Origin of the sequence: Croceitalea rosinachiae (genome assembly GCF_031846445.1) — a bacterium.
GTDB classification, from domain to species: Bacteria; Bacteroidota; Bacteroidia; order Flavobacteriales; family Flavobacteriaceae; genus Croceitalea; species Croceitalea rosinachiae.
Genome location: NZ_JAVRHR010000001.1, coordinates 115,343 through 346,028, shown reverse-complemented (window position 1 = coordinate 346,028; position 230,686 = coordinate 115,343). Strand labels below are relative to the sequence as shown.

Here is a 230,686-nt window from a genome sequence, read left to right as displayed (position 1 = left end):
AACACTCCGGTTTTTGGTACCGTCATTCAAGGTTCGAGTCCTTGTGGGCCAACAAAATTCAAATAAAAATTCTGACCATTTTCGGTTGGAATTTTTTGTTTAACGTTCAATTTTGCAAACAATAGAATTATCGTATATTTGCACCACTGAACGGATATTTGGTATTCATGAGGGGACTTAATAGTCCCCTCTTTTATTACTTGGATTTATGTTTAAGGAAAAGGTAACCAAGCTTTTGAATGGGGCATTAGGGCAGCGTAAAGATTTGTTTTTAATAGACTTTATGGTTGATTCTGGTAATAAAATAAGGGTTGTTTTAGATGGCGATGAAGGCATAAACCTGAAAGATTGTATGGATATTAGTCGTGCCATTGAACATAATCTTGATCGTGAAGAAGAAGATTTTTCATTAGAGGTGACATCGGCAGGTGCAACTACTCCATTAGTATTGCCAAGGCAGTATAAAAAGAATATTGGTAGGACGATATCTGTTAAAACTGAGACGGAAAAGTTTGAAGGATATTTGACCGCTGCTGGTGAAGAGGAGATAATTTTAGAATGGAAGGCGAGAGAGCCCAAGCCGATTGGTAAAGGAAAGCATACCGTTCAGAAAAAACAAGAAATTGCGTTTTCTGATATTAAAGAAGCAAAAGTTATATTAAAATTTTAAATGTAGACCACAATGGAAAACATGGCGCTTATTGAATCCTTTTCAGAATTTAAGGATGATAAGTTTATTGATAGGGTAACCTTAATGGCAATTTTAGAAGACGTATTTAGGAATGCGTTGAAGAAAAAGTTTGGTTCTGATGAGAATTTTGACATCATTATCAACCCAGATAAAGGTGATTTAGAAATTTGGAGGAACAGAATTGTTGTTGAAGATGGTGAGGTAGAAGAGCCTAACGAAGAAATTTCTTTATCTGAAGCAAGAAAGATTGAGCCCGATTTTGAAGTTGGGGAAGATGTTTCTGAAGAAGTAAAATTGATGGATTTGGGAAGACGTGCTATTTTAGCTTTGCGCCAAAACTTGATTTCTAAAATCCACGAACATGATAATACAACAATTTATAAGCAGTTTAAAGATTTAGAAGGTGAAATCTACACCGCTGAGGTACATCATATCCGTCATAAGGCAATTATTTTATTAGATGATGAAGGCAACGAAATCATTATGCCTAAAGACAAGCAAATTCCTTCTGATTTCTTTAGAAAGGGTGACAATGTTCGCGGAATTATAGAGAGTGTAGATTTGAAGGGAAATAAGCCTTCTATTATTATGTCGAGAACCGCACCTAAGTTTTTAGAGCAACTGTTTTTTCAAGAGATCCCCGAGGTTTTTGATGGATTGATTACTATTAAGAAAGCTGTCCGTATTCCTGGTGAAAAGGCTAAGGTCGCAGTTGATTCTTATGACGATCGTATTGACCCTGTGGGTGCATGTGTAGGTATGAAAGGTTCACGTATTCATGGGATTGTTCGTGAATTAGGCAATGAAAATATTGATGTAATCAATTGGACAGGAAATCCACAGTTGATGGTGACCAGGGCATTGAGTCCAGCACGTGTTTCTTCGGTAAAACTGAATGATGAAAAGATGACCGCCCAAGTATATCTAAAGCCAGAGGAAGTTTCAAAGGCAATTGGTCGAGGAGGGCATAATATCAGATTGGCGGGTCAATTAACTGGTTATGAGATTGATGTGTTCCGTGAAGGAGTTGAAGAAGATGTTGAGTTAACAGAGTTTTCTGATGAAATAGATGCGTGGATTATTGAAGAATTTAAGAAAATAGGTTTAGATACAGCACGAAGTGTTTTAGAACAAGATGTAGCTGACTTGATAAAACGTACCGATTTAGAAGAAGAAACGGTTAAAGAGGTTGTTCGCATTCTCAAAGAAGAATTTGAAGATTAAACTATATATTAGCACCGAAAATTAAAGGGATAGCAAAGTTTTTTTATGGCAGGTAACCCAACAATAAGATTAAATAAAGTTCTAAGGGAATTGAACATCTCCCTTGATAGGGCTGTGGATCATCTTGTGGCAAAAGGTCACGATATTGAGGCAAGGCCCACTACCAAAATCACTGATGAGGTATATCAAGTACTGTTGGATGAATTTCAAACAGATAAAAGCAAAAAGGTTGCTTCAAAAGAAGTCGCGGAAGAGAAGCTGAAAGAAAAAGAAGAGCTCAGACTTCAAATGGAGCGAGAGCAAGAGGAACGTAGATTAGCTCGTGAACGTAGACAAGCTGCCTCAGAAGTTATAAAGGGTAAGGCTGAACTTTCTGGTCCAAAAACTGTGGGCAAAATTGATTTGGACAACAAAAAACCTGTTGCGAAAGTTGAAGAGCCTAAAAAACAAGTGGAAAAACCAGCTGTTGAGGCAGTACCTAAAAAGTTAGAGAAAAAGGAAGAGCCAAAGGTAGAACCTATTGCTGAAACTGAAGTTCCGACCGTAAAAGAAGAGGTTAAGAAAGAAGCTGCTGCTGTTGAAGAAGAGGTTGCTGAAGCAGCAACTGAAGTGCCCAAGACTATTGAGACAAAGTATAAGAAACTATCTGGGCCAAAGATAACAGGAGATAAAATTGACTTAGCACAGTTCAATAAGCCTAAGAAGAAAAAAGAAGAGCCGAAAAAAGATGATGCTGCGGCCGCTGACAGAAAAAAGCGTAGAAGACGTATTGTAAGTAAGCCAGGCGGACCAGGCGGCTCTGGAAACAGACCAAGAGGCACGGGCCCCGCTGCAGGTAATAGAAGAGGTGGTAATAATCAAAGATCCAATACCCCAAAAGTAGAGCCTACTGAAGAAGAAGTACAAAAACAAGTTCGTGAGACCTTAGAAAAACTTCAAGGTAAAAGCAATAAGGGTAAGGGGGCGAAATACCGTCGTGATAAAAGAGACCAACACCGTCAGCAAACAGAGAAAGATTTAGAACAGCAAGAACTTGAAAGTAAGTTGTTAAAAGTGACCGAGTTTGTGACTGCAAACGAAGTGGCCACGATGATGAATGTCACCACTACTGAAATTATATCAGCCTGCATGTCACTGGGCATGATGGTAACCATGAACCAGCGGTTAGATGCTGAAACTTTGACCATTGTAGCTGAAGAATTTGGTTACGAGGTAGAGTTTGTAACTGCTGAAATTGAAGAATCCATTGAAATAGATGAAGATGCTCCTGAAGATTTGAAATCTAGGGCTCCGATTGTAACAGTCATGGGTCATGTTGACCATGGTAAAACTTCGCTTTTGGATTATATTCGAGAAGAGAATGTAATTGCTGGTGAAAGCGGAGGGATTACACAGCATATCGGCGCCTATGGTGTTACTCTAGAAAACGGCCAAAAAATGACCTTTTTAGATACACCTGGTCACGAAGCGTTTACGGCGATGCGCGCAAGGGGTGCCCAAGTAACTGATATCGCTATTATTGTAATCGCCGCAGATGACGATATTATGCCTCAGACCAAAGAAGCTATTAGCCATGCACAAGCAGCTGGTGTGCCAATTGTGTTTGCTATAAATAAGATAGATAGACCTACGGCAAATCCAGATAAGATTAAAGAAGGTTTAGCACAAATGAATCTTTTGGTTGAAGATTGGGGCGGTAAAATACAATCGCATGATATTTCGGCCAAAACAGGTGATGGAATTAAAGATCTTTTAGAAAAAGTGTTGCTTGAAGCTGAATTGTTAGAGTTGAAAGCAAATCCTAATAAATTAGCAAACGGAACGGTAGTAGAAGCATTTCTTGATAAGGGGCGTGGTTATGTAAGTACTATTTTAGTTCAGGCAGGAACCTTGCAAATTGGTGATTATGTATTGGCTGGTACAACTAGCGGTAAAGTTAAGGCCATGCAAGATGAGCGCGGAAAAAGTATTAAGAAAGCTGGACCCGCAACTCCAATATCAATTCTTGGTTTGGACGGAGCTCCACAGGCAGGCGACAAATTTAATGTGCTTGATGATGAAAGAGAGGCCAAGCAAATTGCGGCCAAACGTTCTCAATTACAACGAGAACAATCTGTAAGAACACAACGACATATTACACTTGATGAGATTGGAAGACGTATCGCCTTAGGTGATTTCCAAGAATTGAACATCATACTTAAGGGTGATGTTGATGGTTCTGTTGAAGCTTTAACAGATTCGTTCCAAAAACTTTCTACGGACGAAATTCAAGTGAATATCATTCATAAAGCGGTTGGCGCAATAACGGAATCTGATGTGTTATTGGCAAGTGCCTCTGATGCGATTATTATCGGATTTAATGTTAGGCCAATGGGTAATGCTCGAGATATAGCTGATAAGGAAGAAATCGATATTAGAATGTATTCCATTATCTATGACGCAATCAATGATTTGAAAGATGCAATGGAGGGAATGTTGTCTCCTGAAATGAAAGAAGAAATTACAGGTACTGCTGAGATTCGTGAAACCTTTAAGATTTCTAAAATCGGAACCATTGCAGGTTGTATGGTGCAAAATGGTAAAATCTTTAGAAACTCTCAGATTCGTTTGATTCGTGATGGAGTAGTAATCTTTACAGGTGAATTGTCATCATTAAAGCGATTTAAAGATGACGTTAAGGAAGTTTCAAAGGGATATGATTGTGGACTACAGGTCAAGAATTATAATGATATCAAAATTAATGATGTGGTTGAAGCTTTCCAAGAGGTAGCTGTAAAGAAAAAACTATAAAAATTTTGAGCTAAAACATAAAAAATCCCACTAATGCGGGATTTTTTATGATGGAGTTTTTTTTTGATTATTTCGTGCTATTCTCTGGTTTTAATAACATTGCATCAGGATACTTTTTTCTGACTTCAATAAATTTACGTTCCGCTTCCAATTTTTCACGAAATTTACCTAGTCTTACCCTATAAGTCGGTTCTTGAAATTCGATTTTTGAATACCAACCCGGAAAATCTATTTCCACTTTGGATTTAAGGTTTTGTGCCTTTTGATAACTCCCAAAACCAACTTGGATTTGGTAAAATTCTGTTTTAGAATTAACGGTGTTATAGGCCTCAACGAGTTGATCGATTTTTGGGTCTTGTTTAATATTTATAGTGCCATCTTGCGCTTTTACAATTTGCACAAAAAACAATAGCAGTATAATGTATATAGGGGTTCTCATAGGTGTCAATATGCTGTGTTAGTGTAAACTATACAAATGTAATTTTTTAAGTTTTAAACAAAATAAAAATACATTATTTAGAATAGTTATAAATTAGTTATTATAAATCCCTTAACATTTTAAAAAAGGTTGCTGTGTCGTATTTTTGACAGCAATTTTGAGTATGACACCGTTTCCTTACGCAATTATAGTAAGAAATTATCGTGCCAAAATTCTGATAGCAAATGCGTTACTATGATAATGCGCATGGACAATGGATTTAGTTCATTTGCGAATTACATTTGACCGCTTTAAGAAATAACAAGTAACAAATGAAAAAGGTTTTTAGCCGCGTTCAATTTTCAAAAGTATTTGGTCTTAGTTTCCTATTACTCCTAACATTTTTATCAACGTCTGTAATTGCTCAAGAAGAAACTTCTGAAGATGTTGTTGCTTCGGCTGGCGACGCAACTGCTGGTAAACAGCTTTTCAATCAAAATTGTGCTGCTTGTCATGCGCTTGATCGAAAAATGACCGGACCGGCCTTAAGAAATGTCAAGACTCGTTTGGCCGAAGATGAAGGTTTGGATAAGGAATGGCTTTATACGTGGATTAAGAATAGTCCAGGTATGATTAAGTCTGGCGATGCTTATGCCAACAAAATTTATAGCGAATATAATCAGGCTGCTATGACGGCCTTTCCAACTTTGTCAAATGCTGATATAGATAATATTCTGGCATATACTGCTGCTCCAGCTCCAGCTCCAGTGGTTCCAGATGCAGCTGCAGGTAGCGCGACATCGGGTGGCGAATCATCTGGTGGTATTTCAAATGAGATTATTTTAGGAGCATTGGCATTGGTGTTTGCTTTGTTGGTGGTGATGCTGTTTTTGGTGAACAATACTTTAAGAAGGATTGCTGAAGCTAATGGCGTTGAAGTTGTAAAGGCAGATGGAGAAAAGGGAACTCCAATTTGGAAGGCTTTTGTGCAAAATCAATTTTTGGTTTTTTGTTCGGTAATTGTTTTGTTATTAGGCAGTGCTTATTTTGCATATAGTTGGATGTCTCAAATCGGTATTGATCAGGGATATGCCCCGGTTCAACCAATCCACTATTCTCATAAGGTTCATGCTGGTGACAATAAAATAGAATGTAAATATTGTCACTCTTCAGCGAGGGTTTCAAAACATTCAGGTATTCCTTCGTTGAATGTTTGTATGAATTGTCACAAATCGATTTATGAATATCAAGGTAATCCCGAAGGTCCAAGCGCTGAAGATCTTGCGAATGGCTATACCAATGAGTTTTATACCAAGGAAATCAAAAAGCTTTACAAGGCCGTTGGTTGGGACGAAGAGAACCAGAAATATACAGGAGAAACCCAACCAGTAGAATGGGTAAGAATTCATAATCTGCCAGATTTTGCCTATTTCAATCATTCACAACATGTTGAGGTAGGTAAAATCGAATGTCAAACTTGTCATGGTCCGGTGGAAGAAATGGAGGTTATGTATCAGTACTCCCCTTTAACCATGGGTTGGTGTATCAATTGTCACAGAGAGACTGAAGTTCAGATAGCCGATAATGGTTATTATACAAAAATTCATGAAGAGCTTTCGAAAAAGTATGGTGTTGAGAAGTTGACTGCAGCTCAAATGGGAGGATTGGAATGTGGTAAGTGCCACTATTAATATTTAATGAAGATATTTTAATAAGCATATGGCATCAAACAAAAAATATTGGAAGAGTGAAGCGGAGTTGAAACCGAACGATTCCATTGTTGAGACGCTAAAACAGAATGAATTTACAGAATCAATTCCTGTTGATGAGTTCTTGGGCGACAAAGAAAATTTGTCCGCTTCATCTACGAACAGAAGAGATTTTCTGAAGTATGTGGGCTTTAGTACCGCGGCTGCTTCATTGGCTGCTTGTGAAGGACCGGTTAAAAAATCTATCCCATACGTTGTTCAACCAGAAAGTATAGTTCCTGGTGTGGCTAATTATTATGCAACTTCGATTGCTGATGGTTTTGATTTTGCAAGTATTTTGGTGAAGACACGAGAAGGTCGTCCTATCAAAATAGAAAATAATGACAGGGCTAAAGTTAATGGAGGTGCCAATGCTAGAGTTAATGCCTCCGTTCTTTCCTTATATGATAGTACAAGGCTTCAAGGGCCAACTTTTGAAGGAAATCCTATTTCTTGGGATGATTTCGATAATAGGGTGAAAGGTGGATTAAAAGCGGCAGGTAATTCGGGTAAGCAGATTGCTTTATTGACCCAGACGTATGCCAGTCCATCGACAAAAAAATTGATTGAAGAATTTTCTGCGGCTTATGAAAATGTAAATCATGTGGTTTATGACGCCATTTCTGAAGATGCTGCTCTAAACGCTTTTGAAGCTGCTTATGGAGAAAGAGCCTTTGCAGATTATGATTTTGAAAAGGCAGAATTAATTGTTTCGTTCGGAGCTGATTTTCTTGGAGACTGGCAAGGGGGTGGATATGATTATGGGTATTCTAAAGGTCGTGTACCCAACCATGGCAAAATGTCAAGACATATTCAGTTTGAGTCTAATATGTCCCTAACTGGTGCTAATGCCGATACAAGAGTTCCGATGAAACCATCGCAGCTTAAAGTAGCATTGGCCAAATTGTACGGTAAGTTAAATGGTAGTTCAATAGGGGGTGGTAGTTCAGAAGTTGATGCCTATGTTGAAGAAGCTGCCAAAGAAATAAGAAAAGCAGGCGATAATGCTGTTGTGGTTTGTGGTCTGAATGATCAAAACGCACAAGCAGTTGTATTGGCTATCAATACCTTATTGCAGAGCAAGGCTTTCGATTCTGAAAAGCCAAAATATGTTCGTCAAGGTAATGCTTCAAAAGTAAATAAGCTTGTCGCAGATATGAAAGCAGGTCGAGTAGGGGCTGTTTTAATTGACGGTGTGAATCCTGCATATTCTTTGCCAAACGCTGCTGACTTTTTAGAAGGTTTGGGTAAAGTAGGTTTGGCGGTAAGTTGTTCTTTTAATAATGATGAAACTGCCCAAGCATCTAAGTATGTTGCTGCATCATCTCATTATCTAGAGGCTTGGAATGACCTTGAAATCAAAAAAGGTCACTTTAGCCTAATGCAGCCGACCATTCGCGAGTTGTTTGATACAAGACAATTTCAGTCCTGTTTGTTAACATGGATGGAAAGTGATAAAACGTATTACGATTTCCTTAAGGAAAATTGGTCGACATCTATATTAAACGGAGCTAGCTGGAACAAAGCATTACAAGATGGTGTTTTTGCTGTTGCCAGCGAAGTAGTTGAAGATGATGTTGTAGCAACTACAATTACCACGGAAGATGAAGAAGGCTTAGAAATAGAAGCAGTTCCAATTGCATCCGCACTTCGCTCTTTAGCAAATTCAACTAGTGCTCCTTTTGAACTAATGTTGTATTCAAAAGTGGGTATGGGCAATGGTCAACAAGCAAGCAATCCATGGTTGCAAGAGTTTCCGGATCCGATCACTAGGGTCTCATGGGATAACTATGTAACTGTTTCCAAAGAAGATGCTGCCGAATTAGGTTTAGAGAATGAAAATGTAGCTAATGGTGGTTTAGACGGAAGTTATGCCAACTTAACTGTTGATGGTGCTGTAGTGAACAATGTACCCGTTATTATTCAACCTGGTCAAGCTAAGGGTACCCTTGGTATTTCTTTTGGCTATGGTAAGAAAGCTGGCATGAAAGACGAAATGCAAACAGGTGTTAATGCATTTCAGCTATATAAAGACTTTAATAATGTGCAGTCAGTGTCAATTACGAAAGCTGGTGGAATGCATGAATTCGCCTGTGTACAATTGCACAATACCTTAATGGGGCGTGGTGATATTATAAAAGAAACCACGCTAGAGATATTCAATACTAAAGACCATCATGAGTGGAACCCTACCCCTGAGGTCTCGTTAAACCACCAAGAAGTGGCAGTCACTTCTGCAGATGTTGATTTGTGGCAAGAATTTGACCGATCGATAGGGCATCATTTTAATATGTCTATCGATTTGAATGCTTGTACTGGTTGTGGAGCTTGTGTTATCGCTTGTCATTCAGAGAATAATGTGCCTGTTGTAGGTAAAGAAGAGGTCCGTAAATCACGTGATATGCACTGGTTGCGAATTGATAGGTATTATTCTTCTGAAGAAACTTTTGAGGGCGATAATGAAAAGAAAGAAAATGCTAAAGGGTGGTTTACTGGCGAGAAAAAGGCCTTAGGAGAAATGGAGAGTCCTTCTGCGAATCCGCAAGTGGCCTTCCAACCAGTAATGTGTCAACACTGTAACCATGCGCCTTGTGAAACGGTTTGTCCGGTTGCGGCAACTGCGCATAGCCGTCAAGGTCAAAATCATATGGCATATAACCGTTGTGTGGGTACAAGATATTGTGCCAATAACTGCCCTTACAAAGTGAGAAGGTTCAACTGGTTCTTATATAATGGTAATGATGAGTTTGATTACAATATGAACAATGATTTGGGCAGAATGGTATTGAATCCAGATGTGAATGTTCGTTCAAGAGGGGTCATGGAAAAATGCTCTATGTGTATTCAAATGACACAAAAAACCATCTTGGATGCAAAACGAGAAGGTCGACCAATAACTGATGGTGAATTCCAAACGGCTTGTTCTTCTGCATGTAGCAATGGAGCAATTGTTTTTGGTGATATTAATAATAAAGAAAGTAAAGTTGCTGAGTTAAAAGAAGACGATAGAATGTATCACTTATTAGAGCATGTGGGTACAAAACCAAATGTGTTCTATCATGTGAAAGTGAGAAACGACAACGAAGCATAACCAACGAATAAGCAAGAAACTAGAATATAAATTTATGGCGTCGCATTACGAAGCACCTATACGAAAACCCCTAGTACTTGGAGACAAAGGCTACCACGATGTTTCCGTGGATATTGCCCGTCCGGTAGAAGGGAAAGCCAATAAGCATTGGTGGATAGTATTTTCCATTGCATTGGTTGCATTTCTTTGGGGTTTAGGTTGTATCATTTATACCATCTCCACAGGTATTGGAGTATGGGGATTGAACAAAACCGTTAACTGGGCTTGGGATATCACCAACTTTGTTTGGTGGGTTGGTATTGGTCACGCAGGTACACTGATTTCGGCAGTGCTTTTGTTGTTCCGTCAAAAATGGAGAATGGCCATTAACCGCTCTGCTGAGGCGATGACTATTTTCTCGGTAATCCAAGCAGGTTTATTTCCAATTATTCACATGGGACGTCCTTGGTTAGCATATTGGGTATTACCAATTCCAAACCAATTTGGATCACTTTGGGTAAACTTTAATTCACCTTTACTTTGGGATGTATTTGCAATTTCAACCTACCTATCTGTTTCATTGGTATTTTGGTGGACAGGTTTACTTCCTGATTTTGCAATGATTCGTGATAGGGCGGTAAAGCCTTTTCAAAAGAAAATATATAGTTTATTGAGTTTTGGTTGGACTGGGCGTGCTAAAGACTGGCAACGTTTTGAAGAAGTTTCTTTGGTTTTGGCAGGTTTGGCAACGCCATTGGTGCTTTCAGTGCATACCATTGTATCTTTTGACTTTGCTACATCAGTAATACCAGGGTGGCACACTACTATTTTTCCACCATACTTTGTGGCTGGGGCTATTTTCTCTGGTTTTGCCATGGTAAATACCCTATTGATTATCATGCGTAAAGTATGTAGTCTTGAGGCCTATATCACGGTGCAACATATTGAACTGATGAACATAGTCATCATGATTACAGGTTCTATTGTTGGTTGCGCCTACATTACAGAGCTTTTTATTGCTTGGTATTCGGGTGTTGAATATGAGCAATATGCTTTTTTAAATAGAGCAACAGGTCCGTATTGGTGGGCATACTTGTTAATGATGACTTGTAATGTATTCTCTCCACAGTTTATGTGGTTTAAAAAGTTACGTACCAGTATCATGTTCTCTTTCTTTATTTCTATTGTTGTAAATATTGGAATGTGGTTTGAGCGTTTCGTGATTATTGTCACCTCATTGCATAGAGATTATTTGCCATCGTCATGGACGATGTTCTCGCCAACCTTTGTCGATATAGGTATTTTTATAGGGACCATAGGCTTCTTTTTTGTACTCTTCTTGCTGTACTCAAGAACCTTCCCTGTAATTGCGCAAGCTGAGGTAAAGTCTATCTTGAAATCTTCAGGAGAGCGTTATAAAAAGTTGAGAGATGCGGGCAAGCCTTTATATGAGATGCCATCAAGGGGAGTAGAAAAAGCAGCTCCTGTTGAAGAGCCAGCGGCTAAAGATGAAAAAGTATCATCTCTTTTAGATAGATTAGGTTCATTTGACGCTGAAAAAGATACTCCAGATGAGCTTCAAAAGGTAAAGGGAATTGGACCACAAATGGAAAAAGTATTGAATCAAATAGGAATCTTCACTTTTGCGCAGGTTGGTAAAATGACTTCAAAAGAATACGATTTATTGGATTCTATTACAGAGAAGTTCCCAGGGCGAGCACAACGAGATGACTGGGCTGGACAAGCCAAAAAATTAAATAAGAAAAAGTAATTATGGCATCAAAAGTTATACATGCGGTTTACAACGACGATGACATATTGATGAATGCTGTCAAAAAAGTTCGTGCAGAGCATCACCATATTGAAGAGGTGTTTACACCTTTTCCGGTACACGGGCTTGATAAAGCAATGGGTCTCGCAGATACTCGAATAGCGATTACATCTTTTATGTATGGCTGTTTGGGCTTAACGGTAGCTATTGTTATGATGAATTACATTATGATTGAAGATTGGCCACAAGATATTGGTGGTAAACCAAGCTTTAGTTATTTAGAAAATATGCCTGCTTTTGTTCCAATTATGTTCGAGTTGACGGTATTCTTTGCAGCGCACTTAATGGTAATCACATTTTATTTAAGAAGTAGAATGTGGCCATTCAAGAAAGCTGAGAATCCTGATAAAAGAACAACTGATGATTTGTTTTTAATGGAAGTAGGAATTCATGATAACGAAGAAGAGCTAAAAGGCTTATTGTTTGATACAGGTGCAATAGAAGTAACAGTTACAGAAAAGGATGAATAGCATGAAGCAATTCGTAAAAATAGTTTTTGGTCTCGTATTGTTAGTAGGAGTCGCCTCTTGTGCTGACAAAAACCGACCAAATTACCAGTACATGCCCAATATGTATGAACCAGTTGGGTATGAAACCTATCAAGGGGTTGACAATGGCCTATTTCCAGAAGGAACAGAAGCCATGCTTCCCGCAGAAAATACGATTTCTAGAGAATGGATGCCCTATGAGTATGAAAATACACCGGACGGGAAAGAAATGGCGCGCTTGCAGCCCAGTCCTTTAGATTCTTTAGCTGTTGAAGCTAACCTTGAAAAGGGTAAAGTATTGTATGATGTGTATTGTGCCATTTGTCATGGACCTAAAGGTAAAGGACAGGGAACCTTGGTGAAAAGAGAAAAAATTCTTGGAGTACCAAGTTACGATGATGTTGCAAGAAATATTACTGTAGGAAGTACCTATCATACCATGTATTATGGATTGAATTCCATGGGTTCTTATGCTTCTCAAATGAGTAGTGAAGAAGAGCTTTGGCAAGTTGCCGAATATGTGATGAAATTAAAAGCAGACCTAACAAACTAAGAAAACACGAAGTATGTATACGTTTTCAAATAGACTTAAAATTACATCTTTCATATTGATGGCTGTAGGGGCTATCTGCCTTGCTACTGGGTTTTTAAGTGCTCCTAGCACTGTTGAAGAAGCAAAGGCTATAGTTGCAGCTGCACATGATGATGGTCATGGAAGTGATCATAGTGAAGAGACAGGTCATGGTGAGGAAGCTGATTATATGAAAGAATCAGGACATGCTTCAGAAACAGATGGCCATAAGGCTTCTCAGGCACATGACGAGCACATTTTACATCAGTTACAGAATAGGCCTTGGTCTGCATTATATGTTGCAGCCTTCTTTTTCTTTATGATTTCGTTGGGCGTATTGGCATTTTATGCAGTTCAAAGAGCTGCTCAGGCTGGTTGGTCTCCATTGTTGTTTAGAGTTATGGAAGGTATTACCTCATATATTGTTCCAGGTGGGATTATTGTATTTGTGCTCTTGGTGATGTCTACCTTGCACTTCAACCACATGTTTACTTGGATGGATGCTGACGTTGTTGCCCATGACAAGTTATTACAAGGTAAGAAAGGGTATTTAAACCCGACTTTCTTTTTGATTAGAGCCGCTATTTTCTTAGGAGGATGGATAGCATACAGACAATATTCAAGAAAACTCTCTTTAGAACAAGATAAGTCGGATGATAATTCGAAGTTCAAGCTTAATTTTAGAATATCGGCCGCTTTCTTGGTTTTCTATTTGATTTCTGAGTCCATGATGTCTTGGGATTGGATTATGAGCCTTGACCCACACTGGTTCAGTACTTTATTCGGGTGGTATGTATTTGCTAGTATGTTTGTTTCAGGTATTACAGTAATAGCACTGACAACGATTTATCTAAAATCAAAAGGATTATTACCTGAGATCAATGATAGTCATATTCACGATTTAGCGAAGTTTATGTTCGGTATCAGCATTTTTTGGACCTATTTATGGTTTAGTCAGTTCATGTTGATATGGTATGCAAATATTCCTGAAGAGGTGACTTATTTTGTAACACGTATTGAAGATTACAAATTGCCGTTTTTCGGTATGTTGGCGTTGAACTTTATATTTCCATTACTAGTTTTGATGAACAGCGACTACAAGCGAGTGAATTGGTTTGTGGTAATGGCTGGTTTAGTTATATTGTTTGGACATTATATGGATGTATTCAATATGGTAATGCCTGCAACAGTTGGTGACCAATGGCACTTAGGCGTGCCTGAAATAGGTGGAATACTATTTTTTGCCGGGTTGTTTATATTCTGGGTATTCAATGCTTTGACCAAAGAAGAATTGACTCCAAAACGCAATCCGTTTATAGAAGAGAGTAAGCATTTCCATTACTAATAGTGATAAGAGAAAGTAGTTAAGAATGACAAAATTATTGATATTAACAGTTCTGGTTTTAGTGGCAATTGCAATTTGGCAAATGACCAAAATATTTGAACTGTCACAACTTAAAGCCGATTCTTCAAATGCTCAAATTGCAAACGATTCTGATAACAGAACTAATGGGTATTTGTTGTTTGGGTTTTTAATTTTCATTTACGGCATAACCATTTTTAGTTTTGCCAAGTATACAAAAGTATTGTTGCCAGAGGCGGCATCAGCACATGGCGGGGAGTACGATACCCTGATGTGGATTTCATTTGCCATCATATTTTTTGTGCAAACAATCACACAGGCATTGTTGCATTATTTTGGATATAAATATCGTGGCGAAGAAGGTAAAAAGGCACTTTTTTATGCCGATAATGATAGATTGGAGTTTATCTGGACCATTATACCGGTAATTGTTTTGGCTGGTCTTATTATTTGGGGTTTGTATTCATGGACTAACATAATGGACGTAAATGATGAAGATGACCCCCTAATCGTGGAGTTATATGCACAACAGTTTAACTGGCAAGCAAGATATGGAGGAGAAGATAATGTGCTTGGAGATGCTAGTGTTCGATTAATTGATATTGATCGTGCCAATGTTTTAGGTTTAGATGAATCTGACCCTAATTCTTCTGACGATATAATTGTGAAAGAATTGCATTTGCCAGTAGGAAGAAAAGTTAACTTCTATATGCGTTCACAAGATGTATTACATTCAGCGTACATGCCTCACTTTAGAGCACAAATGAATTGTGTTCCAGGTATGATTACTGAATTTTCTTTTACACCTACCATTACAACAGAAGAGATGCGCCTAAATCCTGATGTGGTAGATAAGGTTAAGAGAACTAACGCAATTAGAGCTGAAAAAGCGGCCAAAGGAATTCCCAATACAGACCCATGGGAATTTGACTATATACTTCTTTGTAATAAGATTTGTGGTAAATCACATTACAATATGCAGATGAAAATTATTGTTGAGACAGAAGAAGAGTACAATAAATGGATTGCGGAACAGGGGACCTTTGGCGATATGATGGCTTCCGCACAATAAATTTGGCTAGAAAAAGAAATAAAAATAAAAATTAACGATTATGTCAGCGATTGCACACGAACACGGAGATGATCATTCACATGATGATCATGGACATCATCATAAAGAAACTTTTATAACTAAGTACATCTTCAGTCAAGACCATAAGATGATAGCGAAGCAATATCTTATTACAGGTGTTTTGGTGATGGGTTTCATTGGTATTGCAATGTCATTGTTGTTTAGAATGCAATTGGCATGGCCAGGGGAATCATTCTCAGTTTTTCAAGCTTTACTAGGTAAATGGGCTCCTGATGGTGTAATGGATGCCGATGTATATTTGGCCTTGATTACCATGCATGGAACCATAATGGTGTTTTTTGTACTTACGGCGGGCTTAAGCGGTACTTTTAGTAACTTATTGATTCCGCTACAAATAGGGGCTAGGGATATGGCTTCTGGCTTTTTGAACATGTTGTCATACTGGATGTTTTTTGTTTCGACAGTTATTATGGTAATTTCCTTATTCGTTGAAGCTGGACCAGCAGCAGCAGGTTGGACCATTTATCCACCATTAAGTGCCTTGCCTATGGCGCAGCCTGGGTCGGGGATGGGAATGACGTTATGGCTGGTTTCTATGGCAATATTTATCGCATCATCGCTATTAGGGTCATTGAATTATATTGTTACTGTAATTAACCTTAGAACAAAAGGAATGTCAATGACTCGTTTGCCATTGACCATCTGGGCATTTTTCGTTACGGCAGTAATCGGTGTAATATCGTTTCCAGTATTGCTTTCAGCAGCTTTGCTGTTGATTATGGATAGGAGTTTTGGTACTTCGTTCTTCTTATCAGATATATTTATTCAAGGTGAGGCATTGCATTATCAAGGAGGTTCACCAGTACTATTTGAGCATTTATTTTGGTTCTTAGGGCATCCTGAAGTGTATATTGTGTTATTACCGGCCTTAGGCATTACTTCTGAGGTAATGTCTACCAATGCGAGAAAACCAATTTTTGGTTACCGAGCGATGGTTGCATCAATTCTAGCAATTGCATTTTTATCGACTATTGTTTGGGGACACCATATGTTTATATCTGGTATGAACCCGTTTTTAGGTTCGGTATTTACGTTTACGACCTTATTAATTGCAATTCCTTCGGCAGTAAAAGCGTTTAATTATATCACTACGCTTTGGAAAGGTAACCTGCAATTGAATCCAGCTATGTTGTTTTCTATTGGTCTGGTATCTACATTTATAACTGGTGGTTTAACGGGTATTATTTTAGGTGATAGTACATTGGATATTAATGTACACGATACTTACTTTGTAGTGGCCCACTTCCACTTAGTAATGGGTATTTCTGCCTTATATGGACTATTTGCGGGAGTATATCATTGGTTTCCAAAAATGTTTCAAGGGCGAATGATGAACAAAAATCTAGGGTATATTCATTTTTGGGTGACGGCTATCTGCGCATACGGAATATTCTTTCCAATGCACTTTGTTGGAATGGCAGGGGTGCCAAGAAGGTATTATGAGAATACAGCATTCCCAATGTTTGATGAGTTGACCAATGTACAGATATTGATGACTGTATTTGCCTTGATTGCAGGTGCTGCACAATTAGTGTTCGTTTACAACTTTATTAGCAGTATTTTCTATGGTAAAAAAGGGCCTCAAAACCCATGGAAGTCTAATACTTTGGAGTGGACAGCTGAAATGAAGCATATTCACGGAAACTGGGATGGACCTATACCAGAAGTACACCGTTGGGCATATGATTACAGTAAGACCTATGAAAACGGAGAATACATTATAGAAGGGCAAGACTATGTTCCTCAACATATACCTCTTCAAGAAAATGAAGAAGAAATGAACCATTAAATAGGTTCTTTAAGAAAAATTTAAAGCCATCCCATTCGGATGGCTTTTTTATTTCAGTAATTTGGCATGACTTTTTCTTTTAATGATATCTGAATTGGATGACTTTTTTGAGATTAAAGTGTCTCATATTTAGGTGTAATATGTAATTCTATTGATTATGAAAAAAATCACGGTAATATTATTTATAGCATTGCTACCTCAAGTCAGTTGGTCACAACGAAAACCAAAAATAAAGGGAAATAGACAGGTAACTGAAGTTCGGGACGAGTTGCCACCATTTAATGCTATAGAATTAAATGACAATTTAGAAATTAAGTTAAAAAAGTCTTTCGGAGAAGGGTATGAGATAATTGCGGATGACAATTTGGTTGATATTTTAAAATTCAAGGTAGTTGATAGTACCTTGGTGATTTCTTCGTTTTATGATGTTACCACAAAAAAGAAACTCAATATTACTGTCAATTATAAAGAATTAAAAGCAATTACCCAGCGAGATGGTAAGATTACTAGTGAGGATGTTATTAACGCCGATGAATTATTTGTCGATGTTTTTGGACCTTCTAAACTAAATCTAAAAGCAAGTGCTTTTGTCGCCTATTTAAATTTGGAAGACAATAGTACAACTGATTTTAATTTAGATGTGGATTCTTTATCGATTACTATGAAGCACCGATCTGATGCAAATATTTATGCTGTTAGTGGAGCAAAGAATATTGAATTATTGAATAATGCATCTCTTGATATTTCTGGGACAACCGATAGCCTGCAATTAAGGGCATTTAACAACACTAGATTTAAAGGAGAAAAACTTCAAATTGTTGGCGCGAAAATCAGGTTGGAAGAATCAACGATTGCTCGAGTATTTGCTACTCGAGAGTTAGAACTTCAATCTCGTGATGATTCAAAAACTTATCTTTATGGGGAACCTAAAATTAGTATACTGGAATTTTTAGATACTTCTCAACTGATAAAAAAAGAAGATTAATTAGAAATCGGCGCACTAACTAGATGTTCTGGAATTCCATATCCATTTACCAATGAATTGATATGAGGCCTTAGTTCAGTACTTAAGCGTTCAACACGCTGGCGAATGGCTTTTGATTTTGTGCTACCTAAATAGCCCTGTTCTAAATACCAAGTGGCATCTTTGCGTATTATAGATAGCCCGTGTAATGCGCCAATTTTGTATAAAAGTGATTTGTAGGGCCCTTCTTCCTGTGATGAAACAAATTCATAATACCATTTCATAGCCAATACCTCACTATAGCCTCTCCCCAATTCTAACAAATGGGTTTGAGTCTTTAAAAACGCTTGATAACTAGGTATCCCTTTTTTGATATAGTTGCGAATACGCATAGCGGCTGAATCGGTCAATCTTCGAAATCTAAAATCCAAGGCATGAAGATGAAATTTTGGATTATATAAATGAGCCTTATCTACTTTATTGGAGTACGCAGGATTGATGGTGGCTAATTTGTCCGCAAAACGCCCACCAATAAGTTTTAATACACTTACAAACCCACCTGAGTTTAATTCTGATTTGAAATCAGAAAGGACCCCTTTGGCCGCAAGTTGTAACAAAACTGTATTGTCACCTTCAAAAGTGGTAAAAATGTCTGTATCATTCTTTAAATCAGCTATTCTGTTTTCTAATAAATACCCTTTACCTCCACATGCTTCGCGACATTCTTGAATTGTATCTGTCGCAAACCATGTAATAATTGATTTAAGGCCAGCGACTTGCGTTTCGATTTTTCGTTTGTCTTCAGTGCTATTGGCATAATCATGCATTGCCCTTTGTAAAACAGCATGATAAACATAACTAGAGGCAACCTTAGGAATCAATCGCAACTGGTGCGTTGGGTAGTCCATTAATAGATCTTCTTGTACCTTGATAGAATCATTGAACTGTCTTCTTTTTAAGGCATGTTTTATCGATATGGTCAATGCTATTTTAGCGCCTGCCAAAGCTCCTTTTGCAACACATATTCGTCCACCAACTAAAGTGCCCAACATCGTGAAAAATCGCTTGTTGGGATTTTCTATTTCTGACTGATAATTACCGTTTCTATCAATTTGACCATATTTATCCAATAAATTTTCAACAGGTACTTTGACTTGATTAAACCATATTTTGCCATTATCCACACCATTCAGTCCTAATTTATAGCCATTATCTTCAATGGTAATACCTTTAAAGGTTTCATGTTTTTCATTACGTAAAGGCACTAAAACTGCATGTACCCCTTTATTTTTTCCTTTTACAATTAACTGGGTGAAAACCGATGCCATTTTAGAATCCAAGGCATTGCCTATATATTCTTTATTGTCACTTTTTCCTGGGGTATGAATAACTAAGCTTCTGGTCTCATGAATATAAGTTGCTGTGGTTTTAATACCACGAACATTACTGCCATGGCCAGTTTCGGTCATTGCAAAACACCCTAGTAATTTAGTTTCTCCAGTATCTTTTAGATAATTATCGTGATGGTATGTACTTCCTAGATTTTGAATACTACCCCCAAATAGACCAAATTGAACACCGAACTTTATGGCTAGGCTACCATCAACAAACATGAGATGTTCAAATATAGATGCGTAGCTTTCAATATCTTGCTTGCCACCATAGGCATTAGGGTAAGCCAGAGCGCCCCAACCGTCTGAGGCTAACAATTGCACTTGTTTTAAAACTAATTTTCGCGCCAATTCTTTATCGCGATGAATGTCCCATTTAAAAATAAGGTTTTTAAGAAATTCTCGAAATTGATTAATAATTGTAAGATGTGGCGCATTTAATATGGCATCAATTGCCGAACCTGAATATTGATTAGAATATGCCTGATGTATTACTTCAACATGAAAAAGATGATTATAATGATTAGGTTGAATACCTAAATTCAATTCAATTGTCCTCAAATTTTCATTTACCCTATGGGATTCAAAATAAAAATCGGATACTTTTCGGGAGAAGGCTTCAAGGGGGTAGGTTTCACTTTCTACCAATTTTGCTCCACTATTGGTAATCAATTGTTGCCAGTTTTTGATTTCCTCATTCTTGGGCGGATGATTTTTATTGAGCCAACTACACAGCTGTTCTTTATCTAAATTTGATAAGGAGTCGTCTTCACCAATTGCAGTTTTTACAACATCTATCTCTGAAGCCGAAAGCAAGTCATCTGACCAAATCACATAAAAAAATGGAATATATGGCAATAGGGCATTGCTATAGTTTTGTATGTTAATGCAATGAAAATACAATAAATACATGCATTATTCTAAAGTCTTTTATTTGAAAATCTTATAACGTAATTACTTTATCTTTGTTAAGTATGAATGATAATCTTGATCCTACAAGCAGTAGTTTTTCTCAAGAAGAGATAGATATTGAAAGGGCGTTACGACCTATCAGTTTTGATGATTTTACAGGGCAAGAACAAGTATTAGAAAATCTTAAGGTTTTTGTTCAAGCTGCAAATCAAAGAGATGAAGCTTTAGATCATACCTTGTTTCATGGCCCTCCAGGATTAGGTAAGACGACCCTTGCACATATCTTAGCAAATGAACTAGGAGTTGGTATTAAAATTACTTCAGGACCTGTTTTAGATAAACCAGGAGATTTGGCTGGACTTTTAACCAATCTAGAGGAGAGAGATGTCTTGTTTATCGATGAAATACATCGACTGAGCCCAATAGTAGAAGAATATCTGTATTCCGCTATGGAAGATTATAAGATTGATATCATGATTGAGACTGGCCCCAATGCTAGAACAGTGCAAATTAATCTTAGCCCCTTTACATTAATAGGCGCTACTACTCGATCAGGATTATTGACCGCGCCTATGCGTGCTCGATTCGGAATTCAAAGTCGATTACAGTATTATGGTACCGAATTGCTTTCAACTATTGTTGAGCGTAGTGCCGATATTTTAAAAGTGCCTATTACCAATGAAGCCGCTATAGAAATTGCTGGGCGTAGTCGGGGCACCCCACGTATTTGTAATGCATTATTGCGTCGTGTTCGTGATTTTGCCCAAATTAAAGGAAATGGAAATATTGACATTGCTATTTCAAAGTTTGGCCTAAAAGCATTAAATGTTGATGCCCATGGCTTAGATGAAATGGATAATAAGATATTGACCACTATTATCGATAAATTTAAAGGTGGCCCAGTAGGTATCACTACTCTGGCTACCGCAGTTTCGGAAAGTGCGGAAACTATTGAAGAGGTTTATGAGCCTTTTTTGATTCAACAAGGCTTTATCATGAGAACTCCAAGAGGACGAGAGGTGACAGAACTAGCCTATAAACATTTGGGCAGAATAAAGGGGAACGCCCAAGGAGGGTTGTTTTAAATGAAAATTTTAGATTACTTACTGACACTCTTGTGACTATGAAAATGGGCGATACTAAGTTGATTTTTTTTGAAATCCAAATGTGTTAGATAGGTCTTCAAAAAAGCAAAAATCATTTCGAAATCTAGACTACAGAAAAAGGGATTTGGTGAGATTCCTTATTCGGTCATATGGTTAGTTTGATAGAATACCCTTGTTAGTACTAAAAGACTAAAATATTACAGGTTCAGGGAGTTTTTGGTTTTTTATTAATCAAACTCTGAACCATTTCTACAATTTTATGACCTAAATGTCTTATTTTAAATAGTTAAGGATGCATTACTTTGTTTTTAAAAATCATTTTTGAACTATTTCTATTATTGCTTTTGATTTGTAACTATTAAAAAATATATCATGCCAATTTTTATGGATCGTCATTTAGTGCCAGGAATAGAAGCTAAGCATGCAGCAGAAGCACATCGAGAAGACCTAAAAATACAAGATGAGTTTGGCTGCCGCTGTATGACCTATTGGGTCGATGAAGAAAGGGACAGTGCTTTTTGTTTGATTGATGCACCGAACGAAGAAGCTGTAAAAAAGATGCATGACAAGGCTCACGGGCTCATTCCGTATGATATTGTTCAAGTCAATAGTAATGTAGTCGAAGCTTTTTTAGGAAGAATATCCGATCCAAATGATAAGTCTTCGTTATCGGAAAATCTAAAGGTTTTCAATGACCCAGCTTTTCGTATAATTTTGGTAGCTGAAACGACCAATGCTAGATTATTGCAACATCAATTGGGTAAAGAAAAGGCCAATCGGTTATTGACTTTGTTCTATGATATAATTAGGAATGAACTACAAAATTATGAGGGTAGAGAAGTAGAATTGAAAGGTCAAGGTTTTGTTGCATCTTTTGTATCAGTAAGTCATGCCGTTCAATGTGCTATTATGGTTCAAAAGGGAATGCATGTAGCCGGAGAGCTTATAAATCTTAGGATAGGTTTGAATGCTGGAATGCCTGTGGAAAAGAGTAAAGAGCTTTTCGGTGACACCATAAAAATGGCCAAATATTTATCTGCCTTCGCCGACGAAAACCAAATCGTTTTGGCTTCAATTATCAAAGAGATTTATAAAGATGATAGGCATCAATCAATAAAGAATCAAAAGCTATTTGAATGTATAAGTCTTAAGAATGAAAATGTTTTAAATTTATTGATGGACTATCTAACACAAAATTGGGCAAACCCACAATTGGAGGTGGGTGACTTCTGTGCCGAACTTTCTATGAGCAAATCAAAGTTATATCGAAAATGTAAAGAGCTTACAGCAATGTCTCTCAACGAATTAATTCGGGAATTTCGTCTTCAAAAATCTTTAAAGCTACTATTGACTGATCGTAATATTGCCCAAACAACCTTTGATTGTGGATTTGGGAGTCCTTCTTATTTTACCAAATGTTTTCAGGAACGTTTTGGGTTAAGTCCTAAGGCTTATTTAAAAGATTTCGATTAGTCTTGATTTATAATTTATAGTATTTGAATTATTTGTGACAGCTTCCGTTTCGGAGGCTGTTTAGTTTTGGAGTATAAACTTTTTAAACTTTCGTTATGAAAACAAAAATCATTTTAGCAGTTACCCTTTTAACACTAACGCTATCTTTTGCTCAAACAAAAACAAATATGAAGAACGAAGAAATCATGAAAACCTATTTGATTGAAAGAGAAATTCCTGATGCAGGAAAATTAACACAAGAAGAGCTAAAGGGGATTTCACAAAAATCTTGCACGGTTTTAAGCGAAATGGGTTCGGGAATTGAATGGCTTCACAGTTATGTGACCGATGATAAGGTATATTGTGTGTATAAAGCAGAAAACAAAGAACTTCTTAGAATACATGCTGAGAAAGGGGGATTTCCTGCAAATAGGATAAGTGAACTCTCAACCGAGATAAGTCCAGCGACAGCACTAGAGTAAACTCAAGTTTAACTTGTTTAAATAATCGTAATTTAGTCTGTTGTAGATTACAAAAGACTGAATTTTAAACAAACTCATACCGACCTGATAAAAACCGAAGCCAAACGGCTCGGTTTTTTATCATGTGGAATCTCAAAAGCAGAGTTTCTAGAAGAAGAAGCTCCCCGATTAGAGAACTGGCTGAATAAAAATATGCATGGTGAAATGTCATATATGGACAACCATTTTGATAAACGTCTTGACCCTACCCAGCTTGTTGAAGGCTCCAAATCGGTTATTTCATTATTGTTGAATTATTACCCTCAAGAAGAGCAAATAGAGAATACCTTTAAGATTTCTAAGTATGCATATGGCCAAGATTATCATCACGTAATCAAATCAAAGTTAAAAGAACTCCAACAGTTTATTTCTGAGGAAATAGGAGAAGTAAACGGCCGCGCTTTTGTCGATTCTGCTCCGGTTCTAGATAAGGCCTGGGCGGCAAAAAGTGGCTTAGGCTGGATTGGAAAACATAGTAATTTACTCACCCAACAAGTAGGCTCTTTTTATTTTATCGCCGAATTGATTGTTGATTTGGAGTTAGAGTATGATTCGCCAGTTACGGATCACTGTGGTACTTGCACGGCTTGTATAGATGCTTGTCCAACAGAAGCAATTGTTGAACCTTATGTTGTTGATGGCAGTAAATGTATCTCGTATTTCACCATTGAACTAAAGAATGAAATACCAAATGAGTTTAAGGGAAAGTTTGATGAATGGATGTTTGGATGCGATGTTTGTCAAGATGTTTGCCCATGGAACCGATTTTCTAAACCGCATAGCGAGCCGTTGTTCAATGCACAGCCTGATTTGCTTAGTATGACCAAAAAAAATTGGGAAGAAATTACAGAAGACGTCTTCAAAAAGGTTTTTCAGAAATCTGCGGTCAAACGGACAAAATTCTCCGGCCTTCAAAGAAATATCAAGTTTTTACAATAATCAACCAGTTACCGAAATCGTTTTCGTTGCGCAATTCTTGGTTTTGATTGGTAATATTTATCAAAACAATAAAGATTATAGTATATTGAAAGGATATTTAGGAAAGGACTTTGAACACGATGGCTTTCTTACCAAATTCAATCAACCATGAAAATTAAAAAGCCCAGTTTAACTTTTTGGCAGATTTTTAATATGAACGTTGGGTTCTTAGGAATTCAATACAGTTTCGGATTGCAGCAAACAGCAATAAACCCCATCTTTTTATATCTAGGGGCACCCGAAGAAATGTTGCCAATTTTAAATATTGCAGGTCCGGTAACAGGTCTCATAATTCAACCAATTATCGGAGCAATGTCAGATAAAACATGGTCTCCAAAATGGGGTAGACGTAAACCTTACTTTTTGATTGGAGCTATAATTGGCAGTATTTGTTTATTTGCTTTTCCAACAAGCCCAGTTTTATGGTTTGCAGTTGGTCTTTTATGGATTCTTGATGTAGGTAATAATATGGCTATGGAACCTTATCGCGCTTTTGTTGGCGATAAATTGCCTGAAAAGCAGTTGAGCTTGGGATACCAAATGCAAAGCCTTTTTGTAGGCGCTGGAATTTTATTGGCAAATGGTTCTATTGTTTTATTTCAGTATTTATTTGGAGGCGAATCGGTTGAGGTAGCTGGTGAGATCCCTAAATGGCTTTACTATTCATTTTACATTGGTGGTATGCTATCTATAGCAACAATATTGTGGTCTGTATTGAAAACTCCTGAAATTCCACCTTCTGACGAAGAATTGGCTGAAATTAACCATGATAAGAGCCAACCTTTTAGTGTAAGAGTCGCAAAACCTTTCAAAGAAATCGGTTCAGCTATTAAAGAAATGCCATCTTTTATGTGGAAGATTGGAGCGGTTTATCTTTTTCAATGGTACGCTCTTTTTATTTACTGGCAATATATAACCCCTTTGTTTAAGTTGACCATGGGTTATTCTACATCTGAAGCTGCATCTCAATCGGCTCAAATGAGTCTGACCTATAATATTGTAACTATGGTGGTTGCTCTGGCACTAGTGCCTTTGACACTTAAATACGGTGGTAAAAAAGTTTATGCATATAGTTTGGTTGGTACGGCACTTGCACTGTTCACAATTCCTTTTATTACGGATTCTTTATTGGTCTTGGCACCAATGGTCTTATTTGGAATAGGTTGGGCGGCAATGATGGGTATCCCTTACACCATGGTTTCAAAAGTAGTGCCCCAAGAAAGAAGAGGTGTTTATATGGGTATCTTAAACATGATGATAGTAATTCCTATGGGTATAGAAACTTTAACTTTTGGACCTATCTATAAATATTTGTTAGGTGGTAGTGCCATTAATGCCATTCTTTTTGCTGGAGGCTTCTTTGTAATTGCCGCACTATTGGCAATGCGTTTGAATGTAAAAAAGGCAAGTGCCGAAGCGGTTTCTGAGTAATGCTTGTATAGCTTTTGAATCACTTTTAGCCAATGAAACAATATTTTGTTCCATTGAATACCCTTAAATTTATGCACTCCAAACAGAAGGTATGAGCAAAGAAAAACAACGCAGAGAGGCACTTATATATCATGCTAAACCGCAACCAGGCAAGATAAAAGTAGTGCCAACGAAGCCATATGCGACCCAAAGAGACTTAGCTCTTGCTTATTCCCCTGGTGTTGCCGAACCCTGTCTTGAAATTGAGAAAAATAAAGAAGAAGTTTATCGCTATACGGCCAAAGGCAATGTAGTTGCTGTAATTTCAAATGGCACCGCTGTTTTAGGTCTTGGTAATATCGGTCCGGAAGCTTCTAAACCAGTAATGGAAGGAAAAAGTCTACTTTTTAAAATTTTTGCTGATATCGATGGAATTGATATTGAACTGGATACGGAAGACGTAGATAAGTTTGTTGAGACCGTAAAAATCATTGCACCAACTTTTGGTGGAATCAATTTAGAAGACATTAAAGCTCCAGAGGCCTTTGAAATAGAAAGAAGACTGAAAGAAGAGCTGGATATTCCAGTAATGCATGATGATCAGCATGGCACAGCAATTATTTCCGCTGCTGCTCTTCTGAATGCGTTAGAGTTGACAAAAAAGAAAATTGAGGATGTAAAAATTGTCGTAAGCGGTGCCGGCGCAGCTGCAATCTCTTGTACAAGATTATATCAGGCCTTTGGTGCAAAACGTGAGAATATTGTTATGCTTGATAGCAAAGGGGTGATTAGAGTAGATAGAGATAATCTGTCTTCTCAAAAGGCGGAGTTTGCAACGACTAGAAATATCTCAACTTTAGATGACGCAATGGTCAATGCAGATGTTTTTATTGGGCTATCAATGGCTGATATTGTTTCTCCTTCTATGTTGACATCGATGGCAAAGAATCCTATTGTTTTCGCTATGGCAAATCCAGATCCTGAGATAGAATATGATTTGGCTTGTAAAACTCGCAAGGATATTATTATGGCAACAGGTCGTTCCGACCACCCCAATCAAGTGAACAATGTTTTGGGTTTTCCCTTTATCTTTAGAGGTGCATTGGATGTTAGAGCCACTAAAATAAATGAGGCTATGAAAATGGCAGCAGTTAGGGCATTAGCGGATTTGACAAAAGAACCCGTTCCTGAGCAAGTAAACATTACATACGATACGACAAGGCTAACTTTTGGTAAAAAGTATATCATACCAAAACCTTTTGACCCTAGATTGATTTCTACGATACCTCCTGCGGTAGCTAAGGCAGCAATAGAAAGCGGAGTGGCTAAGGCACCAATTGAAGATTGGGGTAAGTATGAAGAAGAACTTTTATTACGTTCCGGAAATGACAATAAAGTAGTGCGCATGCTCCATAATCGTGCTAAAGTGAACCCGAAACGTATTGTTTTTGCAGAGGCCGAATTATTAGATGTATTAAAAGCTGCACAAATAGTTTATGAAGAAGGTATTGCGATTCCTGTTCTATTAGGGAATAAAGAAACTATATTAAAACATAAAAAAGAGTTGGAGTTTGATGCTGATGTAGAGATTATTGACCCTCGATCTGATGAATCAAATACGGTTCGTACGATGTATGCCGATAAATTATGGCAAATGCGAAAGCGCAAGGGCGAAACCCGATATAGTGCTCGTGTAAACATGGGCAAGCGTAATTATTTTGGATCTATGATGTTGATTGAAGGAGATGCAGATGGAATGATTTCAGGCTATTCAAGGGCCTATCCAAAAGTATTAAAACCAGTTTTTGAAGTTATTGGGAGAGCGAACGGCGTCGGAAAAGCGTCAACGGTAAACATCATGATAACGGAGAGAGGACCACTATTTTTAGCAGATACATCGATTAACATAAATCCTGATGCTGAAGATTTGGCAGAAATTGCACGGATGACGGCAAATGTGGCTAACACTTTTGGTTTTAATCCAGTAATGGCGATGTTGTCGTACGCAAATTTTGGATCATCAAGTGATGCGGAAGCACAAAAAGTAAGACAGGCTGTAAAGATTTTACACGAGCAAAATCCTGAATTGGTGGTTGACGGAGAAATTCAAACCGATTTTGCATTAAATCAAGAGCTATGTCATAATAATTTCCCTTTCTCAAAATTGGCTGGTAAAAAAGTGAATACTTTTATTTTTCCAAACCTGGATGCTTCTAATATTACGTATAAATTACTTAAGGGGCTTAACAAGGCTAGTTCTATTGGTCCTATAATGGTGGGTCTTCGAAAGGCTGTGCATATTTTGCAACTAGGAGCAAGTGTTGATGAAATGGTGAATATGGCGGCTGTTGCGGTTATTGATGCGCAAGAGCGTGAAAAACGCAAAAAGGCCAAAATGGGTAAATAAAAACTACAAATCTTAAAAAATGATTCATCACCTAAAAGGAAAGTTGGTAGAGAAAAATCCAACCTATGTGGTTATTGAGTGCAATGGGGTAGGTTATTTTTTGAACATTTCACTTCACACATTTTCCCAGCTTAAAGATGAAGAGAGCATAAGTTTATTTACTCACCTTCAAGTAAAAGAAGATTCACATACGTTATTCGGTTTTGCACAAAAAGCAGAGCGTGAAATATTTAGATTATTACTATCAGTTTCTGGTATTGGTGCTAGTACAGCAAGAACAATGTTGTCTTCACTAGATCCCACCCAAATAAAGGAGGCTATTGCAAGCGGCGATGTGCCTAAAATACAGTCTATCAAGGGTATTGGGGCAAAAACCGCTCAGCGCGTCATTTTAGACTTGAAAGACAAGATTTTGAAAGTCTATGATATGGACGAAGTTTCCCTTCAATCAAACAATACAACAAAAGAAGAAGCGTTATCTGCTTTAGAGGTTCTTGGTTTCGTAAGAAGACAATCTGAAAAGGTTGTCGATCGGGTTCTTTCGCAAGATTCCTCACTGAGCGTCGAGAACATTATAAAATTGGCGCTGAAAAATTTGTAACTAGTTTGAAAAGAGGGGCTAAACCATTTCTTGAACCTTTTAGGTTTAAGAAGATTTTCTTATTCATATTTTTTTTGAGTGTTGTATGTATACAAGCTCAAGATACCATTCAACAACCTGTTGATTCGGTCAAAACTGGCTTTACTCTAGGGAAAATTCTTTTAGATAATCCTGATAGCATTATAGCCAAGTATACCTATGATTCTAAAATAGACCGCTATGTTTATACTGAAAGTGTTGGCGATTTTAATGTAAACTATCCTTTGTTCCTTACCCCAGACCAGTATTATGAATTGGTTCAAAAAGAGAGTATGAAATCTTATTTTAAAGAAAAGATTGATGCATTTTCAGGTAAAAAGGAGGGCAGTGAAGAAGCAAGAAAAAATTTATTGCCTAATTTTTATGTGAACAGCAATTTCTTTGAATCAGTTTTTGGCGGTAACACTATTGAAGTAATACCACAGGGTTCAGTAGCCATGGATTTGGGTATTATATGGCAAAAAAATGATAATCCGGCATTATCACCACGTAACCGAACAAACCTATCTTTTGATTTTGACCAACGAATTAGTTTAAGTATGCTGGGCAAGGTGGGTGAACGTCTTCAGGTTACGGCTAATTACGATACTGAAGCGACCTTTGATTTTCAGAATTTAGTGAAATTGGATTATACGCCGACTGAAGATGATATTTTACGTTCAATTGAAATTGGTAATGTAAATATGCCTTTGAACAGTTCATTGATCACCGGCGCTCAAAGTCTTTTTGGGGTAAAAACACAATTACAATTTGGTAGAACAACGGTAACCGCGGTTTTTTCAGAACAACGTTCACAAAACAACACGGTGGTTGCGCAAGGCGGGGGAACTTTAAATGAATTCGCTCTAACAGCACTAGACTATGATGAAGATAAACACTTTTTCTTAGCGCAATATTTTAGGGATAATTATGACGCGGCATTGACAAATTACCCTTTCATACAAAGCCAAGTGCAAATTACAAGATTAGAAGTTTGGGTAACCAACAGAAACCAACAGACCTTAAACGTACGTAATGTCGTCGCCCTTCAAGATTTAGGTGAGGCACAAATAGGAACGGATGGTCAAGAAAAAACTAGAATAGGTCGTGAGGGACAGGTTCCGGCTGGATTCTTCAATATTTTTGATTTAGGCGCCTTACCACAAAATAATGCCAATGACTATGACCCAAGCGCAATTGGTTCAGGCGGGGTATTAAACAGTGCAATTCGCGATATAGCAACGGTTGATAATGGCTTTAGTTTTTCTAATGGGTATGCACCAAACCAAGGATTTGATTATGCTATTTTAGAAAATGCACGGAAATTGGAGGTTGGTAGAGACTATCAATTTGATTCGCAGTTGGGCTATATCTCCTTGAATCAACGATTAAGCAATGATGAGGTTTTAGGGGTAGCCTTTCAATATACTTTCAATGGTGATGTATTTCAGGTTGGTGAGTTCGCCAATGGGGGTATTGATGCGACTACCGTTTCAGGTGGAGCAAATCCTATCATAGAAAACAATACACTTATCCTGAAATTACTGAAGAGTAATATTACCAATGTCGGAGATCCTATTTGGGATTTGATGATGAAAAATATCTACTCGACCGGTGCTTTTCAGCTAAGCCAAGAAGATTTTAAACTCAATATTTTATATTCAGACCCCACTCCTCGAAATTATATTACACCAGTAGATCCGAATGTTGGATGGCCAATAGGTTTAGAAGATAGAATTCTATTGAATGTATTCAATCTTGACCGTTTGAACCTATACAATGATGTACAACCAGGAGGTGATGGATTCTTTGATTATGTGCCTGGGATAACGGTAGATACCCAGAGCGGGCGTATTATTTTTACCAAAGTAGAACCTTTCGGAAAGTTTTTGTTTGACCAATTGGGTGGCGGTACCTACGAAGTTGAAAATGACCAGGGATACAACGTGAACCAACAGCGATATGTATTCAGAAACATGTATTCTAAAACAAAGGCAGCTTCGTTACAAGATGCCGAGAAGAATCGTTTTCAGTTAAAGGGGCGATACAAATCACAAGGTAATAATGGCATACCAATAGGTGCTTTTAACGTACCCAGGGGTTCGGTAAGAGTAACTGCCGGTGGTCGTCAGCTACAAGAAGGTATTGATTATACAGTGAATTATCAGGCAGGTACAGTTCAGCTCTTGGATCCGAGTTTAGAAGCATCAAACACTCCGATAAACATATCAGTAGAAAACAATGCCGTGTTTGGTCAACAAACAAGAAGGTTCACAGGTATCAATGTAGAGCATAAGATTAGTGAGAATTTTGTTTTAGGTGGAACTTTACTTAATCTGAACGAGAGACCCCTAACTCAAAAGTCAAATTTTGGTGTTGAGCCAGTGAACAATACGATTTTTGGTTTTAATGGCAACTTTAGCACGGAGGTTCCTTTTCTAACACGACTGGCCAATAAGTTGCCTAATATTGATACCGATGTACCCTCAAACATTTCAATCCGTGGCGAAGTAGCGGTATTAAAACCAAATTCTCCTAAAAATGCCGATTTTCAAGGAGAAACGACTACATATTTAGATGATTTTGAAGGAGCTCAAGCCCTTATTGATATACGCTCTTCGTTGGGATGGTCATTAGCGAGTCCGCCAGTTGGTGTCCCAAATAACGAAGATGGAATTGCAGCAGGGTTTGAACGGGCTAAAATGGCTTGGTATACCATTGATCCAATATTCTACACAAGTCAGCGACCAGCAGGAGTTACTGATGGGGATATTTCGTTAAACTCAACAAGAAGGGTTTTTATTGACGAGGTTTTTCCTCAGCAAGATATTGCCCAAGGGCAGACAACGGTGCAAGGAACTTTGGATATCGCATATTATCCAAATCAAAAAGGACCTTATAATGCAAGTGACAATTTCGGTGGATCTCCACAAGAAAATTGGGCAGGAATCATGAGGTCTTTGAGCAGTACCAATTTTGAACAATCCAATGTCGAGTTTGTGCAATTTTGGGTTTTAGATCCTTATGTTGATGGTGAAACTACTGGTGCAAATACAGGGGAATTGGTACTTAACCTAGGGAACATCTCAGAAGATATTCTGCCAGATGGTAGAAAACAATATGAAAATGGCCTACCAAGTTCCACCTCAACAGAAACTCCAAGGTCAACTATTTGGGGGCAGGTACCTTCAACACAATCTTTGGTATATGCCTTTGATGCGGATGAAAATAATAGAACACAACAAGATATCGGTTTTGACGGCTTTGATGATGCTGCTGAGTCTGCAATTTATAATGGTCCGGCTGATGATCCAGCATTAGATAATTACGTATACTATTTAAACCGTGAAGGTGGAATATTAGAGCGATATATAGATTTTAATAATCCTGATGGTAACTCACCGGTCACCGTGACCAATACCAATCGAGGATCAACAACCTTGCCCGATGTTGAAGATGTTGACCGCGATTTAACTATGAATACGGTGGACAGTTATTATGAATATCGTATCGAAATCAAACCTAATACAACGATTGATGATCAATATGTCACTGATATTCGCGTAGGTGAAACAGGTACTTTGCCCAATAATACCACCATAAATAGAAGATGGATTCAATATAAAATTCCATTGAGCGATTTTACCAATGCTGTTGGTGGGATTACCGATTTTAGATCTATCAGTTTTATGCGGATGTATATGACTGGTTTTACAGATGATGTGGTCTTGCGTTTTGCTACTTTAGACTTGGTAAGAGGTGATTGGCGCACGTATACCAATACATTGCAAGACCCTGATATTGACAATAACCCAGCTGATGATGGAACAACTACCGATGTTAATGCAATAAATATCTTGGAGAACGAACAACGAACTCCAATACCCTATGTTTTGCCACCAGGTGTTGTGCGTGAGCAATTAAACAATAATAATACCATTATCCAGCAGAATGAGCAGTCACTTTCTTTCGTTGTAGAGAATCTGGAATCACAAGACTCAAGAGGTGTTTTTAAAAATGTGAACATAGATGTAAGACAATATGAGCGCATCAAAATGTTTATGCATGCCGAAAAGATAATTAATAGCGATTACTCAGATAATGATACGCCATTGGTAGGGTTTTTAAGAATTGGAACTGATTTCTCTGAGAACTTTTATCAAATAGAAGTTCCACTTCAATTTACCCCTTTTGGTACGAGTGCAAACAATCCTGAAATCATTTGGCCAGATGTCAACGAACTGGACATTGCACTCGCCGATTTGAATAAAGTAAAATCATTGGGTATCGCCGAACAAACCTTGAATGATATCAACTATTATGAAGTGCAAGGTGGAGAGGTAATTCCAGTAGATGAATTTGCACCACATACGTTGGGTCAAATACGAATAGGGATTAGGGGTAACCCGTCCTTAGGCAGTATCCGTAGTATGATGGTAGGTATTAAAAATATAGATGATCTTCCTGCTCGAGGTGAAGTCTGGTTTAATGAATTACGTTTGGCCGGTCTTGATAACAACGGTGGTTGGGCGGCAATTGGGGCTATCGATGCAAATATGGCTGATTTTGCCAATGTCACTGCTACGGGCAGTACTAGTACTTCTGGTTTTGGTTCTATAGATCAAATACCAAATGAAAGGGCAAGAGAAGATGCTTTTTCTTATGATGTGGTAACCAATGTTAACGTTGGGCAGCTATTCCCAAAAAAGTGGGGTCTTCAAATTCCTTTTAATTATGGCATATCAGAAACGATAATTACACCCGAGTTTGATCCAGTCTATGATGATTTAAAATTAGATGACAGAATTGCTGCTGCCGAAACGGCAGAAGATGCAGAAACCATACGTGAACAGGCAGAAGATTATACCAAGCGTAGAAGCATTAATTTGATTGGTGTTCGAAAGAATAGAGGAGAGGAGGCTGATGCCAATTTCTATGATATTGAAAACTTTACGTTTAACTATTCTTACAATGAAACGAACCATCGCGATTTTGAGGTGGCTGATCTAAGAGATCAAAACGTAACTACGGGTTTCGTTTACAATCATAATTTTAAACCTGCACCAGTTGCCCCATTTGCAAAGAAGGACTCTCTTTTTACTGGAGATTATTGGAAATGGCTTAAAGAATTAAATTTTAATGTTTTACCAACGAGTATTTCAGTTAATGCCAATTACAATCGTTCTTTTAACCAACAGCGTTTTCGCGATGTATTAGAGCCCGGTATTGAAGCTTTAGATTTGCCATTGTTACAACAGCGCAATTACCTGTTCAATTGGCAATATGCCCTAAACTATAGCTTGAGTAAATCGCTTCGGGTGAACTTAACATCTTCAAACAATAATATTGTCCGAAATTATTTCGGCAATGATTTAGATGCAGATGATAGACCTCTAATAGATGAATCTTTGAATTTATGGGATGGCTTTTTTGATGTAGGTGAGCCTAATAGACATGCTCAGCAAATGCAGTTGAACTATGAACTACCTTTTAATAAGTTTCCGTTCTTAAATTTTATCAATGCACAGTATACATATACCAGTAATTTTGATTGGCAAAGGGGTGGAGATGCATTGGCCGAAGTTGCAGAAGCTGAGTTGGGTGAAGGGGCTCAAATCAATACTGTTCAAAATGCGAGCACCCATAACTTAACGGCCAATTTGACCATGCAGGGGTTTTATGATTATCTAGGACTTAAGAAACGCACGGGAAAAGAAGCTGCAGCCGCCGTAGCTGCAAAAAGAAGAGATAAAGCTGGTAATACGGCAGATGGAACGGACGAAAAACCCAAGAAAAAAACCAGTAAAGGCTTGAATACGGCTATAGATATACTAACCATGGTAAAGCGTGTCAATATCAACTATAGCGAAAATAGGGGTAAAGTATTGCCAGGCTATACACAATCAATTGGCTTTATCGGAACCGCAAGACCTACTTTGGGCTTTGTTTTTGGAAGTCAAAGAGATGTGAGGTTTGAAGCGGCCAGAAGAGGCTGGTTGACACAGTTTAGTGGATTTAATTCTCAATTTTTACAGAATAGTTCAAAACAGCTTAGTATTACGGCTACGGCGCAGCCAACTCAAGACTTAACGATTGATTTGACCGCGGACCGACAAATTTCAAATAGTTTACAAGAAACCTTTGAAGTCATTCCTGATGATATAAATGGAGGATTACAATATAACCAACTATTGGCCAATAATTTTGGAAACTTTAGTATATCGACAATGATGATTGGTACCGCATTTAGAAAGAGTGATGAGTTTGATTCTGAAACTTTTGAAGAATTCAAGGCAAACCGGATTACCATTGCGAACAGAATTGTTTCAGATAGAAATGCAAATGTGGCAGGTGTTGATGAGGATGGCTTTCCGCAGGGATATGGAAAAACAAGCCAAGATGTATTGCTTCCGGCATTTTTTGCGGCAATTACAGGTCAAGATGTTAACCGAGTAAACCTTGATGCCTTTAGAGAAATACCAATTCCTAATTGGAATATCAAGTATACAGGTTTGATGAAGAACAAATGGTTCAAAAAGAAATTTAAACGTTTTTCAATTCAACATGGATATCGTTCAGCCTATAGCATTAATTCATTTCAAACCAATCTAGAACGGAATCAGCTGCTAAAAGATGGTTTAGCACCCATAAATTCAGAAACAGGAAATATTTTGTCGGAAAATATCATCAATAATGTGGTTTTGACCGATGAGTTCAACCCCTTGATAAGAATGGATTTTGAAATGAAAAACTCATTGAGTGTATTGGCAGAGGTAAGAACAGATAGAACGTTCTCTTTGAGCTTTGATAACAATCTGCTCACTGAAATCAATGGCAAAGAATATACCGTTGGGCTAGGTTATCGTTTTAAAGATGTGAAGTTTGTGACCAATATCGGTGGCGAGAAAACACGTTTGAAAGGAGATCTAAATTTAAAGGCAGACTTATCACTTCGAGATAATATTACTTTAATTAGAAACCTTGATATTGATAACAATCAAATTACCGCAGGTCAAGAACTTTGGTCAATTAAGTTTACAGCGGACTACGCTTTAAGCAAGAATTTGAATGCACTGTTCTTTTATGATCATTCCTTCTCACAGTTTAAGGTGTCAACAGCTTTCCCACAAACCACCATTAATGCAGGCTTTACCGTACGTTACAATTTTGGAAATTAAGTGCTAAGGATAGATGTGAAAATCGTCAAAACAATTTTTGAAAATCGCTATCTAATCAATTACATTTGTTCTGGAGAATAAATAATCAAAAAATGAATATTCCATCAGAATTAAAGTATACCAAAGACCATGAATGGGTCAAGATAGAAGGTGATATTGCAACTGTCGGTATTACGGACTTTGCTCAAGGTGAATTAGGTGACATCGTTTACGTTGAAGTGGAGACTGTAGATGAAACTTTAGATAAAGAAGAGGTATTTGGTACTGTTGAGGCAGTTAAAACAGTTTCTGATCTCTTTTTACCATTAAGTGGGGAAATTGTTGAATTTAATGAAGCTCTTGAAGATGAACCTGAAAAGGTGAATTCTGACCCTTATGGAGATGGTTGGATGGTCAAAATAAAAATCAGTGATACTTCTGAGTTAGATGGATTGATGAGCGATGCTGATTACAAAGAACTCATAGGTGCTTAAAAAGCATTTGTTTACAATTTTATTTATAAGCTGGATGGTGTTTGTAACGCTGCTCAGCTTGTTTTCTTTTTCGGATATTGATGAAAGTAAAATATGGATTCCCCATATGGATAAAATGGTCCATTTTACTTTTTATGGTGTCATGGTGATTTTAGGCACACTTTTTTTAAAAGAAAAAACGAAGAAAAGTTTTCAGGCAAAACGCGATGTCAAACGTATGTTTTTGTTTGCCTTATGTTATGGCATATTTATTGAGGTTTTACAGTACCTCATGCCATTTGATCGTGCAGCAGAAATATGGGATGTTCTGGCAAATACTTTAGGAGCTTTTTTTGGAGTTTTACTCATTAAAAAGTATCTTTCACTCACTACGACGTTAAAATGACTCATTTTAGTTGTTTATATGTCGAATTAATAATTAAATTAGCGAACATTAAAATTTATACAGATGGAACCAAAAAAGAATCCGAAAGCTGATGTTGGCAGAAATAGTGCCCTTTATTTTGTAATAGGCCTTGCAGTGGTCATGTTGCTAGTTTGGCGAGGTTTAGAGTGGAAAAAATATGATAAGACCAATGATTATGATATTTCCATGAACGTTGAAGATCAGTTGGATGAAGAAGTTCCAATGACTGAACAAATTAAAACACCACCGCCTCCACCGCCTCCTGCTGCACCAGAAATAATAGAAGTTGTAGAAGATGAAGAAGAGGTTGAAGAAACTGTAATTGAATCCACTGAAACTAGCCAAGAAGAAGAGGTTATGGAAGTTGATGATGTTGAGGTTGAAGAGGTAGATGAGGATATTTCAGTGCCATTTGCCGTTATTGAAGACGTACCCGTATTTCCTGGTTGCGAGGGATCTAGTAATAAGAAAGCTTGCTTTCAAGAAATGATGCAGAAACATATTCGTAAAAACTTCCGTTACCCTGAAATTGCTCAAGAAATGGGAGTTCAAGGTCGTGTTAGTGTTGTTTTTGTGATCCAGAAAGATGGTAGTATAGGTAATATTAGAATGCGCGGACCAGATAAGAACTTGGAAGCTGAGGCTTTAAGAATTATCAACAAATTACCTAAAATGACTCCAGGTAAACAAAGGGGTAGAGCGGTAAAAGTTCCATTTAGTATTCCGATTACCTTTAAGTTACAATAGACTTTTAAAATAATAAGATTTCAAAAACCCTTACCAATTTTGGTAAGGGTTTTTTGTTTGATAGAGTTAATCACAAGAATATAAACATATTCAATTCGTTGCAAATGAAAAGAGGTGACTGTATCTTTGCAGGCCATTATGAAAACAGCTTCAGCAACTATTAAAAATTTTACCTGGTCATTGGCCATAGCTGATTTTAAAGAGCTTACCAAGGTAAGGTTGGCTGTTAGTGTGGTCTTTTCTTCAATCGCGGGCTACTTTCTGGGGGCATATGAAGTTGATTATGTAGCGGTTCTCCTTTTAGCCTTTGGCGGATATTGTATGGTAGGTGCTTCTAATGCCTATAATCAAATCATCGAAAAAGATTTAGATGCTTTAATGCAGCGCACAAAAAGTAGGCCCATACCAGCAGGTAGAATGTCAACAAAATATGCGCTTTCTGTTGCTATAGTCCTAACAATTTTAGGTGTGGTGTCGCTGTATTTTTTAAACCCAAAAACGGCATTGTTTGGTGCTATTTCAATTTTTTTATATACAAGCGTTTATACGCCATTAAAAACAAAAACCCCGCTTTCGGTATTTGTAGGTGCCATACCAGGTGCGATACCTTTTATGTTGGGTTGGGTGGCGGCTACCAATGATTTTGGCATTGAACCGGGCACCTTATTTATGATTCAGTTTTTTTGGCAGTTTCCCCATTTTTGGGCGCTTGGTTGGATGTTAGATGAAGATTATAAAAAAGGGGGATTCAAAATGTTGCCCACTGGCAAAAAAGATACGGGTACGGTGTTGCAGATTATTTTGTACACCATTTGGATGATCGTGATTTCTATAATGCCAGTTTTTGGTTTTACCGGAAGACTTCAATTATCTGTAGTAGCTGCGGTGATTATATTTTTAATGGGAATTGCGATGTTACTATTTGCCTTTAAACTTTATGAGAATCGCGATAATAAGTCCGCAAGAAGACTGATGTTGGCAAGCGTATCTTATATCACGCTAATGCAAATAGTTTTTGTGATGGATAAGTTCAGTGAAACTCTATTTTGAGTATTCAAAATAACTAGTTGAACGAATTCCGCAGAATAGCGGAATCTAATCGTTTAAGAATTAAAAAAGATGGATTTAACACAAGGAACCGTAGAAGAGAAAAATAAAAGGGCTAAAAAAATGATGCTTTGGTTTGGTATCATTAGCTTAATTATGGCGTTTGCAGGCTGGACGAGTGCTTATATCGTAAGTAGTAAGCGAAAAGATTGGTTGGATACTATAGACTTGCCACAAGCATTTTTCATCAGTACCGTCATAATTATTTTGAGCAGTATTACTTATATTCTTGCCAAAAGAAATGTTAGGTCAGATAATCAAAAAATGGCTAAGAATTGGTTAATGCTTACCTTGATGCTAGGAATCGGTTTTATTGTTTTGCAGTTTGTAGGCTTTTCACAAATGTTGGAAAGCGGGTATTACTTCACGGGTCCTACAAGTAATATTAAAATGTCCTATATTTTCTTGATTGCCTTTGTACATATTTTACACGTAGTAGCGGGTTTGATTTCATTACTTGTCGTACTAGTTCAACAGGACAGGGGAAAGTATACATCAGAAAACATGTTGGGCTTGGAATTGGGGGCAACTTTCTGGCATTTTTTAGATTTTTTATGGGTTTATCTAATCCTATTTATGTTTTTTGTAAAATAAATTTCTAAATAAGATATCCGTTCTATTCTATGTTTGGTTTTAGGATGTTTTTAATAAGGATAAAATGAAAAAAATCATGTTGATTTTAGGTTTTTTGCTTGCAAATAGCAACTTGTTTGGGCAAATAAACTTTGAACCAGGCTACTTTTTAAATAACCGGAATGAGCGTACTGAATGTCTCATAAAAAATAATGATTGGAAGGATAATCCAGAGAGTTTTGTTTACAAGCTACCAGGGCAAGAAGAAAGATTGGAAGCCTCGGTTAAAGAGGTTAAAGAGTTCGGTGTAATAGGTAAATCGGTTTTTGTTAGTGTCTTGGTAGATATTGATCGATCGAGTAATATTTTGCGCTTAATGAGTTCTAAAAGAGAGCCTGATAATAGTAAGGAAAGACTCTTTTTAAGAAGACTCGTAGATGGAGATATTGATTTGTACGACTATGAAGCAGGAAACTTAGTTAGGTATTTTTATAGCGCCAAAGAATCTGAAATCTTGCCCTTAGTGCACAAAAAATATATTAACCAGAGAAACCAAGTGGCCGAGAACAATCAATACAAGCAACAACTTCTAAACGAATTTGGAAACAAAGCAAGCGATTTAGAAAAGCTAGCTTATAAAAAGATGGATTTGGTGAAGTATTTTATAGGCATAAATGAGGAGATGGGTGTTATAGTTGATAAAAACATAGAAACCCAAAAGGTTAAAAAAGGGGTTTTTCATTTTTCTTTAATGGGAGGTATGGATTACCGCGCATTGTCATTTGAAAGACGGAATACTAGCTTTCCGAAAGTCGACTATGGAAGTAATATAGCTATAACATTTGGAGCTGAAATAGAATATGTATTTCCGTTCAACAAAAATAAGTGGGCATTGTTCTTAGAGCCGAGTTATACTTCTTATAACTCAGAAACTACTGTTGCTTTTGATGGGTCAAATGATATTGCTATTGCAGAGTTTGACTCTTTTGAAATCGTTTTTGGGGTTAGGCATTATATGTTTATCAACGATTCCGTAAAACTTTTTCTAAATGGTATAATTAATTATGCCATTACATCACCGACATCTATCAATTTGGGACCAAGCCGACCCTCAGTAGGAGTGTCAAGCACCATAGGTCCCGCATTTGGATTTGGTATGGACTTATATAATAAATTAGGCTTAGAAATGCGTTATCAATACTTTGGTAATATTGTGACATCTACTGCAAATGGAACATCATCTAATTTTGGAGGATTATCATTGATTTTGAATTATCAACTTCTGTAAATAAATAATTGCATTATTTTTATATGTGCTTTAAAGAAAGAAGTTTTAGGTGTAAATTCTATTTATGATTTCACTAAAAGATGTAAATTTGCTAAAGTTTTATTAAAACGATAGTTTTTATGGATACAACGGTAACTACCGGTAATGAAGAAAACGTTTGGGGAGGCGATAATAAACCTCTTGGAGCGAGCTATGGAAAACTAATGATGTGGTTTTTCATTGTTTCTGATGCCTTGACGTTTTCAGGTTTTTTGGCCTCTTACGGATTTTCAAGATTTAAGTTTATCGAAACATGGCCAATAGCCGATGAGGTATTTACCCACGTGCCTTTCTTTCACGGTAATTACCCAATGATTTATGTAGCGTTCATGACTTTTATTTTGATAATGTCTTCTGTGACCATGGTTTTAGCAGTGGATGCAGGTCATAAAATGAAACAGAATGCTGTAATCTGGTATATGTTCTTGACCATTATTGGCGGTGCAATATTCGTTGGTTCACAAGCTTGGGAATGGGCAACTTTCATAAAAGGTGATTATGGTGCTTTAGAGACCAAAGGCGGTCGAGTATTGCAATTTGTAAAAGCTGATACCGGCGAAAGGGCAGCCATAACATCTTTTGCGGCAACTTTAGCAGAAGATAGAGCTCAAGATACGCGTGACAAAGGCGTTTGGTATACCGACGAGGCTACATTGCCAACGGTATCTTTAAATGAGGTAATTGAAGGCTTTAAATCAAATCCTAATATTTTAATCCGTACGGAAACAATAACCGAAGAAGGTGAAAAAACATTACTCAATAGAGAACAATCATTGGGCCGTCTAAAAGATGCGGTTAGAGTTGTGGAAGGAGCTAATTTGGTGCGAAATGAATATGGCAGTCGTTTATTTGCAGACTTTTTCTTTTTTATAACAGGTTTTCATGGCTTCCACGTATTTTCTGGTGTGGTCATCAACATCATCATTTTCTTTAATGTCATTTTAGGAACTTATGAGCGAAGAGGGCATTATGAAATGGTCGAAAAAGTAGGTCTATATTGGCACTTTGTAGATTTGGTCTGGGTATTCGTATTTACATTCTTTTATCTTGTCTAAAGTCTGATATCTAACATCTAACGTCTTATATAAATGGCACACGAACATAAACTAGAAATTTTTAGAGGCTTATTAAAATTTAAGTCCAATATTCAAAAGATTTGGGGCGTTCTAATCTTTTTGACCATTGTGACTGCAATTGAGGTTGGTTTGGGTATTGTCAAGCCCGAATTCTTAATTAAGACTTCGTTCTTAGGGATGAAATTATTGAACTGGATCTTTATCATTCTAACCTTAGTTAAGGCGTATTATATCGCATGGGACTTCATGCACTTACGTGATGAAAAAAGTTCATTGAGAAGAGCTATTGTCTGGACACCTATTTTTTTGGTTTCGTACTTAGTCTTTATCTTATTGTTCGAAGCGACATATATATACGAAGTATTTAAAGATGGCTTTTTTGCCTGGAATTTTTAAATGCTCCATTGGTATTATTGATGGTATTGAGGCGGTTTAATGACCGCCTTTTTTTATTTTTGTGTGTGCCAAATTCATTTGCGCATTTGCACAAATAGTGAGGTATGGCCTTTTAAAATCGGATATCCGATTTAACACTAATTCATGAAAAAAAAGCTTGTATTAATTGTCTTATTTATATTTCCTTTGGTCGCATATTTATTTTTTGCTTCTGGAGTGAACAATTTTGGAAGACTTCCTATTCTGACGGAACAAATTTCCGATATTACAAAGCTCGACGGTACTGCCACCTTGCAGGATAAAATTACAGTATTGGGTTTTTTAGGGTCAGATGTTGAAAAGCGAAAGGGTAACGCTTTTAATCTGAATCAAAAGATTTATAAAAGATTTCATGAGTTCAATGATTTTCAGTTGGTAATGTTAGTTCCAAATGGAGAAGAAGAAAGTATTGAAGAACTCAAAGCGGAGCTTGGTCAACTATCTGCAACTGATAAATGGAATTTCGTTTTTGCAAGCCCGAAAGAAATCAAAACTTTTTTTAGTGGCTTAAAAACAAATTTGAGTTTGGGCGATGATTTTGGAACTTCTCATGTTTTTATCATTGATAAAGATAGAAACTTAAGAGGTCGCGATGATGATGAAGACTTAGGAACCAAATATGGTTTTAACACTACGTCCGTAGCAGATTTAAATAATAAGATGGAAGATGATATGAAAATCATTCTTGCTGAGTACCGTCTTGCACTAAAAAAGAACAATGCCGACAGGAGCAAATAGCAAACGAAAATACACCTATGTTTGGGTTTCGACCATCATATTGGTATTTGGTGTTTTTGCAGTTTATGAAATAACAAAACGCTTAAAAGAAGGTACCATAATTGAAAATGACAGGTTGGGCGGAGTGGTCAATATGGCCCCATTGTCTTATGTGGTCAGTAATGGCCAAAGGAGAAAGGTGCCGGACTTTATGTTTTTAAATCAAGATAGTATTCAAGTTTCCAATAAAGACTATTTGGGCAAGGTTTATGTCGTTGATTTTTTCTTTACTACCTGTCCAACTATTTGTCCAACAATGACGAGTAATCTAGTAGAGTTGCAAAACACATTTTCTGACAAAGAAGGTTTGGGTTTTGCTTCATTTACGATTAATCCACGGTATGATACACCGTCGATATTAAAAAAGTATGCAACTCGATATCAAGTTTCCAATAAGAATTGGCATTTAATGACCGGAGATAGAGAGGCGATTTACGAACTTGCCCATGATGGATTTTACATATTTGCCAATGAAACTGATGAAGCGCCAGGAGGTTTTGAACATTCCGGTATGTTTGCTTTGGTTGATAAAGAAGGATACATACGTTCCAGAACTGATAAATATGGTAATCCTATAATTTACTATCGAGGGACCATAACCGAAGAGCAAGGTGCTAATGATGATGGAGAGGCGCAACAAATCACTATATTAAAGGAAGATATTCAAAAATTATTGGCGGAGTAAATGAAGGCAGTCTCAAAAAACGAAAAGAAAATCAAGGTTTGGATTACCATTTTATCAATAACCATTCCTTTAGTTGTGGCTATACTGTTCGGGTATAAAATTCCTGATTCAGAACCATTGACATTTTTGCCTCCCATTTATGCTACGATTAATGGGTTAACCGCTTTTTGTTTAGTCGCTGCGGTAATTGCCATCAAAAAAGGAAGGGAAAGATTACATCAAAATTTGATGACTGCCTGTATTGTATTTTCTATCGCTTTTTTGGTCATGTATGTTGCTTATCACATGACCTCAGAATCTACCCCTTTTGGTGGAGAAGGAGTAATAAGATATCTGTATTTCTTTATTTTACTTTCGCATATAATACTTTCAATAGCAATTATACCTTTAGTTTTAATGACATATAGTAAAACATACCTCGGTGATTTTAAAGCCCACAGAGCATGGGCAAAGTATACTTTCCCCATCTGGTTATATGTTGCTGTGACTGGGGTAGTTGTGTATTTAATGATTTCGCCTTATTATATTTCATGAAAAAAGTAATAATAGTTGGTATAATCATTTGCCTTTTTCTTTTTCCAAAAGAAATCGAGGCACAATGTGCTATGTGTCGTGCCGCCCTTGAAAGCGAAGCAGACACTAGTCAAGCTGAAGGTATTAACAATGGTATTGTCTATCTAATGGCAATTCCCTATCTATTGGTAGGTGGGCTGTTCTATTTCATTTATAGAAGGCTTAGAAATAGCTAAAAAACTTCTTTTAACATTTTTTTTAAGAAAAAGTGTAACAAATTTAAATAGCTGCCGTCTTATAAAGGTACGCTAGCGTATTTCATCAATCACCAAAATCCAACCCAATGTTTGACATCGAAAGATGGCAAGAGATATTTGATACTATTCGTAAGAACAAACTACGTACTTTTCTTACTGGTGTTTCTGTTGCTTCAGGTATTTTTATTCTAGTTATTTTATTAGGTTTTGGTCAAGGAATGCAGAATGGTATTCAGCAAGAATTTGAACAAGATTCTGCCACCAGTATTTGGGTTTGGCCCGGGGTTACTTCAAAGGAATATAAAGGCTTGAATCCGGGTAGACGTATTACCTTGACAAATGAGAATTATGATAATTCCGGAGACTTACTAAATGAAGCTATTGAGTATCGATCTTCGCGTGTTTTTATCAGAGACCTTACCATAAACTATGGTAAGGAAGCCTTAGCTTATAGTGTTCAAGGAGTTTCATCACAATTTCAGTTTATTGAGAATGCCAAAATGTATAGCGGCAGATTTTTGAATTTTCAGGATGAAGAAAATACAGCTAAAGTTGCCATTATTGGTAATAAGATTAAAAATGACGTTTTTGGTGACATTGAGACTCCAATAGGTGAATTAATAAATATTTCAGGTATTCCATTCAAGATAATTGGGGTATTTGGGGAATATGAAGATCGTGAAGAAGAACGTATTTATATTCCTATTACTACAGCGCAAAAAGTTTTTAATGGTGGTGATAGAGTGAATAATATGTCATTTACATTACCGCCAGTAGAGAATTTTGACGAAGCTGTCAATCAAGCTGTAAATTTTAAAAATGAGCTGAGATCCTATTTGCAACAAGTTCATACTATAGCCCCTGAAGATACTAGTGGTTTAGAAGTATGGAGTGCCATGGAAGAAGCTAAAAGGTATTACAGCTTAACAAATAATATCAAATTGTTTTTCTGGTTTGTAGGTGTTTGTACCATAATTGCAGGCGTAGTTGGGGTAAGTAATATTATGATGATAGTGGTTCGTGAAAGAACAAGAGAGATTGGCATTCGAAAAGCTATGGGGGCTAAACCTTGGTCAATTGTAGGTATGATTTTACAAGAATCAGTTTTTGTGACTACAATTGCAGGTTTTACAGGGTTAATATTGAGTATGGGTTTATTGGAAATTGTTGGCCCTAATGTAGAGGTAGATTATGTGGTAAATCCCTCAGTGAATTTTAATGTTGCCATAGCAACAGTATTGGTATTGATTTTTGCGGGGGCAGTAGCCGGGTTTGTGCCAGCGTGGCGGGCAGCGAGAATTCAAGTTATCGAAGCACTTAGAGACGAATAACATTATATATAGAAAATGTTCAATAGAGATCGCTGGAAAGAAATTATGGAAGTACTCACAAGTAATGTGTGGCGTACCATGTTTACTGCTTTTGGAGTATTTTGGGGTATCTATATTCTAATTATTCTTTTAGCAGCAGGTAAAGGTTTGGAAAATGGAATCAAAACTGATTTTGGCGATATAGCAACCAACACGATGTTCATGTGGACACGAAGTACTACAAAAGCACATGAAGGACTCCCAATAAATAGAAGGTTTCGATATAAGATTGAAGATGTTCAATCAATCAAAGACAATGTTCCAAACTTAAGATTTGTATCGCCCAGGAATCAATTAGGTGGTTTTGGAGGAACAAATAATGTTGTTAGAGGCCTACAGACCGGAGCTTATAACGTATATGGTGATTACCCTGAAATTATCAATCAAGATCCAATGACGGTTACATCTGGCAGATTTATCAATTACAACGATATTAACGAAAAACGAAAAGTTGCTATCATTGGCAATGGGGTGAAAAATGATTTATACGAGAAAGGGGAAGATGTATTAGGTACTTACATCAAAATTCAAGGCGTGAATTTTATGGTTATAGGTACTTATAAAAAGAATAGTAGTGATGGGGGCGAAGAGGCTCAAAAAGAAATATTTGTTCCTTTTACGGCATTTTCACAAGCATTTAATAGAGGTAATGACGTGGGTTGGATGGCTATAACAGCAAATGATGGCAGTTCGATATCGATTTTAAAAGAAGATATTATTGCCCTTATGAAAAAGAAGCACAAAGTACATCCTGATGATAAGCGGGCTATAGGGTATTTTGACCTTTACGAACAGTATAACAGGGTAGAAAGCCTTTTCGGGGCCTTAAAAGGTATTGCCTATATTGTGGGAATTATGGTGCTTATTTCGGGAATTATAGGGGTAAGCAATATCATGCTCATTGTGGTCAAAGAGCGAACTAAAGAAATAGGCATTCGCAGGGCTCTTGGAGAGAACCCTTGGTCCATAAAAAAACAAATTTTAATGGAATCCATCTTTTTGACCATTATATCGGGCATGACCGGCATTATTTTTGGGTCTATTTTTATTTATGGCATCAATGCACTTTTAGATAGCGTAGGCCCTGTAGACATGTTTTTGAACCCAAGTGTTAGTGTTGGTGTAGTTACGGGTGCCTTAATAATTCTTATGGGCGCAGGACTACTTGCTGGTTTTATTCCGGCGCAGAGTGCCATCAAAGTAAAACCAATAGATGCTCTTAGAGCAGAATAATTTTATCAATCAAAATAAATTAAATCTTAAAATGAAAAAATCAGTAACCATTATCATCCTACTAGTAATTATAGTTGCTTTCGGAGGGTCTATGTATTACTTGTATCAGAAAAATTCTGAAGACCCGGTAATATACAAAACTGAAGAGCCTTCAAAACAGACAATTATTAAGAAAACTGTAGCGACAGGAAGTATCCTTCCATTAGAAGAGGTGTTAATCAAGCCAAACATTTCAGGCGTCATTGAAGAAGTTTATGTGGAAGGTGGTGACTATGTGAAATCTGGTGATTTACTTGCCAAAATTAAAGTAGTGCCAAACCTAAATGCACTAAACGATGCCCGCAATAGTATAGATGACGCCAAAATTAATCTAGACGATCAAAAACGTAACTACGAACGGCAGTTATCTATCTTTAATAAAGGTGTTATTTCTCAGGCAGATTTAGATCGTGCACAGGTTACCTATGACCAAGCCAAACAGGCTTATCGGGCCGCTAATAAAAGGTTTGATATTGTGAATACAGGCACGACTAGTGGTTTTAGAAATGCTGCAAATACCTTAATTCGTTCTACCGTGAGCGGTATGGTATTAGACGTTCCGGTAGAAGTTGGTAACCAAGTAATTGAAAGTAATAATTTCAATGAAGGAACTACGATTGCATCTATTGCAGATGTTGAAAAAATGATTTTTGAGGGCAAAGTTGATGAATCAGAAGTAGGTAAAATTAAAGAAGACTTACCTCTTGAAATCACGGTAGGTGCTATTGAGGATCAGGTGTTTGATGCGGTTTTAGATTATATAGCTCCAAAGGGAAAAGAAGAAAATGGAGCCATTCAATTTGAGATTAAAGGCACTTTAAATAAAAAGGATACCACGTTTATAAGGGCTGGCTTAAGTGCAAATGCTTCTATTATTCTGGCAAGAGCAGATAGTGTGCTAGCATTAAAAGAAGCACTGGTTCAGTTTGATTCTGATGATAAAAAGCCTTTTGTAGAAGTAGAGACTTCAGAACAGAAGTTTGAAAGAAAAGATATTGAACTAGGCATCAGTGATGGTATTTATGTCGAAGTAAAATCTGGCATAACGAATACTGATAAAATCAAAGTTTGGAACAATGTTGAGCCAGAAGAAGATGGCAATTAATCATTTAACAAAACTTTTAAAGAATTCTTGTAACAATTTAACAACTTGATAGTCCTATTAGGGATTACATTCAGATAGCTAATAAACCAATTATGATCGAAATCAAAGACCTTCATAAATCCTATAAAATGGGAAGCAATTCCCTTCATGTTTTAAAAGGAATCAATTTTACTGCCAAAGAGGGCGAATTAGTGGCCATAATGGGTTCTTCAGGTTCTGGTAAATCTACGCTTCTGAATATTTTGGGGATGCTGGATAGTGCAGATTCAGGAGAATATAATTTAGATAGTGTTCCGATTAAGGATTTAAATGAAACAAAAGCGGCTCAATACCGAAATAAGTTTCTCGGATTCATTTTTCAGTCGTTTAACCTCATAAACTATAAGTCAGCCGCAGAAAATGTTGCTTTGCCATTATACTATCAAAAAGTAGGCAGAAAGGAGCGTCAAGAAAAGGCGATGAAATATTTGGAGCAAGTAGGCTTAAAAGAATGGGCGACACATTTGCCAAGTGAACTTTCTGGAGGTCAAAAACAAAGAGTTGCCATTGCCAGGGCAATGGCTGCTGAGCCTAAGGTATTATTGGCAGATGAACCTACAGGAGCTTTAGATAGCAAAACTTCCTATGAGGTAATGGATTTGATTCAAAAAATCAATGATGCTGGGAACACCATTTTAGTGGTCACGCATGAGGAGGATATTGCACATATGTGCAAACGTATCGTACATCTTAAGGATGGTGTTATTGTAGAAGATAAAAAGGTAGAACAGGTTAGAGCCCAACAATATGTTTGATAGAGACATTTGGCAAGAAATATTTCACACTCTTAAAAACAATAAGTTAAGAACCTTTCTAACCGGTTTTTCAGTTGGGTGGGCAATATTCATACTCGTTATGCTACTGGCATCTGTTAATGGAATGCAGAATGGTTTTACAGGTCAGTTCAACGATGATGCTACCAATACCATTTTTATAAGGCCTGGTACTACTTCCAAAGCATATGCTGGCTTTGAGAAAGACCGTCTTATTCAATTCAAAAATGAGGATTACGAATATGTTAAACAAAGTTTTCCTAATGATATTGAGCAAATTAGCGCAAGGTATTTTACCAATACAAACGCTAGATACAAAAGTGAAACAGGAGCATATCCCTTGCAAGGCGTACATTCTGATTTTCAAGTCATTGAAAAAACTATAATTACCAAAGGAAGGTATTTCAATAACATCGATGTTTTTAATAAGGCCAAAGTGGCAATTATTGGACGCAAGGTTAAAGAAGACTTGTTTGATAAAGAAGACCCTGTTGGCAAATTTGTGGAACTTAATGGACTTCCCTTTAGAGTAATTGGAATATTTACGGATGAAGGTGACGACAATGCTGAACGTCGCATCTATGCGCCTGTAACGACCATTCAACGAAACTTAGGAAATACAAATAATATCAATCAGATAGCGTTGACATATAATTCTTCTTATAACCTTACACAAGCCCTAGATTTTTCAGAACGTTTGGAGGTTATTATGAAAAGAAGACATAAAGTTTCTCCAGAAGATCAAGCCGGAATAAATGTATGGAATTATGCCGAAGCATTTGATAACATTAGCAGCTTTACCTCGGTTTTATCTGCCATTAGTATTGGCGTGGGATTTCTTATTTTAATAGCTGGAATTGTAGGTATCGGAAATATTATGGTCTTTACAATCAAAGAGAGAACCAAAGAAATAGGGGTTAGAAAAGCTTTGGGGGCCAAGCCAAAGCAAATAATCAATTTGGTTCTTTTAGAGTCTGTTTTTATTACTGCTTTTTCAGGTTTTGTGGGATTAATTTTTGCATGGGCAATTTTATCTATAATTGGTCCAACTATTCAAACGCCTGCCTTTAGTAACCCCTCTGTAAGTTTGTCAACTGTGGTAACGGCTACAATTATTTTGATAGTTGCTGGGGTTTTAGCGGGATTGTTGCCAGCTATAAAAGCAGCCAATGTCAAACCGATTGTAGCACTAAGCGATAAATAATTATGTGGTTATTAGATAAAGATTTATGGATTGAGGTTTTTCACACCTTAGGAAAAAACATGTTTCGAACATTTTTGACCATGCTCGGAGTCATTTTTGCGATGATTATTCTAATTCTTCTTTTGGGTTCAGCAAATGGCATGAGTAATGGTTTTGATAAAGTTTTTGCCGGCACTGCTTCAAATAGCCTTTTTGTATGGGGGCAATCGACCTCTGAGCCTTACAAAGGTTTTGAACGAGGTAGAAGAATACGTTACAAGATTGAAGATGCAGCAATTTTAAAAAAACAGATTCCTGAAATTGAGGTTTTGGCACCAAGAATAGAGCTTGGTAATCATAGAGGTGTAGTAACGGTCTATAGAAATGGCCAGACTAGTGGCTCATCAGTTTATGGAGATTATCCTGAAATCGATAATATTACCAAAAAGAAACTGGTCGAAGGTAGATTTTTGAATAAATCGGATATAGAGGCCTCAAAAAAAGTATGTGTCATCGGAGAAGAAACCTATAAACTATTATTTGAAAAAGGTGAAAATGCTATCGGGGAAGATATACGTATCAACGGGATTTATTTTTCAGTTGTAGGTGTTTACAAACCCAATAACAATATCAATATTGATGGAGAAAATGCGGTATTTATCCCTTTTACCACTTTCCAAAAAGCATTTAATTCAGGTGATCGCATGGGATGGATGGCAATCGCTGTTGAAGAAGATACAAAAGTAGCCGTTGTTGAAAAAAAGATTAAAGATATCCTTAAGAACAAATATGATATTAGTCCTAAAGACGAGAGAGCCATAGGCAGTTTCGATATGTCTGAAATCTTCAACAATATCTCGGCGTTTACCACTGTTTTAAAGGGCTTTTCGTTTTTCGTGGGCATATTTACGCTTTTGGCTGGGGTTATTGCAATTAGTAATATTCTGCTGATTACCGTAAAGGAAAGAACCAAAGAAATAGGAGTGCGCAGGGCACTTGGCGCAACCCCTAAAGTAGTAAAACGTCAAATTGTAATTGAGGCGATTGTTTTAACGGCCTTTGCGGGTCTTATTGGCTTCGCAATATCAGTTGGCATATTAGCATTTTTAAATTCAATGTGGGGCAGTGGAGATGATTTTCCTTTTGTTAACCCAATGGTGAGCATTCCACAGTTTAGCATCTCATTTTTGCTAATGGTCAGTTTAAGTGTTTTAATAGGATTGATTCCCGCAAATAGGGCAATAAAAGTTAGACCAATTGAAGCTTTAAGAGAAGAATAGACCAAAAAATAATTAAATAACAATCATCAAATAAAGAGAAATGAACAAATACGTAAAATATGGGCTGGTAGGAGTAGCTGTAATTGGCATTTTAGCTGCCACGGTATACTTTCTTAAGCAGAATAGCACACCTACACAGTTGTATGAAACGGAAACATTAGAACGAAAAGATATTGTAAATAAAGTAATTGTTACCGGTAAGGTAATACCAGAAGATGAAATTAATATTAAACCACAGATTTCAGGTATCATTGATAAAATTTATTTAGAAGAAGGGGTTGAAGTAAGAGCTGGAGATCTAATTGCTGTAATTAAAGTTGTACCTAATGAACAGTCATTAAATCAAGCTGCTGGTCGTGTTCGTAATGCTGAACTCGCGTTGAACAACGCAAAAATTGAATATGATAGAAACAAAGCCTTATTTGATAAAGGAGTTATTGCTAGTCAAGACTTTAACACCCAGCAATTGACATATAATCAAGCTCAACAAGAATTGAAAAACGCTCGCGCAGATTATCAAATTATTCGCAGAGGATCGGCTGGTGGTTCAACTAGCGCAAATACGAATATCAGAGCAACAGTTTCCGGTACTATACTTGAAATACCTGTTGAAGAGGGCGATCAAGTAATCCAGAGTAACAACTTCAATGATGGTACTACAATTGCTACCATTGCTGATATGACCAAAATGATTTTTGAAGGTGAAGTAGATGAGGCAGAGGTTGGTAAACTGCATGTAGGCATGCCTTTAGATATTAATTTAGGGGCACTAGAAGAAAGCACTTTTGGTGCTAAGTTGAAGTTTATAGCTCCAAAAGGAGTGGAGGAAGAGGGAGCTGTGCAATTCAAAATTGAGGGTGATTTAGAAGTGAGCGATGATGCTTATGTAAGAGCAGGCTATAGTGCAAATGCTTCCATAGTTTTAGAAGAGAAAAAGGATGTTCTTTCCATGAAAGAAGCGTTGCTTCAATTTGATAAAGAAACGGAAGCACCTTATGTAGAAATTGAAGTAGGTGAAAATGAGTTTGAACGTAAGGATATAGAGTTGGGCGTAAGCGACGGGATTGATGTTGAAGTGGTTTCCGGCCTTGAAGAAGGCTCCAAAATCAAAGTATGGAACAAGCTTGAAAAGAAAGATGAAAGCGAAGACTAAACAATCAATCACCAATACCAATCAAAAATCAAAAACGAATGAAAAATAAACTAACAATAATTATAGTGCTACTCTTTGTATGTGCTTCTCAAGCACAAATGAAGAAATGGACCCTTGAAGAATGTGTCCTGTATGCAGTAGATAATAACCTATCCGTAGAACAATTTGAACTTGATTTAGAGACGGCAAAAATTGATAAAACCGATGCTTTAGGAAATTTATTGCCAGATTTAAATGCTAGTACAACGGTTTCAAATAACGTCGGTTTTTCAATTGTACCAGGAAGTAATAATCCAACTACGGAGTCCACTTTTAGGCTAAATGGGGGCTTTAGTTCTAATCTTACATTATTTAATGGCCTTAGAAATTTCAAGCAATTGCATAGGGCCAAGATGAATGCTATTGCAAATCAATATCGATTGGATGATTTAAAGGATGATATTAGATTGAATGTTGCCAATGCATACTTACAAGTGTTGTCCAATAAGGAAGCGCTAAAGGTATCTCAAGCACAATATGCCGTTACGGAGCAAGATTTGAAGCGTACAAGAGAGTTAGTTGAATCTGGTGTTTCACCAAGAGGTGATTTATTAGAGATTGAGGCAACCGCTGCGAATCAGGAGCAACAAATTGTCAATGGTGAAGGTTTGGTTTTGATTTCTAGAATTAACTTGGCTCAATTACTGCAAATTACGGATTATGAGAATTTTGATATTGCAGATGAATCATTTGATATACCGCCCTCAGATATTTTAGATAATTCTGCCAAAGTTATTTTTGATAAGGCATTGGTCTTTAGAAATGATATTAAGTTTTCACAATCTAATGTAGATTTAGCAGAGAAAGATCTTGAAATTTCAAAAGGAGCATATTTACCAACATTGACAGGCTTTTTTAATTATAATATTGGTTATTCGAACCGTAATGAAATTCCTGATTTAAATGGCAATTTTTTTGTGCCTTCATTTACAGATCAGCTTTGGATTTTTGACGGGGTATCTTATGGAGCGCAGTTAAACGTGCCAATTTTTAATGGATGGAGTACTCGAAATAACGTAAAGCGTTCCAAGATTAGTCTTGAACGGGCAAAATTGCAATTAGAACTAGACAAATTAGCTTTAGAAACCAATATACAGCAAGCGCATGTGGATGTAACCACATTTTTTAAAGCGTATGAAGCAGCCGAAAAAACCTTGGAGGCTCGAAGATTGGCCTATAATTATGCTAAAGAAAGATTTGATGTTGGGTTGATGAACGCTTTTGATTTTAGTCAAGCACAATCACGGGTTGACAACGCAGAAGCTACCGTAATTAGAACAAAGTACGATTATATTTTCCGCTTAAAGATTTTGGAATTCTATTTTGGAATCCCCCTATCATTAGATTAGAATTATAATCAGGAATAAATTTTACCTGTTAGGTTTTTAGATGCCAGAAATGGCACAAGCCTGACAGGTCTCTTTATATTAGCTACTTCATGGCTACTACCATTATTTTAAATATAGAAACGGCTACCACTAACTGTTCCGTCAGTGTTGGAATTAACGGAGAAGTTGTTGCCTTAATTGAAGAGAATACACCTAACCATTCTCACTCCGAACAATTGCATGTTTTTATAGAGCAGGTTTTAGAAAAAGCTTCTCTAAGTTTTTCAGACTTAGACGCCATAGCCGTTAGCAAAGGGCCGGGTTCATATACAGGACTTAGAATAGGGGTTTCTGCTGCCAAAGGGTTATGTTTCTCATTAGATTTGCCATTAATTTCAATTGCCACTTTGGAAAGCATGGCCAATCAAGTTTTGGTCAGTAAAAATTCTGTAATCATTCCAGTTTTGGACGCAAGGAGAATGGAGGTTTATTCTTGCGTTTTTAATAGTCAGTTCAGAGAAATTAGAGCAACTAAAGCAGAAGTTATTACAGAGCATAGTTTTGAAGAATACCTTGACTACGAACAAATTCATTTACTAGGTAGCGGTGCTGAAAAATGTAAAGATTTATTACGAAACTCCAAATTCGTTTTTCATGGGCAACTAATTCCATCTGCGAAAGAGATGGCCTTTCTATCCTTAAAGAAATTTAAAGCAGACCAGCTTGAAGATGTCGCTTACTTTGAACCTTATTACCTTAAAGATTTTGTTTTACAAGGCAAGAGGAATTAAGTATTTTGATGAACAACCCTTTGTGGAAAAGGAATTTCAATTCCTGCTTGATCAAAACGTAATTTAGATTGTTCGATAACATTAAAACGGGCCGGCCAAAAAACTTCATTACGTGCCCAAAAACGTAAGGTCAGATTTACTGAGCTATCACCAAGTTCCCCAACATAGACTTCTGGTGCGGGGTCTACTAAAATTCGCTCATCTTCAGCACAAATCTTCAATAAAATATCTTTTGCCTCTTTAATATTAGACCCATAGCCAATTCCAACGGTATAATTTTCTCTCCGAGTAGATTCCGCATTGTAATTAATAACGTTACCATTAGATAATTGTCCATTTGGTATGATGGCCAATTGATTGCCAAATGTATTTAGTTTAGTACTGAAAATGGTAATTTCTTTTACTGCTCCATCTACCCCTTGTGCAGAAATCCAATCCCCTACTTTAAAAGGTTTAAAGAGTAAAATTAATACTCCACCAGCAAAATTGGCCAAAGACCCCTGCAGAGCTAAGCCTATTGCAAGGCCTGCTGCGCCTACAACAGCAACAAGTGATGATGTTTTAACCCCTAGCTGTGTAACAACAAGTACGAATAATAATACTTTTAAAGTAATGCTAATAAAGCTTTGCAGAAAACTTTCTAATGTAAGATCATAGTCTTTGTGGTCAAAAAACTTCTTGACCATACGGTTCAAAAAGCGAACAACCCAGAGCCCTACAATAAGTAAAACTGCTGCTAAAATAATGTTGGGGAGCAGTTCCCATATCCAATCTATGGCATTTTCAATATGTTGTTCTAAGTTGATAAATTCTTCCATCATAATTTCTTTCTAGTTTGTAATGAACATAAAAAATTATAAAATTACTTTCAATGTTAGAGTTTTAAACTTTGGTTAATTTTCTTTGTAGATTAAAGCTGATTTAGGGCTTCTTCAGCTGAGTTCACAGGTAGTTTGCAGGTACCTTCAATACATACATAAACCAAAGTTTCGCCTTCGTTGTACCTGCTTTTTAGGAGTTCTATATTTCCTTCTTTTTCAGAACCTACTATGACGCTATTTGGAATATAATTACTCAAAATGGTTTTGCCCAGTTTTTTATAATCATCGCCCACAACGGCAATTTCATAAAAGTTTAAATTTTCATATAGCACTAAATGCATCCAGTTGGCATAGCTTTGCCCATTCTCAACGAAATTATCTTGAATATTTTTCAACATTTGATGTGCACGTGCTCCGTATCCTTCTTTTGAAAACACTTTATGCAATTTTAAAAGATTGTTGGCTATAATAGAATTAGATGCTGAAACTACATTATCATTGGTTTCAAGAGTTCTTCTAATCAAAGTGTCATCTTCATCAGACGTAAAGAACAACATCCCGCTAGCTTCATCATTGAAATGTTTTAGTGCGTAATCTGTTAGCTTTTTTGAATGGTCTAACCACTTTAAGTCAAAAGTCACTTCGTATAAAGCAATAAAACCTTCTATGGTACTCGCATAATCCTCTAGAAAACCATTGATGTTACTTTTGTCATTTTTATGATTTCTGAAAAGTGCTCCAGAATTTTTCATCATTTCTTTTTCAATAAAAGAAGCATTTTTTAATGCCAATTTTAAGTAATTGTCATCTTGTAAATATCGATAAGCATCAGTAAGACCTTTGAGCATTAACCCGTTCCATGAGGTCAATATTTTATCATCTAATCTTGGTTTTGGGCGGTTGTTTCTTTCTTCTTTTAAAATTTCTAAGGATTCGTTTAGCTTTTCATTCAGGACGGCTATTGAAATATGATGTTTCTCTGAAATTTCTTTATCTGATTTATCACGTATCAGAACATAATTTTCTTCCCATTCACCATACGAATTGATGTTATAATAGTCTTTGAAAATTTCGAAATCAGAACCTAAAAGTTGCTCTAACTCTTCTCTGGTCCATACGTAAAAAGCACCTTCTTCCAATTCGCCACTTTCATTTAAGCTGTCTGCATCCAAAGAAGAATAATATCCGCCGTTTTCGTCTGAAAGCTCTTCTTGTACAAAAGCAATAGTCTCTTCAACTACTTTTTTATAAAGTGGATTCTTGGTGATGGCATAAGCCTTGGCATATAAACTAATCAACTGCCCATTATCATAAAGCATCTTTTCAAAGTGGGGTACATGCCATTTGGTGTCTACCGAATAGCGAGAAAATCCTCCACCTACTTGGTCATATATACCACCGTATGCCATTCTTGTGAGCGTAGTATTTATATATTCTAAAACTCGCTTGTCATCTTGACTTGTAGCATAGTGCAATAAAAAATCTAGGTTGTTAGGCATCATGAATTTTGGGGCACGTTTGTATCCACCTAAAAAAGTATCAAAATAGGTGCTCCATTTCTCAACCGCTTCCCTTAATTGATCAAGTGAAAAATTATTGGCATCCTCTTTATTTTCAACCAGGTTTATAGATTGTATGCCTCGTTCCAAATCTGCAGCGTAAGCAATTATTTTATTAGGGTCCTCTGTGTAAAGTCTTGTGAGTTGATTCAGCGATTTAACCCAATTATCTTTTGGCAAATATGTTGCGCCCCAAAAAGGTCGTCCGTCAGGTAAGGCTAGTATATTTAAAGGCCAACCACCATTACCGGTCATCATCTGAATGGCGTCCATGTAAATTTGATCAACATCTGGTCGTTCTTCGCGGTCTATTTTGATATTGATAAAGCTTTCGTTCATCACTTTAGCAACTTCTTCATCTTCAAAGCACTCTTCTTCCATAACATGACACCAGTGACATGCTGCATAACCAATACTTATCAAAAGCAGTTTGTTTTCTTTTTGTGCGCGTTCTAGTACCTCAGGATGCCAAGCCTCCCAATTTACAGGGTTATGTGCATGCTGAATAAGATAAGGACTGGTTTCTTCAATTAAGGCATTGGTATACTTATGAGTCATTTCTTCCTTTTTTTCGGCACAACCATTGAGTAAAAGCAATAAAACTGATAAAATTGAAATACTCTTATTCATATTCAAGCTTGAGATATAAAAAAAGCGCCTATTAAGGCGCTGTAGATTTATTGGATATGAAATTAATTTACCTCGAAAGTAATCTTAACATTTACCCTATAATCTGTAATTTCTCCATCTTTTACAGTAGCACTCTGCTCGTTTAGATAAACAGAACGAATGTTTTTAACTGATTTCGATGCTTGTGCAACAGCATTTGCTGCAGCATCTTCCCAACCCTTACTAGAATTGGCCAATACTTCTATTACTTTTAAAACTGCCATAGTTAATGTTTTTAATTTACTCAATGTATGAAATTCCGAGCAAAACCTGTCTTAAGAAAAGCCAAAAAATCAGCCATTTAAAGCAACCACTTCTTGCACTTTGTCTCCCAGCATGTTCTTTAGCATGGTTTCAATACCGTTCTTTAGGGTAAATGTTGATGACGGACATCCACTGCAAGCTCCTTGTAATATTACATTTACCTTTTTACTATCTTCTTCATAAGATTGAAAAAGAATATTGCCTCCATCACTGGCAACAGCTGGCTTTACATATTCTTCTAAAATATCAATAATTTGCTTTGAGGTATCATCATATGTAATTTCTGAAGTGTTTTCAGTTTCCACCTCTGACTTTTGCACTTGAATTGTCTCAGAAACTACCTCTTTGCCATCGGCTAAGAAGTCTCGAACAAGTTCTCGTATTTCTAAAGTAATATCATCCCATTCTGAAACATCATACTTTGTTACTGACACATAATTATGGTCAAAAAAGACTTCTTTCACAAAAGGAAAATGAAAAAGTTGTTTGGCCAAGTTAGAGTCCTTTGCCTCGTCAATATTTTTGAACTCAAATATTGTGGGGACTATAGGTTTATTGGCTACAAACTTCATCACTGCAGGATTAGGAGTTACTTCTGCATATACTGTTATGGCAACTTTTTTAGAAGTTTCTTCTTCAAGTACAACCGGTTCTCCAGCATTTAAATATTCTACTAATTGCTGAGCAACTTCATCTTTAACATCATCCCATTTTACAATGTCAAAACGTTCTAACGCTATAAAGTTTCCTGAAATATATACTGTTTTAATAAAAGGTAAATAAAACAATTGCTGCGCTAAAGGCGAGTTTTTTGCCTCATCAATATTTTTGAACTCATAATTCTGTTTTACTAAAAAATGATTGGCCTCAAATTTTAATATGGCCGAATTATTTGTTTCGTGTAGGGTAATATGGTATTCTTTCATCGCAAAGATTTGAACAAAAATACGAAGTATATATGGGTATTAAAACATATAATAATGTTACATTTAATTCGTTATACTAGTTGTTTGAACAGCGCAGTAACTAACACTTAGCCCCAGATTCTTGATGAACAAACTGCAGACACTATTGATTTTGAGCCTCTTTTTCGTATATAACATACGAGCTCAAGAGGGAATTCCAGTATATTTTGATTATTTAGCAGACAATTACTATTTGGTGTATCCTTCAATGGCTGGTATTGGTCAAGGTGGTAAGTTGCGGTTGACCGCTAGAAAGCAATGGTTTAATGTTGATGAGGCGCCGAGTCTTCAAACATTTAACGCGCATTTTAGAGTTGGCGAACGAAGTGGTGTGGGAGGAATTTTATTTAATGACAGTAATGGCTACCATTCACAAACTGGTTTTAAAGGAACATTTGCGCACCACCTTCAGTTAAGCGGGGACTTTAGAAGTCTAAATCAACTGTCTTTTGGTTTGAGTGCTGGTGTGATTTTGAGTAGTTTGGACGAAACAGAGTTTCGTTCTGTAATTCCTGACCCTATTATTTCTGGAACTAAGAATACAACAAGTTACTTTAATCTTGATTTAGGTGCATCATATAACTATTTAGAATTTTATGCCCATGCAGCCATTTTGAATATTTTGGGAACTGGTCGAGATCTATACACAGCGGCTGAATTTGATAATCTTAGGAGATACCTATTTTCTGTCGGTTACATATTTGGTAAAAGCGATTTTCGTGTAGAACCATCTGTGCTTTTTCAATTAACCGATTTTACCCAAGAAAAGACTATTGACCTTAATGCTAAGGTTTACAAAGATGTTGGTAATGCGACCATTTGGGGTGGACTTTCATATCGGAGAAGTTTTGATGGAGCACAATTTCAGCAAAACGGAACTTTTGGGGAACAACGACTACAATTATTCACGCCTATTGTTGGAGTGAATATAAACCGATTTATGATTTCCTATAACTATTCATATCAATCTGGTGATATCCGTTTTGACAATGGTGGTTTTCATCAAATTACGTTAGGTCTTGATTTAGGTGAAAAACAGGAGAATAGATATGACTGCTATTGTCCTGCTGCTAACTATTAAAAAAGCCTATCATTACTGACAGGCTTTTATTTCTAAATCTTAAGATATTACACTATTCCCATTTGAAATTCTTTCTTGAAGCCTGATTCTTAATTGCATTTATCATGGCATTTTCTAATTCGCCTTTTTCACTTTTCTGATTTTTAGAGATATAGGCTTCTCGTTTTTCATTCAATTGTTGAATCTCTTTTTGAATTTTAGAACGCTCTGCTTTTTTCTCGGAGATATAAACTTCAATTTCTTTTTCGGATTTATTTTTTAGTTCTTTAGGAAGTTCTTCTTTTTTTAGTTCAGAGACCTCGAATTCTTTATCCTCTGAGGCATCTACCAAATCCCATTTAGAATTTTTATATAATCTTGAGCTTTTGCTTACCGCACGTTTGACAGCTACCTCTTCGTTCAACTCGTAAGCTTTATCATCTTGGGTTGCTTGAGCTTGCACTTTTGAAGCGCCAAGAGCGCCATAAGAAATGTAAGTGCCATTTAGCTTTTTGTTCAGTTTAATAATAACTTCATCGTAAGGAGTTTCAATATGAACTACCTGTCGATTGTGGTCTATTGCCATATATTCTCCGCCAGTCTTTATTGCCCCATCTTTCCATTTACTACCAATACCTTGCTCGTAATTACCACAAAAAATGGTGTTGACCACTACATCTTTTTCTTTGGCCTGTGAAGTCGCATCATGGTAATTAAGTTTGCCTTGTGTAAAGGGTTCATTGCCCGCGATAAAAATCATTTTTAAGTCATCTTTATTTTTACCCCACTCTAATTGTTTTAAGGAAGTATTGATAACCTGTCCGCAGTATTCTTCTCCGCCATTTGTGGTTAAAGAGAATAATTTCTCTGAAATTTCATCTAAATCACTACTAAATGCAATTACTTGACGGATGTAGCCTTCACGTGACGATAAGTCATCGTTTCCATACTCATACAGCGCGATTTGCAAATCAGGACGGCTGTTATTACCACATTTTGCGTACGTAAACTCATTTACAATATCCCAAAGTTGCGCCTTGGCCTGATTGATAAGTCCGTCCATACTATTGCTAGTATCTAATAAGAGTGCGATTTTGACATACTGCTTAGCAGGTTTTTTTGCTTCTGGAATAATTGCAGTTGTAAATAGTTTTTTATCACTCGCTTTTTTAGACTTGGTCTCGCAACTATAGGCAGAACTCATAGCAAAAGCTATTAGTCCAACTCCAATAATATTTTTTAAGTTTTTCATAATCTTTTGTTTTTTAATTTATGGAGTAAAACTAGAAGTAACAAAATGCAATTAAAATCAATAATGAGTGAGTGAAGCCTTATAATGAGTCAAGATGGTAACGTTTTTAGCGAAGTCGGTAAAATGGGCTTTTTAGATTGTTTTTTGATGGAACGCCCATTTTTTAAACCGCACATAATCCATTAAGTTTACTTTGATTTTAATTAGTAAATGCAAAAGAAACTATACATAATAGGAGCACTTTTATTGCTAACTCTAAATTGTTTTGGCCAAATTACTAATCAAGGTAGTAAAGTCAGAATCAAAGGAGCTGTTAAGGGTAAAGAGAACTATGAGCCTATTTCTAAGGTTGAGGTTTTCACCTACAATGGTGCTTACACTACGACAAATAGTCTTGGAGAGTTCGTCATTGAAACCCGTATTGGAGATGTTTTGATTTTTCAGAGCCCTAGTTTTGATACTGTTAGACATCAAATTCTTTCAGACGATGATATTGTTGTGAGGGTAGAGGATTATGAGCCATCGCTTTCCAAAAAAAGAAGAATTTCAAGTAATGAATCTAGTTATAAAACCGGACTTGATTCTGCTAATTATTACAAGAAGATAGATATTGAGAAAAGTATTGATTTTGTAACACAATCTATAGCTTCATTGGGTGTTAGAGGCAATAAAAAAGAGCTTTCTAAGGCATTGACCGTGTTGGGTGAAATTTATTTATTTCATAAACAGTATGATTTGGCCATCACTAACTTGCAGGATGCTTTAATTGCAAATAAAACGACAGAAACGGCTATTCTTTTAGGAAAAGCATTTTTGTTGAGCAAAAACTTTAAAGAAGCCGAAGAAATCTTTCAGCCTTTATTGGATGTTAAAAAGATGGTGCCTTATCAAAAAATAGAACTTTATGAGGGATTGGGAGATATTTACAAAGGTCTAGGCAATCTTGAAAAATCATTAAGTTTTTATCGAGAAGGCTTAAAGGTTGCAGAGAAGAATCAAGTATCACCAAAAGTAATTGATTTGAACTCAAAAGTGGCAGATGCATTTGCCGCTTCCAATAGAAATATTGAAGCTCAGGATTATTACAATAATTCGCTTTCGCTTTCAAAAAAACAAACTCCACAACGGGCTATACAAGAAAGTGAAAAAGTAGCTGATTTTTACAATCAAGGTAATAGGTATGATGATGAAATACAACTTCGAAAAGAGACCTTAAAAGAATTAAAACAGTTGCCGTCAAAGATCCCTGGTGAGCAAAAGGGAGTTGTCTCTGCAGATTCCATAACATCGCAACGGGTAAACTATAAAATCGCCAATGCATACATCTCTCAAGATAAGTTAACCGAGGCCATTCCTTTTTTAGAGCGCAGTATTGTCGAAGCCGATAAGGAAGATGATTTGGTGGTTCAAAAAGATGCAACTCGTAAATTATCAGAAGTATATCGTTATCAAGGTGATTTTGAAAAGGCTTTTGAAAATTATCAAAAGTATGGAACCATTGTAGATAGTCTTTACACTAGAAAAGAGCAAGAAATATCTCGTTTAGCTCGATTAAATCGCGATATTACGTCAAAACAGAACCGTATTTCTAGTTTGGAGCAAGAGCGTGAACTTTCTCAAAGTAAGTATAGTTTGGCCGTTACTGAACAGCAATTGTTTGAAGAGAATAATAAAAGGCAAAAGTGGCTTATTTATTCGCTATTGTTCGGAATGCTTTTGTTGGGTTTGGCAGCATTCTTTTATTATCGTAGTAATAATCAGCAGAAATTGGCCAATAACTTATTGGCATTAAAATCGCTTAGAACCCAAATGAATCCACACTTTATATTTAATGCGTTGAACTCCGTCAATAATTACATTTCTAAAAGTGATGAACGTAGTGCAAACAGATTTTTAAGTGAATTCTCAGTATTGATGAGAACAGTTCTAGAGAACTCTGAAGAAGATTTTATCCCTTTGACAAAAGAACTGGAATTATTGGAGCTATATGTAAAATTAGAACACTCGCGCTTTCCTGATAAGTTTGATTACGAAGTGAATATTGATGATAAAGTTGATGTTTCAGCATTTGAAATACCCCCTATGCTCTTACAACCCTATATTGAAAATTCGATTTGGCATGGTTTGCGGTATAAAGAAGAAAAAGGATTTTTGAAAATTGTAGTAAAACAGCTTACCAGTGACCTACTTCAAATTGAGATTAGAGATAATGGCATTGGCCGAAAAAAATCCACCGAGTTAAAAACTAAAAATCAAATGAAGCAACGCTCAAAAGGAATGAACAATATCAAAAAACGTATCACTATTTTGAATGATATGTATCGGAATAAGGTTGATGTAAGTATATCAGATTTATATGATGACAAAACTGGTACTGAGGTTGTATTGAAATTGAAAAAAGATTAATTCTTAAGATCACGAAATGAAGTTAAAAACAATATTGGTTGAAGACGAGGCTAGCAGTAGGGAAATCTTAAGAAACTATTTAGCAAAGTACTGTGAAGGCGCAGAGTTGATGGCAGAAGCTGCGACAATTAATGAGGGGTTATCGCTTATTAAAAAGCATAAACCCGATTTGGTTTTTTTAGATGTAGAAATGCCATTTGGTAACGCGTTTGATTTATTGGACCAAGTACCTGATAGGACTTTTGAAGTGATTTTTGTTACTGCATATAACCAATATGCCATGGATGCTTTAAATAATCATGCCGCTTATTATTTGATGAAACCAATTAATATAGATGAGTTGATAAAGGCTGTAGCATATGTAAGTGAGATAAAAGCAGGAGAGAATGCTTTGGAAGGAAAAGTTTTACATGCAAAACTGAAAAAAGCTGAAGGTAAGATTACGTTGCCACAACAAGATGGGTTCCAAGTCTTGGAAGTGTCAGATATTTATTTTTGTAAAGCTGATGATAACTACACTGAAATTTATTTGGAAGAAAAGAAGATTTTGGTGAGTAAAACCCTGAAATATTTTGAAGATGCGTTGAAGGAATTTCCATTTGCACGAATTCATAAATCGTATTTGGTCAATGTCAATGAAATCAAGAAATATAAAAAGGGAAAAGGAGGTAGCGTAATTTTATCAAATGGAAAAGAGCTGTCAGTATCTGCATCTAGAAAAGCAGAATTATTGTCTTATTTTAAGTAGATTCACCAAACACCAAACACCAAACACCAAACACCAAACACCAAACACAAATGATAATACATCCAGTAAACGGAAAATCCCCGCAAATAGGAGAAGATTGTTTTATTGCTGAAAATGCTACGATTGTTGGTGAAGTTGAAATGGGCGATCAATGTAGTATTTGGTTCAATGCTGTAATTAGGGGTGACGTACATTTTATCAAAATAGGTAATAAGGTAAATGTTCAAGATGGGGCCGTGATACATTGTACCTATAAAAAATCACCAACGACTATAGGTGATAATGTCTCTATCGGTCATAATGCTATTATTCATGGTTGTACTATAAAAAGCAATGTATTAATAGGCATGGGGGCAATTGTTATGGACGATTGCATTGTAGAAAGTAATTCTATTATTGCAGCTGGAGCTGTCGTAACGAAAGGAACCCATATTCCATCCGGGACAATTTATGCTGGCATGCCAGCTAAAAAATTAAAAGATGTTAGTCCTGAATTGAGTTCAGGTGAAATCGACCGAATAGCCAAAAATTATGTAGAATATAGTAGTTGGTTTAAATGATACTACAAGGTGGAATTTAGTTGAGATCTTTTTAACATGAAAACAGCAATTATTTCCTACTTTAGCCGCACCTAAAAAGTAAATTATGAACGCATATATATTTCCAGGTCAAGGTGCTCAATTTGTAGGAATGGGACTTGACTTATATGAGAATCATGCCATTGCCCAAGAGCATTTTGAAAAAGCAAATGAAATATTAGGGTTTTCAATTACTGACATTATGTTTGAAGGCACTGCTGAAGATTTAAAGCAGACCAAAGTTACGCAACCTGCTATTTTCTTGCATTCTGTAATCATGAGCAAAGTGATGAGGGATAATTTTAAGCCTGATATGGTTGCAGGTCATTCATTAGGTGAGTTTTCAGCTTTAGTTGCGAATGGTACGTTGAATTTTGAAGATGGTTTAAAGTTGGTTTCCCAAAGAGCTTTAGCTATGCAGAAAGCCTGTGAAATCCAAGATAGTACTATGGCGGCGGTATTAGGATTGGCAGATGAAGTGGTTGAAAAAATATGCGAGGAAACAGAAGGCGTTGTGGTTCCTGCAAATTACAATTGCCCCGGACAATTAGTTGTTTCAGGAGAGATTGAAGCGGTAAATACAGCATGTGAGAAATTAAAAGAAGCAGGAGCTAGAAGAGCACTCTTGTTACCTGTTGGTGGAGCTTTTCATTCACCATTAATGGAACCCGCAAGAGAAGAATTGGCTGCAGCAATAGAAAACACAAACTTTAGAGAGCCCAACTGCCCTATTTATCAAAATGTGACTACAACAGCGGTAACTGTGTATAATGATGTGAAGGAGAATTTGATTGCACAGCTAACAGCACCGGTAAAGTGGACCCAAAGTGTTCAAAATATGGTACAGGATGGTGCAAAAAGTTTTGTTGAGGTTGGTCCAGGTAAGGTGCTTCAAGGTTTGGTAAGAAAAATAGAACCATCTGTTGAAACGAGTTCTGCTATTATAGAATAGTTACTAAAAAAATATGCGTAGATGCACTTTAACCCAATAACTTATGTTTAATCGTGAACTTCATTGATTACTACATTTTTTATTTATCTTGCTTCTCGCCCAGATTGTAAATTGGTAAGATGAATTTTGCTGAAAATCTTAATTTAGAAATGTCCTACTTAAAAAAAAATACCACTTTAGAGTTTAGCATATTCAAAAGGTATGGAGGCTTATTAATATTGATCTGCCTTTTTTTTATTTCCAATGGATACGCACAAACAATTTCAATAAATGATCCGGCATCAGTAAATGAGGGTGATATAAATACAAGTACAATATCATTTGCTGTAACTATAAATACTCCCATAATCTTAGAATCCTATTCTGTGGATTACACTATTAGTGGAGGAAATGAGGATGGTATTGGGGGTACTTTAAATTTTAGTCTTTTATTGGGTTTTACTCAAAACATTGTGGTAACTACTAATGGAGATTTTATAATAGAGCCAAATGAAATTGTTACGGTAGCCTTAAGCAATCCTAGTATAAATGCAACAATATCTCTAACTGAAGGTGTAGGTGAGAGTAGTTTTTTGAACGACGATGTTGCAGGTATCAATGTGACACCTACTTTGGGCACGACGACAGAGGCCGGTGGAACGGCCACCTTTACCTTTACTTTGGATAGCGAGCCAACTGCGGCCGTGACCATCCCCATCACGGGCTTTGATGGTACAGAGGGTTCTGGTCCGGCAAGTATTGAACTGGATGCGACCAATTGGGACACAGGAGTTGATTTGTTGGTTACTGGGTTGGATGATGAAATAGATGATGGTAATCAAACATATACATTGAATACGGGCAACCCGACTTCGGGAGATGCGAACTATGATTTACTTGGAGCTGGTGACGTTGACAATCTTGACATAACTAATACCGACGACGATTCGGTAGGCATCAATGTGATACCTACTTCGGGCACAACGACTGAGGCGGGTGGAACGGCAACTTTCACCTTCACTTTGGACAGCGAGCCTACTGCCGCTGTGACAATCCCTATCACTGGCTATGATGGTACTGAGGGTTCGGGTTCGGCAAGTGTTGAACTGGATGCGACCAATTGGGATACAGGGGTTGATTTAGTGGTGACTGGGGTGGATGATGTAATAGCTGACGGGAACCAAACATATACATTGATTACGGGCAACCCGACTTCGGGAGATGCGACCTATAATTTACTTGGAGGTGCTGCTGTGGACAACCTTGACATGACTAATACTGATGACGACGTTGCAGGAATCAACGTCACGCCTACTTCGGGCACAACGACTGAGGCGGGTGGAACGGCAACTTTCACCTTCACTTTGGACAGCGAGCCTACTGCCGCTGTGACAATCCCTATCACTGGCTATGATGGTACTGAGGGTTCGGGTTCGGCAAGTGTTGAACTGGATGCGACCAATTGGGATACAGGGGTTGATTTAGTGGTGACTGGGGTGGATGATGTAATAGCTGACGGGAACCAAACATATACATTGATTACGGGCAACCCGACTTCGGGAGATGCGACCTATAATTTACTTGGAGGTGCTGCTGTGGACAACCTTGACATGACTAATACTGATGACGACGTTGCAGGAATCAACGTCACGCCTACTTCGGGCACAACGACTGAGGCGGGTGGAACGGCAACTTTCACCTTCACTTTGGACAGCGAGCCTACTGCCGCTGTGACAATCCCTATCACTGGCTATGATGGTACTGAGGGTTCGGGTTCGGCAAGTGTTGAACTGGATGCGACCAATTGGGATACAGGGGTTGATTTAGTGGTGACTGGGGTGGATGATGTAATAGCTGACGGGAACCAAACATATACATTGATTACGGGCAACCCGACTTCGGGAGATGCGACCTATAATTTACTTGGAGGTGCTGCTGTGGACAACCTTGACATGACTAATACTGATGACGACGTTGCAGGAATCAACGTCACGCCTACTTCGGGCACAACGACTGAGGCGGGTGGAACGGCAACTTTCACCTTCACTTTGGACAGCGAGCCTACTGCCGCTGTGACAATCCCTATCACTGGCTATGATGGTACTGAGGGTTCGGGTTCGGCAAGTGTTGAACTGGATGCGACCAATTGGGATACAGGGGTTGATTTAGTGGTGACTGGGGTGGATGATGTAATAGCTGACGGGAACCAAACATATACATTGATTACGGGCAACCCGACTTCGGGAGATGCGACCTATAATTTACTTGGAGGTGCTGCTGTGGACAACCTTGACATGACTAATACTGATGACGACGTTGCAGGAATAAATATAGACAACACTACGGATCGTACTACCGAGATTGGAGGCACTGCCACATTTGAATTTACTTTGGATACCTCCCCTCTTGCCAATGTGACAATTCCGTTGAGTGGTTATGATACCTCTGAAGGTAGTGGACCTAATGAAGTGGTATTGACTTCCGCCAATTGGCAAACAGGAGTTCAAATCACGGTAATAGGTATTGATGATTTGATTGATGATGGGGATATTACATATACTATAGATACTGGAGATGTTAGTTCTTCAGATTCGGCATACGATGTTTTGACAGGAAGTGATGTACCTCAATTACAGATAGTTAATGAGGACAACGACCAAGCATCTCTTTCTATAAGTAGCGCTGCAGTGGATGAAGATACGCCATCAGGAGTGCTTAATATTCCGGTAAATGTGGATTTGGAAAAGCCAGGGGGTTTTTCTATAACATACAGCTTTTTGGATGGTTCAGCGACAGGAGGATTGGATTATGATAATACTGGGGGAACACTCTCATTCTTAGGTAATTCCAATGAAACTCAATTGATTATGGTTCCAATTTTTGATGATACAGAATTAGAAAACAGTGAGAACTTTTCCGTACAGCTAGCTATTCCAACCAACGATGTTTTACTGGACGGTGCAGGATTAGCAACAGGAACCATTTTAGATGACGACAATTGCCTGCCATCCCCTGTTTTGGATACCGAACAGAGCACTAACTTTTGTGACACTATTGAAGTCGATTTAGATACATATATTATGGGTAATCCGCCTGCTGGGGCAGAGTTGATTTGGAGTACCAGTTCTGATCAGTTCCAGAGCAGTGCGTATCGGCCAAGTATTGTTACTTCCCCGGGGACTTATTTTGGATTTTATCTTGATGAGGCTGAAAACTGTTTTGGGCCTTCGGTCGCTATAACATTGGTTATTAATCAAACGCCTTCCATTACTTCAATTATTGATGATACCCGCTGTGGTGAAGGAATGGTTATCCTAAGTGCTGAGGCAACTATTGGATCTACTATTAATTGGTACGACTCTCCCACATCAACGATGGTTTTGGCTTCGGGTAATTCTTTTGAAACACCAACGATTTCAAGTACCACAGTCTTTTATGTGGAAGCCGCAGCAAATGGTTGTGAATCTGAGCGACAAGAAGTAACCGCAATGGTAGTTTCTGAACCTGTTCCGGTTTCACAAAACATCGTTGGCTGTAATGGAACTGGTGAAGGTGGTCCTACTATGGTGGATTTAGATGATGCCATTTCCGGAACGTTTTCTGGGTCTTGGGGTCTTATACAATCACCTAATAATACCATGTTAATTATCGGTACTGAGAATAGTGTAGATTTTGATGGGTTGCCGATTGGTCAATATGTGTTTAGGTTTACTACAGACATAAATGAAGCACCATGTGACGGAATTACAGTTGACATAGTAGTTGATGTGGAAACGTGTATCCTAGATGCAGATATGGATGGTTTGACCGATAGCGAAGAAGAAGGTTTAGGTACTAATCCAAACAATGCAGATACTGATGGTGATGGTCTTACAGATGGTGAAGAAGTTTTGGTTGAAGATAATCCTGATACTGATGCCGTTCCTGAAGAAGCAAGTAATCCTTTGGATCCATGTGACCCATTTCTAACTATTGATTGTGACCCAGAACCTATAGATTTATCCATAGAAAAATCTGTTGACAATGTTGCACCATTAATTGATACTGATGTAGTTTTTACTATAACATTGATAAACCTCAGTATGGATAGGGTCATAAATATCGAAGTGGAAGATTTAATTACAGATGCATCTGGTTTCGAGTTCGTTTCTAGCATCACTTCAAAAGGTATTTATGATGAAATCACTGGACTTTGGACGATAGAAGAATTGTTGCCAGAAGAAGAAGTTACCCTGGAAATTACGGTAACAGTAAGAACTACAGGTACCCTTTCTAATACTGCTTCATTAATAGGCTCGTTGCCAGTTGATGCCGACCTATCGAATAATACCTCTACAGTACAGATTAATATAAATAGAAGCGCTTGTGTTGACATTGGTACACTATGTAATTTATTTTCGCCAAATGGTGATGGCGTAAATGATGTATTAGTATTGGTTGGACATCAAAATTTTCCAAATAGTTCTCTTCAAATCTTTGATAGGTATGGAAATAATGTGTATGCTGAAAATGGATATGATAGCACTTGGGATGGTAGTGGTGAAAATGGAAACCTACCAAAAGGCACTTACTTTTATATACTTGATTTAGGTGACGGAACTGAAGTAACTAAAGGATGGATTCAAATAATTCGATAACTTAAGTAAGAATGTCAATAGGGTTAAAGTATAAAATAATTTTAATTGCCAGTATTGTGTCTACCTTAAGTTGGGCTCAAAAAGAGCCACAGTATACACAGTATATGTATAATATTGGTAGCTTTAATCCTGCTTATGTAGGAAGTGTTGAGACTACTGAAATAATGGGTCTATATCGCGCACAATGGATTGATATTGATGGCGCGCCTAGAACATTGCGTTTTGGCACAAACATTCCTTTAGGCAATGAGAAAATGGGATTGGGCTTTAATGTGATAAATGATGAATTAGGCCCTGTATCCCAAACATATATTGACATTGCATATTCATATGAAATAAACCTTTCCGATGATTCTTGGTTATCTTTTGGCATAGATGCTGGTGGTTCAACATTAAGTGTAGACTATTCGAAAGGTAATTTTCAAAACCCAGGAGAACCCTTATTGTTTGGGCAAGAACAAAGTAATTTTTATACTACTATTGGTGCTGGTTTGTTCATGTATTCAGATGACTGGTATATAGGAGCTTCTATTCCAAATTTTTTGACCAATGGAATCTATAATGATGAAGTTGCTACGCTGGTTGAAGATAAAGTTCAATATAATTTTATTGGCGGTTATGTTTTTCAAATTTCTGATAGTTCAAAGTTCAAGCCAGCGTTTTTAATCAACTACCTTAATGGAGCAGGCACCACACTCAATCTTTCAGCAAATTTTTTATTTATGGATGCCTTTACTATAGGCACTTCATATCGTTTTGATAATGCCGTGAGTGGTCTTGCTGGCTTTCAAGTATCACCAAGTATGTTTTTAGGATATTCGTATGATTATAATACTAATGCCCTTGGTGAGTTTAATAGTGGTTCGCATGAAGTCATTTTAAAGTTTTATTTAGGAAGAGGAGGAAATGATTTTAATAAGGAAAAGAATAAAAAACTTAAAGGGAAACCCAAACAAATTGATTCCCCTAGATTTTTCTAATTTTGAGAAAATGAAGAATACAATTAGCATATTCATTATCTTTTTTGCAATTATTACTGCTGTTAGCGGCCAGGGTAAGAAATCTAAAGGAGATGATTATTTCTTTCAATATTCTTATAAAAAAGCCATTATCGCGTATGAAGATGATATGTTAAAAGGTATTGTGCTTTCTCCTGTCCAATACCTCAATCTGGCTGATTCTTATTTTCAGGTTCAGAATTTTGAAAAGGCAAACGATATGTATTTACAGTATTTTTCAAATGATACCATAACGGATAATTATCGTTTGAACAGATTGCTATTAGGTTTGTCAAAAATATCGGATAATAATCGAATAAAAGAAGTATTACGTGATAAAGGACTGGGTTTTCAAAAGGAATTGATTGAGAATTCAGACTTTAACTATAATATTTTGAGCAATAAAAAAGTAGAAGGCAATTTAGATTTTAACGTATTTAATTTAATTAGTAATAGTGCTCAATCTGATTTTTCTCCTTCTTTTTATGAAGATGATTTGTTATTTACCAGTGGTAGGCCTTTAGGTAAGAAAGCAAACTACGAGCCAACGAACGAATCTTATTTAGATATTTTTAAAGGTAAAATAAATACAGATGGTCAATTAGAAAATCCAATAGTATTATCATCTTTAGAAAACTCCAATTACCATAAGGCAACTCCGTATTTTTCAGAAAAATTGAATAGTGTTTTTTATGTGCTTTCAAACACAAATGATGGAGAGCTTGAATTTGATGAAAATGGAAAGAATTCTTTGGCCATTGGCGTTCAGAAGTTGAATGGTCAATTCAGGTTTCTTTGGCGTGATTTAAGTACTTCTTTTTACTATCCATTTTATGACGCTAATACAGATAGGTTATATTTTGCAGCGAACTTAGACAATGGTTATGGTGGTACAGATATTTATTATGTTAATACCAATAATGGAAACGTTATGTCTGCTCCAATAAATTTAGGGCCAAGAATTAATTCGCCGGGTAATGAGATTGCTCCATATATTTTTGAGAATAGTTTGTACTTTTCGTCTGATGTATTTTATGGCCTTGGAGGTATGGACATTTATAAAGCAAGTATTAGTGGCGATGAATTTGGCATTCCCCTTAATTTGGGTCCTACAATAAATTCGGCAGAAGATGATTTTGGGTTTGTAATTAAGAATAAAGGTGATGGACTTCTAGGGTATTTTTCCTCTAACAGGCCCGGTGGTAAAGGAGGTGATGATATCTATGGATTTATGGTTGATGAAAAACCAGGAATTAAAACACTGGTTTTAAAAGGTAAAGTATTGCGACAGGGTAAAAAAACTGGATTAGCAAACGCAAATGTTAAGCTTAAGACAAAAAGTGGTGATTTATTGCATAGTGCGATTACATCAGAAGATGGAGCTTATCGAATTGAAATACCATGGCAAGATGAAATTGTGTTTGAAGTTTCTAAAGAAAAGCATTCTGTTTATAGTCAAAATTATACTTCTACAGCTTTGGAAGAACTTCAAGACATTGATGCCAATATAGGTTTAGTAGCTTATCAAGACATTGTGGAAGAAAAAGAAGGCCAGACAGTTATAAAATTAAAAAAGTTTTATTTTCAAAAAAATAGAACATCGATTACCGAAGCCATAGCTACTGAGCTAGATAAGGTAGTAGAGGCGGTAAGTTTGTTTCCAGAAATACAATTGCGAATTGAAACCCATACGGATAGTAGGGGTGGTGGAGCTACTAACTTTAGATTGACGCAGCAGCGTTCTGATGCAATTAAAAAGTATCTAATAAGTAAGGGCGTTTCAAATGCCAATATTCTATATTCAGTGGGGTATGGTGAGGATAAAATAATCAACAATTGTAAAAATGGGGTGTATTGTATAGAGTTATTACATCAACAAAACCAGCGTTGCTTATTAGTGGTCTTGAATGATAATATATTATTTAATTAACAAGTTTTAAATAACAATCCAGCAGTAGTATACCGCAAACCCTGTAAGAAATATCATTCCCAGATAAGAAAGTATTTGCAATAAACCTGATGGTCTGTATTGCTTTGGGAAATCACTTCCTGTAACAGTTTTTAAATTCATCCATCCAATTAATGGGGCCATTACAAAAGATACGAAAGTCGCCAATGCAACTAAATTCGCCATATTGCCACTAAATACTGAAATAACTACCCAATTGATTAGTGCCAAGAAAATTACAGTAAAGGCAAAGGCGGATTTTGAACCAAGCTTTTTACAGTTTGGGTAAAGTTTGCTAAGTATATCCAAGCTCACTCTTGAAACAGCATCATGAGCTGTCATACAAGTGCTGAACATGGTTGCAAAAGCTGCTATGGCGATTAAAAAATAGGCCCAATCTCCAATATGGGAAGTGAAAAGAGTAACCACTTGATCTGCAAAAAGAACAGCATTTCCGCTAAGTTCTGTAGCTGTGCCATAAAGGGTCATCCATCCTATGATAAGAAAAAAAACGGCAAGCAAAGCGGTAAGTGAATACCCAAGATTAAATTCATTAAGAGCTTCTTTAAGAGTTGGTTTTACGGCCATTGATTTTAATTTCTCCATACTCCACATACTTACCCAACCTGAAGCTTCCACAGCAGTTGGCATCCAACCAACTAATCCTATTAAAAATAAGATTCCTAACTCATTAAAAATTTTAGGAGGTTCAAACCCAGAAATGGCAATTGCTTGTCCTTTATTGATTACAAGTACGGTAGTAATAACCAAAGCCAAAAAAAGAATGGATATAACTAGTTTTAAAGAAACCTCTAAAAATCGATATCGGCCAATAATCAATAGTAAACTAATAAAGGAAAATAGTCCCAGGGCTATGGTGTTGATGCCGATACTCTCAATCTTAAATAGGTTGATGAAAAGACCAGATGTTACCACATAAAGAGCTGCTAAAATCGTAAATACACTCACTAAAGTAATTAAGCCATACAACCAAAGATATTTTTTACCAAGATTTAGGTAACCTTGAATGAGACTATTTTCTGTAACGCTTGTATATCTTACGCCAAATTCAAAAAAGGGGTATTTTAATATATTGGCCAAGATTATAGGTATGATCATAATCCAGCCATATTGAGCTCCAGCCTTTGTTGAGAGCACTAGGTGAGAAGTGCCAATGGCCATACTGGCAAACAGTAATCCCGGTCCTAATGTTTTTAATAATAGTTTAAATTGTCCCATAGTCAATAATGAGTTGAATTTACTACAATTTAGTTCATATGAAAAATTGTATTTTTAGGACACCATAAAAAAACCAGAAACACTACAAGTCTATTTGCTTTGTGCTATTAATGTATTCCTTTAAAGGTTCAATTGGATAATATTTCAAAGCATTCAATTTAAAATAAAGCAGGCACTTATGAGTTGAATTGCAAATAAATCAAAAAAACATGAAGCTAATTTCTAGTATCCTTAAAGGACTTGTAATTATTGTAGGAGCTTTGATACTCGTTTATTTTTTAGGTCCTAAAGTTGAACCTCCTAGTATGGATGAAACTTTGCCTGAAGTAACATCAGATTTGATTGCTCTTGAACGAGAAATCAATAAAAAAGAAAACTCTTTTTCTAACATAAGACCTGATAATCAAGCTCGAATTATTTGGTTTGATAGCATACCAAAAAAGACGGAATATAGTATCGTTTACTTACATGGATGGTCTGCAAGTCAAGAAGAAGGCGACCCTATTCATCTTCAAACAGCTAAGCGATATGGTTGTAATTTGTATTTGCCGAGATTAGCTGGCCATGGATTGGATGAAGACGAAGCTATGTTGGGGTTAACTGCAGATCAAGTCATTGATTCTGCCAAAGAAGCCATTGCAATAGGTAAAAAGCTTGGACAAAAAATAATTTTAATGGCCACCTCTACCGGAGGAACATTGGCTCTGCACTTAGCAGGAGGTGATTCTGATATAGCCGCGCTACTCTTATATTCACCAAATGTTGAAATTTATGACCCCAATGCCAAGTTGTTAACAAAGCCATGGGGGTTAGAACTTGCCAAAATGGTTAAGGGAGGCGATTATCATGAGTTTGATACCGATATAGCACTAAAGAACCAATATTGGACCACGAAGTATAGGTTAGAAGCTTTGACACATTTGCAAGCTATGGTTGATTATACGATGACAACAGAAACCTTTAAAGAAGTCAAACAACCCGTTTTCTTGGGGTATTTTTATAAGAATGAAACAGTTCAAGACAATGTTGTCTCAGTTCCTGCAATGCTTCAGATGTTTAATGAATTGGGCACGCCCACCAACAAGAAAAGAAAAGTTGCTTTCCCTAATGCAGGTGATCATGTTATGACTTCGTATGTATCTTCAAAAGATTTAGAATCAGTTCAAAGAGAAACAAATAAGTTCATTGAATCAATTTTAGAAATTGATCAGTTTTCTAGTAAGTAAGATATCCGCCTAGTTTAGGCATGATTCATACAACTTACTATTCTAATAGTAAAACCATAAAATTTCCATAAGGGATTTTTTTTTTGTAATATTCATGCTTAATCAAATTTGAACTTGTGAAGTTAATAGGCTTTATCAAAAAGCTAGAGGAAATAAACTCACTTTCCAAACATGAGCAATTGGTTCTGGGGGTTATTGAAGCCATTGATTCGGGACATTTAAAAATGGGGGATCAAATGCCTTCAATTAATACGATGGTAGAAGAGGTGGGTTTTGCAAGAAAGACTATAGTAAAAGCCTATGAAGAATTAAAGGATAGGGGGCTCGTGGTATCAAAGAAAACCAAGGGATACTTTATAGTAAGTAATAAAACAAAAGTCTTTCTAAAAATTGCGTTGTTAATGTACTCTTTTCAACGTTTTCAGCAAGAGTTTTATAATTCATTAAGAAACGAAATAGGAGATAGAGTACAAATTGACGTTTTTTTTCATCACAATAATGAAGAGGTATTTGAAACAATCTTTTCAAATATTCATGGTAAATACGGGATGTATGTGGTTGCTCCAATTGAAAGCTCTCGAACTAAAGCGCTTCTTAGGACATTAAGCCCTGAAAGATTATTGATAGTAGATAGATTTTTAGATTTAAGTTCTGATTATACGTATGTAACCCAAGAGTTTGAGGAGAGCACTTATAAAACCTTGGTTCAGCTTCTACCGAAGATTAAGAACTATAGAAAATTGAAATTATATTTTAGAAATGATATGGATTACCCAATAGGTATATTGAATTCATATCAAAAATTCCTAAAAGATTATAATATTCAAGGTGAGGTTCATAGAAACTACAAAGATGGTGACATTGAGAAAGGAACCCTATTTCTTTTTATAGGAGACGCAGATCTTTGGTCTTTGCTAAAAGCTTGTAAGGTCAGTAATTATAGTTTAGGACAAGATATAGGTGTTCTGTCGTTTAACGATCATGTAGTAAAAGAAATAATACTAGGAGGAATAACAACGATTTCTACTGACTTTAAGCAAATGGCTTCTTTAACAGCGAACAATTTGAAAAATTTGACCTACACAAAATCGATTGTTCCCACAACCTTAATTGATAGAGATTCCCTTTAAAGGTTGAATTGAATATCTGACAGTATTTAATAAATTTATTTACGATTTTAATATTATTAATCAAATAAATTTTGATATATGTAATATTTATGTATTTTTGAAAAGTAGCATAGACTATCATAGTATAGTTATCTAATCTAAACTCTATTTTTATGAAAAAAACCTATTTCAAAAAACTGTTTGCTTTTTTGGCTTTTATTTATGCAGGTGCCCTGCTTGGTCAAGAAACTACAATTACAGGAACAGTTTCAGACGCAGAAGGTCCTTTACCTGGGGTGAACATTATTCAGAAAGGAACTTCAAACGGTGTTACCACCGACTTTGATGGTAATTATTCAATAAGTGTACCGAGTGATGCAATACTTGTATTTAGTTATATCGGATATACAACACAAGAAATCCCTTTAACTGGTAATTCAACTTTAAATGTCATTTTATTGGCAGATGCACAAGCTTTAGATGAAGTTGTGATTACTGGTTTTGGATCGCAGGCTAAAGTAGATGTTACAGGTGCAATTGCTCAAATAAAACAAGAAGAAGTGCGACAGATTGTGAATGCAGACCCAACCAATGCCCTTCAAGGTCGATTGGCAGGTGTGCAAGTTGAAAGTGGTGGTGGTCAGCCCGGCGCACCAACTAACGTTATAGTACGAGGTATTAGTTCTTTAACAAATACATTTCCATTATATGTTGTCGATGGTACCGTTGTGGATGACATCACATTTCTAAACTCTAAAGATATCATTGACATTCAGGTCTTAAAAGATGCTACTTCGGCTGCAATTTATGGTACACGAGCTGCAAATGGTGTTATCATTGTTTCAACAAATAGGGGTTCTATGAATTCTGGACCAAAGGTTACTGTTGATGTTCGCGCTGGTGCTAATACTGTTGGTAGAACCCTTGATTTTTTAAATGGACCTGAGTTTGTTGCCTTTTTGAACCAGCGAAGTATTAATGAAGGTCAGCCGGCAAATATTGTTGATCCTGGAGTAAATACCGATTTTCAAGATTTATCCCTAAACTCTGGTTTTATTCAAGATTATGGATTCAATATCACTGGTGGTGGAGAAGATGCTTCATATTACTTCTCAGCGAATTATTATGACGAAGAAGGTATTGTGACAAGCACTGGTTTTGAACGCTTGAATGTTAGAATGAATAGTAGGTTCAAATCGGGCAAATTTACTTTTGAAGAGTCTTTGTCCTATAATCAGAGAGATTTGAACACAAATCCTTTTTTCGGAAACGGAACGTTTACCGCTCCTGTTGTCCGCGCCGCGGCTCCTGAACGTTTAGGTGGTTTTGAAGCTATCGATTCAAACCTTTACAATGGGTCGGGAGGAACTAATAATTATGCCTTGGCCCAATTGACAAATGACCAAACCACGCAGCGCAATGTGTTAGGTAATTTAAAAGTTAACTATGAAATTGTTGAAGGTTTGACCGCTAGTTTGAACATTGGTGTAGATTATCGAAATAACTATGTTAATTTCTTTCAACCAACTTTTGATATGAGTCCAACAGATCAACAGGTAAACTTGAATGAACTTAATGATTTAACTGAGATCAGAGGCGAGGTGATCTCGACCAATATTGAACCCACAATTAATTATAAGAATACTTTTGGTAAACATTCAATTGACGTTTTGCTAGGTGGTGCCCGTCAACAGACTGATAATAATTCACTTGCGATAGGTGCTGAAGGTTTACCTTCAAACAACATTACCAATATAGCAGGCTTTGCCGATCAAATCGTAAATTCTAGTGGTGGGCGATTTTTGTCCAGAATTTTTTCTGTCTTTGGCCGTATCAATTATAAATTTGATAATAAATATTTATTCACGGCAATTGTCAGGCGAGATGCTTCTTCAAGATTTTCACCAGATAATGATTTTAACAATATTGTTTTACCTGCTTTTTCTGCTGGTTGGGTAATGAGCAACGAAAGTTGGTGGCCAGAAAATTCATTGTTCAATACACTTAAATTTCGTGCGGGTTATGGTGAATTGGCTTCTCAGAATATTGGTGATTATCTTTTTCAATCTGTCTTGAATTCTACATCAAATGTTAGTTTTAACAATACAACTTCAGGTGGTTTTGCAATCACTGATTTAGTAGACCCCAATATATCTTTTGAAACTGCTCAATCGACCAGTGTTGGTATTGATGGAGCATTGCTCAACAATAGTATTACTTTCGCTGCAGATTACTTTATTAGAAACAACAATGACGTCTTGGCCCCTGTAGCAGTGCCTTCGACAACGGGGTCTGGTAATCCAGTTACTCAAAATGCGGCATCTATCCGTAATTCTGGTTTTGAATTACAAGCGAATTACAATCATGACACAGGAGGAGATTTCAATTTTAATGTTGGACTTACCTTTGCAACTCTTAAAAATGAACTTACCGAACTACCCAATCCATTGGTGGGCCCTTCTATTGATGAAGAGGGAAATACCCCTAATCGATATGAAGTTGGTGAGCCTATCGGTTTTTTCTTTGGATTTCGTAATGATGGAATTTATAGAAGTCAGGCTGATATAGACAATGACCCTGGAGTTGCAAATGATCCAGAAAGACGTGCTATTCTCCAACCAGGTGATTTTAGAAGGATTGATTTAAATGGTGATGGAATTATTAATAATGATGACAGAACTAATCTTGGTGCTCCAATTGCTGATTTTACTTATGGAATCAATTTCAACGCTACATATAAAAACTGGGACTTTGGATTGAATTTTAATGGGGTCCAAGGCAATGAAATATTCAACGCAACACGATTTACAGGCACCTTCTTTTTAGATGGTAACAAATTTGGATATGTCCGTGATTCTTTTGTTTTAGGTCAAAATGAGAACACTGATATACCCAGGGCCTCTTTGCCAAATGCCGCTGGTAATCAACTGCCTTCAGATTTTTATGTGGAGGATGGCTCATATTTAAGATTAAGAAGTATAGAAATAGGCTACGACCTTACCAAGGCCATTAACATGCCATGGGTAAGTAGTGCAAGGATCTTTTATAACATGCAGAATGTATTCACGATTACTGGGTACACCGGATATGATCCCGAAATTGGTTCTACGTTGGCTGGTACAGGCGGAGGATTCTTTGGAAATCCCAACAGCACACCTCCGATTTTTGGAAGGGGTATTGATTTGCGGGCGCAACCTAGACCTCGAACGCTAGTAGTAGGTTTACAAGTAGCTTTTTAAAATGGTTATGAACAATGAAAATTAATAAAATGAAAATTAAAACAAACAGATTATTCATCTTGACGTTGGGCATAGTTTTGCTTATGCCCCTCAAAGGATGTGATGAGGATAAGTTAGAAATTTCGAATCCGAATACAGTTTCGCAGTTAGATTTTTTCAGAAATGAAGCTGATTTTAGGGTTGCCGTAAACGGCATGATACACCCGATTACTGCTGTATTTTTCTGGGGTCGTGTTGTACACACTGGTCCCATGTTGCGTTCAGATGCGTTTAACGTAGTACCTTTTGCAAATAACACTACAATGTCTACCCTTCAAGGTGTTCCTGGTGTGAGTAGATGGGCAACCGATATGTTTCCTCAATTGTACCAGACCATATTTAGGGCAAATACGATTCTAGAAGAGGCTAATGATGAAAACCTGCCCACTGGTAGTGTTAGAGATGAGATATTGGGGCAAGCTTATTTTATGAGGGCTTTTGCAAATTGGTATTTAGCAGCTTTTTGGGGTAATGCCCCATTGGTTTTAAGCACACCTGAATCTGATGAAGATTTTTTCCCGAATCAATCTACCCAAACTGAAATCTTTAACGCGGTAATTTCAGATTTAGAAATGGCGGCAACTATGTTGCCTTCTACATGGTCTAGCAGTGATTTAGGGAGACCAACAAGTGGTGCTGCATTGGCATTACGAGGAAAGACATATTTATATATGGGCAATTTTTCCGCTGCCGCAACAGATTTTCAAGCTGTTGTAAATAGTGGAGTGTATGAATTGTTGTCAGGTGCTCAATACGAAGAAAACTTTACAACCGTAAGTGAAAATAACGTAGAATCGGTTTTTGAGCTACAATTTTCTCCACAAGACAACTTTGTTTGGGGCTCTGATGCACCATTAACAGGATCTCAGAGTAACTTTTATATTGATTATTCTCCACCAACAGTGAGCTTGGATCGTAGTCATTATATCAATCCACACATTCTCCAAACATTTGAAGATAATGGTGATATAGTACGACGTAATGCCACAATAGCATTTGACTACCCTGGTGCTACAGGTTATGGAGGAGTACCTTTTCTTGAGGATTTTGCGCCAGATATCGAAGCAGCGCAAGTTGCAGGGGTAGATGCATTATTTACGAGAAAGTATGCGATGCTCTTTGCCGGAACTAGACAAGAGTTGCCAGGTTTTGGACAAACCGTAGGGGTAAATTGGAGGTTGATACGGTATTCAGATGTCCTGTTAATGCTGGCCGAAGCAGAAAATGAAAATGGAGATCAAGCAGCTGCGATAGACTTAATAAATCAGGTAAGGCAAAGGGCCGAAATTGCCGATTTGCCAGCTGGGTTGTCCCAACAAGAAGTTTTTGATGCCATTGTTGAAGAACGCATTATGGAATTGACGGGTGAGGGGCATCGATTCTTAGATTTAGTACGTTGGGGTCTGGCAGATGATGTAATGGGCCAAGGTTCTACCATAGCAGGAGGGAGACACCCTAAATCTCTAGCAGGGGAATCTGCTTTCTTCACACCGGGTAGAGATGAATTACTTTGGATTCCCGTACCTGAATTGAACGCCAATCCAAATTTAAATCAAAACCCAGGATATTAAAGGTTACATTACTAAAAAAGAATAAGTTTGATTTAGTTTAAGTTCAGTAGTTGTTGACGGCCAAGTGATATTTATTGCTTGGCTTTCAATTTAAAAATGCATTATTTGAGAATGAGAATTCAATATGTTTTATGCTTGCCTATTTTTTTAGGATTATTCATTTCATGCAATAATAATTCAAGCAGCTATTTATTTGAATACATTAGTGATAAACATACCCAAATTCACTTCTCAAATGATATAAAAATCAATGATGAAATTAATGTCATTGATTTTCAGTATTGTTATAATGGTGGAGGGGTAGGTATTGGAGATTTTGATAATAATGGATTACCAGATATTGTTTTTACTGGTAACCAGGTTTCAACTAAAATCTATCTGAACGAAGGTGAATTGAGGTTTGTAGATGTTACCCAAATTGCAAAAGTAAAAACAGAAGATTGGATTACCGGAGTTTCCATTATTGATATCAATTCTGATGGATTAGATGATATTTATCTTAATGTGGGTGGTGCTGATTGCAATGGGGATTGTAGTAATTTATTATTTGTGAATCAAGGCCTAAACCCAAATAGAATACCAGTTTTTAGAGAAATGGCCAAAGAATATGGCTTGAACGATTCTGAATATTCACAACAAACTGTTTTTTTTGACTATGACCTTGATGGCGACTTAGATGCTTATATTGTAAGAAATGGCAATATAAGTTTTGATAAGAACTCGCCCATACCAAAAAAATACTTTCCTTCACATTTAGCGGATTTGCTTTTGCGAAATGAAAGCTCTGAAAATTTTGACCATCCCGTATTTGTTGATGCTTCAAATGAACTTAAAGGTGCCCAAAAAGGGTTTGGACTTGGGGTTGGAATCAATGATTTTAACAATGACGGTTTAGTTGATATTTATGTTGCAAATGATTTTATAACTAATGATTTGCTGTATTTGAATCATAAAAAACTGGAAAGTTCAGAAGTCGGCTTTCAAGAATGTTCAGTTAAAATGTTAGGCCATCAAACCTATAACGCAATGGGCGTTGATATAGCTGATGTTAACAATGATTCATATCCTGATATTTTGGTTTTAGATATGCTCCCAGACAATTACCGACGACTAAAAACGATGGTTGGGGCTATGAATTATGATAAATATGAGTTATCGTTGAAAAATGGGTATTCTTCTCAATATATGCGTAATACACTCCAAATTCACAATGGGTCCAATAATGCTGAAGAGGTTAGATTTGCAGATATTTCTTTTTTGGCAAAACTATCTCAGACAGATTGGAGCTGGGCGCCTCTTTTAATGGACTTTGATTTGGATGGCGATAAAGATATTTTTATTACCAATGGTTATGGTACCGATATAACCGACTTAGATTTTATTAATTACACGCAGCAGAATAATGCTTTTGGAACAAAAGAAAGTCGTGATAAAAAAATAAAAGAGCTTGTAGCGCAACAAAAATCAGTGCGATTACAGAACTTTTTCTTTAAAAATAACGGTGGTTTGAACTTTGATGAAGTTTCAACAAACTGGAGTAAAGAAAAGCTTTCCTTATCAAATGGGGCAGCATATGCCGACCTTGATCTAGACGGCGATTTAGATTTGGTTGTAAATAATATTAATGAAAAAGCATTTGTTTTAAAAAACAACGCTTCAGAGAAAGAAGATTTTAAATATCTCAAAATAAAACTCTTAGGGAATAAACAAAATAAAGAGGCCATAGGAGCTAAAGTAAAGTTGTGGGATGATGGCAAAGTCCAAACCCATTTTCAGTCTGTCATTAGGGGCTATCTGTCATCTATGGATTCCGGCGCATTTTTTGGGCTTAAAGACAATGAGATAGATTCTATAGAAGTGTTTTGGCCTAATGGGGATAGAAGTTTAAAAACCAATATTAAGTCTAATCAGACAATAGAATTTTCGTTCAATGAGATTAAGCCTGATAGAATAAAGCAATCGATATTAGAAAGTCTTTTTACTCAAAATGAAGAGGTTATAAATTATGGTCATCAAGAAAACAAGTATAATGATTATTTAAACCAACCCCTTTTAACCACAAAACATTCAAATTCAGGACCATGTATGGTAGCTGCTGATATTGATATGTTACCAGGAGATGAAATTTTCATTGGTGGTAGTATCGGTGAGCCAGGGTCTATTTGGTTTAAAAATTCAAGTAATTCATATTATAAAACTCAAAGCCTTGATTCGATTTATGAAGATACTGCGCCAGCTTTTTTTGATTTTGATGGAGATGCCGATTTAGATTTATATGTTGGTAGTGGTGGTAGTGAATTTAAAACTAATGATAGTCGCTATTTAGATCGATTATATGAGAATGTGGGCAAAGGACGATTTAAAATTACTATTGACAAGTTACCCATAATTAATTCGGCCACCTCAGTTGTAAAGCCTTTTGATTTTGATAAGGACGGAGATATTGATCTTTTTGTGGGTTCAAACATAACTCCAGGCAAATATCCCCTAACCCCTGAAAGTTATGTTCTCTTAAACGAGAATGGAGAGTTTTCGAAAATTGAGTTTAATGGTTTGAGTAACATTGGAATGGTAAAAGACGCTTCATGGGCCGATATTGATAATGATGGTTGGCCAGATTTGGTTTTGGTAGGAGATTGGATGCCAATTGCCATTTTTAAAAATCATGCTGGTAATTTAGAGCAAATGCAACTTCAAATAAAAAATGAAGAAGGAGTATCTATTAACTCTTCAGGTTGGTGGCGATCTCTTTCGCAAGGTGATTTCGATAGTGATGGTGACCTTGATTTTATTATTGGAAATCAGGGATTGAATAATTTTATAAACCCTACCCAAGAATACCCAATGTATATAGTAAATATAGACTATGATAAAAATGGTAGTATTGACCCCTTAGTCGCTGGTTATTATGATATAGAAGCAAAAAAGAAACTAATGCCATTGCATTTTAGAGATGATATAATGAAACAATTGGTGCAACTTAAGAGTAAATACAAAAGCTATGAAGATTTTTCAAAAGCCGAATTTAATGAACTTTTAGAGATAAAAGATTTGGCCCAGATAACATTGGTTTCATATGTTTCGGCCAGTTCTTATTTAGAAAACTTGGGAGGTGGAAACTTTGCGCTAAAACAACTTCCTATTGAAACCCAGGTGGCACCGGTTAATACTATTCTAGTAAAAGATTTCGATAAAGATGGAAATTTAGATGTTTTAATGGCTGGAAACGATTTGAATTCTGAAACTCATTTTGGAAGATACGATGCGTTAACCGGTATTTTGCTCAAGGGAAACGGACTTGGTAAGCTTGAAGTAATCCCTTCTGATAAAAGTGGGTTTTATCTACCGCATCAAACCAATGAAATTATTGAATTCAAAATTGATGAAAACAATACAATGATTTTAGCCGGACAGAATAATCAAAAAGCAAAAGTATTTGAATGGAAGCAAACAATAACGCAATAGATACTGTTATAAAAGATTCAATAAGGGACATAAAGATTACTAGCAATACGAATGATGCCTCCTGCCAGCTCGAAAAGATTGGAGGAGATAAAGAGTTAATGTTATATAGATTTCATATTGTTTCTGATAATGAATTTATTCCGCGCCCGATTGTACTAGAGTGGAAAGTTCCTGCTTTGAATTGTAAGGGTCTTTGGAAGCCCACTTCAGATTTTTCTAAACGTATTGAGGCTGATTGGGAACTTGAAAATCATGAGTCGCGAATTTCAATTGACTCGCCAGTAAATTTAATGTTTGGCAACAACGATGAAAATATTATCTGCTTTTCATGTTCCAATGCGATTAACAAAATTGAGTTGGCAGCAAAATATTGCGAAGAAGATGATCATATTCATTGCAAAATTATCTTCTTTACCGAGTGCAAATACACGATAAAAGATTTCGGCGTTGATATAAGATTAGATTATCGTAATATTCATTTTTCCAAAGTACTAAAAGAAACGTCAGAATGGTGGGAAAGCTATGATGATTTAAAACCAACCTATGTTCCTGATATTGCCAGAAAGCCGCTATACTCTACCTGGTACCAATTTCATCAAGATCTTGAAGAAGATTTGTTAATATATGAATGCAAATTAGCTAAAAGCCTTGGTTTTGAATCTATCATAATCGATGATGGCTGGCAAACCAAAGATAACAATCGAGGATACGATTATACGGGCGATTGGCAATCTGAGCACTTTGAGGATTTTAAAACCTTAATCAAAAAAATTCAAAACCTTGGAATGAATGTGGGACTTTGGTATTCTGTTCCCTTTTGTGGTACAAAATCAAAGGCCTACCAACTTTTTAAAGGCAAGTTTTTAACCGAAAATCATAGATGGGCCCCTGTATTTGATCCAAGATTTAAGGTAGTAAGGGAATATCTTGTAGGGCTATATGTTAAAGCGGCCATGGAATGGGGTTTAGATGGGTTTAAACTTGATTTTATTGATGATTTTAAAGCATATCCAGATACATCATTTGAAATAGACCCCGAGCGCGATTTTAACTCTATCAATAGTGCTGTTGATGCGCTATTGACAGAGGTCATTGTAGAGGTTAAAAAAGTAAACCCTGAAATATTCATTGAGTTTCGTCAGAAATATACCGGACCGGCTATGCGTAAATATGGTAATATGATGCGGGCATTTGATTGCCCGGGCGATGCCACCATGAATAGGGTGAGAATAGCAGACCTGAAAATGCTTTCAGGTAAAACCGCAGTTCACTCTGATATGGTTACTTGGAATTTAAAAGAAAAAGTGGAATATGCTGCTTTTCAATATCTAAATACCATGTTTGGTGTGCCTCAGATATCGGTAATGTTAAATGAACTACCAAAATCGCATTTGAATATGATACGATTTTACACGAGGTATTGGTTAGATAATACCAAGACTTTATTGGATGGCGAATTCATTCCATCTTCTCCTTTAGCCAACTATCCGGTTAAAAAAGTAACTCAAAATGATAAAGTCATTTTCGGACTTTTTGATGACCAAGTTATTAAGGTAGATAAGGTATGTAATGGAATTGACATTATTAACGCAAAACCTTCTGAAGAAGTTTTGGTTTTGGCAGAAAGAAATATTGGGAAATATACAGTTCAAACATTTAATTGCCAAGGGTATATTGTTAACGATAAAACCATTTTTTTAAAAGAGGGGGTGAATATGGTCAAAACCCCTATTTCTGGTCTAATTCAAATGAAACTTGTAAGCAGTTTTAAAGCCAATTAAAAGGAAGTATTTGTGGATTGGAAAGTCATTTATGTCGAAGCAGATGTTATTATTGAATCTCCTGGGAGAATTAACCTAATTGGGGAACATATTGATTATAATGGAGGTTTGGTTTTACCGGCTGCCATTGATAAAAAAGTCACACTCTATTTTAAAAAAAGTAGTGCTGAAATAAGTGAAATTTACTCTAAGAGTTATGATGACAATTTTGTAATTGATTTAAACAAAATTGAAATTAGTGATAAAGAATGGCATAATTATTTTTTAGGGGTTATTCATTTTATCCAACAGTCTTATCCAGATAGCATAGAAAACTTTGATTGCGTGATCGAGAGTGATTTGCCTATTGGTTCAGGGGTAAGTTCCTCAGCAGCATTAGAGTGTGGCATTGCAAAGGGTTTGAGTGAATTGTTCGAGATTTCATTGCCCGATGACCAAATTATAACTATGTCACGAGATGCGGAGCACCATTTTGTGGGAACCAAATGTGGGATAATGGATCAATTTGCTGTCGTTATGGGCAAAAAGAACAAATTGCTGCTGCTCAATTGTGACGACCTCAATTTTGAATATGTAACTGCTGATATTGATCCCTATAAGATTGTGCTTTTAAACACCAATGTTTCTCACAATTTGGCTACCAGTGAATATAACCTAAGAAGAAATGAGTGTGAATTTGGATTAAAATTAATCCAAGAAGCGTACCCAGAGTATGCTACTTTGGCGTCTGTGCCGATAAGCCTTATTCAAGAGCTTAAAAATAAATTGAATAATATCACCTATAAAAGGATAAGTTATGTTATTGAAGAAAATAACAGAACCGTTAATGCGAGTAAAGCATTGATTGATGGAAATATTGAAGAATTTGCTAATTATTTGTTCCAATCACATAAAGGCCTGAAAGAGAAATATGAAGTAAGCTGTAAAGAACTTGATTTTTTAGTGGATTTCTCGAAAGATTTTAATGGTGTTATTGGGGCAAGAATGATGGGCGGTGGTTTTGGCGGATGTACAATAAACCTAGTACATCAATCAAAGGTAGAAGATTTTATAAAAAAAGCCTCAAAACTGTATGCGAAAGAATTTGAATTGAATTTAAGTCCTTTTACGATTAACATTGGAGAAGGGGTCAAACGTATTAATAAATAGAATGTCAATGCTATCTGAAAAACCGCATAGAAGATATAATATATTGACGGGAGAATGGATTTTGGTTTCTCCACATCGAACAAAACGACCATGGCAGGGCAAAGAAGAAAAGTTACCCTCTTTTGATCAACCAGCCTATCACGCCAACTGCTATTTGTGTCCTTCAAATATAAGAGCAGGTGGTATAAAGAACGAGAATTATTCATCAACCTATTCATTTGTTAATGATTTTGGAGCGCTGTTACTTGAAAATGAAAATGAGAGTTTTGAGAATGGTCTTTTAAAAGGTAAAGTAGAAAAGGGTATTTGTAGGGTTATCTGTTTTTCGCCAGATCATAGTTTAACCCTACCATTGATGAAAGTCTCTGATATTACAGATGTTATTCGACTTTGGAAGAAGGAATATAAAGAGTTGGGCGAACGACCAGAAATAAACCATGTACAAATTTTTGAAAATAAAGGAGCGATTATGGGGTGCAGTAACCCACATCCTCATGGACAGATATGGGCTCAATCTTCAATACCTGAAGAGATCAATAAGAAAAGCTTTCATTTAAAAACCCATTTTGATAAGCATAACAGAAGTCTGCTCATTGATTATTTAGAACAAGAAATTAAGGCAGATGAAAGAATTGTTTTCAGTAACGACCATTTTGTTGTGTTGGTTCCTTTTTGGGCTATATGGCCTTATGAAACTATGGTCATACCTAGAAAGCACTATCAGCATATCAGACAATTAAATACAGATGAAGAAGCGGCCTTTGCAGAAGCTATTAAAGTGGTGACAACTAAATATGACAATATATTTGAGACCTCATTTCCCTATTCATCAGGTATACACCAGAGACCCACCGATGGCAATGAATATTCTGAATGGCATTTTCATATGTGTTTTTATCCCCCGCTATTAAGATCGGCGACAGTCAAAAAATTTATGGTGGGCTATGAGCTGTTCGCCAACCCACAGCGTGATATTACGGCAGAAATGGCCGCTAAAACACTAAAGCATTTGCCAGAGATTCACTTTACGTCAATAGAATAATCAAATCTTGATAAAAAGGCGATAGGCTAATTCAAGTTTTAAAATAGTGTTGGCCCAAGCGTTGCCCAAACTTGATTATAATATTGATCGAGACCGTCCTTTAATTGTTGACAAAGAGTCAATCGCTACGATTTGATTTTGGCACCTTTTTTTTTTTTGGATTGCTGCCCCCTCCATTAGTTTTAGTTGAGGTCAGTTTTTAAGAAACTGACAGTCAATAATTTAATGATATCCATGAAGAAGAAATGATCATTTTATAGGAATATGCGTTTTGTCAAGACCCTGCTCAAGTAAGTATTTTTCGAGTATTTTGGCCTTACCGACTTTGGCATGGTGCAATAACGTAAATCCGTGAGGCCCTAATGCATTCAAAAGGTTTGGATAGGCCTCCAAAATTGGTCGGACCAGTTCTGTTTTACCCAACATGGTAAGCACAAAAAGGTTGACACGTGCACCTTTGGATATAAGGTAGTTAGCAATATCTTTTTTACCAAGGTGTCCTGCACCCTCTATCGCCTCCTCAAAATCACCATTACCCCAGTCGTAACGACAGTAGATTAAATTTGGATATTCCTCTAATAGTTCTTTTACTCTTGGAAGGGTTTTATGTCCCGCAACTACAAATTCCTTAACAAGTTCGTTGTTCAAGGGTTCAGGGTCATTTAAATCTTTTGAAAATCCAAGTGCTTTTTGCGGTAGAATTGTCATCGTAAAAACGCTCAAACCAGAGGTTTTTAAAAATAAACTTCTTTTCATAATTTAATCTTTGAAAGTAAAGTTGATGTTTATTCAAGAAAAAGTCTTTGTTGTACACGTTTCCATAAGACTTTTTTTTCTTTTCTTTTTACTTTGAACCTTTAAACCCGAGATATTAGATGATAACCAATGAATTCGCTTTGCTCTTTGCCTATTTAGGGTTATTTCAGGGTTTGCTACTGTTCCTTTACCTAGTTGGACTCAAGAAAGGGAATAGAAAATCCAATTTATTCTTGGCTGTTGTTATTTTTGGGTTGACGCTGCGCTTGGCAAAATCAGTTTTGGGTTACCATTTTGTATTACAAGGATGGCAGATTAATTTGGGAATCTCTGGGATTCTGTTTGCTGGCCCATTTTTGTGGTTTTACCTAATCACTATTACAGATAAGGAATTTTCAAGCAAGGTGAAATACATTCATTTAGTGCCATTTTTGCTTTTTGTCGTCGCCATTCCATTTCTACCAGCAATTGATTCGTTTGAAAAGTATCTAAACTATGGATTGGTGGTTTTTCACTTGGGCATATACCTTGGCTTATCCATTTATACTTTACAACGTAATAAAGGAAATATTACACCTAAGGTGTACCTATGGGTCAAGAACGTCCTTATGGGGGGCTTATTCGTATGGTTGTTCTACCTATTAAACTTTATTGAGGTAAACTTGTACTATCTTACTGGTCCTGTTTTCTATACCTTTTTGACCTATTCATTGACATATCTTCTGCTTAACAGGGAACATTATGAATTAAACAAATACAACAGTTCAAGGCTGAACCAAAAAACATCAAAGGAATTATTGCGACAAATAAAACAGCTTTTTGAATCACAAAATGTCTATTTAGATTCAGGGGTATCATTGAAGTTAATTGCAAAAGAACTGAATGTAAGCTCTAGGCAGGTTTCACAGGCCATCAACGAGAATGAAGGATATAATTTTTATGAATTTGTCAACCAATATCGCGTGGAACAGGCGAAGCTTTTTTTTAAGGATAAAGCAAGAAATAAAGATAAGATGGAGACAATTGCTTATGATAGCGGATTTGGAAATATTAGTTCTTTTAATGTAGCCTTCAAAAAGCACGTGGGGCTTACACCGTCTGAATTTAAACAAATCCAAAACTAAGAGTACTTCAAAAGTAATTAGCTGAAATAGAAATTAAATCTGCGCAGTATTATTGATTTTTTTCCAAAACTCAGTTTATTCGTCCCCATTATCAATAACCACAAGCAAATTCCGATTTCCCCAATAGTTGCAGGATACCCTGCGATATCCGCTACCAAGGTTTTATTAAAATCAGTATATAGTAAATCTCCGAAAAAGGTTATTAAATAACCAAAAACATCCCGCCATTAAAAGTACTCCCAAAAGCTTTGGAAGAAAACCTGATTTATATACTAAGTAGCCAAAAGGAAATAACCAAAGCCCCCAGAATATTTGAGAGATTTCGATTCCATTATAATAATTATCGATATGGAGCATGACCTGAGTTTGGAGCTCCCCTACTTCTAAAATATCTATATACCGGGTTTTGTTCATCAGTGTCAAAACTGAAAGTTTGTTCGCGATACTCATAAAAGAAATAGGAACGCTTACCAGCAAAAAGATTACGATTAGATTGGCATGGATTCTGTTTACTTCATGCAAGAGTTTGTGTAAAACCAATGGTAAAACTATCTATATTAAAAAGGTCAGAATCCCGATAACAATTTCCAATCGAAACAGAAATTGATTGTTTGTTATATTCTCAAATGTTTTTGACGCACTGTCTCATACAATTAATTGCGATGGAACATAAGCAAGGCTTATCATTCCACATATAATAAGAATAAAATAGAGTATCCCTGCGATTCTAGCGGTCTTGTTTTTATATATCATCATTTTAATTGAATAGGTTTATAATCAAGGGCGTAATGTCGTAAACATTTCTTCAAATTGTAATGGCTGCTATCCACATAAAACAAGTACTAGATGGTCAATAGTCTTTAGGCCAAGTCCAAGCATAGTATACAATCAGAATTGTAACCAATGCTTCTAAGAATGCATAAAAAACATAAAAACTATACCATATACTTATTGAAGTACTGCCTACCAGTATCACCACTATGGTCAATAAGACTCCGATAACGATATTTAGTATGCGATTCAATTTGGGTTTCAAAAGAACCGACAAAGCGATCATCAAAGCAGGAATGGCCAATAATAAAGCAGCCAAAAATAACTTTGTGGGACTGTCAAGAAGGTTTTTGCCCTCTAACATATTGGGAATTTTATTTGGAGTATAAAGATCAAAATAGTCTCCATAAATGTATAAGGCCATTAAAGAGGCCCATAGGGATGATAGTTTTATTTTGATGTTGATTGTTGGATTGCTGAGCATGTCTAAAAATTTTATTTATCTAATAGTAGTAATGAAAATATGAAATCTATTTGAAGCACTCTCCTATGAATTCAATTTGGTCAAACCTTTTCCATATTGAGTTATCAAATGGTTTAAGGGAAATGTCAAAAGCGATTATCTGCTTGGAGGATTCTTTGCATAAAACTTCCTTTACCTTCACATACAGAAGTATCTTCTTTTTGGTAAAAAAGCCATCAAAAACTGAAACTTTTCCGCTAAAGCCCTCTTTGGTTTTCGTAAATAAGCTTTGTGTCTTATCCATATCTGTTAGAACCTTCTTGCTACCTTCTTCTCCACTCATGACAATGGTCATAAGCCCATTGTAATAGTATTGAATTGTATTTGCAAGGCTTTCTTCGGTCATTTCTTCATTTTTGTCGATGTACCATACAAAATGATAGGTCCAGAACTCATCACTTTTAGGATTCGACCAGTCTGGCGCAAATCGTATATCCTCAAATCCTACAAATTCTATTTCAGGTGCAAAAGACAATGGAAAAGAAATGATTTCAGTTCTCCAACCCTCAGGTGCCTTTAAAACAGTCTTGATTTCCTGCGCTGATAAAATTGCAACGGAAAAAAGCAGGCATATACTGATGAGTCTAATTTTGTGAGAACAACTGATAAGATTCTCAAAATCAACCTTTTTACCTTTCTGGACAATTGCACCGGGTAGATAAAAGTTAATTCCATCACGGATTTTCAATGTTTCCAATAATTGTCCCTTCATTTTCTAGATATTTGATTCTAAAATTAAACCTTTAATTAACCAATCACTTTATAAAACATGTTTCCAAAAGAACTTTATTGTTCTTTTGATGGTTATAGAAATTAAGCACTTCCATCCTATTGTTCCCTCTAAAAAGGCCGAAATGCTGGATTCGCGCATTATAAAATCAGCTATTAAATTCACATATTTATCTTTTTACTCGTACCAGATTTAATGTTCTGCGCCTTCAATAAAAAAAATGCTAATCGCTATTTTGAAAAAGGTTTACATATTCATAAATAACAATAGGATTTCTAATTGTTTTGAGCATTAAAAACTCAACTAAAAGCACATATTTATTGTTATTTTTAAGCAAAGAAAAAATTAAAGAAAGCTACTGATGAACTGTTATTTGCACTGGCTATAAATAGGAATCTCAAGGCTAAAGGTCGCTGCACATAAATTTAAAGCTAGCCTTCATTTGAAAACTCCGAACCATTTTATAAAACTAGATTATTGGAAAAATTGAATGTTACCTACAGGAGGCGAATCGAGCAGGTTATAGAATACATCAACAATAACTTAGATCAATCTTTAACTTTAAATCAGCTTGCACAAGTGGCATGTTTCTCACCCTATCATTTTCACAGGATTTTTGTCGCGGTCACAGATGAAACGGTCAATAATTTCACTAATAGAATGCGGCTGGAAAAAGGTGTTCGGCTTTTAAAATTTTCAAAAGTATCCGTTTTGAACATCGCCCTTGAGACGGGTTTTTCATCCGCCGCTACCTTTTCTAGGTCTTTCAAGCAATATTTTGGGCTCACCGCAATGGAGTTTCGAAAAAAAGGTAACCTTCGAAATAGCAAGATTGGCAAAGATTTGCATCTAGTCAAACCCTATCTTGCCGCCATGAATGTTTCTAAAGACCAACAAAATTTTCATATCAAGCTAAAAACCCTTCCAAGAAGACGTGTTGCTTTCATAAGAGTTATGAATTCATTTCGAAAAAGAGTAGTTCTTCAAGCATATGAACGCATGATTACTTGGGCCAAAAGGATTGGCATTTACGATTCGGAAACGATTTTTGGAATGTCGCTGGATGATATCATGACTACACCTAAAAGTAAATATAGGTACGATGTGTGTATGCCCATACCTAATACTTTGGTCGTTCAGGCCGATTTTATTTCAACAATGTACATACCCAATTGCAAATACGCCACCACATTGGTTTCGGGAGACATCAATAGGGTAACAGCGGCATTTTATTATCTCTACGAAGGATGGCTGATCAATAGTAGTTATGAACCTGAACATCAACAGGCAATAGAGATCTTTCGTGATAAAGACAATGTATGCAATTGGGACCACTTTGAGTTGGAACTTTGTATACCAATAAAATCATTCTAAGTAATTCAACATAAATAAATGAATATAAAACTAAGCCTGGCAATTGTAACTCTCCTTGTTGGGTCATGCCAAACACGGACTAAAACCAATGAAAATGAAAAAATACCCCAACAAAACGAAACAGATATGAGTACCAAAACACCAAAAGTAACCGGAATAGGCGGTATCTTCTTTAAATCAGAAAATCCGCAGCAAGTAAAAGACTGGTATGGAAAAAATTTAGAACTAGCGGTCGGACCTAACGGCGCACCCTTTGAATTCAGAAATGCACATCGGCCGGATGAAATCAATTACCTTAACTGGGATGCCTTCCCTGATTCAACGGAATATTTCAATCCTTCAAAAAAGCAGTTTATGATTAACTACAGAGTGCAGAATATAGAGGGTCTGGTAGCGAACTTAAAACAAGATGGTGTCACAATAGTGGACGAAATCACCGAATATCCGTATGGTAAGTTTGTACATATTATGGACCCTGAAGGAAACAAGATCGAACTATGGGAACCCATCGATAGCTTTTTGACCGGCTTGGGAGGTGAGACCACCAAGTAATATACGTTAGATTGGCCTATTCGTTATGAAGATATAGCACCTTTTTCATATGAACTGACCTCTATTTTTGATTTTGGCCAAAGGTTTAATTTCGGCGCAACCTATAGATTCGATGAGAATATAGGTGGACTTTTTATATTCTAGGTAGGTAATGGATTTGACTTCGGTTATGGCTTACAGTGTTGCGCTGGAAAATAGCGTTCAAAACGCTAACAATGGCACTCATGATCTTTTTATGCGGATGCAGCTATAACTCTTTTGTTAGTAAAGGAATGGAATTGCTTTTTATTTCACAAAGGTTCACACAAACGGGTTTGTCTCACTTTGTTGCATAAAAAAACCAAGGCATAAGCCTTGGCTTTATTCATTGGTACTCGAGGCGGGACTTGAACCCGCACGGGCTAATGCCCACAGGATTTTAAGTCCGGCGTGTCTACCAATTCCACCACTCGAGCGTGTCTGCCAAAGGCAAGACTGGACTTAAATAAAAAAACGCTGCTTAGCAGCGTTTTTTTGAGCGAAAAACGGGATTTGAACCCGCGACCTCCACCTTGGCAAGGTGATGCTCTACCAGCTGAGCTATTTTCGCATTTTAATGAACATGCACTTTTTATAAGCGCGGATGCAAATTTAATACATTTCTTGAAATTTAAAAGGATTTTTATCTGAAAAATTCAATTGATACTATGCAAAAAGGCATTGTATTTATGCTGTCAGGTTGAGCCTGTAGACACCTTTTTTAATAATCAAGAAGTTAAAATATTTCGATGCGCTCAATATGACACTTTTCCAAACTTTTTTGCCTCCCCATTAACCATATTCTAAGCTAGACAATAATTCATTACGAACTGGCCTTCTTCTTTTTTGAGAGTAAGCGCTTTATCTCGTTAAGCTTCATTAAAGCTTCCACTGGCGTCAAGGTATCAATATCTAAATGCAAGATTTCTTCCTTGATTTCTTCCAATAAAGGATCATCAAGATTAAAGAAACTCAATTGCATCTCGTCTTGAGCGGCTTGCAGTTTCTCGGTAATTTCTTCACTGGAATGTGATTTTTCTAGCTTTTTCAGCATTTTTGATGCCTTTTGAACTACCTGCTGGGGCATTCCCGCCATTTTTGCTACATGAATACCAAAACTGTGCTCACTTCCCCCAGCAACCAATTTCCGTAAGAATAAGACATTGTCTTTTAACTCTTTTACAGATACATTGTAGTTTTTAATACGCTCAAAGGTATTGGTCATTTCATTGAGCTCGTGGTAATGTGTGGCAAATAGGGTTTTAGCCTTAGAGGGATGTTCGTGCAAATACTCAGAGATTGCCCATGCAATCGAAATACCATCATAGGTTGAGGTGCCTCGGCCTATTTCGTCCAACAAAACCAAACTGCGTTCCGAAAGGTTGTTTAGAATAGAGGCCGTTTCGTTCATTTCTACCATAAAGGTAGATTCCCCCATCGAGATATTATCGCTCGCCCCAACGCGGGTGAATATCTTATCGATAACTCCAATTTTTGCGGAAGCTGCAGGCACAAAACTGCCCATTTGTGCTAAAAGCACGATTAAAGCGGTTTGCCTTAAAATGGCAGACTTACCACTCATATTGGGTCCAGTAATCATAATGATTTGCTGGTCCTCTCGATTAAGGCTGACATCATTGGCAATATAACTTTCACCCAACGGCAGTTGCTTTTCAATCACTGGGTGACGCCCATCTTTAATTTCTAAAGCAGTAGAATCATCCATTTCTGGGAGTACATAACTGTTGTCTTTTGCCAATTGCGCAAAACCACAAAGACAATCTAATTGAGCTATAAGTTGTGCATTTTGCTGCACTTCTTTTATATGAGCTTGCATCCATACCAATAATTGCTCAAAAAGTTGTTGCTCTAAGCTATAAATCCGCTCTTCTGCACCCAATATTTTTGCCTCATATTCTTTGAGCTCTTCGGTGATGTAGCGTTCCGCATTGACCAACGTCTGTTTGCGAATCCAAGTTTCTGGTACTTTATTTTTATGGCTATTTCGAACTTCAATATAATAGCCAAAAACATTGTTAGAGGCAATTTTTAGAGAAGTGATGCCAGTTGCTTCGGTTTCACGTTGCAACATTTTATCTAGATAGTCTTTACCGGAGAAAGCCAAACCTCTTAACTCGTCGAGCTCTTGCGAATACCCTTGGGCGATGGTACTGCCCTTAGCGATATTGATAGGAGCTTCTTCATTCAGCATTTCTTTGATTTTGGTGCGCAAGGCCTCGCAAGAAAATAGCTGGTTGCCAATGTGTTTTAAGGCTTGGTCTGCGCTTTCTGTTGCCAAATGTTTTATAGGAACAACTGCTTCTAACGAATTCTTTAATTGAATTACCTCCCTTGGATTGATTTTGCCCGTAGCTACCTTTGAAATCAAGCGTTCTAGATCGCCCATTTGCTTGATCCAGTACTGTAGTTTTTGTAATTGGGTTTCTTCACTTTTTAAAAAGGAAACTACGTAATGCCGCTGTTGTATTTTTTCTTTGTTTTTTAAAGGAAGTGCTAGCCAGCGTTTTAGTAATCGCCCACCCATGGGTGAAATGGTCTTATCGATTACTTGAAGCAAGGTGACCGCATTTAGATTTGTAGATTGGTACAATTCTAAATTTCGAATGGTAAATCGGTCCATCCAAATATATTCTTCCTCTGGAATACGCTGCAACGTATTAATATGTTGTAATTGCCGATGTTGTGTTTCAGATAAATAATGTAAAATTGCCCCAGAAGCAATAATACCTTGCTGCAAATGCTGAACACCAAAACCTTGAAGTGTTTTAGTCTTAAAATGATTGGTTAAGCTTTCATTCGCATAATCTTCTTGAAAAATCCAATCTTCAAGAAAGAAAGAATGGAGTTGACTTCCAAAAACCTCCAAAAACTCTTTTTTATGGGTTTTTGATACCAATATTTCATTGGGGGCAAAATTTTGAAGCAATTTATCTACCTGTTCCGTTGAACCTTCTGAGGTTAAAAACTCTCCTGTTGAAATGTCTAAAAAAGAAACTCCAAGTTTGTTGCGACCAAAATGAACAGCTGCCAAAAAGTTATTGCTTTTGGCATTTAAAATGTCGTCGTTAAGGGCTACACCTGGCGTGACCAATTCAGTAACTCCGCGCTTTACAATACTCTTGGTTTGTTTGGGATCTTCTAATTGATCGCAAATGGCTACACGCAATCCCGCTTTGACTAATTTGGGCAGGTAAGTGTTCAAAGAATGGTGCGGAAACCCTGCTAGCTCTGTTTTATCGCCACCATTGTTTCTATGGGTTAAAACAATGCCTAGTATTTCGGCAGCACGAATAGCATCATTACCAAAAGTCTCATAAAAATCACCCACACGAAACAACAATAGCGCATCAGGATGCTTAGTCTTGATCGTATTGTACTGTTGCATTAAAGGGGTAACCTTTTTTGGTTTTGAAGCTTTGCCCAAATCGAAAAGTTTAATTTTGCCTAAAATATAAACTAACCTTCTGTTCTTGAACCTTTGTTGATATTTCAAGGCTAAAAGTGGATAAATATATGCGCAAGCTTGCCAATAGCGAATTAGACCGACTGAATATAGATGAATTTAAAAAGGCTGCTAAGACCCCTTTAATCATTATCCTAGATAATATTAGAAGCTTAAATAACATTGGCTCAGTTTTTAGAACGGCCGATGCTTTTTTGATAGAGAAGATGTATTTATGCGGAATTACTGCAAAACCGCCCAATAAGGATATTCGAAGGACGGCGCTTGGATCCACGGAAAGCGTGGAATGGGAATACAGAGAAAGTACATTGGATTTGGTTAAAGAATTACAAGTGCGTGGTGTAAGAGTTTTTTCTATTGAACAGGTCGAGAGTGCAACAATGCTTCACGATTTTAAGGTGAATATGAATGAAACCTACGCCTTGGTCTTTGGCAACGAAGTAAAGGGAGTTTCTCAAGAAGTAGTGTCTGCTAGCGATGGAGTCATTGAAATTCCTCAATTTGGAACCAAACATTCTTTGAATATATCAGTAAGTGCGGGAGTGGTAATTTGGGATTTTTGGAGCAAACACAATTCTTAATATAAAAAAACCCCCGACTTGTGGTCAGGGGCATAACATATAGTTTGAGTTAGTTAGTTTCTGCTTTAACAGGGTGCTAATAAATAAAAACCATTCGTTATATCCAAATATTTTCTAAAAATTATCTTAAGGTAAGATTTCAATTAGTTTAGTCTCAATGCTTTCCAATATGTATTCATAATCAGTCTTATTAGCAACAAAGTCTAAATTACCTAAATCAATCAATAAAGTGGTTTGTTGAGGATGACCTTTAATAAAATCTAGATATCCGCGGTTGATCTTATCAAGGTAATCAGCTGTTATCCCTTGTTCGTAATCGCGTCCACGCCTTTTGATATTAGATAGAAGTCGTTCCGTGCTTTGATATAAATACACATAAATATCCGGCTTTTTAACCTCTTTGTACATGAAATTGAAAACCTTTTTGTAGAGTTCGAATTCTTCTTTTTGCAATGTGACTTTGGCAAAAATCAATGATTTGAAAATATCATAATCACTCACCATAAATTTTTTGAAAAGGTCAAATTGAGATGTGTCATCGGTGAATTGTTGATAACGGTCTGCTAAAAATGACATTTCTAACGGAAAAGCGTAACGCTGTTGATCTTCATAAAACTTGGGCAAAAACGCATTATCAGCAAAGCGTTCCAACACTAATTTTCCATTAAAATCATCTGCAATCATTTTTGTTAAGGTTGTTTTACCAGCTCCAATATTCCCTTCAATTGCTAAAAACTGAAGTTGGTTAAAGAGAGCTTTCCGAAAAGGGTACAACTTGTGCGAATATTTGGTCAATGGACTAATGTCTTTACATTCTTGTAATAAATTTCTAGTATCTTTTTTTAGTGAAGGATGATAAAATTGAGGAGCAATATCAGCCAAAGGCTTTAAAACAAAATTTCGCTCTGTCATTCTGGGATGAGGTATAACTAGCGAATCTGTAGCTATAATAGCTTTACCATAATATAAAATATCTAAATCAATGGTTCTTGAAATTTGCTTGCCGTCAGAACTTCGTTCCCGACCAAATCTATGTTCAATTTTAGTAATTAATTCAAGAAGTTCTTCAGCAGATAGACTAGTACGAATTGAAAAACAGGCGTTCAAAAAATCTTCTCCTGCAAAACCAACAGCGGGATTTTCATAAACTAATGAGACTTGATCAACAGTTGAACTACTTGTGTTAAACTGAAATATCGCTTTTTGAATATTTAAAAAACGATTGCCAAGATTACTCCCAATAGAAAGATAGATTGTAGTTTCTTCACTCATGATTGTACGAACAAAGTAAGTAAAACAATGTGACAATGGTTATCTTTGCAACTTTATTTAATATAGGATATAATGAAGTTTTTAAGAAACTTGCTGGCTGCAATTCTTGGGTGTTTGATTGCATTTGGAATCATGTTTGTCATGTTTTTCATTTTTGCGGCTTTGGTGGGTAGTTCCAATGATGGGGTGAATGTAAAATCAAATAGTATTCTCGAATTAAGCTTTTCAGAACCTATAAGTGACTATCTAGGCAAGAATGCTGATGATCCTTTCGGTTCTTTTTTTCAAGAAGGACAAGGTTTAGATGAAATATTGCATGCAATTGGGGTAGCTCAAAATGATACTAAGATAAAGGGTATCAGTATGACTACTAATTTTTTGCAAGCTGGTTTTGCGCAGACCCAAGAAATTAGAAGGGCCCTTCAAGAATTTAAAGCTAGCGGCAAATTCGTTTATTCTTATTCGGATTTTTATACTCAAAAGGATTATTACTTGGCCAGTGTCGCAGATCAAATGTATTTAAACCCTCAAGGGGCCATGGATTTTAAAGGATTGGCGTCTGAGGTTCTTTATTATAAAGACTTGCAAGAAAAGACCGGTGTTAAAATGGAAGTAATTCGCCATGGTAAATACAAAAGTGCCGTGGAGCCTTTTCTGTCAAACACTATGAGTGACGAAAACCGTTCACAAATAAAAGAGCTCATAACTTCAATTTGGACTAGCATGTTGGAAGATATTTCTGAAAGTAGAAATATTGATGTTCCTAATTTAAATACCATAGCAGATACCCTCGGTGGTCGTATGCCACAATATGCCGCTATGTCTGGTTTGATAGATGGTAACTTTTACTTTGATGAATATGAAGGCCTATTGAGAGAAAGATTGGGGGTTGATGAAGACACTGAAATCAACTATGTTTCCCTAAATGATTATGTAATGGTTGCAAATAAGAAGACCCTAAAATCTGGTGCTGATAAAATTGCAGTAATTTTTGCTCAAGGTGAGATTCTGTATGGTGAAGGTGGTAAAGAGTATTTAGGGCAGGGTGCTATTAATCGAGCTTTGAAAAAGGTCAGAGACAATGATAATGTCAAAGCGATTGTCTTGCGTGTTGATTCTCCCGGTGGAAGCGCGTTGGTTTCTGATATTATTTGGAGGGAAATCGAATTGACCAAAAAAGAGAAGCCTGTGGTGGTTTCTTTTGGGAATGTAGCTGCTTCTGGGGGGTACTACATCGCAGCTGGTGCTGATAAGATTTTTGCAGAACCAACAACAATAACAGGCTCAATTGGGGTTTTTGGAACAATACCAAATATCGCAGAACTGGCCGAAGATATTGGAATAAATGCAGAACAGGTAGGAACCAATGAAAACTCCGTAGATTATTCACTTTTTGAGCCGGTGACCGATTCATTTAGACAACAAATTTTAGAGGGTATCGAGAATACGTATGATACCTTTTTAGAACGAGTCGCTGCAGGTAGAAATATGAGTGTCGATGAAGTCAATGAAATTGCACAAGGTCGTGTTTGGAGTGGGGTAGATGCGCAGAATTTAGGCTTGGTAGATGAAATTGGAAATCTTGATGATGCCATAGAAGCCGCTGCAGAGATGGTAGATTTGGAAAGTTTTGGTATTGGAAAATATCCGAAGTACAAATCTGATTTTGAACGTTTAATGGAAGACTTAGGTAGCGCAAAAACAATGTTTGGAGATGCCCTATTAAAAGAGGAATTAAACAATGAAATTTACCAGACCTTAAAAGAAATCAAAGGAGTTACAAAGAAAAAAGGGGTTCAAGCTCGTATGCCTTATACACTTCATATAAAATAGATTCATGACGCAAAAAGATAAGCGATTTGCGTTTCAACTATACTTATATCTAGGGGCGCTCTTCATAACTTCACTGGTAGTTTCTAATTTGATTTTTCAAAAATTTTTTTATTGGAGACCTTTTGGAGATTTGGAATTATTTGGAGCTTCACTGTTTGAAATATCAGTGGGAATTTTACCTTACCCTATCACGTTTTTAATTACAGATTTAATCTCTGAAATTTTTGGAAAAAAGAAAGCGAACCAAGTTGTCATCGCAGGTATTTTTGCCTCATTCTTTTCTTTGGCAATTGTGTATACGGCCTCTGCAGTACCTGCTACCGAATGGTCGCCTGTTACAAATACCATGTTTTCTGAAGTTTTTGGCAATACCATTGTCGCTGTTTTTGCCTCTATGATGGCGTATTTATTAGCACAGTTTGTAGATATTCAAATTTATCATTTCTGGAAAAGGGTCACAAAAGGTAGATATTTATGGCTTAGAAACAATTTTTCTACCTTCTCTTCACAGTTTATTGACACTTTTACCGTGGTATTGTTATTGTGCTCTTTTGGTGAGATTCCATGGGAGCTTTTCTATGGATTGGTTATCAGTGGTTTTGTGTTCAAAATATTTATTGCACTGCTTGACACCCCTTTGCTCTATCTTTTCGTATATCTATTGCGTAAAAGATTTAACTTAAAAATAGGAGAAGAGATACACCTAGATTAAAGCTTCTCCGTTATTTTGTTTTAAAAGCCCAATGATGACGAAGAAATCTAAAAAGAAGCTGTTCAAAATTTTCGGTATCGTGCTGCTTATGCTCGTAGGGCTGCTTATAGCCATTCCTATTTTTTTAGAAGGTAAGATCGCTGATATCATTAAAAATAAGGTCAACCAAAATATTAATGCTTCCCTTGATTTTGAAGAGGCCAATTTGAGCCTTATAAAAAGCTTTCCGGATGCATATGTAGATTTGAAGGGAATCTCGCTCATAAATAATACTCCTTTTGAAGGAGATACATTGTTTTCTTCGGGTGATTTGGCCTTAGAAATGTCAATTAAAGAATTGTTCAAAGGCGCTGATGAACCCATTGCCATTAAAAGCTTAAAGTTGGATCAAGCAAAGTTGCATATAAAAGTAGATGTTGAAGAAAATACGAATTACGATATTGCAAAAGATGATACAAGTACAGCTACAACATCTGAAGATTCCAGTTCATCTAATTTCACCTTTGACCTTGAATCTTATGAAATCAATAATACCGAAATCATTTATGATGATTTTGCCACTGGAATGCATTTGGTCCTTAGTGAAATGAACCACTCAGGTTCAGGAGACTTATCCTTAGAAGATGCACAATTGCAAACTAAAACAGATGCACTTGTTTCGTTTCAAATGGATAGCACTAAGTATCTGAACAACAATAAGGTTTCTTTAGACGCGGTAATAGGCATTGATTTGAAAGAAAGTAAATATACTTTTCTTGAGAATAAGGTCTTGGTGAATCAATTACCACTTGTTTTTGATGGTTTTGTGAAAGTAAATGAAGACAACCAAGAAGTAGATATTACGTTTAATACCCCATCTTCAGATTTTAAAAATTTCTTGGCAGTTATTCCAGAGGCCTATTCAGCAAATATTGAAAATGTAACTACAACGGGTAATTTTGAGGTTGCTGGTCAGTTTAAAGGTATTGTTGATGAAGAACATATTCCAGCATTTGATATTCAAATTAATTCGCAAAATGCTTCATTCAAATATCCTGATTTGCCTAAAACGGTAAAGAACGTATTTATTGATACTAAAATTAAAAATGAATCAGGTATTACAGAAGACACCTATGTCGATATCAACAAGATTTCATTTCAGATTGATGAAGATATTTTCAATTTGAACGCCGATATCAGTGAACTTTTGGGCAATACCAAAGTGAACCTTCATGCAGATGGTAAAATGAACCTAGCAAATATATCTAAGGCATATCCCATTACGATGGATTTAGATCTATCGGGAGTTTTAACTGCTGATATGACTGCGGCTTTCGATATGGTTTCAATTGAAAAGAAGCAGTATGGGAATACGAAGACAAATGGGCAACTTAACCTCTCAGATTTTAAATATAGCTCAGAAGAACTTAAAAACCCTGTAGCCATAACTAAAGCAGGGGTTACCTTCAACCCGAATACGGTGACGTTGAATTCTTTTGAAGGTAAAACTGGTCAAACCGATTTTAAAGCTGATGGTACCATTACCAATCTTTTGGGTTTTTTATTTAATGAAGAGAATGTTGAGGGTAATTTTAAATTAAGGTCGGATACTTTTGCTCTAAATGATTTTATGATGGAAGAATCAGAATCGGAAGAGAGTCAAGATAACCCAACATCACAGCAAGAACGAATAAAAATACCTTCGTTTTTAGATGCCACCATTGATGCCTCAGCTGCCACGGTCATTTATGATAATTTGAATTTAAAAAACGTATCAGGGCAATTGATTGTCAAAGATGAGGCAGTCAAATTGCAAAATTTAAGCTCAGAGTTATTTGATGGAAAATTGAATATGAATGGTTCAGTCTCTACTAAAGGGGATATTTCGACTTTTGATATGACCTTAGGTATGGATAGCTTTAAAATAAGTGAATCCTTCAAGGCACTTGATTTGTTTAGGGTATTAGCACCTGTTGCACAGGCATTGCAGGGTAAGTTAAATTCTGATTTTAAAATATCAGGAAACCTAAAGGACGATATGACTCCAAACTTATCTACCCTAACCGGTAATTTGGTTGGAGAATTACTTTCTGCCAAGATATCTACCAAAGACGCCTCTGTTTTGACGGCCCTAAATAACAGTGTCACTTTTATTGATTTAGATGCGTTGGATTTAAAAGACTTGAAGACCGCGCTTTCTTTTGAAAATGGAAGAGTTTCGGTAAAGCCTTTTTCGCTCAATTATAAAGATGTCGCCATTAAAATTGATGGTAGTCATAGTTTTAATGAGCAATTAGAATACCAAGCAATATTAGACGTGCCAGCAAAATATTTGGGTGATGAAGTCAATGGATTAATTGCTAAAATTGATGATTCGAGTTTAGAGGGCTTAACGATACCAGTGACAGCAAGTATTGGAGGTACTTATGCTAGTCCAAATATTTCCACTGATTTAAAGTCTGGGGTAACCGATTTGACCAAACAACTGGTTGACATCCAAAAACAAAAACTCGTTAATCAAGGTAAGGATACCGCCAAAGACTTATTGGGCGGATTACTAGGCGATAATAAAGACTCAACAAAAACAGATTCAACAAAAACTTCAGCTTCCGATGTGCTAGGAGGTTTATTGGGCAATAACAAAAAAGATTCAATTGTAAAGGATTCTACAAAACAAAATGATGCTGTAAAAGACGCTGCTAAAAATCTCTTAGGTGGACTTTTAGGTGGCAAAAAGAAGAAAAAAGATACGGTAAATTAAGCGACTTGTTGCCCTTTGTTAATTTTTTAAAGCGTTATAAACTAACTTTTCTAATCTACCATCAATCTCTTGGTTATGTGGTGATTGTAAAACCTGTCTGAGTTGAATGACAACTAATTTATTGGAAGGGTCAATCCAAAAGGTAGTACTGAAAGCACCTCCCCAACTATAGGTGCCATTAGGTCTTGAAGTTTCACCCTCTGCGACATGAAAACCATAACCAAAACTTCCTGAACCCCAAGGAAAGGTAATGGTGTCTAATTGAACTTCATGCATGGCTTGTGCAGTTTCTGGTTTCAATATTTCACCGTCGCCAAGCTTTCCATTGTTAAGCATGGCTTGACAAAATAAAAAATAGTCTCTTGCAGTGCCTGTCATTCCACTACCACCAGATAAATATTTTTTTGCCCCTTTTGTAGGGTAATTTGGGATGTAAAAAGGACCCATGTTTTCAGGTGCTTGAACGATTTCACCGTCTTGACCACCTAAAAATACTTTGGCCAATTTCGGAGTAAGCGAATCATTGAAATAAAAATCGAGTCTTTCAATTCCTATAGGTTTAGTGATATTTTCACGAATATAATCATCCAACTCCATGCCTGAGGCAACCTCGACCACGCGACCCAAAACGTCAGTATTAAGACCATACATCCACTGCGTTCCTGGTTCATGCATAAGAGGTAGGTCACCTAATTTACTTGCTGTTTCTTTAATGGTTATTGGTAAATGTGTGCTCAGGTCAGGCACGCTATGTTTTGCTAAAATAGCCCCATTTAAACTTGGGTTCATAAATCCGTAGGGTACACCGGCAGTTTGGGTCAATAGTTGCCTTACGGTTGGACTGTTTTTTGAAGAAATACTCGTCCAAGTAGTATCTACAGGATTAAAATCAGTCAATATTTCAGTCTCTATAAATGACGGAATATATTTGCCAACAGGGTCATCTAAATTTAATTTGCCTGCTTCTACTAATTGCATCGCAGCGACAGAAACTATGGGTTTTGTCATTGAGGCCATTCTGAATAAATGGTCTTTTCGATAAGGTTCCGTTTTAGTGGAATCTGACCAACCCACTTCAGATTCGTAAATAATTTTCCCATTTTTGGCTATTAATGTAACAGCTCCAGGATACTTTTTTGCTTCAACAAACTCCATAACCATTTCGTCAATTTTGGATAGGCTGTCCGTTGCCATTCCTAGTTCTTCAGGAGTAGCAAATTGAAATTTTTCTATTGCTACAACTTCCTTTTCCTCCGTTCTGCAAGACGATAAAAGAAGAATAACAAGCAATACTTGTAGTGTGTTTGATAGCTTCATATCGTTTTTGATAAAAAATAAATTTAGTTGATGTCAATTCCCACATAAAAGCCTTCACTACCGCGAATATTGAAAACGGTATTGTCTTCAAAGATGAGGTATTGCCCTTTTATACCTTTTAAGACTCCTTCAAAAGAAGGTATTTTGTCCAAGTTTAGACTCTTGACTTTTTCTGGATACCGCAGCACCGGAAATTCCAAATTGGTTTCTGCGTTTGAAGTTATAAAATATTCGGAGGCTTCCTCAGGAATATGGGCTTTCAATTTTTCACGCCATTCCATCAAATTCAAATCTTCAATGTCATTTTGCAACATTTTGCGCCAATTGGTTTTATCACCAACATGGTCTTTTAAAGCTACCTCAGTAATGCCAGCTAAATATCGGTTGGGTACTTCTACAATTTCAATAGCTTCATGGGCGCCTTGATCTATCCAACGGGTTGGTACCTGGGCCTTTCGGGTCACGCCAACTTTTATATTGCTTGAGTTTGCCAAATAAACAATGTGAGGTTGTAATTGCATTCTTTTTTCGTACTCTAAATCACGGTCTTCTTTGTCTAAATGTGCGGTGCTCAGTTCAGGCTTCATGATCCAATCACCAGCTGCTGGGGTTTCATAAAAACAAGTTTTACAAAATCCTTGGCGATAAATTTTACGGTCTCTACCACAATTTAAACATTGAAATTTTATGAATTCAATTTTGAGGGACCTGTTTAAGACTTGATTAAAGTTGATGAAGTCATTTTCAAAAATCAAAAAGTATTGAATAGGATTTCCCATTTCCGTCCGCATTTTACGCAAAACACCTTCGTATAACATATACTGTTTTTCTAAATAATGAATTTGTATTTTAGCTAAGACCAATCGTAGTCTTAAGGACTAAATATACCCAAAATGCCGATACCATTATTCAATTCTATTGCATCATGGCTACTCAAAAAGCGATTTCATCAAATTGAACTTTTTTTGAAGTATCCGCATGATGTGCAGAAAGAAGTTTTGATGCAACTAGTGGCTTTTGCAGAAAGCACAATTATAGGGAAGCAATATGGCTTTGATACGATTAAATCTTATGAAGAGTTTGCGGGGAGAGTGCCCATTCAAAACTACGAAGCTTTGGCACCTACTATTGAACGCACGCGAAGGGGAGAACACAATATTTTTTGGCCCACACAAATAAAGTGGTTTGCAAAAAGCAGCGGAACGACCAACGCTAAAAGCAAGTTTATTCCCGTTAGTACTGAGGCCTTGGATGATTGTCATTACAAGTCAAGTAAAGATTTATTGTGTTTGTATTTGAATAATAATGAGAATTCGCAATTGTTTACGGGTAAGAGCTTGCGTTTGGGTGGTAGTAAAGAACTGTATGAGGATAACGGAACTTTTTTTGGGGATTTATCCGCGATTCTGATTGATAACATGCCCCTTTGGGCAGAGTATAGTAGCACGCCAAGCAGCAAAGTTTCTTTAATGAGCGAATGGGAGTCTAAACTTGAAGCGATTATTGAAGAAAGTATTAAGGAGAACGTAACAAGTTTGGCCGGGGTACCTTCATGGATGCTTGTGCTCTTGAACAATGTTATTGAAAAGACGGGGAAGAATCACTTATTTGAAATTTGGGAGAACCTAGAAGTTTATTTTCACGGAGGGGTTAGTTTTGCGCCCTATCGCGAGCAGTACAAAAAATTACTGCCTCGAAAACGTTTCAATTACTATGAGACATATAATGCTTCAGAGGGATTTTTTGCAATTCAAGACAGAAACAATTCTGAAGAGCTATTATTGATGCTGGATTACGGTATTTTCTACGAATTTATACCTATGGACACTTATGGGTTAGAGTCAGAGAAAGCAATTCCACTATGGGAAGTAAAAACAGCCGTTAATTATGCAATTATCATTACTACCAATGCTGGACTTTGGCGTTATAAGATTGGCGATACGGTTCGTTTTACTTCATTAAACCCTTATCGCATACGTATTACAGGTAGAACCAAGCATCATATCAATGCCTTTGGTGAAGAGTTAATTATTGAGAATGCAGAAGAAGCTCTAAAACAGGTTTGCATGAAAACTGGTGCTGAAATAAAGGAATATAGTGCTGCGCCCATTTTTATGAAAGATAATGAAAAGGGAGCTCATGAATGGATAATTGAATTTCGAAAACATCCAGAAAATCTAGGATATTTTACAGAGTTTTTAGATAATGCACTAAAGGCTTTGAATTCTGACTACGAAGCAAAGCGTTACAATAATATTACCCTTAGAATGCCAAAAGTTCATATTGCGCGTAAAAACCTTTTTTATGATTGGTTAAAAACCCAGAATAAATTAGGAGGGCAGCACAAAATTCCAAGATTATCCAATGAGCGCGGTTATATTGAAGAATTATTAGAAATGAACTCCTTACTTACTCAAATTTAAAGTTTATTCTACTATCCATGGTGGCCGTAGCACACCAATGCACCTTTTGTATCTGATGGTTTTAACCTTAGTATGAGGCTTGGTCATTGATTAAGAATATAGTTATTTGGGTTTGTCATACAATAATATATTCAGTTTATACAGAATGATGAAATTTTACGAAAACGTTTTCGTAAAATTGTACCACTCATCGGACAAAACAGAAATTGAACCAATAAATATGGAATTCTGTCGTTAATGATTGAAGTTTGGTCTCAATAGTTCCCGATTCTTATAAACGATTAATACCAAACAAATTAAAGTTATGGCAGAAAAATTACTTGTTATTTCAGACATGTGGGGCGTAAAGAAAGGCCTTTGGATTACTTCTTATTTTGGTTACTTACAACAGTACTTTGATATTCAATTTCACGACTGTCAACAGCTGGGCAATATTGATGAGTTGGTCAATACCAAAGAAAACTTGCATAAAGCATTTATTAATGGTGGCATTGATACAGCTGTCGCACATCTATTAAAAAAAGAAACTGATCCATGCCATGTTTTAGCATTTAGTACAGGTGGGACTATCGCTTGGAAAGCAGGCTTAGGGGGTCTTCCTATAAAATCACTCACTGCAGTATCACCAACACGGATTCGTTTTGAAAATGAAAAACCAGATTGTGATATTAACCTGGTGTACGGAGAATGTGATGAATTTAAGCCAGGGATGATATGGACCAAGCAAGTTGGGGTAGATTTGAATGTTATACCAAATTTTGGTCACGAACTCTACTCTGATGAAAAAATAATTGCAGAAGTATGCAAAGGTCTTTTGAAAAAAGTTATGCATAAAGAAAGCACAGGTCAGGTGGAAAAACAGTATAAAAAAGGGGCCTAATTAAGCCCCTATATAACCTCTTTATTTTTTATTCTTAATTAAGAAACCGCTTTAAGCTTTTTAATGGTTTCGTAAGATAGTTTTTCTTCAGCATATGCTTTTGTTACTTTAAAGTCTTTGTCTTCACTACTAGGCAATGTAAACATGGCATCGGTAAAAACTGCTTCACACAACGACCTCAAACCTCTAGCTCCAAGTTTGTATTCTACGGCCTTGTCTACAATGTAGTTTAAGGCCTGCTCCGTAATGCTAAAAGTGATTTCGTCCATAGCAAACAATTTCTCATATTGCTTGATAATAGCATTTTTGGGTTCCGTTAGAATAGCCCTCAACGTTTTTTTGTCTAAAGGATTCATATGTGTAAGTACTGGAAGGCGACCAATGATTTCAGGAATCAAACCAAAATCTTTTAAGTCTTTTGGGATAATATATTGTAGAATATTCTCATTGTCTAGTTTGTCTTCAGCTTTTGAAGCACTATAACCAACCGCCTGCATATTCAATCTTTTGGTAATCATACGTTCAATACCATCAAAAGCACCTCCAGCAACAAAAAGAATATTTTCCGTGTTTACTTCAATAAATTTTTGATCAGGATGTTTTCTACCACCCTTAGGCGGTACATTAACAACAGTGCCTTCCAAAAGCTTTAAAAGCCCTTGTTGCACACCTTCGCCTGAAACGTCTCGAGTAATTGACGGATTATCACTTTTACGAGCAATTTTATCAATTTCATCTATAAAAACAATACCTCGTTCTGCTTTTTCAAGATTGTAATCTGCAGCTTGCAATAGTCGAGTAAGAATGCTTTCTACATCCTCACCTACATAACCAGCTTCTGTTAAAACCGTGGCATCAACAATTGCCAATGGTACGTTTAGCATTCTGGAAATGGTTTTTGCCATTAAAGTTTTGCCAGTACCTGTTTGGCCTACCATGATGATATTGCTTTTTTGTATTTCTATCTCATCATCATTTCCCTTAGCCTGCAAGAGTCTCTTATAGTGGTTATAAACTGCAACAGAAAGTACTTTTTTGGTACGTTCTTGCCCAATAATGAAGGTATCTAAGAAATCTTTTATTTCAATTGGTTTCTTTAAAACCAATTCGGAAGAAAGGTCATTGGTCTTAGATTGTTTAGATTCTTCAGCAACTATACTATGGGCTTGTTCAATGCAACGGTCACATATATGCGCATCTAAGCCAGCAATCAGTAGATTGGTTTCTGGTTTTTTTCTTCCACAAAATGAACATTCTAAATTTTCCTTTGCCATACCTACATTTAAAGTTCTTCTTCATCTAAACGAGAAAAAACAGTTTTTGGTTTGTTTTGCCCTTTTGACTTGCTAATTCTCTAGGTTACTTTGTTCGGGGTTTTTATCTTTCCCTTACCAAAATTTCATCAATCATACCATAGTTTTTAGCCACATCAGCTTTCATCCAATAATCACGGTCACTGTCTTCATAGACTTTATCATAGGTTTGACCAGAATGATTTGCAATAATGGTATAAAGTTCTTCTTTTAATTTTAGAATTTCTTTAGCTGTAATCTCAATATCACTAGCTTGCCCTTGAGCACCACCCATTGGTTGGTGAATCATCACTCTTGAGTGAGTGAGTCCACTGCGTTTTCCTTTTTCACCTGCACAAAGCAATACTGCTCCCATAGAAGCGGCCATTCCGGTACAAATGGTCGCTACATCAGGTTTGATGAATTGCATCGTATCGTAAATACCTAAACCAGCATAAACACTTCCTCCAGGAGAGTTAATATATATTGAAATATCTTTAGAGGCATCTGTACTTTCTAAAAATAACAACTGCGCCTGAACGATATTGGCGACTTGATCATTGATACCTGTACCCAAAAAAATGATTCTATCCATCATTAGTCTAGAAAACACATCGAATACTGCAATATTCATTTGACGTTCTTCAATAATATTGGGCGTCAAATTAACAGGATACATACTGCTTACGATTTTATCGTAATACATGCTGTTAATACCTTGGTGCTTTGTAGCGTAATTTTTAAATTCTTTTCCGTAATCCATAGGATTTTTTCGCTTGATTTTTTATACAAAAAAGGTTCTGAAACAGAAAATTTCAGAACCGTAAAGATACATATTATTTAGTACGTTTATCCGTAAACCTCTTTGACAAAGTTCTCGTAGCTAATTTCTTTAACCTTAAGATTTGCTTTCTCTTTGAAGAGTGTTAAAAGTTTCTGGCTCATTAATTGTTCAGACATCCGTTTAACTTCATCTTGGTTGCTCATAACTCGTGTAGCAATGTTTTCAAGTTCTTCTTCTTGAGGGTCTAAATGACCATATTGCGCCATTTGCGATTTAATAAAACCTTTGGCGAATTCTTTTAGCTCATCAAATTGAACGGACAAATTATTATCATTAAGAATTTTGCTTTCTATCAATTGATAACGCAATCCTTTTTCTGATTTTTCATACTCTTCTTTAGCTTGATCATCAGAAAGTGGATTTTCGCCACTCACCTGAATCCATTTTTTTAAGAACTCTGAAGGAAGGTCAAATTTAGTATCTGCAATCAATTTTTCAGTAACATCATTCAAAAGCTTTTGGTCAGCTTGTTGCTCAAATTGTTTTTCAGAATCTTCTTTGATTTTTTCTTTCAATTCTTTTTCAGAAGTGACCTCATCTTTTCCGAAAAGTTTATCAAATAGTTCTTGATTTAAAAGAGCAGCTTCTCGTTCATTGATTTCCTCAATGATGAAATCTACTTCAATATTCAGTTTTTCTGCTTTTTCACGGTCTATTCCCAATGCCGCAGAAAGTAAATAATCTTCTTTGAATAGCCCTTTGGTTTTAAGAGAAATGGTATCTCCTGCTTTTTTTCCTAATAAACTGTCAATTGCTTTTTTATTTTTAATCTTGTCAAGTTCAACAGTAGTTTTATGTTCAATTTCTTCAGCTTCGTTCGTGAAGGTTCCGTTGACTTCATTACCTTTTGCAACTTCAGATTTTGAGATAATTTTACCGTATTGCTTTTGAATACGTTCCACCTGTTCATCTACCATTTTTTTGTCTGCAACTATCTTATACTGGGTAGTTGCTTTCTTTGTTTTCAACTGCACATCAAAAGAAGGAGCAAGGCCTAATTCAAATTCAAAAGCGAATTCTTCAGACTCCCAGTTAAAACCGTCTTGTTGTTTTGGAAGTGGGTTTCCTAAAACATCCAATTTTTCTTCTGTAAGATATTTGTTCAAATTGTCTTGTAGCAATTTGTTTACTTCGTCAACTAATACGGCTTTTCCATATTGTTTTTTTATAAGCCCCATAGGTACTTGACCTTTTCTGAAACCAGGTATATTGGCCTGTTTTCTATAATCTTTTAAAATCGTATCAACCTTTTCTTGGTAATCATCTTTTGTGATGGCTACTTTCACAACTGCATTAAGGTCGTCAATCTGTTCTTTTGTAATATTCATCTATTTGCTGTTTGCTTTTCTAGAAATGGGAGGCAAAAATACTATATTTTCTTCTGCTCAACAAGTTTTTAATTGGTTGTAAATCAATTAAAAAACTTACTTCTTTTTGTCTTTCTTCAAAATTGAAAATAAAATAGATTGCAAGAAGGAAAGTAAAAAACTAAAAGCAAGAGCCCACCAAATGCTACTAACTCCAAAACCTGTAATAAAATAGTCAGCCAACATAATAATGATGGCATTGATGAACAGTAAAAACAGACCAAAAGTTACAATGGTGACCGGTAATGTCAAGATTACCAAAATTGGTTTGACCAAAAAGTTTAATAGGCTTATTACAATGGCAACAATAATTGCGGTAATATAAGAATCAACTGTAATACCAGGTAAAATATTAGCCAGAATGATAACGGCCAACGCACTCAATAGAATTCTTAAAATAAATTTCATTTTATTAGGGATTTTAATACAAAGGCACCGCAAAAACGGTGCCTTTGTATAAAATGTGTCAAAATCTTCTTATTCGAGATACAACCCAGTAAAATCTAAAGGGTTGACTCCAGGTAAGTTTGAGCCATATTTAGCGTTAATGGCTTCAACATGGGCATTTGCCAAAATGGCATACCCTCTTGGTGATGGGTGAACCCCATCTAAAGAAAAACCACCCCCAGTGCCAAAATCTGTGGTCACAAAACTTCCGTCTGCCAATGGAAAACCACTTTCACGAATACCATCAAACAATGAGTTGGCATCAACAAAGGCAATATCATATTGAGTGGCCAATGCCTCAATGACTTGATTGTAAGCTGCAAGGGCCGAATTGGCAGTGGCCTGTTCTTCTGGTGTTAACACCCATTGATCTGCTAATGGAACCGCTACACCATTGATTGAAGTTGGATCAGCAGGATTCGCCAATGTTCCGATGAAGGAGCTCGAAGTTAATACTAAAAAGTCATCAGCCGTAGTTTGTCGCATGTTTATGAGTGCAGGATTAACCGCGGTCAAATCAGTCAAGTCTTCATCTATAATGACTGCAGCATTAGTTGCACCAGCCTCAAAAGATATGGTTCGTTGGGCTAATTCCTCAGCCGTAATCAAGCCCAAAGCTTGTACTTGTGCCAAACCTCCATTATAAGCTGCATAGGCACCATTTACCAATTCAGCCGTTGCTGCATCTAATGGAATAGGATTGTAAGGTACGGCAGTCAAATATGGTATGCTGGTGACATCAGGTAAATTGGCAATAACACCTTTAGCCCCATTAGCTGTCATTGTTTGAAGAATGCCATCAATAGAACCAGCAACTACGTTGACGTCTGAAATATCACTACCGCCATATGTAGATGGATCTAAATTTCCGCTTTGGTCAGTTCCCGCGCCACCGGCAGCGACATAGCCTAAAACATCATTGTTTCCGATCCAAAGCGAAAAGAAGGTAGCGTTCTGTGCTGCTGCATCCTCTAATACAGTGGTATTTGGGCTTGATGCAAAGCGCGCAAAATATGGATTGGCGGCACCTATGGGCACCCCAGCTAAATTACCATAACCTGGTGCTAACAAATGATAACTCTTCGCCCCAGGAACACCCACATTATTGAATGTGCCAGAAAGTACATTTGAGATTTCAGTTGCCCCTTGCCCCTCTAAAGGCACAGGAAGGGGAGAACCAGTTGCAAATGAAAGAATAAAACGATTTCCTAAAATGGGTTCACCACCTAAAGTAGCACCACCTAAATTATCTGCCATAAAAGGAATGTTGAACGCCCCTCCGCCAGCTAAGGCAAAATTACCTGCCAACATATTTGGATACGAATTCTCTTGACCGTCAACGAAAAGCGCATTGTCAGAGAAACCTGCGGTCAATGAATTACCTAGGGCAACATAATTTGAAAAATCTGCCGTACCGCTTGTATATACTACTGGGTCCGGGGCCATGGTCATATCATCTACAACAGCATCATCATCATCAGAGCAAGATACGGATAGGAGTCCTAAAAATCCAATAAGGGAGAGGAACTTTTTCATATAGAAAGTATTTGTGTTAGTTTAAGTTATCGTTAATACAGTGTTTCCAAAACTAGAAGAAAATTACCATACTTACAATAAATGGGGTGAAAAAATTATGCATGCATAATAAATTCGGGTAAATTTTAACGATTTAAAAAAGTTAAGACCTTGACAAAGAATTCTTTTGGGTTTTCAGCATGCAGCCAATGCCCTGCATTTGATACAGTGTCAATAGTCGCTTTAGGAAAGTGCTTTTTAATGGAGTCAAAATCATTTTTAAGAATATATTCAGAATTGTCACCTCTTAAGAAAAGAGTATCTCCATCAAAAGTATCTAGAGCCTGGATGTTTTCACCAATCTCTTCCATTCTATCTTTCAATACCTCTAAATTAAATCGAAAATCTAATTTTCCTTTTTCAATCCAATATAGATTCTTCAATAAGAATTGTCGAATTCCAAAATTCGTCAAGTGCTCGCTCAGTCTTTTATCTGCTTCTGTTCTACTTTTAATTTCTTCAAAATTCAAGCTAAGTAAACCATTGATAATTTCTTGGTGATGTGGAGGATAATATTTAGGGGCGATGTCAGCTACAATTAGTTTTTCAACCTTTTCAGGATAAGAACAAGCAAATTGCATAACGGTTTTGCCGCCCATTGAATGCCCTAATAAAATACCTTTTTGAATATGGTAATGAGCCATATAATAATGCAAATCGCGTGACAACAGTTCATAATCAAAATCATTTGATTGAAAACTTTTGCCGTGATTACGTTGGTCAATTAAATGTACTTGAAAACCTGCCTCGGCAAATTGATTCCCCAAAGTCTTCCAATTGTCAGACATGCCCAGAAAACCGTGTAGTATTAATAAGGGGCTTCCATCACCAAGTATTTTTGAGTGCAGAACTTTCATTTTTCCAAACGATGTAAGTACATAGGTATAACATTCTCCAATCCCAAATAAAGTGATTCACAAATTAAGGCATGACCAATAGAAACTTCTAAAAGATTGGGAATATTTTCTTTAAAAAATTTAATATTCTCTAAACTTAAATCGTGACCGGCATTGATGCCCAACCCAACTTTATGAGCTATTTTGGCTGCTTCAGTGAATATGGCAATCTTATTTTTATGCCCTTGAGCATAATGATGCGCATAGCTTTCCGTGTATAGCTCTATTCTATCAGCTCCCGTATTTGCTGCTGCTTCTACCATTTTCGTATCTGGATCTACAAAAATAGATGTTCTAATTCCTTCAGACTTAAAGGTCTTTATTACTTCTTTTAAAAAGACAGCATTCTTAACAATATCCCACCCTGCATTTGATGTAATAGCATCTTCTGCATCGGGTACAAGGGTAACTTGGGTTGGCTTCACCTCTATAACAAGATCGATGAATTTTTGTACTGGGTTCCCTTCAATATTAAATTCTGTATTGACCACATCTTTTAAATCGCGAGCATCTTGATAGCGAATATGTCGTTCATCTGGTCTTGGGTGAATAGTTATACCCTGAGCACCAAATGACTCAATATCTCTTGTGGCTTGAATCAAATTGGGTACATTGCCACCTCTAGAGTTGCGCAGGGTGGCTAACTTGTTAATATTGACACTTAATTTAGTCATATCTTTTTTTCAAAGAGAATGGCAAAAATACAAATTAGGCACGCCTTTTGCGATATATAAATTTGTATTTTGCACAAGAAAATAAGCTTATGCACATTCAAGACCAAATATTAAAAACCTTGCCTGTTTTTGAAGTTTCTGAAACTTTGAAGAAACCCATGGTATTTTTTGAGGACACAACATTTTCACATGTTGCAGTGGTAGAGAATGGTGTTTTTTTAGGATTGCTATCTGAAAATGACCATGACTGTTTTGAGGGAAAGAAGAAAATAGAAAATTTTAGATATGAGCTTGAATCTTTTTTTGTCACGGTAGAGGCTTCTTGGTTAGATGTTTTAGAAAAGTTTGCCAGAAATGAGGCTAACATATTACCTGTTTTAGATGAGGTTAACCGTGTATTGGGTTATTATGATCTAAACGATATTGTGTCTGTATTTATAGGTACACCTTTTTTTACGGAACCTGGGGGTATTCTTGTAGTTTCGAAAGGAGTTAAGGACTATTCATTTAGTGAAATTGCGCAAATTGTGGAGAGTAATAATAATAAGCTGTTAGGTGCCTTTATAACGGAAAGCTTTAATGATGTGATTCAAGTTACCTTAAAGGTAAATGCTTCTAATCTAAACGATATCATTCAATCTTTTAGAAGATATAATTATACAATTTTGTTTGGCAATAATGATGATCAGTTTATGGAAGATTTAAAAGAGCGCTCAGATTATTTAGATAAATACCTAAACGTATAGCGATGAAGATTGCCATTTACGGTCAATCTTTTCAAGGCCACGATATTGCATGTGTTTTTGAACTATTGGATGAACTTACTAAAGTGTCCGCTGATGTTGTAATAGAAGAAGAATTTGTTCACCTTCTTGCAAAAGAACATTCTCCTCAAGATTTTAAGACTTTTTCACTTAAAAAAGGTTTAGACAGTTCGTTTGATATGTTTGTGAGCTTTGGTGGTGACGGTACTATGTTGAGGGCGGTTACCTATGTGAAAGATTTGGGCATTCCTATTGTAGGGGTCAATACCGGTAGATTAGGGTTTCTATCCACTTTTAAGAAAGAAGATGTACGAAAAGTAGTTACTGAATTTGTTGTAGGTGCCTTTTCTATAGAAGAACGGAGTTTGGTAGAAATTTGTTTAGATAGTGAATTCCAAGAATTTGGAGACCTGAATTTTGCTTTAAATGAGATTACGGTTAGTAGAAAAGACACTACTTCAATGATTACTGTTGAAACTTGGCTCAATGATGAGTATTTAACTTCATATTGGGCAGATGGCTTAATAGTTTCTACACCAACCGGTTCCACGGGATATTCGCTAAGCTGCGGAGGTCCGGTAATAGCACCAACTGCCAAATCATTAGTTTTAACACCAATAGCCCCACATAATCTCAATGCCCGTCCTTTTGTGATTTCGGATGATACTAAAATTAGGTTAAAAGTATCTGGGCGAGAAGACAATCATTTGGTGTCTCTAGATTCTAGAATAGCTACCATACCTAATGGAAAGGAAATTATCATTCAGAAATCATCTTTTTCTGCTAAAATGATTGAATATAAATCTGAAAGCTTTCTTAAAACACTTCGCAATAAATTACTTTGGGGTCAAGACAGGCGCAATTGATCTTTTTCTAAACAATAAATAGAGGTAAATACTGTTTTACAATGAGAACATAATATGATGATATAGCCCATTCAGTGCATTCTAATTGTTATATTAGTAAGTCTTATTTATGAGAATATGTATTGTAGCTTTTTTACTGGCAATATCTACCTTAAATGCTCAAACTTATGAGATTGGACTATTTGCTGGAGGAGCGAATAATATTGGTGATGTAGGAAGAACAAATTTTATTTTACCTTCTGGAGCGGCTTATGGTGCGTTATTCAAGTGGAATAAAAGTAAACGATATGCTTTTAGGGCAAGTATTTTAAGAGGTAATTTTAAAGCTGATGACACCAAAAGCAGTATGCCATCAAGACAACAAAGAGGTTATCTAGTAGAAAATTCGGTTTTAGAATATTCTTTAGGGCTTGAATTTAACTTTGTTGAATACAACTTGCACAAGTTGGGTCCTGCTTTTACTCCCTATCTATATACAGGTCTCACTTATTTTAGATATGATTTTAACTACATTGATGCACTACAGGTGCAGGATATTAACCAAAAAGATGGTAGTTTCGCGATTCCAATGACAGTTGGAGCCAAATATCGGTTAAGTCAAGTGCTGATTTTAGGCGCTGAAATAGGTGCTCGATACACTTTTACAGATAATTTGGATGCCAGTAATCCTGAAGGTTCTAATTTTGAACAATTTAGATTTGGTAATATTTTAAGTGACGACTGGTACGTATTCTCGGGTATAACATTAACGTATACCTTTGGTCGTAAACCCTGTCAAGATTGTTTTGAGTAACAAATGAGCAACTTTACCGAAATTGACGAAGCAAGATTGCCTCAGCATATTGCCATCATAATGGATGGTAATGGCCGTTGGGCCAAGGAGCGCGGTAAACTTAGGGTTTTTGGTCACGAGCATGGTGTAGAAGCTGTACGTGCTGTAGTCGAAAGCTGCGCTAGATTTAATGTGAGTTATCTTACCCTTTACGCTTTTTCGACTGAGAATTGGAATAGACCAAGGCTTGAAGTTCAAACTTTAATGCGAATTTTGGTCTCTTCGTTACGCAAAGAACTTAAAACTTTTAACAAAAATAATATAAAGTTAAACGCCATTGGTAATATAGAATCTTTGCCAAAAAAAGCTGCTGATGAATTAAATGAAGTCATTAAAAAGACTTCTGAAAATAACGGAATGACGCTTACTTTGGCCTTAAGTTATGGTGCCAGAGAAGAACTTAAATCGGCTATAAAACAGATAAGTGCCAAAGTTAAAAATAATATAATTTCACCAGATGATATTGACGAAGCCATTATAAATACTCATCTTTACACGCATGACTTGCCAGATGTAGACTTGCTTATACGAACAAGTGGGGAGCACAGAATAAGTAATTTTTTACTTTGGCAAATTGCATATGCCGAATTATATTTTATTGACGTATTTTGGCCCGATTTTAGTGAGCAACATTTGGTAGATGCAATTATCAATTACCAGAATAGAGAACGACGATTTGGAAAAACTAGCGAACAACTCAATTAAAGGGTTAAAAAGAATTACTTCATATAACAAACTTTTACTTCTACTTTTTTTAATCACCCAGGTAACCTTCTCACAGGAAACCTCCCTAGAATCGGGGAAGCAATACATTTTGGGTGGATTGGAAGTATCGGGGTTACAGAGTTACAATGAGCAAACTGTTAAGACCTATACAGGTCTTAGGGTGGGTCAGCCGATTACTGTTCCTGGAGAAGAAATCAGTTCTGTTATCAAAAAACTTTGGGGGCTCGAACTTTTTTCTGATGTAGCAATGTATCAAACCAAGATTGAAGATGATAAAATATTTCTTGAACTTAATATTTTAGAACGTCCAACACTTTCTAAAGTAACAGTATATGGCATAAAAAAGCGAAAAGTACAAGGCATACTTGACGATACCGACCTTAAAAAAGGTAAGAAAATTACAGAAAGCTTAATAGCCAACACAAAAGGATATTTAGAAAATAAGTACAGAAAACAAGGCTATTTAAATGCTAAAGCGATCATAGTTACCGCCAAGGATACTTCTGGAACGAATTCAGAAAGTATGGTCATTAATGTTAAGAAAGGTGACAAGGTAAAAATTAGTCAAATTGTTTTTAGCGGAAATGAAAAACTTAAAGCTAAACGGCTGAAAAAAGCTTTGGGCAAGGCAAAAATTAGAAAGAAAAAACTAGGGGCGTTCTGGCAACGTTCAAAGTTTATGGAAGATGAGTTTAATGAAGGCCTAAAAAATATTGTAGATGCATATGCAGAAAAAGGATATAGAGATGCCAGGGTAGTTTCAGATACTTTCATAAAAGTAAATGAAAATAATATTAGATTGGAAATTGGTGTTGAGGAAGGAAGGAAATATTATTTTGGAGATATCAATTTTGTTGGTAACTCAGTCTACCCCGATCGTGCCTTAAGTCGAGTATTGGGAATTAGAAAGGGGGAGACCTACAATGGGGTTTTACTTAAAAAACGAATAGCTGACGATAGTAAACCCGATGCTCAAGATTTGACCAATCTTTATCAGAATAATGGATATCTTTTTTCAAGCATCAATCCTGTTGAGATTTCAGCAGTAAACGATACTATTGATTTTGAGATTCGAATTATAGAAGGTAAAGAGACCTTCTTAGATCATGTCACCGTTGTTGGAAATGATAAGACAAACGATCATGTTATTTTTAGGGAATTAAGGACTCGTCCAGGTCAAAAGTATAGCAAAGACAATATTGTTCGTAGTGTTCGTGAACTGGGGCAATTAGGATTCTTTGATGCAGAACAAATAGTTCCGGATATCGAAAATCCGGATCCAAACTCAGGTACTGTTGATATCAAATATAGTTTGGTCGAAGCAGGTTCTAGTCAAATCGAACTCCAAGGTGGTTACGGAGGTGGCGGCTTTATAGGTACATTAGGGTTATCGTTCAGTAACTTTTCACTCCAGAATATTTTTAAAGGAGAAGCGTATAAGCCAGTTCCAATGGGTGATGGTCAGACTTTTGCTTTAAGATTACAGGCAAGTCAGACTTTTAGGGTATACAGCTTAAATTTCTCGGAACCTTGGCTTGGGGGTAAAAAACCCGTTAGATTTAATCTGTCTTTCTCTAGAACCCAACAGTTTGCTTCAAGCTTTAATACAAATGGACAAATAGAAAGAGACAGAAATAGAGGTTTTTCAATTACAGGAGTTTCAGCCGGTTTGGCCAAGCGTGTTCAATGGCCAGATGATTATTTTACAATTTCACACTCGTTAGGTTACCAACTATATGAATTTAATGACTATAATATTGGTCTTTTTAATTTTGGTAACGGTCGCTCAAATTCCCTTACCTACACTTTGGGAATTTCCAGAAGTTCTCAAGGACCAAGTAGAATATTTCCAATGACCGGATCCAATTTTGAAATAACGGCTAAGTTTACTCCGCCTTATTCTTTGATTTCAGGAAAAGACTTTAAAGCAATTAGTAATAGCATTGATGAAAAAAGTGAACGTCTTTTTGAAATCGGACAAAATCCTGCTACAATACAGGAGCAACAAGAGTTTCAGCAGCTTCAAGGAGAGATAGAAGACTTAGAAGAAGAACGTTTTAAGTGGTTGGAGTACTATAAAATCAAGTTTAAAGGAGATTGGTACACGAATTTAGTTGGTAAGTTAGTGTTGCGAACCAATGCAGAATTCGGGTTTTTAGGTAATTATAACAATGATATCGGCGATGTGCCATTTGAACGTTTCTTTGTTGGTGGAGATGGCTTGGGTAATTTTACTTTAGACGGAAGAGACGTAGTTCAACTTCGTGGTTATGAGAACAGTTCTTTGACGCCTTTTAATACTAATGCAATTAGTGGACAGCAGCAGCAAGATGGAGGTGTAATTTACAATAAATTCTCTATGGAGTTACGGTATCCATTAACATTGAAACCTTCAGCTTCTATCTACGCGTTGAGTTTTCTTGAGGCTGGTAATGCGTTCAACAATTTTAACGAGTTTAATCCGTTTCAGTTAAAGAGATCAGCTGGAGTGGGGCTACGTATTTTTATGCCAGCTTTTGGACTTTTAGGAATTGACTTCGGTTACGGCTTCGATGAAGACCTTAGACCACAATCAATAGGCAACGGGCCTAGCGGATGGCAAACCCACTTCATTATTGGTCAGCAGTTTTAATCAAAATGGAATATTCTGCAATACGCAAATGGTTTAATTAATTCATTTTAAGTTATTTATGTATTTTGGCACGATATTTTCTATGTAATTAGCGGATTTAAAAATGAAGACAAAATCTTTTTTAGCTCTTACCATTTTATTGGTTTCGATGTACAGCTTTGCACAGCGTGGTGTAAGAATTGGATATGTTGACATGGAATTTATTTTGGAGAATGTAGAGGAGTATCGCGAGGCAACCGAACAACTCAATATAAAAGCCAATAAATGGAAGCAAGAAATTGAGCTCAAATTGAGTACAGTTGATCAAATGAAAAAAGACTTAATGGCGGAGAAAGTCTTGCTTACAGATGAGTTGGTTGCTGAACGAGAAGAAGAGATACAAATATTAGAAACCGAAGTTTTAGATTATCAACAAGATCGTTTTGGTCCCCAAGGAGATTTGGTATTACAAAAACAGCTGTTGATTCAGCCTATTCAAGATCAAGTTTTTGTAGAGGTTCAAAAAATCGGAAAGAATAAAAAATATGATTTTATTTTTGATAAATCAGCAGATGTTGTAATGTTGTACTCCGAAAAAAGGCATGACATTAGTGACCTGATTTTAAGGGAAATAGGAAGGACTCGAAAAATAAGCAAGTCTAATAAAGATAAGAAGCTTGCAAAAGAGCTAAAAGATTTTCAAAATCAAGAAGCTGAAGAAAACAAAGAAATCAGTGATGCTTTAAGAGAAAGACAAGAAAAGGCGAGTACGGACAAAGAAGCAAGAGCAAAGGCGGCGGCAGATAAAAAGGCGGAACAGCTAAAATTAAGGGAAGAGCGTAAGAGGGCATATGAAGAGAGAAGAAAAAAGTTGCTTGAAGAACGTGAGGCTAAACGTAAAGCCAAACAAGATGAGCGAAAAGAAATTGTTAAGGATTCAACAAATCGATAATAAAAACTAGACACTAAAAATTTAACACTCAAAATTAAAGTTACTTAGAATTATGAAAAATGTAAAGAAGATTGTTGTGGCGATGTTACTGTTTGTAACAGTTACAAGTTTTGTGAACGCCCAGAGCAAAGTGGCACATATTAATGTTACAGAGCTATTGCAACAAATGCCAGAGATGATTGCTGCGCAAGCAGAGTTGAAGAAACTACAAGAGACCTATAGAGCTGATTTGCAAGGCTCAATGACTGAATTTCAGAATAAAGCTACGTTGTATCAAAATGAATCCACTGCGAAGTCAAGAGAAGAAAATGAAAAGAGAGCTCTTGAGCTTCAAGAAATTCAAAAAAATATTGAAGGAGCAGAACAGGCTGCAATGCAGGAAATGCAAAAGAAGCAAGCTGAACTCTTTGCTCCTATTTCAGATAGAGCAAAAGCAGCTATAGAAAAAGTAGCCGCTGCACAGGGTTTTGATTACGTCATGGATTCTACTCAAGGAGGCGGACTTATAGTAGCAAAAGGAAAAGACCTTTTACCTGAAGTAAAAGTAGAGCTAGGCTTCTAGTACAAATAAAGAGTTTATTAAAAACCGCCGGTGGCTGAGAGCAGTCGAAGCCCGGCGGTTTTTTTATATTTGATAATGAACAATCCTATTGGTGTTTTTGACTCTGGTGTTGGTGGTACTTCTATTTGGAGAGAGATACATGGTTTATTGCCCAAAGAAAGTACTATTTATTTAGCTGATAGTAAAAATGCCCCTTATGGCGAAAAGTCCAGAGATGAGATTGTTGAACTTTGTATAAAAAATACAGAACTTCTACTTCGAAAGAAATGTAAAATTGTTGTCGTAGCTTGTAATACGGCGACAACTAATGCTATTGATTATCTCAGGTCGAATTATGATATTCCTTTTATTGGTATTGAACCTGCCATAAAACCAGCTGCACTGCGGACTAAAACTAAGAAAGTTGGTGTTTTGGCCACAAAGGGAACGCTGTCTAGCGGTTTATTTTATAATACTTCAAAACTATATACAGAAGGAATAGAAATTATTGAACAAGAAGGAAAAGACTTAGTTAAATTGATAGAATCAGGAGAAGTTAGGTCTAATGAAATGAAGACTTTGTTGCAAGTCTATTTAAAACCCATGTTGTTAGCAAATATAGATTGTTTGGTTTTAGGATGTACTCATTACCCTTATTTGATTCCGATATTAAGAGAAATACTACCTAATCAAGTGAAGATTATAGATTCGGGCGAAGCGGTTGCTAGACAGACAAAGATTATTCTTGAAAAGAATAATCTTTTAAATCAAGAAAATAACCAATCAATTGAGAATATTTTTTACTCCAATGCCGCTAGCACCAAAGTATTGTCATCTTTATTAATGGAAAATAATTATCAGGTTTCTCAACTCGATTTTTAAGTATTTTTTCTCTGGTAAGTTAAATAGGTGAAATCGAATTGATGTTTATCATCTTTCGGATGATATTCTTCTTGAATCAATTCCCAGTATTCAAGATCGATTTCTGGAAAAAAAGTATCTGCTTTAACTTCGGCATGTACTCTGGTCAATTCTATTTTAGTAGCGTAAGGCATTGCTTGATGATAAATTTCACCACCTCCAATAATATATGATTTAGCGTCAACTTTTACTAGAGAAATTGCTTCTTCCAAAGAATGAACCAATGTGCATGGAAATTTTGGTTTATAGTCTTTAGACCTTGTAATTGCTATATGCTCTCTATTGGGTAAAGCTTTTGGAAAACTCTCTAAAGTCTTTCTGCCCATAATAATTTTATGGTCAGTGGTAAGAGTCTTAAAACGTTTAAAATCATCTGGTAAATGCCAAGGTAAATCATTGTTGATGCCAAGTGCATTATTTTCTGCCGCTGCCGCGATAATAATTATCTCACTCACTCTTTTTTTTTATTGATTTTAGAAAGTGGAAAATCGGTTTCTATTTCTTTTTGAAGTTCGGCGATTCGACTTTTTTGTTTTTCTACCAATCTCTCCCGTTGCTCTCTTTCCCATTCTTTACCCATAAATTGATGGGTCACAAAAACATTAAATGCATGGAAGACAAACAAAAACGCCCAAGCTGTTATTGCCCAAATAAACCAATCATAGTTTTCACCAAATTTCAAGATTTTATTAATAAGTACTAGAAAAACACTTCCAATAAGAAAGATGACAAAATGGGAAAATAAACGTTTTTTCTGCCGGATGCGTTTTTGGGCATTCTCAAGTAATTCGTGTTGCTGAATATCCACGACACTCTTTTCTTTATTCTTAAAAAACATTTGTCACTATCTTTATAAACAAAGATACTAGATTACCGAATAACCTTATAAAATGAAAGAAATACGTAAAAAGTTCCCGGTTTTACAACAACATATTTACGCAAATACTGCGGCTACCGGGCTTTTGTCTGAAGACCTGTTGGAATGGAGACAAGAGCATGATTTAGATTATTTGATTGGAGGTAGTATGATGAAAATGAATTCAAATAAAATGCATTCGCAAACTAGAAAGGTAGTAGGCGATTTTTTTAATTGTCCAGCAGATAATGTCGCTTTAGTACCCAACTTTACCATTGGTTTAAACTTTCTTTTAGAAGGGCTGGATAAAAGGGAAAAAATATTGCTTTTAAATGGTGACTATCCCTCACTAAACAGGCCATTTGAGAGTAGGGGCTTTGAAATTATTACTTTGGATATGACTTCTGATGTTGAAGAACGTATTTACCAAACGATAAAGAACAAGTCAATAACCGTAATCGCAATTAGTGTGATTCAATGGTTGAATGGTATAAAGGTTGATTTGGAGTTTCTTAAGAAATTAAAGTCTGAGTTCCCTGATTTATTGATTATTACTGATGGCACTCAATTTTTGGGCACTTCTAATTTTGATTTTTCTTCTTGTGCTATAGATATTATCGGGGCAAGTGCTTACAAATGGCTATTGGCTGGGTTTGGAAGTGGATTTTTATTGATAAAAGAAGGGGTAGAAGAACGATTTTCGTTGGTTAGTGATGGTTATGGATCTGGTCGAAATAATAGGGAAAATCGTCATAAGAGAACTTTTTGTAAGCATTTAGAGCCTGGGCATCTTGATTCTTTAAACTTTGGAAGTCTAGAATTTTCATTGAATTTTTTGAATCAAATGGGGATGAAAAATATTGAAGAAAAATTAGTTGCGCTATCAATTAAGGCAAAAGAAACTTTTACTGAATTGGGCCTTTTGGAGGAACCTGTTGTTCGTAGAGAAGTGCATAGCACTATCTTCAATATTAAAGCTAATCAGGCCGTTTTTGATAAACTGTTGCAAGAAAATATTATCATGGCCCAAAGAGGTGACGGAATTCGGCTAAGTTTTCACTTCTATAACACCTTCGATGAGGTAGATGCCATCGTAAAAATTCTTAAAAAAATGAATTAGCTTGAATTAACAACTAAATTATTCGTGGTTTTTTAGCAAAGTCAAGATTACATTAAGCTTATTTTGTCAAATTGATAAATCGCTTCTAACCTATTGACTTCTAATGGTTTTATATCTTGCTTTGTCAAGAACTTCATAATGAAAATTTAAGTTACCATGGCAATAAAAAAACAATACCTAAAAAGTAAGCCGGTTTGTAAAGTGACCTTTACCGTACCAGCCGAAGAAGCAAAAAAAGTAGCTGTTGTTGGTGATTTCAACAACTGGAACCCAAAAGGAAGCACATTAAAAAAATTAAAGAACGGAACTTTTAAAGGCACGTTCGAACTTCCAAAAGAGAATTCGTATGAGTTTCGCTATTTAATAGATAGCAATTATATCAATGACAGTGAGGCGGACCGTTACCAATGGAACGATTACGCTGGAACTGAGAATGCAGTTCTTGAAGTATAACACCCCAATCTCACCATTGAGGATTTTTTTAATCCTCAATGGTAACCCCTTTCCAAAAAGCCACACTACCTTTTATAGAGCGCGCTAATTCGCTTGTTTCAGGATAGAACCAAGCCGCATCAATATTTTTTTGCCCATTGACCTCTAAAATGTAATAAGAGGCAACCCCTTTCCATGGGCAGGTCGTATGGGTTTCACTTGTTTTAAAATATTCTTTTTTGATGCTTTCAGCAGGAAAATAATGGTTGTTTTCAATAACAACAGTATCATTACTTTCTGCAATTATAGTATTATTCCAAATTGCTTTCATAGGTTATGCTTTCTTAAAAATATAGTTCTTATAAAAATTTTGATCATCACTGAACTGTGCTGTAATTTTTAAACCAGATTGTTCAGCTAACCATTGTACTACTTTGTCGTCATATTTTTGAGAAATTTCAGTGTGAATTGACTCCCAGGTGTCAAAATGGACTTTTAAATCTAAACTCTTTATAGTTACATCTTGTTCTTCCTTTGAAACTAAATAACTTTTTGCTGTACCCGTTTCGGGGTCGTAGACTTCCCAATGAATGAATTTATCCAAATTAAAATTGGCATCCATTTCAGTATTGATACGGGTCAATATATTTTTATTGAAAGCTTCCGTAATTCCAGCTTTGTCATTATAAGCATCTAAAATTTGTTGAGGGTTCTTTTTTTGATCAAAGCCCATGAAAACTAAATCTTCATCATTTAATACAGCACACACTTTCTTTAGAAAATCAACTGCTTGTGGATGTAATAAATTACCAATATTGGAACCTAAAAATAGAATTACTTTTCTTTTTTCTTCTTCTTCAGCAATATTTTTCAATGTATCAAAGTAAGTGCCTTGAATAGGGTTGATTTCAACATTTGGTAATTCTTTATTTGCGGAAGCTACCAATTGGTGCAGAGCATTTTGACTAATGTCAATAGGTCTGTAGTCAAAGGCAATATTTTTTTTAGAAAGATGCTCAAGCAAAATTTTGGTTTTCTTGCCATCTCCCGCACCAAGCTCAAATAAACTAAATGAATCTCCTTCAGAATGAAATATGGAGGTTATTAGTTCTTTGTGCTTTTTGAGAATATTAAACTCACAATTCGTTAAGTAATACTCCGGCATGGCCATAATGTCTTGAAAAAGTTTATCCCCAATTTCATCATAAAAATATTTGGAGGATAAATATTTTGGAAATGCCATCAGCCCTTCATAGACTTCTTCTTCAAAAGCTGAGTTTAGCACAGGAATTGTTTTTTCTTGCATGTTTAGTATGTCGTGATTATTTAGCCAACCTTAGACCGGTGAACTGCCATCTTAAATTGGGTTGAAAAAAATTTCTATAGGTCGGTCGTGTATGTTTTCGGGGCGTAGCTATTGACCCTCCTCTTAGCACCTTTTGGTTCACCATAAATTTGCCATTATATTCTCCAAGGGCGCCATCGGCTTTTTTATAGTTCGGATAGGGCAAATAGGCACTTTCAGTCCATTCCCATCGTTTTCCCCACGGGAAATATAGGTTGGCAACTTCCCATTCAAATTCGGTTGGTAAACGGCAACCTTTCCATTGTGCGAAAGCAAAAGCTTCAAAATATGAAATGTGGCAAAGTGGTGCACTCAAATCTATTTTTTGTAGTCCAGTATAAGTATAGTGGTGCCATTCACCATCAATTTTGTGCCAATACATGGGGCAGGCTATATTGTTTTGATTTAACCAGTCCCAACCTTCAGCATGCCAAAGTTCAAACCTTTTGTATCCACTGTCTTTAATGAAGTTGATAAACTCTTGGTTAGTGACCAGCTTATTTGAAATTTCAAAGTTGTGCAGGTATACTTTATGCCCTCCTAACTCATTGTCATAGCAAAAAGCATCAGAATTATGACCGATTTCATAAATACCTTCATCAACAGTAATCCAATCTTGTTGGTGTTCTTCTATGGGATGTTCTCCTAATTGTTCAGAATAAAAGGGAAGTAAAGGATTGTTGCCTAAAATGTATTTTATGTCGGTCAATAACAATTCTTGATGCTGCTTTTCATGATGAATACCAATCTCAAGCAAATCATGAAGCTCTTTTGATTGGTCATTTGCAAAGAAGGTTTTAATGCCATCGGTAACATACTTTCTATACTCATAGACTTTTTTAACAGAAGGCCTACTTAAATTCCCCCTATCTGCACGGACCACCCTTTTGCCAATCGTCTCATAGTAACTGTTGAATACAAAAGAAAAATCGGAATTAAATAATTGATAGTTTTTTGCATAAGGTACAAGTATAAAGGCCTCAAAGAACCAAGTAGTATGGCCTAAATGCCATTTTGGTGGGCTTACATCTACAATTGGCTGCACTACATAATCTTCAATTTCTAGGGGCTCGCATATTTTTTCGGAATATTCTCGGGTTTCTAGAAAGAAATCCAAAAGGGAATCAATACTAATCATAAAAATCTTTACAGACTTAAAGATAATTAATAACTCCGTATTTCGGTATTATATTAACATTAAGCCACGGTGTACACAGGTAGGCTAAAGCTAAAAGCAGTACCCTCATTAGGTCTGCTCAATACCTTTATGCTAGCATTGTGCAACTCCATTATTTTTTTAACAATAGCCAGCCCCAAACCAGCACCCTCTTTTTGCTGTCCAGTTTTGGTTTGACGATAACGTTCAAAAATTAATGCTTGATTTTCCAATAGAATCCCTGGACCAGAGTCTTTAATGATTATTTCAACGGTATCATCATCAGGGACGATCATTACTGTAACAGCCCCATTTTCAGGTGTAAATTTTAATGCATTGTCCATTAAATTTTGAATAGCTCGTTCTACCAATGAAATATCGGCAAAAACAAGCGGAACATTAAGCTCCATTTCTAATCTCAAATCAATGTTTTTTTGGTCTGCCAAAACCTGATAGTTTCTATGTATATCGTTTGCAAGTTCACTAATCAAAAAGGGTTCTTTTTGAGGCTCAATTTGATTGGCTTCCAGTTTGGAATATTCAAAAAGCTGCGCAATCAGTTTTGAAAGCTTTTCCCCACTTGAGTTAATGGTTTTTAGATAACCAGAACGTTGTGTTGCAGTCAATACGCCATCCTTCATTTGTAAAGTTTCAATATAGCCTTGAATGATAGCTAATGGAGTGCGTAAGTCGTGAGAAATATTGGCAATTAACTCTCGGCGTAAAACCTCTAGAGATTTTATTTTTTCGATATCATTGAGTATGGTTTCTGCCATTTCATTATAAACAGTGGTAACCCCTGCTAAATCAGATTTTTCAGCATTTTTGATTCTATATTTTAAATCGCCCTGTTGAAAACGCTTAGCGGCATAAACTAATTCTCGAAGATTTTTGGTCAAGTACCATACTGATAATATTCCTAAAAGTGCCGCAAAAAACAAAGTAACCAATGATGCGCCTAAACCTAGTTTTAAAGCATAACTGCCAAAAAGCATGCTTCTGGTATTTAAGTATTCTTCACCTGCCAGAATAATATAAATATAACCTTCATTACCACCTTTATTAAAATGAGCAGCTGAAAAAACCTGTTTATTTTCAAGATTCTTAGGGTCATCTCCTAAAATATATTGCTGTCCATTAGTTGAGATAAATTCAGTTATTGGAGTCAGGGAAACTTGTTTTTGATTGGTCTCTGGAGCGTCATGGTCAAGTACAACAGAATATTGAACATTTCCATTAATATCTAAAAGGTAGACTTCAATGGCACGATTGACTGCCATCATATCATGCATAATATCGCCAAAAAGTGCTTTATTCACCGTTCCCGTGCTATCAATTGGGCTAGCATCAACAAATTTTTCATTGATTAAATCTTGCGCGAGATTTGCGTGTAAGCGCTGAGTGGTTTCGTAGAAATAATTGTTCGAAAGATAGATGGTGGCAATAGTATAGCCTAATCCTGCTAAAACCAGAATGGCCAAAAATGACAATACTAATTTTTTTACTAATCTATTTGAAAGTATACTGGTACTCATAATTCTTCATTGAATTTATAACCAACCCCCCAAGTGGTTAAAATAAACTTCGGATTGCTCATATCGGGCTCTATTTTTGACCTTAAGCGATTAATATGAGAATTAACGGTATGCTCATAGCCTTTAAAATCATATCCCCAAATAAGGTTTAGAAGTTTAGTTCGATCATAACTTTTACCCGGGTTTGTAGATAAAAGCACCAATAGTTCAAATTCTTTCGGTGAAAGTTCAACTTTTACCCCTTCTAAAAGTACTTTTCGCAGTTCAACATCAATAGAAAGATTTTTAAACTGCATGACCTTTTTTGTGGGTTCACCATTCGATTTTTGATTGGTCATCTTTTGTCTTCTAAAAATGGCTTTTACTCTTGCAATAAACTCACGTACACTAAAAGGTTTGGTCAAATAATCATCGGCACCTACTTCGAGCCCTAAAACCTTATCAATTTCTTCAGACCTAGCGGTTAGCATGATAATTGGAGATTTGATATTGTTGGCACGTATTTTTTGACATACTTCAATACCGTCCATTTCAGGGAGCATAATGTCCAATATAATAAGGTCAGGGACTATTTCTATAGCTTTTAAAAGACCTGTATCTCCTTGATTGGCATTAATAACATTACAACCTAAATCTTTCAAATGTATTTCTAACAAATGAATGATTTCAGGATCATCCTCAATAATCAATACGTTTTTCATGCATTGCGAAATAAAAGGTAAAACATCACGAAAAGTTCACAATTAGATTTAAAACTTAATGTCGATATGACAAAATAGTCGAAACCAGCATGATTTTCTTGCATTAAAAGTTAAAATAAATACTTAAGTGTCACATAATCAAATAGTAATAAAACTTGATTTTTATGTGATACTTCTGTTACAAGTTCGGGGTTTCTTTGAATAAAAATTTTAAACACTAGAAATGATGAACAACTTAAAAACAATTCTAAGTATTTTTTCTTTAGGAATTTTAATGACAGGATGTGTTGGAGATTCTGATGATGATGCTACCGTGGTACTAAACGCAGGAGCACTTTCAGGAGGTCCTTTTACATTTGCTGTTGATGGGCAACCTGATATGGTAAGTGGTATAACCTTGGACGCTACGGACCTTACGGGAAGTATTCAAAATTATGTGATTACAGATAATCAGAAGAACATTTTAGGCTTACCGCCAACCTTAATGGCTGTTGAAGGTGTTGATTTTGATGAAGCTGGTGTTGGGGCCTGTTATATTTATCACATAACGTATGAAGAAGGTTTGAGTGGATTGGAAGCTGGTGAAAATCTTGATGACTTAGCGGGAGATTTTGATCTTTCCAACTTTATTATCGTAAATCGAAATACTTTGAATGCAGGTATGTTAGCAGGAGGACCATTTGAATTTTTGGTTGACGGCATGCCTGATATGGTCAGTGGAATTACCTTGGATGATTCTGCACTTAATGGAGATACCCAATCTTATGTGATTACAGATGATTCAAAGAATATTCTTGGTCTTCCACCAACCTTAGAGGCTGTTGAAGGTGTAGACTTTGATGGGGCAGGTGTAGGTAGCTGTTATATTTATCATATTACGTATTCTGGCGATTTGACAGGATTTGAAATGGGTGAAAACCTAGATGACTTAATGGGGAACTTTAGTCTTTCTAACTTTATTGAGGTCGAGCGAAACGGATTGAGTGCTGGTACCATAGCTGGTGGTCCTTATGAATTTACCGTAGATGGTATGCCTGATATGGTAAGTGGTATCACTTTAGACAATAGTACTGCTACTGGTTCAATAGGTACTTGGGTCATTACCGATGACCAGAATAATATTTTAGGCTTGCCACCAACTTTAACTGCTGTTGAAGGTGTTGATTTTGATGAAGCTGGTGAAGGCGTGTGCTTGATATGGTATATGCGCTACGAAGATGGACTTAACGGTTTAGAAGCGGGTAACAACGTCTCTGATTTAGATGGGTTTTACGCTCTGTCAAATTCAATAACGGTTACTAGAAATGGAATAAATGCAGGTGTAATTTCTGGGGGTCCTTACGAATTCACTGTAGATGGTATGCCCGATACGGTAAGTAGTATCACTTTGGATAATAGTATGGCCACAGGTTCAATAGGTACTTGGGTCATCACTGATGACCAGAACAATATTTTGGGATTGCCACCGACGCTAGGTGCTGTTGAGGGTGTTGATTTTGATGCTGCTGGAGTAGGAGTTTGCTTGATTTGGTATATGCGTTATGAAGATGGGCTTACTGGTTTAATGATGGGCAATAATGTTTCAGGTTTGGAAGGTTTCTATGGCTTATCAAATTCCATAACAGTAACCAGAAACCCATTAGAAGCAGGAACTTTATCTGGAGGACCTTATACCTTCTCTGTTGACGGAACGCCGGATATGGTCAGTGGTATCATGTTAGATGATGCTAATCTAACCGGCTCCAACCAAACCTATGTGATTACCGACGATGCCGGAAATATTTTAGGCTTGCCTCCAACACTGGCTGCTGTTGAAGGTGTCGATTTTGATGGAGCAGGAGTAGGTGTGTGCTACATTTGGCATTTGACCTATGAAGATGGCCTGGCAGGGCTTGCTATGGGGCAAAATGCAAATGATTTAGATGGCTTCTTTGACCTCTCTAATTTTATAATGGTAACAAGGCAGTAAAATTGCTATGAAGAAGAAACTTTAAGTTTCTTAAGGTGTTTTGTTTAACAATGGAAAGCCCAGACGACAGTTTGGGCTTTTTTTAATTTAGCCGAAACCACATCGGAAAAGAAAATGGAACTTTAACAGGTTTTCCATTTTGTTTTCCAGGCATAATTTTAGGTAAAAGCTTGACAATTCTCAATGCTTCTTTTTCGAGGATAGGATGTCTTGCTTTTGTCCTTATTTTAATTACATCACCTTCTTTTGAAATCACAAAAACGACACTAACTTTACCTGAAATACGTTCTCTTAAAGCCTTTTCTGGGTATTTAAAGTGATATTTTATATGATTCTGCACTTTTTCTTGAAAACAAAGTTTAGCTTTTTCATTGTCAAGCCCTTCGCAACCCGGAAATATGGGAACCTCTTGAACTACTCCACCGTTATACGTATCATCTTTTTGTATAAGTTCAAGAGTGATTTTATCATCTGATTTTGAAATTAGATAATTAAAATAAAATGAATGAATACTTGTGTTAGGTGGATATTTGTAAAATAGAACTTCTTTAAATTTTGATTCAAAAAAAAGATTTCTGAAATCTGTTCTCATTTTTTTATTAAGCTTAGTCCCTTTTATGGCCATATAACTTTTTTCTTTTAGAACTAAGCCCTTATGGTCAACGACTAAATTTCCCCCGGCGATTAGTGTATCATTTTCATACTTTAATAAATCATTTGAAACTTTTTTTGAACTAAGAAATTTTCTGACTTTTTCTTCAAAGAAATTATATAAACACTCATTAGGATTATCTGTATTCTCGCATTTTTCATGTACTAATTGTTCTTGAGGAAAATAAGCAGCGTATAATTGTTCATCTCCAATATCAAATACTATGGGCCAGTTGTATGAAAAAGATACACTTTTACCTTTAATTTTAGCTGGTATTGCTTTAGGTAAAGCATTAAAAATACGTTTTGCTTCTTGTTCAAAAAGTTTTTGTTTTGACCTGGTTCGAACACTTTTAACTATGCCTAGGGAATCTATTATAAGGCTTACATATGCGGTACCAGTTAATTTAGCATTTAGGGCATCAATTGGATAATCTAAATTTTGCTGAATATGCTCTTTGATTTGGTCTTTAAAACCTTCGGCTGTTCCTGGGTTAGAAGAGCTATAGTTTTCCAAAATTGGCAATGTATCTACATCATTGCTGGTATAAATTTTCGATTCTTGCGATAGAATAAATTGAATGCCAAGAAGAAAAAATAATAAGGATAATTTCATAAATCTCTTAAACAGCTACAATACCTTTAATATGCGGGTGTGGATTATAGTCTAACAAGGTAAAATCATCAAAAGTAAAGTCTAGAATATCTTTAACTTCTGGATTTAAAATCATTTTTGGTAATGGCCGAGGGTCACGAGACAATTGTAACTCTACTTGTTCCATGTGGTTGTCGTAAATATGGGCATCGCCAAAAGTGTGAACGAAATCACCAGCTTCATAGCCACAAATTTGCGCCATCATCATCGTAAATAGAGCGTACGAAGCAATGTTAAAAGGTACGCCTAAAAAGATGTCAGCACTTCGCTGGTATAATTGGCAACTCAATTTTCTGTCAGCTACGTAAAATTGGAAAAAGGCGTGACAAGGCGGAAGAGCCGCTTTGCCGTTTGCTACATTTTCGGAGAAAGAAATTGAGGTGTCGGGCAGTACACTCGGGTTCCAAGCTGAAACCAGCATTCTTCTGCTATTGGAGTTGGTTTTAAGGGTTTGAATTACTTCTTTGATTTGGTCGATTTCTTCACTGTTCCAATTGCGCCATTGATGCCCATAAACAGGGCCTAAATCTCCATTTTCATCAGCCCATTCATTCCATATGCGCACCCCATTTTCTTTTAAATATTCAATATTGGTATCACCTTTTAAAAACCACAGCAGTTCATAAATAATGGATTTTAAATGCAATTTTTTAGTGGTTACCATAGGAAAACCCTCAGATAAATCAAATCGCATTTGATATCCAAAAACACTTTTAGTTCCTGTTCCAGTGCGGTCACTTTTTTGATTTCCGTGTTCTAAAACATGTTTGAGTAAATTGTGGTACTGCTGCATAAATCCTCTAAATAAATTCTTTCGAAAATAGAAAAAGAAGAAAGAAAAAAATAAAATAGCAAGTTGATTTTATCAATAGGTTATTAACCCAAAATCATGCCCGCAATGGTGGCAGATAGTAAAGAAGCTAAAGAACCACCTAGAACGGCTTTCATTCCAAACTCTGAAAGTGTTTTTCGCTGTCCAGGTGCGAGAGACCCAATACCGCCAATTTGAATTCCGATAGAAGCGAAATTGGCAAATCCGCAAAGCATGTACGTGGCCATGATAACCGATTTGTTATAGGTAAAATGCGCAGAACTAGCCATATTCTTTAATTCAGACAACTGAATATATCCTATAAATTCACTTGCGGCTAACTTGATGCCCAGTAATTGCCCCATGAGCATAACATCTTCATTGGCAACACCAATCAACCACATTAAAGGAGCGAAAACAGTTCCAAGAATAGCTTCTAGTGAAAATTTATCATATGGAGAGTTCGCTGCAATCCAGCTGTTGATTGAGGTCCAATCTCCAATACCACCAAGAATTCCATTTATCATTGCGATAAACGCCACAAAAACTAGAAGCATGGCACCTACATTAACCGCCAGCTTTAAGCCCTCTGTGGTTCCATTGGCAATTGCATCCAAAAGATTAGCTCCAATTCGTTCTTGAGATACTTTAACATCGGTATTAATCGCTTCTGTTTGTGGGTACAATATTTTTGAAATAATTATGGCACCTGGCGCTGCCATTACCGATGCAGCTAATAGGTGTTTTGCAAAAACTAATCGAAGAGCAGGATTTTCACCTCCTAAAAATCCAATATACGCTGCTAAAACAGCACCAGCCACAGTTGCCATGCCTCCAATCATTACTAAGAGGATTTCGGATTTATTCATTTTTTCCAAATATGCCTTAATCAGCAACGGTGCCTCTGTTTGACCTAAAAAAATATTTCCAGCAATTGATAAACTTTCAGCTCCTGAAATGCCAAGCGATTTTGTCAATAACCAAGCCAGCCATTTCACTACTTTTTGAATTGCTCCCAAATAGAATAGCACAGATGTTAAGGCTGAGAAGAATATAATGGTAGGCAAAACCTGAAACGCAAAAATGTACCCGAAGGTATCCATATCAACAACTAATCCTTCAAATAAAAACTGGCTTCCAGCTCTTGTAAAGTCAAGAATATTCACAAAAACTTGTCCAATAGCTTCGAAAATGGACTGCACAAAAGGCACTTTTAGAACACCAATAGCAATAATTACTTGAATGCCTAAACCTATACCTACAGTCTTCCAATTAATGGCTTTTCGGTTAGAACTAAATAAAAAAGCAATCAGAATAAGCGTAATCATCCCTAAAGCTCCGCGCCCTAAAGTGCCTAAGGTAAATCCTTGATTGGGTTCTAAGTCAGAAGAGGATTGTGTCAGCGTAGTTGATTCTACAACAGTCTGAAGTGCATCACTAGGTGGATTTGTTTGAGCAGAAATTTGGAATGATACTAGACATATAAGTAGGAGAATCCAAATTCTGGCTGATTTCATAAAAAGAGGGTCGGTTAATTTCTTTTGGATATCTCGTCACGTAGTTTTGCAGCCTTTTCATAATCTTCATTGGCTACTGCTTTATCTAATTCTTTATGCAATTCATCTAAGGTCATTTCTCGATAGCCATCTCCAGCACCCGATTCTATTTCAACAGTTTCACCTTCTTGTAGAATTTCATCCACCACAATGCTGTCATCACTATCTTCATCTTCGTTCTCTTTAGAAGAGAACTTTAAAAAGATTCCTGCCTTGTCCAAGATGGTTTTATAGGTAAAAATAGGTGCATCAAAACGTAGGGCCAAAGCAATGGCATCGCTTGTTCGAGCGTCAATAATTTCCTCGACTTTCTCTCTCTCGCAAATAATGCTAGAGTAAAATACCCCATCAACTAGTTTATGTATAATAACTTGTTTCACAACAATATCATAACGATCAGCAAAATTCTTAAATAAATCGTGCGTAAGGGGTCTAGGAGGCCTAATTTCTTTCTCTAATGCAATAGCAATGGATTGCGCCTCGAACGCACCAATAACAATAGGTAGTTTTCGATCACCGTCAACCTCATTTAGAATTAGGGCATACGCTCCATTTTGCGTTTGACTGTATGAAATACCCTTAATCTTTAACCGAACTAAACTCATATATATCCTACTAAAACAAAAAAAAGCCGTTCAAATAAGTGGCAATGATATTTATTTGAACAGCCGCTTCAAAGAAGCAAATTAACAAAATTTAAGCGTTCTGTGCTTTAAATTCCTTTAATTTTTCAATGAGTTCTGGAACCACTTCAAAGGCATCGCCGACGACACCATAATCCGCAGCTTTAAAGAAAGGCGCTTCAGGGTCGTTATTAATGACCACTTTAGTTTTTGAAGAGCTTACCCCGGCTAAATGCTGAATGGCACCAGAAATTCCGATAGCGATGTAAAGGTTGCTCGCAACGGGTTTTCCAGTTTGTCCCACATGCTCGCCGTGTGGTCTCCACCCTAAATCGGAAACTGGTTTTGAGCAAGCAGTGGCAGCACCTAGTACATCGGCAAGTTCTTCTACCATGCCCCAATTTTCTGGACCTTTTAAACCTCGCCCAGCTGAAACTACAATATCAGCATCGGCTATGGTGGCTTTTCCAACTACTTTGTCAATCTCTATAGATTTTGCCCCAAAATCACCGTCATTAGTACTAGGAATGAAGGCCTCCGATGTTGCAGAAGTTTGATTTTCAACTAAACCAAAGGCATTATTCGAAATTCCAATAATTTTAGTTTCAGAAGTAATTTCAGTATGAGCAAAACCTTTATTGCTAAATGCAGTTCTTTTTACCACAAAAGGAGAAGTGCTTTCTGGAGCAGCAACAACATTTGGAACGTAGCCAGCATTTAATTTCGCTGCTAAAATTCCACTTAAAAATTTACTGTCCGCACTTGAACTTACAACTACGACTTTTGAACCTTCAGCCTCTGCCGCTTGGGCAATTGTTGACGCGTAGGCTTTTGCGTTGAATGTACTTAATTTGTCGTCTGAAACATTCAATACTTTAGTTGCTCCATAGGTGCCTAATGCCTCCAAATCATTTGCATTAATTGCAATAGCTGTTACGGATTCACCCATTTGTTTTGCAACTTGATACGCATAAGATACTGCTTCAAGGGCACTTTTCTTAAAACCTCCTTTTTCTGACTCTGTGTATACTAATACTGACATATCTTAAATTACTTTTGCTTCATTATGTAATAAATTGACCAACTCATCTATATTGGTAGCATCTACCAATTTTACTGGGCCTTTAGCGGTAGGTTTTTCAAATTTTTTGTCTTGTGTTGGTGATGGGGCATCAACTGGATCAACAACATTCAATACTTTTTTACGCGCCATCATAATTCCCCGCATATTGGGAATACGTAAATCACTCTCTTCAACCAATCCTTTTTGTCCGCCTATCACTAGAGGTAATGAGGTTTCGATGGTTTCTTTGCCACCATCAATTTCTCGAACAGCTTTAGCAACTGCTCCTTCAACTTCTAAAGAAATACAGGTGTTAACAAAATTCATATCAAGTAGTGTTGCTAATATTCCAGGTACCATTCCGCCATTATAGTCAATGGATTCTCGTCCTGCAATAACTAAGTCATATGCGCCATTCTTAACGACTTCTGCCAGTTGTCTCGCTACAAAAGAACCATCAGTTGGCTCCACATTAATACGAATAGCTTCATCAGCTCCAATCGCTAAAGCCTTTCTAATAGTTGGTTCGGTTTGAGCCCCGCCAACGGTCGCAACATGTACCATAGCACCTTGTTTTTCTTTGAACCACATAGCCCTTGTCAAACCAAACTCGTCGTTTGGGTTAATAACAAACTGCACTCCATTAGTATCAAACTTAGTGTCGCCTTCAGTAAAATTGATTTTTGAAGTAGTGTCCGGAACATTACTTATACAAACTAAAATCTTCATTTCTTGTTTTAATTTTGGTGCGTAAAGATAGCTATAAAATCTCAAATTTATTATGCATGCATAATAAATTTTTGTTCTTTTTTTGATTTCTATGCTACGACGATTCCTTTATTATTTGCTATTTTTGCTTGCGTTTTTAAAATGTCACAACCTTAAACAACTTCAACAAAATATGAAGACATTACAATTTAGAGAAGCTATTTGCGAGGCCATGTCAGAAGAAATGAGAACAGATGATTCCATTTATTTGATGGGTGAAGAAGTCGCTGAATATAATGGTGCGTACAAGGCTTCAAAAGGAATGTTGGATGAGTTTGGCGCAGAACGTGTTATTGATACACCTATTTCTGAACTTGGTTTTGCGGGTATCGGTGTTGGTTCAGCAATGTTAGGAAATAGACCTATCATTGAATTTATGACTTTCAATTTCGCTTTAGTGGGTATAGACCAAATCATTAATAACGCTGCCAAGATTAGACAAATGTCAGGTGGACAATTTCCATGCCCAATTGTATTTCGCGGCCCTACGGCTTCGGCAGGCCAATTAGCTGCAACGCATTCGCAGGCATTTGAGAGTTGGTACGCTAACTGTCCCGGTTTAAAAGTTGTGGTTCCTTCTAACCCGGCTGATGCCAAAGGGTTGTTAAAGGCATCGATTAGGGATGATGATCCTGTAATTTTTATGGAGTCGGAACAAATGTATGGGGACAAGGGAGAAGTGCCCGAGGGGGATTATACGATTCCATTGGGCGTAGCTGATATTAAAAGAGAAGGTACGGATGTGACTATTGTTTCTTTTGGAAAGATTATTAAAGAAGCCTACAAAGCTGCAGATGAATTAGAAAAAGAAGGCATCAGTTGCGAAATAATCGATTTGAGAACGGTTCGTCCGATGGATATTGATGCGATTGTAAATTCAGTAAAAAAGACAAATAGGTTGGTGATTTTAGAAGAGGCATGGCCTTTTGGTAATGCTTCTACGGAAATCATTTATCACGTTCAAGACAAGGCATTTGATTATTTAGATGCTCCTGTGGTAAAAATAAATACTGCAGATACACCAGCACCATATTCGCCGGTGCTTTTGGCCGAATGGTTACCAAATAGTAACGATGTTGTCAAAGCTGTTAAGAAAGTGTTATATAAGGCATAAAATAATATTTGTAAGGTATTTTAGCCTCGTCGACAAATGTTGACGAGGCTTTTTTAAGGAATAGTTTTTGATAGAAAATTACTTTTAAAATCAAATTGACCACATTTCATTGAAATCTCATACCGATTTTCAATGTCATAAGACATATCAAAACATGAAAAAATTCCTTTTTCTAATTTCATTTTTACTGGTTTCTATAGTAAGTTCACAATCAAAGGTGAGTGGTATTGTGCAAGATGAATCAGGTTCACCTGTTGCTTTTGCCAATATTGTCTTTAAAAACTCTTCAGAAGGGACCATCACAAATGATAACGGTCGATTTTATTTTGAATCTGATGATACGTACGAAACCTTAATAATTTCTTTTATTGGTTATGATACTCAGGAAATTAAGCTAGATCAAAAAGTAAACTATGATTTAGAGATAGTAATGGTCGAATCTGCAGAACAGTTAGATGAGGTGATTGTCTATACAGGTAAGCAATCAAAAAAGAATAATCCCGCTATTGACATTCTCAAAAAAATCTGGGCTAAAAAACGTGTGAACGGAGTTCGAAAGTTTAAAAGTTATCAGTACGATAAGTATGAAAAAGTAGAGTTTGATTTGAACACGATTGATAGTGCCTTAATCAAGAGTAAGCTTTTCAGGGGCTTAGAATTTATATTTCAAGATTTAGATACCTCACGCATTACTGGTAAGACCTATTTGCCAATGTTTTTAAATGAAGTTTTTTCTAAAATATATGGTGATAATTCATATCAATTAGAAAAAGAAGATGTTCTCGGCAATAAGAATTCTGGTTTTGGAGGTAATCAGGCCATTACGGCATTTGTTGAAGATCTTTATACTGATTATGATATCTATGATAACTATTTGAAGTTTTTTGACAAGAGTTTTACAAGTCCGCTTTCCAAAACCGGTGTTGATACCTATAATTATGTGCTTTCTGATAGCACCTTCATTGATAATAAATGGTGTTATAATATTATCTATTATCCACGTAGAAAAAATGAGCTTACATTCAAGGGGGATTTTTGGGTAAATGATACTACCTACGCCATTAAAAAAATCAACCTTGAAGTCACTAAAAGTGCCAATATTAATTGGGTAAAGGAGATTTATATTGAGCAAGACTTTGAAGTGGTCAGTGATTCTGTTTTTCTATTGAAGCGTGATTATATGTTGAGTGATTTTGCGTTTTCTAAAAAGGAAAAATCGAGAGGGGTTTATGGTAAACGGACAACGGTATATGATAATTATAAGTTTAACTTAGACCGTCCAGAAGACTTTTATAAGGCAAAATCCGACCCTTATGATCCTCGAGTTTTCCAACAAGACAGCACGTTTTGGAAAAATGCTCGTCTTGAGCGGTTAAACGATGATGAATCGGGAATCTTTAAATTGTTGGATACTCTAAAAACAGTTCCCAAATTCAATACCTTCTATAATATAGCGAGTATTATGGCTTCTGGTTATGTTGAAATTGATAAGTGGAATATAGATATTGGAGATGTTTATAGCACTTTCGGATTTAATGATGCTGAAGGAATTCGTTTAAGGGGAGGAGCGCGGACCTATTTTACACAAAATGATACCTGGCGGTTAGAAGGCTATATGGCATATGGGTTTGAAGATAAAAAGTTCAAGCATGGTTTCTCAGGCAAGTTTCTATTGGATAGAAAATCTCGTTTGATTTTATCAGGTGGTAATCGTCGGGATATTGAGCAACTCGGTATTAATTTGACGGCCACGAATGATGTTCTTGGTAGAAGTATAGCGTCATCAGCCTTAGTCTCGGTAGGAAATAACAATCGGTTGACAAACATTAACCTCTCGGTCATCAATTTTGAAATGGAACCGGTGAAGAACCTTAGGGTTAATTTAGGGGGTTCTTTTAGGCAATTGAGCTCGGCGCTACCCGATGCTTTTAGCCTTGATTATGTAGACCCATCGTCTCCAACCGGCATATCCTCTGAAATAGAACAGTTTGATATCAATACAACGCTTATCTATACTCCAGGAAAGAAGACTATAGGTTATGGGGTAGATCGTTATGACGTCAACGAAAACTATAGTACCTTATTATTAAACTACACCGTTGGTCTTGAAGGTTTTCTGCAAAGTGATTTTGATTACCAGCGTTTGCAATTTTCCTATACCCAACCTTGGCAATTAGGTGGTTTTGGTAGATTGACAAGTACTATTGAGTTGGGCAAAACCTTTGGAGAAGTCCCTTTAGGTTTGTTAAGTGTAATTCCAGGTAATCAAACCCTGTTTTCATTGTACAATACCTTTCCTAATTTAGATTTTTATGAGTTTGTGACCGATACATATGCAACCTTGCACCTTGAACACAATTTCAATGGAAGATTGTTTTCAAGAATACCATTTCTTAGAAAATTAAACCTACGTGAAATAGTAGGTTTAAGAGGTGCTTGGGGTTCTATTTCTGATGAGAATATTGCTTTAAGTGCTCCAACAAATATTCCTCTTTTGGCACCAAATGATGAGATTTATTGGGAGTATTCACTGGGAATCGGAAACATCTTTAAAATCTTTAGGGTTGATTTTAATTTTAGGGGTAACTATCTTGATAATCCAGATGCCCGTGCATTTGGGGTCACCGGAACTTTTGGATTTAATTTTTAATTAATATTCGGAAAGCAATTAAAAGGTATTTTTGGCGTTTGATAAAATTGATTTTAAATAAGCAAAATGGCTAAAAAAGAAGCAGTCACTTTTGATGTTTTGATAGAAATACCAAAAGGCAGCAGAAATAAATACGAATACGATTTTACACTTCATAAAATACGTTTTGATAGAACCTTGTTTTCTTCTATGATGTATCCTGGTGATTATGGTTTTGTTCCCGAAACCTTGGCGTTAGATAAAGATCCTTTAGATGTATTGGTTTTGGGTACTGAGCCAACCTATCCTATGGTAGTTATGGAGGTAAAGCCTATTGGTGTCTTTCATATGACCGATGAAAAAGGACCAGATGAGAAAATTATCTGCGTGCCAGTTTCCGACCCAATTTGGAGTAAAAGAACTGATATTTCTGATTTGAATCCACATCGTTTAAAAGAAATTGAACATTTTTTTCAAGTATATAAAGATTTAGAAGAAAAAAAGGTAGATACCGGAGGATGGGGAAATGCAGATGAAGCTATTAAAATATATCATGAGTGCGTAAAGCGTTATGATGATAGTGAGCACAAGAAAAAAAGGACGTTTATTATATAACTTATCTTATTAAAAAATAATAAAAAGCAGCAGTTGGCTGCTTTTTTTATTAGTGGCTATTTTACTACATTTGCAGGCATTAAAAATTCTTAAAAAAATCATAATTAACTAACAACTATGGAATTAATCGTAAAGTTTTTGCCGGTATTCGGGGTTTTGGCGCTATTGTACGTTTTTATAAAAAGCGGATGGGTATCAAAACAAGAAGTAGGTGATGCTAAAATGGCAAGGATTGCCAAAAATATTGCTGATGGGGCAATGTCTTTCTTAAAAGCAGAATACAAAATATTAAGCATATTCGTTATTGCCGTTGCTGTTCTCTTGTTCTTTAAAGGAAGTAATGAAGAAGGGTCTAATGGAATGGTAGCAGTATCATTTGTTGTAGGTGCCATTTGTTCTGCTTTAGCTGGTTTTATTGGCATGAAAGTGGCTACCAAAGCAAACGTTCGTACTACGAATGCTGCAAGAACCTCGTTAGGTAAGGCCTTGGAAGTAGCTTTTGCTGGTGGTGCCGTAATGGGTCTTGGTGTTGTGGGTCTTGGTGTTTTAGGATTAAGCGGGCTATTTATGATATATAGTGGTCAAGGATGGGAGCTAGGTGAAGTATTGAATGTACTTTCTGGTTTCTCTTTGGGTGCTTCTTCAATTGCACTTTTTGCACGTGTTGGCGGTGGTATTTATACCAAAGCTGCTGACGTTGGTGCCGACCTTGTTGGTAAAGTAGAAGCTGGTATTCCTGAAGACCATCCGTTAAACCCTGCTACTATTGCAGATAACGTAGGTGATAATGTAGGTGATGTTGCTGGTATGGGCGCTGACCTTTTCGAGTCGTATGTAGGTTCTATAATAGGTACTATGGTTCTTGGTGCTGCCTTTACTCAAATTCCAGCTTTTTCTGGAGCTTTTGACGGCTTGGGCGCGGTATACCTTCCTTTGGTATTAGCAGCTATTGGTATTATCATGTCTATTATTGGAACCTTTTTTGTAAAGGTAAAAGATGGAGGTAATCCTCAAACCGCATTAAACATTGGTGAATTTGGTTCTGCCTTTTTAATGTTGATAGCATCTTATTTTATTATTACAAATATGTTACCAGAAAGCTGGACATTCAATGGAGTAGAATATGGTTCAATGGGTGTGTTTTTTGCGGTAATTGCAGGTTTGGTTGCAGGTCTTGCAGTTGGTAAAGTAACAGAATATTATACAGGTACTGGTACAAAACCAGTAACCTCAATTGTACGTCAATCTGAAACTGGAGCAGCAACAAACATTATTGCTGGTTTAGGTGTAGGTATGATGTCTACCATGTTTCCTATTATTTTAATTGCAGCTGCAATTTTGGTTTCGCATCATTTTGCTGGTCTTTATGGTATTGCAATTGCTGCAGTAGGTATGTTGGCAAACACTGGTATCCAATTAGCTGTTGATGCTTACGGACCTATTTCTGATAATGCTGGTGGTATTGCTGAAATGGCGGAATTAGAACCAGAAGTTAGAGAGCGTACTGATAAATTAGATGCTGTTGGTAATACTACTGCTGCTATTGGTAAAGGTTTTGCAATTGCTTCAGCAGCTTTGACTGCTTTAGCATTATTTGCCGCTTTTATGCAAACTGCTAATGTAACTGCTATTGATGTTTCAAAACCAACAGTAATGGCTGGTTTGTTAGTGGGTGGTATGTTACCTTTCGTGTTCTCTGCACTTTCTATGAATGCTGTGGGTAGAGCTGCAATGGCAATGATTGAAGAAGTTCGTCGTCAGTTTAGAGATATTCCTCAATTGAAGGCTGCATTAGAAGTAATGAGAGCTGTTGATTCTGATATGTCTAAGGCCACTGCTGAACAAAGAGCAACGTTTGATGCCGCTGATGGTTTAGCAGAATATGATAAGTGTGTAGATATTTCAACAAAAGCTTCTATTAAAGAAATGGTATTACCCGGCCTTTTAGCGATTGCTGTTCCTGTAGCTGTCGGTTTTATAGGTGGTGCTGAAATGTTAGGTGGGCTTCTTGCTGGCGTAACCACTTGTGGAGTGTTAATGGCAATCTTTCAGTCTAATGCTGGTGGTGCTTGGGATAACGCCAAGAAAACTATCGAAAGTGACGGTAAAAAAGGTACTGATGCCCATAAGGCTGCTGTAGTAGGTGATACTGTTGGTGATCCATTTAAAGATACTTCAGGTCCTTCATTAAACATCTTATTGAAATTAATGTCTGTCGTGGCATTGGTGATTGCACCAAGTATTGCAATCAGTGCAGATACTATGATGGCTTATAACGAAGATAAAATGGCTACTGAAGTTGTTGAAAAACAAATGGAGCAACAAATTCGTGTTGAAATGAGCAATACAGAAAATGGTGATTTTAAAGCTGTTGTTACTTCATCTGCTACCGTTAACGGTGAAATAATAGAAACTGTAAAAGAATTTACTGGTGCGACTAAAGAGGAGGTGAAAACTCAAGTAGAGGCTTATAATAAGTCTATTACAATAGAATAAGTTTGGCTAGACCTTCCGAATTAATCGGAAGGTCATCCAACCAACCAAAACCTGCAAAGAGAACTTTGCAGGTTTTTTTGTTTTATGTAAGTTTGAGCGTAGTCGAGAACTAATCAATTGACTTAGTCAAAAAAAATCTCGACTACGCTATATTTGAAAGGCTAGTCTTTCAACCTTAAATTATACAATGAAATTAGCGCAGCGTTATAGCTTTAAAAAGCCAAAATTAGGAAAGGGTATTTTTAAAGACGGAAGCCTACTCTTTTTTATATTGTAACATCCAATCATAAATGGATACATCAAAGGGAAATCTGGTTGTATGAGGGGTAAAATGATCTGAATATACCCTTGACCAAGCATCATGTCCCGTATTTTTGAATAGGGTTATTTTGGCCGGTGTTTGTGGATTTTTCATGTTAATAGAGTTTACTAAAGTTACCGAACCATAATTGGTAACCGCATCGACCGTAGTATCGCTATCACCATGGAAAGCCCAAATAGGTATTTTGGTAAGGTTGTCAATAATCCTTGGTTCCCCTCTTGCACTTATAGGAACAATTGCTGCCACATAATTGTCATCACCTCTTTCGCCAACATAATACCATGCACCGCCACCACCTAAACTTAGACCTGTCAAATAAATCCTTTTCTGATTTATCTGATAGTTTTCGATGAGATATGTAATAAAACTATGGATGTCGAAATGCGCCCAATATGTATTGTGTTTCAACCTTGGTGAGGCAACTATAAAGGGAAAAGGAGGATTCCATCTGTTTCCTGTTATCAACGAGGGTGGGGAAATTGCTCCTCCAAGTAATTCGTCAAGTTCTTCTATATCAGATCCCGTATAGCCAGATGGATCCCATCCGTGCAAGTAAACCAATAACGGATATTCTGGTCCATCTTTAGCATATCCGCTAGGAGTGTATACATGGTGGCCAAATCTTGCCGGAGTACTATATAATGGATATGCCGTATGAGTTCCTCCAATATCTATTGGCAAATTAACAAGGTCTGTAGAATCAATAACAATTTTTGTGGTTTCCAATATTACTTCATCGTTATCAATGAGGTCAATATCCTTACTAGAACTCTCTTCTTCTTCAACCAGCATCAAATCTTCTTCTGATGTTTTACTTTGAGTGCAAGAAAGACTAAAAATAAAAGCAATAAACAGTATTTTTTTTAATAGTGATGAGACCAAGTTTGTTTTCCTAATCATTTTGTAAATTTACATTTCAGATAATATAATCGTACCGGTATGATTACCATCGCAGTCCAAACCTGTTATATCTATACTGAAAGAATTGTCATCTACTAGCTCACCATTCCCTTCAAAAGTCCCGTTGCAGTTTGGAATAATATCATCCCATTCGAAATCTTCTAGCGTATTTTCACTTACTCTAAAACGGATAGTACCATCATTAGGTCCGCTATTACAACAGCTCAAAAAATTGTCTGAGATAAAAAATTCTCCTTCGAACATTCCAGTTGAACTCTCTTCAATTTTAGCGGAAATAGCTAGGTTCGTAAAAGTGGCGGTTGAAGTGGAAGAATTCCATAACCCTCGATAATTCCCTTCTTCAAGATTGAATATGCTCACTTCTGGGTCTTCTGGGGTTTCAGAAACATCTGGCATATCAGATTGTTCCGAAGTTGTCTCTTCAGGATTTTCTGAATCTTCACAAGAAGAGCTAAACAACAATATAAATATGAAGATTGAAAAAACCGGATTTATTACTGAAACATTCATTTGATTATAAATTTTTTGATTGCCCTAATTTGAACAACATCTAGGAAGTTGTCAACCATGTGGGTACAGTACTACATATTTCTATGAGATTATAGAATAGATAACCTTGGAAGGATTGTTAAAATCAAGGTTTTGTAGTTAAAAATTGAGCGGGAAATTTAAAGGTCTCTTTTTTTGATATACTCTCTGGGAGTCTGACCTGTAAGCTCTTTAAAAGCCTTATTAAAGGTGGATTTAGAATTGAAACCAGAATCAAAACTAAGGGTTGAAAATGTATGCGTACGGTGTTCCCCTTTTTCAAGTTTTTCAATGAACTCCTGTACTCTATAGGTATTTACAAAATCGTAAAAGGTCTTTTTTAAGACTTTGTTCAAAAACCATGAAATATCATTTGTAGAAGCATTTAGTCTTTTAGAAAATTCTGCTAGGTTCAGTTCAGGTTCCAGATATGCCTTTTGATGTAACATTAAAGTATCAATTTTTGCTTTCAATGTTTCGGTTTCTTTTGATGTAAGCCTTTGTGGGGTAACTTGCTCTTCCAATCTAAATAATTGAGGAAATGCAATCTCATGATATACCACAACACAAATACTTCCTAATAGGGCAAAATGCGTTATAGTATAGAATATTACTATCTGTTCTCCTGTCATGGTTATCAAGTGATGGCCAAAATAGGTGATTGCCCATGTTAAAACGAACATTAAAACAACCCATAAGAAAACCTTAATATAAACCAGAGCATTTTGAATGTATGAAATATGTTTTTTTTCATTTGATATATATTTTCTGAAATGCAGGTGAGTCTTGGCTAAGTAGAAAAAACAAGAAAGAATGGCAATAGCCTCAATTATCTTATGAGTGAGAAAAGAGTGACTTAGATTTGATAGATAATAATTAGGGGAAATGGAAATATTAATTAATACGATCAAAAAATAAATAATAGGAAGTACAAAGTGAGGTTTTGTAATATGAAAATTACTAGCAGAGGTAAGCCTTTTTATATAGGCATATAGATAGACAGGATATAAAAAAATAAACCCATCAAGAAAGTTGAAAAGTCTATGGTTTGAAAAGTTTGCATCCACAGTCCAACGCATTCCACGAAAAATCAATACCATATTGATAATGACAAAAATTATCAGGTACCGATTTGATACACTTTTTTTATAGTCTTTTCCAGCGAATTTTAACACGAAAAAAAGACCCAAAAACAGGACTATAAAATTGATAACAACCTCAAAATTGACCACAACAATAGTTTTTAACTTGTAAGATGCTAAGATAGAAATTAGCATGTGGTAAAATGAAGTTGCCAAAAAAATGAAGAGGTTGATAATTGAAGTTCTTTTTAATAATTACTAATAAATGTGCGACTAACGGGGAGATAGCCTCAAAATTCGCCCAGAATCGGAGGGGCTCGGACTTCTACTATCAATAGAAATCAATAAGTCACCATCGGGAAGTTGTGCAACATCCCTTACTCTACCTACTTTTTCAAGTACTATTTCGGTTTCATCCGTTTCTGGATTATACCTTAGTAAATTTTGAGGATATAAAGATCCCATAAGAAAGGAACCGTTCCATGATTTAAAATTACTGTCTTCCAATTTAAGTAGGCCTGATGGGGAAACCCTTAAATCATACCCCCAGTATTTTATAGGCAGAACAGTAGTTTCTAAGGCTTCTATTTCGGTCATAAATGAAACAGGACTAAAATTGTAGTTTAAACCATGGGAGAAAAGAGGCCAACCATAGTTTTCACCTTTGATGATAACATTGAGTTCGTCCCCACCAAGAGGGCCGTGTTCATTGGAATAAAGTACCTGATTCGTTTTGTCGTAGTGCATGCCCTGAGGATTTCTGTGCCCAAAAGACCATATACTTGAAGGTTCGAATGTACCTGATAATATTGGGTTGTCTGTTGGAATCCTACCATCTTCCATAAGACGGTGAATTTTACCCCTGTCGTTTAATAAATCTTGTGCTCCCGGTTCCGGAAAAGGATCACCTCCCATACCTACCGAAACAAAGAAATGCGTGTCGTTTTCCCAACTAATTCTTGAACCAACCGAAATCCCATTGGCTTTGAAAATCATTTCCACGTTTTCGGCATTGTCTCCCTGCAACTTAAACCTAGCTACCGTTAATTTTTGATCATTGGCCACGTAGGAAATATATACCAGCTTGTTGCTTGAGAATTCAGGATGTAAACTTATATCCATTAGGCCGCCCAGCACCAAATTATTTGCAGGCGTAAAAGAATAAGATTGGGGAATATTATTAATGGAAAATAATTCACCATTTTGGTAATGGTAGAGTTTACCTGTTCTATCGGTGCATAAAAAATCTTCATTATCAATTACTTCAATTGCCCATGGAATATTGAACCCAGTGGCAACTGTTCTTATTTCGACCAACCCCTGTGCAAAAATTGTTTCTGGAATGTCGTCGGATATTTCTTCTGGAAATTGGAGGACTTGATTTTCCTCATCTTCGCAAGAAGCTAGTATAACAAAAAGCAGTAAAATAGCCGCTTGGGTATATGGTTTCATTTTAAAAATGATTAAGTTATGGAAGGTATCTTTATTACTTAACAACATCTTTTACATTGGGGTACCAATAGCTTTTAGAAGAATGCTTAGAAATAATCGACGTTCTATTATTATCTAATTCATAAGAAAGGATTTGACCAATGCGCGAATTGGAATTTGATATTAAAGCATATATGATTCGATTCTCTTCTTTATTCCAACAAGGGTACCAAGTCACATTGTTAGGATCATAAAAAGTAATCTCCCTTTCATTGGAAATTGATAATAGGTCAGGATCAAAATCGGCAAAGGCAATTACGGCCCCCGCATCTATTCCATAAGTGAAATCCTTAACTTTCATATAAGTGATTTTGTTTTCACTTGGAGAGATGCTCATCTTATGCAAGAAATAGTTCGGAGAATTTATTTTTTCATATATAGGTCCATCACTAGTTGGTTTTAGCAAATAGTATTCAGCATTATCACCGTTTCTACGCACTAAACTTCTACCATCCTTTAATCCACTATACACAAATTCACTATTGGAAGGGTCAGATATCAATTCTTCCTCTTGACCATCATCGAGGTCAACACGATATACCCTGGTTCTATAGGGGAATAAACCTATAAATCGAGTAAATATAACCTTATTGGAACCATCTCTTGTCCACATAGGATTCCAATCTGTATGATTTCCACTGGTTAGTTCTTTAAATCCAGTGCCATCCACATTTATTACACAAATTTTGGTTTTCCAATTTTCCGGTTGGGAACTGCCCCCATAGTCCTCTACCCTAAAAAAAGCAATTTGAGTACCATCTGGAGAGTATGTGGGTTTGTAATCTAAATTACTTCTGGTCAAATAGTTGATGTCTACATTGTCCGAAGAACTGATTGCAATATTCAAATCCAGTGATGATACCCACTCTATGGGAGGAAAATCGACAGTGGAGTTCTCTACATCATGTTCTTCCACCACTTGGTTCGTGTTAATGGAATTAGATGTGTCATCTTTTTGACATGCTGTAAGAATGAGCAATAAAATTATTGGTGAGAACCTCATGTAGTATGAAATAAAAATAATCTTATTAAAGATAGATGCTGTCATCAAAAAAAAAGAATATGTGGGTACAGATGTACAAATTTATATTCGCTCTAGGTGAGAAATTATGGTGACTTATTCTTTGGAATATTACTTCTGCGAGAAGGTCTTGGATATATCAAAACCTAAATAAATTTTTAATGGTATAAAGAATAGTTCCAATTTATAAATTAAATTTTTCTATCCTTTTCTTTACTGGAATGTGCAAATATTTGGAATTTAGGATATTTTAAAACAACCCATGAATTTCAGCATCAATCTTATTAATAACCTGACCTAAATCTTCAGGTTCATCAACAAAGTTGATGTCGTCAACGTTTATTATCAATAATTTCCCTTTCTCATAGGTGTTCACCCAAGCCTCGTAACGCTCGTTCAAACGACTTAAATAATCAATCGAGATACTATTCTCATATTCTCGCCCACGTTTGTGAATTTGATTAACCAAATTAGGAATAGAACTACGCAGGTAAATCAATAAATCTGGTGGTTGTACCAAACTTTCCATAAGCTCAAAAAGACTCTTGTAGTTTTCAAAATCTCGGTTGGTCATAAGACCCATGGCATGTAAATTAGGGGCAAAAATATGGGCATCCTCATAAATAGTTCGATCTTGAATAACTTTTTTGCCGGCCTCCCTGATTTTTAAAATTTGGCGATAGCGACTATTTAAAAAATAGATTTGCAGATTAAAGCTCCAACGTTCCATTTGGGTGTAAAAATCATCCAAGTACGGATTATCAACCACATCTTCAAAATGAGCTTCCCATTTATAATGTTTTGACAATAATGTGGTTAAAGTGGTTTTTCCTGCTCCAATATTTCCGGCAACTGCAATGTGCATGGTGTAGTGTGTTTATGGCTATTTGATAAAAGTCGGAGCTTGCAATATACGAAGTATATCCAGTTACAAGAAAAATTTAAGCTTAAATGGCCATATGCGAAAATTTGATTTTCAAAGTTTTGATTTCCTAATCAATTACGTACTTTTGCCCACCAATAATGAGGATGGATTTGACTGATTGCAACCTCGATAAAAAATGCTAAAAAGTGGTGTAAACTTCTTTAAGCCTTTCCGTCAAATCTTCCGACAATATAGAATATAATGGCATATTTATTTACTTCTGAGTCTGTTAGTGAAGGTCATCCAGATAAAGTTTCGGATCAAATTAGTGATGCACTTTTAGATAATTTCTTGGCTTTTGATCCAGAGAGCAAAGTAGCATGCGAAACTTTGGTGACCACCGGACAAGTTGTTTTAGCTGGTGAGGTAAAGAGCAATACTTATTTAGATGTGCAAACTATTGCGCGTAACGTTATTAATAAAATTGGTTATACCAAAGGGGAGTATCAGTTTAGTGGTGATTCTTGTGGGGTGATTTCTCTGATTCATGAACAGTCACAAGATATTAATCAAGGGGTCGATAGGGCAACCAAAGAAGAACAGGGTGCTGGGGATCAAGGCATGATGTTTGGTTACGCTACAAAAGAAACTGAAAACTACATGCCCCTGGCATTGGATATTTCACATAAAATCCTTCAAGTTTTAGCAGATTTACGAAATGATGGAACTGAAATTCCTTACCTACGTCCTGATGCTAAAGCACAGGTGACTATTGAATATTCAAATGATAATGTGCCTCAGCGAATAGATACCATAGTGATTTCTACCCAACACGATGATTTTGATGAAGATGAGAAGATGTTGGTGAAAATCAAATCAGATATTGTTTCTATTTTGATCCCCAGGGTAGTTGCTCAATTTCCCGAGCATGTTCAGCAGTTGTTCAATAATCGGATTACATACCATATCAATCCTACAGGGAAGTTTGTAATTGGGGGGCCACATGGTGATACGGGATTAACCGGGCGTAAAATTATTGTAGATACCTATGGGGGTAAAGGAGCACATGGTGGCGGAGCTTTTAGTGGTAAAGACCCAAGTAAAGTAGATCGCAGTGCCGCGTACGCGGCCAGACATGCGGCTAAGAATTTAGTAGCCGCCGGTGTTGCAGATGAAATGCTCGTTCAGGTTAGTTACGCCATTGGTGTTGTAGAACCTACCTCAATTTTTGTAGATACCTACGGTACCTCAAATTTGAATTTAACTGATGGACAAATTGCAGAACAAGTGTCTGAACTATTTGATATGCGACCTTTCGCAATCGAAGAAAGACTGAAACTTAGAAACCCTATTTATTTAGAAACTGCGGCCTATGGGCATATGGGTAAAACCTCAAAAATGGTAACAAAAGTTTTTGAGTCACCTTATAATGGGCGAATAGAAAAGGAAGTAGAACTATTTACTTGGGAAAAGTTAGACAAAGTAGACGAGGTTAAAGTTGTTTTCGGACTTTAAAAGTTTAATCATTTAAGGCTGCTTTTTCCGTAATATCAATTTTGCCAACGTCTATAACAATTCCGTTTTTTTCTTGGGTTACGGTATACTCAAATTTGGCACCCCATTTTATTTCAGATGCCTTATACGAAGATCTTGAATAAACACTTTGCGAGGTGGATTCATCAAAAGCTTTCATAGAAACAATAAATTCAGCATCTTTTTCTAGCAATTGCCCTTCTTTTAGTTCAAACAAAGGGCTAGAATTGGAAATAGGGTGAACAATGGTCCACATATAAGGCATAAACGCAACCTTGTCGCGTTCCAGTTCCAGTACATAAAAATCACGTAATTCAGAATTTTCACGTTTCATCGCGAGGTTAAGCTGTACTTCTAATTCCAATAGATGGTTATTTTGCGGATTTACAACCCTAAACATAAACCCATTGATATCTTGGTAAGGTGCGATAACTGCAGTTGCGCTATATTGAATCATTGTTGAAGGCCTAGAAAATCTTCCATAAAGTAAACCTGTTGCCAATGCAAATCCTAAAAGGCCTAACATAGATTCAACAGCGGCCACGGTATTTGCCAAATTGCTTATGGGCGCCACGCGGCCGTAACCAAGTGTTGTAATAGTCTGTGCGCTAAAGAAAAAAGCTTCGATAAAACCTTCTAGCGTGGTCGTCGTTTTAAAACCTGTTAGGTTTTCAACACCTATGATACTGTAAGCAGAGGCAAATACAAGGTTAATTATAAAATAACCCAAAAGTATGAGACCAAAAAATTGTGGCCAAGACATGGTAATAAGAGAGTGGAAAAAATTGAGTCGTTCAAAAAATGGAACATTTATTTTCTTCACATTAAAAGAACCGTCTTTATTGATGGCTCTATATCCACCCATATCTTCTTTAGTGCCTAAACCAAGGTCATTGAAGTTTTTCTTTTTTCGCGCCATCTTTTATAGATCAAGATTTTGGTTATTTACAAGAATACAACTTTTTGATTTTATGATTGTATATGCTTTACATGCACTTTGGTCTCTATGTTTTTTTCGTAGTTTTATCTACCATTCAAAATGTTTAGTTTATGAAATCTATGCTCCGCATATTACCTTTAGTTGTATTTCTTTTAATCAGTTTTCAATCATGCAAAAAAACAGCTAAGAAAGAAGCTGTCGAAGTCGAAGAAACCTATGTTGCTGATAACTATAACAAGAAAGAGGTAGATATTGAAATGCGAGATGGTGTCACTTTACACACGACTATTTATTCACCAAAAGACACCTCAAAAGAATACCCTATTTTGATGCAACGTACCCCTTATAGTTCAAGACCTTATGGAGAAGGACAATATAGAAGGCAAATAGGACCCAATGTGAACCTTATGAAAGAGGGGAATATTATTGTGTACCAAGATGTGCGAGGACGTTGGTTAAGTGAGGGGCACTATGAAAATATGCGGGCTTATATTCCTAATAAAACTTCAAGTGAGCAGGTAGATGAAAGCACTGATACTTATGATACGATTGAATGGTTGGTCAATAATGTTGAAAACAACAATGGTAATGTTGGTGTATGGGGAATTTCATACCCTGGATATTATGCGACGTACGCTACTATTGATGCACATCCTGCTTTAAAGGCATCTTCTCCGCAAGCTTGTATCGGTGATTTCTTTTTTGATGATTTTCACCATAATGGTGCTTATTTGTTAAGCTATTTTAGAGCAACTTCCTTGTTCGGAACCCCAAGGCCCAATGGCGACCAACCCATCGATACTGCTTGGTACACTTTGCCCAATATTGGAACCGAAGACCAATATCAGTTCTTTTTGGACAAAGGACCTCTTAAAAACTTGAATTCATTTTTTGAATATGGATTAAAGGACGAAATATCCATAGCGCCAGATGGTATGACGGATGATTTCTTTTGGAACGAACTGAAGGAACATCCTAATTATGATGAGTTATGGCAGAGTAAAGGATTGATTCAGCATTTAGATAAATCTAAGTCGCATGTGGCTACCATGATTGTCGGTGGTTGGTTTGATGCTGAGGATTTATATGGTCCGTTAGAAACTTATAAGAATATTGAGAAGAATAGAGAGGGCTATAATACAATGGTCTTCGGACCATGGGATCATGGGCGTTGGGCAAGAAGGAGCGAGCGCAATTTAGTAGGTAATTACTATTTTGGCGATTCTATTTCTACATTTTTTCAAGATAAAATTGAAACGAAGTTTTTTAACCACTTTTTAAAAGGTGAAGCCGATGGCAATACGGGCTTGCCCGAAGCCTATGTTTTTGATTCAGGTCGCAAAGAATGGAAAGAATACGATTCTTGGCCACCAAAAGAGGTTGAAAAAGCACGTATGTTCTTATCTGAAAATCAAGCTTTGACGACCGAACAAAAAGGTGTGACAGGTATTAAGTTCATAAGCAATGTTAAAAAACCTGTACCTTATTCAGAAGATGTAAAATCGGTATTTACACCTAGAAAGTACATGACAGATGACCAACGTTTTGCCGCCCGACGTTCTGATGTTTTGGTTTTTGAAACTGATGTTTTAGAAGATGATTTAACCTTGGCAGGTGATATTATGGCAAATCTAAAAGTGACAACTACTGGTGATGCCGCTGATTGGATTGTTAAAGTAATTGATGTACATCCTTCAGACGCTGAAACCAATGAAGAAATGCAAGACCATTTAAAAATGAGTAATTATCACTTAATGGTGCGTAGTGAGGTGTTACGAGGTAGGTTTAGAAATAGTTTTGCAAAGCCCGAACCTTTTATACCAAATAAAAAAACTGATGTAAATATTAAACTGCAAGATGTCTTCCACACTTTTAAAAAGGGACATCGATTGCAAATTCAAGTACAGAGCACTTGGTTTCCTCTAATTGATTTAAACCCACAAACCTATGTGGAGAATATCTTTAAAGCAGATGAATCAGATTTTAAAACTCAAACACATACCGTATTTACAGATTCTAGTTTAGAATTTTCAATATTGAGATAATAGAATTCCATGTCATTTTATCAAAAACTTACAGCAATTGGAACCAAATTTGTAAGCAAGCATAAATTGTTTAAACATGGTTTTAATCTATCTCCAATGTACCGAAGGAGTACTGGAAAGATTATTGAGGTCAGTGAGGATTTAATGTTCATTAAAGTAAAACTTCCTATTTCATATAAAAATCGAAACTATGTAAACTCCATTTTTGGTGGTAGTATATTTTCAGCTGTAGATCCCATACCAATGGTCCAATTGATGAATCTATTGGATAAGAATTTTGTGGTTTGGGATAAATCTGCTCAAATAAATTTTAAGAGACCGGCTAAAGAAGATTTGTATGCCGATTTTAAATTTACTGAAGAGGAATTAAGTCGAATTAAAGCTGATGTTGCTGATAATAATGAAATTGAATTGGTAAAAACTACTTTTTTAAAGAATAAAGAAGGCTCTAAGGTTTATTGTGAAGTTCATAAAACTATCTATGTTGCCAATAAAGAGTTTTACAAAGAAAAAAGATTGAAATCTAAAAAAAACTAAACCAAGTTTCCCATCTGCTTTTTTACATCACGATGGTGATATAAGTCTTTTACCATAGTTTCATATAGTGTTACGAATCGTTCATTTTTAGCCAAATCACCAAAAATTGTCTCTTGCTGAATAAAAGTTAGCGGACCCTTTTGCGCTGTCTTCTCTAATACTACTTTTTGGCTATCAATTACATCCAAAGGCATATCGTTCAGGTCAGTTTGTTTGTCAGAATAATAACACCAAGCAGAAATCACCAAAGTACCTAGTGCTATGTTTCCTTCATTAACTAGATTCTCCTTAATTGTAGGAATTAAAAATTTAGGAAGCTTGGCAGCACTTTCTGAGCAAATTCGGCTTACACTATCCTTAATATTTGGGTTGGCAAAACGCTCCCGTAAGCTCTGTTTGTAAGCACCTAAGTCAATACCATTCACGGTATCCAATACAGGAGTAACTTCTAAGTCCATAAATTGCTTTAAATAGTTGTTAAAAAGAGAGTCGTCAATACATTCATTAATAGTTTTATACCCGTTTAAGGCTCCAAGAATACCTAAAACCGAATGCCCGGCGTTAAGTAAACGGAGCTTCATTTTTTCATAGGGTTTTACATCGGGTACGAACTGTACTCCGACCTTTTCTAGATTAGGACGACCATTAGAAAATTTATCTTCAACTACCCATTGTATAAAAGGCTCAGAGGTAACCGGCCATTCGTCTTTTAGACCATATTTTTCTGCTATAAAGGAAATATCCTCAGTAGTTGTTACCGGAGTTATACGGTCTACCATGCTGTTCGGAAATTTTACTTCTTTTTGAATCCATTTAGCTAACTCAGGATTTTGTTTTTGGGTAAACGCTAGCAACATTTTTTTAGTAACATCTCCATTATGTTCGATATTGTCGCATGACAAAATGGTAAAAGCTGGTAACTTATTGTCTCGCCTCTTTTTTAAAGCTGCCGCTAAATATCCATAAACCGATTTTGGTTTTTCAGGGCGTCGTAATTCTTCTTGAATAATCGGGTTTTTAAAATCAAATTCGCCTGTAGAAGGATTGAAATTATAGCCTCCTTCGGTAATAGTTAATGACACAATTTTAGTGTCTTTATGCGCCAATTCATCAATAACGGATTGAACGTCTTCAATAGCGAATTTGTAATCGACAATAGCACCTATGATATGAGATTCAACAGTTCCGTTTGGGTGTTTTACCAATAATGAATACAGATGGTCTTGCTTTTTTAAGATAGCACTGATATTACGGTCTTCTTCCCGTAAACCAATACCACAAATACCCCAATCATCTGAGTTGCTTGTTTCTGTTAATTTTTGCAAATAATAGGCCTGATGGGCTCTATGAAAACCACCAACACCAATATGAACGATGCCTGTTTTTAGTTCGCTTCTGTCAAAAGATGGCTTTGAAATCTGCGTATCTATTGCAGCTAAGTTTTGTTGATTTAATTGCCGCATACTTTAATTTTTTGATTTTCCACGTTGCAGGTTCCAGTAAGCCGTAATAAAGTAAACTAAGGTGCAAACAAATGCATAAGTGTAGAAGGTTTCCCGGTTTTCTAGATAGCTAATTTCAGTAAGGCTACCAAATAACACATTAATAGCTAAGGCCAGTGTAATACCTAAAGATATTATGGCGATGACCTTTAACAGTTTTGAAAGAATAGAAACATCTTTTTTCTTCTGAGGTTCTTGACTAGCCTTATGTTCTTGAAATTTTTCAATTTGTTCTTGTTGAAGTTTTTCGTTTTTAACTTCTTCTGGATACGACTTTTTTGCCCCGTAACGAGAAGCTAAAAACGTATAAACAAAAATTGTAAAAATCCAAGTTGGGATAAACAGATAAAAGAATGGCATTATATCAAAGGCATTTAACCCAAAACCAAATAAGAGTCCAGCTCCCCATGAGGCCACAGCTGGAAAGCTGAAGGAAAGCTGTCTATAAGAAGACCAATATCGGGTAAAGCCAATTCTTGGAAAAATTTGATGTTCAGCAAAAACTATTGCCCCAACTGGTACAACTAACAATCCAGCATAGGTGAGTAAAGGCAGTATTTGAGAAAAAACAAAAGGAAAACAGGCGATTCCCATAGTAACCAAGCCCACGATAAGAGTAGTTTTTTTCCTTGAATTATTAATAAAAATGGCCTGCGCCGCTAATCCAGCTCTATATAGATTAGTAATGGCTGTTGTCCAACCGGCAACGATTACAATTACAAAACCTGACCAGCCTAAGGCGTAGTATGCAACATCGCCAGGGTCAAGAGCTACAATTGATTTTCCTAGAATTACGGCTGCCCCAGCGCCCATGATTCCTGCCGCTATCCATGCAACATAGTGGCCAAACATCATTCCTGTGCTTGTAGCTAACCCATAAATTTTCTTTTTAGCGAAGCGCAAAAGGGCCATATCAATAAGTCCAAAATGAGTAATAGTATTGGCAGCCCATGCAAAACCAATCACCTCTATTAAACCAATACCAGGATCTCCATTACTATCGACCCCGGTCCAAATAGACTGATTCCCTAGATTTATAAAATCACTCCAACCGCTTGGTAAAGTTTTATCTAAAACATCAAGTGATAAAGCAGGCAGCAACACCATTGCACCACTAGTGAACATAACAAATAACCATGGGGCGCATACCCCAGAAAAATCAGAAACAGCGTTAAAGCCATAAATAGCAATAGAAACCACCACGATACCTACACATAAAACAATAAATATGAACCAAAGGTTGGTTGGGTACCAATTTAACTGGGCGGGAATATTGAAGGCAAAGCGTACCGCTGTAGAAGAAACCGTAATCATTGCAGCTGATATCACAGAAAAAATAATGACGTTAGCCCAATTATAAAGCTTGGTCATAGAGTCACCCGCTATTTTGTTGAGGTAGGTGTAAAGACTTAGTCGTGTATCAACAGCTATAGGAGAGGTAATTAACGTCCAACTTAGAACAGCTAAAATATTGCCGATTAAGAGTCCTAATAAAATATCCATGGTTTTCGCGCCAAGTGCCACAAAGGTTGCACCAATAACAAATTCGGTTGCAGCTACATGTTCTGCCGCATACAATCCGGCAAAGTGTGTCCAATCGTGTAATTTATGCTTTGCAACAGGTAGTTGTTCTTCATCTAACTGTTCTAAATTTTTAAAAGCATCGGCAGTATTCATTTTAAACTTTGTTCTTGGTTAGTAGTTAATTTTGCTTCGATTAAAATAGGGAGAAGAATCGAATTAGCAATATTCGAATGTTGTTGTCAAATAACATCTCACCAAAACAATAGGTTTTTGTGAAATTTTCTAAAATCATTAGGATATTAAATTTTTCTGACGTTATATTTGTGCTTACAAGTTCAAACACGTATTGAATAGTTATCAAGAAAGGTGGAGGGATTAGACCCTTTGAAGCCTTAGCAACCCTTAGCTCACTCTGATGCCTATCAGATGATTTAAGAAGGTGCTAAATTCTACCCTTAGGGGAAGGATAACAGTCGTCGAAATTATTTTCGGAACACTTTCTTATAACTTTTTGATTTTACCTAACCGCTATCGGGCGAGCAGGGTTTGGCTTTTTTAATCGGTTTATAAATTAATTAAAAAACAAAAATCATGAGTAATCAAAAATTAGCAACAAATGCATTGCATGCTGGGCATGACACAACACAAACTGGGGGGACAAGAGCAGTGCCAATTTATCAATCTACCTCCTATGTTTTTAATGATACAGACCATGCGGCTAATCTATTTTCGTTGGCAGAACTTGGCTTTATTTACACTCGTTTAAACAATCCAACTAATCAAATATTGCAAGATAGACTTGCAGCTATCGAAGGTGGTGTGGGAGCGGTTGTATTTGCCTCAGGTACAGCAGCAATTTCAACTGGACTGTTAACCCTATTAAAAGCTGGTGACCATATTGTTGCATCAAGCAGTTTGTATGGAGGCACTTTTAATTTACTGAATGTTACCTTACCAAGATTGGGCATCACTACTACTTTTGTAGATGCTTCTGATCCAACAAATTTTGGAGCAGCTGTTCAAGAAAACACCAGAGCAATTTTTGTAGAGTCCTTAGGAAATCCAAAATTGGATGTATTGGATTTAAAAGGAATTTCTAAAGAAGCAAAGGCTGCTAAAATTCCTTTTATTGTTGACAATACAGTTGCCACGCCTGGGTTGTTGAATCCAATCGAGCATGGGGCGAATTTGGTTATTCACTCCTTAACAAAATACATTAACGGTAATGGTACGGCCTTAGGCGGTGCAATTATTGATGCAGGTACCTTTGATTGGACCAATGGGAAATTTCCAGAGTTTACGGAGCCTTCTGCAGGATACCATGGTTTGGTATATAGCGAAGCACTTGGAGCAGCTGCTTTTACATTTAAATTGATTTTGGAGGGACTGCGTGATTTTGGTGGTGCTATCAGTCCATTTAATGCATTTCAAATTATTCAAGGTTTAGAAACCTTATCGGTTAGAATTAAGCAGCATAGTGAAAATGCATTGGCCTTGGCTGAATGGTTACAAAATAAGGAAGAGGTAGCATGGGTAAATTACCCGGGTTTAAAAGGAAATAAATATTACGAACTAGCGCAAGAATATTTACCTAAAGGACAAAGCGGTTTAGTGACATTTGGTGTAAAAGGTGGCTTTGAAGCAGCTAAAAAACTCACTGATGCTACTAAAGTATTCTCTTTATTGGCCAATATTGGTGATACGAAATCCTTGATTATTCATCCATCTAGTACAACGCATCAACAATTGACAGAAGGACAACAAGAAAGTGCAGGGGTTTCTCAAGATTTAATTCGACTTTCGGTTGGTTTAGAAGATATTAATGACCTCAAAGCAGATTTGGAACAAGCTTTTGCAGCAGTTGATAGTCCAGTTGTAGCTTAAAAATAATATGCATCCCCTCCCCTTGATCAAGGGGAGGTGTTTCCTTTAGCAAGAGAAGAGATTGGAACTTAACAACTAAGAATGCTTCAAAAACTTGAAATAAAAGATTTTGTCACTTTAAACGGTCACAAACAAGATATTCAATTATCATATGAGCTGTTTGGGCAACCTTTGCTTTCCGCACCTATTGTTTTGGTTAATCATGCCCTAACAGGAAATTCAAGTGTAGCTGGCGAAAATGGCTGGTGGTCAGATATTATTGGCGATGGTAAATGTATTGATACTAAAAGTTACACCATTCTGGCTTTTAATATTCCTGGAAATGGCTATGACGGCTTTACGATTAAGAATTATAAAGATTTTGTTGCGGGTGATGTTGCTCGAATTTTTCTGCAAGGCTTGCAACAGCTAGAGATTTCTAAGTTGTTTGCTATAATAGGTGGTTCTTTAGGGGGAGGAATTGCTTGGGAAATGGTAGCCTTAGATCCTCAAATTGCAGAGCATTTAATTCCAGTTGCCTCTGATTGGAAATCCACTGATTGGTTAATTGCCAATTGCCAGATTCAGGAACAGATTCTTATAAATTCTAGAGAACCCGTTCATGATGCAAGAATGCATGCCATGTTGTGCTATAGAACCCCTGAATCCTTTAAAGAGCGTTTTCAGCGTGGTACAAATGAAGAGCTACAAGTTTTTAATGTGGAGAGTTGGTTGTTGCATCATGGCAAAAAATTACAAGAACGTTTTCAGCTTTCGGCTTATAAGTTGATGAATCAATTGCTTAAGACCATTGATATTTCGAGAAATGGAACTAATGCGTTTCAGGCTATTCAAAATAGTAACACAAAGGTGCATATCATAGGTGTTAATTCAGATTTGTTTTTTACCGCTGAAGAAAACAAAGAAACTTATAAGCAATTGGCGCAAGCCAATAGCAATGTAACCTATGGTGAGGTTGAATCCGTTCATGGACATGATGCTTTTTTGATGGAATTTCAACAGCTAGAAAGATTATTGAAAGGTGTATTTAAGAAAGAAGAAGCACAAAAAGGACTTAAAATCTTAAAATTTGGCGGGAAGTCGTTGAGCAATGGTGCAGGCTTAGAACGCGTACTCCAAATCATTGGCGAATACCATAATGATAAAGAAAATATAGCAGTAGTTTTATCGGCAAGACAAAATGCAACGGATACTTTAGAAGATTTGCTCCAAAATGCATCACAAGGTATTTTGGATAGAAATGCATTGAACGATTTTGAACAGTATCAAAAGTCGGGTCTACCAACCATTGATTATTCGAAGGAATTTGAACAGCTATCAAAACGATTAGAAGGTGTTTCCTTGATAGGAGATTATAGTTTAAAAACAAAAGATGAGGTACTCTCCGTTGGGGAACTAATTTCTTGCAGGTTAGTGGTTTCTCTTTTGAAAGAGCGTGGAATTAATGCCGTACTTATTGATGCGCGTGAACTGTTACAAACAGATAGCGAATTTGGAAATGCCCAAATTAATGAGACAGTTTCTAAAACAAAAGTTTTGAAGCGATTTTCGCAGTTAGAACCCGGCAGTGTACCTATAATTACAGGTTTCATAGCATCTAATGAAAAAGGAGAAACAACGACCTTAGGAAGAAATGGAAGCAATTACACTGCTGCCCTTTTTGCCAATTATTTAGATGCCGCTGAGGTGTTAAACTATACTAATGTTGATGGCATTTTTACTGCAAACCCTGATTATGTCAATCAAGCTCACATTATTGAAAACCTTTCTTATGCTGAGGCTAATGAACTGGCTAATTTTGGAGCAAAGGTGTTACATGCAAAGACTATAATTCCCTTAATTGAGAAGAACATTCCACTTCGAATTTTAAACACTTTTAATCCAGATTCAAAAGGAACCTTAATCAGTTCAAAAACTAAGAAAGAGGGTATAAAGTCACTTTCGGTCATTGAAAATGTGGCTTTGATTAATCTTGAAGGTAGGGGGTTGCTCGGAAAAGTTGGGGTTGACGCTAGAATTTTTACAACGCTAGGGAGACATCATATTAACGTAAGCATTATTTCTCAAGGTTCTTCAGAAAGAGGAATAGGTTTAGTTGTAGATGAGCAGCTGGCTGTACAAGCAAAAGCTGCTCTAGATATTGAGTTTGCTACAGATTATTCGGCCAAAGACGTGAATACCATTACTATTAAAAATGATATTTCGGTTATTTCCATTGTGGGGCAAGATTTAAGCACGTTTCATCAACCATACAATGCGCTGATTAAAAATGGGATTGTTCCGCTTTTATTTAATAATACCATTTCTGGAAAGAATATTAGTCTGGTCGTTCAAAACTCGTTTTTGCATAAGGCTTTAAATGTCATGCACGGACAAATCTTTGGGGTAAGTAAACGAATTAATTTAACCATATTTGGTCATGGAACTGTTGGGGGTACTTTGATTGAGCAGATTTTAGCTTCTCATGAAAAAATTCAGCAAAGAAAGGGGTTGGATTTAAGGATATTTTCGGTTGCTAATTCTAAAAAAGTGATTCTTAATGCCCAAGGGGTAAAGTCCAATTGGAAAACCACTCTTGAGCATCATGGAATTTCATATGGGTTAAATGATGTTATTCAATTTGCCCAAGACCATCATTTAGAGAATTTAATTGCTATTGATAATACAGCAAGCACCGATTTTGTAAACAACTATTTTGATTTAATTTCTGCAGGGTTCGATTTGGTCTCGTCAAATAAAATAGCCAATACCTTAGACTTTGATTATTATCAATTAGTGCGAGAAAGTTTGAAGAAAAACCAAAAACAATATTTATATGAGACCAATGTTGGCGCTGGACTACCTTTGATTGACACGATAAAATTATTGCACCTTTCTGGTGAAAATATCACACAAATTAAAGGTGTGTTTTCTGGTTCGTTAAGCTATATTTTCAACACGTATTCTGAAACTGATCAATCTTTTTCAGAGGTTTTAAAAGAGGCTATGGATAATGGTTATACAGAACCAGACCCTCGGGAAGACTTATCCGGGAATGATGTAGCTCGTAAATTATTGATTTTGGCAAGGGAATTGGAACTTAAAAATGAGTTTTCCGACGTAACTGTTGATGATTTAATTCCGGAAGGACTTCAGAACGTTAGTCTGACTGCGTTTTTACAAAGCGCTAAAATTATAGATGAAAAGTTCGTTGCCATTAAAGAGAATCAGAAACCAAATCATGTATTGAGGTATGTTGGAGATTTGCATGGTGATTTACAAAAAGACAAAGGCATTTTAGATGTAAAGTTAATTTCAGTGCCAAAGGCCAGTGCATTAGGACAAATTAGTGGTGCGGATTCAATAATTGAGATTTACACAGAATCTTATGGGGAGAACCCAATCATAATTCAAGGCGCGGGAGCAGGAGCGGCAGTAACCGCAAGAGGTGTTTTTGGAGATGTTTTAAGAATAGCTGAAAAATTATAATGAGCAAAAGAAATTTTGAGACGGAGGCCATTAGGACTCAGATGGAAAGAACCCAATTTTTAGAGCATTCTAGCCCACTGTATTTAACATCAAGCTTTGTTTTTGATGACGCAGAAGATATGCGCGCTTCATTTGCTGAAGAGAAGGAGCGGAATATCTATTCGCGGTATTCCAATCCTAATTCCAATGAATTTGTAGACAAAGTCTGTAAAATGGAAGGTGCTGAAGCAGGATTTGCTTTTGCTTCTGGTATGGCCGCGGTGTTTTCAACTTTGGCAGCTTTACTGGAGAGTGGCGACCACATTCTTTCTGCAGGAAAAATTTTTGGTTCAACACATTCGCTTTTCAATAATTATTTCCCAAAGTGGGATATCTCACATAGCTATTTTGAGATTGATGATTTTGATTCCATTGATAGGTTGGTCACTGCTACTACCAAATTAATTTATGCTGAATCACCAACGAATCCGGGAGTTGACATTTTAGATTTAGAAGAACTTGGTAAGATTGCAAAACGACATAATTTAATATTAGTAATTGATAATTGCTTTGCTTCGCCGTACTTACAGCGACCTATCAAGTTTGGAGCTGATTTGGTCATTCATTCTGGCACCAAACTTATGGATGGTCAAGGTCGAGTTTTAGCAGGCATTACGGTTGGCAATGTAGAATTGATAGATAAAATTTATCGCTTTTCGAGAATAACGGGTCCGGCATTATCTCCTTTCAATGCCTGGGTGCTTTCTAAAAGTCTAGAAACATTGGCGATTCGAGTAGATAGACATTGTGAAAATGCTTTAAAGGTTGCACAATTTCTTGAAGGCCATGAAAAGACAAATTGGGTTAAATATCCGTTCTTGAAATCGCATCCAAAATATGAAGTTGCCAAGAAACAAATGAAAGCCGGCGGTTGTGTAGTGGCTTTTGAAATAAATGGAGGGCTAGAAGCAGGGCGTAACTTTTTTGACAAAATTCAACTGTTATCCCTATCGGCAAATCTTGGAGACTCTCGAAGTATTGTTACACATCCAGCATCTACAACACACAGCAAATTAACCCAAAAAGAACGATTGATATCAAATATTAGTGATGGTCTCATACGTATTTCGGTTGGATTGGAGCATGCTGATGATATTATTCTAGATATCCAACAAGCACTGGTTTAAGTTTTTTGGATTATTAATCGAATCCAATAGTTTTAAGGGCATCATGACTAACTTGTATGGCTTCTAAAGGCTCCATGGTAAAGGTCATATCTTGTTCAACCATATAATATTTCATTCCCGACTTTTCTTTTGAAGCTAAAATTTTAGCAAAATCAATGGTCCCTTTGCCTACTGGTGCAAACTTGCCTTGTTCATTCATATCTTTTACATGCCATATTTTAAAACGTCCAGGATATTTTTCAAAATATGCAATTGGATCCGCCCCAGCTTTAGTTACCCAGAATAAGTCCATTTGAAAATTTACATATTTTGGGTCGCAGTTTTCCAATAAATAAACGATAGGTACAATTCCCTCTTCATCCTCAACAAACTCAAAATCATGATTATGATAAAGCAACTTAAGTTCCGCATCAGATGCTTTTTTTCCTAATTTATTAAGAATATTAGCCAAGTTTTCTGCTCCACCAGACATACTCATAGTATTAGTTGTGTTATCGTAATTAAACAATCCCATTGGGGGAATAGGTACCACAAAATATTCAAACCCAGCAGCTTTTGCTGCAGCCATTTCAATTTCTGCATTTTCTAGGGTAACACTACTTTGATGTGTACTAATTGGAGTCAAATTCAACTCTTGTAAGTACATTTTAAAATCTTCTGGGGTCATATCATAGTATTTACCTTCTTTATATCCAGCCGCCTCTATGTTTTGGTAACCAATTTCAGCAACAGCTTTTAAAGTAGATTTCACATCTTCATCCATGGCATCGCGAACGGTGTAAAGAGCTAATCCGCCTAATTGAGAATCATTTTGTGTTTTGGTATTTTCCTTGACGTCTATTAAATCCTCTTTTGTACTTGATTTACTTTCCCTGTTTTTACAAGATATTGCAGAAATAATCAGAAGTGATGCTAATAAAAAGAATCTTAAAAGTTTCATGTCAGCTGTAATTGTTTAAAAGGTTGTCTATTTCTTCTTGTCTTGTAAGTTAGGATAATATTAATATCCTAGCAAAATTAACTCAGGTCTAGTTCACGCGATAGAGTTGAGCAATTAATTACAATTGAAATGAGTGGTATTCCATAATTTTTTTGCTGGTCTTTAAATCAAATGTTTTTAGTTTATCCTTATTAAAAGGCTGTTGATAAAGTCTTTTTCCTTTAGTACGATAAAGGGTATTGGTCAAAGCCCCTCAACATTTTAGTTAGTAATTCTCCAAAACAATTCAAATTATTGAATTAATAAAGTAAAGCATGTTTTTACTTATCTTAGCTTTATGCTCTCTAAAAAGACGAAATACGGACTTAAGGCCCTTACCTTCTTGGCTTCTCAGCCAGATAGAGACCCTATTCAAATTGCCGAGGTCGCTAGACATGAAAACATATCCCAAAAGTTTTTAGAGAGTATTTTATTGACACTACGCCGCAATGGTTTTTTAGGTTCTAAAAAAGGAAAAGGTGGAGGATACTACCTTATCAAAGCACCCAAGGATATTCAAATGACCTCAGTAATGCGAGTTTTAGAGGGGCCAATTGCTATGGTACCTTGTGTAAGTCTTAATTTTTACGAAAAGTGTGATGATTGCCCTGAAGAAGGGGAGTGCTCTGTTAATAAACTAATGCTTAAGGTACGAGATGCTAATTTAGAGGTTTATCGGAATACCACTCTAGAAGACCTTATTTCATAATTCTCACCAATTTTGTATTTGCAATTTCTTAAGTTTTCAATATTACTTTTAATAATCTACTAAAACTATAGGTTTTATTGAATTTTAATTCAATTTTAGCTTTTCTAACTGGATTTTTGTTTTATGTTTGTAATTCCTATTAAATCTATAGGATAAATTAAAATAGATGTTGACAGATAAACAAATTTCAAGTTTTAATAAACAGTTCAGAGGAATACCTCCTGAAGAGATAATAGCTTGGGCCGTAAATCTTTCTAAGCAAAGAATAGTAACTACAAGTTTTGGTAAATATTCAGCGGTATTGCTAAGCACATTCCAAAGAATTGACCCTATGGTTAATGTTATCTGGTGTGATACTGGTTTTAATCTTCCAGAAACCTATGATCACGCACAATATTTGATAGAGAAATACAATCTTAATCTATATACTTATGTCCCAAAAGAGACTAGGGCCTCTACTGAACACCGTTTAGGTTTTCCTACTGCTGATGAGCCAGGTCACAAAGAGTTTTCTGAAATTGTAAAATTAGAACCATTTAGACGAGCACTTTTAGAACATCAACCTGAGGTTTGGTTCACAAACATTAGAGTTAGGCAAACCGCATTGAGAAGTTCAAAGGATATTTTAAGTTTAAGCAATGAGGGTATTTTAAAGGTAAGTCCTTTTTACTATTGGACAGATGATGATTTAGATGCTTATTTAGAAGCTTATGAACTCCCTAAAAATAGTACTTATTTCGACCCTGTCAAGGCTCTCGAAAGCAGAGAATGTGGAATCCATTTAGAATAGCTTCTTATGAAGTATTTTTGGATGTTAATTAATATTAATCTATAAAATTAATAGGATAAATAGGTTATGCAAAGTTTTAGAACAGAAATAGAAAACCCAGTTGTTGAGAAAGACATTCTTGATCTTGAAAAAAGAATTCGCCAATTCAAAGAAGGTAATGTAGATGAAGAAAAGTTTCGAAGTTTAAGGCTAGCCCGAGGGGTTTATGGTCAAAGACAACAGGGAGTTCAGATGATTCGTATCAAATTGCCTTACGGAAAAGTAACTTCTAAGCAACTTCATCGTATCTGTGATGTTTCAGATGAATATTCAACGGGGCGTTTACATATTACTACTAGACAGGACATACAAATTCATTATGTGGATTTGGAACGAACTCCTGAGCTTTGGGCACAACTAGAAAAGGATGAGGTTACTCTCAGAGAGGCATGTGGTAATACTGTTAGGAATGTTACTGCTAGTGAAACAGCAGGTATAGACCTAAACGAGCCTTTTGATGTTTCACCATATGCTCAAGCAGTTTTTGAATATTTTTTACGGAATCCTATTGGTCAAGAAATGGGGCGTAAATTCAAGGTTTCCTTTTCCGCTACCGATGCAGATACTGGTTTATCTTATATGCATGATTTGGGTTTCATTGCCAAAATTGTAAATGAAGAAAGAGGTTTTAAAGTTATGCTTGCCGGCGGGCTTGGTTCTCAACCTAGACATGCAGATGTACTTTACGAATTTATTTCTGCGGATAAAATTATTCCTTTAATGGAAGGAGTGATTCGTGTTTTTGACCGCTATGGTGAACGAAAGAGTCGCGCAAAAGCGAGGATGAAATTCTTATTGAAAGATTTAGGCCTAGAAGGTTTTAAAAGTCTACTTGAACAGGAGCAAGATGCTATTCCTAATAAAATATACCCAATTAATCATGAATTTTACCCCAAAGCTCAAGTAAGAGAAATTGAAGCTCCAGAAGTTTTTATAAACAACCAACATGAGTTTGACCAATGGAAGGCGAGCAATGTAATTCGTCAAAAGCAAAACGGCTTTGTTGCGATTGGCATTAAAGTGCTTTTAGGCGATTTTTATACTGATAAAGCAAGACTTTTAGCAGATTTAGTTGATAAGTACGCCGCCGCAGAAGTTAGATTATCATTAAGACAGAATATTTTGATTCCACATGTGAAAGAGGAATTGATTCCTTTTTTCTATGAGCAATTAAGCAAATTGGGGTTTGCTGAAGCTGGTTACAATAAAGCATTGGATATTACCGCTTGCCCAGGTACGGATACTTGTAATTTGGGTATTGCCAGTAGTACTGGAATAGCAAAAGAATTAGAGAAAGTAATTAATGCAGAGTATCCACAATACATCAATAATTCAGATGTAGTGATTAAGATTAGCGGTTGTATGAATGCCTGTGGGCAGCACAATATGGCACATATCGGCTTTCAAGGCATGTCTATACGGACAAAAGATAAATTGGTGGCCCCAGCTCTTCAAGTGCTTTTAGGAGGAGGGAATTTTGGAAATGGAAAAGCAAGATTTGCTGATAAAGTAATAAAAATTCCTAGTAAAAGGGGACCTCAGGCATTACGATTGATTTTAGATGATTATGAGGTAAATGGCAATGGGGTGAAGTTTGAAGATTACTACTGGGAAAAAGGAGAACACTATTTCTATACTCTTTTAAAACCACTTGCAGATATTGAAAATTTAACTCAAGATGATTTCATCGATTGGGGTAATTCAGAAAAGTATAAAAAAGAGATCGGTATTGGCGAATGTGCAGGAGTTATAGTTGATTTGGTCGCTACTTTATTTTTGGAAAGTCAAGAGAAAATTGAAAATGCACAACAAGAATTATCAAATCATAAATGGGCCTCAAGTATTTATTATTCATATCAATCAATTGTGAATTCGGCAAAAGCACTACTCACCGCTGAGAAAATAAAAACCAATACACATGCAAGCATCATAAAGGATTTTGATAGACTATTTGTTGCAAATAAGAAAATAGATTTCCATGGTTCTTTTGAAAAATTAACACTGCAATTAAATAAAAATGAGCCCTCTGAAGGTTTTGCAAAATCATATTTAAATGATGCCAAAGTGGTATTAGAACAATTAGAAACCTTTAGAAAATTAGAGTTGCAATATGTATAGTGAAGGAAGACTTACAGTTGTTGGAGCAGGTCCGGGTGATGTAGACTTAATTACGCTAAAAGGGATTAAAGTCTTACAAGATGCTGATGTGGTGCTATATGATGCTTTGGTAAACAAGGAATTGTTAGATTTTTCCAAAAACGCAGAATTAATATTTGTTGGAAAGAGAAAAGGTTGTTATCGTTATCAACAAGAACAAATTAATGAACTTATTGTTCAACGAGGGCAGCTAGGTAAACATGTGGTTCGTTTAAAAGGAGGAGATCCTTTTGTATTTGGCCGAGGCGCTGAAGAAATGGAATTTGCGTCAAAGAATGGATTAGAGGTTGCAATTGTTCCAGGTATTTCTTCTTCGCTTGCGGTTCCAGCATATCAAAATATTCCAGTAACCAAAAGAGGGTCGGCCGAAAGCTTTTGGGTAATTACCGGAACTACAAAAGAACATAAATTATCTAAAGATGTTGCTTTGGCGGCAAAATCTTCGGCGACGGTGGTCATTTTGATGGGGATGTCAAAATTAGAAGAGATTATGACCCAATTTAAAAGTGAGGGAAAGTCGGAAACACCTGTTGCCATAATTCAGGATGGCACCACTAAAAGAGAAAAAATTGGAATTGGCACTGTTGCTTCGATTGAATCCAAGGCAAGGGAGCGACAGCTGTCCAATCCTGCTATTATTGTTATTGGAGAAGTAGTGGCGAATCGACAAAAAATGATTGAAGTGGCTAGAAAAGTTGTTGAAAAACTATAAAGAAGAGTAGAAATGATAAAAACAGATATATTAATAATTGGTGCAGGGCCAACAGGCTTATTCACCGTTTTTGAAGCCGGGTTATTAAAATTAAAATGCCATTTGATTGATGCATTACCACAACCAGGAGGGCAATGCTCAGAAATTTATCCTAAAAAGCCTATTTATGATATTCCGGCGTATCCTGAAATTTTAGCAGGAGATCTGGTTGATAGGTTATTAGAACAAATAAAACCATTTGAAGCTGGGTATACTTTAGGTGAAAGAGCCGAAGAATTAGAGAAACAAGAAGATGGCAGTTTTATTGTTACTACCAATAAGGGAACAAAACATCATGCTTCTGTAGTAGTAATTGCAGGTGGTTTGGGTTCTTTTGAACCCCGTAAGCCTCAATTGGAGAATATTTCAAAATATGAAGATAACGGGGTTTCTTATATTATAAAAGACCCAGAAGTATACCGCAATAAAAAAGTGGTTATAGCTGGTGGTGGAGATTCAGCTTTGGATTGGTCAATTTATCTGGCGGACGTTGCTTCAGAGGTTTCTTTGGTACATCGAAGAAATGAGTTTAGAGGTGCTCTTGATTCTGTAGAGAAAGCATCTGAACTTGCTAAACTAGGGAAGATAAAATTATTTACTGAGGCTCAAGTGGCAGAATTACATGGAGAAAATGACTTGAGTGGTGTCGTTATTAAGCACAATGATGATTCTAAAGAAAACGCCTATTTAGAAGTTGACAGTTTCATTCCTTTATTTGGGCTCTCCCCAAAATTGGGGCCATTAGGTAATTGGGGCCTAGAGATCCAAAAGAATGCGATTAAAGTCAATAATGCAAAAGATTATCAGACCAATATTCCAGGTGTGTTTGCTATTGGTGATGTAAATACCTACGAGGGTAAATTAAAACTGATTTTATCTGGCTTTCATGAGGCTGCTGTAATGTGTCAGTATGCATATCAAATCATAAACCCAAATAAACGGTTTGTGATGAAATATACCACTGTCGGAGGTGTTGAAGGCTTTGATGGAAGTAAAAAAGAAGCTAAAAAAGAAGTCGTGCAAAGTATTTTATAAATAGTTAAACTTAAACCAAGAAAAGCTTTTCATCTAATTGATTGAAAGGCTTTTTTTGTTTAACTTCAAAACCCCCACCTAAATAATGTAAGTAACTAAACCATGAGAAAGCGGATATTTTTTATTTTAATGGCAATGTTTGAATTTAATAATATCAGAGCGCAAGCAATAGGTGTATTTGAAAATCACACGGATATAGGTGCTGTTAAACATCAAGGGACAGCGATTTATGATGAAAGTTTACAATCGTATACGCTTAGTGGTTCTGGTAAAAATATGTGGTTTGGTCAAGATGAGCTACATTATGTCTATACCTCAATTCAAGGCGACTTTATTGTCCGTGCCCGTGTCGAATTTTTAGGAGCTGGAACTGACCCTCATCGAAAAGTAGGATGGACCGTTCGGAACAATTTGCATTCTGATTCTCCTCATTTAAATACTACAGTCCACGGTGATGGGCTAACATCACTCCAATTTAGAAGGAAGAAAGGAGCAGATACTCAAGAAAAAATTTCAACCGATAAGGCGCCAGATGTTATTCAATTAGAAAGAAGGGGAAGCACCTATATTATGTCGACTGCAAGGTTTGGGGAACCTTTTACCAATGTTACATTAGATATTGATTTGCGAAATGAAGTATTTGTAGGGATTTATATATGCTCGCACAATCCTGATATAGTCGAAAAAGCAATTTACAAAAATGTACGTATTATAAGTCCGCCTAAAGTCGATTATGTCCCTTATGAAGATTATATAGGAAGTCGATTGGAGGTAATGGATATAGAAACTGGAAATCGTGAAATATTAATGACTTCCTCCCATAGTATACAAGCTCCGAATTGGACTCCGAATGGAAAGACCTTAATATATAATTCCAATGGTTTTTTATATAACTATGATTTAGAATCAAAAAAAGTGTCTATGCTAAATACAGGTTTTGCCAACAAAAATAATAACGATCATGTATTAAATGCAGATGGTAGTATGGTTGCTATCAGTCATCATAATGAAGAAGATGGTGGGGATTCCTCAATTTATTATTTGCCTATTTCAGGTTCGGATAACCCTATAAAAATTACTAAGGATGGCGTTGGCCCCTCTTATTTACATGGGTGGTCACCCAATGGTGAAAAAATGATTTTCACTGGCAATCGCAATGGTTCATATAACATTATTGAAATAGATAAAGAATCAGGAAAAGAGAGAGCGTTAACCAAAACAAAAGGCTTGGATGATGGATCGGAATATGCTACTGACGGAAAGAAGATTTATTTTAACTCCAATCGTACTGGTATTATGCAGATTTGGCGGATGGATAAAGATGGAAAAAACCAAAAACAGTTAACTTTTGATGAGTATAACGATTGGTTCCCGCATATATCACCTGACGGAGAGAATATGGTTTTTATTTCTTATGCTCCAGACATAGAATCAGATTCACATCCTTTTTATAAACACTGCCTACTTCGCATGATGCCTATTGAAGGGGGCGAGCCTAAAATAATTGGTTATATTTTTGGTGGCCAGGGAAGCATTAATGTTCCAAGTTGGTCACCGGACGGAAAGCGAATAGCTTTTGTTAGTAATTCGAACTAATCTATTTTAATTGTTGATAATCTAAAGTTTATTTGGTTTTAAAAATCTTGTGGCGTTTCTTTGTCCCCAGTTCATAAATAATTGAAGTTATCAAGAAAGGTGGAGGGAATAGACCCTTTGAAACCTTAGCAACCTTCCGTTCTTAACGGAGTTGGTGCTAAATTCTATCCTTTTTATAAGGGAAGATGACACAAAAGACATTTCGTCGTTGTATCCATTGATTTTCTTGATTTCTTCGTAAATAAGCATTTTAATTTTATGCTAAAGATTGAAGAAATACTTAAAGGTCGAATTTTAGTTTTGGATGGTGCTATGGGCACCATGCTTCAACGTTACAAGTTTACCGAAGAAGATTTTAGGGGAGACCGCTTTAAAGATTGGGAGCATCCATTACAAGGAAATAATGATTTGTTATCATTGACCCAACCTAAAGCATTAGCTGATATTCACCGACAATATTTTGCCGCTGGAGCTGATATTGTAGAGACCAATACATTTTCGGGTACGACCATTGCCATGGCAGATTACCATATGGAAGAATTAGTGTATGAGTTAAATTACGAATCTGCTAAAATTGCAAGGCAAGTGGCTGATGAATTTACCGCTCAAGAGCCAGATAAACCAAGATTTGTTGCTGGTAGTATTGGGCCAACCAATAAAATGGCAAGTATGTCACCTGATGTGAATGATCCAGGATTTAGAGCCGTATCTTTTAATGAATTGCGCATTGCTTACAAACAACAAGTTGAAGCCCTACTAGATGGTGGCGCAGATATTTTGTTGGTTGAAACCATTTTCGACACTTTAAATGCTAAAGCCGCATTATTTGCTATTGAAGAGGTTAAGGAAGAGCGTAATATTGATGTGCCTATTATGGTTAGTGGCACTATTACCGATGCCTCAGGTAGAACATTATCTGGTCAAACGGCTGAAGCATTTTTGATTTCAATTTCGCATATTCCAATCTTATCGGTTGGATTTAACTGTGCTTTAGGCGCCAAACAATTGGTACCGCATTTAGAGGTAATTTCTGCAAAATCTAATCATTTCACATCGGCCCATCCTAATGCCGGATTACCAAATGCTTTTGGAGAATATGATGAAACTCCAGAACAAATGGCAAATCAAATAAAAGAGTATGTCGAAAAAGGCTTGGTTAATATTATTGGGGGGTGTTGTGGCACTACCCCCGAACATATTACTGCAATTGCAGAGGTTGCAAAAGAATTTGAGCCTAGACATTTAAAACTAGTAAACTTATGATTTTAGAAGTTGCTGTTTTGCAGGTTAAAAAAGGGATGCAAAAAGAATTTGAACAAAATTTTAAAAAGGCCTCTCATATAATTTCTAGTACGCAAGGTTATGTGAGCCATCAATTAAAAAAGTGTGTTGAAAAAGAAAATCAATATATACTACTTGTAAATTGGAAAACCCTGGAAGACCATCAAATTGGTTTTCGAAAATCACTGGAATACCAAGAATGGAAAAAATTACTCCATCATTTTTATGAACCCTTTCCTGAGGTACTACACTATAGCTAATGATAGAACAAGAGCTAAAACATCTGAAACTCTCAGGCTTAGAGCCTTTAGTGATAACTCCAGAAGCCAATTTTGTTAATGTAGGAGAGCGCACCAATGTTGCTGGGTCAAAGAAGTTTCTGCGCCTGATTAAAGAAGAAAAATATGATGAAGGTTTAGAAGTTGCCAGACATCAAGTAGAAGGTGGTGCTCAAATCATCGATATAAACATGGACGATGGCTTGATCGATGGTAAAGAAGCTATGGTCAAGTTTCTTAATCTAGTGATAGCTGAACCCGATATTGCCCGCGTGCCTATTATGATTGATAGCTCAAAATGGGAAATTATTGAGGCTGGTTTACAAGTAGTTCAAGGAAAATGTGTGGTGAACTCCATTAGCCTTAAAGAGGGCGAAAAAGAGTTTATTCATCATGCAAAATTGATAAAACGTTATGGTGCCGCAGTAATTGTAATGGCTTTTGATGAGGTCGGTCAAGCTGATACTTATGAACGTCGTATTGAGATAGCAAAAAGGTCATATGAAATATTGGTGGACATAGTCCACTTTCCACCAGAGGATATCATTTTTGACCTTAACATTTTCCCGGTGGCAACGGGAATGGATGAGCATAAATTAAATGCCCTTGATTTTATTGAAGGTACTAGATGGGTACGTGAAAACCTGCCATATTGTAGTGTTAGTGGAGGTGTTAGTAATGTTTCTTTTTCCTTTAGAGGGAACAATCCCGTTCGTGAAGCCATGCACTCCGTTTTTTTATATCACGCCATCAATGCTGGTATGAACATGGGTATTGTGAACCCGGCAATGCTTGAGGTTTATGATGACATTCCAACTGATTTGTTAGAGCATGTTGAAGATGTTATTCTGAATAGAAGAGATGATGCTACGGAACGTTTGCTTGATTTTGCGGAAACGGTCGTAGGAACAGCCAAAGAAAGTACAGTTGATTTTTCTTGGCGAAAAGAACCTTTGCAAAACAGAATTACCCGAGCATTAGTAAAGGGACTGGACCAATATATTATTGAAGATATTGAAGAAGCCCGTCAAAAAGCTTCAAAGCCTTTAGAAGTCATCGAAGGGAATTTAATGACCGGAATGAACGTTGTTGGAGACTTGTTTGGGAGTGGAAAAATGTTTTTGCCCCAAGTGGTAAAATCTGCAAGGGTAATGAAAAAGGCAGTTGCCTATTTAGAACCTTTTATTGAAGAAGAGAAATTGAAGAACCCTCAGATTTCAGGTTCAAAAGGGGCCGGAAAGATTTTAATGGCAACTGTAAAAGGCGATGTGCATGATATAGGTAAAAACATTGTAAGTGTTGTGCTGGCATGTAACAACTATGAGATTGTTGACTTGGGTGTTATGGTGCCTCCAGAAAAGATCATAAATGCGGCTATTGAACATAATGTGGATATTATTGGTTTGAGCGGATTGATAACGCCTTCTCTTGATGAAATGGTCTTTTTAGCGAAAGAGATGCAACGGCAGAATTTTAAAGTACCCTTATTGATAGGCGGTGCTACAACCAGTAAGGCTCATACAGCAGTTAAAATAGACCCTCAATATAAAAGTGCCGTGGTTCACGTAAATGATGCCTCTAGAGCAGTTACCGTGGTTGGAGATTTATTAAAAAAAGAGAGTTCAAATACCTATAAGCAAAATTTGAAACTTGATTATGAAGAGTTTAGGGATAAGTTTTTAAAACGAACTAAGAAGAAGGAATATAAGCCCCTTAAATTGGCGCGTAACAACAAATTCCAAATAGATTGGAATACTACCAAAATTGTGGAGCCAAATGAACTAGGTATTCAAATTATTGAAGATTTAGAATTGGATAAATTGGTTCCATACATCGATTGGTCACCATTTTTTAGAAGTTGGGATTTGCATGGAAAATACCCTGATATTTTGAAAGATGAAATTGTCGGTGAACAAGCAACAGAACTTTATGCTGACGCAAAGTTAATGCTGAAAACCATTGTTACAGAAAAACAGTTGAAGGCAAAAGCCATTTTTGGCCTGTTTAAAGCAAATACAATTAATGATGATGATATTGAGGTTGATGGTGGTAGCTATGTCTTTAGAACACTTCGTCAGCAATTACAACGAAGGGAAGGAGTTGCTGATTATGCTTTGGCCGATTTTATTGCTCCAAAAGAAAGTGGTAAGCAAGATTATATAGGCGGCTTTTGTGTTACTACAGGTTTTGGTACAGCAGAATTGGCATCAAAATATGAACAAAAACTGGATGATTATAATGCAATTATGGTTAAAGCGTTGGCAGACCGTTTAGCGGAAGCATTTGCCGAATACTTGCACAAAGAAGTTAGAACAAAGCACTGGGGTTATGCAGTCAATGAAGATCTAACTAATGAAGATTTAATTAATGAATTCTATAAGGGTATTCGTCCAGCACCAGGTTACCCTGCTTGTCCAGATCATCTAGAAAAATTGGCCATTTGGGAACTACTACAAGTAGAGGAAAAAATCGGTGTAAAGTTAACTGAGAGTTTGGCTATGTGGCCTGCGGCGAGTGTGAGTGGCTATTATTTTGGTAATTCAGAGGCAAAATATTTTGGGTTAGGAAAAATTAAGCGAGATCAAATAGAAGATTTCGCAAAACGAAAAGGAATTGAGGTAAGTGAAGCTGAAAAATGGTTAGCACCTAATTTGGTTGATAGTGAATAGAAAGATATGAAGGTTACCGAGCATATTAAGAGTGCAAAAGGAGAGACACTTTTTAGTTTTGAAATCATCCCGCCCGTTAAGGGAAGGAACATTCAAGAACTGTATGATAATATTGACCCGCTAATGGAGTTCAATCCTCCGTTCATTGATGTGACCACATCACGTGAAGAGTACGTATATATTGACCGAGATGGGTTATTGGATAAGAAATTGACCCGCATGCGACCCGGTACTTTGGGTATTTGTGCTTCCATTACCCATAAATACAATGTGGATACCGTTCCACATGTATTATGTGGAGGCTTTACTAAGGAAGAAACAGAATATTTGTTGGTCGATTGTCATTATTTAGGTATTGACAATGTCATGGCATTGCGCGGAGATGCCATGCGCGAAGAAAAATATTTTGAACCCACTAAAGGCGGACATGATTATGCCTCAAGCTTGGTAAAACAGATTCAAGAATTGAACTGCGGTAATTATTTACATGAGGTGATTGAAACCGATAACTGTGCTGATTTCTGTATTGGTGTAGCTGGTTATCCTGAAAAGCATATGGAGGCCCCTTCTTTAAATTCTGATTTAAAACGACTTAAAGAAAAAGTGGAACTGGGCGCAGACTATGTGGTGACCCAAATGTTTTTTAACAACAAAAGGTTTTTTGAGTTTGTAGATGCCGCTAGAGCTATGGGCATTAAAGTACCCATTATACCTGGTATTAAACCCTTGGCCATAAAAAAGCATTTACAATTGTTGCCACAGGTTTTTCGAGTTGATATCCCTGAAGATTTGGTCGATGCTGTTGAAAGTTGCAAAAATAATAAAGAGGTGAGACAGATAGGGGTAGAATGGTGTATTCAACAGTCAAAAGAATTGAAAGCAGCAGGCGTACCAGTATTACATTATTATAGCATGGGTAAATCAGATAATATAAGAGCCATTGCCAAAGAAGTATTTTAATGCTAAAAGTTCAGATTAACTTTTATACAAATTGATTCAATTTTATTAATCAATAAAAAGAACTTAACTATTTGTTACCACTTGTAAGCGTTTGCAAATAAAATAAGAATTTAACAACATGAAAATCAATATTTTATAATTTTTTATTGTCTAATTAAAAGTTGTATATATTTATGTGCCGTATGCAATTTGAAAACAAAAATGATTGGACATAAAATTAAAGGCTTAGGAGAAGTAGTTCTGCGAGTAAATGATATGGAATTGATGAAAAATTTCTATCTGAAAACCATAGGATTTGAATTAATGAATGAATCTGAGAATTATACTTTCTTTAAAATTACAGATGGTGTCGGCGGCCATACTCAGACCTTAGCATTATTTGCAAAGGATAATCTAACTGCCTTTAATGAAGAGTTGCAAGCTATAATGCCTGAGAATACCACATTACATCATTTCGCTCTTGAAATCGAGTTACTGGATTATGAAGAAATACTGATTCTATGTAAAAAAAATAAAATAGAGTATGTAACTAGTATATTTGAATGGGTTAAATGGAAATCAATATTTATCAAAGATCCAGAATCAAATATTGTCGAATTTGTTTGTTATGATCCAGAGATTTAAAAACTGCATACAACAACGGTTATAATTCAGTCTTCCCTCCTAACCAAACTTAAATTTCTTTCATTTAAACGGCACGAATTCGCTGCCTTAAAATACGGTAGTACTTCCTAGACTGTAATTATAGACTAACCCATGCGTTTAATTAAAACAAACCAAAAAGTATACAACATTCGAAATTCTGTATAAGAAAACAAGATTACCTCTAACCGACCTTTGTCTTATTCTTTTAATCAATAAAAGTAGACAAAATGAATACAAATCAATTTAGTCAAAAAGGGTGGACACCTGATAGAATTGGAGACCTGAGAGGTAAGACTTTTGTAATAACAGGAACCACAAGCGGAACGGGCTTTGAAGCAGCGAAAATATTGCTGTCAAAAGGAGCAAAAGTTGTTATGCTTAATCGAAATCCTAAAAAATCATCGGGTACTATCGCTACTTTGAAACGGGAACTTGGTAATGGCATTAATGTATCATCAGTAGTATTAGATTTAGCAGAACAGGCTTCTGCAAAAAAAGCGGCAGCAGAAGTTCTAAAAACAGTTCCTAAAATCGATGTGCTAATTTGCAATGCGGCAATTGCCCAAGTACCAAAACAGATGCTTACTGAAGATGGTTGGGAAAGTCAGATGGCAACAAACCATTTCGGGAATTTCACGCTTCAAGCTTTATTATTTCCACTGATAGAAAAATCCAAAGGGAGAATAGTAACCGTTGGTAGTATGGGTTATAATTTAGGGATTAAAACCATACAGTTCGATGATTTGAATTGGGATGAAAACTACAGTCCGAATGGTGTATATAGTCAAAGTAAATTAGCGCAAATTATGTGCGTTTACGAATTACAAGACCGCTTGCAACAAGCAAAAAAGTCTGATGTGAAGGTTTATGCTTGTCATCCAGGTGCTTCTAGAACTTCACTGATTAAAACAAGTGGTAGTTTAATGACTCGATTTATTTGGCAACTAATGAAATTATCACCTTTAGTGCAATCGGCTGAAAAAGGCGCTTATCCTCAATTAATGTGTGCCACAGAACCAAACCTTGACCAAAGGGGTTTTTATGGACCAACAAAAAGAATGAATACGGTAGGCCCCGTAGGAGAACACAAATTAGAACCCCAGGCCAAAGATAAAGCCATTGCAAAAAGATTATGGGAACTTTCAGAAAAAGAAACAGGTATAAAATGGAATATCTAAATTTAAGTTATGCAACATTTTAAAACATTATCATCTTATTTAGATTATTTAGGACTTCCTAGACCAGAGCATCCTCTGCTTAGCATGTTCAATTCAAAAGATGATAGTTACTTACCTTGTCCGAGAGAGAGTTCGCCACCCATTACAAATGACTGCTATTCAATTAGTTTTAAAAAGTATGTAGAGGGAGATTTAAACTATGGCCGAACCAAATATGATTTCACCAATGGAGCCTTAATTTTTATCGCACCAAGACAAGTCTTACAATGGGATAATAGCATTGTTTTTGAGCAAAAAGGTTTTTCAATAAACTTTCACGAAGATTTTTTGAAAGGAACGGAATTAGCGCTACAAATAAAAAAATATGGTTTCTTTTCCTATTTAGTAAATGAAGCATTACATCTTTCACCCAAAGAAGAAAAGCAAATAGAATCGATAGTAGAAAATATTGAAATTGAATATCATAATAATCAAGATGTCTTCAGTAAAGAAATTATTATTTCTCAATTGGACACATTGTTAAAATATGCCAATCGTTTCTATGAAAGGCAGTTTTTAAATAGGAAAGGAATATCGAACGATTTGTTAGAGCAATTTAATCAGCATCTATGCAACTATTTTCAATCAGGACAATTGCAAGAAAAAGGTACTCCAAACATAGAAAAAATGGCAAACAAAATGTCGGTTTCGAAACGTTACTTAAGTGATACACTTAAAAAAGAAACAGGGAAAACTACTACTGAACATATTCACTTGCATTTAATCAATGAAGCAAAGAATATTTTATTACAACCAAACAAAAGTATCTCTGAAGTGGCTTATGAGTTAGGGTTTGAATATCCCCAATATTTTTCAAGATTATTCAAAAAGAAGGAAGGTATCAGTCCAACAGAGTACAGAGAATTATATAAAATGAATTAAAATTATGGATATATTAAAAACAGCAATTGACTGGGTAAAAGCCGAACTTTTTTCAACCCCATTTTTCATTCTATTCGGATTCGTATTTATGGCAGCAAGTTTAGGGTTTTGGCAGTTAGGGAAAACAGATATAGCTAAAGCATACATAATTCCTACCTTGATCGCAGGTGTTCTACTTTTAACTATAGGGCTTGGATTATTTTTTACAAATAGGTCAAGGATCACACAATTTAAAACTGCTTACAATATGGATGCCCCTGCATTCATAGAATCAGAAATCACTCGTGCCGAAGCAACTCTTAAAGAATATAATAGAATCGTTTTTAAAACGATTCCAATTATAATTATTGTAGCAGCTTTGACAATTATTTTTATTGATACACCAACTTGGCGTGCAATCAGTATTACAACAATTGCTATGCTAATAGTTATCTTACTAGTAGATGGTACTGCCTACGCAAGAATTGACACCTACCGCAAAGAATTAAAATCGATGGATATAGAAAATGAAATGAAAAAATAACTACACAAGACAATGTGAATGAGCAATAGTGGTTTGAGTGCTAACTCGAACCGTTTTTCATTAAATTAAAGTATATTATGATTCGAAAAGCAATCGCTTAAAATCAGCTACGGCTTATAAGACAGATTGTTGGCACTCACTAAAACTCTGAATTGAAAATAATAACTTGCAATAATTGCGATTTTGAATTCGAAGGAAAATTTTGTCCGAATTGTTCCCAGAGCCAACTTGCAAATTATCGACTAAATTTTAAAGGAGTAATTAGTGAGTTCTTTGATACCATATTTAATTTCGATAAAGGATTATGGTATACCTTTTGGAATTTACTGAAACAACCTCATTTTGTTGCTCAAAATTTTATCGAGGGTAAAAGAAAACGATTTACAAGCCCTGTCAAATATTTTGTGATTTCCACTATAGTCCAGGCACTTGTTGCATATCTCTTTTTAAGTGACTCAACTAATATTCCTACCACTGAATTCTTCTTTCTCTCAGAAGAAACGAATCAAAACATTAGGTATTGGGGCGAACTTATGACATTTGATTATCCAGTGATTTTGGGAATTATTAGCACGCTAGTTTGGACTATTTTAGTTTACATTTTATTTAGGAAGTCTAACTACAACTTCACCGAATTGCTGGTTTCCTCATTATATTTCTATGGGACAATTTTCATTCTAATCAACTTAATTTCTATCGCTTATAAACCATTGACCAATGACAACCTTCCTATGAGTTTGGTAAGTTTTATTGGTTTTGCTTATATGACTTTCGCATATTTTCATTTTTTTAAAAGGGTTAATTTTGTTTGGCGTGTTATAAAAATAATCATTGTCTTCTTTGGGTTGTTCATATTTAGAATGCTTGTTTTTCCGCTAATTTTAGATGGGTTATTTCCAATTAATTAATAAGATAAAACGCCTGCTAGAAATAGCTATAATTCATTGCGGAAATCTTACTAACTTTAAACAAAATAACCACTAACACACCGGGATTTCAAACGGATAAGTCCTTAGGACGTATCTAGCAACGAAATTTTAAACTAGACCGTTGTACACAAGAATCGAATACAAACAAAAAGAAATATAAAAAATATAAAATGAAAAAATCAATTTTAGCCCTGCTTGTTTTGGCCTCATTATCGGGGTTTGCCCAAGATTCTGAATATAAAGTTTCTTCATATCTTATTGAGGGTACAAAAGCACCAAATACGCATTATATCGGAGAGGCTTGGCTGAATGCTATTATTCATGATGATACTGAATTGGGTTATAACATTACAAAGGCAACATTTAAAGCCAATTCAACCTTGGATTGGCACCAACATAGCTCTACGCAAGTCTTAATAATTGTAGATGGAGAAGCGTATTATCAGGAAAGAGGAAAGGAACCCTTAATACTAGAAGAAGGAGATGTAATTAAATGCGAAAAAGATATCGAACACTGGCATTCCTCGACCAAGCTTAGTGATGTAACATATTTAGCTCTATATGGTGGTGGTCAACCAACAACTTGGACAGAAGTGGTTACTCAAGAATATTATGATGGAGTCGCCAAAAAACTAAAGAATAATTGATAATCCTGAGCTTATGACTATATACAATTGAATTAGAACGCCAGTGTGCTACCGGTAGGCAGGCTTGCTAAACCACATTGCTAATCTTGACCAATGACATCATCAAAATTCAAAAAAGACAATTAACCTTCAACTTTAAACATTGAATAGTTTTACTTTTGAATTCAATGAACTTAAAATTTCTTTGTTGCCTACTTTTTTCAGTGGGTTTTTGCTTTTCCCAAAAAAGCGAGACATCACGAAAATATGTTCTTGATTTGAGTCAATTTAATGGCTCAATTCTCTTGCACAACCCAGATATTTCGCATTTGATAAGCGAGCATCCGGCAGGCTTTATTTTAGGTTTTAATAGAAAACGGTACGGTCATGAGAAATGGGAAGCTGACTATGGTTATCCAGATACAGGGTTTACATTCGCCTATCAAGACATGAAAAGCCCAACATTGGGTCAACATTTTGGTTTATACGCTCACTATAATTTTTACTTTTTAAAGCGAAATCTTCAATTTAGAATTGGTCAAGGGATTGCTTATAACACCAATCCTTACGATAAGAACACCAATTTTAGAAATAATGCGTATGGGTCTCACTTATTGAGTTCAACAATGGTTATGCTCAATTACCATAAAGAGAATGTTATTGCTGGATTAGGCTTTAAAGCTGGTATTTCATTATTGCATTATTCCAATGCAAACTTTAAAGCCCCAAATACTTCGACAAATACTGCCGCATTGAATTTTGGATTGACCTATGATTTAGATGGCGGTGTGGAATATGATTTTTTGCCAAAACCACCACAAGAAAAGATAACAGAACCAATTCGCTATAATTTGGTATTTCGTTCAGGTATAAATGAAAGTGATGTTATCAATTCAGGGCAGTATGGCTTTGCTATTTTTTCTGCCTATGCAGATAAGAGATTAGGAAGAAAAAGTGCTTTACAACTGGGAACGGATGTTTTCTTTTCAAACTTTTTAAAAGAATTGATTCGTTTTCAAAGTACTTCTTTTCCTGAGATGAACGTTGAAGCTGATACAGATTTTAAAAGGGTAGGTCTCTTTGTGGGACACGAATTGTTTATTAATAAAATGAGTCTCATCACGCAACTTGGTTATTATGTGTATTATCCTTTTGATTTTGAGGGGAAAGTATATAATCGGATTGGTTTGAAACGATACCTTGGAAAACAGGTTTTTGCAAGCGCTACCTTAAAATCGCATGGAGCTGCTGCTGAAGCACTTGAATTTGGAATTGGAATAAGATTATAGCTATTAGTATTAAGATGTTAAATATTAGATTTTTAAATATAAAAAGCCGCCATGTCGAGCCGAATCGAGGCGCACTAGGGCTATTTTTATTTTTGGTTAATGCGCTACTTATTTCTAGCTGTAATTCTGAAAATGCTCCAGATTGTTTTCAAAATGCTGGAGATTTAGTAAGGGTTGAGGTAGATGTCCCTACTTTTTCCAATATTACAGTTTTTGAAAATCTAAATCTTGTTTTAAAGCAAGGGACCGAGCAATTGGTAGAAATTGAAACAGGGCAGTTCTTATTAAATGATGTTAGTGCTAGTGTTGAAGATGACCAACTAGTCTTAAGAAATGAAAATACATGTAATTATGTTCGAGATTATGGATTGACGACTATTTATGTGACTTCTCCTAATATTTCTGAGATTAGAAGCAGCACTGGGGGATTAATTTCAAGTGATGGTACGATAGACTATCCTGATCTTAGGTTGTTATCGGAAAGTTTTAGCAGCCCTGAAACGGAAACCACTGATGGTTCTTTTAATTTAAGCTTAGATTCAGAAAATGTGTCGGTAGTAACTAATGGGATAGCCTTTTTTCAACTTAGAGGGATTGCCGAAAATTTTAATGCTAACATAGCTGCAGGTGATTCTCGAATTGAAGCAGAAAACCTAATTGCTCAAAATGTTACTATAAATCATCGCGGTTCCAACGATATTTTTGTAAATCCTCAACAAACCATTAGTGGGACAATACGTGGGTATGGCGATGTAATAAGTATCAATCGCCCACCTGAAATTGAAGTAGAAGAGCTTTTTAACGGTCGATTGATTTTTCAAGATTAAAAATGGAATTTCATGTCACTCCGACAACGATTCGATATCATTGAATCGATGTGGTATCTTAAAAATTTCTGGCTACATTCGAAATGATAAACATTCTCTGTGAATTCATTTTTCAAATACATCACTGATCTTTTTACTTCTTTTACCAAATTAAAATCTTTAGATGGATTAAGGAACCTAGAAAAAGCTGATGCTATTTTGCATAATCTTTACGTTGAAGAAAAAGTGCCAGGAATAGCGGTTACGTTGCTAAAAAAAGATAAAGTCATTTTACAAAAGGGTTATGGCTATTCCGATTTGGAAAATAAAACATCAGTTGATCCTAACAAGACTATTTTTAGAATAGCAAGTATTTCTAAATGCATAACAGGTCTGACTTTAGGGAAGATGGTAGAAGAAGGAATCTTAAGTTTTGATGATTCATTTTACAAACACGTTCCTTATTATCCAAAAAAGAAGTATGACTTTACACTACGACAACTGGCAAGTCATACGGCAGGTATTAGGCCGTATAGAGGTAAAGAATTTGGATTAAACGTGTCCTACTCGATAAAAGAGAGTTTAGAAGTCTTTCAAAATGACCCTTTAGTTTTTGAACCTGGAAAAGGGTATTTGTACAATAGCTTTGATTTTGTTTTATTGTCCTTGGCCATGCAAGAGGCGAGCGGTGTTCCTTTTGAAGATTATGTAAAAGAAAAAGTACTGGAGCCTATCGGCATGGTAAATACTTTTCCTCCACTAAAAAATGTTGCTAGCAATCCGAAAAGAATTGATAATCAAACAGAATTTTATACCAAAACCAATATTGGCTTTAAAAGGGCAATCGAAGTCAATAACTATTACAAATTAGCCGGAGGTGGCTACTTAGCTACAAGTTCTGATGTTGCCAAACTAGGGCAAGCTATTTTAAAGAAAAAGTTATTACGGCCAGAGACCTACGAAGAGCTGTTGACATCTCAAAAGATTAATGGGAAACCAACGTACTATGGTTTAGGTTTTCAAATAAGTCAAGATGAGAAGGGTAGGGCTTATGTTGGGCATATAGGGAGTAGTGTAGGTGCCTATTCCAATTTATTTGTTTATCCTAGAGACGAACTAGTGGTTTCTATTTTAATAAATTGTACAGACGCTAAAGTTCAAGGTGTCTTAGACGAGCTAATTTTACTTTCAAGTGATTAGCGGCACAATTAAAATGTACAATTTTTATGAAGACGGCAAAGAGTTAATTCAAGGTATATTTTCCGATAGGATAGTTTTGGAGAACCTCCATTATTTAGCAATTTAGCCTATCCTGCTTATGCAGAAGCGGTAAAAGAAAGTTGGGTTTGGCAACTTGATAAAAATAATTTTTTTAAGCTTTTAAAAGATAACCAGAATCACATCTAAATGTAACCCAAACAATTGCAGGTAGGTTATATTATAAAGCAACAATGGCTGCTGAAATTTCCTCAGAAAATGCAGAACATCGTCTGCTTAGACTTATAGATTACTTTAAAAATCATATTCACCGGCTTAAACCAGATAATAAGTTTAGGGTAGAACTGTCTAGGCAGCAAATGGCAGATTTAACAGGTCTTAGAGTTGAAACTGTAATAAGAGCCATTAAAACTTTGGAGAGAAGGGGCGAAGTGCTTTTGGAGTCTCATAGGATTATGAGATAAAAATTACTGGTATGATTTAGGTCATAAAATCTTGGTAGCAATCTAAAATATTTTTATGCCATAATTTAAAAACAATGGAAATTATGGAACTAGACCTTAAAAATCTTCAAGAGTTTAAGAACAATGAATGCGGATATGCAACTATCTTCATAATAGTATAGAGTTGTTTAGGGTCTATAGCGGCAATGTATATTCTAATGAATGGTACTTCTGTATTTCAAACAATGCAATTCATGGTAACAATTGTTTGCATGGCTTTAATGCTTCTATATTAGCGCAGCTGCGTTCCAAGTTTTTATTTAATTTATTCTTGATAAGCCTTATAGTAAGTGCATTAGTATTAGTCATAAACTCCATGTAAGATGAGCAAGATGTTAATTAAGAGTCGTAAAGAAGTTAATTTATTGGTCAAGAAATTTTATGAGAAGGTAAGGGAGGATAGTGAAATCGGCCATTTTTTTATTGAAACAATTATAGATTGGCTCGAGCATTTAGAAAAGTTGACCGATTTTTGGGAGACAAATCTATTTTTAGTTAAAAACTATAAAGACAATCCCTTACAAGTTCACGCAGATTTGGATAAAAAGATGAATTATACGATTTCTAACTATCACTTTGGAATATGGTTGCGCCATTGGATATCAACTATTGACGTTAATTTTACTGGTGAGAATGCCGAAAAAGCTAAGCAAAGAGCAAGAAACATGAGCTTGCGAATGTTTATGGCTATTTTTGAACAACGTAAAAAGCTTAAACCTAACACTTAAACGGATTGTTTAGGCAATACATAGAAAACCTAAGGTCACATAAAGCAAAAAAATTAATTTCATTGCAAAGAAGTTATCTAATGAGAAAATGTATCCTGCTTTTTGTTCTGCTAGTAGTAGCAATTTTTTTATTTAAAACTAACGTATCAGAATCTAATAATTCTTTGGACAAATTTACTCCCAAGGAATTAGCTTCAATTGAAGAGAATAAAGAAATAACAATGAATTAGAATCTAAACTAATTCGTTTACCCTACAAAAAAACTCTCTAGATTTTTATTTTTTCTGCTCAATTTCAATGCTTTTAATTAGTTGTCATGGGTAAAGTCAAAACTGCATAGCACATATCTTTTGATATTTTTAAGGTAATTTCATAAACAAATTCCCTTATTTTTTTATTTTTTTGCAGAACTTTAGTTTCAAACTTTAAGATGTGAGAGTAGTTTACTTCTTTTTACTAATGGTTACCATCAATTTATCAGGACAGGAAAGTAGTAATCCACCCAACAATTTAGTGTTTATAGATGTAGCGGCCTTTGATGAGCTGACACTCAAAGAATGGAAGAAGTTCAAATATTTTGAAAATCAATTAGAAAGTTCTGAATCATCCGAGGAGGTTAAAGGAAATCATTTAAAAAAATACTCTAGGGATTCTTTGAATATTTTGGCAGTTAAATTAATAGCTGTAAAAGTTTTAGATAATAAGGAGTTGTTAGAACTTGATATTTCGGAAAATGCAGGTTATTATGAAGACCTTTTAAACCAACTAAGAGAAAGTTCGATCGACCCTAAAAACTATCTTTTTCTTGAAATAAGGTTGAACTTATATCTAAATGAAATTTTAGAGAAAAAAGTACAGCAGAGTAAATGGTTGATTTCTGGATTGGTTCTTCTGGTATTAATTTTAGGTTTTATCGTTTTTAAAAAGTGGAGAATTGGAATTAGCGCAAGACCACAATTAAGCAATCAAGAAAAAACAATACAAAGCCTTATTTTACAAGGAAAGTCCAATAAAGAAATCGCTAGCGAACTTTTTATTAGCATGAGCACTGTAAAAACACATATTACAAATCTCTACAGTAAATTAAAAGTCGCAAACCGCCAGGAACTCTTTCAAAATAGCACGGGTACTAGCACCTAATTCAGACTGTATTTTTTAGAATTTAAAAGGCGAACTATTGTTCTTTGTGCATTATGCATAAAAGAGCGAAGTGTTGACCAACTTTTTAAATAAAAGAGTATTTGTTAAAAGTGTAAATTTTGGCTTTTGGAACAACTTTTTAGGTTGGCTCTTTTTTTTTAACGCACTGATTACCTATATACTTACAATGGAACCAACAGTAAGTTTTTGGGATTCAGGTGAGTATATTGCAACTTCTGCAAAACTTGAGGTGGCACACCCCCCCGGAGCACCACTTTTTCAAATGATTGGTGCCTTTTTTGCTCTTTTTGCAAAAGACACAGCTCATGTAGCGCAAATGGTCAACCTGGTCTCGGTTGTTTCAAGTGCTTTTACTGTTCTTTTTTTGTTTTTTACGATTACTAATTTAGTTCAAAAATTAGTATCAAATGTCAAGCATAATAGGAAAGATTATTCTGTAGTGGTTCTCGCCAGTGGAATGATTGGAGCACTTACTTTTACTTACTCAGATAGTTTTTGGTTCAATGCTACAGAAACTGAGGTCTATGCAATGGCCAGTTTTATTATGGCAATCTTAATATGGCTTGGTATAAAATGGATTGATAATTTGGAGCATAGACGTGGAAATAGATGGTTGGTGCTGATTTCTTTTATTATAGGCTTAACATTTGGTATTCAGTTTATGGGGTTTTTGGCAATACCGTCTATTGTTTTGCTATTTTGTTTTAAAAAGTTCAAGAAAAACAATTTTAAGTACTTTTTACTTTATAACCTTATTGCTGTTGGTTTATTGTTCTTTGTTTTTAAGCTTTCTCTTACCTATGTTCTTAAAGTATTCGCATGGGGTGAACTCTTTTTTGTCAATGAAATAGGACTACCATTTAATTCAGGTTCATTAATAATGGCCTTATTATTTTTTTTATGTTTCTACCTTGGCTTACGATACACAAGAAAAAAAAGTCAAGTTATTACCAATACCGTTATTATATGTTTGCTCTTTTTATTTTTAGGTTTTTCATCATGGTTAATGCTTCCAATTCGAGCCAGTGTTAATGTAGGCATAAATGAGAACGACCCTTCAGATGCCAGAACTCTTTTGGCATACTATAATAGAGAACAATATGGAGGTGTTGAAAGCCCCTTTTATGGTGCATACTATTCAGACATGTTTTCCGAATCTGGTGACTATTTAGATGATAAACCAAAATATGAAAGGGATTACGAATTAGATAGGTACGTCATTGTTAATGAGTACAAAAAAGCTACTCGTGCACCTAACGAAAGGCATATTGGCATTTTACCCAGATTATGGAGTCAACAGCATGCTGAAAATTACATGAGATATTTTGGACGTCTAAAATTTCAGATTAAATCAGATTATATAAGCGATAATGATTTGCGCGAAGCAATAAAAAAGTTTAGGCAATTAGATTCAGAAGGTAAAATAGACACTGAGCAATACATTGAGTTTCTCAGAAGCTTTAGTGAGTACATTAATGTGCAGCCACCAAGTTTGGTTCAAAACCTTAAAATTCTATTTGAATATCAACTGGGGTATATGTACCTGCGTTATTTTATGTGGAATTACGTTGGAAGACAAAATGATGTACAATGGCGATACGATAATAATGGCCATTGGTTAAGTGGTATCAAGTCAGTAGATAGTTTACGGCTGGGAAGTCAAGATAATTTACCCAGCGAAGTTTTAGAAAATAAAGCACGTAATACGTATTTTTTTCTTCCACTTTTATTAGGTTTAGTAGGTATTATATTTCAAGCGCGAAGAAGTCCAAAACAATTTTGGGTACTATTTGTCTTCTTTATGTTTACAGGATTTGCAATACAGTTTTATACGAATCCCTATATTTTTCAGCCTAGAGAACGAGATTATTCATTGGTAGGTTCATTTTATGCTTTTGCTATTTGGATTGGTATTGGAGTTTTTGGTTTATTTAATGTAATTCAAAACTATATTCCGAAAAAGCTTGCAAGCACTATATCTATTTTAACATGCTTATTTTCTGTACCTTTTTTAATGGCCTTTCAAAATTGGGACGATCATGATAGATCAAACCGTTTTACGGCCCGTGCCTCAGCAAAAGCTTATCTCGACTCCACAAAAAAAGATGCTGGGGCAATTTTATTTACTATTGGAGATAATGATAATTTTCCCCTTTGGTATTTACAAGAAATAGAAGGGTACAGAACCGATGTTCGTGTAATTGTAACAGGGTATTTTGCAACAGACTGGTATATAGATCAAATGAAGAGAAAGACCTATAAAAGCAGTCCCATTCCATCTCAATTAACCCATAATGATTATAAGTACGGTTCACGTGATGCAATTCACTATCAAGCCTTGCCAAATGTTAAGGAAAACAGATGGGCAATCAAAGATTTCATGAATTGGGTCGGTAGTGATAAACCTCAGACAAAACTCAAATATCTCTTTGAAAAAATGGGAAGGGATACTTCTGTAATTCCAAAAAGCACCTTGCAGCTGGTGTACTTTCCAACAAACAAAATACGCATACCAGTAAACAAAAAGAATGTGTTACAAAGCGGTCTTATAAAAGAGAAAGACTCTCAGTTAATAGTGGATTATATCGATATTGATTTACCGACAAGTTATATTACCAAGAATAGGATGATGATGCTTGATGTCATTGCCAATAACGATTGGAAGCGGCCTATCTATTTTTCTGGTGGTAGTTTTGACGATGCGGAATATATTTGGATGAAAGATTACCTACAGCTAGAAGGACTTGCTTATAAACTAGTACCTATTAAAACGGTAAATGAAAGTCTATTCAGCATGGGTAGGGTGGATCCTGATTTGATGTACGATATCATTAACAATTGGGATTGGGGAAATTCCGGTGATTATAATATTTATCAAGACCCACAATCGAGAAAACAATTTGGTGTCACTTTTAGGCTGAATATGGCTAGACTAATGGAAGAACTTATTCGTGAAAATAAAAATGACATGGCAAAAGAAATAATTGATATGGCTATGTTAAATATTCCTGTTGAAAATTATGGTTATTATACTTTCATTGAACCTTTTATGGATGGTTATTACAAAGTTGGTGAATTAGAAAAAGCAAGAACTCTATTTAAAAAATTAAAAAAAGTCTATCAAGAAAGACTAAAATATTATTCCCAAATTCCAACAGCTGAGCAGTACCGCCATTTGGAAACCATTATTTCAGATATGGAGTCTTACCGCCGAATTATAAATATTCTTTTAGAGAATAGTGATACAACACTAATTGATATGGAGCAAAAGCTATTTGATAGTTACCTCAATAAGTTCAACAATTTTATTGCCCAATAAAAATTAATTCGTTAACTCTGTAAACAAACTCTCTAGATTTTTATTTTTTCTACTCAATTGCAATGTTTTTAACTGATTGTCATGGGCAAAGTCAAAAACCGCAGGGCGCATATCCTTTGATGTATTAAAGGTAATTTCATAAACAAAGCCCCCCGTATTCTTTACGGCTGAAACATTCGGTAATTGATTCAATAATACCTCTTCAACCCTATAATCAAATTCAACTTCAATAAGTTGTTGTTCCGCTTCTCTAAGTTCCTCTATTTTTTTATCAGCCACCAATTCACCTTTATTTATAATAATAACTCGGTCACAAACGGCTTCTACCTCTTTCATAATATGGGTAGATAGTAGAATGGTTTTTTCCTTACCAATTTCTCGAATCAGTTTACGTATTTCAATGAGTTGATTGGGGTCAAGGCCTGTAGTGGGCTCATCCAAAACCAGTACATCCGGGTTGTGGAGCAGGGCAGCCGCAAGACCAACACGTTGTCTATAACCCTTTGAGAGTTGTCCTATTTTTTTATGTGCCTCCGGATTCAATCCGGTTTGCTCGATAACTTCAACTATCCTGTCTTTAGCTACTTTATAAACATCGGCATTAAAAGCCAGGTATTCCTTAACGTACATTTCTAAATAGAGCGGATTGTGCTCTGCTAAATAGCCAATGCTTTTTTGAACATCGGTTTTATTAGTTAAAACATTAAATCCATTGACTTCAGCATCACCAGAATCAGCTTTGTGGTATGTGGTCAACACTCGCATCATGGTCGATTTGCCAGCACCATTTGGACCTAAAAAACCTACAATCTCACCCTTTTTGATAGAAAAAGAGATGTTGTTTAAAGCCTTTTGATTCCCAAATGTTTTAGTGATATTTTGAACTGTAATGGACATTTAGCCGATTTTGAATTCAAAAATAAGATATTCTAATCATAGAAATTAATTTCGATATTCTTAATAAAAACTATTTTTGACAAATTTATATTCAGTGAATATTTGAATTCTTAAAAAAATTCTGAAAACTTACAGACTACCTTTGATTTCTCAATGGATTACTTAATCTTAGCCAAGAATTAAAGCAAAATGACAAAAACGTATTTCTACAACGGTTTTTATTTCTACTTCTTTTTTAAGAGAGGTATGGGACTGTTCTAGTATACATCAAGTATAAAAAACAAATAAAGTCCCGATATAAAATCGGGACTTTTTTATTGAATGAAACTTAAAGTAGCCATACAAGGAATTAAAGGAAGCAATCATCATCAAGTCGCAAATGACTTTTTTGGTGATAGTCTCGATTTGGTCGAATGCTTATCATTTGATAAACTTATTCAACATTTAATCGATGGAACAGCTGCTAAAGGAGTAATGGCCATTGAAAATTCGATTGCAGGGTCTATCATTCCTAACTATAACCTAATATATCATAATAAGATTCATATTATTGGAGAGCATTATTTGAGTATCCACCATAATTTAATGGTAAAAAAAGGAGTGAGAATCAGAGGTTTAAAAGAAGTGCATTCTCATCCTATGGCATTATTGCAATGCAAAGATTTTTTTAAAAATTATCCACATATAAAATTGGTTGAAAGTGTTGACACTGCCGAAACAGCTCAACGTATTCAAGAGAATGATTTAGATACTATTGGGGCCATTGCTCCAAAGGTAGCTTGCAAATTATATGATTTAGAAATCATTGCTCCTGAAATACAAACCATAAAAAACAATGCCACCCGCTTTATTATTTTAAAGAAGCAAAATAAAGTATTGCCCCAAGAGGAAATCAATAAAGCTTCGCTTCGATTTATTACAGACCACAAAAGGGGAAGTTTGGCAACTGTTTTGAATGTGATGAGTGATTGTAATATGAACTTAACGAAAATACAATCGCTTCCTGTTATTGAAACCCCCTGGAAATATGCCTTTTTTGTCGATGTTACTTTTGATAAATATGAAGATTTTACCAAAGGAAAGGCGCTATTGGAAATCATGTCTGAAGATTTTAGGGTTTTAGGTGAATACAAAAATGCATTAAAAGCATGATAACAGCAGACAGGTTAAAATCAGTTCAAGAATATTACTTTTCAAAAAAGCTAAGAGAGGTGCGCGGTTTGATTACTGAAGGTAGACCAATCATTAATATGGGTATCGGAAGCCCAGATTTGGCACCATCTAAGATGGTTTTAGAAACTTTAAAAGAGTCCATTACAGATTTAGGAGCAAGTCAGTATCAGAGTTACCAAGGCTTACCAGAATTAAGAGCGGCAATAGCCTCTTTTTATAAATCCAAATTCGGGGTGCAGGCTAATCCTGAGAATGAAATATTGCCTTTGATGGGATCTAAAGAAGGGATTATGCATATTAGTATGGCCTTTTTAAATAGAGGCGATGAAGTTTTGATTCCAAACCCAGGTTATCCTACCTACGCTTCAGTAACCAAATTGGTAGAAGCCGTTCCAAAGACATATAATTTGAATACCGCGAATGATTGGTTTCCAGATTTACAAGCTTTAAACAAGCAAGATTTATCTAAAGTGAAATTAATGTGGTGTAGTTACCCACATATGCCTACGGGCGCGATGGCTTCTAAAGAAAAATTAGAACAATTGTTAGACTTTGCTAAGTCTAACAACATTTTATTGGTAAATGATAACCCTTACAGTTTTGTGCTTACAGAAAATCCAACTAGTATGTTGTCCGTTGATGGCGCAAAAGATTATTGCCTGGAATTGAACAGTCTCAGTAAGACCTTTAACATGGCAGGGTGGCGCGTGGGAATGGTTTTGGGGAACAAAGAAAACGTCAGTGCAATTTTAAAGGTAAAAAGTAATATGGATTCTGGTATGTTTTACGGAATTCAAAAAGGGGCAATTGCTGCTCTTAAAAGTGGCAACGATTGGTTTAAAAAGCTAGATGCTGTTTACCAAAGTAGAAGACACGCAATGTATAAACTTATTGATAAGATTGGTGCCGAATATGATAGAAATGCGGTCGGAATGTTCGTTTGGGCAAAACTGCCGAAAGGTTCAAAGTCATCTGAAGAATTTATTGATGAATTGCTTTACAGTAAGAATATTTTTATTGCGCCCGGAACAATCTTTGGGAGTAATGGAGAGGGTTACATACGCTTTTCTTTGTGCGTAAAAGAAGAAAAAATAAAAGAAGCATTAGATAGGTTTGAGTAGTTAGATACTATAAGGGAGAGGGGTAGATAGTATTGTAGATTTAATGGGTTTTACATCTAAAATTTCTGCAGTAATATCTAAAATCTAAGAAAAAATGAAGTTAGCTATAATAGGTATCGGTTTAATTGGGGGTTCTTTTGCGAAAGATGTTAAACGCTTGCATCCAGAAACTGAGGTTTATGGAATAGATGCAAACGACGAACATTTGAATAAAGCCCTTGATTTAGGTCTAATTGATGCTAAAGCAACTTACCAAGATTTGCAATTTGCAGATATGGTTTTGGTTGCCATACCAGTAGATGTTTTGGTTGATGAAATGCCGAAAATATTGGATGCTATTGGCGAAAATACGGTAGTATTTGATACAGGTTCTACCAAAGCTTTGATTTGTAAAAGCCTTGAAAATCATCCTAAGAGAAGAAATTTTTTGGCTAGTCATCCTATCGCAGGAACAGAATTTTCAGGACCTGAAGCCGCTATTGAAAATTTGTACAACGGTAAGACCAATATCATTTGTGAAGTAGAGAAAACGGCATTTAAACTTCAGGAGAAAGCTTTGCAGCTTTTTCAGGAGTTAGGTATGCGAATTCGTTATATGAATGCTGAAGCGCATGATAAGCATATTGCCTATGTCTCTCATTTGTCACATATCAGTTCATTTATGTTGGGAAAAACGGTTATTGAAAAAGAGAAAAATGAACGCGATATTTTTGATATGGCAGGTAGTGGATTTGAAAGTACGGTTCGTTTAGCCAAAAGCTCGCCAGCAATGTGGGCACCAATTTTTGAGCAAAATAAAGAGAATGTAATTGAAACTCTAACAGAATATATTCACAATCTGGAGGATTTTAAAAAGATGATTGAAAATGAAGACTTTAAGGGAGTCTACGATGAAATGAACAATACAAATAAGATTAAACAAATATTAAACGGAATACCACTTACAAAATAGAATACACCTATGAAAAATTCAAAAGAGATGAGAACTTGGTTGGATGATATGGCATTGCCTCATCCTTTGGTAATTGCTGGCCCTTGCAGTGCTGAAACAGAAGAACAAGTTTTGAAAATTGCCCATGAGCTTAAAGATTCTGACGTTAATTATTATCGTGCGGGTATTTGGAAACCAAGGACTAGACCTGGTAACTTTGAAGGAGTGGGAGCAATAGGTCTCAAATGGCTTCAAAAAGTAAAAGAAGAAACTGGACTAAAAACTGCTACCGAGGTTGCTAATAAGGCCCATGTTGAATTGGCATTGGAGCATGATATTGACTTATTATGGATAGGTGCGCGTTCTACAGTAAGCCCTTTTATTATGCAAGATTTAGCAGATGCTCTTGAAGGAACTGATAAAATAGTCTTAGTAAAGAACCCTGTAAATCCTGATTTGGCTTTATGGCTGGGTGGCATCGAACGCTTGCACACCTCGGGAATTAAAAAATTGGGAGCAATACACAGAGGGTTTTCTACTTATGAAAAAACAAAATATCGCAATATTCCTGAATGGCAATTGGCTATTGAGTTCCAGAACAGATTTCCTGATTTACCACTCATCAATGACCCTTCACATATCACGGGAAAAAGAGATATGATTTTTGATGTGTCACAAACTGCTTTAGACTTAAATTTTGATGGATTAATGATTGAAACCCATACCGATCCAGATAATGCATGGAGCGATGCTGCTCAGCAAGTAACCCCTCAAACTTTGGTTCAAATTATGGATGACTTGAAAATTCGTAAAGAAGATGATAAGGAAGCAGAGTATAATGCAAAACTTAGCAATTTAAGAGCTCAGATTGACGTAATAGACAATCAGCTCATTGAAACTATGGGAAAACGAATGAAAGTTGCAGATGGTATTGGAGAATTAAAAAAACAAAAGAATGTGGCAGTTTTGCAGACTAATAGGTGGAATGCAATTTTAGGTAAGATGATTTTAGAAGGAGAAAGCAAAGGACTAAGCGAAGAATTTGTTTTACGAATGTTTAAAGCAATTCATCAAGAGTCCATAAATCATCAAGAGAAGATTTTAAAAGCATAAAACCATAATTATAGTATTTAAAATGCCATTTCTTTTGAAATGGCATTTTTTTTGATTCAAATTGTAACAAATTGTTCGAAAAGACATCTTTCTAAAAACAAAAACACACTACAATGAAAATAATATGCACTATTTGTCTAACATTATTTACACTCACAGGTTTTGCCCAAAGAACTATTGACCGAGTGGTTGGAGATTTTAATAAAATCAAGGTGTTTGATTTAATTGAAGTAAACATGATTCAATCTAATGAAAATAGAATTGTTATTAAAGGTAGAAATACGGATGATATTAAATGGGCAAATAAAGATGGAGTCTTAAAATTGCGAATGCAATTAGATAAGAAATTTACAGGAGAAGATACTTTTATAGAGGTATATTATACCAACGTCGATGTTATTGATGCCAATGAAGGTGCTCATATAACGTGCAATGAAATGGTAAACAAGAGCAAAATTGAGCTTCGGGCTCAAGAAGGAGCTAGAATCACCATAGGCATGGATGTTACAGTGGCTGATATTAGAGCTGTAACTGGTGGTATAATTGAGGCTTCAGGTTTGGCAGAGAATCAATCAATAGTTTTGAATACAGGTGGAATTTTTGAAGGTCGTGATTTAAGAACTTCGGTATCTGATGTTAAAATATCTGCAGGGGGCGAGGCTGAAGTTTTCGCTTCTGATCGCGTTGACGTAAACGTAAAAGCTGGCGGTGATGTTACTGTTTATGGTCAACCAAAGCAGGTTAATAAAAGTACTTTTGTAGGCGGTCGAGTTCGAATTCTGGATTAAAAAAAGAAGAAAGTTAAAGCAAAAAGCCCCTCAATATTGAAGGGCTTTTTATTTTTTAAAAAAGATTTACTTTTTGAAAATATATCTCGTAATAAAGATACCCTTGCCATCACCTTTTCCGCCTTCACTTTCAACAGCACTGGTAACAAATGCAAGTTCCCAACCATTGGCGACCATATCATTGATCATAGAAGTCAATAGGGCATCATTTGCAGCGATATTTTGAAAACGAATTCCACCAATATTGTAAAAGTTCAATAATTTAGTTTCCTCAAAGTTTTTTACTCGAATCTCGCCCCTTTTCGACTTATTTCTAGTATTGTCTTCATCTGTCTGCACACTAGTATATTCTCGATAATCCTTGTCTTCAAGAGCATTTACAATTCTAGACCTACCTAAACCATTTGGTACAATAGATTCTACACTGGTAATAACCTTGAACTGCTGAGCGTTCATTTCAAAAGTTGCAGCTAGGGCAACAATGGCAATAAAAAGTACTTTTCTCATAATTGATTTGTTTTTGTTGATTATGACTTATCAATTTTAATACCAATTTTTAAGAAAAGAAAATTGTTTCTTTGTTATTGTATGAATTGTTATCAACAAGCCATTTAATGCTGGGAATCGTGTATAAATCGACAGGGAGCTGGTATATCGTTAAATCGGAAGATGGGGCCTTTTACGATTGTCGTATAAAAGGAAAATTTCGAATTAAGGGAATTAAAAGTACGAATCCGATTGCAGTTGGTGATACCGTCATTTTTAAATTGGAGAAAATTGGTGATGAAGAAGTAGGTATAATTTCAGAAATTAAAGACCGCAAGAACTATATCATTCGCAAATCGGTCAACCTATCAAAACAAACGCACATCATTGCGGCCAACTTAGATCAAGCTTTTTTAATGGTCACACTTAATAATCCAGTTACCTATACAAGTTTTATTGACCGTTTTTTGGTTACAGCGGAGGCCTATGAGATTCCTGTAATCTTACTTTTTAATAAGATGGATGTCTATAATGAAAATGAAAAAAATGAGTTTGCTAATTTGGTGAAGTTGTATCGCAATATAGGATACGCTTGTATTGAACTATCGGCGAAAACGGGCGAGAATGTAAGCAATGTAAAAGAGCTTATGAAGGGAAAAACCAGCATGTTTGCAGGAAATTCGGGCGTAGGAAAGTCCACCTTGGTGAATGCAATCGAAAAAGGTTTCCATCTTAAAACTGCTGAAATTTCTGAGCAACACTTACAAGGCCAGCATACTACGACATTTGCCGAAATGTATGATCTTTCTTTCGGAGCTAAAATTATAGATACACCGGGTATAAGAGGTTTCGGAATTGTTGATATGGAGAATGATGAAATCGGGGATTATTTTCCCGAGCTTTTTGCTTTAAAAGGTGATTGTAAGTTTAACAATTGCCTTCATTTAGATGAACCAAAATGCGCAGTTAAGCAAGCTCTAAAAGACGAAAATATAGCTTGGAGTAGGTATAGGAGCTATGTACAAATGGTTTTGGGTGAAGATGAAAGTTATCGATTAGATATTTATAAAGACAACTAATTTTATGAGAGCTGTTATTCAAAGAGTCTCTAGGGCTAGCGTAACTGTAGAAGAAAAAACTATTTCTAAGATAGATAGCGGATTATTGATTTTACTGGGAGTAGAAGATGCTGACACTAATGAAGATATTACTTGGCTTTCTAAAAAAGTAGCAAACCTTAGAATATTTAACGATATGGAGGGCATTATGAATCTTTCTTTGTTGGATATAAATGGCGATGCCATTGTAGTTAGTCAATTTACTCTGCATGCTGCAATCAAAAAAGGAAACAGGCCTTCATATATAAAAGCTGCGAAACCCGAGGTTGCAATTCTGCTCTATGAGGGTTTTGTGAAGCAATTAGAGATAGATTTAGGTGAAAAAGTAGGAACAGGTATATTCGGAGCAGATATGAAGGTAGAATTGTTAAATGATGGCCCGGTTACGATTATAATTGATACTAAAAACAAAGAGTAATGGACATAAATAATGCTCAAAAAGCTGTTGACAGCTGGATAAAAAGCCACGGAGTTCGCTATTTTAACGAATTGACTAATATGGCTCAACTGACTGAAGAGGTTGGTGAGGTCGCTCGTATCATAGCGAGGCGTTATGGAGAACAGAGCGAAAAAGAATCTGATAAAAACAAAGATTTGGGCGAAGAACTGGCTGATGTTCTTTTTGTGGTTTTGTGTTTAGCAAATCAAACGGGGGTAGATTTGCAACAAGCTTTTGATGAAAAGTTAGATATAAAAACAAAACGTGATCACAACCGCCATCACAATAATGAAAAGCTCAAATAGGCTTATATTTGAGCTTTTGTTTTCACCTACTCAAATACCTTTGTTTTGAAACTTCACCTTTCTGCACCCCAAAGTAATTTAATAGAGTCCAAAATTCAAATTACCGGCTCTAAAAGCGAAACCAATAGACTATTATTGTTACAAGCGCTTTTTAAAAATTTAAAGATTGAGAACCTTTCCAATTCTGATGATGCACAAGTAATGCGAAATGGACTGGGGATTTCAAATGGAACCGTAGATGTTCATCATGCGGGTACTGCTATGCGTTTTCTAACTTCCTTTTTTGCTTCGCAAAAAGGTAAAGAAGTAGTTTTAACAGGTTCCGATAGAATGAAGGAAAGACCTATAAGCGTATTGGTAAATGCCCTTAAAGATTTAGGAGCTGAAATTTCATATGTCGAAAATGAGGGTTTTCCCCCTATAAAAATCAGTGGTAAAAAACTAAGTAAGAACAAAGTCAGCTTACCTGCAAATATTAGTAGTCAATACATTTCGTCATTGTTGCTTACCGCTCCAAGCTTAGAAAACGGTCTGGTTTTAAATTTAGTAGGCAAGATTACCTCAGTACCTTATATTAAAATGACATTAGGTCTATTAGATGAAGTGGGTGTGAAGACTAAATTTGAAGGTAATCAGATTAAAGTAGATGCTAAGAAATCAGCTAAAGAGAAGATACTTATTGTTGAGTCTGATTGGAGTGCTGCAAGTTATTTTTATAGTATTGCGGCTTTATCAGATTTAGGTTCAGAAATTGAACTATCCTCGTATAAAAAAAATTCTCTTCAAGGTGATAGCGTTTTAACAGAGATATATAGGCATTACGGGGTAGAGACAACTTTTGGCAATAATGGTATCACCTTAAAAAAGGTAGCTAACCCAAATCTTGAAATCTTGAACCTTGAACTCTCCAACGCTCCTGATATTGCCCAAACAATTGCCGTGACTTCTTTTGGACTTGGTTTGGGATGTCATTTAAAGGGCCTACATACCCTACCAATTAAAGAGACCGATCGTCTAGCCGCCATGAAAACAGAATTAGAAAAAGTAGGCGCATCAGTTACGATAACCAACGAGAGCCTATCCCTTGAACCTAGTGTAGATATATTGGAAAATAAGGTGATAGAGACCTATAATGATCATAGAATGGCAATGGCATTCGCCCCATTAGCCTTAAAAACAGGCCTCTACATTAAAGATGCCGGGGTAGTATCAAAATCATATCCAGATTTTTGGAAAGATATGCGGCTCATCGGGTTGAAGGGGAAAGAAGCTTAGTTTTGAATTAATTGTCTAATTACTTGACAACCCCTATGCGCAGATTGTATATTTGCCGTCTTTAAAAAACACCCAAAAACGCATATGAAATTATCAAACTTCAGTTTTGAGCTTCCAGAAGAATTATTAGCTGAGTATCCAGCAGAAAACCGTGACGAATCCAAATTAATGGTGATTCATCGTGAGACGGGAAAAATTGAGCATAAGATGTTCAAAGATATGATAGACTATTTTGAGGAAGATGATGTAATGGTATTGAATAACACTAAGGTGTTTCCTGCTAGGTTATATGGTAATAAAGAGAAAACAGGAGCGAGAATAGAAGTGTTTTTGTTAAGAGAATTAAATGAAGAACAGCGCCTTTGGGATGTTTTAGTAGATCCGGCGCGTAAGATTAGAATCGGGAACAAATTATATTTTGGTGATGATGAAAGTTTAGTGGCCGAGGTAATAGACAATACTACTTCTAGAGGCAGAACGCTTCGTTTTTTATATGATGGTTCATATACTGATTTCAGAAGAAAACTAAGAGAACTTGGTCAAACACCCTTGCCAAAATATATTAAGCGTGATGTAACCCCTGAGGATGAAGAGCGATACCAAACGATTTATGCAAAGCATGAAGGGGCAGTTGCAGCACCAACAGCAGGACTTCATTTTTCAAAGCATTTATTGAAAAAATTGGAAATTAAAGGCATTGATTTTGCTGAGGTTACCTTACATGTTGGTTTGGGAACATTTAACCCTGTTGAGGTCGAAGACCTATCAAAACATAAGATGGATAGTGAAGAGTTGGTTATAGATGAGAAAGCTACAGAAATTGTAAATAAGGCCAAGGCAAATAAACGTCGCGTATGTGCAGTAGGTACAACAGTAATGCGAGGTCTTGAAAGTGCTGTTTCTTCTGACCACAAGCTGAATACTTTTGAGGGTTGGACCAACAAGTTTATTTTTCCTCCATATGAATTCAGTATTGCTAATTGTATGGTCACTAATTTTCATTTGCCGAAATCAACCTTATTGATGATGATTTCTGCTTTTGTAGGTCATGATTTAATGAAAAAGGCATATAAGCAAGCTATTTTAGAAAGTTATAAGTTCTATTCTTATGGCGACGCCATGTTGATTTTATAAGAGATTATTTCTTTCAAATTAAGAGGTAAGTCCCGATTTTAGTTTAAATCGGGATTTTTTATTCCACTACCTTTGTGCAAATGGATACTACCAAGAAAGATATACGAGCACTCACTAAAGAACAATTGCGTAATTTTTTTGTTTCTAGCGGGGATAAAGCTTTTCGTGGTAATCAAGTGTACGAGTGGCTATGGCAGAAATCTGCCCACTCTTTTGAAGGTATGACGAATCTGTCAAAAGCAACCCGCGAAATGTTAGAGAGCAATTTTGTAATCAATCATATCAAAGTTGACCAAATGCAACGAAGCAATGATGGTACTATTAAAAATGCAGTGCAGTTACATGATACATTAATTGTTGAATCTGTTTTAATACCTACTGCTTCAAGAACAACGGCCTGTGTTTCAAGTCAAGTGGGTTGCAGTCTAGATTGTCGATTTTGTGCTACTTCTCGACTTAAAAGAATGCGTAACCTGAATCCTGACGAGATTTATGATCAAGTTGTGGCCATAGATAACCAAAGCCGATTATATTTTGACCGCCCATTGAGCAATATCGTGTTTATGGGCATGGGCGAGCCTTTGATGAACTATAATAATGTTTTAAAATCGATAGAAAAAATAACTTCAAAAGAAGGGTTGGGTATGTCGCCAAAACGAATTACCGTTTCCACTTCTGGTGTTCCAAAGATGATTCGAAAAATGGCAGATGAAAAGGTAAAGTTCAATTTAGCAGTTTCGTTACATTCAGCAATTGATGAGGTCCGTACTTCCATTATGCCTTTTAATGAAACCTTTCCACTTAAAGATTTAAGAGAGGCTTTGCAGTATTGGTATGGTAAGACCAAAAATAGGATTACGTACGAATATGTAGTTTGGGAAGGAATAAATGATACGCAAGAAGCGGTTGATGCTTTGGTGAAGTTTTGTCGTTTTGCTCCGTCAAAGGTAAATATCATTGAATATAACCCTATAGACGATGGTGAGTTTCAACAGGCATCCAATAGAGCTATCGATATGTACCAGCGGGTTTTAGAGGCTAATAATATCACTGTGACCGTTAGACGTTCTCGTGGCAAAGATATTGATGCTGCCTGCGGTCAGTTGGCCAATAAAACATAACACTTTATAGATGGTATTGACCAATCATCTTAAAACTTAAAGCTTACTACATAGAGCGTTAGCTTTTTCCCTACTTTTGATGTCCAAACGAAATTGATCATTAGTAATTTTTAGTTGAAAATCGCTGCTCAAATACGGGAACCTATTGAAGAAGAAATGGAACTTTTTGAGAATAAGTTCCGAGAATCTATGTCTTCAAAAGTGGCCCTTTTTAACCGTATTACTTATTACATTGTCAACAGAAAAGGGAAGCAAATGCGACCAATGTTCGTTTTTTTGACCGCTAAGCTTTTGAATGGTGGAGAAGTAAATGAGCGAACTTATACCGGTGCTTCTATCATTGAATTGATTCATACCGCAAGTTTGGTGCATGATGATGTGGTTGATGATAGCAATAAAAGACGTGGTTTTTTTTCGGTGAATGCACTTTGGAAGAACAAAATTGCGGTTTTGGTTGGAGACTTTTTATTTTCTAAAGGATTGCTAACTGCTTTAGAAACAAAAGACTATGATTTATTGCATATTATATCTGAGTCGGTAAAAGCAATGAGCGAAGGTGAATTATTGCAAATAGAAAAAGCGCGTAGACTTGATATTACTGAAGAGGTTTACTACGAAATTATTCGTCAAAAAACAGCTAGGCTTATCGCTTCATGTTGCAGTATGGGTGCGGCATCGGTAAAGCCAGATTCTAAAGAAGTAGAGATTTTTAGAAGATTTGGAGAACTGTGCGGAATGGCGTTTCAAATTAAAGATGACCTTTTTGATTACGGTAGCAAACGTATTGGAAAACCGACGGGAATAGATATTAAAGAGCAAAAAATGACTCTGCCATTGATTTATGCTTTGAACATGAGTTCAAATGACAAAAAAAGATGGATAATCAATTCGGTCAAAAATCATAACAAAGACAAGAAACGTGTAAAAGAAGTGATTGCTTATGTAAAAGAGCAAGGCGGATTGGATTATGCGGTAAAAAAAATGTTGCAGTTTAAAGACGAGGCACTTGCCTTGTTGAACGATTATCCAGATTCAGAATATAAAGCTTCCCTTAGTCTTATGGTTAATTATGTGGTTGATCGAAAGAAATAATTTTGATTGCTTCCAAAAATAGATTTTGAAAAAAATCAAAACCTTAGACAACTATTTTAAAACTCACCTCGTCTATCTTTATAGAAGACAAATCGAGAACTATTGAAAATCATTTCAATTTATAGTAATGAAAAGCAATTGCTGAAAAAAGCAATTGCAGGTAATCGTCAAGCCCAGCGAACCATTTATGAAAAGTTTGCGCCTAAAATGTTAAGTGTTTGTCGCCAATATATAAAAGATGTTCAGTTTGCTGAAGATGTTATGGTCAATGGTTTTGTAAAGGTCTTTAAAAATTTAGCAGCATTTGAACATCGTGGAAGTTTTGAAGGTTGGATTCGAAAAATCATGGTTCGTGAAAGCATTTCTTACTTAAGAAAAAAACAGTTTGTCGTTTATGATGATGAGGTTTTTGAAAAAAAAGATTTAGGGGTAGCCGAAACTGAATCCATTTTGGATATTGAACATATACAAGATTTAATCGATAGCCTCCCTGAGGGATACAAGATGGTTTTTGTGCTGTATGCAGTAGAGGGTTATAAGCATCATGAGATTGCTAAAATGCTCAAGATATCTGAGGGTACTTCAAAATCACAGTTGTTTAAAGCGCGTAAGATGCTTCAAGAAAATTTAAAATTACAAGGAATTTCATCTCGAACTAAATCGAGAGAGAATTAAAGAATAAATATGGATAAGTTAGAAGAACATATCAAACGAAAACTTCAAGGCAGAGAACTTCAGCCCTCTGAAACAGCCTGGAGTAAAATTGAATCTCAATTGGGAGACGATACTACCAAGCATGTTAATAAAAGAGTTTATTGGTATGCTATTGCAGCAAGTTTTATTGGTGTTTTGTTTCTTTCTGTGGCCTACTTTAATTCTGGGTCAGAATTACAACCAGTACTTGAAGTTGTTGATGTCAAGACTGATAGTATTGAAACCAATATCGATGAGGAAATGCCAAATCAGAAAACTAAAATCTTGATTACTAAGGATGAAGTTGCTGTAGAAAATGAAATAAAGCCAATCGAGAAACTAACTCCGATTTTGAAACTTAAAGAACCTGTTCAACAAGATTTTGTTTTACTCGATAATAAAGAGGAGGAGGTTGTAATGCAAGAAGAGATTGCTATAAACGAACAAAAGTTAATTGATAATAAACTGAATGATGTATTGAATGTAGTAGCTGATTTAGAACAACAGAACATTGAAATAACTGATTTCGAAATAGATTCTTTGTTGTTGGTGGCGCAACGTGAATTACTTGCCAACAAAGTATTTCAAGAGAATGGAAAAGTAGATGCTATGGCTTTGCTTGCCGAAGCAGAAGACGAACTCGATAGAACTTTTAGAGGACAATTGTTTGAAAAACTTAAAGACGGCTTTTTTAAAGTACGTACAGCTGTAGCCGACCGAAATAATTAATATTCATCAATCAAAAGCTATCCCTTTATACCCCTCCCTTTTTGGGAGGTAGGTAGGGGATGGTATAAACTGAAATCATTATGAAAAAACTCAGTACATTTTTAGTAATCTTATTTTTAGCTTTTTTAACACAAAGCCTTTTAGCTCAGAACGAAAAGTATCAACGGAAAGTTGAAAAACTCGAAAAACAAAAAACAAGAATCACCGCTCAAGAAAAAGATGCCTTAAAGATCGAAATTTCTGGTATAAATGAGCAGCTTGAGAGAGGTGTTATTTCCCCTGAAAAAGCTCAAGAACTTAAGGAAAGTGTTGCAAAAAAACGCGCCTTGAACATTGAAAATCGAATTGCAATAATTGAAAATCGAATTTCCTTATTAGAAAGAAATAATGGAGATGTCATTGCAGAAACCATGAATGATACCTTGACCGAGGACCAAATCAGGATTGGAATCGATATTAATGGTAAGCCTTCAGAAGAGTTCTTTTTTAGTACCAAAAATTGGAAAAGAGAACTTCGATACGATCGTCGCACCTATTCTGATTTTGTGATTGCAATTGGTTTAAATAACGCTTTGATTGATGATGAGTCTTTAAGCGATTCACCTTATAAAATAGGGGGAAGCAGGTTTTTTGAAATGGGATGGCAATGGAGGACCCGTGTATTTAAAAATTCTAATTTTGTTAGACTTAATTATGGGTTTTCTTTTCAATTTAATGGTTTAAAACCTGTTGATAATCAGTTTTTTGTAGAAAATGGTGATCAAACCGAATTGCAAGAGTTCCTCTTAGAATTGAGCAAATCAAAGTTAAGAATGGATAACTTAGTATTTCCAGTTCATTTTGAATTTGGTTCGTCAAGAGTTCGAGAGACAGAAAAAACTATTCGTTACAACATTGACCGTAGCTTTCGCTTTGGTATTGGGGGGTATGGAGGCTTTAATATAGGTACCCGTCAAAAGTTGAAATACCAAGAAAATGGTGAGCGTATTAAAGATAAATTTAAAAGAGATTACAATACAGCTGATTTAATTTATGGAGTTAGTGCCTATGCAGGTTTTGGTGGCACACAGCTTTATTTGAAATATGATTTAAACCCAATATTTAGAGATGCTGTTGTTGAACAACGCAATATATCATTGGGATTTAGATTTGATCTTTAATAAAATCTAGAGATAAGTTATTTTAATTTATAAATCTGATTTTTAAAGAGAATTTACAATTTTTTCCATCTCTATAGTAAACTCATCTTTATAATACACCTTTTTACAATGGGAGCATTTCACAAATCGGGATGTTCCTATTTTAAATAAAGGAACCCAAAACAAATGCAAATAATTTGACTGCAAAGTAACACTTAGCGTACCTGTTTGCTTACAATGATTACAAGCAATATGGTTCAAAGGCTTCTTAATTTGTTTCCCGGGTTTGGTTCCAAAAAAAAGAATCATATTTATTGATACATTTGAAGTTCTAATTTAAACAAATAAAACTTCCATCTTTTAGAAAGGTTTCAATAGATTATGATTTCAAAAACCACCATAGATAATGTTTATGAAACGGCTCGTTTAGAAGAGGTTATTGGTGATTTTGTACAATTAAAAAAATCTGGTTCTAATTTTAAAGGTTTGAGCCCTTTTTCTGATGAGCGCACTCCAAGTTTTATGGTTTCGCCCGTTAAGCAAATATGGAAGGACTTCAGTAGTGGTAAAGGAGGTAATGTAGTTGCTTTTTTAATGGAGCACGAACATTTCAGTTACCCTGAGGCGATTCGGTATTTGGCCAAAAAATATAATATCGAAATTGAGGAAACTGAACAATCTGATGAACAAAAAGAACAAGCCAATGAGCGTGAAAGCATGTATTTGGTCTCTGAATATGCATCTAAACAGTACATGGATACTCTATGGAATACCGAATTGGGAAAAGCAATAGGACTAAGCTATTTTAAAGAAAGAGGTTTTACTGATGAAACCATAAAAAAGTTCGGGCTTGGGTACAATCTAGATCAATGGGATGCTTTTACAAAAAGTGCTTTATCTGACGGTTATAAATTGGAATACCTGTCAAAAACCGGTTTAACCATTGTAAAGGAGCATGCAGGAGGAGAAACTAGAAAATTTGACCGGTTTAAAGGGCGAGTCATGTTTCCTATTCATTCGATCAGTGGTAGGGTTTTAGGTTTTGGCGGTCGAATACTTACTAATGATAAAAAAGCCGCCAAATATTTAAACTCGCCAGAAAGTGAGATTTACCATAAGAGTAAAGTACTTTATGGCATTTATTATAGCAAACAGGCAATTGCCAAAGAGGATAATTGTTTTTTAGTCGAAGGCTATACTGATGTCATTCAAATGAACCAGCGTGGTATTGAAAATGTAGTGGCCTCTAGTGGTACTGCTTTGACCCCTGAACAGATTCGATTGATCAATAGGTTGACCAAGAATATTACCGTGCTCTTTGACGGCGATGCTGCGGGTTTAAGAGCTTCACTGCGTGGTATTGACCTGATTCTGGAACAGGGGATGAATGTGAAGGTATGTTCTTTTCCCGAAGGCGAAGACCCTGATAGTTTTGCAAAGAACAATGCTTATGAGGATGTAGTCTTGTACCTTGAGGAAAACGCTAAGGATTTTATTCAGTTTAAAACTTCCCTTTTGGCTAAAGAGGCTGCTGATGACCCCATCAAAAGAGCGGACACTGTGCGTGATATCGTTAACAGTATTGCTAAGATTCCCGATAGGATACAAAAAGAAATTTATATTCAGGAGTGTGCCAAAATCATGCAAATCTCTGAAGAGGTATTGTACAATACCCTTGCCCAAATTGATAAGAAAGAGGTTTACGAAGCAAATAAAAAGCAGAAACAAGAACAGAAGGCTTTTGAAGTTGTAAAAAATAAAACCGTTGTAGAAAAGATTGATGTTCAATTTGAACTAGAACGTAAAATAATAGAGTTGCTTTTACTTTACGGAAGTCAAAAACAAGAGTTTGAGGATATAGTCTTAAAAGAAAGTAAAAATGGTGATTTGGAATTGGAACCGGAAGTGGTTGAAGCGAAGGTATATGAAAAAATATATTTGGATCTTCAAGAGGATGAGATAGAGCTGTCCAATGAAAATTTTAAAAATATCTACTACCGGCTCATTGAAAAACTAAACACTTCTGAGAAATTCTCGGTAAAACTGTTTTTATCTGAATTAGATCAAGAAACTGTAGAAGAGGTGTCTTCAATTTTAATGGAAGAAGAACGTTACGTCTTGCATGATTGGGAGCGTAAAGACATTTACCCTAAAGACAAGAATAATAGCGTCGCCCAATTGGTTAGTGAGACCATTCTTACATTACGATGCAATTTGATAAAAGGCAGGATTGCCAATCTGCAAAAGGATACTGAGGCCAAAACGGAAAATGAAGAGGTGCTAGAAGAAATTATAAATTACCTACAATTGAACAAGCTTTTACATGCCAAACTGAATAGGGTACTTTCTTAAAAAACAAAACCCTAGAATTTCTAGGGTTTTATATAGTTACAAAAAATAATATTTAATATAATTCTAAAGCTTTTGCTTGTTGTAGTAAATCAACTAGGTTGTCTACATTCAACTTACGCATTAGACGGGCTTTGTAGGTACTTACCGTTTTTTCATTAAGGTTAAGACCTTCGGCAACTTCTTTATTTCGTTTGCCACTAGCTAAAAGTTTTAAGACCTCTACTTCTCTAGTAGATAGCTTTCTAAAGAATCTTCTTGGTTTTTGAGTGCCTTCATCAAAGGCCAAACGCTGCGCCAATTCATTTGTAATGAACATATTACCTTCAGCAACCTTACGGATGGCTGAAATGATATAGTCAAGATCTGCTGTTTTTGACAAATAGCCATAGGCACCAGCTCTAATAGTACTTAAGGCATACACATCTTCAGATTGTCCACTATACATCAAAACTTTGATATTGGGATAATCTGACTTTAATTTTCTTAGCGTAGCAATACCATTTATTTCGGGGATGTCCATTTCTAACATAACAACATCGGGGGAAACTTTTTCTAAAGTCTCAAAAAGTTCTGTGGTGGTCGAGGCATCACCAATCACTTCAAAATCAGAAGTGGCGTTTAAAACTTGTTTGATACCAAGTCTTACAATCGGGTGACTGTCAGCGATTAATACATTGATCATTGTGGTAGATTTTACTTAATTTGTTTAGTTAAATTAGTGTTTAGTACTTAAATGCCTACAAAGCATGAAAGGCAAGTTAACTAATTAGAAGTACAAATTTGTAATTTTTTTCTTAAAACCACAGAATCTTTAAGGTTTTATTCGTTTTAACTGACGTAATCAGGGTTGAGTGGTAACTTTTAGTGAATCAGGTATTTCGCAAATGGGTATAGGAATCATCTTATGCCTATTTGAAGTATTGAATGTTTTATAGATTCTAAATACTTCTTTTTCTCTGTCAGAAAAATCTTCTAAGGTTTTTCCTTCATCATCCATCTGCATTGCCCATTCCAGTTCTGGGTAAGTCGCACCTATTTGATCTTCATCCGTACGACTATCTCCCCATAGCCCATCTGTTGGGGCCGCCTCAATGATTTCTTTATTAACTCCTAATACACGCCCAATTTCCCAAACTTCAGATTTTAATAAATCGGCGATTGGGCTTAAATCGACACCGCCATCACCATATTTGGTATAGAAACCTACGCCAAAATCTTCAACCTTATTTCCTGTCCCGGCGACTAAATACCCTTCAAGAGCAGCGAAGTAGTACAAAGTAGTCATTCGAAGGCGCGCTCTGGTATTGGCTAATGACATAAAGCGTTCTTCTTCATTTTCAACCTTGGGTAATGCAGCCACCAAACTATCAAAAACAGGAGTAAGGTTAACTGGCTGTCTATTGACGTTTGAGAAGTTGTTCATTAACCAGCTAATATGTCTATCAGCACGGGTAACTTGATTTTTACCTTGGTGAATGGGCATCTCAAGACAAAGCAAGTCTAAGCCTGTTTTCGCGCACAACGTGGAGGTTATTGCGGAATCTATTCCACCAGAAACTCCGATTACAAACCCTTTGATATTGGCATTAGTCGCATAATCTTTTAACCATTTTACAATGTGGTCAATGACCTTTTCTGTTTGCATAGCTGTCTTTTGAGTTCAAAAATTTACCTTTGTGCCTCGTAAATTTAAACTGTGGAATGTTAAAAATGAAGTGGAACTCAAAATTCTTTTTGATTTCTTTTCTGATGCTTAGTGTCATCTCATGCAAAGAAGAGGATAAGACTGCTGCTGAAATAGCCCAGATTCCTGTTGCTTTAGAGCTGTCAAGATTTGATTTAGAATTCGCAAATGCGGCTTCAGAGGATATTTCAAATTTGAAAATCAAGTATCCATATCTTTTTTCACAACAATATTCAGATAGTGTTTGGATTGAAAAATTGACAGATACCTTGCAGTTAGAATTACAAGAAGAAGTTAGGGAAAGTTTTGGTGATTTTTCTGCAGAAGAAGAGGCTATAGAATCTTTGTTTAAGCATATTAAATATTATTTTCCGGCTTTTGAGGTGCCTCAGGTCGTAACCATCATTTCTGACGTGCAATACGATAATAGGGTAGTGCTCACAGATTCTTTATTATTAATAGGACTCGATAATTATTTAGGCAGTGACCATAGGTTCTATGCTGGGTTACCAAACTACGTTGCCCAAAATTTAGACCAGCGATACTTAACCTCAGATGTAGCCAGTGCTTTCTCCAAGACTATTAACAGATATCCAAGAAACCGGACTTTTCTTTCTAGGATGTTGTATTATGGAAAAGAATTATATCTAAAAGATAAATTATTACCAAATACCCAAGATTTTCAGCGTATTAATTATACCTCTGAAGAAATGGACTGGGCGAATATAAATGAAGAACAGATTTGGAGGTATTTTGTAGAACGTGAATTGCTCTATAGTACCGATTCAAAATTAGATCGAAGATTTTTGGACCCAGCACCTTTTTCAAAATTCCAGCTGGAATTGGATAGCGAATCGCCTGGTCGTCTAGGTCGCTATCTTGGATGGCAAATCATACGGGCTTTTATGGAGAAGAACCCAAAAGTTACTTTATTGGAACTCTTAGATATGCCAGCTGATGATATTTTTAAACAATCGAACTACAAACCCAAAAAGTAAATGGCAGTTGAACATACTTCAGAAATAAAATTAACAGTAGGTCTTGATGAAAATCGAGTGCCAGAAGAATTGAACTGGTCGGCCGAAGATGGCGGCGTTGACAATGAAGAAGCCAAGGCGATGATGCTTTCAGTTTGGGACAGTAAAAATCAAGAATCTTTAAAGATTGACCTTTGGACCAAAGACATGCCTGTTGACGAGATGAAAATTTTCTTTCATCAAACTTTGGTTACCATGTCCGATACCTTTATGAAGGCTACCCAAGATGAAAAAATGACCGCAACTATGAAGGATTTCTGCGACTATTTTGCAGAAAAGCTAGAGTTGAAGTCATAATTCAGCTGTAGGTAAAGATACTTTTAAAGCCCCAATTTTTTTTAGAGTCTCGGCAACCACATACCCATTGTGGCTGCGAATATGCCAATTGCGGTAATAAAAAAGCATCCAATAAGTATTATTGACATTGAAAATTTACCAAATGCATTTGACTTCTTTGATTTTAAATATAGTTGATAGATAGCTAATGGAATAAGGTATTGTCCGAAACCTAGAAAGATTAAAAACGGGCCACGAAAGGTTTCAGGGTCAAAACCTACCGGGCCACCCATGACCATAAGCCAGAACATAAGTCCAATTCTAAAAAACCAAACTCCGTTTGCCACTAAAAACAAGCGAAACGCCCATTGATTGTGGGCCTCAAACTTTTTTGATAGGGCTCTTTGTATGGTTAGTATTGAAAATATGAGGATGAGTACTGCATTGATGTTGATACTAATATCACCGATCAAACCACTGACTGTACCTTTACTCAGTACCATATAGACCCCGCTTAAACCCACTAAAATCATTAAACTTACATATAACCTGCCATTAATGCGGTGAAATTTTCTAAAACGATTTCTAATAGCAGGAATGAACTGCAAAGGTCCGCCAACTAAGATTGCCACAGCTAGAAATACGTGGATAGCCGTAGCCAAGTTGTCCATAGTTTCACCTTCAGCATATCCGTGTGGCAGAACACGGTTCCATTTCATAAAATCACCTTGCATCGCCGCACCTCCATAAAATGCAGCTACATAGATGGCAAAAAGCCATTGACCTATTACAGCTATAATAAACCATAAATTAGCTGTTGCTTTTAAGGCTTTGTTTAATTGAGCTTGTCGATTTGAATTACTAGTAATGGATTGTTTTAATTGATTCATGATTGTTGATTTTTTGATTGATGATGTAAGAATGATGAATATGTTTATCGAAATTTTAATAGCTTTTTTATATAACTCTTATATACATAACCCCAAGGAATAATAAGTATATCTAAAACTATTCCCATACTGTTGGCTTTGTATAGTTCTAAAGCGGTTTCGTCTAGATTTCCAGCTGCCTTTAGTGGTAAGTAGGCAATGAGCAACCATACGGTTTTGTAAAATAGCTGTAGCAATAGTAAAGGAAGCATCTTAAGGGGGTATCGTATGCCCAGCCCCATCAAAGTTGCATATGCGGCCCAAAAGCTAAACGCTACTGCTTCCATTGGATCCCATAACGCCGTATTGGTTAAGATGGTCGTCCAAATTTGATATCCAAAGGCTATAAATATAAACCCATAGAAGATTTTCATTAAGTACCAACGCCATTTTGGTACTCCTTTTTGGTCATAAAATGTTTGAGGCAGTTGCCCGACTTGTTCTAAATTCATGATTATTCGTTTTTTGATTGATGATTGATTGATGAATAATTACTCCATAGTTGAGAAATTGATTTTTTGCGTGTCTCCTTTTAAATTCAATATAGATGTTTGATCTTTTGTACAATTGATGTGATTGTAATCTAGATGGATGTTTAATTTACTTTTTCCTTTAATGCTTAGACTTATGGTGTCACCAGAAATCAAATTCATACTGCTTAAATAGGCTTTTGATTGTATTGTTAGATCTTCAAGTTCAGGATTTGAAATAAAAACGGTAATCGTATCCTTTGCATGTGTTTTTATGCTTTTATAAATACGTAGTTGGTTGTTTTTTACTTCCGTTTTTATGGAATCCATAGTACTTTTCGGGGCATCAATTTTTAAAGATGTTATAGTGTCTTGCCTGAATAGCACCTTAAATTTCCCAGTTACTTCAAGTTTTGAAAAACTTGCTAAGTCTCTGTTCTGGGAAACAAAAAGTCCAACTCCTTCAATTTCCCCTTTCTTGATATGATTGTGAACTGAAAGTTGAAACGATATTGTCAATAGAAACAAAATTCCTAACGAGATTAGTATTATGAGATTACTCTTTTTCATTTAAATGTTGGTCATATAAGCTTTTCACTTCTTCAAAATTTACATCTAACAGGCGCATTTTTTTGAATACATCTGGCAGTAACACGTCTTTAAATTCATTTCTTTTTATTTCAAGAACCTTATGATATCCATTTTTAGCAACAAAATATCCTATACCTCGTTTGTTATAAATTACTTCGAGCTCTTGTAAATGATTAAAGGCTCTAATAGCAGTATTCGGATTTACCTCGACCATAACGGCAACTTCTCTGACCGAAGGAATACGTTCTCCTTCTTGCCATTTGCGCACCAAGATGTTTTCGTAGAAATAATCTACTAATTGTAGGTAAATAGGTTTACTGTTATTGAAATCCATTTATGAAACCTCTTTTTCTACCAATTTTAGATAGGTAACCAATAGCGTTATGGGACCTAAAATCATCATAAGCAACCATTTTCCTCCAAGGGAAAACTCATTTTTAGCTTTTTCCATTGCTTCTGTGCCCAATGGCTCATTATTAAAAACTGCATAATCATAATTTAGAACTCCATATAGCATCATGTTAAATATGGCAAATACTATGGCAACCAAAATGAGGCATAGTATTGTTTTGCCAACTCTATTTTTTTTAAAGCTAATCGCACCGAGCATAAAAAGGGGTTGAATAAAAAAATACGCTTTAACAATACCCCAATAATTCTGCGAGAAAGGAACAAGTGGGGTGTAATCTGCTCCTAGGAAAAGGCTACCGAACACAATGGCAAATTCACCAATTACAAAACCCAAAATTGAGAATGCCACCGTGTAAAATACCATGGTCGTTAGCCAGATAGCGGTCAGTCGTTCAAGAGGTGATATAGGTAGGGTCAGATAAAGCTGATTTGTATTTCGGTTATGAATTTCCTTAAAAATTGAAAAAGTCAATACAATGCCAAGAATGAAATAGATGAATCCAAAAATACCAGAGAACTCACCTGTAGATAATTCTTTATCCCATATCATATTAAGCAAGAGCAGCAGAAATAGTGTCCCGATTGCAACTAACATGCCTGTCAATAGCGTTCCTTTAAGAAGGTACAGGTCTCGCTTTATATGATTGAGCACTCTTTGAATGCTATATTCATTATTCATGATGCATAAGTTTTAATGCATTAGTAATCTGATTAGGATTGTTTAAAACAGCATTGAACAGAAGCTCTAAATCAACTTCAGTTTCTTCAAAATCATTTCTATAGTAAACTGATTTGCCACCAAATCCGGATTCGGAATAAACTATTGATTCACTATTAGTGCTGTATTTGCCAAAGCATAAATGCTCAGAAACCTTATATAATGACTCATTAAAAACTACTTTGGAGTTATCTAAAACGACTACATGGTTTATAAGACTGTGAAGGTCTCGTACTTGATGGGTTGAAATGATAATGCATTTATCTTCACTTGTGATCGAGGCCATAATCTTTCTGAACTGACTTTTTGATGGAATGTCCAATCCATTGGTAGGTTCGTCCATAAGTAGAACTTTGGTATTGGTTGCAATACCAAAGGCAATCAATACTTTTTTCTTTTGCCCAAAAGATAGGGTAGAAATGGTATCATTTTTAGAAAGATGAAACTCTTCTATTAAATCATAAAATTGGGATTTAGAAAAATTGGGATAGAACGTTGAATTCATTTTTTCATAGGTAGCAATCTTTACACCTGATAATTCAAAATCTTCGGGCACTAAAAAAAGATGTTGCAAGCTGCTAACATTTCTTCTAAGACCATCAATGCCGTTAATGTGGTACTGCCCAGATTTGGTAAAAAGCAATCCTGACATAATTTTCAATAAAGAGGTCTTTCCTTCTCCATTTTTTCCAAAAAGCCCATAAATATTGCCTTCCGAAAAGCTTAACGAGATATTATTTAGAACTCTCCTGCTCTTTGGATAATGAAAAGAAAGATTTTTAAATTCAATCATATCTAGTGTATTAGATTACTAGTACACTACAAATATATAAAAGAATCTGAATTCGCAAAATAGTTTTGGTTTAAAAGCAGTTTTGTAGCCTAAGGTAAAGACTCATCTAGCTTATCAAATTGTCTTTTGTGGGCTCCTTTAAGCTCTAAATCAGTTTCAACTTTGGTTTTGGTGGGGCGGAGAATAAAAAGATAAATGAGCAAGACAGCCCCGATGGTTAAATATAATAAGTTGCCAGTTTGTCCAAACCAAACAATATTTAACAAGGCTGGCCCTTCAACCACGGCATATTGAATTAGTGAAGCGGTTTGCAGTCCTGCCAATTTGGTTTGTAAAAGCTCATGTTGTTTTAGAGGTTTTAAAAACTGTTGGTATAAAAATTTGCTGGCAAAAATTCCTGCTAAACCAATTACAGGAAAAACATAGATAAAAATCTCATTCGAGGCACCATTGATATTTACTTCAGTATTAAGGTAAAAGAAGATTGCTGCTAAAAGCGGACCTGCCAATAATGCCAAATGAAGAATGGAAAGGGTTTTTAAAAAGGCTTGAGGAGTTGTTTTTCTAGTATTCATATATAATTTATAAAGCCAAAATATCAGAATTTAAATAGGTCCAATATAGGCAGGCAATATGTATCAATTGGTCAAAGCCCAATATAGGATAAAAAATTCTTGGGCGCTCCACATACTTGGCTGCTAATTTACTGGTGAAGAAGTCAACAACTAAGTGTAAAACTCCGTTTATAACGGTATACCCTAAAGCAACTTGCCAAGAAAAAGAGAGTGTTGCAAAAATAAAGATGACGATTGTATATGTGGTTACATGAAGAAAAAGCCATTTGAAGCTACTACTTTTATGAATAGCCATTTTTGTAGTTTGAAAAAGAAAATCGCCAATCCAATGCGCCAATAAGAGCATCATAAATATCATGCTCAAAAGATAGGAATAATGTATTAAAAATTGAGTTTGTAAATGCGGCCTTTGCAATCTAACCGACCGAAGCGACCTATAAATACCTCTTAAAACCCATAGAATATGAAGAACAATTCGACACCTTTGGTCTCAGCTATGATATGTTGCGGAAAACGTCCAACCACTCATGACCGAGCACTGGAGAACGTTTTCGCCGAAACTCAAACCGCATTATAAAGCTACAGATTTCCGTTTAAGAAATCTGCAGCAATAGATCATAGATATTTATCCTAATAATTCTGTTGAGTTGTTAGAGTTTAGACCAAACAATCTTAAAACAATATGATAGGCGACTGGTAGAAGAAGTACAATATTTGATTTGCCGGTTAAAATCAGGAATTACAGAAATGCAACAAAAACAAGCTGAAAAATTGAAAAGGTGGTGTGTTAAACTGATTTTATGGAACACCATCACCATGAACCTTAGTGTAATAACTGCGATTATAACTATTGAAGAGTTAAAACGGGTCTTTCTTTGTTAGTCTAAAAAAACATATTGTATGTTATTTACCATTCAACTTATTAATTTTGAAGCATGATGCACGTAGATTTGCAATTTAGCCTTCGGGAGTTGGTGCAGGCCATTATAGGTTTTCAAAGCCTTTTATTTTTTGTGGTTATGGTGATTGGTGCTAGCCGAAATAGATGGTCCGATCTATTCCTTGGAGGATTTTTCTTGCTTCTGGGAGCGCAAATGATCGTCCTTATTTCAGAGGGTATCATGGAATGCTCTAGCTGTTTCGATGGTTTTCTCTGCGTATTCGGGTTTGGTTATGGTCCTGTCATTTACCTGTTTGTACAAAGTTTGATTTATCGCGACTATCGGCCTCAAAAAAAGCAATTACTACATATTGCTCCTGTGCTTCTGCTCTCTTTGGGAGGTTTTTTAGGCTTAAACCTTTGTCCAAGGATAGGCTCTTTGCTCTATGTCAGTATTCTTATTTACCTAGTATTGACCATCAAATCAGTTGTCCGCTATCATAAAATGGTACATGCTACGCAATCTACTGATTCATCGGTAAATCTTAAATGGATCCAATGGATGATGATATTTTTTGTTATCACGCTGTTGTTTGACTTATTCCAACATTTTTATAATAGTATAGATTTGATTGGTGACATAACCCCAGTGGAGATTTCGCTGCTCATTCTCGTGAATGGGATGTTTTACTTAGGAATCCGTCAACCGCTCTTGTTTAAAGGAATTGGTCCTAGCGATGTGCAGTTCGCGGAAGAACACCTGAACGTAAACCATAGTTCTTCTGAAGATATACCCGTAAAACTCGAAGAAGTGAATCAGTTTCTTTTAGACTCGAAAGTTTATCAAAAAAGTGATTTATCACTATCAGCCTTGGCGAGAGAACAAGATATTAGCCCCCGCCAATTGTCCCAACTAATTAACCGATATGCGGGCAAGTCATTTATGGACTACATCAATACATTTCGCATTGATTATGCCAAACAACGTCTTCAAAATCCATTAGACCCTGGTGAAACCATTCAAGAAGTAATGTACGGTTCTGGTTTTAACTCAAAGTCTTCTTTTAATACCATTTTTAAGGCAAAAACAGGGCAAACACCAAGTCAATATAAAAAAACGGTCTCCAAAAAATAAAGTTCGAATATAGGTATGAACAAATTCGAACCATTATAACGAGGGTAATTGGTTCGGATACACGTACTCTAACTTGCCAAAACATATCTTCTATTTTCTTTGCAGAAGAACCTTATTAAGAAGACCATGAAAATACTTATAAAGAAAAATGTACTATTTCTAAGCTTGCAACTACTCTTGATTACTTCCTGTTCCGAAAACTTTTCCATTAGTGGAGAGGTTGGAGACGAGGTTGATACAATTACTTTGAAACAGCTTGACCCAGAAACTGGAGATTATTACGTTTTAGAAACGCAATACCCTGAAAATAGTAAGTATGAATTCAAGGTTGCCCAACAACCAACTTTATATTCCATTTCTTTCGATGACAAAGATTCCTTGCTGATTTCTGGTCTTTCTGAGAAAAATGCTCATATCAATTGCATAGAAGATATCAAAATTGTAGATGCTCCATCTTCTCAGAGAATGAAAGCATTTAAGTTAAAAAATGGGGAATTGCAGGGCAAGTATTTTGGCGCTTTGAAGAAAGAAGCGGACGCAGCCATGAAAGCCAATGATCAACAGGCATTGAAGAACATTCAGGCCCGTTCTGGCGAGGCGATTCAAGCATTTTTAGTAGAGTTTCACAGAGAAATAAAAGCAATGGATATTGGTCCGGAAGGGTATTTCGCTTTAGGTTTTACAGATTTTAATAAAGATAGGGCGTTTGTGAAGCAGCAATTAACACAATATAAGGAGTCGTTTCCCAATAGCCCAATTACAAGAGATTTGGAACGGAGAGTGGGCGATTCGGATGCGTTGGCCTTAGGAAATAGACCCCCAAATTTCAAATTGATAAATACCAAGGGTTCTATGACCGAACTTAAATCTATTGAGGCGGAGGTTCTTTTAATTGATTTTTGGGCGGCTTGGTGTAGAGCTTGCCGCATAGAAAACCCAGAGTTTGCCAAACTATACGAGGACTATAATTCAAGAGGTTTTGAGATTATTAGCATTTCTCAAGATAAGACAGAAGATAAATGGAAAAAAGCCATCGAAAAAGATGGTGTCGAAGCATGGACCCATGTTTGGGATAAAAACGATTTGGTTTCACGGCAATATGGAGTGAGTTCACTTCCTCAGAATATTTTATTGGATAAGGCGGGAAAAATTGTTGCTAAAAATGTAAAAGCATTGGACTTGAAACAAATTTTAGAGAAAACTCTATATAATGACTAAAGGCGTAAGTTCTCTTGTGGATTTTGCGGTATTTGGCTTAAAACCCGAAGTCCGTATTAATTATTGGCATTGTTAGCTACTGGTGCTACACGTTCGAGTAAGTATGAAAAATCGCATTTAGCCATGTTGAATTTCTGTTCCACGTTTGAATGAGTCGTCTTTCTAATATTGCCTCAAAACTTTTTTAAGTAGTTATTCAGCTTGAGTAAGGTCATTAGGGTAAACTAGCTAAGGAGTCCATCTGCATGCAGATTTCGTTGGCGTAAAAAGCCCGTCCGGCTTTTGCAGGTTAGAAGAGTTTTTGATTGGAATCCTTTTTTTCTTTCACGAACTTTTCATTCATTTTTTTCAGTCCCGTTTGCTTTTCATTGTCCGTCAATTTTGGATTTGCTTTGATAGCCGTTTTAAGTTGGTCATATTTTTCTTTTAACTCTTGTAAATGGTCTTTTTGACCCTCAGAATGTATTTTAAGTTTCATTTTTACTTTTTTTAAGCACTTGTAGCTAACACATAAATAAGTCTGTAAAATACAGATTTATATATCCAGTTTGGCAGATATCATCTGTACTTTTATACAATGAAAAAGAAACCCACCCAAAAACTTATTTTTATCTATAATGCCAATTCGGGCACCAAAAATGCCATCATAGACAGTATGCACAAGGTCTTCAAGCCATCAACTTATGATTGCAAGTTATGTGACATTACCTATGGTGTGGTTTCTGAGAACCGCACTTGGAAAAAGTTTAGGCAAGAGAGTAAGCACCAAATGACCTTTTTACATAAAGACGAGTTTGCCAAAAAGTACGCTAGTAAATTCGGCTACAAGTTTGAATTTCCTATTGCACTTGTTGAAGGCCAAAAGGGTTTGGAGGTTTTGATTTCAAAAGAAGAAATGAACAGTTTAAAAACTACTCACGGTTTAATTAGATTATTAAAAGAGCGAACCTAATTAGTACCGTCTTTAATGAAAGCTTTATTGATACTATCTATATAATCCAGTAGTTCATCCTTCCCGGTTCTATTTGCTGAAGAGGTTACAAAATAGGGTGGGGCTTCTTCCCAAGCGGTTTCCAAAAGTTGCTGAATATACGTGTCAACATAGTTGCGTATTGCGCCGGGCTTTAATTTATCTGCTTTCGTAAAGATTATAGCGAAAGAAACTCCATTTACCCCAAGCCATTCCATAAATTCCATATCAATAGGTTGCGGCTCGTGACGAATGTCTACAAGAACGAAGGAACAGACAAGTTGTTTGCGTTTCTCAAAATATTCTGTAATGTATTTTTGAAAAACCTTTTTTTCTTTTTTAGAAACCCTGGCATAACCGTAGCCCGGTAAATCTACCAAAAACCAATTTTGGTTTATTTTAAAGTGGTTGATGAGTTGGGTTTTTCCAGGTCTACCAGAGGTTTTCGCCAAACTTTTACGACCGACCAGCATATTGATCAATGATGATTTCCCGACGTTCGAACGGCCAATAAAGGCATACTCTGGCAAAGGTTCATTTGGGCATTTTGCCACGTCTGAATTGCTCATCACAAATTCCGCCGATGTAATTTTCATGATGTTAGAACTAGAAGTTGCGCCTGGTCAACCAAGCATCAAGAATACTATTGAATTCATTTGGATGTTCCATCATTGGGGCGTGACCACATTTTTCAATCCAGAACAAATCAGAATCTGGTAATAATTCGTGAAACTCTTTTGCGACATTAGGTGGGGTAACTGAATCATTTTCTCCCCAAATAATACAGGTAGGCGTATGCATTGAGGGCAAATCTTTCGACATATTATGGCGAATAGCACTTTTGGCAATTGCCAAAGTTTTTACCAATTTCATACGGTCATTGACCGTTGCAAAAACTTCATCAACAATTTCTTTGGTAGCTACATCAGGGTCATAAAAAACATCTTGTGCTTTTTTCTTGATGAATTCATAGTCACCGCGTTTAGGATATCCATCACCCATTGCACTTTCGTATAATCCAGAACTACCGGTAATCACAAGGGCTTTGACTATTTCAGGAAACATTTTGGTATGCAAGAGCCCAATATGCCCACCTAGGGAATTTCCCAATAAAATAACATCTTTCAATCCTTTATGCTCAATAAAATCTTCTAAAAACTTGGCAAAGTTCTTTACCGTTGTTTTGAGCATTGGCATGTCATAAATCGGTAGCTCAGGCACTAAAACCTTGTAGCCTTTTGGTGGGAAAAAGTCGGTAACACCATGGAAATTACTTAAACCTCCCATTAGTCCATGTAGTATAATGATAGGTTTTCCTTCGCCAATTTCAATATATCTGAACTTTCCTTCCGAATTAATTTCTTCTTCCATCTATTTAGTTGGGTCTAGCGTGCCAAATATAGGCATTTCAAATCATTCAAAATTGCAAAATCAATGTGGTGAAAAGTGGAATTTGTAATTATGAAATACGATATCAGGAGTTTTAAAAAATAGCTTTAGAGCGCTGAAATGCAATTTTTGGTGGAGATTTGACGTTAAAATTATAGATTTTATTAACAATTGTGTCTTTATGTGGAGATATGTGGAGATAAAATATATATATTTGATTTTAAATAGTTAAAACAAATTTCGCGCTAATGAACTTGATGGGTCAATTTGACTGTAAGGCTGATGCTAAGGGAAGGGTAACATTGCCCAATTCGCTTAAGAATCAACTTATGCCAGTGATCAATCAAGATTTTGTCATAAAAAGAGCGGTATTTCAAGGCTGTATAGAGCTGTTCCCTAAAAGTGAGTTTGATATTTTGATGCAACAGGTAAGGGCTAAAAAGAATATTAGCAGAGACTATGATCTTTTCTTTAGAAAGTTTACTGCCGGCATGAAGCCAGATTTAAAGGTTGATTCTGAAACAGGACGTTTTCAGATACCAAAAAACCTCATTGAGTTTGCAGGTATTACTAAAGAAGTGTCATTGCATTGTGCCGATGACCGAATTGAAATTTGGGATAAAGAAAAATATGAAGCTGTCTTGCAAGAAAGCGAAAATGTTTATGGAGATGTAGCTGAAAATATTTTTGTCGTCGATAACAAAGATGGCAAAGATGGGTAATGAATACCACAATCCAGTGCTGTTAAACGAATCAGTAGATGGATTGAAAATTAAAGATGATGGAGTTTATGTCGATGTCACTTTTGGCGGTGGCGGACATTCCGAAGAAATATTGAAAAGACTAGGGCCTGAGGGCAAATTGTTTGCTTTTGATCAAGATGAAGATGCACTTGCTAATGTTATTGATGATGAGCGATTCACTTTGATCAATGAAAATTTTAGGTTCCTCAGGCAGTTTTTAAAGTTCTATGGCATTCTCAAGGTTGATGGAATCTTAGCAGATTTTGGAGTCTCATCACATCAGTTTGATGAAGCGGAACGCGGATTTTCAATTCGTTTTGATGCTGATTTAGACATGAGGATGAGCAGAAAAAATGAGCTTTCTGCTTTTAAAGTGGTCAACACCTATTCTCAAGAAAATTTGGCAAAAGTACTTTTTGACTATGGCGAATTGCGAAACGCTAACGCGATGTCAAAAGTAATTGCAGATTCAAGACAAGATAAGCTGATTCAAACCACAGAGCAGCTCAAGATGGTGTTGAAACAGTTTTTGCCCAAAATGAAAGAGAACAAAATTTTGGCGCAAATCTATCAAGCTATCCGGATTGAAGTCAACCAAGAGCTTGAAGTGTTGAAGTCGTTTTTAGAACAAACGCCAGAAATACTAAAAGTAGGGGGTAGGTTAAGCATGATAAGTTATCATTCTTTAGAAGACCGTTTGGTGAAACGCTTTGTAAGAGACGGTAGGTTTGAAGGTGAGGCAGAAAAAGATTTCTATGGCAATATTGATGTCCCTTTGAAAAAAGTCGGAAGATTAATAGTGCCAATGGCAAAGGAAATAGCGCAGAACAATAGGGCACGTTCTGCGAAACTCCGAATTGCGGAGCGCATATAGTTTCTGTACCAGCAGGAATAATACGAATAAATAACCTCGGGGCAAGCCATGAGGTATTAAAGAGAAAACTAAGATTGATTTCGACGCAAGCGTCGGGGGCATTTAAACCTCGATTATCGAGTAAAATGAAAATGAAAAAAGGATTATTGGATATTTTGAAAGGTAAGTTTTTAGTTAGCGGTGATGCGCCTAAAAACTGGCTTTTCTTGTTGTTTGCCTCCTTTTTGGCAGCGATGATGATCTCGAGTAGCCATCAAGCCGATAAAAAAGTTCATGAAATTGCCGAACTAAATGAACAGGTGCGTTCCTTGCGTAGCGAATTTGTTGAAACCCGTCGTGATTTGCAGCAACTCAAGTTAGAATCCTCCTTAAAGCATACGATTGCATCGAAAGGGCTGAAACCTTCCGTAAATCCTCCTCAAAAAATCATAGTTAAAACAGAAGAATAGTGGCGATAAGCGAAAAAAATATCATGAATAGATTGTATCTCGTTGCAGGTGGTCTTTTGGTATTCGCAATTGGCGTAGTGGCAAAGCTGGTCGATATTCAAATGGTGAAGGGTGTTGAATATAAAGAGCTGGCCATGCAAAAAACGGAACGCATGTTTACTATTCAGCCAAATCGAGGTAATATTTATGCGGATGATGGCAGTCTTTTAGCAGCATCTGTTGCTAAATATGAAATACGTTTTGATGCCAACACGGTCACTAAAGAAGACTGGGATAAAAATATCATACCACTATGCGACTCTTTGGCCGTTCTTTTTGATAAGCCATCATCACATTATCGCCAAATGTTGAGAAAAGCAAGGGTGAATAAAAATGGCTACAAACTTATAGCTCGAAACGTAGAGTATTTAGATTATGCTCGTATGCGCAAGTTCCCACTTTTCAAGTACGGTCCCAATCGAGGTGGCTTTTTGGAAAGTCATCGTGTGGTTCGCGAATATCCACTCGGTAAGATGGCAGCGAGAAGTATTGGTTATGAACGAATCGATAATCAAGGTCACTTTACACGTGTAGGCCTTGACGGCGCTTTTGGTAAGGAATATTTAAGGGGTAATGAAGGAAAGCGCTTAAAACAGAAAAGTGCGGGTAGCGAGTGGAAACCCGTTGGTTTTGACAATATTATTGAACCTCAAGATGGTAGAGACATCATTACTACCATCAATACCAACATTCAAGATATAGCCCATCATGCTCTGCTTAAGCAATTAGAATATTATAAAGCTGACCATGGGTCTGTTGTGGTGATGGAAACCAAAACAGGTGAAGTAAAAGCCATATCAAATCTAGGCAGAACAGAAGAAGGCAAATACTACGAGAAATTGAATTATGCAGTTGGGGAGTCACACGAACCTGGCTCTACTTTTAAGTTGATGTCTTTGATTGCCGCTTTAGAAGACAAAGTAATTGATACCAATGCTGTGGTGGATACTGAGAAAGGTAAATGGAGAATTTATGACCGTACCGTTCGAGATTCTAAATGGAATGGCTATGGTAAAATATCAATAGCGAAAGCTTTTGCACTTTCTTCAAATACTGCTTTTGCCAAGATGATTCATGAGAACTATAAAGAAAATCCTGAGAAGTATGTGAATCGACTGATGAATATGGGGCTTCACAAGAATTTAGAGCTACCTATCGTCGGTGAGGGCAATCCTGTATTGAGATATCCTGGTGACAAAGGCTGGTCAGGTATTTCATTAGCTTGGATGTCGCATGGTTATGAAGTTGCAATGACACCCATGCAGACTTTGGCTTTTTACAATTCCATTGCTAATGATGGAGAAATGGTAAGACCGCGATTTATTAAACAAGCAAGGGTTGGAAACAAGGTTTTAAAAGAGTTTAAAAAAGAGGTTATCAATCCTTCTATCTGTTCTAAGGAAACTGTCAAGAAAGCCCAACAATTATTAAAAGATGTAGTTGAGAAAGAGTATGGCACTGGAAATGGTTTGTATTCTAAAAGCTTCTCCATGGCCGGAAAAACAGGTACTTGTCAAAAAAACTATGTGGCCAAAGACCCTGATAAATTGGCTTATATCTCTTCGTTTGTAGGATATTTTCCGGCTGATAACCCTCAATATTCTTGTATTGTTGTTATTCATGAACCTGATAAGAGCGTTGGTTACTATGGTGCAGATGTATCAGGACCTGTATTTAAATCCCTAGCTGAAAAAATATATATCACCTC

Annotated in this window: 197 protein-coding genes, 3 tRNA genes, 1 pseudogene and 2 riboswitches (2 of these 203 cut by a window edge); of the genes and pseudogenes, 137 read left to right on the top strand and 64 right to left on the bottom strand. The window is 36.2% G+C overall.

All coding sequences use genetic code 11. The features are described from left to right. The 4 genes from RM706_RS01535 to infB all read left to right on the top strand — a co-directional run. A tRNA-Gln gene (locus RM706_RS01535) sits at positions 1-52 on the top strand; it begins 20 nt to the left of the window's first position. 156 nt (positions 53-208) lie between these two features. Then, on the top strand, positions 209-670 hold the full coding sequence (rimP, locus tag RM706_RS01530) for a ribosome assembly cofactor RimP (protein ID WP_311349256.1): 462 nt from the start codon (positions 209-211) through the stop codon (positions 668-670). A gap of 12 nt (positions 671-682) precedes the next feature. Beyond that, positions 683-1,915, top strand: coding sequence for a transcription termination factor NusA (nusA, locus tag RM706_RS01525; RefSeq protein ID WP_311349255.1), 1,233 nt, complete (start codon positions 683-685; stop codon positions 1,913-1,915). 45 nt (positions 1,916-1,960) lie between these two features. Next, positions 1,961-4,705, top strand: a complete 2,745-nt coding sequence (gene infB, locus RM706_RS01520) for a translation initiation factor IF-2 (RefSeq protein ID WP_311349254.1) — start codon at positions 1,961-1,963, stop codon at positions 4,703-4,705. Positions 4,706-4,772: 67 nt separating this feature from the next. On the opposite strand, the gene RM706_RS01515 is transcribed toward infB, so the two are convergent. Next, the gene (locus RM706_RS01515; RefSeq protein ID WP_311349253.1) at positions 4,773-5,144 is read right to left on the bottom strand and encodes an SPOR domain-containing protein; all 372 of its coding nucleotides are present in this window, start codon (positions 5,142-5,144) and stop codon (positions 4,773-4,775) included. A gap of 311 nt (positions 5,145-5,455) precedes the next feature. Here RM706_RS01515 and RM706_RS01510 point away from each other — a divergent pair, with 311 nt between their 5' ends. The 9 genes from RM706_RS01510 (at position 5,456) to RM706_RS01470 (ending at position 18,121) form a co-directional block, all read left to right on the top strand. Further along, a complete protein-coding gene (locus tag RM706_RS01510) occupies positions 5,456-6,814 on the top strand; it encodes a c-type cytochrome (RefSeq protein WP_311349252.1) in 1,359 nt (452 codons plus the stop codon). A gap of 28 nt (positions 6,815-6,842) precedes the next feature. Then, positions 6,843-9,962 (top strand): TAT-variant-translocated molybdopterin oxidoreductase, encoded by a 3,120-nt coding sequence (locus RM706_RS01505; RefSeq protein WP_311349251.1) that lies wholly within the window; start codon positions 6,843-6,845, stop codon positions 9,960-9,962. Positions 9,963-9,996: 34 nt separating this feature from the next. Further along, positions 9,997-11,712 (top strand): helix-hairpin-helix domain-containing protein, encoded by a 1,716-nt coding sequence (locus RM706_RS01500; RefSeq protein WP_311349250.1) that lies wholly within the window; start codon positions 9,997-9,999, stop codon positions 11,710-11,712. 2 nt (positions 11,713-11,714) lie between these two features. Beyond that, complete coding sequence (locus RM706_RS01495; protein ID WP_311349249.1) at positions 11,715-12,242, top strand: DUF3341 domain-containing protein; 528 nt, start codon at positions 11,715-11,717, stop codon at positions 12,240-12,242. Between the two features lies 1 nt (position 12,243). Next, positions 12,244-12,813: a c-type cytochrome gene (locus RM706_RS01490; RefSeq protein WP_311349248.1), complete on the top strand. Its 570-nt coding sequence runs from the start codon at positions 12,244-12,246 to the stop codon at positions 12,811-12,813. A 13-nt stretch (positions 12,814-12,826) separates the two neighbouring features. Beyond that, complete coding sequence (locus RM706_RS01485; protein ID WP_311349247.1) at positions 12,827-14,176, top strand: quinol:cytochrome C oxidoreductase; 1,350 nt, start codon at positions 12,827-12,829, stop codon at positions 14,174-14,176. Between the two features lie 25 nt (positions 14,177-14,201). Next, entirely contained in the window at positions 14,202-15,266 is a 1,065-nt protein-coding gene (locus RM706_RS01480) for a cytochrome c oxidase subunit II (protein ID WP_311349246.1), read from the top strand. A gap of 40 nt (positions 15,267-15,306) precedes the next feature. Beyond that, positions 15,307-17,136, top strand: a complete 1,830-nt coding sequence (locus RM706_RS01475; RefSeq protein ID WP_311349245.1) for a cytochrome c oxidase subunit I — start codon at positions 15,307-15,309, stop codon at positions 17,134-17,136. A gap of 157 nt (positions 17,137-17,293) precedes the next feature. Next, on the top strand, positions 17,294-18,121 hold the full coding sequence (locus tag RM706_RS01470) for a GIN domain-containing protein (RefSeq protein WP_311349244.1): 828 nt from the start codon (positions 17,294-17,296) through the stop codon (positions 18,119-18,121). Here the strand turns inward: RM706_RS01470 and RM706_RS01465 are convergent. Beyond that, complete coding sequence (locus tag RM706_RS01465; protein ID WP_311349243.1) at positions 18,118-20,403, bottom strand: acyl-CoA dehydrogenase family protein; 2,286 nt, start codon at positions 20,401-20,403, stop codon at positions 18,118-18,120. The two genes, RM706_RS01470 and RM706_RS01465, sit on opposite strands and share 4 nt — an antisense overlap. A gap of 62 nt (positions 20,404-20,465) precedes the next feature. On the opposite strand from RM706_RS01465, the gene ruvB reads away from it, so the two are divergent. From ruvB to tsaB, 29 genes are all read left to right on the top strand, one after another. Beyond that, positions 20,466-21,488, top strand: a complete 1,023-nt coding sequence (gene ruvB / locus RM706_RS01460) for a Holliday junction branch migration DNA helicase RuvB (protein ID WP_311349242.1) — start codon at positions 20,466-20,468, stop codon at positions 21,486-21,488. Between the two features lie 393 nt (positions 21,489-21,881). Then, complete coding sequence (locus tag RM706_RS01455) at positions 21,882-22,982, top strand: nickel-binding protein (protein ID WP_311349241.1); 1,101 nt, start codon at positions 21,882-21,884, stop codon at positions 22,980-22,982. Between the two features lie 95 nt (positions 22,983-23,077). Then, a complete protein-coding gene (locus RM706_RS01450) occupies positions 23,078-23,443 on the top strand; it encodes a DUF4242 domain-containing protein (RefSeq protein ID WP_311349240.1) in 366 nt (121 codons plus the stop codon). A 57-nt stretch (positions 23,444-23,500) separates the two neighbouring features. After that, entirely contained in the window at positions 23,501-24,421 is a 921-nt protein-coding gene (gene queG / locus RM706_RS01445; RefSeq protein WP_311350444.1) for a tRNA epoxyqueuosine(34) reductase QueG, read from the top strand. Between the two features lie 147 nt (positions 24,422-24,568). Next, positions 24,569-25,891, top strand: coding sequence for an MFS transporter (locus RM706_RS01440; RefSeq protein WP_311349239.1), 1,323 nt, complete (start codon positions 24,569-24,571; stop codon positions 25,889-25,891). A gap of 91 nt (positions 25,892-25,982) precedes the next feature. Further along, positions 25,983-28,277, top strand: a complete 2,295-nt coding sequence (locus tag RM706_RS01435) for an NADP-dependent malic enzyme (protein ID WP_311349238.1) — start codon at positions 25,983-25,985, stop codon at positions 28,275-28,277. Positions 28,278-28,296: 19 nt separating this feature from the next. Then, positions 28,297-28,878 (top strand): Holliday junction branch migration protein RuvA, encoded by a 582-nt coding sequence (gene ruvA / locus RM706_RS01430; protein ID WP_311349237.1) that lies wholly within the window; start codon positions 28,297-28,299, stop codon positions 28,876-28,878. Between the two features lie 5 nt (positions 28,879-28,883). Continuing rightward, positions 28,884-36,074 (top strand): T9SS outer membrane translocon Sov/SprA, encoded by a 7,191-nt coding sequence (gene sov, locus RM706_RS01425; protein ID WP_311349236.1) that lies wholly within the window; start codon positions 28,884-28,886, stop codon positions 36,072-36,074. A gap of 92 nt (positions 36,075-36,166) precedes the next feature. Next, positions 36,167-36,547 (top strand): glycine cleavage system protein GcvH, encoded by a 381-nt coding sequence (gcvH, locus tag RM706_RS01420; protein WP_311349235.1) that lies wholly within the window; start codon positions 36,167-36,169, stop codon positions 36,545-36,547. Then, positions 36,540-36,932 (top strand): VanZ family protein, encoded by a 393-nt coding sequence (locus RM706_RS01415; protein ID WP_311349234.1) that lies wholly within the window; start codon positions 36,540-36,542, stop codon positions 36,930-36,932. Before gcvH ends, RM706_RS01415 begins: the two co-directional genes overlap by 8 nt. A 63-nt stretch (positions 36,933-36,995) precedes the next feature. After that, complete coding sequence (locus RM706_RS01410; protein WP_311349233.1) at positions 36,996-37,700, top strand: energy transducer TonB; 705 nt, start codon at positions 36,996-36,998, stop codon at positions 37,698-37,700. Between the two features lie 138 nt (positions 37,701-37,838). Beyond that, positions 37,839-38,750, top strand: coding sequence for a heme o synthase (cyoE, locus tag RM706_RS01405; RefSeq protein WP_311350443.1), 912 nt, complete (start codon positions 37,839-37,841; stop codon positions 38,748-38,750). Between the two features lie 69 nt (positions 38,751-38,819). Further along, complete coding sequence (locus RM706_RS01400; RefSeq protein WP_311349232.1) at positions 38,820-39,401, top strand: cytochrome c oxidase subunit 3; 582 nt, start codon at positions 38,820-38,822, stop codon at positions 39,399-39,401. Positions 39,402-39,465: 64 nt separating this feature from the next. Continuing rightward, entirely contained in the window at positions 39,466-40,668 is a 1,203-nt protein-coding gene (locus RM706_RS01395) for a hypothetical protein (protein ID WP_311349231.1), read from the top strand. A 119-nt stretch (positions 40,669-40,787) separates the two neighbouring features. Then, positions 40,788-41,762, top strand: a complete 975-nt coding sequence (locus tag RM706_RS01390) for a cytochrome c oxidase subunit 3 (RefSeq protein ID WP_311349230.1) — start codon at positions 40,788-40,790, stop codon at positions 41,760-41,762. A 33-nt stretch (positions 41,763-41,795) separates the two neighbouring features. Further along, entirely contained in the window at positions 41,796-42,179 is a 384-nt protein-coding gene (locus RM706_RS01385; RefSeq protein ID WP_311349229.1) for a cytochrome C oxidase subunit IV family protein, read from the top strand. A 144-nt stretch (positions 42,180-42,323) separates the two neighbouring features. Beyond that, positions 42,324-42,956 carry a hypothetical protein gene (locus tag RM706_RS01380; protein WP_311349228.1) on the top strand — a complete coding sequence of 211 codons (633 nt, stop codon included), beginning with the start codon at positions 42,324-42,326 and terminating at the stop codon, positions 42,954-42,956. After that, positions 42,937-43,680 carry an SCO family protein gene (locus RM706_RS01375; RefSeq protein WP_311349227.1) on the top strand — a complete coding sequence of 248 codons (744 nt, stop codon included), beginning with the start codon at positions 42,937-42,939 and terminating at the stop codon, positions 43,678-43,680. Before RM706_RS01380 ends, RM706_RS01375 begins: the two co-directional genes overlap by 20 nt. Further along, positions 43,681-44,214, top strand: a complete 534-nt coding sequence (locus RM706_RS01370) for a DUF420 domain-containing protein (protein WP_311349226.1) — start codon at positions 43,681-43,683, stop codon at positions 44,212-44,214. After that, a complete protein-coding gene (locus RM706_RS01365) occupies positions 44,211-44,429 on the top strand; it encodes a hypothetical protein (protein ID WP_311349225.1) in 219 nt (72 codons plus the stop codon). The genes RM706_RS01370 and RM706_RS01365 overlap by 4 nt, the downstream gene beginning before the upstream one ends. Before the next feature lie 107 nt (positions 44,430-44,536). Continuing rightward, positions 44,537-45,781, top strand: a complete 1,245-nt coding sequence (locus RM706_RS01360) for an ABC transporter permease (protein ID WP_311349224.1) — start codon at positions 44,537-44,539, stop codon at positions 45,779-45,781. A 15-nt stretch (positions 45,782-45,796) separates the two neighbouring features. Next, entirely contained in the window at positions 45,797-47,053 is a 1,257-nt protein-coding gene (locus tag RM706_RS01355; RefSeq protein WP_311349223.1) for an ABC transporter permease, read from the top strand. 31 nt (positions 47,054-47,084) lie between these two features. Beyond that, a complete protein-coding gene (locus tag RM706_RS01350; protein ID WP_311349222.1) occupies positions 47,085-48,197 on the top strand; it encodes an efflux RND transporter periplasmic adaptor subunit in 1,113 nt (370 codons plus the stop codon). Positions 48,198-48,289: 92 nt separating this feature from the next. Further along, the gene (locus RM706_RS01345; protein ID WP_311349221.1) at positions 48,290-48,991 is read left to right on the top strand and encodes an ABC transporter ATP-binding protein; all 702 of its coding nucleotides are present in this window, start codon (positions 48,290-48,292) and stop codon (positions 48,989-48,991) included. After that, positions 48,984-50,213 carry an ABC transporter permease gene (locus RM706_RS01340; protein WP_311349220.1) on the top strand — a complete coding sequence of 410 codons (1,230 nt, stop codon included), beginning with the start codon at positions 48,984-48,986 and terminating at the stop codon, positions 50,211-50,213. The genes RM706_RS01345 and RM706_RS01340 overlap by 8 nt, the downstream gene beginning before the upstream one ends. A gap of 2 nt (positions 50,214-50,215) precedes the next feature. Further along, a complete protein-coding gene (locus RM706_RS01335) occupies positions 50,216-51,472 on the top strand; it encodes an ABC transporter permease (RefSeq protein ID WP_311349219.1) in 1,257 nt (418 codons plus the stop codon). A gap of 40 nt (positions 51,473-51,512) precedes the next feature. Continuing rightward, positions 51,513-52,625 (top strand): efflux RND transporter periplasmic adaptor subunit, encoded by a 1,113-nt coding sequence (locus RM706_RS01330; RefSeq protein WP_311349218.1) that lies wholly within the window; start codon positions 51,513-51,515, stop codon positions 52,623-52,625. 38 nt (positions 52,626-52,663) lie between these two features. Next, positions 52,664-54,013 (top strand): TolC family protein, encoded by a 1,350-nt coding sequence (locus RM706_RS01325; protein WP_311349217.1) that lies wholly within the window; start codon positions 52,664-52,666, stop codon positions 54,011-54,013. A gap of 89 nt (positions 54,014-54,102) precedes the next feature. Beyond that, a complete protein-coding gene (gene tsaB / locus RM706_RS01320) occupies positions 54,103-54,783 on the top strand; it encodes a tRNA (adenosine(37)-N6)-threonylcarbamoyltransferase complex dimerization subunit type 1 TsaB (protein ID WP_311349216.1) in 681 nt (226 codons plus the stop codon). Here the strand turns inward: tsaB and RM706_RS01315 are convergent. The 4 genes from RM706_RS01315 to RM706_RS01300 all read right to left on the bottom strand — a co-directional run bounded on the left by RM706_RS01315 (position 54,780) and on the right by RM706_RS01300 (position 59,022). After that, the gene (locus RM706_RS01315) at positions 54,780-55,601 is read right to left on the bottom strand and encodes a mechanosensitive ion channel family protein (RefSeq protein WP_311350442.1); all 822 of its coding nucleotides are present in this window, start codon (positions 55,599-55,601) and stop codon (positions 54,780-54,782) included. The genes tsaB and RM706_RS01315 overlap by 4 nt on opposite strands. A 92-nt stretch (positions 55,602-55,693) precedes the next feature. After that, a complete protein-coding gene (locus RM706_RS01310) occupies positions 55,694-57,793 on the bottom strand; it encodes a thioredoxin domain-containing protein (RefSeq protein WP_311349215.1) in 2,100 nt (699 codons plus the stop codon). Positions 57,794-57,855: 62 nt separating this feature from the next. Further along, positions 57,856-58,056: a dodecin family protein gene (locus RM706_RS01305; protein ID WP_311349214.1), complete on the bottom strand. Its 201-nt coding sequence runs from the start codon at positions 58,054-58,056 to the stop codon at positions 57,856-57,858. 69 nt (positions 58,057-58,125) lie between these two features. After that, complete coding sequence (locus RM706_RS01300) at positions 58,126-59,022, bottom strand: NifU family protein (protein ID WP_311349213.1); 897 nt, start codon at positions 59,020-59,022, stop codon at positions 58,126-58,128. 124 nt (positions 59,023-59,146) lie between these two features. Between RM706_RS01300 and RM706_RS01295 the strand changes: the two genes are divergently transcribed. Continuing rightward, complete coding sequence (locus tag RM706_RS01295; protein ID WP_311349212.1) at positions 59,147-60,142, top strand: PorP/SprF family type IX secretion system membrane protein; 996 nt, start codon at positions 59,147-59,149, stop codon at positions 60,140-60,142. Between the two features lie 52 nt (positions 60,143-60,194). On the opposite strand, the gene RM706_RS01290 is transcribed toward RM706_RS01295, so the two are convergent. Next, entirely contained in the window at positions 60,195-61,373 is a 1,179-nt protein-coding gene (locus RM706_RS01290) for a vWA domain-containing protein (RefSeq protein ID WP_311349211.1), read from the bottom strand. Positions 61,374-61,583: 210 nt separating this feature from the next. Between RM706_RS01290 and RM706_RS01285 the strand changes: the two genes are divergently transcribed. The 7 genes from RM706_RS01285 to RM706_RS01255 all read left to right on the top strand — a co-directional run bounded on the left by RM706_RS01285 (position 61,584) and on the right by RM706_RS01255 (position 73,601). Then, on the top strand, positions 61,584-63,779 hold the full coding sequence (locus RM706_RS01285) for a tetratricopeptide repeat-containing sensor histidine kinase (RefSeq protein WP_311349210.1): 2,196 nt from the start codon (positions 61,584-61,586) through the stop codon (positions 63,777-63,779). A gap of 16 nt (positions 63,780-63,795) precedes the next feature. Then, positions 63,796-64,527, top strand: a complete 732-nt coding sequence (locus tag RM706_RS01280; protein WP_311349209.1) for a LytR/AlgR family response regulator transcription factor — start codon at positions 63,796-63,798, stop codon at positions 64,525-64,527. Positions 64,528-64,577: 50 nt separating this feature from the next. Beyond that, entirely contained in the window at positions 64,578-65,087 is a 510-nt protein-coding gene (locus tag RM706_RS01275; RefSeq protein ID WP_311349208.1) for a gamma carbonic anhydrase family protein, read from the top strand. 85 nt (positions 65,088-65,172) lie between these two features. After that, a complete protein-coding gene (gene fabD / locus RM706_RS01270) occupies positions 65,173-66,057 on the top strand; it encodes an ACP S-malonyltransferase (RefSeq protein ID WP_311349207.1) in 885 nt (294 codons plus the stop codon). Positions 66,058-66,176: 119 nt separating this feature from the next. After that, positions 66,177-70,673, top strand: a complete 4,497-nt coding sequence (locus tag RM706_RS01265) for a T9SS type B sorting domain-containing protein (RefSeq protein ID WP_311349206.1) — start codon at positions 66,177-66,179, stop codon at positions 70,671-70,673. A gap of 11 nt (positions 70,674-70,684) precedes the next feature. Next, a complete protein-coding gene (locus RM706_RS01260; protein WP_311349205.1) occupies positions 70,685-71,653 on the top strand; it encodes a PorP/SprF family type IX secretion system membrane protein in 969 nt (322 codons plus the stop codon). A gap of 10 nt (positions 71,654-71,663) precedes the next feature. Beyond that, positions 71,664-73,601: an OmpA family protein gene (locus RM706_RS01255; protein WP_311349204.1), complete on the top strand. Its 1,938-nt coding sequence runs from the start codon at positions 71,664-71,666 to the stop codon at positions 73,599-73,601. Positions 73,602-73,607: 6 nt separating this feature from the next. On the opposite strand, the gene RM706_RS01250 is transcribed toward RM706_RS01255, so the two are convergent. Continuing rightward, positions 73,608-74,858: an NRAMP family divalent metal transporter gene (locus RM706_RS01250; RefSeq protein WP_311349203.1), complete on the bottom strand. Its 1,251-nt coding sequence runs from the start codon at positions 74,856-74,858 to the stop codon at positions 73,608-73,610. Positions 74,859-75,067: 209 nt separating this feature from the next. Here RM706_RS01250 and RM706_RS01245 point away from each other — a divergent pair, with 209 nt between their 5' ends. The 8 genes from RM706_RS01245 (at position 75,068) to RM706_RS01210 (ending at position 89,479) form a co-directional block, all read left to right on the top strand. Beyond that, positions 75,068-76,084 (top strand): alpha/beta hydrolase, encoded by a 1,017-nt coding sequence (locus tag RM706_RS01245; protein ID WP_311349202.1) that lies wholly within the window; start codon positions 75,068-75,070, stop codon positions 76,082-76,084. A gap of 116 nt (positions 76,085-76,200) precedes the next feature. Next, positions 76,201-77,214, top strand: coding sequence for a GntR family transcriptional regulator (locus RM706_RS01240; protein ID WP_311349201.1), 1,014 nt, complete (start codon positions 76,201-76,203; stop codon positions 77,212-77,214). 152 nt (positions 77,215-77,366) lie between these two features. Then, entirely contained in the window at positions 77,367-80,432 is a 3,066-nt protein-coding gene (locus tag RM706_RS01235) for a SusC/RagA family TonB-linked outer membrane protein (protein ID WP_311349200.1), read from the top strand. Positions 80,433-80,461: 29 nt separating this feature from the next. Further along, the gene (locus tag RM706_RS01230) at positions 80,462-82,042 is read left to right on the top strand and encodes a RagB/SusD family nutrient uptake outer membrane protein (protein WP_311349199.1); all 1,581 of its coding nucleotides are present in this window, start codon (positions 80,462-80,464) and stop codon (positions 82,040-82,042) included. A gap of 111 nt (positions 82,043-82,153) precedes the next feature. Continuing rightward, positions 82,154-85,507 (top strand): VCBS repeat-containing protein, encoded by a 3,354-nt coding sequence (locus tag RM706_RS01225; RefSeq protein WP_311349198.1) that lies wholly within the window; start codon positions 82,154-82,156, stop codon positions 85,505-85,507. Further along, positions 85,483-87,288 carry a glycoside hydrolase family 36 protein gene (locus RM706_RS01220; protein WP_311349197.1) on the top strand — a complete coding sequence of 602 codons (1,806 nt, stop codon included), beginning with the start codon at positions 85,483-85,485 and terminating at the stop codon, positions 87,286-87,288. The genes RM706_RS01225 and RM706_RS01220 overlap by 25 nt, the downstream gene beginning before the upstream one ends. Before the next feature lie 12 nt (positions 87,289-87,300). Then, positions 87,301-88,437: a galactokinase gene (gene galK / locus RM706_RS01215; RefSeq protein ID WP_311349196.1), complete on the top strand. Its 1,137-nt coding sequence runs from the start codon at positions 87,301-87,303 to the stop codon at positions 88,435-88,437. Positions 88,438-88,444: 7 nt separating this feature from the next. Beyond that, positions 88,445-89,479, top strand: coding sequence for a UDP-glucose--hexose-1-phosphate uridylyltransferase (locus tag RM706_RS01210; RefSeq protein WP_432264958.1), 1,035 nt, complete (start codon positions 88,445-88,447; stop codon positions 89,477-89,479). Positions 89,480-89,728: 249 nt separating this feature from the next. On the opposite strand, the gene RM706_RS01205 is transcribed toward RM706_RS01210, so the two are convergent. Next, positions 89,729-90,235: an ankyrin repeat domain-containing protein gene (locus tag RM706_RS01205; protein ID WP_311349194.1), complete on the bottom strand. Its 507-nt coding sequence runs from the start codon at positions 90,233-90,235 to the stop codon at positions 89,729-89,731. Positions 90,236-90,354: 119 nt separating this feature from the next. On the opposite strand from RM706_RS01205, the gene RM706_RS01200 reads away from it, so the two are divergent. Then, the gene (locus tag RM706_RS01200; protein ID WP_311349193.1) at positions 90,355-91,359 is read left to right on the top strand and encodes an AraC family transcriptional regulator; all 1,005 of its coding nucleotides are present in this window, start codon (positions 90,355-90,357) and stop codon (positions 91,357-91,359) included. Positions 91,360-91,530: 171 nt separating this feature from the next. On the opposite strand, the gene RM706_RS16505 is transcribed toward RM706_RS01200, so the two are convergent. The 3 genes from RM706_RS16505 to RM706_RS01190 all read right to left on the bottom strand — a co-directional run bounded on the left by RM706_RS16505 (position 91,531) and on the right by RM706_RS01190 (position 93,365). Further along, the gene (locus RM706_RS16505; protein ID WP_432264957.1) at positions 91,531-91,881 is read right to left on the bottom strand and encodes a DUF4386 domain-containing protein; all 351 of its coding nucleotides are present in this window, start codon (positions 91,879-91,881) and stop codon (positions 91,531-91,533) included. A gap of 328 nt (positions 91,882-92,209) precedes the next feature. Further along, positions 92,210-92,614 (bottom strand): DUF6326 family protein, encoded by a 405-nt coding sequence (locus RM706_RS01195; protein ID WP_311349192.1) that lies wholly within the window; start codon positions 92,612-92,614, stop codon positions 92,210-92,212. 46 nt (positions 92,615-92,660) lie between these two features. After that, complete coding sequence (locus RM706_RS01190) at positions 92,661-93,365, bottom strand: hypothetical protein (protein ID WP_311349191.1); 705 nt, start codon at positions 93,363-93,365, stop codon at positions 92,661-92,663. Positions 93,366-93,860: 495 nt separating this feature from the next. On the opposite strand from RM706_RS01190, the gene RM706_RS01185 reads away from it, so the two are divergent. Both RM706_RS01185 and RM706_RS01180 read left to right on the top strand, forming a co-directional pair. Next, positions 93,861-94,757, top strand: a complete 897-nt coding sequence (locus tag RM706_RS01185; RefSeq protein ID WP_311349190.1) for an AraC family transcriptional regulator — start codon at positions 93,861-93,863, stop codon at positions 94,755-94,757. A gap of 126 nt (positions 94,758-94,883) precedes the next feature. Further along, complete coding sequence (locus tag RM706_RS01180) at positions 94,884-95,309, top strand: VOC family protein (RefSeq protein ID WP_311349189.1); 426 nt, start codon at positions 94,884-94,886, stop codon at positions 95,307-95,309. A gap of 368 nt (positions 95,310-95,677) precedes the next feature. Here the strand turns inward: RM706_RS01180 and RM706_RS01175 are convergent. The 3 genes from RM706_RS01175 to mutS form a co-directional block, all read right to left on the bottom strand. Beyond that, positions 95,678-95,764 (bottom strand) — tRNA-Leu (locus RM706_RS01175). A 61-nt stretch (positions 95,765-95,825) separates the two neighbouring features. Beyond that, positions 95,826-95,898, bottom strand: a tRNA-Gly gene (locus RM706_RS01170). A gap of 252 nt (positions 95,899-96,150) precedes the next feature. Beyond that, positions 96,151-98,733, bottom strand: coding sequence for a DNA mismatch repair protein MutS (mutS, locus tag RM706_RS01165; protein WP_311350441.1), 2,583 nt, complete (start codon positions 98,731-98,733; stop codon positions 96,151-96,153). A gap of 128 nt (positions 98,734-98,861) precedes the next feature. Here mutS and RM706_RS01160 point away from each other — a divergent pair, with 128 nt between their 5' ends. Then, positions 98,862-99,392 carry an RNA methyltransferase gene (locus RM706_RS01160; RefSeq protein WP_311349188.1) on the top strand — a complete coding sequence of 177 codons (531 nt, stop codon included), beginning with the start codon at positions 98,862-98,864 and terminating at the stop codon, positions 99,390-99,392. 126 nt (positions 99,393-99,518) lie between these two features. Here the strand turns inward: RM706_RS01160 and folK are convergent, their stop codons facing one another. Further along, complete coding sequence (gene folK, locus RM706_RS01155; RefSeq protein ID WP_311349187.1) at positions 99,519-100,664, bottom strand: 2-amino-4-hydroxy-6-hydroxymethyldihydropteridine diphosphokinase; 1,146 nt, start codon at positions 100,662-100,664, stop codon at positions 99,519-99,521. Between the two features lie 72 nt (positions 100,665-100,736). Between folK and sppA the strand changes: the two genes are divergently transcribed. Genes sppA through RM706_RS01140 form a run of 3 tightly spaced genes read left to right on the top strand, consistent with a single transcriptional unit; the run spans position 100,737 to position 105,949 of the window. Next, positions 100,737-102,497: a signal peptide peptidase SppA gene (gene sppA / locus RM706_RS01150; protein ID WP_311349186.1), complete on the top strand. Its 1,761-nt coding sequence runs from the start codon at positions 100,737-100,739 to the stop codon at positions 102,495-102,497. Between the two features lie 4 nt (positions 102,498-102,501). Then, the gene (locus tag RM706_RS01145) at positions 102,502-103,209 is read left to right on the top strand and encodes a queuosine precursor transporter (RefSeq protein WP_311349185.1); all 708 of its coding nucleotides are present in this window, start codon (positions 102,502-102,504) and stop codon (positions 103,207-103,209) included. A 34-nt stretch (positions 103,210-103,243) separates the two neighbouring features. After that, on the top strand, positions 103,244-105,949 hold the full coding sequence (locus tag RM706_RS01140) for an AsmA family protein (protein WP_311349184.1): 2,706 nt from the start codon (positions 103,244-103,246) through the stop codon (positions 105,947-105,949). Positions 105,950-105,967: 18 nt separating this feature from the next. Here RM706_RS01140 and RM706_RS01135 read toward each other — a convergent pair whose 3' ends face one another. Then, on the bottom strand, positions 105,968-107,266 hold the full coding sequence (locus RM706_RS01135; protein WP_311349183.1) for a serine hydrolase domain-containing protein: 1,299 nt from the start codon (positions 107,264-107,266) through the stop codon (positions 105,968-105,970). Between the two features lie 23 nt (positions 107,267-107,289). Next, positions 107,290-108,084 carry a DUF2797 domain-containing protein gene (locus tag RM706_RS01130; RefSeq protein WP_311349182.1) on the bottom strand — a complete coding sequence of 265 codons (795 nt, stop codon included), beginning with the start codon at positions 108,082-108,084 and terminating at the stop codon, positions 107,290-107,292. Positions 108,085-108,159: 75 nt separating this feature from the next. Here RM706_RS01130 and RM706_RS01125 point away from each other — a divergent pair, with 75 nt between their 5' ends. Both RM706_RS01125 and RM706_RS01120 read left to right on the top strand, forming a co-directional pair. Next, on the top strand, positions 108,160-109,689 hold the full coding sequence (locus RM706_RS01125; RefSeq protein ID WP_311349181.1) for a GH3 auxin-responsive promoter family protein: 1,530 nt from the start codon (positions 108,160-108,162) through the stop codon (positions 109,687-109,689). A 304-nt stretch (positions 109,690-109,993) separates the two neighbouring features. Then, positions 109,994-110,569 (top strand): alpha/beta fold hydrolase, encoded by a 576-nt coding sequence (locus RM706_RS01120; protein WP_311349180.1) that lies wholly within the window; start codon positions 109,994-109,996, stop codon positions 110,567-110,569. Between the two features lie 38 nt (positions 110,570-110,607). Here RM706_RS01120 and clpX read toward each other — a convergent pair whose 3' ends face one another. The 7 genes from clpX to RM706_RS01085 all read right to left on the bottom strand — a co-directional run bounded on the left by clpX (position 110,608) and on the right by RM706_RS01085 (position 117,664). After that, positions 110,608-111,843, bottom strand: a complete 1,236-nt coding sequence (clpX, locus tag RM706_RS01115; RefSeq protein WP_311349179.1) for an ATP-dependent Clp protease ATP-binding subunit ClpX — start codon at positions 111,841-111,843, stop codon at positions 110,608-110,610. 103 nt (positions 111,844-111,946) lie between these two features. Then, the gene (gene clpP / locus RM706_RS01110) at positions 111,947-112,624 is read right to left on the bottom strand and encodes an ATP-dependent Clp endopeptidase proteolytic subunit ClpP (protein ID WP_311349178.1); all 678 of its coding nucleotides are present in this window, start codon (positions 112,622-112,624) and stop codon (positions 111,947-111,949) included. Positions 112,625-112,710: 86 nt separating this feature from the next. Further along, the gene (gene tig, locus RM706_RS01105; protein ID WP_311349177.1) at positions 112,711-114,033 is read right to left on the bottom strand and encodes a trigger factor; all 1,323 of its coding nucleotides are present in this window, start codon (positions 114,031-114,033) and stop codon (positions 112,711-112,713) included. 96 nt (positions 114,034-114,129) lie between these two features. Then, positions 114,130-114,480: a phage holin family protein gene (locus tag RM706_RS01100; RefSeq protein WP_311349176.1), complete on the bottom strand. Its 351-nt coding sequence runs from the start codon at positions 114,478-114,480 to the stop codon at positions 114,130-114,132. 69 nt (positions 114,481-114,549) lie between these two features. Then, on the bottom strand, positions 114,550-116,055 hold the full coding sequence (locus tag RM706_RS01095) for an SGNH/GDSL hydrolase family protein (protein ID WP_311349175.1): 1,506 nt from the start codon (positions 116,053-116,055) through the stop codon (positions 114,550-114,552). A 125-nt stretch (positions 116,056-116,180) separates the two neighbouring features. Beyond that, positions 116,181-116,951: an alpha/beta fold hydrolase gene (locus RM706_RS01090; RefSeq protein WP_311349174.1), complete on the bottom strand. Its 771-nt coding sequence runs from the start codon at positions 116,949-116,951 to the stop codon at positions 116,181-116,183. Continuing rightward, positions 116,948-117,664 (bottom strand): pyridoxine 5'-phosphate synthase, encoded by a 717-nt coding sequence (locus RM706_RS01085; protein WP_311349173.1) that lies wholly within the window; start codon positions 117,662-117,664, stop codon positions 116,948-116,950. Before RM706_RS01085 ends, RM706_RS01090 begins: the two co-directional genes overlap by 4 nt. 89 nt (positions 117,665-117,753) lie before the next feature. Here RM706_RS01085 and RM706_RS01080 point away from each other — a divergent pair, with 89 nt between their 5' ends. The 8 genes from RM706_RS01080 to murI all read left to right on the top strand — a co-directional run bounded on the left by RM706_RS01080 (position 117,754) and on the right by murI (position 125,838). Then, a complete protein-coding gene (locus RM706_RS01080; protein WP_311349172.1) occupies positions 117,754-118,410 on the top strand; it encodes a CBS domain-containing protein in 657 nt (218 codons plus the stop codon). 2 nt (positions 118,411-118,412) lie between these two features. Continuing rightward, on the top strand, positions 118,413-119,294 hold the full coding sequence (locus RM706_RS01075; RefSeq protein WP_311349171.1) for an NAD kinase: 882 nt from the start codon (positions 118,413-118,415) through the stop codon (positions 119,292-119,294). 109 nt (positions 119,295-119,403) lie between these two features. Then, entirely contained in the window at positions 119,404-120,087 is a 684-nt protein-coding gene (gene porG / locus RM706_RS01070) for a type IX secretion system protein PorG (RefSeq protein WP_311349170.1), read from the top strand. A 3-nt stretch (positions 120,088-120,090) separates the two neighbouring features. Next, entirely contained in the window at positions 120,091-120,831 is a 741-nt protein-coding gene (uppS, locus tag RM706_RS01065; protein ID WP_311349169.1) for an undecaprenyl pyrophosphate synthase, read from the top strand. Continuing rightward, positions 120,767-123,484, top strand: a complete 2,718-nt coding sequence (locus RM706_RS01060; protein WP_311349168.1) for a BamA/OMP85 family outer membrane protein — start codon at positions 120,767-120,769, stop codon at positions 123,482-123,484. Before uppS ends, RM706_RS01060 begins: the two co-directional genes overlap by 65 nt. A 103-nt stretch (positions 123,485-123,587) precedes the next feature. Beyond that, positions 123,588-124,415 carry an OmpH/Skp family outer membrane protein gene (locus RM706_RS01055; protein ID WP_311349167.1) on the top strand — a complete coding sequence of 276 codons (828 nt, stop codon included), beginning with the start codon at positions 123,588-123,590 and terminating at the stop codon, positions 124,413-124,415. A 52-nt stretch (positions 124,416-124,467) separates the two neighbouring features. Further along, a complete protein-coding gene (locus RM706_RS01050; protein WP_311349166.1) occupies positions 124,468-124,977 on the top strand; it encodes an OmpH/Skp family outer membrane protein in 510 nt (169 codons plus the stop codon). Between the two features lie 75 nt (positions 124,978-125,052). Next, entirely contained in the window at positions 125,053-125,838 is a 786-nt protein-coding gene (murI, locus tag RM706_RS01045) for a glutamate racemase (RefSeq protein WP_311349165.1), read from the top strand. On the opposite strand, the gene RM706_RS01040 is transcribed toward murI, so the two are convergent. Continuing rightward, positions 125,835-126,332 (bottom strand): dihydrofolate reductase, encoded by a 498-nt coding sequence (locus RM706_RS01040; RefSeq protein ID WP_311349164.1) that lies wholly within the window; start codon positions 126,330-126,332, stop codon positions 125,835-125,837. The two genes, murI and RM706_RS01040, sit on opposite strands and share 4 nt — an antisense overlap. Then, positions 126,329-126,715, bottom strand: coding sequence for a 2TM domain-containing protein (locus tag RM706_RS01035; protein ID WP_311349163.1), 387 nt, complete (start codon positions 126,713-126,715; stop codon positions 126,329-126,331). Before RM706_RS01035 ends, RM706_RS01040 begins: the two co-directional genes overlap by 4 nt. A 52-nt stretch (positions 126,716-126,767) precedes the next feature. Between RM706_RS01035 and RM706_RS01030 the strand changes: the two genes are divergently transcribed. Both RM706_RS01030 and RM706_RS01025 read left to right on the top strand, forming a co-directional pair. Then, positions 126,768-127,853: an aminotransferase class V-fold PLP-dependent enzyme gene (locus RM706_RS01030; RefSeq protein ID WP_311349162.1), complete on the top strand. Its 1,086-nt coding sequence runs from the start codon at positions 126,768-126,770 to the stop codon at positions 127,851-127,853. 156 nt (positions 127,854-128,009) lie between these two features. After that, positions 128,010-128,306 (top strand): isoamylase early set domain-containing protein, encoded by a 297-nt coding sequence (locus RM706_RS01025; RefSeq protein WP_311349161.1) that lies wholly within the window; start codon positions 128,010-128,012, stop codon positions 128,304-128,306. A gap of 28 nt (positions 128,307-128,334) precedes the next feature. Here RM706_RS01025 and RM706_RS01020 read toward each other — a convergent pair whose 3' ends face one another. From RM706_RS01020 to RM706_RS01000, 5 genes are read right to left on the bottom strand one after another with little or no spacing between them, the layout of a single operon-like run. After that, positions 128,335-128,616: a DUF427 domain-containing protein gene (locus tag RM706_RS01020; RefSeq protein WP_311349160.1), complete on the bottom strand. Its 282-nt coding sequence runs from the start codon at positions 128,614-128,616 to the stop codon at positions 128,335-128,337. Between the two features lie 3 nt (positions 128,617-128,619). Continuing rightward, a complete protein-coding gene (locus RM706_RS01015) occupies positions 128,620-129,591 on the bottom strand; it encodes an L-histidine N(alpha)-methyltransferase (protein WP_311349159.1) in 972 nt (323 codons plus the stop codon). Between the two features lie 16 nt (positions 129,592-129,607). Further along, the gene (gene egtB / locus RM706_RS01010) at positions 129,608-130,768 is read right to left on the bottom strand and encodes an ergothioneine biosynthesis protein EgtB (RefSeq protein WP_311349158.1); all 1,161 of its coding nucleotides are present in this window, start codon (positions 130,766-130,768) and stop codon (positions 129,608-129,610) included. A gap of 59 nt (positions 130,769-130,827) precedes the next feature. Continuing rightward, positions 130,828-132,321, bottom strand: a complete 1,494-nt coding sequence (locus tag RM706_RS01005) for a sensor histidine kinase (RefSeq protein WP_311349157.1) — start codon at positions 132,319-132,321, stop codon at positions 130,828-130,830. Then, entirely contained in the window at positions 132,318-133,022 is a 705-nt protein-coding gene (locus RM706_RS01000; RefSeq protein ID WP_311349156.1) for a response regulator transcription factor, read from the bottom strand. The genes RM706_RS01005 and RM706_RS01000 overlap by 4 nt, the downstream gene beginning before the upstream one ends. 223 nt (positions 133,023-133,245) lie before the next feature. Between RM706_RS01000 and RM706_RS00995 the strand changes: the two genes are divergently transcribed. Then, on the top strand, positions 133,246-134,991 hold the full coding sequence (locus RM706_RS00995; protein ID WP_311349155.1) for a hypothetical protein: 1,746 nt from the start codon (positions 133,246-133,248) through the stop codon (positions 134,989-134,991). Between the two features lie 82 nt (positions 134,992-135,073). Here the strand turns inward: RM706_RS00995 and RM706_RS00990 are convergent, their stop codons facing one another. The 6 genes from RM706_RS00990 to RM706_RS00965 all read right to left on the bottom strand — a co-directional run bounded on the left by RM706_RS00990 (position 135,074) and on the right by RM706_RS00965 (position 141,079). Then, entirely contained in the window at positions 135,074-136,258 is a 1,185-nt protein-coding gene (locus RM706_RS00990) for an energy transducer TonB (protein ID WP_311349154.1), read from the bottom strand. A gap of 7 nt (positions 136,259-136,265) precedes the next feature. Beyond that, positions 136,266-137,090, bottom strand: coding sequence for a thymidylate synthase (locus RM706_RS00985; RefSeq protein ID WP_311349153.1), 825 nt, complete (start codon positions 137,088-137,090; stop codon positions 136,266-136,268). A gap of 83 nt (positions 137,091-137,173) precedes the next feature. Next, positions 137,174-138,625 (bottom strand): NupC/NupG family nucleoside CNT transporter, encoded by a 1,452-nt coding sequence (locus tag RM706_RS00980; RefSeq protein ID WP_311349152.1) that lies wholly within the window; start codon positions 138,623-138,625, stop codon positions 137,174-137,176. 14 nt (positions 138,626-138,639) lie between these two features. Continuing rightward, complete coding sequence (locus tag RM706_RS00975; RefSeq protein ID WP_311349151.1) at positions 138,640-139,269, bottom strand: bifunctional nuclease family protein; 630 nt, start codon at positions 139,267-139,269, stop codon at positions 138,640-138,642. Positions 139,270-139,360: 91 nt separating this feature from the next. Continuing rightward, positions 139,361-140,329 (bottom strand): electron transfer flavoprotein subunit alpha/FixB family protein, encoded by a 969-nt coding sequence (locus RM706_RS00970; protein WP_311349150.1) that lies wholly within the window; start codon positions 140,327-140,329, stop codon positions 139,361-139,363. Between the two features lie 3 nt (positions 140,330-140,332). Continuing rightward, positions 140,333-141,079, bottom strand: coding sequence for an electron transfer flavoprotein subunit beta/FixA family protein (locus RM706_RS00965; RefSeq protein WP_311349149.1), 747 nt, complete (start codon positions 141,077-141,079; stop codon positions 140,333-140,335). Between the two features lie 172 nt (positions 141,080-141,251). On the opposite strand from RM706_RS00965, the gene RM706_RS00960 reads away from it, so the two are divergent. The 4 genes from RM706_RS00960 to RM706_RS00945 all read left to right on the top strand — a co-directional run bounded on the left by RM706_RS00960 (position 141,252) and on the right by RM706_RS00945 (position 147,972). Further along, a complete protein-coding gene (locus RM706_RS00960) occupies positions 141,252-142,232 on the top strand; it encodes a pyruvate dehydrogenase complex E1 component subunit beta (RefSeq protein WP_311349148.1) in 981 nt (326 codons plus the stop codon). Positions 142,233-142,386: 154 nt separating this feature from the next. Beyond that, positions 142,387-144,882, top strand: a complete 2,496-nt coding sequence (locus RM706_RS00955; RefSeq protein WP_311349147.1) for a DUF5686 family protein — start codon at positions 142,387-142,389, stop codon at positions 144,880-144,882. Positions 144,883-144,948: 66 nt separating this feature from the next. Further along, positions 144,949-145,476 (top strand): inorganic diphosphatase, encoded by a 528-nt coding sequence (locus tag RM706_RS00950; protein WP_311349146.1) that lies wholly within the window; start codon positions 144,949-144,951, stop codon positions 145,474-145,476. A gap of 117 nt (positions 145,477-145,593) precedes the next feature. Then, on the top strand, positions 145,594-147,972 hold the full coding sequence (locus RM706_RS00945) for a sodium-translocating pyrophosphatase (protein WP_311349145.1): 2,379 nt from the start codon (positions 145,594-145,596) through the stop codon (positions 147,970-147,972). 256 nt (positions 147,973-148,228) lie between these two features. Here the strand turns inward: RM706_RS00945 and RM706_RS00940 are convergent, their stop codons facing one another. The 6 genes from RM706_RS00940 to RM706_RS00915 form a co-directional block, all read right to left on the bottom strand. After that, on the bottom strand, positions 148,229-149,194 hold the full coding sequence (locus RM706_RS00940; RefSeq protein ID WP_311349144.1) for a carboxylesterase family protein: 966 nt from the start codon (positions 149,192-149,194) through the stop codon (positions 148,229-148,231). A gap of 9 nt (positions 149,195-149,203) precedes the next feature. Beyond that, a complete protein-coding gene (locus RM706_RS00935) occupies positions 149,204-149,725 on the bottom strand; it encodes a hypothetical protein (protein WP_311349143.1) in 522 nt (173 codons plus the stop codon). A gap of 158 nt (positions 149,726-149,883) precedes the next feature. Then, positions 149,884-151,020, bottom strand: a complete 1,137-nt coding sequence (locus RM706_RS00930; protein ID WP_311349142.1) for a helix-turn-helix domain-containing protein — start codon at positions 151,018-151,020, stop codon at positions 149,884-149,886. 78 nt (positions 151,021-151,098) lie between these two features. Beyond that, positions 151,099-152,277: a PQQ-dependent sugar dehydrogenase gene (locus RM706_RS00925; protein ID WP_311349141.1), complete on the bottom strand. Its 1,179-nt coding sequence runs from the start codon at positions 152,275-152,277 to the stop codon at positions 151,099-151,101. Positions 152,278-152,311: 34 nt separating this feature from the next. Continuing rightward, positions 152,312-153,364, bottom strand: coding sequence for a TolB family protein (locus tag RM706_RS00920; RefSeq protein ID WP_311349140.1), 1,053 nt, complete (start codon positions 153,362-153,364; stop codon positions 152,312-152,314). Between the two features lie 223 nt (positions 153,365-153,587). Then, positions 153,588-154,202: a deoxynucleoside kinase gene (locus RM706_RS00915; protein WP_311349139.1), complete on the bottom strand. Its 615-nt coding sequence runs from the start codon at positions 154,200-154,202 to the stop codon at positions 153,588-153,590. Positions 154,203-154,463: 261 nt separating this feature from the next. Here RM706_RS00915 and metK point away from each other — a divergent pair, with 261 nt between their 5' ends. Then, the gene (metK, locus tag RM706_RS00910; RefSeq protein ID WP_311349138.1) at positions 154,464-155,717 is read left to right on the top strand and encodes a methionine adenosyltransferase; all 1,254 of its coding nucleotides are present in this window, start codon (positions 154,464-154,466) and stop codon (positions 155,715-155,717) included. A gap of 4 nt (positions 155,718-155,721) precedes the next feature. Here metK and RM706_RS00905 read toward each other — a convergent pair whose 3' ends face one another. Then, the gene (locus tag RM706_RS00905; RefSeq protein ID WP_311349137.1) at positions 155,722-156,654 is read right to left on the bottom strand and encodes an ion channel; all 933 of its coding nucleotides are present in this window, start codon (positions 156,652-156,654) and stop codon (positions 155,722-155,724) included. Positions 156,655-156,785: 131 nt separating this feature from the next. On the opposite strand from RM706_RS00905, the gene RM706_RS00900 reads away from it, so the two are divergent. Together RM706_RS00900 and RM706_RS00895 are read left to right on the top strand one after the other, a co-directional pair. Continuing rightward, a complete protein-coding gene (locus RM706_RS00900) occupies positions 156,786-158,720 on the top strand; it encodes a CocE/NonD family hydrolase (RefSeq protein ID WP_311349136.1) in 1,935 nt (644 codons plus the stop codon). 9 nt (positions 158,721-158,729) lie between these two features. Next, a complete protein-coding gene (locus RM706_RS00895) occupies positions 158,730-159,257 on the top strand; it encodes a PaaI family thioesterase (RefSeq protein WP_311349135.1) in 528 nt (175 codons plus the stop codon). Here the strand turns inward: RM706_RS00895 and RM706_RS00890 are convergent. Together RM706_RS00890 and RM706_RS00885 are read right to left on the bottom strand one after the other, a co-directional pair. Next, positions 159,254-160,720, bottom strand: a complete 1,467-nt coding sequence (locus RM706_RS00890; RefSeq protein WP_311349134.1) for a mannitol dehydrogenase family protein — start codon at positions 160,718-160,720, stop codon at positions 159,254-159,256. The genes RM706_RS00895 and RM706_RS00890 overlap by 4 nt on opposite strands. A 3-nt stretch (positions 160,721-160,723) precedes the next feature. Further along, positions 160,724-162,436 carry a purine-cytosine permease family protein gene (locus RM706_RS00885; RefSeq protein WP_311349133.1) on the bottom strand — a complete coding sequence of 571 codons (1,713 nt, stop codon included), beginning with the start codon at positions 162,434-162,436 and terminating at the stop codon, positions 160,724-160,726. Between the two features lie 198 nt (positions 162,437-162,634). After that, positions 162,635-162,756: riboswitch (SAM riboswitch) on the top strand. A 118-nt stretch (positions 162,757-162,874) separates the two neighbouring features. Between RM706_RS00885 and RM706_RS00880 the strand changes: the two genes are divergently transcribed. The 3 genes from RM706_RS00880 (at position 162,875) to RM706_RS00870 (ending at position 168,801) form a co-directional block, all read left to right on the top strand. Beyond that, complete coding sequence (locus RM706_RS00880; RefSeq protein WP_311349132.1) at positions 162,875-164,167, top strand: O-acetylhomoserine aminocarboxypropyltransferase/cysteine synthase family protein; 1,293 nt, start codon at positions 162,875-162,877, stop codon at positions 164,165-164,167. An 81-nt stretch (positions 164,168-164,248) separates the two neighbouring features. Next, positions 164,249-167,635: a bifunctional aspartate kinase/homoserine dehydrogenase I gene (gene thrA, locus RM706_RS00875; protein ID WP_311349131.1), complete on the top strand. Its 3,387-nt coding sequence runs from the start codon at positions 164,249-164,251 to the stop codon at positions 167,633-167,635. After that, positions 167,635-168,801 (top strand): trans-sulfuration enzyme family protein, encoded by a 1,167-nt coding sequence (locus RM706_RS00870; RefSeq protein WP_311349130.1) that lies wholly within the window; start codon positions 167,635-167,637, stop codon positions 168,799-168,801. The genes thrA and RM706_RS00870 overlap by 1 nt, the downstream gene beginning before the upstream one ends. Positions 168,802-168,814: 13 nt before the next feature. Here the strand turns inward: RM706_RS00870 and RM706_RS00865 are convergent, their stop codons facing one another. After that, positions 168,815-169,741 (bottom strand): sugar phosphate isomerase/epimerase family protein, encoded by a 927-nt coding sequence (locus RM706_RS00865; protein WP_311349129.1) that lies wholly within the window; start codon positions 169,739-169,741, stop codon positions 168,815-168,817. 337 nt (positions 169,742-170,078) lie between these two features. Between RM706_RS00865 and RM706_RS00860 the strand changes: the two genes are divergently transcribed. The 24 genes and pseudogenes from RM706_RS00860 to RM706_RS00755 all read left to right on the top strand — a co-directional run bounded on the left by RM706_RS00860 (position 170,079) and on the right by RM706_RS00755 (position 195,891). After that, positions 170,079-170,489 (top strand): RrF2 family transcriptional regulator, encoded by a 411-nt coding sequence (locus RM706_RS00860; RefSeq protein ID WP_311349128.1) that lies wholly within the window; start codon positions 170,079-170,081, stop codon positions 170,487-170,489. Between the two features lie 166 nt (positions 170,490-170,655). After that, a complete protein-coding gene (locus RM706_RS00855; protein WP_311349127.1) occupies positions 170,656-171,279 on the top strand; it encodes a phosphoadenosine phosphosulfate reductase domain-containing protein in 624 nt (207 codons plus the stop codon). A 66-nt stretch (positions 171,280-171,345) separates the two neighbouring features. Continuing rightward, positions 171,346-173,436 (top strand): HEPN domain-containing protein, encoded by a 2,091-nt coding sequence (locus RM706_RS00850; RefSeq protein WP_311349126.1) that lies wholly within the window; start codon positions 171,346-171,348, stop codon positions 173,434-173,436. Then, positions 173,429-174,187, top strand: coding sequence for a uroporphyrinogen-III C-methyltransferase (cobA, locus tag RM706_RS00845; RefSeq protein WP_311349125.1), 759 nt, complete (start codon positions 173,429-173,431; stop codon positions 174,185-174,187). The genes RM706_RS00850 and cobA overlap by 8 nt, the downstream gene beginning before the upstream one ends. A 12-nt stretch (positions 174,188-174,199) precedes the next feature. Continuing rightward, positions 174,200-175,261 (top strand): NAD(P)/FAD-dependent oxidoreductase, encoded by a 1,062-nt coding sequence (locus RM706_RS00840; protein WP_311349124.1) that lies wholly within the window; start codon positions 174,200-174,202, stop codon positions 175,259-175,261. Between the two features lie 102 nt (positions 175,262-175,363). Further along, a complete protein-coding gene (locus tag RM706_RS00835) occupies positions 175,364-176,857 on the top strand; it encodes a TolB family protein (protein WP_311349123.1) in 1,494 nt (497 codons plus the stop codon). Between the two features lie 84 nt (positions 176,858-176,941). Beyond that, positions 176,942-177,049: riboswitch (SAM riboswitch) on the top strand. Positions 177,050-177,115: 66 nt separating this feature from the next. Then, positions 177,116-178,120, top strand: a complete 1,005-nt coding sequence (locus RM706_RS00830) for a homocysteine S-methyltransferase family protein (protein WP_311349122.1) — start codon at positions 177,116-177,118, stop codon at positions 178,118-178,120. Further along, positions 178,117-178,398 carry an antibiotic biosynthesis monooxygenase family protein gene (locus tag RM706_RS00825; RefSeq protein ID WP_311349121.1) on the top strand — a complete coding sequence of 94 codons (282 nt, stop codon included), beginning with the start codon at positions 178,117-178,119 and terminating at the stop codon, positions 178,396-178,398. The genes RM706_RS00830 and RM706_RS00825 overlap by 4 nt, the downstream gene beginning before the upstream one ends. Then, on the top strand, positions 178,398-181,085 hold the full coding sequence (metH, locus tag RM706_RS00820; RefSeq protein ID WP_311349120.1) for a methionine synthase: 2,688 nt from the start codon (positions 178,398-178,400) through the stop codon (positions 181,083-181,085). Before RM706_RS00825 ends, metH begins: the two co-directional genes overlap by 1 nt. Positions 181,086-181,091: 6 nt before the next feature. Then, positions 181,092-182,045 (top strand): methylenetetrahydrofolate reductase [NAD(P)H], encoded by a 954-nt coding sequence (gene metF / locus RM706_RS00815; protein WP_311349119.1) that lies wholly within the window; start codon positions 181,092-181,094, stop codon positions 182,043-182,045. Positions 182,046-182,246: 201 nt separating this feature from the next. Beyond that, entirely contained in the window at positions 182,247-182,669 is a 423-nt protein-coding gene (locus RM706_RS00810) for a VOC family protein (RefSeq protein ID WP_311349118.1), read from the top strand. A gap of 248 nt (positions 182,670-182,917) precedes the next feature. After that, positions 182,918-183,868 carry an SDR family oxidoreductase gene (locus RM706_RS00805; RefSeq protein ID WP_311349117.1) on the top strand — a complete coding sequence of 317 codons (951 nt, stop codon included), beginning with the start codon at positions 182,918-182,920 and terminating at the stop codon, positions 183,866-183,868. A 9-nt stretch (positions 183,869-183,877) separates the two neighbouring features. After that, a complete protein-coding gene (locus RM706_RS00800) occupies positions 183,878-184,789 on the top strand; it encodes a helix-turn-helix domain-containing protein (RefSeq protein ID WP_311349116.1) in 912 nt (303 codons plus the stop codon). 4 nt (positions 184,790-184,793) lie between these two features. Then, the gene (locus RM706_RS00795; protein WP_311349115.1) at positions 184,794-185,312 is read left to right on the top strand and encodes a hypothetical protein; all 519 of its coding nucleotides are present in this window, start codon (positions 184,794-184,796) and stop codon (positions 185,310-185,312) included. 152 nt (positions 185,313-185,464) lie between these two features. Beyond that, on the top strand, positions 185,465-186,220 hold the full coding sequence (locus RM706_RS16500) for a DUF3667 domain-containing protein (protein ID WP_432264956.1): 756 nt from the start codon (positions 185,465-185,467) through the stop codon (positions 186,218-186,220). 191 nt (positions 186,221-186,411) lie between these two features. Next, positions 186,412-186,888 (top strand): cupin domain-containing protein, encoded by a 477-nt coding sequence (locus RM706_RS00790; protein WP_311349114.1) that lies wholly within the window; start codon positions 186,412-186,414, stop codon positions 186,886-186,888. 167 nt (positions 186,889-187,055) lie between these two features. Next, positions 187,056-188,156 carry an acyloxyacyl hydrolase gene (locus tag RM706_RS00785; RefSeq protein WP_311349113.1) on the top strand — a complete coding sequence of 367 codons (1,101 nt, stop codon included), beginning with the start codon at positions 187,056-187,058 and terminating at the stop codon, positions 188,154-188,156. 14 nt (positions 188,157-188,170) lie between these two features. Then, positions 188,171-188,983: a head GIN domain-containing protein gene (locus tag RM706_RS00780; protein ID WP_311349112.1), complete on the top strand. Its 813-nt coding sequence runs from the start codon at positions 188,171-188,173 to the stop codon at positions 188,981-188,983. 99 nt (positions 188,984-189,082) lie between these two features. Continuing rightward, positions 189,083-190,162 carry a serine hydrolase domain-containing protein gene (locus RM706_RS00775; RefSeq protein ID WP_311349111.1) on the top strand — a complete coding sequence of 360 codons (1,080 nt, stop codon included), beginning with the start codon at positions 189,083-189,085 and terminating at the stop codon, positions 190,160-190,162. A 126-nt stretch (positions 190,163-190,288) separates the two neighbouring features. Beyond that, positions 190,289-190,369: pseudogene (locus RM706_RS16495) on the top strand (hypothetical protein); the annotation flags it as partial. A 44-nt stretch (positions 190,370-190,413) separates the two neighbouring features. Continuing rightward, positions 190,414-190,644 (top strand): helix-turn-helix domain-containing protein, encoded by a 231-nt coding sequence (locus tag RM706_RS00770; RefSeq protein ID WP_311349110.1) that lies wholly within the window; start codon positions 190,414-190,416, stop codon positions 190,642-190,644. Between the two features lie 362 nt (positions 190,645-191,006). Next, on the top strand, positions 191,007-191,411 hold the full coding sequence (locus RM706_RS00765) for a group III truncated hemoglobin (RefSeq protein WP_311349109.1): 405 nt from the start codon (positions 191,007-191,009) through the stop codon (positions 191,409-191,411). A gap of 432 nt (positions 191,412-191,843) precedes the next feature. Continuing rightward, positions 191,844-192,551, top strand: coding sequence for a response regulator transcription factor (locus RM706_RS00760; protein ID WP_311349108.1), 708 nt, complete (start codon positions 191,844-191,846; stop codon positions 192,549-192,551). Between the two features lie 187 nt (positions 192,552-192,738). Next, positions 192,739-195,891 (top strand): glycosyltransferase family 117 protein, encoded by a 3,153-nt coding sequence (locus RM706_RS00755; protein ID WP_311349107.1) that lies wholly within the window; start codon positions 192,739-192,741, stop codon positions 195,889-195,891. Between the two features lie 3 nt (positions 195,892-195,894). On the opposite strand, the gene gldA is transcribed toward RM706_RS00755, so the two are convergent. Further along, the gene (gene gldA / locus RM706_RS00750) at positions 195,895-196,788 is read right to left on the bottom strand and encodes a gliding motility-associated ABC transporter ATP-binding subunit GldA (RefSeq protein ID WP_311349106.1); all 894 of its coding nucleotides are present in this window, start codon (positions 196,786-196,788) and stop codon (positions 195,895-195,897) included. 321 nt (positions 196,789-197,109) lie between these two features. On the opposite strand from gldA, the gene RM706_RS00745 reads away from it, so the two are divergent. The 5 genes from RM706_RS00745 to RM706_RS00725 all read left to right on the top strand — a co-directional run bounded on the left by RM706_RS00745 (position 197,110) and on the right by RM706_RS00725 (position 201,914). Next, positions 197,110-197,940 (top strand): prephenate dehydratase, encoded by an 831-nt coding sequence (locus tag RM706_RS00745; RefSeq protein ID WP_311349105.1) that lies wholly within the window; start codon positions 197,110-197,112, stop codon positions 197,938-197,940. After that, positions 197,937-199,082, top strand: a complete 1,146-nt coding sequence (locus RM706_RS00740) for a pyridoxal phosphate-dependent aminotransferase (RefSeq protein WP_311349104.1) — start codon at positions 197,937-197,939, stop codon at positions 199,080-199,082. Before RM706_RS00745 ends, RM706_RS00740 begins: the two co-directional genes overlap by 4 nt. Positions 199,083-199,176: 94 nt before the next feature. Beyond that, a complete protein-coding gene (locus RM706_RS00735) occupies positions 199,177-200,034 on the top strand; it encodes a prephenate dehydrogenase (RefSeq protein WP_311349103.1) in 858 nt (285 codons plus the stop codon). 9 nt (positions 200,035-200,043) lie between these two features. Then, on the top strand, positions 200,044-201,126 hold the full coding sequence (locus RM706_RS00730) for a bifunctional 3-deoxy-7-phosphoheptulonate synthase/chorismate mutase type II (protein ID WP_311349102.1): 1,083 nt from the start codon (positions 200,044-200,046) through the stop codon (positions 201,124-201,126). A gap of 113 nt (positions 201,127-201,239) precedes the next feature. Next, positions 201,240-201,914, top strand: coding sequence for a head GIN domain-containing protein (locus RM706_RS00725; protein ID WP_311349101.1), 675 nt, complete (start codon positions 201,240-201,242; stop codon positions 201,912-201,914). Between the two features lie 66 nt (positions 201,915-201,980). On the opposite strand, the gene RM706_RS00720 is transcribed toward RM706_RS00725, so the two are convergent. Next, entirely contained in the window at positions 201,981-202,421 is a 441-nt protein-coding gene (locus RM706_RS00720; RefSeq protein WP_311349100.1) for a hypothetical protein, read from the bottom strand. Positions 202,422-202,528: 107 nt separating this feature from the next. Between RM706_RS00720 and rsgA the strand changes: the two genes are divergently transcribed. The 10 genes from rsgA (at position 202,529) to RM706_RS00670 (ending at position 211,466) form a co-directional block, all read left to right on the top strand. Continuing rightward, positions 202,529-203,479, top strand: coding sequence for a ribosome small subunit-dependent GTPase A (gene rsgA, locus RM706_RS00715; protein ID WP_311349099.1), 951 nt, complete (start codon positions 202,529-202,531; stop codon positions 203,477-203,479). A gap of 4 nt (positions 203,480-203,483) precedes the next feature. Next, on the top strand, positions 203,484-203,936 hold the full coding sequence (gene dtd / locus RM706_RS00710) for a D-aminoacyl-tRNA deacylase (protein ID WP_311349098.1): 453 nt from the start codon (positions 203,484-203,486) through the stop codon (positions 203,934-203,936). Next, entirely contained in the window at positions 203,936-204,262 is a 327-nt protein-coding gene (locus RM706_RS00705; RefSeq protein WP_311349097.1) for a nucleotide pyrophosphohydrolase, read from the top strand. Before dtd ends, RM706_RS00705 begins: the two co-directional genes overlap by 1 nt. 45 nt (positions 204,263-204,307) lie before the next feature. After that, positions 204,308-205,537, top strand: a complete 1,230-nt coding sequence (locus tag RM706_RS00700) for a 3-phosphoshikimate 1-carboxyvinyltransferase (RefSeq protein ID WP_311349096.1) — start codon at positions 204,308-204,310, stop codon at positions 205,535-205,537. 84 nt (positions 205,538-205,621) lie between these two features. Further along, entirely contained in the window at positions 205,622-206,671 is a 1,050-nt protein-coding gene (gene queA, locus RM706_RS00695) for a tRNA preQ1(34) S-adenosylmethionine ribosyltransferase-isomerase QueA (protein WP_311349095.1), read from the top strand. Between the two features lie 80 nt (positions 206,672-206,751). Then, a complete protein-coding gene (gene rlmN / locus RM706_RS00690) occupies positions 206,752-207,792 on the top strand; it encodes a dual-specificity RNA methyltransferase RlmN (protein WP_311349094.1) in 1,041 nt (346 codons plus the stop codon). 114 nt (positions 207,793-207,906) lie between these two features. Then, entirely contained in the window at positions 207,907-208,884 is a 978-nt protein-coding gene (locus RM706_RS00685) for a polyprenyl synthetase family protein (RefSeq protein WP_311349093.1), read from the top strand. A 102-nt stretch (positions 208,885-208,986) separates the two neighbouring features. Next, on the top strand, positions 208,987-209,559 hold the full coding sequence (locus tag RM706_RS00680) for an RNA polymerase sigma factor (RefSeq protein WP_311349092.1): 573 nt from the start codon (positions 208,987-208,989) through the stop codon (positions 209,557-209,559). A 9-nt stretch (positions 209,560-209,568) separates the two neighbouring features. Then, the gene (locus tag RM706_RS00675; protein ID WP_311349091.1) at positions 209,569-210,306 is read left to right on the top strand and encodes a hypothetical protein; all 738 of its coding nucleotides are present in this window, start codon (positions 209,569-209,571) and stop codon (positions 210,304-210,306) included. Positions 210,307-210,386: 80 nt separating this feature from the next. After that, positions 210,387-211,466 (top strand): DUF2059 domain-containing protein, encoded by a 1,080-nt coding sequence (locus RM706_RS00670; protein WP_311349090.1) that lies wholly within the window; start codon positions 210,387-210,389, stop codon positions 211,464-211,466. A gap of 42 nt (positions 211,467-211,508) precedes the next feature. Here the strand turns inward: RM706_RS00670 and RM706_RS00665 are convergent, their stop codons facing one another. Further along, positions 211,509-211,754, bottom strand: coding sequence for a zinc-ribbon domain-containing protein (locus RM706_RS00665; protein WP_311349089.1), 246 nt, complete (start codon positions 211,752-211,754; stop codon positions 211,509-211,511). A 72-nt stretch (positions 211,755-211,826) separates the two neighbouring features. On the opposite strand from RM706_RS00665, the gene dnaG reads away from it, so the two are divergent. Then, positions 211,827-213,797, top strand: a complete 1,971-nt coding sequence (gene dnaG / locus RM706_RS00660) for a DNA primase (protein WP_311349088.1) — start codon at positions 211,827-211,829, stop codon at positions 213,795-213,797. Positions 213,798-213,849: 52 nt separating this feature from the next. On the opposite strand, the gene RM706_RS00655 is transcribed toward dnaG, so the two are convergent. Then, entirely contained in the window at positions 213,850-214,479 is a 630-nt protein-coding gene (locus RM706_RS00655) for a response regulator (RefSeq protein ID WP_311349087.1), read from the bottom strand. A 159-nt stretch (positions 214,480-214,638) separates the two neighbouring features. Further along, positions 214,639-215,442 (bottom strand): NAD(+) synthase, encoded by an 804-nt coding sequence (nadE, locus tag RM706_RS00650; protein ID WP_311349086.1) that lies wholly within the window; start codon positions 215,440-215,442, stop codon positions 214,639-214,641. A gap of 65 nt (positions 215,443-215,507) precedes the next feature. On the opposite strand from nadE, the gene gldB reads away from it, so the two are divergent. Both gldB and gldC read left to right on the top strand, forming a co-directional pair. Then, positions 215,508-216,479 (top strand): gliding motility lipoprotein GldB, encoded by a 972-nt coding sequence (gene gldB / locus RM706_RS00645; protein WP_311349085.1) that lies wholly within the window; start codon positions 215,508-215,510, stop codon positions 216,477-216,479. Continuing rightward, on the top strand, positions 216,480-216,815 hold the full coding sequence (gene gldC / locus RM706_RS00640; RefSeq protein ID WP_311349084.1) for a gliding motility protein GldC: 336 nt from the start codon (positions 216,480-216,482) through the stop codon (positions 216,813-216,815). Between the two features lie 41 nt (positions 216,816-216,856). Here the strand turns inward: gldC and RM706_RS00635 are convergent, their stop codons facing one another. From RM706_RS00635 to RM706_RS00600, 8 genes are all read right to left on the bottom strand, one after another. After that, complete coding sequence (locus RM706_RS00635) at positions 216,857-217,684, bottom strand: DUF2306 domain-containing protein (protein WP_311349083.1); 828 nt, start codon at positions 217,682-217,684, stop codon at positions 216,857-216,859. Positions 217,685-217,728: 44 nt separating this feature from the next. Next, positions 217,729-218,175, bottom strand: coding sequence for a hypothetical protein (locus RM706_RS00630; protein WP_311349082.1), 447 nt, complete (start codon positions 218,173-218,175; stop codon positions 217,729-217,731). 39 nt (positions 218,176-218,214) lie between these two features. Beyond that, positions 218,215-218,763, bottom strand: a complete 549-nt coding sequence (locus RM706_RS00625; RefSeq protein ID WP_311349081.1) for a GIN domain-containing protein — start codon at positions 218,761-218,763, stop codon at positions 218,215-218,217. Then, entirely contained in the window at positions 218,750-219,118 is a 369-nt protein-coding gene (locus RM706_RS00620; RefSeq protein ID WP_311349080.1) for a GntR family transcriptional regulator, read from the bottom strand. The genes RM706_RS00625 and RM706_RS00620 overlap by 14 nt, the downstream gene beginning before the upstream one ends. Further along, entirely contained in the window at positions 219,119-219,874 is a 756-nt protein-coding gene (locus RM706_RS00615; RefSeq protein WP_311349079.1) for a hypothetical protein, read from the bottom strand. Beyond that, positions 219,867-220,706, bottom strand: coding sequence for an ABC transporter ATP-binding protein (locus RM706_RS00610; RefSeq protein ID WP_311349078.1), 840 nt, complete (start codon positions 220,704-220,706; stop codon positions 219,867-219,869). Before RM706_RS00610 ends, RM706_RS00615 begins: the two co-directional genes overlap by 8 nt. Before the next feature lie 89 nt (positions 220,707-220,795). Next, positions 220,796-221,281: a hypothetical protein gene (locus RM706_RS00605; protein ID WP_311349077.1), complete on the bottom strand. Its 486-nt coding sequence runs from the start codon at positions 221,279-221,281 to the stop codon at positions 220,796-220,798. Between the two features lie 7 nt (positions 221,282-221,288). Beyond that, positions 221,289-221,627, bottom strand: a complete 339-nt coding sequence (locus RM706_RS00600) for a DUF3307 domain-containing protein (RefSeq protein ID WP_311350440.1) — start codon at positions 221,625-221,627, stop codon at positions 221,289-221,291. Positions 221,628-222,216: 589 nt separating this feature from the next. Between RM706_RS00600 and RM706_RS00595 the strand changes: the two genes are divergently transcribed. After that, positions 222,217-223,296, top strand: coding sequence for a helix-turn-helix domain-containing protein (locus RM706_RS00595; protein ID WP_311349076.1), 1,080 nt, complete (start codon positions 222,217-222,219; stop codon positions 223,294-223,296). A 126-nt stretch (positions 223,297-223,422) separates the two neighbouring features. Continuing rightward, positions 223,423-224,514, top strand: a complete 1,092-nt coding sequence (locus RM706_RS00590; protein WP_311349075.1) for a TlpA family protein disulfide reductase — start codon at positions 223,423-223,425, stop codon at positions 224,512-224,514. A 289-nt stretch (positions 224,515-224,803) separates the two neighbouring features. Here the strand turns inward: RM706_RS00590 and RM706_RS00585 are convergent, their stop codons facing one another. After that, a complete protein-coding gene (locus RM706_RS00585) occupies positions 224,804-224,992 on the bottom strand; it encodes a DUF1542 domain-containing protein (RefSeq protein ID WP_311349074.1) in 189 nt (62 codons plus the stop codon). 99 nt (positions 224,993-225,091) lie between these two features. Between RM706_RS00585 and RM706_RS00580 the strand changes: the two genes are divergently transcribed. Next, on the top strand, positions 225,092-225,466 hold the full coding sequence (locus RM706_RS00580; protein ID WP_311349073.1) for a GTPase: 375 nt from the start codon (positions 225,092-225,094) through the stop codon (positions 225,464-225,466). On the opposite strand, the gene yihA is transcribed toward RM706_RS00580, so the two are convergent. Continuing rightward, positions 225,463-226,080 (bottom strand): ribosome biogenesis GTP-binding protein YihA/YsxC, encoded by a 618-nt coding sequence (yihA, locus tag RM706_RS00575; protein WP_311349072.1) that lies wholly within the window; start codon positions 226,078-226,080, stop codon positions 225,463-225,465. The two genes, RM706_RS00580 and yihA, sit on opposite strands and share 4 nt — an antisense overlap. A gap of 10 nt (positions 226,081-226,090) precedes the next feature. Beyond that, entirely contained in the window at positions 226,091-226,855 is a 765-nt protein-coding gene (locus RM706_RS00570; protein WP_311349071.1) for an alpha/beta fold hydrolase, read from the bottom strand. A 266-nt stretch (positions 226,856-227,121) separates the two neighbouring features. On the opposite strand from RM706_RS00570, the gene RM706_RS00565 reads away from it, so the two are divergent. The 4 genes from RM706_RS00565 to RM706_RS00550 all read left to right on the top strand — a co-directional run. Beyond that, the gene (locus tag RM706_RS00565; RefSeq protein WP_311349070.1) at positions 227,122-227,595 is read left to right on the top strand and encodes a division/cell wall cluster transcriptional repressor MraZ; all 474 of its coding nucleotides are present in this window, start codon (positions 227,122-227,124) and stop codon (positions 227,593-227,595) included. After that, positions 227,588-228,490, top strand: coding sequence for a 16S rRNA (cytosine(1402)-N(4))-methyltransferase RsmH (gene rsmH, locus RM706_RS00560; RefSeq protein ID WP_311349069.1), 903 nt, complete (start codon positions 227,588-227,590; stop codon positions 228,488-228,490). Before RM706_RS00565 ends, rsmH begins: the two co-directional genes overlap by 8 nt. Positions 228,491-228,621: 131 nt before the next feature. Continuing rightward, positions 228,622-228,939, top strand: coding sequence for an FtsL-like putative cell division protein (locus RM706_RS00555; RefSeq protein WP_311349068.1), 318 nt, complete (start codon positions 228,622-228,624; stop codon positions 228,937-228,939). Beyond that, positions 228,939-230,686, top strand: the 5' portion of a protein-coding gene (locus RM706_RS00550; protein ID WP_311349067.1) for a penicillin-binding protein. It continues 262 nt past the right edge of the window; the window shows 1,748 of its 2,010 coding nt (coding positions 1-1,748); its start codon is at positions 228,939-228,941; its stop codon lies off the right edge, out of view. Before RM706_RS00555 ends, RM706_RS00550 begins: the two co-directional genes overlap by 1 nt.

Coding starts and splice junctions, on each gene's coding strand:
- rimP (WP_311349256.1), top strand. CDS start 209: ATGTTTAAGGAAAAGGTAACCAAGCTTTTGAATGGGGCATTAGGGCAG.
- nusA (WP_311349255.1), top strand. CDS start 683: ATGGAAAACATGGCGCTTATTGAATCCTTTTCAGAATTTAAGGATGAT.
- infB (WP_311349254.1), top strand. CDS start 1,961: ATGGCAGGTAACCCAACAATAAGATTAAATAAAGTTCTAAGGGAATTG.
- RM706_RS01515 (WP_311349253.1), bottom strand. CDS start 5,144: ATGAGAACCCCTATATACATTATACTGCTATTGTTTTTTGTGCAAATT.
- RM706_RS01510 (WP_311349252.1), top strand. CDS start 5,456: ATGAAAAAGGTTTTTAGCCGCGTTCAATTTTCAAAAGTATTTGGTCTT.
- RM706_RS01505 (WP_311349251.1), top strand. CDS start 6,843: ATGGCATCAAACAAAAAATATTGGAAGAGTGAAGCGGAGTTGAAACCG.
- RM706_RS01500 (WP_311349250.1), top strand. CDS start 9,997: ATGGCGTCGCATTACGAAGCACCTATACGAAAACCCCTAGTACTTGGA.
- RM706_RS01495 (WP_311349249.1), top strand. CDS start 11,715: ATGGCATCAAAAGTTATACATGCGGTTTACAACGACGATGACATATTG.
- RM706_RS01490 (WP_311349248.1), top strand. CDS start 12,244: ATGAAGCAATTCGTAAAAATAGTTTTTGGTCTCGTATTGTTAGTAGGA.
- RM706_RS01485 (WP_311349247.1), top strand. CDS start 12,827: ATGTATACGTTTTCAAATAGACTTAAAATTACATCTTTCATATTGATG.
- RM706_RS01480 (WP_311349246.1), top strand. CDS start 14,202: ATGACAAAATTATTGATATTAACAGTTCTGGTTTTAGTGGCAATTGCA.
- RM706_RS01475 (WP_311349245.1), top strand. CDS start 15,307: ATGTCAGCGATTGCACACGAACACGGAGATGATCATTCACATGATGAT.
- RM706_RS01470 (WP_311349244.1), top strand. CDS start 17,294: ATGAAAAAAATCACGGTAATATTATTTATAGCATTGCTACCTCAAGTC.
- RM706_RS01465 (WP_311349243.1), bottom strand. CDS start 20,403: ATGTATTTATTGTATTTTCATTGCATTAACATACAAAACTATAGCAAT.
- ruvB (WP_311349242.1), top strand. CDS start 20,466: ATGAATGATAATCTTGATCCTACAAGCAGTAGTTTTTCTCAAGAAGAG.
- RM706_RS01455 (WP_311349241.1), top strand. CDS start 21,882: ATGCCAATTTTTATGGATCGTCATTTAGTGCCAGGAATAGAAGCTAAG.
- RM706_RS01450 (WP_311349240.1), top strand. CDS start 23,078: ATGAAAACAAAAATCATTTTAGCAGTTACCCTTTTAACACTAACGCTA.
- RM706_RS01440 (WP_311349239.1), top strand. CDS start 24,569: ATGAAAATTAAAAAGCCCAGTTTAACTTTTTGGCAGATTTTTAATATG.
- RM706_RS01435 (WP_311349238.1), top strand. CDS start 25,983: ATGAGCAAAGAAAAACAACGCAGAGAGGCACTTATATATCATGCTAAA.
- ruvA (WP_311349237.1), top strand. CDS start 28,297: ATGATTCATCACCTAAAAGGAAAGTTGGTAGAGAAAAATCCAACCTAT.
- gcvH (WP_311349235.1), top strand. CDS start 36,167: ATGAATATTCCATCAGAATTAAAGTATACCAAAGACCATGAATGGGTC.
- RM706_RS01410 (WP_311349233.1), top strand. CDS start 36,996: ATGGAACCAAAAAAGAATCCGAAAGCTGATGTTGGCAGAAATAGTGCC.
- cyoE (WP_311350443.1), top strand. CDS start 37,839: ATGAAAACAGCTTCAGCAACTATTAAAAATTTTACCTGGTCATTGGCC.
- RM706_RS01400 (WP_311349232.1), top strand. CDS start 38,820: ATGGATTTAACACAAGGAACCGTAGAAGAGAAAAATAAAAGGGCTAAA.
- RM706_RS01395 (WP_311349231.1), top strand. CDS start 39,466: ATGAAAAAAATCATGTTGATTTTAGGTTTTTTGCTTGCAAATAGCAAC.
- RM706_RS01390 (WP_311349230.1), top strand. CDS start 40,788: ATGGATACAACGGTAACTACCGGTAATGAAGAAAACGTTTGGGGAGGC.
- RM706_RS01385 (WP_311349229.1), top strand. CDS start 41,796: ATGGCACACGAACATAAACTAGAAATTTTTAGAGGCTTATTAAAATTT.
- RM706_RS01380 (WP_311349228.1), top strand. CDS start 42,324: ATGAAAAAAAAGCTTGTATTAATTGTCTTATTTATATTTCCTTTGGTC.
- RM706_RS01375 (WP_311349227.1), top strand. CDS start 42,937: ATGCCGACAGGAGCAAATAGCAAACGAAAATACACCTATGTTTGGGTT.
- RM706_RS01370 (WP_311349226.1), top strand. CDS start 43,681: ATGAAGGCAGTCTCAAAAAACGAAAAGAAAATCAAGGTTTGGATTACC.
- RM706_RS01365 (WP_311349225.1), top strand. CDS start 44,211: ATGAAAAAAGTAATAATAGTTGGTATAATCATTTGCCTTTTTCTTTTT.
- RM706_RS01360 (WP_311349224.1), top strand. CDS start 44,537: ATGTTTGACATCGAAAGATGGCAAGAGATATTTGATACTATTCGTAAG.
- RM706_RS01355 (WP_311349223.1), top strand. CDS start 45,797: ATGTTCAATAGAGATCGCTGGAAAGAAATTATGGAAGTACTCACAAGT.
- RM706_RS01350 (WP_311349222.1), top strand. CDS start 47,085: ATGAAAAAATCAGTAACCATTATCATCCTACTAGTAATTATAGTTGCT.
- RM706_RS01345 (WP_311349221.1), top strand. CDS start 48,290: ATGATCGAAATCAAAGACCTTCATAAATCCTATAAAATGGGAAGCAAT.
- RM706_RS01340 (WP_311349220.1), top strand. CDS start 48,984: ATGTTTGATAGAGACATTTGGCAAGAAATATTTCACACTCTTAAAAAC.
- RM706_RS01335 (WP_311349219.1), top strand. CDS start 50,216: ATGTGGTTATTAGATAAAGATTTATGGATTGAGGTTTTTCACACCTTA.
- RM706_RS01330 (WP_311349218.1), top strand. CDS start 51,513: ATGAACAAATACGTAAAATATGGGCTGGTAGGAGTAGCTGTAATTGGC.
- RM706_RS01325 (WP_311349217.1), top strand. CDS start 52,664: ATGAAAAATAAACTAACAATAATTATAGTGCTACTCTTTGTATGTGCT.
- tsaB (WP_311349216.1), top strand. CDS start 54,103: ATGGCTACTACCATTATTTTAAATATAGAAACGGCTACCACTAACTGT.
- RM706_RS01315 (WP_311350442.1), bottom strand. CDS start 55,601: ATGGAAGAATTTATCAACTTAGAACAACATATTGAAAATGCCATAGAT.
- RM706_RS01310 (WP_311349215.1), bottom strand. CDS start 57,793: ATGAATAAGAGTATTTCAATTTTATCAGTTTTATTGCTTTTACTCAAT.
- RM706_RS01305 (WP_311349214.1), bottom strand. CDS start 58,056: ATGGCAGTTTTAAAAGTAATAGAAGTATTGGCCAATTCTAGTAAGGGT.
- RM706_RS01300 (WP_311349213.1), bottom strand. CDS start 59,022: ATGAAAGAATACCATATTACCCTACACGAAACAAATAATTCGGCCATA.
- RM706_RS01295 (WP_311349212.1), top strand. CDS start 59,147: ATGAACAAACTGCAGACACTATTGATTTTGAGCCTCTTTTTCGTATAT.
- RM706_RS01290 (WP_311349211.1), bottom strand. CDS start 61,373: ATGAAAAACTTAAAAAATATTATTGGAGTTGGACTAATAGCTTTTGCT.
- RM706_RS01285 (WP_311349210.1), top strand. CDS start 61,584: ATGCAAAAGAAACTATACATAATAGGAGCACTTTTATTGCTAACTCTA.
- RM706_RS01280 (WP_311349209.1), top strand. CDS start 63,796: ATGAAGTTAAAAACAATATTGGTTGAAGACGAGGCTAGCAGTAGGGAA.
- RM706_RS01275 (WP_311349208.1), top strand. CDS start 64,578: ATGATAATACATCCAGTAAACGGAAAATCCCCGCAAATAGGAGAAGAT.
- fabD (WP_311349207.1), top strand. CDS start 65,173: ATGAACGCATATATATTTCCAGGTCAAGGTGCTCAATTTGTAGGAATG.
- RM706_RS01265 (WP_311349206.1), top strand. CDS start 66,177: ATGAATTTTGCTGAAAATCTTAATTTAGAAATGTCCTACTTAAAAAAA.
- RM706_RS01260 (WP_311349205.1), top strand. CDS start 70,685: ATGTCAATAGGGTTAAAGTATAAAATAATTTTAATTGCCAGTATTGTG.
- RM706_RS01255 (WP_311349204.1), top strand. CDS start 71,664: ATGAAGAATACAATTAGCATATTCATTATCTTTTTTGCAATTATTACT.
- RM706_RS01250 (WP_311349203.1), bottom strand. CDS start 74,858: ATGGGACAATTTAAACTATTATTAAAAACATTAGGACCGGGATTACTG.
- RM706_RS01245 (WP_311349202.1), top strand. CDS start 75,068: ATGAAGCTAATTTCTAGTATCCTTAAAGGACTTGTAATTATTGTAGGA.
- RM706_RS01235 (WP_311349200.1), top strand. CDS start 77,367: ATGAAAAAAACCTATTTCAAAAAACTGTTTGCTTTTTTGGCTTTTATT.
- RM706_RS01230 (WP_311349199.1), top strand. CDS start 80,462: ATGAAAATTAAAACAAACAGATTATTCATCTTGACGTTGGGCATAGTT.
- RM706_RS01225 (WP_311349198.1), top strand. CDS start 82,154: ATGAGAATTCAATATGTTTTATGCTTGCCTATTTTTTTAGGATTATTC.
- RM706_RS01220 (WP_311349197.1), top strand. CDS start 85,483: ATGGAAGCAAACAATAACGCAATAGATACTGTTATAAAAGATTCAATA.
- RM706_RS01210 (WP_432264958.1), top strand. CDS start 88,445: ATGCTATCTGAAAAACCGCATAGAAGATATAATATATTGACGGGAGAA.
- RM706_RS01205 (WP_311349194.1), bottom strand. CDS start 90,235: ATGAAAAGAAGTTTATTTTTAAAAACCTCTGGTTTGAGCGTTTTTACG.
- RM706_RS01200 (WP_311349193.1), top strand. CDS start 90,355: ATGATAACCAATGAATTCGCTTTGCTCTTTGCCTATTTAGGGTTATTT.
- RM706_RS01195 (WP_311349192.1), bottom strand. CDS start 92,614: ATGCTCAGCAATCCAACAATCAACATCAAAATAAAACTATCATCCCTA.
- RM706_RS01190 (WP_311349191.1), bottom strand. CDS start 93,365: ATGAAGGGACAATTATTGGAAACATTGAAAATCCGTGATGGAATTAAC.
- RM706_RS01180 (WP_311349189.1), top strand. CDS start 94,884: ATGAGTACCAAAACACCAAAAGTAACCGGAATAGGCGGTATCTTCTTT.
- mutS (WP_311350441.1), bottom strand. CDS start 98,733: ATGCAACAGTACAATACGATCAAGACTAAGCATCCTGATGCGCTATTG.
- RM706_RS01160 (WP_311349188.1), top strand. CDS start 98,862: ATGCGCAAGCTTGCCAATAGCGAATTAGACCGACTGAATATAGATGAA.
- folK (WP_311349187.1), bottom strand. CDS start 100,664: ATGAGTGAAGAAACTACAATCTATCTTTCTATTGGGAGTAATCTTGGC.
- sppA (WP_311349186.1), top strand. CDS start 100,737: ATGAAGTTTTTAAGAAACTTGCTGGCTGCAATTCTTGGGTGTTTGATT.
- RM706_RS01145 (WP_311349185.1), top strand. CDS start 102,502: ATGACGCAAAAAGATAAGCGATTTGCGTTTCAACTATACTTATATCTA.
- RM706_RS01140 (WP_311349184.1), top strand. CDS start 103,244: ATGACGAAGAAATCTAAAAAGAAGCTGTTCAAAATTTTCGGTATCGTG.
- RM706_RS01135 (WP_311349183.1), bottom strand. CDS start 107,266: ATGAAGCTATCAAACACACTACAAGTATTGCTTGTTATTCTTCTTTTA.
- RM706_RS01130 (WP_311349182.1), bottom strand. CDS start 108,084: ATGTTATACGAAGGTGTTTTGCGTAAAATGCGGACGGAAATGGGAAAT.
- RM706_RS01125 (WP_311349181.1), top strand. CDS start 108,160: ATGCCGATACCATTATTCAATTCTATTGCATCATGGCTACTCAAAAAG.
- RM706_RS01120 (WP_311349180.1), top strand. CDS start 109,994: ATGGCAGAAAAATTACTTGTTATTTCAGACATGTGGGGCGTAAAGAAA.
- clpX (WP_311349179.1), bottom strand. CDS start 111,843: ATGGCAAAGGAAAATTTAGAATGTTCATTTTGTGGAAGAAAAAAACCA.
- clpP (WP_311349178.1), bottom strand. CDS start 112,624: ATGGATTACGGAAAAGAATTTAAAAATTACGCTACAAAGCACCAAGGT.
- tig (WP_311349177.1), bottom strand. CDS start 114,033: ATGAATATTACAAAAGAACAGATTGACGACCTTAATGCAGTTGTGAAA.
- RM706_RS01100 (WP_311349176.1), bottom strand. CDS start 114,480: ATGAAATTTATTTTAAGAATTCTATTGAGTGCGTTGGCCGTTATCATT.
- RM706_RS01095 (WP_311349175.1), bottom strand. CDS start 116,055: ATGAAAAAGTTCCTCTCCCTTATTGGATTTTTAGGACTCCTATCCGTA.
- RM706_RS01090 (WP_311349174.1), bottom strand. CDS start 116,951: ATGAAAGTTCTGCACTCAAAAATACTTGGTGATGGAAGCCCCTTATTA.
- RM706_RS01085 (WP_311349173.1), bottom strand. CDS start 117,664: ATGACTAAATTAAGTGTCAATATTAACAAGTTAGCCACCCTGCGCAAC.
- RM706_RS01080 (WP_311349172.1), top strand. CDS start 117,754: ATGCACATTCAAGACCAAATATTAAAAACCTTGCCTGTTTTTGAAGTT.
- RM706_RS01075 (WP_311349171.1), top strand. CDS start 118,413: ATGAAGATTGCCATTTACGGTCAATCTTTTCAAGGCCACGATATTGCA.
- porG (WP_311349170.1), top strand. CDS start 119,404: ATGAGAATATGTATTGTAGCTTTTTTACTGGCAATATCTACCTTAAAT.
- uppS (WP_311349169.1), top strand. CDS start 120,091: ATGAGCAACTTTACCGAAATTGACGAAGCAAGATTGCCTCAGCATATT.
- RM706_RS01060 (WP_311349168.1), top strand. CDS start 120,767: ATGCAATTATCAATTACCAGAATAGAGAACGACGATTTGGAAAAACTA.
- RM706_RS01055 (WP_311349167.1), top strand. CDS start 123,588: ATGAAGACAAAATCTTTTTTAGCTCTTACCATTTTATTGGTTTCGATG.
- RM706_RS01050 (WP_311349166.1), top strand. CDS start 124,468: ATGAAAAATGTAAAGAAGATTGTTGTGGCGATGTTACTGTTTGTAACA.
- murI (WP_311349165.1), top strand. CDS start 125,053: ATGAACAATCCTATTGGTGTTTTTGACTCTGGTGTTGGTGGTACTTCT.
- RM706_RS01035 (WP_311349163.1), bottom strand. CDS start 126,715: ATGTTTTTTAAGAATAAAGAAAAGAGTGTCGTGGATATTCAGCAACAC.
- RM706_RS01030 (WP_311349162.1), top strand. CDS start 126,768: ATGAAAGAAATACGTAAAAAGTTCCCGGTTTTACAACAACATATTTAC.
- RM706_RS01025 (WP_311349161.1), top strand. CDS start 128,010: ATGGCAATAAAAAAACAATACCTAAAAAGTAAGCCGGTTTGTAAAGTG.
- RM706_RS01020 (WP_311349160.1), bottom strand. CDS start 128,616: ATGAAAGCAATTTGGAATAATACTATAATTGCAGAAAGTAATGATACT.
- RM706_RS01015 (WP_311349159.1), bottom strand. CDS start 129,591: ATGCAAGAAAAAACAATTCCTGTGCTAAACTCAGCTTTTGAAGAAGAA.
- egtB (WP_311349158.1), bottom strand. CDS start 130,768: ATGATTAGTATTGATTCCCTTTTGGATTTCTTTCTAGAAACCCGAGAA.
- RM706_RS01005 (WP_311349157.1), bottom strand. CDS start 132,321: ATGAGTACCAGTATACTTTCAAATAGATTAGTAAAAAAATTAGTATTG.
- RM706_RS01000 (WP_311349156.1), bottom strand. CDS start 133,022: ATGAAAAACGTATTGATTATTGAGGATGATCCTGAAATCATTCATTTG.
- RM706_RS00995 (WP_311349155.1), top strand. CDS start 133,246: ATGATGAACAACTTAAAAACAATTCTAAGTATTTTTTCTTTAGGAATT.
- RM706_RS00990 (WP_311349154.1), bottom strand. CDS start 136,258: ATGAAATTATCCTTATTATTTTTTCTTCTTGGCATTCAATTTATTCTA.
- RM706_RS00985 (WP_311349153.1), bottom strand. CDS start 137,090: ATGCAGCAGTACCACAATTTACTCAAACATGTTTTAGAACACGGAAAT.
- RM706_RS00980 (WP_311349152.1), bottom strand. CDS start 138,625: ATGAAATCAGCCAGAATTTGGATTCTCCTACTTATATGTCTAGTATCA.
- RM706_RS00975 (WP_311349151.1), bottom strand. CDS start 139,269: ATGAGTTTAGTTCGGTTAAAGATTAAGGGTATTTCATACAGTCAAACG.
- RM706_RS00970 (WP_311349150.1), bottom strand. CDS start 140,329: ATGTCAGTATTAGTATACACAGAGTCAGAAAAAGGAGGTTTTAAGAAA.
- RM706_RS00965 (WP_311349149.1), bottom strand. CDS start 141,079: ATGAAGATTTTAGTTTGTATAAGTAATGTTCCGGACACTACTTCAAAA.
- RM706_RS00960 (WP_311349148.1), top strand. CDS start 141,252: ATGAAGACATTACAATTTAGAGAAGCTATTTGCGAGGCCATGTCAGAA.
- RM706_RS00955 (WP_311349147.1), top strand. CDS start 142,387: ATGAAAAAATTCCTTTTTCTAATTTCATTTTTACTGGTTTCTATAGTA.
- RM706_RS00950 (WP_311349146.1), top strand. CDS start 144,949: ATGGCTAAAAAAGAAGCAGTCACTTTTGATGTTTTGATAGAAATACCA.
- RM706_RS00945 (WP_311349145.1), top strand. CDS start 145,594: ATGGAATTAATCGTAAAGTTTTTGCCGGTATTCGGGGTTTTGGCGCTA.
- RM706_RS00940 (WP_311349144.1), bottom strand. CDS start 149,194: ATGATTAGGAAAACAAACTTGGTCTCATCACTATTAAAAAAAATACTG.
- RM706_RS00935 (WP_311349143.1), bottom strand. CDS start 149,725: ATGAATGTTTCAGTAATAAATCCGGTTTTTTCAATCTTCATATTTATA.
- RM706_RS00930 (WP_311349142.1), bottom strand. CDS start 151,020: ATGCTAATTTCTATCTTAGCATCTTACAAGTTAAAAACTATTGTTGTG.
- RM706_RS00925 (WP_311349141.1), bottom strand. CDS start 152,277: ATGAAACCATATACCCAAGCGGCTATTTTACTGCTTTTTGTTATACTA.
- RM706_RS00920 (WP_311349140.1), bottom strand. CDS start 153,364: ATGACAGCATCTATCTTTAATAAGATTATTTTTATTTCATACTACATG.
- RM706_RS00915 (WP_311349139.1), bottom strand. CDS start 154,202: ATGCACATTGCAGTTGCCGGAAATATTGGAGCAGGAAAAACCACTTTA.
- metK (WP_311349138.1), top strand. CDS start 154,464: ATGGCATATTTATTTACTTCTGAGTCTGTTAGTGAAGGTCATCCAGAT.
- RM706_RS00905 (WP_311349137.1), bottom strand. CDS start 156,654: ATGGCGCGAAAAAAGAAAAACTTCAATGACCTTGGTTTAGGCACTAAA.
- RM706_RS00900 (WP_311349136.1), top strand. CDS start 156,786: ATGAAATCTATGCTCCGCATATTACCTTTAGTTGTATTTCTTTTAATC.
- RM706_RS00895 (WP_311349135.1), top strand. CDS start 158,730: ATGTCATTTTATCAAAAACTTACAGCAATTGGAACCAAATTTGTAAGC.
- RM706_RS00890 (WP_311349134.1), bottom strand. CDS start 160,720: ATGCGGCAATTAAATCAACAAAACTTAGCTGCAATAGATACGCAGATT.
- RM706_RS00885 (WP_311349133.1), bottom strand. CDS start 162,436: ATGAATACTGCCGATGCTTTTAAAAATTTAGAACAGTTAGATGAAGAA.
- RM706_RS00880 (WP_311349132.1), top strand. CDS start 162,875: ATGAGTAATCAAAAATTAGCAACAAATGCATTGCATGCTGGGCATGAC.
- thrA (WP_311349131.1), top strand. CDS start 164,249: ATGCTTCAAAAACTTGAAATAAAAGATTTTGTCACTTTAAACGGTCAC.
- RM706_RS00870 (WP_311349130.1), top strand. CDS start 167,635: ATGAGCAAAAGAAATTTTGAGACGGAGGCCATTAGGACTCAGATGGAA.
- RM706_RS00865 (WP_311349129.1), bottom strand. CDS start 169,741: ATGAAACTTTTAAGATTCTTTTTATTAGCATCACTTCTGATTATTTCT.
- RM706_RS00860 (WP_311349128.1), top strand. CDS start 170,079: ATGCTCTCTAAAAAGACGAAATACGGACTTAAGGCCCTTACCTTCTTG.
- RM706_RS00855 (WP_311349127.1), top strand. CDS start 170,656: ATGTTGACAGATAAACAAATTTCAAGTTTTAATAAACAGTTCAGAGGA.
- RM706_RS00850 (WP_311349126.1), top strand. CDS start 171,346: ATGCAAAGTTTTAGAACAGAAATAGAAAACCCAGTTGTTGAGAAAGAC.
- cobA (WP_311349125.1), top strand. CDS start 173,429: ATGTATAGTGAAGGAAGACTTACAGTTGTTGGAGCAGGTCCGGGTGAT.
- RM706_RS00840 (WP_311349124.1), top strand. CDS start 174,200: ATGATAAAAACAGATATATTAATAATTGGTGCAGGGCCAACAGGCTTA.
- RM706_RS00835 (WP_311349123.1), top strand. CDS start 175,364: ATGAGAAAGCGGATATTTTTTATTTTAATGGCAATGTTTGAATTTAAT.
- RM706_RS00830 (WP_311349122.1), top strand. CDS start 177,116: ATGCTAAAGATTGAAGAAATACTTAAAGGTCGAATTTTAGTTTTGGAT.
- RM706_RS00825 (WP_311349121.1), top strand. CDS start 178,117: ATGATTTTAGAAGTTGCTGTTTTGCAGGTTAAAAAAGGGATGCAAAAA.
- metH (WP_311349120.1), top strand. CDS start 178,398: ATGATAGAACAAGAGCTAAAACATCTGAAACTCTCAGGCTTAGAGCCT.
- metF (WP_311349119.1), top strand. CDS start 181,092: ATGAAGGTTACCGAGCATATTAAGAGTGCAAAAGGAGAGACACTTTTT.
- RM706_RS00810 (WP_311349118.1), top strand. CDS start 182,247: ATGATTGGACATAAAATTAAAGGCTTAGGAGAAGTAGTTCTGCGAGTA.
- RM706_RS00805 (WP_311349117.1), top strand. CDS start 182,918: ATGAATACAAATCAATTTAGTCAAAAAGGGTGGACACCTGATAGAATT.
- RM706_RS00800 (WP_311349116.1), top strand. CDS start 183,878: ATGCAACATTTTAAAACATTATCATCTTATTTAGATTATTTAGGACTT.
- RM706_RS00795 (WP_311349115.1), top strand. CDS start 184,794: ATGGATATATTAAAAACAGCAATTGACTGGGTAAAAGCCGAACTTTTT.
- RM706_RS00790 (WP_311349114.1), top strand. CDS start 186,412: ATGAAAAAATCAATTTTAGCCCTGCTTGTTTTGGCCTCATTATCGGGG.
- RM706_RS00785 (WP_311349113.1), top strand. CDS start 187,056: ATGAACTTAAAATTTCTTTGTTGCCTACTTTTTTCAGTGGGTTTTTGC.
- RM706_RS00780 (WP_311349112.1), top strand. CDS start 188,171: ATGTTAAATATTAGATTTTTAAATATAAAAAGCCGCCATGTCGAGCCG.
- RM706_RS00770 (WP_311349110.1), top strand. CDS start 190,414: ATGGCTGCTGAAATTTCCTCAGAAAATGCAGAACATCGTCTGCTTAGA.
- RM706_RS00765 (WP_311349109.1), top strand. CDS start 191,007: ATGAGCAAGATGTTAATTAAGAGTCGTAAAGAAGTTAATTTATTGGTC.
- RM706_RS00755 (WP_311349107.1), top strand. CDS start 192,739: ATGGAACCAACAGTAAGTTTTTGGGATTCAGGTGAGTATATTGCAACT.
- gldA (WP_311349106.1), bottom strand. CDS start 196,788: ATGTCCATTACAGTTCAAAATATCACTAAAACATTTGGGAATCAAAAG.
- RM706_RS00745 (WP_311349105.1), top strand. CDS start 197,110: ATGAAACTTAAAGTAGCCATACAAGGAATTAAAGGAAGCAATCATCAT.
- RM706_RS00740 (WP_311349104.1), top strand. CDS start 197,937: ATGATAACAGCAGACAGGTTAAAATCAGTTCAAGAATATTACTTTTCA.
- RM706_RS00735 (WP_311349103.1), top strand. CDS start 199,177: ATGAAGTTAGCTATAATAGGTATCGGTTTAATTGGGGGTTCTTTTGCG.
- RM706_RS00730 (WP_311349102.1), top strand. CDS start 200,044: ATGAAAAATTCAAAAGAGATGAGAACTTGGTTGGATGATATGGCATTG.
- RM706_RS00725 (WP_311349101.1), top strand. CDS start 201,240: ATGAAAATAATATGCACTATTTGTCTAACATTATTTACACTCACAGGT.
- RM706_RS00720 (WP_311349100.1), bottom strand. CDS start 202,421: ATGAGAAAAGTACTTTTTATTGCCATTGTTGCCCTAGCTGCAACTTTT.
- rsgA (WP_311349099.1), top strand. CDS start 202,529: ATGCTGGGAATCGTGTATAAATCGACAGGGAGCTGGTATATCGTTAAA.
- dtd (WP_311349098.1), top strand. CDS start 203,484: ATGAGAGCTGTTATTCAAAGAGTCTCTAGGGCTAGCGTAACTGTAGAA.
- RM706_RS00705 (WP_311349097.1), top strand. CDS start 203,936: ATGGACATAAATAATGCTCAAAAAGCTGTTGACAGCTGGATAAAAAGC.
- queA (WP_311349095.1), top strand. CDS start 205,622: ATGAAATTATCAAACTTCAGTTTTGAGCTTCCAGAAGAATTATTAGCT.
- rlmN (WP_311349094.1), top strand. CDS start 206,752: ATGGATACTACCAAGAAAGATATACGAGCACTCACTAAAGAACAATTG.
- RM706_RS00675 (WP_311349091.1), top strand. CDS start 209,569: ATGGATAAGTTAGAAGAACATATCAAACGAAAACTTCAAGGCAGAGAA.
- RM706_RS00670 (WP_311349090.1), top strand. CDS start 210,387: ATGAAAAAACTCAGTACATTTTTAGTAATCTTATTTTTAGCTTTTTTA.
- RM706_RS00665 (WP_311349089.1), bottom strand. CDS start 211,754: ATGATTCTTTTTTTTGGAACCAAACCCGGGAAACAAATTAAGAAGCCT.
- dnaG (WP_311349088.1), top strand. CDS start 211,827: ATGATTTCAAAAACCACCATAGATAATGTTTATGAAACGGCTCGTTTA.
- RM706_RS00655 (WP_311349087.1), bottom strand. CDS start 214,479: ATGATCAATGTATTAATCGCTGACAGTCACCCGATTGTAAGACTTGGT.
- nadE (WP_311349086.1), bottom strand. CDS start 215,442: ATGCAAACAGAAAAGGTCATTGACCACATTGTAAAATGGTTAAAAGAT.
- gldB (WP_311349085.1), top strand. CDS start 215,508: ATGAAGTGGAACTCAAAATTCTTTTTGATTTCTTTTCTGATGCTTAGT.
- gldC (WP_311349084.1), top strand. CDS start 216,480: ATGGCAGTTGAACATACTTCAGAAATAAAATTAACAGTAGGTCTTGAT.
- RM706_RS00635 (WP_311349083.1), bottom strand. CDS start 217,684: ATGAATCAATTAAAACAATCCATTACTAGTAATTCAAATCGACAAGCT.
- RM706_RS00630 (WP_311349082.1), bottom strand. CDS start 218,175: ATGAATTTAGAACAAGTCGGGCAACTGCCTCAAACATTTTATGACCAA.
- RM706_RS00625 (WP_311349081.1), bottom strand. CDS start 218,763: ATGAAAAAGAGTAATCTCATAATACTAATCTCGTTAGGAATTTTGTTT.
- RM706_RS00620 (WP_311349080.1), bottom strand. CDS start 219,118: ATGGATTTCAATAACAGTAAACCTATTTACCTACAATTAGTAGATTAT.
- RM706_RS00615 (WP_311349079.1), bottom strand. CDS start 219,874: ATGAATAATGAATATAGCATTCAAAGAGTGCTCAATCATATAAAGCGA.
- RM706_RS00610 (WP_311349078.1), bottom strand. CDS start 220,706: ATGATTGAATTTAAAAATCTTTCTTTTCATTATCCAAAGAGCAGGAGA.
- RM706_RS00605 (WP_311349077.1), bottom strand. CDS start 221,281: ATGAATACTAGAAAAACAACTCCTCAAGCCTTTTTAAAAACCCTTTCC.
- RM706_RS00600 (WP_311350440.1), bottom strand. CDS start 221,627: ATGCTCTTATTGGCGCATTGGATTGGCGATTTTCTTTTTCAAACTACA.
- RM706_RS00595 (WP_311349076.1), top strand. CDS start 222,217: ATGATGCACGTAGATTTGCAATTTAGCCTTCGGGAGTTGGTGCAGGCC.
- RM706_RS00590 (WP_311349075.1), top strand. CDS start 223,423: ATGAAAATACTTATAAAGAAAAATGTACTATTTCTAAGCTTGCAACTA.
- RM706_RS00585 (WP_311349074.1), bottom strand. CDS start 224,992: ATGAAACTTAAAATACATTCTGAGGGTCAAAAAGACCATTTACAAGAG.
- RM706_RS00580 (WP_311349073.1), top strand. CDS start 225,092: ATGAAAAAGAAACCCACCCAAAAACTTATTTTTATCTATAATGCCAAT.
- yihA (WP_311349072.1), bottom strand. CDS start 226,080: ATGAAAATTACATCGGCGGAATTTGTGATGAGCAATTCAGACGTGGCA.
- RM706_RS00570 (WP_311349071.1), bottom strand. CDS start 226,855: ATGGAAGAAGAAATTAATTCGGAAGGAAAGTTCAGATATATTGAAATT.
- RM706_RS00565 (WP_311349070.1), top strand. CDS start 227,122: ATGAACTTGATGGGTCAATTTGACTGTAAGGCTGATGCTAAGGGAAGG.
- rsmH (WP_311349069.1), top strand. CDS start 227,588: ATGGGTAATGAATACCACAATCCAGTGCTGTTAAACGAATCAGTAGAT.
- RM706_RS00555 (WP_311349068.1), top strand. CDS start 228,622: ATGAAAAAAGGATTATTGGATATTTTGAAAGGTAAGTTTTTAGTTAGC.